A 226,650-nucleotide genomic window follows, 5' to 3' on the forward strand; every position below is an offset into this window, starting at 1 on the left:
GCACAGCACCTGCACGACGCGCTCGACCTCGGACTCGCGCCCGATCAGCGGATCGATGCGGCCGTCCTTCGCCATCTGGTTGAGGTTCTGCGTGAACTGCGCCAGCGGCGTTTCCTTCTGCGCGTTCGCGTCCTCGCCCTCGGCGTTCGCGTCGCTCGACTTCGCGGCCTCGCCGCCGCTCGTCTTCGCGATGCCGTGCGAGATGAAGTTGACGACGTCGAGACGCGTCACGCCCTGCTGCTGCAGGTAGTAGACCGCGTGCGAGTCCTTCTCGCCGAAGATCGCGACGAGCACATTCGCGCCCGTCACTTCCTTCTTGCCGTTGGACGTCGACTGCACGTGCATGATCGCCCGCTGGATCACGCGCTGGAAACCGAGCGTCGGCTGCGTGTCGACGTCGTCGGTGCCCGGCACGGTGGGCGTATTGTCGTGGATGAAGTTGCGCAGGTTCTGACGCAGGTCCTCGATGTTCGCCGCGCACGCGCGCAACACCTCGGCTGCTGTCGGGTTGTCCAGCAGGGCCAGTAAAAGATGTTCGACCGTAATGAACTCATGCCGCGCCTGGCGCGCTTCCATGAACGCCATATGCAGGCTGACTTCCAATTCCTGGGCAATCATGCTTCCTCCATCACGCACTGCAGCGGATGCCCTGCCTGCCGCGCATGGGTAACGACTTGCTCGACCTTGGTCGACGCGATGTCTCGCGTATAGACCCCACAAACCCCCCGCCCTTCGCGATGCACTTTCAACATAATCTGCGTCGCTGTTTCGCGATCCTTCTTGAAATACTCCTGCACGACCATCACGACAAACTCCATCGGCGTGAAATCGTCGTTGAGGAGCACCACCTTAAACATCGAAGGCGGCTTGAGTTTCTGCTCCTTGCGTTCCAGGACGGTGCTGTCCTGCTTGTCCGGGATAATCGCCATACACCCATTCTAAACAACTCGGACAGGCCCGCAATCCTGTCGTTAACCGACTCGCGCCGGCGCCCTCCCCAGCTCCCCGACCAGCGGGAGCGCCCTGCTCGCATCACAGGGAAGCCGGCTGCGGTGCCGGCTTCCCTGTGATGCGCGGACGGGTGAACACTGCCTCGCCCGTCACGCCTGCATCGAGTATCCCACATCGGGCGGGATCGCGAACGCAGGCCACGTGAGCCTGGTATATGAGCCGATTATGCGACTTTTCAAGGGCCCTCGCTCGCCTCGATGCGCGCCGGCAAAGCGGGATAAACCCTGAAAATGCGTTGTTTGCAACGCCATCGAATATGTCTAAAAATTTTCTTGACACTTAAATAAAGAGCGCCAACAATCAAGCTGGCACTTTTTTCAATTTGTCTTTTCGACGAACGTGAAAGAGGCCGAGGTGAGCTTGTGAGGGGGGAACGGCTGCATTGCCGGTCGTTTAGCTTTTCGAGCGTGCTCGTGGTAAGTAGCGACTGTGTGACAGGGGAAGTAGGTATGGCAACTGGTATTGTCAAATGGTTCAATGACGCGAAGGGCTTTGGCTTCATCACGCCCGACGAGGGCGGTGAAGATCTGTTTGCACATTTCTCGGCAATCAACATGCAGGGCTTCAAGACCCTGAAGGAAGGCCAGAAAGTGAGCTTCGAGGTCGTGCAAGGGCCGAAGGGCAAGCAAGCATCGAACATCCAGGCTGCCTGACGGCAACTTGGGTCGTGCTTCGGGAAACCCGGCCGCGAGCCGGGTTTCTTTTTGGTGACAGCGCGTTGCGACGTCGTGCTGCGACGACGCGTTGGCAACGATGCATCCGCGATAACGCGCGCCGCCCATTTCAAACGACTTTCAACGTTCCCATCATGCCGAGATCCTCATGCTCGAGGATATGGCAGTGGAACATCCGCTCGCCCCGTTCCAGCTGCACCGTGAGCACGCGCACCACCTCCCCTTTCGCCAGGTTCACCGTATCGCGCCATGCGCGGTAGGGCTCGGGCGTCTTCGTGCCCGCACGCTCGCGCTCGACCACCTGGAACTGCGTACCGTGCAGGTGGAACGGATGATCCATGTCGGTTTCGTTACGGATCGTCCATAACTCGATCTCGCCGCGCCGGCTCGTGAACGTCGCGCGATGCGGTTCGTAGGTGCGGCCGTTGATCATGAAACGCATGCCGGCCGGCCGCCCGTGCGTCGGGCCGTTCATCATCGCGTCCATGTCCATCGCCTCGCTGAGCACCACCTCCTTGCGCGCGCCGGGCGCGCCGAGCGCGGGCACCGCGCGCAGGCGCGCCGGCACCGCGCGCGCGGGCGCCGGGTCGAACGCGACGTCGGCGAGCGGCAGCGCCGGGTCGGCCGGCAGCGTGTCGTGGCCGTCGTCCGACATCCCCATCTTGCTGCGATCGTATTCACCCGCCGTCAGCACCGCCCGCGCGGGACGCTCGCCCGCGCGCACCAGCACCTCGGCGCGCTCGCCCGGCGCGAGCAGCAGCGACGTGACTTCGCGCGGCGCGTCGAACAGGCCGCCGTCGGTGCCGACCTGCGTGAACGGCCGACCGTCGTCGAAGGTGATGCGCAAGTAGCGCGCGCTGCACGCGTTCCACAGGCGCCAGCGCGCATCGCCGTCGACCGTCAGCCGCGGGCGGCGCGCGCCGTTGACCAGCACGAACTGCCCTTCGCGGCCGTTCATCCAGTCCATCATGTCGTTTGGCGGAATCGAGCCGTCGCGTGCAAGCTTCAGGTCCGAGAAGAACAGGCATTGCTCCGGCCAACCCGCGAGCGGATCGTCGGCGGCCCGCACGATGAACGGCCCGGCCAGGCCGCGGAACACCTGTTCCGCCGTCATCATGTGCGGATGCGGGTGATACCAGTAGGTGCCCGCGCTGCCCTTCGGCAACGTGAAGCGATAGACATGCGTCGCGCCGGGCGCGATCGGCTCGGACGGATTGCCGTCCTGATCGGGCGGCACCGGCAGCCCGTGCCAATGAATCGTGGTCGGCTGCTTCAGGTGATTGACGACGCGGATCTCGACGGTATCGCCCTCGCGCACGTCGATCAGCGGCCCCACCACCGGCCCGTCGCGCTCCGCGCCGTACTGCCAGAACGGGGTGGGCGCCGCGCCCGGGAGCAGCGGCCGCGCGACCGGCTGCACGGTCAGCGTCGCCCGGAACATGCCGGCTTCCCGGCTCTCGTTCGCGAGCACGCGCAACGGCGCGAGCGGCGCGCCGGCCGGCAACGCATCGGCCGCCGCGAGCGGCAGCGCATCGCCTGCATCCGCCATGTCCGACATCCCGGGCATCGGCGCCATGCCGGGCATCGCGCGCATGGCGTGCCCCTGCGCCAACGCCGCGCGCGTCACCAGCGTACCAACCGCGGCGCCGAGCGTGCGCGCCAGAAATTGCCTGCGTAGCATCGATGAAATCCTTCTAGCCGTGCGGGCCGACGCCCGCGAAACAAAACCCGACGATACCTCACGTGACGCGCGCGCGACGCGCTGCGCGCATTCGTCGCAATCCGTTCGCGGCCGGTCCATGCCTCGCTCGCGCCGACATCCCGGCTCCCCCCTATATTTCACGATGCGGCATGAGTGCCTGCACTGTAAAAACAAATGGTGCGCGGCACAAATAACGGGTTTCGCAATGCCGCAAATCATCCCGCATCCCGGAATCATCGAAATAAACATTTGTTTATAAAAAGAATTTTATGTTTCGAGAAAAACTTCTACGTCGTCCCGACGATCCCGGCGCGCACGTAGACTTCATCTCAAGGTCCTCGTCGCGACACATCACGATCCGCGGCAGACAGGCAAAGGTTTCGAGTTCGATTCAGTTAGGGAGAGCGAAAATGAAGGGATTCCGCTTCGGTTCGGCACAAGGGTCGTTCTACATCCTGCCCGGCAGCAACGGCTGGGAAGCCACCTTCGGCAACACGTCGCTGGGCGCGTTCACGAGCCCCGAGCACGCCGCCGACCAGCTCGCGCGCGGTGCATACTGCGACAGCCTCATCGAGCTGGATACGGCGACCCTCGAAGTGCCCGAGCAGCTCGCCGATTGGGAAATCGTCCACGTCTGAGATGACAAAGGGCCGCCCGCGCTGACGCGCGGGCGGCCCTTTTCACGTCCTCGGCGCGGCGTTCAGGCCCGCGCCCGACCACTCCGTCAGGCGATCGCGTCGATGATGCCGTTCAGTGTCGCACTCGGGCGCATCGCCTGGCTCGTCAGCGCGACGTTCGGGCGGTAGTAGCCGCCGATGTCCACCGGCTTGCCCTGCGCGGCGGCCAGTTCTTCCAGGATGCGCGCCTCATGGTCGGCGAGCGCCTTCGCGACGCCCGCGAACTGCGCCTGCAACGCGGCGTCCTCGGTCTGCGCGGCGAGCGCCTGCGCCCAGTAGAAGCACAGATAGAAATGGCTGCCGCGATTGTCGATGCCGCCGACCTTGCGCGCCGGCGACTTGTTCTCGTCGAGGAACTTGCCGGTCGCCTGATCGAGCGTCTTCGCGAGCACCAGCGCACGCGGGTTCGCGTAGGCGTTGCCGAGGTGCTCGAGCGACGCGGCGAGCGCGAGGAATTCGCCGAGCGAATCCCAGCGCAGGAAGCCTTCCTCGACGAACTGCTGCACGTGCTTCGGCGCCGAACCGCCCGCGCCCGTCTCGAACATCCCGCCGCCCGCCATCAGCGGCACGATCGACAGCATCTTCGCGCTGGTGCCGAGTTCCATGATCGGGAACAGGTCGGTCAGGTAATCGCGCAGCACGTTGCCGGTGACCGAGATCGTGTCCTGGCCCGCGCGAATCCGATCGAGCGAGAAACGCGTCGCGTCCACGGGGGTCATGACGCGGATGTCGAGACCGCTGGTGTCGTGATCCTTCAGATACTGCTCGACCTTGCGGATCACCTGCGCATCGTGCGCGCGCGCCGGATCGAGCCAGAACACGGCCGGCGCGCCGGTCGCGCGAGCGCGGCTCACCGCGAGCTTGACCCAATCCTGCACCGGAGCGTCCTTGGTCTGGCACATGCGCCAGATGTCGCCGGCTTCGACCGCATGCTCGAGCAGCACCTGGCCCGCCTCGTCGATCACGCGCACGACGCCGTCGGCCGCGATCTGGAAGGTCTTGTCGTGCGAACCGTATTCTTCGGCCGCCTGCGCCATCAGGCCGACGTTCGGCACGCTGCCCATCGTCACCGGATCGAACGCGCCGTGCTGCTTGCAGTCCTCGATCACGGCCTGGTAGACGCCCGCGTAGCAGCGGTCCGGAATCACCGCCTTGGCGTCGTACAGCGCGCCGTCGGGGCCCCACATGCAGCCCGACTCGCGGATCATCGCCGGCATCGAGGCGTCGACGATCACGTCGCTCGGCACGTGCAGGCTGGTGATGCCCTTGTCCGAATTGACCATCGCGAGCTGCGGGCGACGCGCGTATTCGGCCTTCAGGTCGGCCTCGATCGCGGCGCGCGCGTCGTCGGGCAGATCCTTGAGGCGCGCGTACAGGTCGCCGATGCCGTTGTTCGGATTGAAGCCCGCCTGCGCGAGCACGCCCGCGTGCTTGTCGAGCACGTCCTGGTAGAACACCGAGACCGCGTGGCCGAAGATGATCGGATCCGAGACCTTCATCATCGTCGCCTTCAGGTGCACCGAGAACAGCACTTCCTTGCGCTTCGCGTCCTCGACCTGCTCGGCGAGGAAGGCGCGCAGCGCCTTCTTGCTCATCACCGACGCATCGATGATCTCACCCGCCTTCAGCGCGGTCTTTTCCTTCAGCACCGTCGTCGCGCCGCCGGCTGCCGTCAGCTCGATGCGCACGCTGCCCGCCGCGCCGATCAGCGCCGAACGCTCGCTGCCGTAGAAGTCGCCGGCGCTCATGTGCGCGACGTGCGCCTTCGAATCCGCGCGCCACGCGCCCATCTTGTGCGGGTGCTTGCGTGCGTAGTTCTTGACCGACAACGGTGCGCGGCGGTCCGAGTTGCCTTCGCGCAGCACCGGGTTCACCGCGCTGCCCTTGATCTTGTCGTAGCGCGCCTTGGCGTCCTTCTCGGCATCGTTCGCCGGATGCTCCGGATAGTCGGGCAGCGCGTAGCCCTGCGCCTGCAGCTCCGCGATCGCGGCCTTCAGCTGCGGCACCGATGCGCTGATGTTCGGCAGCTTGATGATGTTCGCTTCCGGCCGGGTGGTGAGCTGGCCCAGCTCGGCGAGCGCGTCGGCGCTCTTCTGCTCGGGCGACAGGCGCTCCGGGAAAGCGGCGACGATGCGGCCCGCGAGCGAGATGTCGCGGGTTTCGACCGCGACGCCCGACGGACGCGTGAATGCCTCGACGATCGGCAGCAGCGAATAGGTGGCGAGCGCGGGCGCTTCGTCAGTGAGGGTGTAGATGATCTTCGGCGAATTGGACATGAGCTTGATGCGTTGCGACTGAAATATTGAAGCCGGCGCGGAACCGGCGGTGATGCGATCGGAACGATCGCGAAACGGCAGGCGCGCCAGCGCCATCGGGCGCGGGCAAGGAGGGAAGCCGGAACCGCTCGCGGCCGCCCCTCGAATCGCCGCGCACCGGCCCGCTGCCGCGCGCGACAGGCCGCCGGCGCAGGCCGGCGGCCGGCAGACTTACATGTTCTCGATCAGCACCTGACCGAAGCCGGAACACGACACCTGGGTCGCGCCTTCCATCAGGCGCGCGAAGTCGTACGTGACGCGCTTCTGCTGGATCGACTTCGCCATCGCGGCGATGATCGCATCGGCCGCCTCGGTCCAGCCGAGGTGGCGCAGCATCATTTCCGCCGAGAGGATTTCCGAACCCGGATTCACGTAATCCTTGCCCGCGTACTTCGGCGCCGTGCCGTGCGTGGCCTCGAACATCGCGACCGAATCCGACAGGTTCGCGCCCGGCGCGATGCCGATCCCGCCGACCTGGGCGGCCAGCGCGTCGGAGATGTAGTCGCCGTTCAGGTTCAACGTCGCGATCACGTCGTATTCGGCCGGGCGCAGCAGGATCTGCTGGAGGAACGCGTCCGCGATCGAATCCTTGATCACGATCTCCGCACCCGTCTTCGGATTCTTGATGCGCATCCACGGGCCGCCGTCGATCAGCTCGGCGCCGAATTCCTTCTGCGCGAGCGCATAGCCGTAGTCACGGAACGCGCCTTCCGTGAACTTCATGATGTTGCCCTTGTGGACCAGCGTGACCGACTTGCGGTTGTTGTCGATCGCGTACTGGATCGCCTTGCGCACAAGACGCTCCGTGCCTTCGCGCGACACCGGCTTGATGCCGATGCCCGAGGTGTCCGGGAAGCGGATCTTCTTCACGCCCATCTCGTCGCGCAGGAAGCGGATCACCTTCTTGGCCTGCTCCGACTCGGCCGCCCACTCGATGCCGGCGTAGATGTCCTCCGAGTTCTCGCGGAAGATCACCATGTCGGTCTTTTCCGGCTCGCGCACGGGCGACGGCACGCCCTTGAAGTAGCGCACCGGGCGCAGGCACACGTAGAGGTCCAGCTCCTGGCGCAGCGCGACGTTCAGCGAACGGATCCCGCCGCCGACCGGGGTCGTGAGCGGCCCCTTGATCGACACCACGTATTCCTTCAGCACCTGCAGCGACTCTTCCGGCAGCCAGACGTCCGGGCCGTATACCCTGGTCGCCTTCTCGCCCGCGTAGATCTCCATCCAGTGGATCTTGCGCTTGCCGCCGTAGGACTTCTCGACCGCCGCGTCGACCACCTTGATCATCACCGGCGTGATATCGAAGCCCGTGCCGTCCCCTTCGATATAGGGAATGATCGGCTGATCGGACACATTGAGCGAGTAATCTTTGTTGACGGTGATCTTGTCACCGCCCTCCGGAACCTTGATGTGCTGATACGGCATGGTCGACTCCAGTGAGATGGCTGGGCTGATTAGGAATCTGCTGATGGCTGCCTGGCTCGCGACTGCGCGCCCGTTCCGCGCCTGCAACAGCGAATCGCTATTCTAGCGCCCGCTGACGGCGCGGCGGCGCGCAAGCCGGGAGCGGTGCATCAGGTTCCGCTCAAGTCTTATATAAGACAAAAGAGTTACCGTTCCGTATTATGCATTAAGATTCCGCCATTTGCCATATGACGCGGGCCGCCCAGGCTGCCCGCCGCCGCCCCGCCATGCCCCTCATCGCCCTCAACAAGCCGTACGGCACCATCTGCCAGTTTTCCGCGCACGAGACCCGCGCCTCGCTCGGCGACTGGGTCAGGACGCCCGGCGTCTACCCGGCGGGCCGGCTCGACGCCGACAGCGAGGGCCTGCTGCTGCTGACCGACGACGGCGCGCTGCAGGCGCGCATCGCGGAGCCGCGCCACAAGCTCGTGAAACGCTACTGGGCGCAGGTCGAGGGCGCCCCCGACGCGAGTACGCTGAAGGCGCTCGCGCGCGGCGTCGATCTCGGCGACTACGTGACACGCCCGTGTCAAGCGAGCTTCGTCGAACCATCCGACGCCCTGTGGCCGCGCACCCCGCCGATCCGTCATCGCGCGGCGATCCCGACGACCTGGATCGAACTCGCGATCACCGAAGGCAAGAACCGCCAGGTGCGACGGATGACCGCGGCGGTCGGGTTTCCGACCTTGCGGCTCGTGCGCGTCGGCATCGGCGCGCTCGACCTGTTCGCGCTCGACCTTGCGCCGGGCGCAACGCTCGAGCTGCCTGCGCGCGCACCGTGGGACGGGTTCGCGCCGGCGCGCTGAAAGTGTGTGTCGACGCGACGTCAACCGGCCGCGAACCTGCCGCGTTAAACCACGCAGATGCCGCTTTTAGCTATCCGGCATTGGCGTGACAGCCGCGGCTCCGTCGTTTGCGCGACATCAAGATCCGGCGAGACGCCCGCAGCACGACGAGATTTTTCTCGATGTGCCTGTCAACCGAAAGGTGGATGGCCCCGTTAGACGACATGACTCCTATGCCGGGTCATTTGGTTAATTAACTAAAGCTGAGGAAACACAAAATGAACAAACTGATCGCCGCTCTGGTCGCTGGCCTCTTCGCAACGGCAGCTTTCGCACAAGCTTCGGCACCGGCAGCTGCTCCGGCTGCTGACGCTGCTTCGGCACCGGCTGCAAAGAAGGCGCACAAGAAGCACGCGCACAAGAATACGCACGCAAAGAAGGAAGCCAGCGCAGCTGAAGCCCCGGCAGCTGCTTCGAACTAAGTAAGAAAGTTGTAATAACGCAGTCAAGAACACGCAGTTGCCGTTCTTACGGCGTTGGAAGGCAGATCACCGCGAGGCGATCTGCCTTTTTCTTTTTGCGCCCGCCGGCTGCGCGCGCCATCGCGCATCGCGTACCATGCGGGTCTCGTGTCCGATAGGAGCCCCGCTGTGCGATTTTCCCCGCGCTCTGCGCTCGCCCGTTTCGCCCGGGCCGCCGCCCTTCCCCTCGCGCTCGCGGTCGCCGCGGCCGGCCTGCCCGCCGCGCCGGCCCTGGCGCAGATGCCGCCCGGCGCCAAGCAGCCCGGCGAGTTCCCGCGCGTGAAACTGCGCGCCGGCATGTACGTGATCGACGCCGCGGTCGCCGCGAACGACGCCGATCGCGAGCAAGGCCTGATGTATCGCTCGCAACTCGCGCCGAACGAAGGCATGCTGTTCGTTTTTGATGAAAATGCAGTCCATTGTTTCTGGATGAAGAACACCTTGATTCCGCTGTCGATCGCCTTCATCCGCGCGGACGGCACCATCACCGACGTCGACGAGATGAAAGCGGAGACCGTCGACAACCACTGTCCGCGCAACAATGGCGTCTACGCGCTGGAAATGGGCAAGGACTGGTTCGCCGCCAAGGGCATCAAGCCGGGCATGAAGATCGACGGGCTGCCGCAGCCGCGCTGAAGCGCGCTGCCCGAGCCTGCGCCGACCGGCCGCTTTGCGCGCCGGTTTTTTTTCGCCCGCGCGTCGCGGCGGACACGCGCGGCAAAGACGGCCGCAAAAACGTTGACACCCGTCGCTTGATTCCAGGGCGGGAGCCCGCATCTGCAAAAGCCACGCGCACACGCTATGCTTTAAGTCTCGTTGCAAAACCCAACCGGTCCGCCGCGGCGGCGGGCCACATCCGTCCCGAACCCAAGGAGGTTCAACGTGCCTCGCAAAACCCCCATCGAGCGCTACAGGAACATCGGCATCAGCGCTCACATCGACGCCGGCAAGACCACGACCACCGAGCGCATCCTGTTTTACACCGGCGTGAGCCACAAGATCGGCGAGGTGCACGACGGCGCGGCCACGATGGACTGGATGGAGCAGGAACAGGAACGCGGGATCACGATCACCTCCGCGGCGACCACCGCGTTCTGGAAGGGCATGGCCGGCAACTATCCCGAGCACCGCATCAACATCATCGACACCCCCGGGCACGTCGACTTCACGATCGAGGTCGAGCGCTCGATGCGCGTGCTCGACGGCGCGTGCATGGTCTACGACTCGGTCGGCGGCGTGCAGCCGCAGTCGGAAACGGTGTGGCGCCAGGCGAACAAGTACAAGGTGCCGCGCATCGCGTTCGTCAACAAGATGGACCGCGTCGGCGCGGACTTCTTCCGTGTGCAGCGGCAGATCGGCGAGCGCCTGAAGGGCGTCGCCGTGCCGATCCAGATTCCGATCGGCGCGGAGGAGCACTTCCAGGGCGTGGTCGATCTCGTGAAGATGAAGGCGATCCTCTGGGACGACGAGAGCCAGGGCGTCAAGTTCAGCTACGAGGAGATTCCCGCGAATCTCGTCGAGCTGGCGCGCGAGTGGCACGACAAGATGGTCGAGGCCGCCGCCGAAGCGAGCGAGGAACTGCTCGAGAAATACCTGACCGACCACGACTCGCTGACCGAGGACGAGATCAAGGCCGCGCTGCGCAAACGCACGGTCGCCAACGAGATCGTGCCGATGCTGTGCGGCAGCGCGTTCAAGAACAAGGGCGTGCAGGCGATGCTCGACGCCGTGATCGACTACCTGCCGTCGCCCGTCGACGTGCCCGCGATCCTCGGCCACGACCTCCACGACAAGGCAGCGGAACGCCATCCGAGCGATGACGAGCCGTTCTCCGCGCTCGCGTTCAAGATCATGACCGACCCGTTCGTCGGCCAGCTGATCTTTTTCCGCGTGTACTCGGGCGTCGTCGAATCGGGCGACACCGTGCTCAACGCCGTGAAGGACAAGAAGGAGCGGCTCGGCCGGATCCTGCAGATGCACGCGAACGAGCGCAAGGAAATAAAGGAAGTGCGCGCGGGCGACATCGCGGCGGCGGTCGGGCTCAAGGAAGCCACCACGGGCGACACGCTGTGCGATCCGTCCGCGCCGATCATCCTCGAGCGCATGGAATTCCCGGAGCCGGTGATCTCGCAGGCGGTCGAGCCGAAAACCAAGGCCGACCAGGAAAAGATGGGCCTCGCGCTGAACCGTCTCGCGCAGGAAGACCCGTCGTTCCGCGTGCAGACCGACGAAGAGTCCGGCCAGACGATCATCTCGGGGATGGGCGAGCTGCACCTCGAAATCCTGGTCGACCGGATGAAGCGCGAGTTCGGCGTCGAGGCGACGGTGGGCAAGCCGCAGGTCGCGTACCGCGAAACGGTGCGCACGGTCGCCGACGATGTCGAGGGCAAGTTCGTCAAGCAGTCGGGCGGGCGCGGCCAGTACGGGCACGCGGTCGTCAAGCTCGAGCCGAACCCGGGCAAGGGCTACGAGTTCCTCGACGAGATCAAGGGCGGCGTGATTCCGCGCGAATTCATCCCGGCCGTCGACAAGGGCATCCAGGACACGCTGAAATCGGGCGTGCTCGCGGGCTATCCGGTCGTCGACGTGAAGGTGCACCTGATCTTCGGTTCGTACCACGACGTCGACTCGAACGAGAACGCATTCCGCATGGCCGGCTCGATGGCCTTCAAGGAAGCGATGCGGCGCGCGAAGCCGGTGCTGCTCGAACCCATGATGGCCGTCGAGGTGGAAACGCCGGAAGACTTCATGGGCAACGTGATGGGCGACCTGTCGAGCCGGCGCGGCATCGTACAGGGCATGGACGACATCGCGGGCGGCGGCGGCAAGGTCGTGCGCGCCGAAGTGCCGCTCGCGGAAATGTTCGGCTACTCGACCTCGCTGCGCTCGGCGACGCAGGGCCGCGCAACCTACACGATGGAGTTCAAGCACTACGCGGAAACGCCGAACAACGTGTCGGAAGCGGTGATCAACGCCAAGCAGGGCAACCGCCGGTAATCCTCGGCGACGCGCGGCGGCCATGCCGCCCACGACGGCCTGCCCGGCAACGGGCAGGCCGTTTTTTCCGGGTCGACGACCGGCGTGGCGACGCGCGCCCTGCCCGGCTTGCACCGCCAGGCCCCCGTACGTCGTCGCGCAGCCCCCGTGTTTGCATCCAAGCCGATTGACACTCTTACCGGCTGCTTGAGCCCGTTTCACTTCTGATACACCTTTCGTCGTTTGACCGGCCGCGCGCGCCGGGCGGACGTGCGCGGCCCATACGGCGCGCGGCTGCGCGGCCGATGGCACGTTTATCGCTCGCATCACGGCATGCGCCGGGCGAGAGGCCCGTGCGGCGCTATCCCTGACAAGCCCGGCAGATCCGGCTCAAGGGTCGCTGCAATCAGCAGGACCTGGACCGACACGACGATACGGACTCCACACATAGCGCAACGGTGAAGCACCGCGGTGACGGGGGATCGCGCGCTTCGGGAGGCCGATGATCATGGACATCTACAGACGGAAACGCGACAACGCCGCCACGCGACGGCCACGCGCCCTGCTCGCACTCGGTGCGCTCGGCGCGCTGGCCTGCTGCGCGGCGGTGCCGGTATTCGCGCAGTCAGCGAACGACGTGATCCCGGCCTGGTTCATCGCACTTCAGCAGATCGCGCAGCCGGAACTGGCCGCGCCGATCCAGGTTGCTCAGAACTCCGATGCAAGTCCGTCGACGCCCGAGCAGGATGCGCAGACGCTGTTCACGCCGCACAACTGCTCCGGCGATCCCATCTCGTGCCGGGGCCAGGGCCGGGGCGCGGGCGGCGGCGGCGGCGGGGGTAACGGCGGCAGCAGCGGCAGCGGCGGCGGACACGGTTCGAGCGGCAGTTCCAGCGGCGGCGCCGTTGGCGCGCAAGGCGGCCTGGGCGGCAGCAGCGGCGGCGGGCGCGGCGGCAGTTCATCCGGAGGCGGATCGTCGAGCGCGGGGTCTTCCAGCGGCAGCTCCTCGGGTGGCAGCACGTCCGGCAGCGGTTCCTCCAGCGGCGGCTCCACGAGCGGCAGTTCCTCGAGCGGCACGTCCAGTTGCGGCTGCGGCAGCCACGGCGCCGGGCCGAGCGGCGCGGCCGGTCACGGACTCGGCGGTCCGGGCGCCGTGGGCGCGGTCGGCGGCATAGGCGGCCTGGGCGCCGGCGGACGCGGCGCGGGCGGCATGGGACCGGGCGGACGCGGCGGCGGCATGGGCCCCGGCGGACGCGGCGGCGGCGGGAACGGCAACGGCAATCACTGAAGCGCGGCCGCGCGCCCCAGGCGGTGACGCTACAGCATCTCCAGCGGCCGCTTGCGGCGCGGCGCGGCAAACTGCGCGTCGAGCCGCGCCAGCTCGTCGTCGCTGAACGCGAAGGCGAGCGCCGCGTGATTGTCGCGCACGTGCTCGAGGCGCGCCGCCTTCGGAATCGCGAATACGCCGGGCCGTCGCAGAACCCAGGCGAGCGCGACCCGCATCGCCGACACCCCACGCTCGCGCGCGATCTCGGCAAGCACCGAGTGCGCTGGCAGACGCGCGTGGTCGACCGGGCTGTAGGCCATCGCCGGCATGCGCCGCTGGGCAAGCCAGGGCAGCAGGTCGAACTCCGGGCCGCGGCGCGCCACGTTGTAGAGAATCTGGTTCGTCGCGCATGCGCCGCCGCCCGCCTCGGCGACCAGCTCGCGCATGTCGTCGGTATCGAAGTTGCTCACGCCCCAGTGGCGGATCTTGCCCGCCGCGCGCAGCGCCTCGAAGCCCGCGACCGTTTCCGCGAGCGGCACCGTCCCGCGCCAGTGCAGCAGATACAGATCGATGCGGTCGGTCCGCAGACGCGCGAGGCTCGCCTCGCACGCGGCGACCACGCTCCGACGGCCGGCATGATGCGGATAGACCTTGCTGACCAGGAACACGTCGTCGCGCAGGCCCGCGAGCGCGGTGCCGAGGAACGTTTCGGTCGCGCCGTCGCCGTACATCTCGGCGGTGTCGATCACGGACATGCCGAGCGCCACGCCTGCGCGCAGCGCGGCCGTTTCGTCCGCGCGCCGCGCCGGGCGCTCGCCCATTTCCCAGGTGCCCTGGCCCAGTCTCGGAATGTGTTCGCCGTCGGGCAACGCCACCGTGCCGATTTCATCCGCCATTCGCCGTCCCCTCGCCTGTCCTGCGCACCACGCGCCGCCCGCCAGTGTATCCGGCCGCACACAGATCGCACGACCACGGCCCGCGGCGGCGCGTCCCGCCACAAAATACCGGATACGTCCGGCTCGTACGATGACTTAAAATGACAATACTGTTTCAGACGCCCATTCCATGAAGCCATCGAAGGAAGACCGCTGGTCCGACCTGCGGCCCGACCCGGACAACGATACGCCGCTCTACCTGCAGCTCGCCCGCAAGCTCGGCGACGCGATCCACGACAACCGCTGGGCGGCCGGCGAGGCGCTGCCCTCGGAGCGGCTGTTGTCGGAAGCGCTGGGCGTCTCGCGCATCACCGCGCGCAAGGCCATCGCGCTGCTGGTCGAGCAAGGCCTGATCCGCCGCACCCAGGGCGCCGGCAACTTCATCCAGCCGCGCTACGAGGATCCGCTGTCGCGGCTGTCGAGCTTCAGCGAGATGCTCAAGCGGCGCGGCTTCACGCCGGGCTCGCAATGGCTCGCACGCGATATCCAGCCAGCCAACCGCGACGAGGTGATCCAGCTCGGCTTGTCGCCCGCCGCCTCGGTGACGCGGCTCAAGCGGCTGCGGCTCGCCGACGACATCGTGATGGCCGTCGAGAACTCGACCTTTCCCGCCACCATCATTCCCGACCCGCACGCGATCACCGATTCGCTGTACAGCTATCTGGAACAGCGCGGCACGCCGATCGTGCGCGCGCTCCAGCATTTTCGGGCGGTCAACGCGAGCGAGGAGATCGCACGCCAGATGGGTATCGAGACGCACGACGCGCTGCTGCTGATCACGCGGATTGGTTACACCGCCGATCAGCGCGCCATCGAGCTGACCGACACCTACTGCCGCAACGACTACTACGATTTCGTCGTCGAGTTGCGCAAGTAAGGCGCGCAAGGCGCAAAACCGCCGCACCCCGCCTAGAATGCGAGCCAGCCGCCGCCGCTCCCGATCCGCGTCACGGAGCGACGGCGTTCCGGGTGCCGACCGGGCGCCCCACGCCTCGCCAGGAGCCGCCATGTCCCGCCTGTCCGCGACCGAAGCCGCGCAACTGCTCGGCGTCAGCCTGCCGACCCTGTACGCCTACGTGAGCCGCGGTCTGCTGCAGTCGCTGCCCGACGGCGCGAACCGGCGGCACAGCTACGACGGCGCGGAAGTCCGTCTGCTCGCGCGCCGCCGCGCCGACGCGAAACGCGCGGGCAAGGTCGCGGAACGCTCGCTCGCCTGGGGCGTCCCGGTGCTCGAATCGCGCATCACGCAGATCGCCGACGGCGCGCTGCGCTATCGCGGCCACGACGCGCTCGCGCTCGCGACGACCGCGACGCTCGAGGAGGTCGCCGCGCTGTTGTGGGACTGCGCGCCGGAGCGCATCGCGCGCGCCGCCGCGCCCGATGCGGCCGCGGATCCACCCTGGGCGGAATGGATGCACCGCTGGCGCGCGCTGGCGCCGCTCGAACGGGCGCTGGTGCTGCTGCCCGCCGCCGCCGCGACCCTGCCGCACGCGCCCGCGCAACACGCCGAGGGCCGGCTCGATACCGCGTGCGCGCTGATGCGCACGACCGCCGCCGCGCTCGCGGGCGCGACGCCGTCGCGCGCGCCGATCCATCTTCAGCTGGCCGAAGCCTGGGACGTGCGCGACCCGCACGGCGTCGATCTGCTGCGCATGGCGCTCGTGCTGTGCGCGGATCACGAACTCAATCCGTCGACCTTCGCCGTGCGCTGCATCGCCTCGACCGGCGCGCATCTGTACGGCGCGATCGCGGGCGGCCTGGCCGCGCTCGCGGGACCGCGACACGGCGGCGAGACGCGCCGGGTCACCGTCCTGCTCGACGAGGCGGCGCGCGCCGACGATCCCGATCGCTATCTGGCCGAGCGGCTCGCGCACGACGAACGCACGACGGGCGGCCGCACGCTGCTGGCCGGCTTCGACCATCCGCTGTATCCGCAAGGCGACCCGCGCGCGGCCCACCTCACCGACGCCCTGCGCGCGCACTTCGACGCGCATGCGCCGCTGCGCGACGCGCTGGCGCTCGCCGCCTCGGTCGAAACCGCCACGACGCTGCGGCCGACCATCGATTTCGCGCTCGCGCTGATCGAGCGCACGCTGGCGCTGCCGCCCGACGCGGCCTTCGTGTTGTTCGCGGCGGGCCGGGTGGTCGGCTGGATCGCGCACGCGATCGAGCAGCAGACGGATGGCGGGCTGATCCGCCCGCGGGCGCGCTATATCGGCGCCGACGCGGCGACCTGAACCGCGCGCCGCCCGCGCCGCGCCCATCCGTCGTACGGCGGCCGCGCGGACGCCGCCACGACGCTTTCGAACTGGACCCGCGCGCCGATCCTGCCGACGCCGATCCAGACCGGGGTGCGCGTCGGCAGGTCGAAAGACTGCCCGGCCGCGAGCCAGTGGTCGTCCAGGCGGCCCTCGATCGTCAGCCACACCTCGCCCGTCGCGACGACGAGCCGCGCCGGATGCCGCGCGCGCCATCGCGTGGCCGGCTCGCCGGGCTCGAACGCATAGGTACGAATCTCACGCATGGGGCCTCCTGGGCAAAAGCGGCGGGAATAGCGGTCAGCGTCCATTATCAAAACGATGGCACGACACTGCCCATGCACACTTCCTGACACTTTCCCCCAAACTGTACTGGCAACTGGCCAGACACAGCCGAGCCGCCTGCGTATCGCGGGCGCTTTCCCTACAATGTCGGCTGCTTCCGCGCCCCACCCGACACCCATGCCATCGCCCGCCTCCCCGCCCCAGCGAAAAATCGCTCACCGTGATGCTGTGGCTCGTCGCCACCGGCTTCTTCATGCAGACCCTCGACGCGACGATCGTCAACACCGCGTTGCCGTCGATGGCGGCCAGCCTCGGGGAATCGCCGCTGCGCATGCAGTCGGTGGTGGTCGCGTACTCGCTGACGATGGCGGTGATGATCCCGGTGTCGGGCTGGCTCGCAGACCGGCTCGGCACCCGCCGGGTGTTTTTCAGCGCGATCCTGGTTTTCGCGCTCGGCTCGCTGCTGTGCGCGAACGCCCACACGCTGCCGCAACTGGTCGCGTTCCGCGTGATCCAGGGCATCGGCGGCGCGATGCTGCTGCCCGTCGGCCGGCTCGCGGTGCTGCGCACGTTCCCGGCCGAGCGCTACCTGCCCGCGCTGTCGTTCGTCGCGATTCCCGGCATGATCGGCCCGCTGATCGGGCCGACGCTCGGCGGCTGGCTCGTCAAGGTCGCGTCGTGGCACTGGATCTTCCTGATCAACGTGCCGGTCGGCGTGGCCGGCTGCATCGCCACCTACTATTCGATGACCGACTCGCGCAATCCGGCCGCCGGCCGCTTCGATCTCAAGGGCTACCTGCTGCTCACGATCGGCATGGTCGCGCTCTCGCTGTCGCTCGACGGCCTCGCCGATCTCGGCATGCAGCACGCGGCCGTGCTCGTGCTGCTGATCCTGAGCCTCGCCTGCTTCGTCGCATACGGCCTCTACGCGGTGCGCGCGCCGCAGCCGATCTTCTCGCTCGACCTGTTCCGCATCCACACCTTCAGCGTCGGCCTGCTCGGCAACCTGTTCGCGCGGATCGGCAGCGGCGCGATGCCCTACCTGATCCCGCTGCTGCTGCAGGTGAGCCTCGGCTACAGCGCGTTCGACGCGGGGCTGATGATGCTGCCCGTCGCCGCGGCCGGGATGTTCTCGAAGCGCATCATCACGCGGCTCATCACCCGCCACGGCTACCGCAAGGTGCTGCTCGCGAACACCGTGATGGTCGGCCTGATGATGGCGAGCTTCGCGCTGATCGGCGACACGACGCCGCTGTGGCTCAAGGTCGCGCAGCTCGCGCTGTTCGGCGGCTTCAACTCGATGCAGTTCACGGCGATGAACACGCTGACGCTGAAGGACCTCGGCACGGGCGGCGCGAGCAGCGGCAACAGCCTGTTCTCGCTCGTGCAGATGCTGTCGATGAGCCTCGGTGTGACGGTCGCGGGCGCGCTGCTCGCGACCTTCACCGGGATGATCCGGCCGGCCGCGCCGAACCACGCGCTGCCCGCGTTCCACGCGACCTTCCTGTGCGTCGGCCTGATCACGGCCGCCTCGGCGTGGATCTTCGCCCAGCTCGCGCCCGATATCCGCGGCGCGGCGCGCAAGACCGACCCGTCCGAGCGCACCTAGCGGAATCGCGCGCCGCCGTGGCGCGCCGCGCACCGGCACGGTGCAGGCCACGCATGCAGGCGGGGCGGCGGGTTCCCGCCGCCCCCGGCTTTTTTGCGCATGAATCTTGCTGGTCTATATTCTGTGGGTAAACTGACAGCCTCTCACCGGCCGACATCATGAGCATGATCGACATCGATCCCCCTGGCTTTCAGCCCCCGCGCCCGGTCGCGGGCGACGACGGCAACCGGCGCACCGTGCTGTACGGCGACTACACCGTGTTCAGCGTGTTCCAGCCGGTCTTCTCGGTGTCGCACCGCCGTGCGATCGGCTATCACGCGTCGCTGCGCGCGCAGGACGCCGACGAACGCCAGGTGCCGTCTCACGAGGTATTCACGCAGGCCGCGCGGCGCGGCGACCTGCTCGAACTCGGCAGGCTCGCCGAATCGCTGCATCTCGGCAACTTCCACGCGTTCGACAGCCACGACGAATGGCTCTTCCTGAGCCTGCATCCGGCCGCGTTGATGGACACCGTGTACGGCGACGCCGTGCTGGCGAACCTCAAGGCGCTCGGCCTGCCGCCGCAGCGCGTCGTGCTGGAAGTGCCCGAACAGGCGGGCGGCGAGACGCCGCGCTTCGCGGCGATCGTCGACGGCCTGCGCAAGGCCGGCTTCCTGATCGCGCTCGGCGGCTTCGGCGCGAAGCATTCGAACATCGACCGCGTGTGGCACCTGCATCCCGACATCGTCACGCTCGACCGCGGCATCCTCGCGCAGGCAAGCGAACACTCCCACCTCGAACGCGTGCTGCCCGGGCTCGTGTCGCTGCTGCACGAATCCGGCCAGCTGGTGCTGATGGGGGGTCTGAGCACCGAGCGCGAGGCGCTGATCGCGCTCGAATGCGACGTCGATTTCGTGCAGGGCACGTATTTCGCCGGGCCGAGCGTCGATCCGGTCCAACCGCAGGCCGCGGCCGGCTCGATGGATACGCTGTCGGCCGCGCTGCGGCTGCGCGTCGCCGAGCGCGAGCGCACCCAGGCGGCCCGGCTCGCGCCCTACGTCACGGCGCTCGCTCAGGCGAGCGCGCTGCTGCGCGAGGGCCAGGACGTCGCGCACGCGGCCGCTGCGCTGCTCGCGCTGCCCGAAACGGCGCGCTGCTTCCTGCTCGACTCGTCGGGCCGCCAGATCGGCGACAACGTGCTGCCGCGCGGCCATGTCTCGCAGCGCGCGAAGCGCTTCCGGCCGTTGCTGCATTCCGAGGGCGCGAGCTGGGAGCGGCGCCCGTACTTCATCCAGGCCATGCGGGTGCCCGGCCGCGTACACCTGACGCCGCCCTACCTGTCGATCAACGAAGCCCACCTGTGCGTGACCGCCTCGATCGCGACGGCCACCGCCCAGGGCATGCTCGTGATGTGCGTCGACATCAACTGGGAAGCCACCGCGGATCGCGTCTGACGCGCGTCAGGCCGCGCGGCGCGCGATCAGCCGGTGCACGCGCCGACCCGACGACGCGCTTTGCGCCGCCGCGTCGAACAGCACCGTCATCCCGTCGCCGAGCGCGGCGCGCACCTGCTGCGCGTCGAACGCCGCGTACAGCCGGCCGCGCGCATCGCGCAGCGATTCGCCCTCGGTCACGCGCCAGCTCAGGTACAGCACGCCGCCCGGCAGCAGCAGCTCGACGAGCCGCGCCACCGCCGCGTCGATCTCCTCCGCCGCGAGATGCATGATCACGGTCTCGCACAAAACGTTGCGAAACGCGCGCGACGGCACCCCGGACAAGGCCGGCAGCAAGGCCTGCTCGAAACGCAGGCGCGGATGCGCGCGACGCGCGGCCGCCACGAGCGCCGCGCTGCCGTCGTAGCCGATCGCCTCGAAGCCGCGCGCGGCGAGCCAGCCCGTGTCGCGCCCCGCGCCGCAACCGACGTCCGCCGTCGGGCCGGGCGTGAAATAGCGCTCGAGCAGCCTGTACATGTCGTCGGGCGGCGGCTGGTCGGCCCATTCGCGCGCGTAGTCGTCGGCGAACTGATCGTATGCGTGCAGCGTGGTGGAATCCATCCGGGCCCCTGGTCGGCGTGGTGATCGGAATAGGCACCCCGACATCGTATCCCGTCGCCGCGGTTCAGGCGGGCCGCCGCGCCTCGCCGGCCGCGCGCAGCGCGTCGAGCAGCTCGGCGCCGCGCCAGGCGGGCCGCGTCCGGGCGGCCTCCGCCGCGTGCACGAGCGCGCACAGGCGCTGATTGACCGGGGCCGCGCAGCCGGCCTCGCGCGCGAGCCGCACGATTTCTCCATTGATCCATTCGACCTCGGTCGGCCGGCCGGCGGCCAGATCGTCGGCCATCGACGAACGGGCCAGTGGATCGATCGCGAGCATCCGGCCGGCAAGCCGCGTAAACAGCGCATCGGGCGACGCCAGCAGCGCCGGCAGCCAGGCGGCCGGCAGCGGCGTGAGACGCGCGGGGCGCATGCGCAGCCGCGCGAACACGTCGAGCGCCTCGCGCTGCGCGAGCGCGAGACAGCGCCGGTAGCTGCGCTGCGCAAGCTCGTCCCGCAGCGGCAAATCGGCGAGCGCATTGATCGCGTTGTTGAGATTGAACAGCAGCTTCGCCCACTGCACCGGGCGCAGGTCCGCCCGCGTGCGAAGCGGCAGGCCGGCGCGCGCGAAGGCCGGCATGAAGCGCCGCAGCGCGGGCGCGGCGGCCACTTCGAGCGCGCCCGCCGATCCCTGGTGAAATGCGCCCGGCCCGCGCGCGACGACATTGAACTGCACCATGCCCGCCAGCACCGTGCGGCCGGACATCGCCGCCGCGAGCCGGTCGGCGTTGCCGAGCCCGTTCTGGAAGCTGATCACGACGGCGTCGCGCTGCAGCACCGGCGCGAGCGCGGCGGCCGCCTCGGGCGTGGCCGCCGACTTGACCGTCACGAGCACGAGCGCGGCGTCCGCGAGCGCGGCCGCCTCGGTCGCGAACCGGATCCGCTCGGGCGGCACGCGCGCCGAGCGGCCGCGATGATCGGACAGCGCGAGCCCCTGCTCACCCAGCGCGGCGCCGATCCGCGCACGGCCGACCAGCGTCACGTCGGCCCCGCCCGCGAGCAGCCGGCCGCCGAGATAGCAGCCGATCGCGCCGGCGCCGTAGACGCCGATGGGCGCCTCCGTCGCCACGCGTCAGGCGCGCGCGTCGTGCGCGCCGCCGTGCACCGGCCCTGCGCGCCGTTCGACTTCCGTCCGCACCTCGGGCCGCCAGCCGATGAAGAACACCACTTCCGCCACGACGAACAGCGGACCGACCATCAGGCCGACGAGATCGTCGACGAAGGCCGGCTTGCGCCCCTCGTAGTAATGCCCGACGAACTGGATGATCCAGCCGACGACGAACAGGCCCGCGCCCGCGCCGAGCCATACGCCGGTCGGCTGCGCGGCGAGCGCCTGGCCGGCCCACAGCGCGAGCGCGAGCAGCACGCTCATCGCCAGGCCGAAGCGCAGGTCGAGCCGCAGGTAGAAGCACGCGAACGCCGCCATCAGCAGCAAGGCGGGCGTGAGCGCGAGCGGGCCCGCGAAGCCGAACAGCGGGCGCGACAACAGCACGCTGACCGCGACCACGATCATCGGAATGCCGGCCAGGTGGGTGACGATGTTGCGCGCGTCGCGATGATAGGCCGCGTACTGGGCCAGATGATCGACCAGGGTTTTCATGGCGTCTCTCTCCGTGGTTGCGTCCGTTGTTGAGCGCTATCATGCCTGTCCCGGCGCCCGCCCTCTGTCAACTACCCGACACCCGCCATGACGTCGCCGTTCGCCTCCCACCGGCCGCAGCTCGACGCCAGCCCCTGGTTCGTCGAGCTGCCCGTCGCACTGCGCGAACAGCTGCTCGCGCTGGCCGCGCCGCGCGCGCTCGAAGCGGGGCAGGCGCTGTTCCGCCGCGGCGATCCGCCCTGCGGCTTGTACGCGGTGCTGGCGGGCGGCCTGACGATCGGCGCGGTCGACGCGAGCGGCAAGGAAGCGCTGCTGACGATTGCCGAGCCGATCACCTGGCTCGGCGAGATCTCGCTGTTCGACGGGCTGCCGCGCACCCACGATGCGATCGCGACCGAACGCACCCTGCTGATGCACTTGCCGCAAGCCGAGCTGCGGGCGCTGCTGGAACGGGAGCCGCATTACTGGCGCCATTTTGCGCTCTTGATGGCGCAAAAGCTGCGCCTGTCGTTCATCACGGTGGAGGCGATGAGCCTGATGCCGGCCGCGCGCCGGCTGGCGACCCGGTTGCTGCTGATCGCGGAGGGCTACGGCGGGATCAGCGTCGGCCATACGCGCATCGCGCTGTCGCAGGAACGGCTCGCGTCGCTGCTGTCGCTGACCCGGCAGACCACCAACCAGTTGCTGAAGGACCTCGCGGCGCGCGGCATCGTGCGGCTCCAGGTCGGCGCCGTCGAGATCCTCGATCTCGACGCGCTGCGCCGCGCGAGCCGCGACGACGGCGCGCGTTGACGGGTGCGCGGCCGGCGCGCAGCGTGGGCCCGCTACGCCGTCCGCGCTGGAGAAAACCTTCTAAACCACCCTGTCGCGGTGGCGAGAAAATCTTTCAAACACCCGTCAATCGATACGCCCCCCAGAGCGCCCGAAACAATCATTTTCACTGTTCATCGACCCACGTCCGTCTGCAAAGCCGGCCCGCGCCGAACCGACTAAGATGCCGCGCTTTGGCCGCCCCGCGCCGCTCGACGCGTCGCCCGCCCGCCGCCCGCTTTCCTTCATCGACAGACAGGACGCTCCCACCATGACCGAACCCCTTCCCGTTTCGATCGGCATCGCCACGCCCGACGACCTCGACGGCATTCTCGCGCTGCAGGCCGCCAACCAACCCGAACAGGGCGGCATGCTGTCGGTCAATTTCGCGCGCGACAAGCTCGTGCAGTTGATCGCCGACATGCCGTTCATCGTCGCGCGCCGAGGCGGCGACGTGACGGGTTTCCTGGTGACGGCTTCGCGCCGGACGTACGCGGACGTGCCGGTGATCCGCGCGATGTTCGGCGCCTATCCGGGCGCGGACGACGCCTATGTGTGCGGCCCGATCTGCGTTGCCGCCGACGAACGCGGCAGCGGCCTCGCGCGGCTGTTGCTGGACGAAGTGCAACAACGCCTTCCGGACCGGGAAGGCGTGTCGTTCATCCGTGATGACAATCAGGCCTCGATGCGGGCCAGCCTGCGGGCAGGATTTCGGGCGGTCGGGCATTTCACGCATCTCGACCGGCCGATGACGGTCGTGGTGACCGGCCCGCAACGAGCCGGCTGAACACGCGCGGGACTTCGATGCGCCGGCGCGCGAATCAATGCGATCAATGCGACTTCAGCGCGCCGACGCTTCGGTCGAGCGACTGCGTGTCGGTGGTCTGCTGCCACTCCTGCATCGCGCGTCGCCGCTGCAGCGGCGACATCACCATGAATTCGTTCATCTTCAACAAAAACTCGCGCTTGGATTTTTCCGGGAGCACGGCGAAGCACAGCAGCAGTGCCAGGATCCTCTTCGTATAGCGCATGCATTCTCCTGCTCTGGGTTGATTTTCACGTGGGACGAACGCAAACGCTCCGGACCCGCATCCAGACCGCGACGTCGGCCCACGGCCGATACAACGTTTGCGCGCACACGATCTGGCGTCTCGAACCGGTCGCGCGCCCGGCATCGCCAATGAAACGGTCTTGCATCGGGTCGGTCACGCGGCTCGGCCGACCCATCCGTTATCGGCACCATCATGCCAAACATAAATTAAAAATCCAACCAGGCGTTGATAGTACAAACCTCAAATTAAATAATTAATTTCTGGAACAAAAACTAAAAAATTACACACTCATTCGTTCACACCGGATCGCCCCGGACGCCGCTCAACCCCGGCGGCAAAGGCCCACCCTGGGCTGCCGGCAATTTCATCTCCATGTCTTCCGTTCTATCGATTCATATTGGGAAACCTTGATTTGAATTAAGTTAGCCCTCGCCATTTCTTATTGATACGATCGAATCATGAAAAAATATACCCCTCAATTAATCTTGAAATAGACCTCGATATAATCGAGCCAGCCAGATCATCCCGGCACACGGATTGATCGCGAATGAACTTCCATCAGGTCACTCGTTCGTCATTGCGACGGCGACGCCTTCGGCCACCGGCACCGGACCGCGATCATGTCCCGCTTGACGGCGCAAGCCACCCTCCCGTGAAAACAGAATAGGCTGTCGATCCATCCCGGGCACAACCGCGTTCAGCAAGATCCACGCGGGTCCGGACCGGGCTCCGTGATTACAGCGCCGGCTGCGCAAGCGCTTGCGGTTGGCGCAACAATTGCCGGCCAAACAGAATCATCCACAACGACGGCAGGGCCACGACCAGCATCTCGATACCGTCTGCGAACAGGGTGAATTCCGGGAAAAATCCAGACAGAAAGAACCAGCCGACAAACAAGCCGATGGCCTGCAGCAGGATTGCCGCGCCCCACTCCGCCCGCTTCAACAGGTTTCCGACAGTCACGGCCCAAAAAACGAAAACCGTCCACCACAGTTCTCGTTGCGCCTCGTTCGCAACGGGGTTTCCCACGCTGTGGCGGCGGCTTTTTCCGCCGCGTCGCCCTGTATGTACGCCAGCGAGAGAGGTTGAATAGCGGCGAGCGGGATCGCCGCGCCGCACATTCCGGCGGTCACGAAAAGCGCCACGGCCATTGCCGCCATATTGCCCAAAGCCCCTGCCTCCTCCTGGAAGGCGCGCCAGAGATAGCCGCCAATCACAAGGAACGGCAGATAGAACCCGAACACATCCGTGAGCATGGCCCAGCGAAACACACTGCGCGTCTCGTTCGACAAGGCCAGCACGGCGCCGCCGCGGAATACCATGCCGGTATCCCATCCCGTCACGATCCACAACAGCCCGAGCGTGACGTAAGCCAAGAGGCCGCCGCCGATGGCGCTCCAGGCCGTGAAGCGCAAAGTGTTGCGCGAGATCGCGTTCTTCATTTTCTGCTTCGAGACAAACAAGTCGTGATGCCGCCGGGATACCAGCGGATTGCATGTGTCATCCACCACGCCGAATCGGTTTTCCCGCTGCGGATCGAACGCGGTTCCGCCCGTTCCGCGACCGCGGCCGGACGGTTTCGCACCGCCGCACGGCCTCGCGACGCGCACCGATCCGGCCATCTCCCGCATGATGCACATCGTGCGATGCGTCTCGGTCGATGCCGTCGATTCGACCAAGGCGACCGCGCCGGCAACCGGCGCGCCCATGGAACGCCCGGCATCAACGCGGCTGCTTCAAGTAGCAGATCGTGGACGCACGTTCCGCGTCGTTCTTGATTCGGGTAAATGGCATCGTCGTTCCTGGCTTGTGGGCCGACGGCGCCTTGAGAAAGAGATCCCTTTCTTTTTCACCCCATTTTCCCGGGGATTCCGCGAGCGCCTTGCTGGACGAAAAGGCGGGAAGCTTGCCGATCGGCCACCCGAACACGCCGAAGAGATTCGGACCGACGATCGTCCCCTTCGTCTTATCGATCGCGTGGCACAAAGCGCACTTTGTCTCGAAGACATGCTGCCCGGGATTCGGCGTACAGCCCTCCTCGACAAATGCATTGGCATGCATGACGCAAGCCGTTGCGAGCGAGACGGCAGCCATGGGGATGCGCCTCATTCATGCCCCGCTGGCCGGAATCGGGCGATCGATGCGCCTCGATAATCTGCTGCCCGGTGTTTGCCGAATGCCGCGCGATCGCACCGGGATCGGGACACGATCGCACCGGTAGGCGCCCGGTCGACATGCGGAGCGCCGAATCGACAGCGCCGCCGCCGACAGGCATCGGCAGCGTCCGCGCCTCGCTTCGCCGACGCGCTGCCGCGACAGCCTGTCGCCCCGGTCGCCGGTTGATCGCGGCGCGCCGAAGCCGCGGTCCGGACGAAAAAAAGCCCATGACGTCGGTCAGGTCATCGATATACATGGCGAGGAAGTTGCACCAGTGTGTCGTTGCAGCATTCAGTGCCTTCGATAACGAGACGCGGCTTACCCCCGCGAGTCCCGCTTCGAGCATGCCGTTCGCCGCTGCGTCGATCCACCGTGTGATGTCCTCTCCGGCCGGGCCGCCGGTAGGCGGGTTGTATTTGATACCGCCGCTGTCCGGTGGATTGCGCGACGGCATCACCACAATTCCATTGGCGAATCCGGCACTGCGTCCGCGGTTGTACTTCAGGATCGCGCGCGAAACGGCCGGCGCCGGCGTGTATTCGCCCGGCGGCGCCAGCATGACCACGACACCATTGGCAGCCCGCACTTCAAGTACGCTTGCCTGCGCCGGTTCGGCAAGTGCATGCGTGTCGATGCCGAGAAACAACGGACCGTCGATGCCGCGCAAACATCGATACCGGCAGATCGCCTGCGTGATCGCGAAGACATGTCACTCGTTGAAGCTGCGGGTCACGCAGAGCCCCGGTGGCCCGACGTGCCGAACGTCACACGCTGCGCCGGGACGGCCGGATCCGGCATATCGGTGTAGTACGCGGTCACGAGCCGGGGGGCGTCGACACAACGCATAGGGCGCGGGACGGCCCGCCAGTGGACTGACAGGCATCCTGCGGGGGGCGGGCGGCGTGTGCTTCATCATGCCTCCCGTGTGGATCACTGCCGGGTTCCCGATCGCGCGGCACAGCCGATGACTGCCCGCGTCTGCTCGACGGATTGCGAATATCGACATTCTCTACTCCCGAGCCCGCCGCGCGTCCGGGCGAAACGCGTTCCGGCATCGTTCGGCACGCCGGGCCCGCTCAATGTGCGGCCCGCTTGCTCATTCGACACTCGGGGTTGAGGATGATGGCGATGATGCGGACGAGATGCGCACGCGCCGAGGAAATCAGGCCGTCACATTCCAGAATCCATTCCAGTCGAATTCGCCAGAGCGCGGCATATGGCGTGATACGGGTAATGAGCCGCTCGAGAGCATCGTTCTCGCTCGATGTCCGAATGGGTCCTGGAAGCACTCCGTATGTCACGAGAGTCGCTAGGCAGCTTATGACGAAGCGCCGCACCGCTCTGCCCAGTACCGTACATTGAGCCGCATCTCCCCATCCGCCTCGGTCGCATGCGCGCGTAGCCGCGATGCATCGACCGGGCGCGGCCCTTGATCCGCCTTTGTCCGCCATCGGACAGACATCGGGCCGGCTCTCTGCAAACGTGATCCTGCGGGCACATCACCATCCGGCCACGCACGCGCGCGGACCACTGCCGCGTGTTGCATTTCGCAAAGAAAGCACGCGAAGCACGGCGAGTCCGCAGTCATCCAGCAGGGTACTCAACGTGGCCGAAACGATCGGATGCCTCATCTTTGGCGCTTTGCTCATTTTCATGGGGCTCATCGGCTCGTCGCTCAAGCGTCTGCCGTTGAGCGCGGCCATGGTTTATCTTGGGATCGGCTTTCTGATCGGGCCGTCCGGTATCGGCTTCCTGTCGATGACACTACCGGACGACGTCACGCATTTGCGCATCGCCGCCGAAATCGGCCTGCTGATCTCGCTGTTCGCCATTGGCCTGAGACTACGCGTCCCGCTCGTCGATCGGCGCTGGATGGTGCCGATTCGGTTGGGCTTTGTCGCGATGATCCTCACCGTCGCGTCGATCGCCGTTCTTGGCGTGGTCGCGCTCCATCTGAGTCCCGGCGTCGCGTTGCTGCTGGGCGCGATAATCGCGCCGACAGATCCCGTGCTGGCTCACGATGTCGGCGTGCGCGATGCCGGCGACGTCGAGGTCGTGCGTTTTTCGCTCTCCGCCGAAGGCGGAATCAACGACGGCACCGCTTATCCATGCGCGGCGCTCGGCCTGCTCCTGTGCCAAATCGGCGCGACATCGAACCTGCACTGGAGCATCGTCGTCGGCATCGCGTGGAGCATTGTCGCGGGCGTGACGACCGGCGGACTGATCGGCTCCGCGACTGCCCGGCTCGTCGCGTTCCTGCGCAGCCGTCACGGGCAGGCGCTCGGCCTCGAAGGCTTCTTCGCGCTCGGCGTGATCGCGCTGTCATACGGCGCGGCGCTCGCCATTCAAGGCTACGGGTTTCTGGCCGTGTTCGCCGCGGGCGTCGCGATGCGACGCGTCGAGCATCGATCGAGCGGCCAGAAGACGTCGAAGGCGACGCTCGGCATCGTGGACAGCGAGGATGTCGAAGCCACTTCCACCGATCCCGACAAAGCCCACGCGTTCGTCGCGGAATCAGTGATGGGATTCACGATCGAACTGGAGCACATTGCAGAGGCCGTGCTGATCCTTCTGATCGGCGCCCTCGTCTCGCGGTATTGGGCCGACATGCTGACGTGGATCTGTACAGCCGTTGTCGCCACGCTGCTGTTCGTCATCCGGCCGGCCGCCAGCCGAGTAGCGTTGATCGGCTCGCGCGCATCGCACCGCCAGCGCCGCTTGATCGGTTGGTTCGGCATTCGGGGCGTGGGATCCCTGTATTACCTGATGCTGGCCCTCGAACAAGGGCCGCACGCGGAGCTGCTGCCGCTGGTTCCCTGGGTGCTGGCGATCATCGCGCTGTCGATCGTGCTGCACGGCATCTCGGCCACGCCGCTGATGCGGCGCTACGCGTGAGCGACGCGGCGGATGTCTCTTTCATGACCGGCAAGCCGTCCCGCGCCGCACTGTTCACCAGAGGATCGACTTGCAATCATCGCGTCGCTATCGTGCTTCGAAGGACGGGCGCGTGCCCGTGAGCCGATCCTTCTTCCCGGGGAACCGCCATGAAAAAGCACCCTATTGCACTGTCGAAAAACCAGTCTCTGTGGGAGAGTCTCGGGCCGGGCCTGATTACCGGCGCAGCCGACGATGATCCGAGCGGCATCGCAACCTATTCCCAGGTCGGCGCGGCGTTCGGATACGGAATGCTGTGGACGTCCATCGTCACATTCCCGCTGATGATCGGCATCCAGATGGTCAGCGCGCACATCGGTCGCGTCACCGGCGACGGGATAGCGGCCAACATCCGGAAACACTATCCGCCCTGGCTGCTGTATGGGCTCGTCGCATTGCTGCTGGTCGCGAACACGATCAACATCGCCGCCGACATCGGCGCGATGGGCGCGGCGTTGAAGCTGCTGATCGGCGGTCCCGCGCACTGGTATGCGATCGCCTTCGGGTCGACCTCGCTGATACTGCAGGTATTCGTGCCGTTTCCCCGCTACGCCCCGATTCTGAAAGCGCTGACGCTCGCGCTCTTTGCCTATGTCGCAACGGCGTTCATCGTCAAGATCCCCTGGGAACACGTTCTGTATGAGACGCTCGTTCCGTCCGTCACGCTCGACGTTCATTACGCGATCGGCGTCGTCGCCGTATTCGGCACCACCATCAGCCCCTACCTGTTCTTCTGGCAAGCCTCGCAGGAAGTCGAAGAGCAGCGCGCGACGCCCGGGGAAGAGCCGCTTCGGCGCGCGCCGGAACAGGCGCGTCGCAGCTTGCGGCGCATCAGGATCGATACGTACGTCGGGATGGCGTTCTCCAATCTGATCGCCTTCTTCATCATCCTGACTGCGGCTACGACCCTGCACATCCACGGGATGACGCAAATCCAGACCTCATCCGACGCAGCGCAGGCGCTTCGCCCCCTGGCCGGAGAGTTCGCGTTCCTGCTGTTTTCCGCGGGCATCGTCGGGTGCGGGTTGCTCGCCGTTCCGGTTCTCGCGGGATCGGCCGCCTATGCCGTCGCCGAGGCGCTGCACTGGCGCATCGGACTCGGCCGTACGCTGCTGAAGGCGCGCGGCTTCTACATGATCCTCGCGATCGCGATCGTGTTGGGCGTCGCGCTCAATTTCACCTCGATCGATCCGATTCGCGCACTTTTCTGGAGCGCGGTCATCAACGGGGTCATCGCCGGTCCGGTGATGGTGGTGATCCTGCTGATGGCCTCCAGACGCGACGTCATGGGCGAGTTCGTGATCGCGCGCTGGCTAAGCGCCGTCGGCTGGCTCGCCACCGCGATAATGTTGATCGCCGTCGTCGTCATGATCGCGACATGGGGCATGTAGGCGACCCGCCGGCATGCTGCCGGGACGCGCGTTGCTTGCGTGGAGCCATGTCAGTGCAGATCGTCGGACTGCGCCGCGGTCGCCGGATCCCGCCGATCCGGCGCGCACTCTGTACGGTTTCGTACCGCATCGACGGTCCGTCGCCTGTACCGTATCAAGCATGCCGGACATCCGTGACGACACGACGCCAGACTGCACGCCGTTTGCCTGAACGAGACCGGTACGGCCCGCTCCGCATCGGCGGACACACGACTGGACGCCGCCGCACGGTACGTGGTTCAGCTGAATCAGCGATATGCCGCGCATCGATCAGAAGAGAACGTCATGCTACGAAGTTTCAAGGAATTGCAAGGCGGCGCGGTTCGCACGAAAGACGGCGATCTCGGACACCTCAACCAGGCCTACTTCGACGTCGACGATTGGTGCATCCGCTACCTCGTCGTCAAAACGGGCGACCGGTCGCACGACAGGCAGGTCCTGATTTCTCCCTATTCCATCAAGCGCAACGGCGCTGGATCCAGCACGCTGCATATCGACCTGACGCGGCAGCAGGTGAAAGACAGCCCCGGTACAGACACGCGCCAGCCGGTATCCCGTCTTCACGAGATCGAATCCCGGCATTACTACGGCCACCCGGCTTACTGGGATGGGCCCAATCTGTGGGGAGCGGGCGCCTACCCGGATTTCGATCCGGCCGGACCGTCGCAGGATCCCGAAACCGGCCACTCGCGCCCCACCCGCACGACACGGGCCGACGCGCTGACGGATACGCGCCTGCGCAGCACCGACGAGATCCGGGGCTATCGGCTCGAGGCCCCCGCCGGGCGCGTCGGCCGCGTATCCGATTTCATCTACGACAATGAAACATGGGTGATCCGCTATCTGGCGATCGACACGGGCAACCGGTGGCTGTCGAGCAAGACGGTGCTGATCGCCACTGACTGGCTCGACGAGGTGGACGGAAGCACGGAGACGGTGTCGACCGCGCTGACCCGCGACACGATCCGGCGGAGCCCGAAATACGATGACTCGCAAACCGTCTATCGAAGCGATGAAATCGCGCTGCATCTTTTCTACGGCAAGCAAGGCTATTGGTCGAACGGCGAACCGTCCAGAGCCCACGACACCCTCTGACGCCCGTGTGTCGCACTGCCCGGTCCCATGCGATCGTCACGCGGCCCAGCCGCCCGACACGTTCAGCCGGCCCTTGGAGGAGAAATTCCATGTCCACGTTCATGCCCGTCATCTCGGCCAGGCAGTTCATCGAGCTGGTCAATCAACGCCTGTCCTCGCATCACGTATTCAAATCCGGCATGCGTGTGTTTCTCGTGAGGCCTGCGTCTACGAACGACGATGTGACCGAGTTCGATTTTTTGCCGAGAACGCGTCGCGCGAGCGGCGTGGTCGTCTACATCGTCGACCAGGTGAAATCCCAATTCCTGGTCGAGCCCGACCTGAGGTTGACCGGCACCTGACCGACGACTGCAATCGGGCGCGCGATCTCGCCTTCCGCGCCGAAATCATGACCTGCGCGGTCCGCGCGCGAAAGGAACAGAGATGAAACACCGAATGCTGTTGCGACTGCTGGTCGCGTTGTCGCTGATCGCCAGCTTGGGCGCATGCTTGCTCGTCCCCGTCGGTGGAGACGACCATCACCACGACAACGGGTATCACGACGATCGCGGCCGCTATTAGCACGCCCATCCGCCCGCCCGCGAGTGGCCTTCGATGAGCCGGCGGGTGACACGCACGCGACGTATCGACGCCGCCACGCGATCTGTACGGTTTCGTACCGCCTAGCGCATCGCATGGGCGTAGCGTTGGAACTCCATCGAAGCCCCAGGAGGGCGTCATGCAGAGACGGACATTCCTATGGAGCACGTCCGGGGCCGTGCTCGCCCTCGGTCTCGGAACAGCCGGATGCACGACCACGACGACGTCCGACAGCCAGAACGGCCAGGCCGGCAAGCGTCACTCGATCGACGCCGGCGTCGATTCGACCTTGACACGCCTGTATGGCACGGCCAACGGCTCGCGCGAACTCGTTCACCGGGCGCGCGGCGTGCTGACGTTCCCGTCCGTCGTCGACGCCGGATTCATCGTCGGCGGTCAATATGGCGAGGGATCGCTGCGCGTCGACGGGAGGACCACCGGTTACTACAGCACGGTCACCGGCTCCATCGGCTTCCAGGCCGGCATGCAATCGCGGGCCATCGTGTTCCTGTTCATGACGGAGGAATCGCTCGCGCGCTTTCGCAGCGTAGACGGCTGGTCGGCAGGCGGAGATGCGTCGGTGGCGGTGCTGAAGGTCGGCGCGAACGGCGATATCGATACGAGCAGCGCAAGCAACCAGGTCGATGCGTTCGTATTGACCAACAGCGGGCTGATGGCCGGCGTATCGCTGCAGGGAACCAAGGTCACGCGACTCAAATCCCTCTAACCTCGGCGAGGCGGCTGCGCGGAGCGTTTTGCGCATGGCGCTTCGCCCCGGCGCAAGGTCCGACAGAACGCCACGGAGGCCCCGCATGACATCGAGCGATTTTGCATCGACCGCAGATCCGGTACTCGACGCGCTCTGCGTCGATACTTTGCGCTTTTTATCGATCGACGCCGTACAGAAAGCGGACAGCGGCCATCCCGGTCTGCCCCTGGGTGCAGCGCCAATGGCCTACGTGCTGTGGATGCGCCATCTCAGGCATCATCCGGCCAATCCGTCCTGGTTCGACCGGGACCGCTTCGTCCTGTCGGCGGGCCACGGCTCGGCGCTGCTGTACAGCCTGTTGCACCTGACCGGCTACGACCTGCCGCTGGATCAGATCGAACGATTCCGCCAGTCGGGCAGCCTCACGCCCGGTCATCCCGAGCGGGGCCTCACGCCGGGCGTCGAGATGACCACCGGCCCGCTGGGCCAGGGCTTCGCGAGCGCCGTCGGCATGGCCGTCGCGGAAGCGCAGCTGGCCGCGCGCTACAACCGGCCCGGCTTCGATATCGTGGATCACTGCACCTACGCGCTCGTCAGCGACGGCGACCTGATGGAAGGCGTCGCCGCGGAAGCGGCATCGCTCGCCGGCCATCTCCGGCTCGGCAAGTTCATCTGCCTGTATGACGACAACCGCGTCACGCTGTCCGCCGGCACCGCGATCACCTTTACGGAGGATCGCGCCCGACGGTTCGACGCCTACGGCTGGCATACCGAGACCGTCGGCGACGGTAACGACCTGAACGCCATCGACGCGGCGCTGGCCCGTGCGCGCGCTGACGCGGCGCGCCCGTCGTTGATTCTCGTCCGCACGCATCTCGGCTACGGTTCGCCCAACCGGCAGGATACGTTCCAGGCGCACGGCTCGCCGCTCGGCGACGCCGAGACGCTGCTGACCAAGCACAACCTCGGCTGGCCATCCGAGCCCGCGTTTCATGTTCCTGAATTGGCGCTCGCGCATTTTCGCCGCGCGCTGCCGGAGGGGCTCGCGCGCGAGCGCCGCTGGAACGCCCGCTTCGCGGCCTATGCGAGCGCGTTCCCTGAACTGGCCGACGCGCTGCTGGACATGGTGCGCGGCACGCTGCCCGATGGCTGGCACCGCGACATCCCGGTCTTCGCGGCCGACCCGGTGGGCGTCTCGACGCGGGTTGCGTCGGGCAAGGTGCTGAATGCCATCGTGCCGCGCATGCCGTCGCTGACGGGCGGTTCGGCCGATCTCGATCCGTCCACCTTCACCGCGCTGAACGGGCTCGGTGATTTCGAGGCGTCGGGCGCCGATGCGCTCGATCGGCAAGGCTCCAGCGGCGGCGGCTGGCACCGCGCCGGTCGCAATCTGCATTTCGGCGTGCGCGAGCACGCGATGGGCGCCATCCTGAACGGTCTCGCCGCGCACGGCGCCTTCCTGCCGTTCGGCGCAACCTTCTTGATCTTTTCCGACTACATGCGCCCGCCGATGCGGCTCGCTGCCCTGATGCACCTGCAGGTCGTCTACGTCTTCACGCACGACAGCCTCGCGGTCGGCGAGGACGGCGCGACGCACCAGCCGGTCGAACAGCTGGCCGGGCTGCGTGCGATCCCGGGACTGCTGGTGATCCGCCCGGCCGACGCGAACGAGACGGCCGTGGCGTGGCGCGTCGCGCTGGAAGCCCGCGAACGGCCGACCGCGCTGATCCTGACGCGCCAGAACGTGCCGGTCATCGATCGACTCCGGTTCGCGCCGGCCGAAGGCCTGCGGCGGGGCGGCTATGTCGTGGCCGACGCGCCCGACGGCCATCCGCCCGTGCTGATCCTGATCGCGACAGGCTCGGAAGTCTCGCTCGCGCTGGCGGCGCACGCCGAACTGCTGACCCGCGGTCTGGCGGTTCGCGTCGTATCGCTACCCTGCTGGAGATTGTTCGATGCGCAGCCGCGCCCATACCGTGACGCCGTGCTGCCGCCCGCGGTCGGCGCACGGCTGGCGATCGAGGCCGGCGTGTCGCAAGGCTGGCACCGCTATATCGGCGATCGTGGCGACATGCTCGGCGTCGAGTATTTCGGCGCGTCGGCGCCGGGCGCCGAACTGATGAACGACTATGGCTTCACGGTCGTGAACGTCTGCGAGCGCGCGCTGAAGCTGCTGGAGTGAATCCGGAACAGCCTGCGCCTCACCCGCCCATCGCAGGGGCCGCCGCACGGTCGATGACGAAATCGCGGCGCCCCGCCCGTCATCAGGATTTCTTGAGCGCGGCCTTCACGTTGCCCGGATTCCTGCGCGCTTCGCCCGCCGCTTGCTGGGTGACGCCCTTGACCTCCGCTTCGTGTTGCCCCTCACCCTGCCGACAGCTTCGTTCACCTCGCCTTTGACGTTCTCGACGGTTCCCTTGATCTGATCCTTGTTCATTCGCCTTCTCCTATTCATGGAACGTTCAGACGGGTGGAACCCCGCCGTCGCGGGAACCGATCCGCAATCGATCTCGCTGCCCGATGCGTGCGCGGCTCGAACGGTTCGATACGGTGTCACGCCCGGCACGAGCGTGCCGGCGCGACGTCTTGCGGTGAACCGTCAGGGACGACGGCATCCTGCGTCACCGCCTTCCGAGCAACATCAGGACGAGCACCACGATCAATACGAAGCCCAACAACCCGCTCGGGCGATACCCCCAGCCGGTGCCGTAGCGCCAAGTCGGGATCGCCCCGACCATCAACAGCACGACCACGATCAACAGCAGAAGTCCCAGTGGCATGTCATTTCGCCCCGATCGATACGGCATGGCATGCGCCGATGCGCCCGCACCGGGAGCCGCCGATCGATGTCATCGAACCAGGACGTCCGTCGATGCGTGCGTTGCCTGCCATGCCGGGATCGGCGATGCCGCGTCTCGCCTACCGCGAACGGATCCCCCTCGGTTTCTCCACACGGGCTTCGGGCCCGATGCACCGGGTTCGGAACGTGCATCGTCTCTTTGAAATGAAAGTAAGCGGATGTATACGCGGAGTCTGTCCAACAGCGAACCAATGCCGATGAGCCGCTTGTGAAGGCGCACGGCAACACTATAATTTTTGGAGGAGGTTTCGCATCCAGCCAGCGCCTGACTCATCAGAAAAAGGGACATGCCGCGGTTACCGTACCGTCGCCCCCCGGCGGTGAAATAGGATGAGCGATCCGGCCCGATCCCCGCTGCGTCCGCGTCAGCCGTATCCTCCCTCGCGCCGGGCCCAATCACCTCATGAGCGACGCATGCCGAACCATTTGCCCGTCACCGAGAATCATCTGCTTGCCGCGCTGCCGGAAAACGAGCTTGCGCGGATCGCCGCGCATCTGGCGCTCGTCGAGATGCCGCTCGGAAAAGTGCTGTATGAGTCGGGGGGCCAACTCCATCACGTCTTTTTCCCGACCACGTCGATCGTCTCACTGCTCTACGTGATGGAGAACGGCTCGTCCGCGGAAATCGCGATCGTCGGCCACGAAGGGATAATCGGCGTATCGCTGTTCATGGGCGGCGAAACGACCCCGAGCCGCGCCGTCGTGCAAAGCGCGGGGCAGGCGTATCGGCTCGACGCGAGCGCCCTGAAGGACGAATTCCGACGCGGCGACGCGATGCAGCGTCTGTTGTTACGCTACACCCAGGCGCTCATCACGCAAATGGCCCAGACCGCCGTTTGCAACCGGCATCACTCGATCGATCAGCAGCTGTGCCGCTGGCTGCTGCTCAGCCTCGACCGGCTCCCCTCGAACAAGCTGCGCATGACGCAGGAACTGATCGCGAACATGCTGGGCGTGCGCAGGTCGGGCGTGACGGAAGCCGCGCTGAAGCTGCAGGACGCGGGCCTCATCCGCTACAACTACGGACACATCGAAGTGCTGGACCGGCTGGGCCTCGAAAATCGCGTATGCGAATGCTATAACGTGGTCAAGCGCGAATTCGACCGCCTGCTTCCCGATCTGAAGCGACTCTAGAATCAGTCCACTCCCCCCGCTTCGAACCCGTACGTCAGCGTACCGACCTGTACTCGCCCGCCGCGCATGCTTGCGCCAACGACGTGGATAGCCACGCGCGAAACATCGACCGGATGTTGATACGCCGGTCCGTACCGCTTCCCGTCACGATCCCGGCAAGGCTTTGTCCATGCTCAAGGTGAAACGCCCATGCTCCAGAAAGCCAGCTATCTCGTCAGCATTTTCATCGGCGCGCCGACCGAGCAGCACGCCAGAATCCGCGACATCGCTTCCCAGGCCTCCGGCGGCGAATACGCATTCGTCCATCTTCACCAGATGGGCGCATTCGTTGTGCTCAACACGAGCCGCACCGCCCGCCAGTTGTCGCAGGCCTTTTCGGCTGCGATGGCGCCGGACGACCGTCTCCTGATATGCGAATTGGGCCAGGACTGCATGGCGGAACGCCTGAGCAAGGCGTCGACCTGGCTGTCGGCCAATCTAGTCACGCGCCCCCAGACAGTGGCCACGAGACACGGCAATCCGTTTCCCGACCTGTAAGCGCCGTCCGATACGACGCGCGGCCTCGACGTCGGATCGTACGCCATGCATGGGACGCCGGGCGCGCGCCCGCGATGAAGATCGACAGGAACATCGGCACGGCAGGCGGATCCGGGGAATCCGTCTGGCAGGTAGTTCAAATCCGTGCATCCGACCTGACGCGCTTCATTCGGCGAAGGTTCGGGCGCGATGAGAGAACGGCCCTGCGCCGCACACGCACGGCGCGGCCAACGGCTCGGCATGACCGGCGCCCGCACTGCGCGGCATCGTACCGACTTTCTCTCTGCGCCGGGCCATGCTGAGTCGTCGTGCATGCGAATCTGCCACCACCGCGCGCACGAACCCCGAACTCATGGGAGCCGGCACATGAACACCCCCAAGCACAAGGTCAACGCCAGACAACAGCGCCACAGGTACGAGCAGGACAGCGCGACGGACGACGGCATGCCCGCTGCCCCCGACAAGCCGGCGCACGCGCCTCCGAGCGATCAAGAACGGCTTCGGATAACGAAGCAACGGATCACCGAATCGAGAAAGCGCTGGGGCATGGCGTACCCGCCGGACTGATCACGCCGCGCATCCGGTCCGCGACCTCGCCGCCGCCGGATCCCCGGACATCGACGACCGTTATCCCATCAGGAGCACATCATGACCATCCCCACGCTCGAGTATCACGGACACGAGCTCCGCGCGTACTCGCAAAAGCGATTCCCGCCATTCGGCGATCCTCACGCACCGGGCCCGCCACGTTTCGGCTCGATCGTGCGAATCGACATGATTCCGCCCACTTCCGCGACCGCGCCGCGTTACGTCACCCTCTTCCAGGACGGCGAGCCTCAGACGGCCGCGCTCGCCCTCGATCTGGCCATGCAGTTCGGCAAGGACATCGTCGACGGAAAAATCGCGCCGACGGCAATCTGATCCGTCCATCACGGCGGCTTCGACGCGACGGGCGGCTAACCTGTCATCCGCCGGGGAAACCATGACGCGAACCCCGGCTGACCATCCTCCGCCGGATTCGCAAGGGGCCGCGCACCCTGCGTGCCGGACGGCCCTCCGGCCGGGACAGGGTGACTGCGACACCAACGGCATCGAGGCTGACGCATCCGCGACCGCTCCCCACGATCTCCGCGCCGCCCGCACCTCGCGCCTTCCACAGGCTCACTGCAACACGGCCTGGGCCGCCCCCAGCGTCACGACGACGCTGTGCCGCCGGCCGTCGTCCACGAGTCGGACGGCCGATGCGCCGGCGGTGAGCGGCATGCCGTCGACGACGATGCGCAACACGCCGCCGCTGACCACCTCCGGGTTCTCGACGACGATGTCGTAGTGCGCCGCCCCATGACGCAGCATCGCCTTGAAGCCCGGCCAGGATCGCGGGATGCAGGGCTGGATGGACAGCGTGTCGCCCTGCTTGCGCAATCCGAGCAGACCTTCGATGCCCGCGCGGTACAGCCATCCCGCCGAGCCGGTGTACCAGGTCCATCCGCCGCGGCCGACGTGCGGCGCGACAGAATACACATCGGCCGCGACCACATACGGTTCCACCCGGTAACGATGCACGCCGCTGCGCGTGTGGCTGCGATTGACCGGATTGAGCAGCGCGAACACGCCCGCGGCGCGATCGCCGTCGCCCATCTGCGCGAATGCGAGCACCGACCAGGTGGCCGCATGCGTATACTGGCCGCCGTTTTCACGGACGCCCGGCGGATAGCTCTTTATATAGCCGGGATCGACCGGCGCCTGGTCGAACGGCGGCGTGAACAGCAAGGCCAGCCCATCGGCGCGGCGGATCAGCTGCGCGTCCAGCGCATTCATCGCGCGCGCGGCGCGCGCCGGGTCGGCCGCGCCCGACAGCACGCTCCACGACTGCGCGATCGCGTCGATTGCGCAGTCGGCGCTGCTGGCCGAGCCGAGCGGCGTGCCGTCGTCGAAGTAGCCGCGCCGATACCACTCGCCATCCCATCCCGCCACGGCCAGCGCGTCGCGCAACGCGGCGGCGCGCGCCAGCCAGCGGCGCGCCGGTCTGCCGCGCCGCGCGCGAGCGGCGCGAACGCCGTGAGCGTGGCATGCAGGAACCAGCCGAGCCAGACGCTTTCGCCGCGCCCGGCCTCGCCAACCCGATTCATGCCGTCATTCCAGTCGCCGGTTCCGATCAGCGGCAGGCCATGTTCGCCGAAGTGCACGAGGCTCTGCTCCAGCCCACGCGCGCAATGCTCGAACAACGATGCGCTGGTTTCCGAAATGCCCGGGATAAAGAACGCGTCCTGCTCGTCGGCCGCGAGCGGCCGACCGTCGATGAAGGGAATCGACACATCGAGAACCGCCCGGTCGCCGCTGACGCCGACATAGTGCGCGACCGCATGGGCCAGCCATACCCGGTCGTCGGAGATCCGGGTCCGCACGCCGCTGCCGCTTTCCGGCAGCCACCAATGCTGCATGTCGCCCTCCGGGAACTGACGCGCCGCCGCCCGCAGCAAGTGCTCGCGCGTCAGGGCCGGGCGGGCGATCGCCAGGGCCATGCCGTCCTGCAGCTGATCGCGGAACCCGTACGCGCCGCTGGCCTGATAGAAACCCGCCCGCGCCCAGATCCGGCTCGACAGGGTCTGATACAGCAGCCAGCGGTTCAGCATCAGGTCCATCGCGCGATCCGGCGTCTCGACCCGGATCGCGCCGAGCGTCTCGTCCCAGAACGCCGTGACGGCGGCAAATACCGCGTCGAGATCCGCGCGGCGGTACTGAGTGATCAACTTGCGCGCCGCCGCCGCATCGCTTCCCTCGCCGAGCAGCATCACGATTTCCGCGGTGCCGCCGGGCTCGAGATCGACGGTGGTCAGCAACGCGGCGCATGGATCGAGACCCGCGCCGACCCGGCCCGACAGGGGCGGCGCACCGATCCGGTCCGGAAAGCCGGCGGGATCGCTCAGCACGCCGTTGCGGCCGATGAACTCGCGCCGGTCCGCGCTCCAGGAGGTTTGCAGGCCACCCAGGTCGGCGAACGCCACCCGGCCGCGATACGCCTGGCTCCAGTCGTTGCGGGCGAACAGCGCGCCGGTGGCCGCATCCAGCTCGCTCGCGGTGTGCGGCGCCGCCACGCTGCGCGACGCGCCCAGCGCCCATTCCGCATAGGTCGCGACGGACAGCCGGCGGGTCCGCTCCGACACGTTGCGCAAGGTCAGGCGGGAGATCTTCACGGAATCGGCCAACGGCACGAACTGCAGCAATTCGGTGACGATGTCGGCGGCGGTATGCGTGAAGCGGCTGTAACCCTGGCCATGACTCGCCACGTAAGACGCGCCGCCCGACATCTCGACGCCCGACGCAGTGACGCCCGACGTGTCGTCGCGGAACGGGCTGGCCTGCGGCCCCCAGCGCAGACCGGTCTCGTCGTCGCGGACATAGAACGCCTCGCCGGGCGGATCGGTGACCGGGTCGTTCGACCACGGCGTCAGCGGATGCTCGCGGCTGTTCGTCACCCACGTATAACCGCCCCCCTCCGCCGACGTCATGAAACCGCACGATGGATTCGCGATGACGTTGACCCACGGCATCGGTGTGCATTGACCGGGCGGCAGGATCACGACGTATTCGCGGCCGTCGCGCGCGAAACCACCGATGCCGTTGAAGTATTCGAGACCGGCGCCGGCCGGCGCGCCCTTGGGCGGCGGCAACGCGCGCGGCGACTGCGGCACGCGCGCCGCCTCCGGACGGGCGGGCAGCGGCACATTCGCGAGGCGGCGCAACTGATCCACCAGCCGGCCGTTGCGCGCGGCGAGCACGGCGCGCGCCGCGGCCGGGAACAATGCCCGCGCCGCCGCGGCCATCAGGTCCGCGCGCAGCACGAAAATACTGCCGCGCCCGGCTTCGTCGCGCGGCTGCCGGGTTCGCACCAGCCCTTCGAGCGCGGCCTGCAGATCCTGCACATACGATGCCGCACGCTCGTTGACGATCACCAGATCGACCGCGAGCCGCTTCATCCGCCAGTACTCGTGCGCGCGGATCAACTGCCGAACGATCGCGATATGCTCGATATCGTCGATCCGGACCAGCAGGATCGGCAGGTCTCCCGACACGCCGTGCGCCCAGAGCGGCGACGCCCCCACGCCGCCGGCCGCCGACACGGCCGCCGCATGGCGCAGCAGCGCGGCGGAATTCGGCCGCATCGACGGATCGCTGTACAGCATGTAGCCGGCCAGCTGCTGGAACAGCGCGGCCTCGTCGAGGCTCACCGCGCTGTGCCGCAACTGCACCTGGGCCTGGGTCCAGGCGAGCATCGCCGCGCGTGAAAACGATTCGCCGTCGCGATGCTTGTCGACCAGATCGAGCAGTTGCGCGCGCGAATCCGCGACGATGGTCCAATAGGCGATGCTCGCCTTCGCGCCCGGCTCGATGCGCAACCGCCGGCGCAACATGAACGCCGCATCCAGCACCGTGCCTTCGGACGCGCCCAGCACGCGCGACTCATCCATCGCGAGCGGCAGACGCACGCTGCGCCCGCGCCCGATGAAACGCATGCGATCGGTGTCGAATTCTTCCGCGCCGACGATTTCGCCGGCGCTCACCGCCAGATGCGCGGCCCAGACCTCCGCCTCGTTCGGCGCGCGCCGGCGCCGCGTCGCCAGGATGGCGCCGGAGGCCGGCACGTATTCGGTCTCGATGAACAGCTTCGAGAAGGCCGGGTGCGCGTGGTCGGCGGCGGCCGGCGCGAGCACGATTTCCGCATAGGAGGTCACTTCAATGACGCGGGCCCGGGCGCCCGCGTTGGCCACCGAAACCCGCCGCACCTCCGCATCGTCCTCGGCGGACACCACCACCTCGAGCGACGTCGTCAGGCTGCCGTCGCGACGGACGAACTCCGCGCGATCCTCGGTGAAGGTGGCTTCGTAGCTGTCCGGCACCACGCCGGTGGGTTGCCATGCGGCCGACCAGACCTCACCGCTGTCGACATCGCGCAAATACAGATAACTGCCCCAATCGTCTCGCGTCGCGTCTTCCCGCCAGCGCGTGACGGCCAGGTCGTCGCGGCGGCTGTAACCGGAACCCGCGGCCGTGAGCATCACGGCGTAGCGTCCGTTGGACAGCAGATGCGTGACGGGCGCGGGATCGTCCGCCGACAGCAGGCGCCGCGCAACGGCGGATTCGACGCCGCGCACCCTGCCGGCAGGGTTCGCGTCGACCCGCGGCCGCCCCACCGCGACCCGGCTCGGCACCCGCTCCTGCAGCAGCAGCTCGGTTGCGCGGACGGCCGGCTCGCTATGGAAGAACGCGCGGATGCGCCCGCCGAGCAGCGCATTCGCGATCGACACGATCGACATACCCTGGTGATGCGCCATGAAGGCTCGCACGACGGCAACCGACAGCCCTTCCGGCACGCGTGCAGGCGTGTAGTCGAGCGCTTCGTAGAAGCCGAAGCGTCCGCACGCGCCGGCGGCGCGCAACCGCTCGAAGTTGCGCGCAGCGGCGTCCGGCGCGACCATCGCCGCGAGCGCGGTCGCATAAGGCGCGATCACGAGATGCTGGCCGAGATCGCGCTTGAGCCCCAGGTCGGGCACGCCGAAGCTCGAGTACTGATAGGTCAGCTCGATGTCGCGCGCGTTGTAGGCCGACTCGGACATGCCCCACGGCAGGCGCAGGCTGTCGGCATACGCGATCTGCCGGTGCACCACCAGATGATTGGTGCGCGCAAGCAGGCTGCTGGCCGGTGCGCGCATCACCAGCGAGGGCATCAGGTATTCGAACATCGATCCCGACCATGAGATCAGCGCCGCGCGATGTCCGATCGGCGTCGCCAGACGGCCGAGCCGGAACCAGTGCCGCGCCGGCACATCCCCCTTCGCGATCGCGACGAAGCTCGCCAGGCGCGCTTCCGATCCCAGCAGATCGTAGTTGCCGGGATCGAGCCGTCCGTCCGCCACCGCATAACCGATCGACAGCAGGTTCCGCACCGGATCGAGCAGGAATCCGAATTCCATCGCAGAGGCCATCTGCAGCGCGGCATCGGCCAGCGCATGCAGACGCTTGTTCAGCACCTGCGTGTCGTCCCGCGTGCGCACGGCGTCGAAATTGTGCCCCTGCACCGCGTGCTCGAGCGCCTGCGCCCAGAACAGCACGTCCTCGACATCGCCGCTTCGCTCCCGGCTGATCTCGTCCATCAGCGCACGCGCGACATCGGCAACGGTCGCGGCCAGCATCATGATCGCGGGCCAATCCAGCGCTCCGTCCTCCGCGGCCGCCGCGATGAGCGTCTCCTCCAGCTCGGTCGCGGCCCGCTCGAATTCGCCGTGCAAGGCCGTCCGGGCGGCATCGCCCCGGTACAGCGCCTCGCGCAGCAACGCGAGCGTGTCGCCGATCCCGTCGCACACTGCCTGCCGTCCCACGCCGCCCGGCTGGTCCGCCCATGCGCGGCAACCGTTGCCGAGCGCGATCAGATGGCCGGCGAGATTGCCGCTGTCGACCGACGACACGTACTTCGGTTCGAGAGGTCGCAAATCGCGCGTGTCGTACCAGTTGTAGAAATGCCCGCGGTAGCGCGGCAGCCGCTGCATCGTTGCGAGGGTCGCCTCCAGCCGCGACGCCGCGTCCAGCGTGCCGAGCCAGCCGAACTCGCGGGCGCTGACGGCGGACAGCAGATACAGCCCGAGATTGGTCGGCGAGGTCCGGTGCGCGACGACGGGCTTTGGATCCTCCTGGAAATTGTCCGGCGGCAGCATCTGATCGTCGGCCGTCACGAACGTCTCGAAGTAACGCCAGGTCCGGCGTGCATCATGCCGCAGCTGGCGCGCATCACGCGGCGTCACGGCCAGTTCGCCCGCCGGCCTCGGCGCGCGGCTCAGCCAGTACGCGATCGCCGGCGCAGCCAGCCAGACCAGCGCGAACGGAACGGCCAGCCAGCCGCCAGGCCGATCGAGGCGCCAGTTCACGGCGAGCGAGACAGCCGCGCCCAGCAGCGCGAGCGCGACGCCGCTGCGCATCTGCAGATAGGTCGACGCGAGGGCGCGCCGGTCGCGCGCGCCGGCTTCGGCCGCCGTGGTCCATTCGAGCAGATGCCGGCGGCTGATCCCCACGCGAAACAGCGTGCGCGCGATCGCGTCGATCATCGACCACGCCTGCTGCGGCAGCATGACGATCGACAAGCCGAACCGCGTCGACGCGAACCTCAGCTCCGCCGCCCACGCATAGAGCACGCTGCGCGTGGTCATCTTGACGTGCGTGCGCCGCCAGCGCGGCACCAGTCCGCTCAACACGGGCAACAACAGCGGCAGCGCGATCGTCACCAGCACGAACGCGCTCCAGGCCAGCGACACGGGCAGCGGCAGACACCAGCCGGCCAGCAGCGCAACGAACATGGCGGGCGCCGTGAGCGTGCGGCGCAGGTTGTCCATCATCTTCCAGCGACCGACGGCCGGCAGCGCGCCGTGACCGAAGGCCAGCCACGGGAACAGTTGCCAGTCGCCGCGCGCCCAGCGGTGCAGGCGTCCCGCCGCGACGTCGTAGCGGGACGGCGCGGCCTCGACGACCTCGATGTCCGACGCCAGCCCGGCCCGCGCGAAAATACCTTCGAACAGATCGTGACTGAGCACCGTGTTCTCCGGCACGCGGCCGGCGAGCACCGCCTCGAACGCATCGACGTCGTAGATGCCCTTGCCCGCATAGGAGCCTTCGTCGAACAGATCCTGATAGACATCCGATACGGCCGACACATAAGGATCGATGCCGTGCGCGCTCGACGACACGCGCTGGAACAGCGACCCTTCGTCGCCGCTCGCGAGCGACGAGGTCACGCGCGGCTGGAGCACGCCATAGCCGTCGACGATGCGGCGGCTCGCCGGATCGAATGCCGGCCGGTTGAGCGGGTGCGCCATCTTGCCGATCAGGCGGCGCACGGTATCGCGCAGCAGCCGGGTATCGGCATCGAGCGTGATCACGTAGCGCACGTCCGGCGGCACGCGCGGCGGTCGGCCAGCCAGCGCGATGAACGAGGTGTCCGACGCGCCGCGCAGCAGCCGGTTCAGCTCGTGCAGCTTGCCGCGCTTGCGCTCCCAGCCCATCCAGCATCGTTCGCCGGCGTTCCAGCCGCGCCGACGATGCAGCAGCAGAAATCGCTCGCCTTCGTCCGGCGCCGCCGGATAGAGGCGATTCAGCCGCTCGATGCCCGCTATCGCGACCGCCAGCAGCCCGTCGTCGCTGTCGAGATGCGGCGTGGGCGCATCCGTCCAGTCGGAGAGCAGAGCGAAGTAGAGCGCTCCGTCAGGGCTCGCCAGATGATGGATTTCCAGGTGTTCGATCTGCTCGGCGAGCGCCGCTTCTGTCGTCAACAACACCGGCACCGCGACCATGGTGCGCAAATCCGGCGGAATGCCGTCGAGCAGCGCGAGGCCAGGCAGGATGCGCGCGCCGACATCCCGCATCACGCCGCGATTGACGAACGCCACCGCGGCATCGAGTGCGGGCAGCAGCCCGGCGAGGCCGAGCCAGATCAGCCAGTGACCGGTCGGCTCGATGCGGGTGAGCCACGCCAGCATGCCCGCCAGCATGAGCGCGGCAAGCAGTCCGATCCGCCCGAGATAACCGCCGAGGCCGGCGCGACGCGTCAGGCGCCGCAACCATGACGCCACGGGCGGACGATAGCCGATCGCGGCTTCGAGCGCGGCGCGGCCGCCTGCCAGCAGGGCATACCCCGGGTCGGACTCGCGGCGCGGCGGCGCACCGTCGGCCGGCGCGGGGTTCGCGCCCTGCGCCGCCGCCTCGGCGACGACGCGACGGGCAACCTCCAGCTCGCTGACGGGCGCGCCGCGCGCCAATGCCTCGACCGCGTCGCGATACAGGTTGCGCGTGGGGAAATCCATCTGCGCGAATCCGGGGTGGCTGCGCAGCACCTGATCGACGAGGCTGATGCGCTCGAACAGATCAGTCCAGTCCACCCCCGAAATCAGCCGCATGCTGGTGATCACGTTGCGCACGGTCAGGCTCGCGGCGCCTTGCTGGTGATTGACGGACGCGACGATCTGGTCCGGGGTCGCCCCGCGCGCAGCCAGGTGCCGATGCAGCCACGCCAGCGCCGGCGCGACGGCCGGATCATGGTCGTGCAGCCGCTGGATCAGCTGCACCGCGAACGCATCGTGCGATACCGCCTGCTCGTAGCGGGCGACCAGCGGTCCCGCGTCCTGCCGCGTCTGGCCGCCCTCGCCGAGCAGGCGATCCGCAAGCGCGTCGGCGTCGATCCTCGCGCGCCGATCGTCGATGATCTGGTCCGCGAGCCGCCGCAGGTTTTCGATCAGCACGATCCGCAGCGTGATCGCCACCGCCCATAGCTCGCCGATCGTCAGCGGCTCCACGGCCTGATAGGCCAGTATGAAGCGGCACAGGGCATCTGGATCGAAACGGCTGTCGGTATGGGCGACGAAGGCCCAACTGATCCCGAACACGCGCGGATAGCCGGCGAACGGCCCACCACTGAGCTTGGGCAGTTGCCGGTAGTAACGCGGGGAAAGATCGTCGCGGATCTGCCGCACCTGTTCCGCGACCAGATAGTAGTTGTCGAGCAGCCACTCCGCCGCGGGCATGATTTCCTCGCCGCGCGCATCTGCGGCCACCGTGTTGCGGTAGGCCTTCAGCAGATGATCTGCGTTGTCCTTCAACCGTGTGGCAAGCGAGGGGCCGGAGGCCGGGCCGGGCGAGATCTTTTGCGCGTGGGCCAGGCTGGCCCCATGCTGCGCCAGTCTTTCCTCGCCGAAGAATTCCTCGCGAATCGGCCGGGCATTGCTCCACGGCGAGGTTCGGTGACGTGCACCGCGCGCTACGTGATTCTTCGACACAGCTTCTCCCTGAACGCCGCGATCCGTCGCGCGACATATCCTCGACACCAGGGCGTCGACGGACATGCGGGATGGGCGAAGCTCGGCTTGATTCCGATCCGCGGGCCGCGGATCAGGGCGGTCTCTTCTATCCGGCAACGCGGATCGGCGCCGGTCGCGACCCGCGGACGACCGCGCCGCGACATGCTCGGGCCGTCACAGCGCGGGCGACAGCGACATCGCCGCCGGTGACCTGCCCCGCTGCGCGGACCGGCCCGTGCAGTGGGCGCACAGCATCGACACGACCACGTCGCGCGTCGTATGCAACGCGATCGCCGTTCGATCGATGTCGCGCACGATACGCTCCGGCAAGCACAACTCGATTCGTATGGTGCTCGACGTCATCCGGGTCAGGTCGAGCTCGACGAAGCGCCAGATACCGTCGCCGGTGTCGAGCGCCGATGCCTGCAAGACCGACAGATCCAAGGTGGGCGGTGGAATGAGACGCGAGCACCGGTCATAGCGGGCCATGACCCGCTGCACGGCGACCGCCTGTAATTCACCATAGGTATCGCCTTCCACGATGACTTCGGGAAAATCCGCCAGCCTGCCGTGATAGCGGGGATTTCCGCGTCGCGTGATATAGATCGGATATTCCATGAGCCTCTCCCGGCAGACAAACACCACGAGCGTCATCGTGCCCCGCGGCGCGCCGGAGAGTCGGTACGCTGGTGAACAGTCTTCCGGCGGGGATTCGTGCAGTCCGTCCGTTCAACCGGCGGATCGAGCGGCCCGGATGAAGATCGCATCCGCATGTGGCAACCAGCAGAAGCCGGCAAGGCATTCGAACTGTCGATCATCGAGCCGGGGATCAGGTTCGTCGCGCCGCGCTCTTTCGTCGTTTCGTGGCTGATGTTCATCGCCCCAAGCGGCGACGCCCAGGATGATTTTCGTAAGCCGGTTCCAGTGCGACCAACTCGACCGCGAGTTCGACCTCGACGGAGCGGACGAAAATTTGGCACGGTTATCGCACGCAACGGACTATACTTAAAGCGACGCTTCCGGAAGCAGCAACCTGATTGCCCCCACTCTCCCACGTACTTTCCGCGGTCTTCCGTTGAATTCGAGGCGGGATCCCGAAGTCGGCTCACGACATGAGCCGGAATGCGCAGCGCGGAGCGCAGTGGGCCCCCCCGCGGCGTGCAGCCGCGCTCCATGCACGCTTGAGCTTCCACACGATGATGCAGGGGGCAGCGCAGCTGTCAACAAACGAAATCCGCCGCGCAACGCGTGGAAAGCGATCGTTGCCTCCGCTCATGCCCGTGATGGATGTATGCTACGCCCAGCAAGTGTCGGCCCGCCTCGCAGCATTCTTGACATCCGGGTCGAGGTATCGATCGCCAGATGCGCGATACCAATCGCAACCGCCTCGCGACAGATTGGATTGGTCTGCGCCCGCGTCGCAAAATGCGTCACGGCGTACTCAGTGAAAGTTCTATAGAAGGAGGGAATCATGAGCAAAGCCCACGACGCCAGAAAATCGGATAAGAAAGTTGCAGTCAAGACGCCGAAGGAAAAGAAGGAGGCGAAGAAACTGAAGAAGGAAGCGTCGAAGCGTCAGTGACACCACAATAGCAGCGGCGCCCCACGATCAGAATCCGGATCCTGTGGCGCTTTTTTCAACATCGTCCCGCGACGACGCTACGCTTCGATGTCGATGTGAAAAACTGATTCGTAAAACTGACCAAGATGCTTATTTTTCCCAATCCAAGCCGTAGCTACGATGCCTCGCGACATTGCGTGTGTTTCTGGGGGTACGACAATTCACGCGAAATCAGCTTCATGGTGGACGACGCCGTACTCAGAAACCTGCGTCCTGGCATGGGATCCGACGAACGCTCGGTGCTTGTCGTTTTTGACGAGTTTCGCGACACGGTTCTCGCAATCGCGCAGAAACAGTATGTCCAGGGTCCGCAGAATCGATATTTGCTTTCATGAGCCACAGGTTCGCCGCTGGAATTCCATGCGAATCGGTTCAGACATGAATGACCAGCAAGTTCGTCGAGGCTGCATAAGTGCATGAAAGCCATCCGGGTGCGCAGCCGTTGCGCGCGATGAACCTCACCTGCGAGACGAGCAAGGAACGTGGCGCCACGATCCTGATTCTCAGTTCGATGATCGACTTCCTGAATTGCTCCGCCCGGTTTGCGCAGATGGGCCGGTCACGCCCGGGTGCCAACGAAACGCCCGTGAGCGAATGGCGGCGCCGCACGTTGCCGCGGCAGCAGGTGCGCGAAGGCCCGGTGACGGACACGCGCCAGCCTCTCTCCCGTGCAGTCCGAGATCGAGTATCTGCGGCGCGGGAAGCGTTGTCGCTGCTCAAGCCTATCACCCCATCGTAGCGGCATCGGGCGGCCTTCCCGAGCCTTGCGCAGGTTGAGCCCGCTCAATTGCGACGGCCACGTCGGATAAAGGACCGCGTTGTCATACCGCAACGTGCCTGTCCCCATCGCTCAGCGCTACCGCACCGACACGCCATCTGGCCGTTATTCTCCTTTTTCAGTCGTTCGTCAGCCCTACCGCCGCGCCCCAACCCCAACCAGTTGCTCAATAAAGCCGGGCGATGTGTGCCTTGGATAGAATCGGCCCAAACGATTGGGCCTCTCGTTTTCCGACACAGCGAACAGTGTCCTGCGCCGTACCGACTCGTAGCGCCCCCGACTGCAGGATGTCCGAGTGATACCGGCAGTCCGAACGTCAATGCCCACGAGGCATGCGACGTGCAATTTCCTTATTGCAGTCGGAGGATGGAAAGATGACAAGCGCAATGTGGGGCATCGTGATCGGGATAGCCGCGATCATCACGTTTTCATTGCATCGATCCAGGTTACGCGCGACGGAACGGGTCGCCGCTCCCAGCCACGTCGTCGCAACACCACGGGGGCCGGCAACGCCGAAAGCCGGCGTTTCGCCGGCCTCGACATCCGCCTTGTAGTGACGGCTCTACGTTCTGTTTGAGAGCGCAGAGGTTGAACTGCTCTGTGTGGATACATCGGAGAACGAGCCGAAAACGCATGCCAAGCCGTTTCCGGCTCTCGGAGATGCGTTGTCCGGGCGTGCGGATCTTTACGGCCACCGCTTGTGCCATCACGCGGGGGACTTGCGGGCATGCGGTCGTCGGCCGCACGCGCGTTCGCGCGCAGTTGCCGAGCCGCTGCCTCTCGCGTCCGGGAGGGTGTCCATTCATCATTCGTCAGCACGCGCCTTCCGTGCAGGTGGCATCTACCAAAATGCGCGCGCCAGGGCGGCAAGTCGGTACGTTGCCGCACGGATTGGCGAGGGCAGGAGCGCGGAGAGGCGACGGACGGTGCTTCGTGCAGGACGACGATTCTTGGGCAACCTGGCCGGCGGCGATCCGTTCAGCAAGGTCCGCGTGCATGCGGGGCTCCCACGGGTGGCCGGGTCTAGTTCCAAAATGTATCGGGGTCCGCCAACGTCTCCATCAGGGCGTCGCCGTCGGTCAGCGTGTTGAGCACGAAGAATTCGCGCATTTGCAGGCCCTCGGCCGTCGGCCGTCGGCCGCGTAAGCGGCTTGCGCTCATAGTCGGCGGTGCGCGCCGGATCGTTCAAGAAGTCACCGCTGAGGCGGTAGGTCAGGCCGACCGCCACGCCGATGACCGGGAACGGATGGCGATGCAGCGGACCGCCGACGCACCGGCAGGTTTCCTCGGTGTTCGTGTTCATCATGAAAGGCTCCAAAGGGCAGATCAGGGGCTTGCGCAAGTGACGGCCGTCAGGACGAATGGAATGACCTGACGCGCAACAGCCTGGCTGCCGGCAAGATGAAAATGCGCTTCCACGGATTCGATCGGGGCCTTGACGACGGCGCCATAGATCGAACCGGGCAGAGGCTGCCCGCTGCCCGACTTGAACAGTGCGTCTCCTCGTTCGTAGGCGAACACCGCATAGACCTCGAAGCCGAACACAGTCAGCACGGTGCCGTGCGTCAGTCGAAACGCGTTGACCGAATTCTGTTCGACCCGCATCGGAGCGGGGTCGATATAGCCGCGCGCCAGTAGGAGCGAGATGAACGCGTGTGCATTGGTCGAGCAGACGAGTTGCGTATCCAATGCATAGGCACGGCATGGCGCGGGAGCCAGCCACGCTACGCCAGCCAGGCAGGCGGTGAGTGCATTGAGGATAACCTTGCTCATGACAATCTGCGCGGACCGGTCGGGTCCGCCCTGCGGGTGACGTGCACTGCCCGAACACAGCATCGATTCTCGGCCGATTCGCACCAAACATCGCGATCGGCGCAGTGCGTCTCGCGATCAGGCTGCGTTCTTGAACGAGGTCGCCGGCGCGGCGCGCGTCACGTCATATCCGGCCACGGCAAGCGCAAGCGCCGGGTTCAGGCTGTCCACCATCGAGCTGGGAATCAGGATCGTCGCACCGCGCTCCTTCGTCGTCTCGTAGATGATGTTCATCGCGCGCAACTGCAGCGCGCCCGGATGATTTTCGTATACCTGCGCCGCTTCGACGAACTTGGACGCGATTTCCGCCTCGGCAGAACCGAGGATCACCCGCGCCTGCTTTTCGCGCTCCGCCTGCGCCTGGCGCGACATCGAATCCTGCAGCGCGACCGGGATCGCGACGTCGCGGGTTTCGACCGAGCGGACCGTCACACCCCAGTCAATGGTTTTCCGACCGATCTCGTCGCGCAGGTGCATGTCGGCCGCTTTGCGGTCCGACAGCAGAGCAGCCAGCATCGATGATCCGATCATCTCGCGCAGCGAGGTTTGCGCGACCCGGTCGATGGCCTGCCGATAGTCGGTAATCGCCAGAGCGGCCTTCTGCGCGTCATGGACGTGCCAGAAGATCACGGCGTCGACGTTGACGGGCACGGTGTCTTTGGTCAGCGCTTCCTCCGCGTTGAATGCGGTGGTTTGAATGCGCTCGTCGATGACCGCGACGATGTTGTCGATGATCGGGATAATCATGAAAAAACCGGCCCCCTTGACGCTCTGCAGTTTTCCGACCCGCAAGATCACGAATTTTTCCCAGACATTGGCAACCCGCACGGACAGCGCGATGAGGATGGCAACGATGAAAAGCGGGGCTGCGAGGTACAGGTTGCCCCATGCGCCGACAGCGAGAGCCGCGAGTACGAACGCGGTGGATAGAACCAGTGTGATGGGATTCATGGTGACGCTCCGTTCCGGTGATGACGGTCCTCACGTGCGATGCAATGCGCTGTATCCCGGATCGTCCTGGGCGTCCCGGCGACAGAGGTCGAGGCGCCTGATGCGAACGTGCGCCCAATCGCTGTGCAAATCGGTACGGTGCCGTACCCGACACGCGTGCGTTGCACGTTTTCGGCTGGCGAGCGCATTGCCGTGGACAGCGTGCGGCGCAGGTGAAGCATCAAAGCCCGTACGTAGGCGTGCACCGGTACGTTAGCGCGCGATTAGCCGTCCAGGATGAGGCAACATGTCGAATTCCGTCGAGATGCGAGGGTATGGCCTAGCGTGCGTGGTACCAGATCGGGCGGCGCAGTGGCGGGTCGACGAACGCGGACGCAGTCGACCCCGGGACTGTCAGAGATTTCGTGTTCAAGGCATAACATGACGCGACTCAGGAGCGTTTATGCCACGCAAACCGAAAGCCCAGCCGGCGGACCTGCCGGCGATTCCCGCCGAACTGCCGGAGCAGTTTGGTAACGGCCGCGATGGCGGCTGACGCCATCAATGCTGCGACATTGGCGCTCAAGAAGGCGCTGATCGAACGAGCACCGGGCGGAGAGATGAATCACCATCTCGGCTATCCGTCCGGTGCTGCCAAACCGGCCAACGCCACGAATCAGCGCAATGGCAAAGGCGCCAAGACGGTTCTGACCGAAGACGGCCCGATTCGCATTGAGGTGCCGCGCGACCGCGACGGCAGCTTCGAACCGCTGCTGATTCCCAAATACGAACGGCGCTTCACCGGGTTCGATGACAGGATCGTCGCCATGTATGCCCGGGGCATGACGGTGCACGAGATCCAGGGCTTTCCTGCTTGAACAGCACGGCACTGAGGTCTCGCCCGACTTCATCAGCTCCGTGACCGACGAAGTGATGGCTGAGGTCACGGCCTGGCAGTCCCGGCCGCTTGAGCCGACGTATCCCGTCGTGTTCTTCGATGCGCTGCGGGTCAAGATCCGTGAAGACGCCGTGGTCCGTAACCAGGCCGTCTATCTGGCGCTGGGTGTGCTGCCCGATGGGTCGCGCGACATCCTCGGCCTATGGATCGAAAACACCGAAGGTGCCAAGTTCCGGATTCAAGACTATGACGCTCAACCCGCCTTGAACACGGTAATTCTGCCCCCCTCCGGACGGACGCAAAACTGCCGTTCAAACCAGTCGCGGGCCCGATTCGTTCGTGCGGGGTCGACGATGCTCGGATCCAGGCGGCCACCATTTACTGCTCCTGGAGCGATTGGATTTGTTCTCACTGAACCCCTCTCGACGCTGTGCTAGATGACCTGCCCAACGTTGGAAGCCAAGGATTCTCCAAAAAAAGAGCACAAACAGCAGAAAGCCCTCATACCGAGGGCTTTCAATTTCGCGTCTGGGTTTTCCAATTTCTATTGCACTTTCCAGACTATATTGTCTCGCTACAGAGACGGACTTACGCGAAGTTCTTCGCGGCGAAGTCCCAGTTCACGATGTTCCAGAATGCTTCGACGAACTTCGGACGCGCATTGCGGTAGTCGATGTAGTACGCGTGCTCCCACACGTCGATCGTCAGCAGCGGCTTCGCGTCGGTCGTGAGCGGCGTCGCGGCGTTGCTGGTCGACACCAGGTCGAGCGAGCCGTCGGCCTTCTTCACGAGCCATGCCCAGCCCGAGCCGAACGTGCCGATCGCCGTCTTCGCGAACGCTTCCTTGAACGCGTCGAACGAACCCCACTTCGCGTTGATCGCGTCGCCCAGCGCGCCCGTCGGTGCGCCGCCGCCGTTCGGCGACAGGCTGTTCCAGAAGAACGTGTGATTCCAGATCTGCGCTGCGTTGTTGAAGATGCCGCCCGACGATTTCTTCACGATCTCTTCGAGCGACAGATTCTCGAACTCGGTGCCCGGAATCAGATTGTTCAGGTTCGTCACATAGGTCTGATGGTGCTTGCCGTAGTGGTACTGGATCGTCTCGAGCGAGATGTGCGGAGCGAGCGCGTCTTCAGCGTACGGCAGCGGCGGGAGCGTATGAGCCATGGCGATTCCTTCGTAGAGAGTATGTAGGGAGGGCTGTATTGGGTGCTGCGGAGCGTCCGATTGTAGGCGACTCCGAATAACCCCGCAAACCCGCGGGCCTTTATCCGCGGGATTCGGCGAATCGTCGCCAACGCGGCGCGGACATCCCGCGCCCTCGCCGCCATCCGCGCACCCGCGCTCAGAATGTATCCGAAAGACGCGGTTGCACGTCGGCGAGCGCGAGATCCGCCGAGCCTTCCGCCAGATGCACGGTGAGGCGACGCTGCGGCTTCAGCGCGGCGGGCGTGCGGATCGCGCGCCCCGTCTGCGCATCGAGCAACGCCGCGTAGCCGCGCTCCAGCGTGCGCTGCGGGCTCAACACCTCGAGCCGCGCCGCGCAGCCGGCCACGCGCGCAGTCTCGCGCTCGTGCCGGCGCAGCCAGCTTGCGTCGAGGCGCTGCGCGAGCGCCGCCAGCGCGCGCCGCGGCTCCGCCAGATCCGGCCTGAGCGTTTGCCAGCGCAGTTGCGCGAGCGCGAAGCGCGCGCGCGCATCGCGCACGGGCCGCCCGCCCGCGCCCGCGAGGCGCGCCGCCAGCTGGCGCACGTGGGTGCGCTGGCGCGCGATCCGTTCGGTCGGGCTGATCAGGCGCCGCGCGAGCCAGTCGAGCTGCTGCGCACGCGCGTCGATCAGGCGGCGCAGGCCGCGCGCGAGCACCGCGTGGCGCTCGTCGAGTTCGCGCAACAGCTGCGCGCGCTGCGGGCTCGCGAGTTCGGCCGCGCCGGTCGGCGTCGGCGCGCGCAGGTCGGCGGCGAAATCGGCGATCGTGAAGTCGGTTTCGTGACCGACGCCGCTCACCACCGGCAGCGCGCTCGCGGCGATCTCGCGCGCCAGCGCCTCGTCGTTGAACGACCACAGATCCTCGATCGAACCGCCGCCGCGACACAGGATCAGCACGTCGACCTCGCGGCGCGCGTTCGCCTCGCGCACCCGCGCCGCGAGCTTCTCCGCCGCGCCCGCGCCCTGCACGGGCGCCGGGTAGACGATCACCGGCAGATGCGGCGAGCGCCGCGCGAGCGTCGTCACGACGTCGCGCAGGGCGGCCGCCTGCAGCGACGTGATGATGCCGATCGCACGCGGATGACGCGGCAGCGCGCGCTTGCGTTCGGGCGCGAACAGCCCTTCCGCCTCCAGCTGCGCCTTCAACCGCAGGAACGCCTCGTACAGCCGGCCCTGGCCGGTGCGCCGCACCGCCTCGACGCTGAGCTGCACCTCGCCACGCGGCTCGTACATCGTGACGAGCGCGCGCACCTCGATCCGGTCGCCCTCGCGCGGCGTGAATTCCGCATGCTGCGCGCGGCCGCGAAACATCACGCAGCGCATCTGCGCCTGTTGGTCCTTGATCGAGAAGTACCAGTGACCGCTCGCGGCGCGCGTGAAATTCGACACCTCGCCCGCCACCCACAGCAGCGGGAAATTGCGCTCGAGCATCGAGCCGATCGCGCGATTGAGCGCGGAAACGGGAATGACGCCGTCGCCCGACGGCGCGCCGCCGGCAGCGGCAAAAGGAGATTCGGTAGGCATGGACTGTCGGTAGGATTCAGCCGGCAAACGATAGACCGCGCGAGCCGCGGCGTCCAGCCGCGCGTGACGCCGCGGGCATGGTGCCGGAGAAGTGTCCACACCGGAGGCGATCCGGGGACAGGGCCGTAACAAACTCCCCGAAAACGCAGAACATTCCACCCAAGTACTTGAATGGGCTTGAGTTTTTTCTTTGTTCGCGCACTTGCCATCCGACCGGATGCCCACCATTCGGACCTGGACGAGCTTGACCGGCGAAGTTCTCCACAGAGTTATCCACTGTGCGGCGAATCGGCGGAAAATCAGGGCCATGCGAGGCGCGGCTTGCCGCGCGCCGGGCGGGCGCGCTAGAGTGCCGCCTTTCATCGTCGTCTGGCGGCCCCGCCGCCTTCCCGGAGAGCGCTGTTGATCCATCCGTCCGACGCCCCGACGCCCGACGCGTCGCGGCCCGCCGCATGAGCACGCCGAGCGGGCCGCGCGCCCGCCTCGAGGCGCGTCTCGCGCACGCCTGGCAGCATCGCGGGCCCCTCGCCTGGGCGCTCGCGCCGTTCGCCTGCGCGTTCGGCGCCGTCGCGGCCGCCCGCCGCGCGGCATTCGCGCGCGGCTGGCTCGCGAGCGTCGATCCCGGCGTGCCGGTGGTGGTGGTCGGCAACGTGACCGTCGGCGGCACCGGCAAGACCCCGACCGTGATCGCGCTCGTCGACGCGCTGCGCACGGCAGGCTTCCGGCCGGGCGTGGTGTCGCGCGGCTACGGGGCGCGCATCGACGCGCCGACGGCCGTCACGCCCGACTCGCCGCCGTCGCGCGCGGGCGACGAGCCGCTCCTGATCGCGCGCCGCACGCGCGCGCCGGTCTGGGTCTGCCCGGATCGCGTCGCGGCCGTGCGCGCGCTGCGCGCCGCCCACCCGGAGGTCGACGTCGTGATCAGCGACGACGGCCTCCAGCACTACCGGCTGCGGCGCACGGTCGAACTGGTCGTGTTCGACCACCGGCTCGGCGGCAACGGCTTCCTGCTGCCCGCCGGCCCGCTGCGCGAGCCGCTGTCGCGCCGCCGCGATGCGACGCTGATCAACGATCCGTACCGCCGCGCGCTGCCGCCCTGGCCCGACACCTTCGCGCTGCGCCTCGCGCCCGGCGACGCCTGGCATCTCGACCAGCCCGCGCGGCGTCGCCCGCTCGCGCAGTTCGCGGGCGAGCGCGTGCTCGCGGCGGCCGGCATCGGCGCGCCGGAGCGCTTCTTTACAACCCTGCGCGCTGCCGGCCTCGCGCCCGCGACGCGCGCGCTGCCCGATCACTACGCGTTCGCCGACAACCCGTTCGTCGACGACGCCGTCGACGCGATCCTGATAACCGAGAAGGATGCAGTAAAATTGGGCGCTTCCTGGCGCGATGCACGAATCTGGGTCGTCCCGGTCGAAGCCGCGCTCGATCCCCGCCTTATCGCTCTCGTTGTGGAGAAACTCCGTGGACGCTCGCCTGCTTGAAATCCTTGTGTGCCCTGTTTGCAAAGGCCCGCTCCACTATGATCGCGGCGCGCAGGAACTGTCCTGCGCCGTCGACAAGCTCGCCTATCCGATCCGCGACGGCATCCCCGTGATGCTCGTCGACGAGGCCCGCCAGACGGTCGAGGGCACGCCGGTCGATCCGGCGGCCTGACGCACGCCGCACCGTCCGCGCGCCGAACGCGCGCGGACCTTTTCCATTCCGCATCCCGCCTTGCCCGACCCGCTCTCCCGATGACCTCGCCCCCGCCCTTCATCGCCGTGATCCCGGCCCGCCTCGCGTCGACCCGCCTGCCCAACAAACCGCTCGCCGACCTCGGCGGCAAGCCGATGGTGGTGCGCGTCGCCGAGCGCGCGCGCGACGCGGGCGCCGCGCAGGTGCTGATCGCCTCCGATGCGCAGCGCGTGCTCGACGCGGCCCGCGCGCACGGCTTCGAGGCCGTGGCCACCCGCGCCGACCACCCGTCCGGCACCGATCGCCTCGCGGAAGTCGCCGCGCGCTTCGGCTGGTCGGATGAAACGATCGTGGTCAACGTGCAGGGCGACGAACCGCTGATCGATCCGCAACTGGTGCGCGACGTGGCGACGCACCTCGCCGAGCGCGCCGACTGCGCGATCGCGACCGCCGCGCATCCGATCGAGGCGCCGCACGAGGTGTTCAATCCGAACGTCGTGAAGGTCGTGCTCGATGCGCGCGGCGTCGCGCTGTATTTCTCGCGCGCGCCGATCCCGTGGTCGCGCGACGCCTACCAGCCGCACTGGCCCGACGTCGCGGCGATGCCCGCGCCCGCCGCGCCCGTCTACCGGCACATCGGCCTGTATGCGTACCGCGCGCGTTTCTTGCGCACTTATCCGACGCTCGCGCAAGCGCCGCTCGAGCAATGCGAGCAGCTCGAACAGCTGCGCGCGATGTGGCACGGCGAGCGGATCGCGGTGCGCATCACGGCGCACGCGCCGCAGGCCGGCGTGGACACGCCGGACGACCTCGCACGCGTGCAGGCCCTTTTTCAGCCGGGTCCAAAATAACCCGTGGCATAATCGAACGATTGCGCGAGCCATCTCCCGCTTCGCTTCCCCTGCTTGACCTCAGCCCGCCTTGCTGCCGGCCGCCGCGCACGCTGTGCCGATGCGCCGCCGTCAGACCGGCCAGCGGTGCTCGAAGGCAACCGTGAAGCGTCGTGCGGCGATCATTGAGCGTCTCGCGCCAAAGCATTCACATACTTGGAGATAATCACCATGCGTTTGATCCTGTTGGGCGCGCCCGGCGCGGGAAAGGGCACCCAGGCAAACTTCATCAAGGAAAAGTTCGGCATCCCGCAGATCTCGACGGGCGACATGCTGCGCGCGGCCGTGAAAGCCGGCACCCCGCTCGGCGTCGAGGCGAAGGGCTACATGGATGAAGGCAAGCTCGTGCCCGATTCGCTGATCATCGGCCTCGTCAAGGAGCGCCTGAAGGATGCGGACTGCGCGAACGGCTACCTGTTCGACGGCTTCCCGCGCACGATCGCGCAAGCCGACGCGATGAAGGACGCGGGCGTCGCGATCGACTACGTGCTCGAGATCGACGTGCCGTTCTCCGAAATCATCGAACGGATGAGCGGCCGCCGCACCCATCCGGCGTCGGGCCGCACCTATCACGTGAAGTTCAACCCGCCGAAGGTCGAGGGCGTCGACGACGTCACGGGCGAACCGCTGATCCAGCGCGACGACGACAAGGAAGAGACGGTCAAGAAGCGTCTCGACGTGTACGAAGCGCAAACCAAGCCGCTGATCTCGTACTACGGCGACTGGGCGCAGCGCGGCGCCGAGAACGGCCTGCAGGCGCCCGCCTACCGGAAGATTTCCGGGCTCGGCGGCGTCGACGAGATTCGCCAGCGCGTGTTCGACGCACTGAAGTAAGCACGGCCGCGCCTCGCGCCGCCCACGAACCGCCCGTCCCGGGCGGTTTTTTTTCGCACGATCGTTAGCTTCCCGCCGTCCGCGCGCGCGTCCCCGTACAATCGATCCGCTTGCGGCGGCGTGCCGGCACACCGCCGCATGATTCGATTCGAACAAGACAGGAGCAAACATGGAGATTCAAGGCAACGTCTTCCTGATCACGGGCGGCGCATCCGGACTGGGCGCGGGTACCGCGCGCCTCTTCGCCGAGGCGGGCGGCAAGGTGGTGCTCGCCGACCTGAACCAGGACGCCGGCAACGCGCTCGCGCGCGAGCTGGGCGGCGTGTTCGTCCGCTGCGACGTGACGCGCGAGGAAGACGCGCAGGCCGCGGTGGCTGCCGCGACGGGACTCGGCCCGCTGCGCGGGCTCGTCAATTGCGCGGGCATCGCGCCCGCCGCCAAGACGGTCGGCAAGGACGGCCCCCACCCGCTCGACCTGTTCACCAAGGCGATCATGGTGAACCTCGTCGGCACCTTCAACATGACGCGCATCGCGGCCGCCGCGATGGCCGCCAACGAGCCTGCGCCGACCGGTGAACGCGGCGTGATCGTCAGCACCGCATCGGTCGCCGCATTCGACGGCCAGATCGGCCAGGCCGCGTATGCGGCCTCGAAGGCGGGCGTCGCCGGCATGACGCTGCCGATCGCGCGCGACCTGTCGCGCAATGCGATCCGCGTGATGACGATCGCCCCCGGCCTCTTCGAGACGCCGATGCTGCTGGGCATGCCTCCCGACGTGCAGGCGGCGCTCGGCGCGATGGTGCCGTTCCCGGCGCGCCTCGGCAAGCCGATCGAATACGCGATGCTGGCGCGCCAGATCTTCGAGAACACGATGTTGAATGGGGAAGTGATCCGCCTCGACGGCGCGATCCGGATGCAGCCGAAGTAAGCCGGCATGCAGGGCGCGGGCCCGGCTGCGCCGGGCGGCGCGCCGGCGGCCCGTTCAGGCGTCGCCGCGCGCCATGCGCTGACGCAGCTCGCTGACCTGCGCCTCGACCACGGTCGCGTCGTCGGCTTCCGGGCATTCGCCGAGATAGGCCTCGAGATCCTCGAGCGCCGGCCGCAGGTAGTCGAGCCGCGCATACGCGAAGCCGCGGTCGCGCACCTCGTCAAGCTGCCCCGGCAGCAGGATCACGAGGCGCTGCTGGACCGCGAGCAGACGCTGCCAGCGTTCCGTCTGCAGATAGATGGCCTTCAGGTTGTTCAGCATGCGCGCGATGATCTCGCGACCGATCGCCGGTTGCAGCAGCGCGCGCAACGCGCTGCTCACGAGGCCGTCCGCGCGCGCCACGTAAGGCTCGAGCATCTCGACCATCTCCGACTCCGACAGCGAGTGGCCCGAGGTCGGGTCGATCATCACGTCGCCGTCGGGCAGGCTCACGCGCAACAGGAAGTGCCCCGGAAACGACACGCCGCGCGCCGGCAGCCCGATCTGTTCGCTCATTTCGAGGTACAGCACCGCGAGCGAGATCGGAATGCCGCGCCGCCGCTTGAGCACGACATTCAGATGACTGTTGTCGGGATCGTAGTAATCGTTGTGATTACAGGCGAAACCCAGCTCGCGAAAGAAAAAATCGTTGAGCGCGGTGATCTTCTCGCGCAGCCCCGCGCCGTCCGGCAAGCGCTTGCGCAGCCGCACGACGAGCGCATCCAGCTCGGCCAGCGCGCCTTGCAGGTCGAGGTCCGGATACGCATCCTGCGCGAGCGACAGCGCCGCCTCGGTGAGCGGCAAACCGTCATCCTCCGCGACAAGCGAACTGAAATAATCGAGAACGCGGGTCATTGGGTTCGTCATTTGGCACGCCGTCGGAAGTACGCGTACTTGAAGCCCATCAGCCACAACATACCGAAATATAGTGCAGAGAACAGAATCAGGCAGGCGCCCATCAGCGAGATCCGGGCGAGCGGCGCGGCGCGCATCGCGGTCCAGTCGAAGCTGACGGCGAACCAGTGCATCACGCCCGCGAGCACGAGCGACGCGCCCACCAGCTGCGCGAGGAAGCGCAGCCAGCCCGGCGACGGCTGGTAGATGCCGCGCCGACGCAGGCCGATGAACAGCAGCAGCGAATTCACGCACGCGCCGACCCCGATGCTGAGCGTGAGCCCCGCATGGCCGATCAGCGGCACGAACAGGTAGTTCGACAGCTGCGTGATCACCAGCACGCCGATCGCGATCTTCACCGGCGTCTTGATGTCCTGCTTCGCGTAGAAGCCCGGCGCGAGGATCTTGATCAGGATGATCCCGACGAGCCCGATCCCGTACGCCGCCAGCGCCCGCGCGACCATCTCCACCGTGCGGGCGTCGAACTTGCCGTAGTTGAACAGCGTCGCCGTGAGCGGGCCCGCGAAAAACAGCAGCGCGAGCGCGCTCGGCGCGGCGAGCAGGAAGGTCACGCGCAGCCCCCAGTCGAGCAGCGCCGAATATTCGGTCGAATCGGCGTCGACGTGCGCCTTCGACAGGCTCGGCAACAGGATCGTGCCCAGCGCGACGCCGAGCAGCGCGGTCGGGAACTCCATCAGCCGGTCGGCGTAGTTGATCCACGACACCGCGCCCTGCCCGAGCCGCGACGCGATATTGGTGTTGATGATCAGGCTCAGCTGCGCGACCGACACCGCGAAGGTCGCGGGCACCATCTTCGCGAGCACGCGCTTGACGCCCGGATGACGCAGCGCGCGCAGTGGATTGAGGCCGATCAGCGGCACCATGTCGATCCTGCGCAGCCCCGGCAGTTGCACCAGCAACTGCAGCACGCCGCCGACGATCACCGCCCAGGCCAATGCGTACACCGGCACCTTCAGATGCGGCGCGACGAATACCGCGGCCGCGATGAACGCGACGTTCAGCAGCACCGGCGCGAACGCGGGCAGCGAAAAGTTCTTGTAGGTGTTGAGCACACCCGACGCAAGCGTGGTCAGCGAAATGAACACGATGTACGGGAACATGATCTGCGTCATCGTGACGGCGAGCGGGAACGCCTGCCCGTCCGTGCGCAGGCCCGACGCGACCGCGAACACGACCCACGACGCGCCCGCGATGCCCGCGACCGACAGCGCCGCGAGCGACCACGCGAGCACGGTCGACATCGCGTCGACGAGCGCTTTCGTGGCGTCGTGCCCCTTCTGGTTCTTGAACTCGGCCAGGATCGGCACGAACGCCTGCGAGAACGCGCCCTCGGCGGACAGGCGGCGCAGCAGGTTCGGAATGCGGAACGCGACGTAGAATGCGTCGGTGAATTGACTGGCGCCGAACGCTCGGGCGATCAGCGTCTCGCGGGCCAGTCCGGTCACGCGCGACAGCAGCGTGAAGCCGCTGACCGTCAGCAGGGCTCGGAATAGATTCATGGGGCGCTTATTATACGGGCCATGCGCGCCCGCACACGGCCGGCGGCCGAAAAGCCCCCCAAGTCGTGCGGCCGGAACGGCAAGCTTGCCACTGGCTTGATTTTGTTGCTATAATCCCCGGTTTCTGAGCCTGTTATATGTACAGCGAGCTTCGCTGGGCGTGTTGCCGGCCTCGGTTAAACCAACGTTTTTTTGCGCTCCTGGGCAATCGCTCCCGGGGGTCGAATCGAAAAGCAGCGCTTGGCCGTCAGGCTCCAAGCTCTGGGAACAGGACAGGATAAGGAACCGTCATGGCTAACTCCGCACAAGCACGCAAGCGCGCCCGCCAGGCTGCGAAGGCAAACTCGCACAACTCGGCCCTGCGCTCGAAATTCCGCACCGCCATCAAGGCTGTCCGCAAGGCTATCGAAGCCGGCGACCAAGCCAAGGCCGCTGAAATCTTCAAGCTCTCGACGAAGACGATCGACACGATCGCCGACAAGAAGATCGTTCACAAGAACAAGGCCGCTCGCCAGAAGAGCCGCCTCGCAGCCGCCGTCAAGGGCCTGCAGGCCGCCGCGCAGTAAATCCGGCGCGCCCGCCTCGCGCGGGCGCCCTGTTTCCTCTGCGATCGACAAAAAGCCCGCTTCGAGCGGGCTTTTTGCTTGGGCGCGCGCAGGCGGACGCGTTCGCGCACCCGCCCGCGCCATGCGGGCCGCTTACGTTTCGGTTACTTGCCGTGCTTGTCGTAGTCCGGCAGTTCGCACGCCTCGGTCACGACGAGATCGTTGTCCTTCGCGAAATTCATCACGAAATCGAACGCCATCGGCTCGACGTCGCGCAGGCGGGAATCGATGATCACGCATTTCGTGTCGCCGAGCAGGGTCGGGCGCACGTACAGCGAGTATTGAAGGCGGGCGTTCGGCCCTCCGGTGCCCGGCCCGAAGCAGGACATCACGCCGGCCAGACGCTCCGACCAGTCGCTCGGCCGAAACTTCTTCCCGGATTTGGTGATGCCCTGAATGAAGTATTCGGTCGGGGAAGTTTCAGCCATGAGGGTACCCAAGTGACGGCCCAGCAGCGCGCCGGCGAACCTTCGCCTGGACACTTCGGAACACAAGGAAACGCGCCCGTGACGAACCGCGTCGACGGCCGGAACAGCCCGCCGCGCCCATGTGACGCGACGTACCGCTTGTGTCCGGCAGACCGGGCCTGAGCCCTCGCCCACCGGGCTTGAGGAAACCGCCGGATTATACCGCACCGCGCCATGCTGCGTCGTCCCGCGCGACGTCGTCCGCATCGCGCCGACGCCGGGCGCGGCTCGTCAAAGCGGGGAAAATCCTTTATGCTGCTTCGAGTCATCACATCCGACGGCGACGCCGTCCGGCAGCCTGCCGGGTGAACCGGCCGTATCTCGTTTCATGACCACCAAAACCATTCGGCACTACCTGCAGTTCAAGGATTTCTCACTGGAAGACTACGAGTACGTACTCGAGCGCACCGGAATCCTGAAGCGCAAGTTCAAGAACTACGAGACCTACCACCCGCTGCACGACCGCACGCTCGCGATGATCTTCGAGAAAAGCTCGACGCGCACGCGGCTGTCGTTCGAGGCCGGCATCTTCCAGCTCGGCGGCCACGCGGTCTTCATGAGCACGCGCGACACGCAGCTCGGCCGCGGCGAACCGGTCGAGGATTCCGCGCAGGTGATCTCGCGAATGGTCGACATCATCATGATCCGCACGTTCGAGCAGGACACCATCCAGCGCTTCGCGGAAAACTCACGCGTGCCGGTGATCAACGGGCTCACGAACGAATACCATCCGTGCCAGGTGCTCGCCGACATCTTCACCTACTACGAGCATCGCGGCCCGATCCGCGGCAAGACCGTCGCCTGGGTCGGCGACGCGAACAACATGCTGTACACCTGGATCCAGGCCGCGCAGATCCTCGGCTTCAAGCTGCGCCTGTCCACCCCGCCCGGCTACGCGCTCGACGCGAAGCTGGTCGCGCCCGACAGCGCGCCGTTCTACGAAGTGTTCGACGATCCGAACGAAGCCTGCCACGGCGCGGACCTGATCACGACCGACGTCTGGACCAGCATGGGCTTCGAGGCGGAGAACGAGGCGCGCATGCAGGCGTTCGCCGACTGGTGCGTGGACGAGGAAATGATGGGCCACGCCCATCCCGACGCGCTCTTCATGCACTGCCTGCCCGCGCATCGCGGCGAGGAAGTCACGGCCGGCGTGATCGACGGCCCGCAAAGCGTCGTGTGGGACGAGGCGGAAAACCGCCTGCACGTGCAGAAGGCGCTGATGGAGTTCCTGCTGCTCGGCCGGCTCAATCACTGAGCGCCGTCGCCGCCGGACCGCCGCTTCCCGGACAGGCGCGGCCCCGACGGCGCGCATCGGCCGCCCCGCCGCCGCTCCCGGTCGCGCGGGGCATGCCCCCGCATCCTGACGGCCGGACCCGCGCAGCCGGCAGCGGCTGTCGCCCGCGCGCCGCCCGCTTCAGGCGTGCAGCCGCAACCTCACAGACACACCGGCTCCGCCTCCAGCTCGACGCCGAAGCGCGCGCTGACGTCGCCGCGGATCGCATCGGCGAGCGCGAGCACGTCCGCGCCCGATGCGCCGCCGCGATTCACGAGCACGAGCGCCTGACGCTCATGCACCGCCGCCGCCCCGAGCGCGCGGCCCTTCCAGCCACACCGGTCGATCAGCCAGCCCGCCGCGAGCTTCACCTGCCCGTCCGGCTGAGGATAGGACACCAGGTCCGGCTCGCGCGCGCGCAGCGCCTCGAATTGGGCGGCGGGAATCACCGGGTTCTTGAAAAAACTGCCGGCATTGCCGAGCACGCCCGGATCGGGCAGTTTCGCGCGCCGGATCGCGACGACCGCATCGAACACCTCGCGCGGCGTCGCCGCGCCGGCGGCGATCCCGCGCGCGTCCAGCTCGCGCGCGACGTCGGCGTAACCGAGCCGCGGCGTCCACACCTTCGGCAGCCGGAACGTCACGGCGACGATCGCAAAACGCCCGCGCCCCGCCCGTTTGAAGAAGCTGTCGCGATAGCCGAACGCGCAGCGCGCGGCGTCGAACCCGACGGTCTCGCCGGTCGCCAGCTCGACCGCCTCCAGCGAATCGAAATAAGCTCGCATCTCCAGGCCGTAGGCGCCGATGTTCTGGATCGGCGCGGCGCCGACCGTGCCCGGGATCAGCGCGAGATTCTCGAGGCCCGGCATGCCCGCATCGAGCGTCCAGGCGACGAACGCATGCCAGTTCTCGCCGCCGCCCGCGCGCACGTACCACGCATCCGCCTCCTCGCGAACCACCGTGCGCCCGGCGATCTCGTTGAGCAGCACGAGCCCGCCGATGTCGCCGGTGAACACCACGTTGCTGCCGCCGCCGAGCACCAGCGGCGCGAGACCCGCGACCCGCGGATCGGCCGCGAGCGAGGCGAACTGGCCGGCCGTCGCGACCCGCGCGGCGAGCCGCGCACGCACCTCGAAACCGAACGTGTTGTGGGTTCGCAGCGGATAGTCGGGCAGGAGCGCAAGCGGGGAATCAGGGCAGGACATCGGGGATCGCGGTTGGGCAGGCAGGCCGTCGGCCTTGGGCAAATGGGGGGGCACCGGTAAAATGGCGGCCGGTCCGCAATTATAGAGTGCCCGCGCGGGTCCGCGCGGGCCGCACGTTATACAGGGAGAATGCCATGCCATCGTTCGACGTCGTTTCCGAAGCGAACATGATCGAAGTGAAGAACGCCATCGAGCAGTCGAACAAGGAAATCTCGACGCGCTTCGATTTCAAGGGCTCCGACGCGCGCGTCGAGCAGAAGGAGCGCGAACTGACGATGTTCGCCGACGACGATTTCAAGCTCGGCCAGGTCAAGGACGTGCTGATCAACAAGATGGCCAAGCGCAACGTCGACGTGCGCTTCCTCGAGTACGGCAAGATCGAGAAGATCGGCGGCGACAAGGTCAAGCAGGTCGTGACGATCAAGAAGGGCGTGACGGGCGACCTCGCGAAGAAGATCGTGCGGCTCGTCAAGGACAGCAAGATCAAGGTCCAGGCCAGCATCCAGGGCGACGCGGTGCGCGTCACCGGCACGAAGCGCGACGACCTGCAGAGCGTGATCGCGATGCTGCGCAAGGACGTGACCGACACGCCGCTCGACTTCAACAACTTCCGCGACTGAGCGCGCGACCGCCGGCCCGCACGGGCCGGCGATGCGGCGGACGGAGCCTCAGCCCTGCCCGTCGCCGGCGGACGCGTCCGCCTTCTTCTTGTCGCCGATCCGGCTTTCCTGGCCGGCGAGCAGCTTCGAGATATTGGCGCGATGCCGCCACACGAGCAGCACGCTCATCGCCAGCACGGCCCAGGCGACCGGATTGCCGTGCGTGCCGAACAGGAACACGTCGAACACCGGCGCGAACACCGCGGCAACCAGCGCCGCGAGCGACGAATAGCGGAAGAAGAACGCGATGATCAGCCAGGTCAGCGCGGTCGCGAGCCCGAGCACCGGGTGTATCGCGAGCAGCACGCCGGCCGCGGTCGCCACGCCCTTGCCGCCCTGGAAGCGGAAGAACACCGGATACAGGTGGCCGAGGAACACCGCGAGCGCCGCGCACGCGACGCCGATCTCGCCGCCGATGCCGAAATGCCGCACCAGCCAGACGGCGAGCCAGCCCTTGAAGGCGTCGCCGACGAGCGTCAGGATCGCGGCCTTCTTGTTGCCGCTGCGCAGCACGTTGGTGGCGCCCGGGTTCTTCGACCCGTACGAGCGCGGATCGGCGAGCCCCATGGTGGCGCTGACGACGACGGCGAACGAGATCGATCCGATCAGGTAGGCGGCAATGGCCGCGAGCAGAATCTGCATGCGAAGCACTCTTGTTTCAACAAACGGATTGGAGAAGCGGCCCGGCCGGCGCGGCCCCGACAGGAGCGGGCCCGGCCGGCGGAACCGCGGCGGCGCCCATTCTACCGAAGCGGCGCGCCGAACAGCGTGGGTCGAACCCTCAGTCGACGCTCGCGCACTGCACGGCGCGCGCATCGAGCAGGGTCGTCAGCGCCGCCGGCGCGAGGCGCACGAGATAGCCGCGCCGGCCGCCGTTCAGGTAGATCGACGGCAATTCGAGGATGCTCGCCTCGACGTACACCGGCATCGCCTTTTTCGTGCCGAACGGCGAGGTGCCCCCGACCAGGTAGCCGGAATGCCGGTTCGCGACCTCGGGCCTGCACGGCTCGACCCGCTTCGCGCCGATCTGCCGCGCGAGGTTCTTGGTCGATACGGTGCGGTCGCCATGCATCAGCACGATCAGCGGCTTCGCATGCTCGTCTTCCATCACGAGCGTCTTGACCACGACGTGCTCGTCGACGCCGAGCTGGCGCGCGGACTCGCCGGTGCCGCCGTGCTCGACGTAGTCGTACAGGTGTTCCTCGAAGGCAACGCCGTGGCGGCGCAGGAACTGCGTCGCGGGCGTTTCCGAAACATGTCTGGATTTGCTCATGCCCGCATTTTAATTGCGCGCGCCGCGAGAAACTATTGTCCGATTGGCCGGTTGTGCAGGCGGCGCCCGCATGGCACGATCGTTCGCAAATTCAGGGCGGCGTCTCGCCGCCCCGTCACGGAGACGCCATGATCCCGACTTCCGGCCTCGACCTGCCGGCGCTGCTCGCCGCGCTGCCTTCCCGGATCGCCGCGTTGCCGTCGCTTGCGGCGCAACGCGACCCGCATCGTCCCGCCTTGATCGAGGATGCGCGCACGCTCACCTACGCACAGCTCGCGCACGCCGTCGACGCCGCGGCCGAGCAGCTCGCCCGGCTCGGCGTGCGCGGCGGCGACCGCGTGATGATCGTCGCGGAAAACAGCGTCGCGCAGATCGTCCTGCTGTTCGCCGCCGCCCGGCTGGACGCGTGGGCGCTCGTCTCCAACGCGCGGCTGGCGGCGGCCGAACTGGACGCGATCGCCGCGCACGCGCGGCCCCGCCTGATCGCGTTCGCGACCGAGGCGTCGCCCGACGCCCGCGCGCACGCGGAGCGGCATCGCGCGCAAGCGGCCGAGCCGCTCGCGGTCGACTTCGGCGCGTGGTCGCACCGCGCCGATCCCGATGCGCACGCCGAGCCCGTCGCCGACGCCGCGGCCCGCCAGTGCGCGGCGCTCATCTACACGACGGGCACCACCGGCACGCCCAAGGGCGTGATGCTGTCGCACCGCAGCCTGCTGTATATCGCGGCGGTGTCGAGCACCCTGCGCCGCGTGTCGCCCGACGATCTCGTCTACGCCGTGCTGCCGATCTCGCACGTCTACGGGCTCGCGTCGGTCTGCCTCGGCAGCCTGTACGCGGGCGCGACGCTGCGGCTCGCGCCGCGCTTCGCCCCGGAGGCCGCGCGCCGCGCGCTCGCCGACGAAGGCGTGACGATCTTCCAGGGCGTGCCGGCCATGCACGCGAAGCTGCTCGAGCACATGCAGACCCACCGCCACCGCTGGCACGCGCCGCGCCTGCGCTTCGCGTACTCGGGCGGCTCGCCGCTCGACGCGGACCTGAAGGCGCGCGTCGAGCGCGTCTATGGCGTGACCTTGCACAACGGCTACGGCATGACCGAGAGCAGCCCGACCATCACGCAGACGCCGCTCGACGCGCCGCGCGCGGACTGCTCGGTCGGCGTGCCGATTCCCGGCGTCGCGCTGCGCATCGTCGCGGCGGACGGCTCGCCCGTCGCTCCCGGCGCCACCGGCGAGATCCGGGTGTGCGGGCCGAACCTGATGCTCGGCTACTACCGCGACCCGGCCGCGACGCGGGCGGCGATCGACGCGGACGGCTGGCTGCGGACCGGCGACCTCGGCCGTCTCGGGGACGACGGCGCCCTCACGATCGCCGGGCGCAGCAAGGAACTGATCATCCGTTCGGGTTTCAATGTCTATCCGGCCGAGGTCGAGCAAGTGCTGAACGCGCACCCCGCCGTCGTGCAATCGGCGGTGGTCGGACACGCGGTCGAGGGCAACGAGGAAGTGATCGCCTTCGTCGAGCTGGCGCCCGGGGTGCCGTTCGAGGCCGACGAACTGGCGCGGTGGTGCGCCGAGCGGCTCGCGCCGTACAAGCGCCCCGCGCGCATCCGCGTGCTCGACGCGCTGCCCGCCGCGTCGACCGGCAAGATCCTCAAGCACCGGCTGCGCGCGCTGCTCCAGCCCCGCCGCGCTCAGCCGCGCGGATGATGCGCCGCGTGCAGCGTCTTCAGTCGTTCGCGGGCGACGTGCGTGTAGATCTGGGTGGTCGAGATATCGCTGTGGCCGAGCAGCAGTTGCACGACCCGCAGGTCCGCGCCGTGGTTCAGCAGGTGGGTCGCGAACGCGTGGCGCAGCGTATGCGGCGACAGATGCGCGCGCACGCCGGCCTGCTGCGCGTGGCGCTTGATGATGTTCCAGAACTGCTGGCGGGTCATGCCGTCGCCGCGCGCGGTCACGAACAGCGCATCGGCCGCGCGCTGGCCCAGCAGCGCGGGCCGCGCCTCGCGCAGATAGCGCTCGATCCAGCCGTGCGCCACCTCGCCGAACGGCACGAGGCGCTCCTTCGAGCCCTTGCCCATCACCCGCACGACGCCGTCGTTCAGGCCGACCTCGACCGTCTTCAGCGTCACCAGCTCGCTGACCCGCAGCCCGCTCGCATACATCAGTTCGAGCATGGTCCGGTCGCGCAGGCCGAGCGGCGTGGCGACGTCGGGCGCGGCGAGCAGCGACTCGACCTGCGCCTCGGACAGCGTCGACGGAAAGCGCGCGGGCTGCTTCGCCGACACGATCCGCAGCGTCGGATCGGCGGCCGCGCGATGCTCGCGCACCGCCCAGCCGTAATAGCGCCGGAATACCGACAGGCGGCGGTTCGACGAACTCGCCTTGCCGTCGCTGCGCGCCGCGATGTAGCCCGTCACGAGCGCCTCGCTCGCCTGGTCGAGCGGCGCGCCGTGGCTCGCGGCGAGCCAGTGCGAGAACAGGTTCAGGTCGCGCCGGTAGGCATCGAGCGTGTTGCGCGACAGGCCGTGTTCGAGCCACAGCGCGTCGCAGAACAGATCGATCGACGCACGGCTCGCGAGCGCCTCGGGGGTCTCGTCGGCCGCATCGCGCACATCCGCATCGCGCGGGGAAACAGCGGATTTCATCAGTACTGGATACCTTCGTGGGCAAGCAGCCAGCGCTTGACCTGCAAGTAATAGCCGTCGGTGTCGCCGTGCGCGTACGGGCCGATCCCGCCCGCGGCGACCACCCGGTGACACGGAATCACGAACGAGAAGTAGTTCGCGCCGCAGGCCTGCCCGACCGCGCGCGGCCCGGTGCCGACCTCCTTCGCGATCTGGCCGTAGGTGCGCACGACGCCCGGCGGAATCTCGCGGATCGCGGCCCACACACGCTGCTGGAACGCGGTGCCGACCGGCGCGAGCGGCAGGTCGAAGCGCGCCGACGCGCGTTCGAAATAGCGCTCGATCTGACGCACGGCGCGCTTCGCGAGCGCCGAATCCGGCGCGACGTCGCGCACCGAGACGGGCACATAGAGGATCTGCTGCACGAGCCCGCCGCCGGTCCGGATCCCGACCTTGCCGAACGGCGCATCGATTACCGCATTGAACATCGTCGTCTCCACTGGGAAGTCGCCACTTTAACCCGCCTTCAGGCGGCCCGCAGCGCCCATTCGACGTGCTCGCGCACGAGCGGCGACGGATCGTCCGCGCGCGCCGCGAGCGCCTCGACCATCGCCGCGCGCGCCTCGGGCGCGAGCCGTTCGCGCGGCGCGCGCAGCGCATTGCCGAGCCCGACCGCGAGGTTGCGCAGCCAGCGCTCGTAACCGATGCGACGGATCGCGCTGCCCTGCATCCGCGCGTCGAAGTCGGCCGCGCTCCAGCCGAACAGCTCGACCAGCGTCGCGCGGTCCAGGCCGTGCCGCACGTCGAAGTCGGCGACGGGCGCCGCCTGCGCGAACTTGTTCCACGGGCACACGAGCTGGCAATCGTCGCAGCCGTACACGCGGTTGCCGATCAGCGGCCGCAGCGGCTCCGGAATGCTGCCTTTCAATTCGATCGTCAGGTACGAGATGCAGAGCCGCGCGTCGACCCGGTACGGCTCGACGATCGCGCCGGTCGGACAGGCGTCGAGGCAGCGCGTGCAGCTGCCGCAGTGCGCGCCGGGCTCGGCGGCCAGCGCCGCGTCGGTCGGCAGCGGCACGTCGACGTAGATCTCGCCGAGGAAGAACAGCGAGCCCGCATCGCGCTCGAGCAGCAGCGTGTGCTTGCCGCGCCAGCCGTTGCCGGCCTGCTGTGCGAGCTCGACCTCCAGCACCGGCGCCGAATCGGTGAACACCCGGTAGCCGAACCCGCCGATCTCCGCCTCGATCCGCTCCGCGAGCGTCTGCAGGCGGTTGCGCAGCACCTTGTGATAGTCGCGTCCGCGCGCGTAGATCGAGACGACCGCGGCGGCCGGATCGTCGACGCGGGCCAGTTCGCGCGCGCGCCAGGCGCCCGCGCGCTCGTCCTCGCCGTCGCGCGTCGCGGCGGGCAGATAGGCGAGCCGGGCCGAGATCACGCGTCGCGTGCCGGCCACAAGTTCGGCCGGCCGCGCGCGTTTCATCCCATGTTTGGCCATATAATCCATCTCGCCGTGGCATCCGGCTTCCAGCCAGGCGGCAAGCCCCGCCTCCGCATGCGAGAGGTCGATGTCGCTGATGCCGATCGACCCGAAACCCAGCTCGCGCCCCCATCCCTTGATGCGCAGCGCGAGCGCGGCCAGCGCCGCGTCGTCGAAGCGGCGCGGTTCAGCGTGTTCATCGCCCATCGAGCGCGCATCTGTCACGGCGAGTTCCGGAAATCTGTCCATCGCCCTATTTTACGAGAATGCCCGCGAAGCCCAGTCCGATATCCGCCGCGTCCGCCCTGCCCGCCCCCCTCGCCGAGCGCATTTTCCCGCTCGCCGACGAAGCGGCCACCGACGCGTTCGGCCGGCGCTGCGCGGCCGCGCTCGATGCGGTGCGCGCCGAGCGGCAGGCCCGGCAGGCGTTCGGCGGCCTGCAGATCCAGCTGGTCGGCGACCTCGGCGCGGGCAAGACCACCCTCGTGCGGGCCATCCTGCGCGGCCTCGGCCACGCGGGCCGGGTGCGCAGCCCCACCTACACGCTCGTCGAGCCGTACGCGCTCGAACGCCCGGATGGGGAACTCATGCTGTATCACTTCGATCTGTATCGTTTTAGCGATCCGGCCGAATGGGCCGACGCGGGCTTTCGGGAATATTTCGACGCGGGCGCGATCTGCGTCGTCGAATGGCCGCAACAGGCGGGCGCACTGCTCGGCGTGCCGGATCTCGTGTTCTCGCTCGACGTGGACGGCGACGGCCGCACCCTCGCCGCGCGGGCGTACAGTGCCTCAGGAAACGCATGTCTCGAAAGATGTTGATCAAACCGTTCCGCTCGATCGAATCGGCGGCCACCGCGAGCCACAACTGGCGCCGCCGCCAGGTGCTGCGCGCGGGCGCATCCACGCTCGTGCTCGCGCTCGTCGGGCCGCGCCTCGCCCATGCCTCGTCGGTGCTCGGCGTGCGCGTGTGGCCCGCGCGCGATTACACGCGCGTGACGATCGAATCCGACCAGCCGCTGCAGAACACCCAGCAGCTGCTGCAGGGCCCGGACCGCCTCGTGGTCGACCTGACCGGCCTCGATCTCGACCAGGCGCTGCGCGACCTGGTGTCGAAGATCGCGCCGAACGATCCGCAGATCCAGTCGGTGCGGGTCGGCCAGTACCAGCCGCACGTGGTGCGGATGGTGTTCGACCTCAAGGGCAGCGTGAAGCCGCAGGTGTTCACGCTGCCGCCCGTCGGCACCTATCGCTACCGGCTGGTGTTCGACCTGTATCCGGCCGTCGCGCCGGATCCGCTGTCCGACCTGATCGCGCAGACGGAACGCAAGGAACAGCAGCTCAACGACACGCTGCGCGCGCAACAGGCGCAGCCGCCGACGGCCGCGCTCAACGGCCCGACCACGCCGCCCGCCGGCGCGGGCGACAACAGCGACGCGTTCTTCCAGCGCTTCGCGCAGAACACCCCGGCCCCCGCGCCCGCGCGCCCGGCCCCGCCCGCGGCCGCCGTCGCGCCGCCGCGCCCGGCCGTGAAGCCGCCGCCCGCGATCGCCCGCAAGGACGACGACAGCGACGACGGCGACGCCTACGCATTCACCGCGCCGAAATCCGGCAAGGGCGGCACGGTCCGCCTGCTGACGGTCGCGATCGATCCGGGCCACGGCGGCGAGGACCCCGGCGCGATCGGCGGCGCCGGCACCTACGAGAAGCACATCGCGCTCGACATCGCGAAGAAGCTGCGCGCGAAGATCGACGGCGCGCCGAACATGCGCGCGATGATGACGCGCGACGCGGATTTCTTCGTGCCGCTCAACGTGCGCGTGCAGAAGGCGCGGCGGGTCGGCGCGGATCTGTTCGTGTCGATCCACGCGGACGCGTTCACGACCCCGTCCGCACGCGGTTCGTCGGTGTTCGCGCTGTCGGACCACGGTGCGTCGAGCGCCGCCGCGCGCTGGCTCGCGAACAAGGAAAACTCGTCGGACCTGATCGGCGGGATCAACATCAAGACCCAGGACGTCACCGTCAACCGCGCGCTGTTCGACATGTCGACCACCGCGCAGATCCGCGATTCGATGCGCTACGGCAGCTACGTGCTCAAGGAAGTCGGCGGCATCAACAAGCTGCACAAGGGCTCGGTCGAGCAGGCCGGGTTCGCGGTGCTGAAGGCGCCCGACATCCCGTCGATCCTGGTCGAGACCGCGTTCATCAGCAATCCGGACGAGGAGCGCCGCCTCAACGACGACAGCTATCGCGACCAGATGGCCGATGCGATCTTCCGCGGCATCAAGCGCTATTTCGCGGCGAACCCGCCGCTCGCGAAGAGCCGGATGACCTGACGCCGCGCCGGCGCCGCTCCCGCACGCCTCGCCCGACGCGAGGCGTTTTCATTTGCAGCGCGCCGCATCGCCTCACGACGCCGGCGCGAAACGCCGCGCGAGGCGACCGCCGAATACGTTGACGACGAGGCCGGCCATCACGCACCCGGCGCCGACGAGCTGGGCGCGCGTCAGCGCCTCGCCGAGCAGCAGCGCCGCCGACGCGAGCCCGATGATCGGCACCAGCAGCGCGAACGGCACCACCTGCGCGGCCGGATAGCGCGCGAGCAGGCGGCTCCACAGGCCATAGCCGAACAGCGTCGAGATGAACGCGAGATAGCCGATCGCGAACACCGACGCGCCCGACAGCGACGCGAGCGCCGTTGCGATCCGCGCCGGCCCCTCGAATACGAGCGACAGCGCGAAGAACGGCAGCGGCGGCAACAGGCTCGCCCACACCACGAGCGCGACCAGATCGACCTGGCCGACCTTCTTCGTCACGACATTGCCGAGCGCCCAGCACGCCGCGGCGGCCAGCGTCAGCGCGAACCCGGCGAACGTCATGGTCTGGCCGCCGCGCGACGCGATCACGGCGAGGCCGAGCGCGGCGATCGCCAGGCCGACGACGCTGCGCGCCTGCAGCCGCTCGCCGACGAAGCCGCGCGCGAACAGCAGCGTGAGGAACGCCTGCGCCTGCAGCACCAGCGACGCGAGCCCGGCCGGCATGCCGACGTTCATCGCGACGAACAGGAACACGAACTGGCCGAACAGGATCGTCGCGCTGTAGAGCGCGATCAGGCGCCACGGCAGCGGCGGGCGGCGCACGAAAAACACCGCGGGCAGCGCCGCGAACACGAAGCGCAGCGCGCCGAGCAGCAGCGGCGGCACGCCGTGCAGCCCCACCTTGATCACGACGAAGCTGACGCCCCACGCGAGCACCACCAGCAACGCCTGCAGTCCATCCCTCGGGGCCATCGTCCTCGTCTCCTCTTTTTTGAGACGCACATCTTACCGCCGCCGCCGGCCGGCTGCGCGCGCGGCCGGTACAATGAGCCGCATCCCCGCCCCGCCGTCTGCCAGGAGCCTCCATGAGCGATGCGATCAAGACGATCCTGAAGCCCCACGTCCGCGACATCGGCAACCTGCAGGTGCGCCGCACGCTGCCCGCGCTGGCCGCGCGCCTCGTCGGTCCGTTCATCTTCTTCGACCACATGGGGCCCGCCGAACTGCCGGCGGGCGCGGGCCTCGACGTGCGTCCGCATCCGCACATCGGGCTCGCGACCGTCACCTACCTGTTCGACGGCGCGATCCTGCACCGCGACAGCCTGGGCTCGGTGCAGACGATCGTGCCCGGCGACGTGAACTGGATGACGGCCGGACGCGGCATCGTGCACTCCGAGCGCACGCCGGACGACGTGCGCCGGCGCGGCCAGACGATCCACGGCATCCAGACCTGGGTCGCGCTGCCGCTCACGCACGAAGCGGGCGAGCCGTCGTTCGCGCATCACCCGGCCGCGACGCTGCCCGCGCTCGAGCGCGACGGCGTCGCGCTCACGGTGATCGCGGGCGACGCGTTCGGCGCGGTCTCGCCCGTCGCCACCTTCTCGCGCACGCTGTACGCGGCCGCGCGCTTCGGCGCGCGCACGGCGCTCGGGTTCGACGCGGACCACGAGGAGCGCGCGGTCTATCTGGTCGACGGCGACCTGAGCATCGACGGCACGCCGCTCGACGCCGCGCACATGGCGGTGCTCGCGCCGGGCGCGCGCGCCGCGCTCGCGAGCGCGGGCGGCGCGCGGGTCATGCTGCTCGGCGGCGACCGGCTCGACGGCGAGCGCTTCGTCGACTGGAATTTCGTCTCCAGCTCGCGCGCGACGATCGAGGCGGCCAAGGAAGCCTGGCGCGACCAGCGGATGGGCCAGGTGCCGGGCGAAACCGAATGGATCCCGCTGCCGGAACGCAAGCCGCCGCATTGAAAACACCACCGCCCGCCCTCACGTTCGGGCGGAACGCCATTTATTTCACGGGAACGACATGGATACCACTCTCGCCACCTTCGAGCGCGACGTGCTCGAAGCCTCGCTCGACGCCCCGGTGCTGGTCGACTTCTGGGCCCCGTGGTGCGGCCCGTGCAAGACGCTCGGCCCGCTGCTCGAAAAGCTCGAGCGCGAATACGACGGCCGCTGGCGGCTCGTCAAGGTCAACGTCGACGACAACCAGGAACTGGCCGCGCATTTCCAGACCCGCAGCATTCCGCACGTGATCGCCTTCGCGAACGGCCAGCCGATCGACCAGTTCATCGGCGTGCTGCCCGAGGGCCAGTTGCGCGAATTCATCGACCGGCTGCTGCCGTCGGCCGAGGAAGCCGAGCGGATCGCGGCGCAGGCCGCGCTGGCCGAGGAGCGCGTCGACGACGCCGTCGCGCACCTGAAAGCCGCGCTCGCGCTGAATCCGGGCTACGACGACGCGCGGCTCGACCTGATCGAGCTACAGCTCGCGCTCAACGAAACCGACGCGGCGCGCGACGAGGCGACCCGCCTGTCGCCGCTGCTGGAACAGAACGGCGACCCGCGCTACCAGGCGCTCAAGACCCGCTTCGAGGCGCTCGAGGCGAGCGCCGACCTGCCGCCGACCGACGCGCTCGAGGCGCGCATCGCGGCCGATCCCGCCGATCTCGACGCACGCTTCGACCTCGCGCAAAGCCTGATCGCGCGACGCGCGTACGACGGCGCGCTCGACCAGCTGTTCGAGATCGTCACGCGCGACCGCGCCTACGGCGATGATCTCGGCCGCAAGACGATGATTTCGGTGTTCGAGATGGCGGCCGACCAGCCGCAGCTGGTGGCCGCGTGGCGGCGCAAGCTGAGCGCCGCGCTTCACTGAGCACGCCGCCCGCGCGCCTCAGGCGCGCGCGGCCAGCGCCCTCAGCACGTGAGCGGACGCGGCGAAGCCGAAGCTCGCGGTCACGCACACGCTGGAGCCGAAACCCGCGCAATTGAGGCCGGCCGGGCCGGCCGGCGCGGCGTCCGCGTCGAGCGCGCAGGCGTCGGCCTGCGCGGGCTCCGGATAGATCAGCGGCTCGTCCGAATACACCGCGTCCACCTTGAAGCGCGCCTTCGGCCCGCGCGGAAAGCCGTGCGACTTGCGCAGTTGCGCGCGCACCTTCGACAGCAGCGGATCCTGGATCGTATTGGCGAGATCGTCGATGCGGATCCGGGTCGGGTCGAACTGGCCGCCCGCGCCGCCCACCGTGATCAGCGGCTGCCCGCGCGCGACGCACCACGCGATCAGCGCGACCTTGGTGCGCACGCTGTCGATCGCGTCGATCACATAGTCGAAGCCGCCGCCGAGCAATTGCTCGAAGTTGTCCGGTTCGACGAAATCCTCGACCGTGTCGACCCGGCACGCCGGATCGATCAGCGCGATCCGCTCGGCCATCGCGTCGACCTTCGGCTTGCCGTAGTTGCCGTCGAGCGCGTGGATCTGGCGGTTCGTGTTGCTCTCCGCCACATTGTCGAGATCGATCAGCGTGAGCGCGCCGACCGCGCTGCGCGCGAGCGCCTCGGCCGCCCACGAACCGACCCCGCCGATGCCGATCACCGCGACCCGCGCACGCTCGAACGCGGCCAGCGCCGGCGCCCCGTACAGCCGCGCGACCCCGCCGAAGCGCCGCACGCGATCCGCGTCAAGCTGATCCGGCACGCCCGGAGTAACATCGGTTTCTGTCGCAATAGCATCGGCGCGCGGCATAAAAGTAAGCTGAATGAAAGTTGTTCGACCTTCTATTTTGCCTCAACGCCGCACTAAACTGCTGCCGCGTCGCGGTCACGCAGGTTTTTCCCACCTTCGTTATACTGATTCCCGCTTGAAGTGTCCGCATAAAAAATGACGACTCTTGCCGATCTCCGCATCAATTACTCGCGCGCGTCGCTCGATGAAGCCGACGTCAATCCGAACCCGTTCGTCCAGTTCGACGCCTGGTTCAAGGAAGCGCTCAGCGCGCAGCTGCCCGAACCGAACACGATGACGCTTGCCACGGCCGACGCCGAGGGCCGGCCGTCGGCGCGCATCGTGCTGATCAAGGCGGTCGACGAACGCGGCTTCGTCTTCTTCACCAACTACGACAGCCGCAAGGGCCACGATCTCGGCGCCAATCCGCACGCGGCGCTGCTGTTCTACTGGATCGAGCTGGAGCGCCAGGTGCGCATCGAAGGCCGCATCGAGAAGACGAGCGCCGAGGAGAGCGACCGCTATTTCGCGTCGCGCCCGCTCGGCTCGCGCATCGGCGCGTGGGCGTCGGAGCAGAGCGCGGTGATCGAAAGCCGCGCGGTGCTGGAAGCGCGCGAGCGCGACATCAGCGCGCGCTACGGCGAACATCCGCCGCGCCCGCCGCACTGGGGCGGCTACCGCGTGGTGCCGGACAGCATCGAATTCTGGCAGGGCCGTCCGTCGCGGCTGCACGACCGTCTGCTGTATACGCGCGCGGCGCAGGGGTGGAGCGTGTCGCGGCTGTCGCCGTAAGACGCGGCGCGCCGTCGCGCGTGTTTCGTGTTGCACCCGGGCAGGCGCGGGGCGCGTGAGGCTCGCCTGCCCGGTCGAAAACTAGGCTGTATTCATTTCAACAGACAACGGAGAATCCAAATGTTCTGGGAAAAGAAGCTGGCACAGTGGGCAGACGAAGTACGGGCGAAGGCGGACCTGCCGGCGCGCCTCGTGTTGTGGAACGGCCAGCAGCTCGATTTCGGGACCTTCGCGGCGCCGCAGGTCACGCTCAAGGTCAACACCGCGTCGGCGCTGCCGCTGCTGCTCGACCCGAGCCTCGACAATCTCGGCGAGGCCTACGTGAAGGGCAAGATCGACATCGAGGGCAAGGTCTCCGACATCATCAACATCAGCTATTCGCTCGCGCGCAGCACCGTGACGAACGCGGGCAAGCTCGCGCGCGTGAAGCGCTACTTCAATCATTCGAAATCGTCGGACAAGAAGGCGATCCAGTATCACTACGACGTCTCCAACGAGTTCTACCGGCTGTGGCTCGACGAGAACATGGTGTACTCGTGCGCGTACTTCGAGAACGGCGACGAGGATCTCGCCACCGCGCAGATCAAGAAGATCGATCACATCCTGACCAAGATCCAGCTGCAGCCCGGCCAGCGCCTGCTCGACATCGGCTGCGGCTGGGGCGCGCTGGTGCTGCGCGCCGCGCAGAAGTTCGGCGCGCGCTGCGTCGGCGTCACGCTGTCGCAGAACCAGTTCGACCTCGCGACCGAGCGCGTGAAGCGCGCGGGCCTCGAAGGCCAGATCGAGATCCGGCTGCAGGACTACCGCGACGTCGAGGGCCAGTTTGATCGGATCACGAGCGTCGGGATGTTCGAGCACGTCGGCCGCAAGAACCTGCCGACCTACTTCGCGCACGTGCGCGAGCTGCTCGCCGACGACGGCGTCGCGATGAACCACGGCATCACCTCCAGCGACGCCGAGAGCGGCGAGACGGCGCTCGGCGGCGGCGAGTTCATCGACCGCTACGTGTTCCCGGACGGCGAGCTGCCGCACCTGAGCCTCGCGCTCGAAGCCGCGCAGCGCGGCGGCCTCGAGGCGGTTGACGTCGAGAGCCTGCGTCGGCACTATGCGCGCACGCTCGACATCTGGACCGAGAACTTCGAAGCGAAGGCCGAGGAAGCCAGGGCGCTCGTCGACGACGAAAAATTCCGCATCTGGCGCGTCTACCTCGCCGGCTGTGCGTATGCGTTCGAACACGACGACGTGTCGATCTTCCAGATCGTGTGCCGCAAGGCGGGCCGCAGCGCGAAAACGCTGCCCTGGTCGCGGCGCTACATGTACGAACACGCGCTGCCGCGCTAGGCGGCGCACTGACACGACGATGCATGGGTGACGGCAGGACGCGGCGCACTCCGGCGCCAACACAACCGGAGGACGGCGCCGCAGGCGCCGGACAGGACCACGACGGCCAATTCGACCTGTTCGGCGGCGCGCCCGCAGCCTCCGCTCCCGACGCGGCAGGCGAACGCCCCGCGCGAACGCCCGCCGCCGCCCGCCCGCGCGACGCCGAGGCCCCGGCCCTGACGGCCGCGCTGCCCGGCGTCGACGCCGCGCCCGACGCCGCGCGCAAACGCCCCCGACGCCGCGGCGTGCTGCCCGCCGCCCCCACGCCCGAGGTCGCGGCGGCGGCCGCCGCGCTGCCGCCGCGGGTTCGACTGGGCACGTCGTCATGGCACTTTCCGGGCTGGAGCGGGATCGTCTACGGCGACGACTACGCGCAGCAGAAGCTGTCCCGCGAGGGGCTGGAAGCGTACGGCGCGCATCCGCTGCTGCGCAGCGTGAGCCTCGACCGCTCGTTCTACGCGCCGCTCAGCGTGGCCGACTACCTGCGCTACGCGCAGCAGGTGCCCGATGAATTCCGCTTCGTCGTCAAGGCGCCCGCATCGGTGACCGACGCGGTGGTGCGCGGCACGCGCGGCGAACCGGCCGGGCCGAATCCCGCGTTCCTCAATGCGCAGCTCGCCGCCGACGAATTCGTGCGGCCCTGCCTGGAGGGCCTCGGCCGCAAGGCGGGCGCGCTGGTGTTCCAGTTCTCGCCGCTGCCCGATGCGCTGCTCGCCGATCCGGCCGCGCTGATCGATCGCCTGAGCGCCTTCTTCGCGGCGCTGCCGCCCCTGCCGGACGAGCCCGACGGCCCGCGCTACGCGATCGAGATCCGCGACGCGTGCCTGCTGACGCCGCGCTTCATCCGCGCGCTCGCGGCCGCGCGGGTGCGTTATTGCGTGGGGCTGCACGCGCGGATGCCGGATCCATTGCGCCAGGCGGCCGCGCTCGCGCTGCTCGACGGCGATGCGCCGGCCGGGCCGCTGATCGTGCGCTGGAGCCTGCACGGCGGATTCAAGTACGAGCAGGCGAAGGCGAAGTACGAGCCGTTCGACAAGCTCGTCGACGAGGATCCGAACACGCGCGCGGCGCTCGCCGAACTCGCGGCGCGCTACGTGCTCGCCGGGCAGCCGGTCCTCATCACGATCAACAACAAGGCGGAAGGCTCCGCGCCGCTGTCGTGCATGGCGCTCGCGGCGGAAATTGCCGCCGCTTGCACGCAGTTGAGAGGCGAAGCGGCTCAGGCCGGCGCGTAGGGGCCAGCGCTTGGGAGGCGGCGCTCAGGGGCCGGTGGCGCGAACGTCGCGGGCGCGACGGCGAAGTCCGCCACATCGGGATCGCGACCGCGAGGCCGTGGCCGCGAAACCGTGACGGCAGAGGCCCGACAGCAAGGCCGTGACGGCGCGGCCGTGGCGATACGGTTGTGACGGCGCGGTTGTGGCGGCGCGGTCGTGGCGGCGCGGTCGTGACGGCGCGGTCGTGACGGCGCGGTCGTGACGGCGCGGTCGTGACGGCGCGCCCCCCCGCCGGGCCGCGCCGCCGACGCGCCTTACCCGTGCCGCGACTTCAGCCGGTGCGCGAACTTCTGCCGGAACTTCGCGACCTTCGGGCCGATCACGGCCGCGCAGTAGCCCTGCTCCGGATTGCGCGCGTAATAGTTCTGGTGATACGCCTCGGCGGGCCAGTAGTTGTCGTCGTCGAGCGGCACGACCTGGGTGACGATCGGCGCGCCGAACACCTGCTCGCGCGTCAGCTCGTCGATCACCTGCCGCGCGGTGTCGCGCTGCGCGTCCGAGTGCGTGAACACGACCGAGCGATACTGCGTGCCGGTGTCGTTGCCCTGCCGGTTCAACTGGGTCGGATCGTGGGTCGCGAAGAAGATCTCGACGACCTCGCGATAGCTGATGCGCGCCGGATCGAACGTGACCTTGACCACCTCGGCATGGCCCGTGTCGCCCTCGCACACGTCGCGATAGCCCGGCGCGCGCGTATGGCCGCCCGCATAGCCGGATTCCACGGCCGTCACGCCGTCGATGTCCAGGAACACCGCCTCCGTGCACCAGAAACAGCCGCCGCCGAGCGTGGCGACTTCGCTTGCAGCTTGATTCATATCGGCTCCTTGTTGCGTCCAGTCAATGCCCGGGAGCGGCATCCGCACCGCCCCAATGTCAGGTCGCCCACTCGCCGCGCCCGGTCGGGCAGGCCGCAGCGCGACGCGATTCCGCTAAAATCGGGGCAACTTGGTGAATTTCCAGATGATCGACCCGACCTTTATCCGCTGCTCCCGCCCCCTCGTCCCGCGAGCCATCGCGCCATGAAGCAGGCCGTTCCGCCCAATTTCGACGTCGCCGCGTTCCGTCACGCGCTCGGCCAGTTCGCGACCGGCGTGACCGTGATCACGACGCGCGCGCCGTCCGGCCAGCTGATCGGCATCACCGCGAGTTCGTTCAACTCGGTCTCGCTCGATCCGCCGCTCGTGCTGTGGAGCCTCGCGCTCAAATCGGCGTCGCTGCCGGTGTTCCGCGGCAACAGCCATTATGTCGTCAACGTGCTGGCCGCGTCGCAGCTCGATCTGTGCCGGCGCTTCGCGACCGTCAAGGGCGACCGCTTCGAGGGCGTGTCGCACGCGGCGGGCGACTCCGGCATGCCGGTGCTCGACGGCGCGCTCGCCTGGTTCGAGTGCCACAACCGCAGCCGCTACGACGAGGGCGACCACGTGATCTTCGTCGGCGAGGTCGAGCGCTGCGGCGTGCACCCCGACGCCGCAGCGCTCGCGCCGCTCGTGTTCCAGAGCGGCGGCTTCCACGCGCTCACAGCACTTTGAGCGCGCCGGTGCGGGCCAGCGCCACCGGCGGGCCCGCTTCGTCCTTCAAGGTCTGCAGCACGATGTTCGAGCGGATGTCCATCACGCCCGGCGCCTTGTACAGGTGGTTCAGCACGAAGTCCGAGTAGTGCTTCAGATTGTGCGCGAGCACGCGCAGCAGATAGTGGCTCTCGCCCGTCACGACGAACGCGCCCACCACCTCCGGCCATTCCCGCAGCGCCTCCGCGAAACGCTCGTGCCAGTGCGTCTGGTCGTTGCGCATCGATACCTGCACGAACGCCTCCAGCTCGAAGCCCAGTTTCTCGCGGCTCAGGCACGCGCGGTAGCACTCGATCACGCCCTGTTCTTCCAGCAGGCGCATTCGGCGCAGACAGGCGGACGGCGAGAGCGCAATGCGCTCGGCCAGGTCCAGGTTGCTGATCCGTCCCTCTTGCTGAAGTACGGCCAGAATACGGCAATCGGTGGCGTCGAGCGTAATCGCATGCATTTTTGGTCCCCGTTTTAACGCTGTTTCGAATTATCTGCCAAATTGGTGGATTGTCCATGCCTATTTTGCAAGCACGTTCGACGCGGCTTTGCCTATCATCGCTAGCGTTCACTTCCGCTACGCACGCATGGACACGCTCTGGGACATTTCACCGCCGATCGACCCCGCCACGCCGGTCTGGCCCGGCGACACGCCGGTCTCGATCGAACGCGTGTGGCGCATGGAGGCGGGCTCGCCCGTCAACGTCGGCCGGTTCACGCTGTCGCCGCACACGGGCGCGCACGCCGACGCGCCGCTCCACTACGACGCGGCCGGCGCGCCGATCGGCGCGGTGCCGCTCGATGCCTACCTCGGGCCGTGCCGCGTGATCCACTGCCTCGACGCCGCGCCCGCGGTGCGCCCGGACGCCCTGCGCGCGGCGCTCGCCGGCGCGCCGCCGCGCGTGCTGCTGCGCACCTGCCACGAGGCGGCGCAACGCCACTGGGACAGCGCGTTCTGCGCCGTCGCGCCGCAGACCATCGACCTGCTCGCCGAGCACGGCGTGCGCCTGATCGGCATCGACACGCCGTCGCTCGACCCGCAGGAATCGAAGACCATGGACGCGCACCACCGCATCCGCACGCATCGAATGGCGATCCTCGAAGGCCTCGTGCTCGACGCCGTGCCGCCCGGCGACTATGAACTGATCGCGCTGCCGCTCAAGCTCGCGACGCTCGACGCGAGCCCCGTGCGCGCCGTGCTGCGCGCGCTGCCGGCCCCGCGCTGAACCCCAATCCGTTTCGTTACGTCCACCCTGCCCATGACGCTCATGATCCATTCCCGTGAAGACGCCCTCGCGCTCGACCGCGACGACCCGCTCGCGCCGTTGCGCGACCAGTTCGCGCTGCCCGACGGCGTGCTCTATCTCGACGGCAATTCGCTCGGCGCGCAGCCGCGCGCGGCGGCCGCGCGCGCGCAGCAGGTGATCGGCGAGGAATGGGGCGCCGGTCTGATCCGCAGCTGGAACACCGCGGGCTGGTTCGCGCTGCCGCGCCGTCTCGGCGACCGGCTCGCGCCGCTCGTCGGCGCGGGCCGCGACGAGATCGTGATCACCGACACCATCTCGATCAATCTCTACAAGCTGCTCGCCGCGATGCTGCGCCACCAGGGCCGGCAGGCGCCCGAGCGCCGCGTGATCGTATCGGAGCGCTCCAATTTCCCGACCGACCTGTACATCGCGCAAGGCCTGATCGCCCAGCTCGGCGGCGGCTACACGCTGCGGCTCATCGACGACCCGGCCGACCTGCCCGCCGCGCTCGGCGACGACACCGCGGTCGCGATGCTCACGCACGTGAACTACCGCACCGGCTACATGCACGACATGACGGCGGTCACGCACACGGTCCGGCAGGCGGGCGCGCTGATGCTGTGGGATCTCGCGCACTCGGCAGGCGCGGTGCCGGTCGACCTGAACGGCGCGGGCGCGGACGGCGCGGTCGGCTGCACCTACAAATACCTGAACGGCGGCCCCGGCGCGCCCGCCTTCGTGTGGGTGCCGGCACGCCGCCAGGCCGACTACGAGCAACCGCTGTCGGGCTGGTGGGGACACCGCGCGCCGTTCGCGATGACCCCCGCGTTCGAGCCCGATCCGGGCATCGCGAAATTCCTGTGCGGCACCCAGCCGATCGTGTCGATGTCGATGGTCGAATGCGGTCTCGACGTGTTCGCGCAAACCGACATGGCCGCGCTGCGCCGCAAGTCGCTCGCGTTGTCCGACGCGTTCATCGCGCTCGTCGAGCAGCGCTGCGAGGGGCAGGCGCTGAAGCTCGTCACGCCGCGCGCGCATCATCAGCGCGGCTCGCAGGCAAGCGTCGAGCACCCGCACGGCTACGAGGTGATGCAGGCGCTGATCGCGCGCGGCGTGATCGGCGACTATCGCGAACCGCGCATCCTGCGCTTCGGCTTCACGCCGCTCTATACGCGCTTCGTCGACGTGTGGGATGCGGTCGAGACGCTGCGCGACGTACTGGTCTCGCAAGCGTGGCGCGCGCCCGAATTCGCCGCGCGCGCGACGGTGACCTGAGCCGCACGCCTCATTCAAACCACGGAGACAGATGTGAATCCCGGCCCCCTGCCCACCCCCGGCGACGGCGCGCCGTCCGGCTGCCCGTTTTCCGGCGCGCGCGCCGACGGCGACGGCTGGCACAGCGCCCAGCTCGATTTCTCGACCTCGATGAGCTACGGCGACTACCTGTCGCTCGGCGCGATCCTCGACGCGCAGCACCCGTTGTCGCCCGACCACAACGAGATGCTGTTCATCATCCAGCATCAGACCAGCGAGCTGTGGATGAAGCTCGCGCTGTTCGAGCTGCGCGCGGCGCTCGCGTCGATCCGCGGCGATGCGCTGCCGCCCGCGTTCAAGATGCTCGCGCGCGTGTCGCGGATCCTCGAACAGCTGGTGCAGGCGTGGAACGTGCTCGCGACCATGACGCCGTCCGAGTATTCGGCGATGCGGCCGTATCTCGGCGCGTCGTCGGGCTTCCAGTCCTACCAGTACCGGCAGCTCGAATTCCTGCTCGGCAACAAGAATCCGCAGATGCTGCGCCCGCACGCGCACCGGCCCGACGTCCTCGCCCAGGTGCGCGACACGCTCGAGGCGCCCTCGCTGTACGACGAGGTGATCCGCCTGCTCGCGCGGCGCGGCTTCCCGATCGCGCCCGCGCGCCTCGAGCGCGACTGGACCGGCCCCACTGAGCACGACGCGTCGGTCGAGGCCGCGTGGCTCGAGATCTATCGCGCCCCCGACGCGCACTGGGAACTGTACGAACTGGCCGAGGAACTGGTCGATCTCGAGGATGCGTTCCGTCAGTGGCGCTTCCGCCATGTCACGACGGTCGAGCGGATCATCGGCTTCAAGCAGGGTACGGGCGGCACCGACGGCGCGCCGTACCTGCGCAAGATGCTCGACGTCGTGCTGTTCCCGGAGCTGTGGCACGTGCGCACCACGTTGTGATGCCGGGCGGACCGCGCGCTCCCGCATGCGGGGCCGCGGTCCGCGGGCGTCACGCGGACGGCCGCGCGAACGCCTCGTCCACGCGCGCCGCGCCGCCGCGCACACGCGGGATGTGCCGTCGCACCGCGAGCAGCGCCACGCACACTGCTCCCATCGCGGCCGCCAGCATCGCGAGATAGGCGGGCGCGCCGCCCGCCGTGATCACCGCCGCGCCCGCGAACGCGCTCAGGATCGCGCCGAGACGGCCGAACGCGAGCGCGCTCGCCGTACCGGTCGCGCGCACCGGCGTCGGATAGATATGCGCGCACAGCGCGTACATCGTCGACTGCACCGCATTGACGAACAAGCCGTGCGCGCCGAGTCCCACGATCAGCCAACGGGTGTGCGCGCCCGCGTCGACGCCGAGCAGCGCCGCCGCGCTCGCCGCGCCGCCGACGCAGCACAGCGCGAGCGGCACGCGCGACCCGAAGCGGCCGATCGCGAACGCGCAGCCGAGCGCGCCCAGCACGCCGCCGAGGTTGTACGCGGTGAGCCCCGCGCCGGCCGTCGACACGTCGAGGCCGGCGGCGATCAGCATGGTCGGCAGCCAGCTGAACGCACTGTACACCGCGAGCAGGCACATGAAGAACGCGCACCACAGCGCCAGCGTGTCGCGCGCCTGTCCCGCCGCGAACAGCGCGCGGAATCCCGACGATGCGTGCGCGGCGGGCTCGCCGGCATCGGCGAAGACCGCGCCGGGCGCAACCGGCCGCCGCATGCGCGCGAGCAAACGCGCCAGTTCGGCCCAGCGTTGCGGCCGCCGCGCAAGGTAGCGCGGCGATTCCGGCAAGGCGCGCACGAGCAGCGCGCCGAGTCCGAGCGGCAACGCGCCGCCGATCACGAACAGCCCGCGCCAGCCATAGGCGGGCAACACGCCATGCGCGAACAGCCCCGCGAGCATGCCGCCCAGCGGCACGCAGACGATCGTCGCGGTCACCATCACGGTGCGGCGGCGCGCGGGCGTGAATTCGGCCGTCATCGTGGTCGCGCTCGGCAACGCGCCGCCGATGCCCAATCCCGCCACGAAGCGCAGGCCCGCGATCGTCGCGATATCGGGGGCGAAGCCGATCGCGCAGGTCGCCGCGCCGAACAACAGCACGCTGCCGATGATCGCCCAGCGCCGCCCGAAGCGATCGGCGATCAGCCCCGCGCATGCGCTGCCGACCCCCATCCCGATCAGCCCCGCCGCAACCACGGGCGCGAATGCGCCGCGCGCGACGCCCCATTCGCGCATCAGCACGGGAATCGCGAAACCGATCAGCTGGCTGTCGAAACCATCGAACACGATCGACAGCGCGGCGAGCAGCACCACGCAGCGCTGCATCGGGGTAAACGGCCCATGATCGAGCGTCGCGCCGACATCGATCGCGAGCGGGGACTCCCGCCCCGCGCTCATGACGGCCTCCGCTTCGACGGGGATCGGGGCGTGCAAAGCATGGCCGGGCGGGTGCCCGGTCGGACCTGGTGCTTCATTTCGTCTCCTGGATCGGCGGCGCGTCATGAGCCGGGCCGGCCTCTGTCGGGCCATGTGCCGTTGGCGCGACGCGCGCGTGGGCGGCTGCATCGAACCGACGCCGCCCCCGGCGTCGGCGGGCGCCGCACCGCCGGCGGCGGCGCCCGAGGAACGTGCGGACGAACCGCCGGCGGGCGCGATGCACGCCCGCCGGCCCGCTAACCCGCGCGCGCGTCGATCACGCGCACGAGCCGCAGCAACATCTCGGTGCATGGCGTCGCGACGCCCGCGTCACGCGCGGCCGCGACCACCGCGCCGTTGATCGCCTCGATCTCGGTGCGGCGCGCCGCCAGCGCGTCCTGCAGCATCGACGGCCGATGCCCGCGATGCTCGGCGATCGCATGCAGCACATTCGCCCGCACCACGCCCTCGTCGACCGCGATCCCGCGCGCACGCGCGACCGCCAGCGTTTCCGCCACCACGGCGAGCGCCAGCGACGGACCGTCGTCGCACGCGCCCAACTGGTCGACCGTGCAGCCCGTGACCGTACACAAGGGATTGAGCGCCGCGTTGAACGCGACCTTCTCCCAGATCGCCGCCCAGATGTCGGGGTCGACCGTGCAATGCAGCCCCGCCGCGTCGAGCATCTCGGCCACCATGTGCGCCGACGCGCGCGCGACGCCGTCGGCGCTCATCAGCCGGATCCCGCCCGTGCCGTGCGAGCGTACGTGGGCCGGCCCCGCGAGGTCCGCCGGCCAGGTGGTCACGCCCACCAGGATGCGCTCCACCGGCACCTGTTCGCGTATCGCCTCGACGTTGCCCAGACCGTTCTGCAAGGTCAGCACCAGCGTGTCGTCCGCGAGCAGCGCACGCACGCCGGCGAGCGCCGCGCGCGTATGCCGCGCCTTCGTGAACACCACGACGAGCGCGGGCGGCGCATCGGCCTCTTCGGGCCGCAGCGCACGCAGGCCGGTCACGCGGCGCGCGCCCGCGTCGGTGTCGAGCAGCAGCCCGTCGCGGCGCAGCGCGGCCAGCCGCGCGTCGTCGACGTCGAGCAGGCTCACCGCATGGCCGCGCTCGGCGAGCAGGCCGCCGAACAACGAGCCCATCGCGCCCGCGCCCAGCATCGCGATTCTCATCGCCGCCTCCTTCAGAACGGATAGTGACGCGGCGCAGTCTGCACCGTCATCCAGCGCAGGTCGGTGAACGCCGCCACGCCCGCCTTGCCGCCGAAATGGCCGAAGCCGCTGTCCTTCACGCCGCCGAACGGCATCTGCGCCTCGTCGTGCACGGTCGGCCCGTTCACGTGGCAGATGCCCGTCTCGAGGCGCGCGGCGACCCGCCATGCGCGCGCGATGTCGCGGCTGAACACCGCCGACGACAGGCCGAACGCGTTGTCGTTCGCGCACGCGATCGCGGCCTCGTCACCGTCGACCCGCACGATGCCCTTGACCGGCCCGAACGATTCGTCGCGATAGATCCGCATCGCGGGCGTCACGTGGTCGAGCAGCGTCGCCGGCATCAGCACGCTGTCGGCCCGGCCGCCGCACAGCAGGCGCGCGCCGTGCGCAAGCGCGTCGTCGATCAGCGCGTTGCAGCGCGCGACGGTGCGCGCATCGGCCACCGGGCCGAGCACCACCGGCCCCTCGCGCGGATCCCCGAGCGACAGCGAGGCGGCCTTGGCGGCCAGGCGCGCGACGAACGCGTCGGCGATCCGCACGTCGACGATGATCCGCTCGGTCGACATGCAGATCTGCCCGGCATTCGCGAATGCGCCGAACGCGGCCGCGTCGACCGCCGCGTCGAGATCGGCGTCGTCGAGCACGAGGAACGGGGCCTTGCCGCCCAGTTCGAGCACGGCGGGCTTCAGGTGCGCCGCGCAGCGCGCGGCGATCAGCCGCCCCACCTCGGTCGAGCCCGTGAAGTTCACGCGCCGCACGGCCGGATGCGCGATCATCGCGTCGACGATCGCGGCCGCGTCGGCGGGCGCGTTCGTCACGAAGTTGACGACGCCGGGCGGCAGCCCCGCGTCCTCGAACGCGTCGACGATCAGCGCATGGGTGGCCGGACACAGCTCCGAACCCTTGAACACCACGGTGTTGCCGCAGGCGAGCGGCAGCGCGAGCGCGCGCACGCCGAGGATCACCGGCGCGTTCCACGGCGCGATCCCGAGCACCACCCCGGCGGGCTGCCGCACCCCCATCGCGAGCGAGCCCGGCAGATCCGACGGAATCAGTTCGCCGCCGACCTGGGTCGCCAGCGCAGCGGCCTCGATCAGCCCGTTCGCGGCCAACTGCACGTTGAAGCCGGCCCACTGCGCGGACGCGCCGGTTTCCGCGGCCATCGCGGCGGCAAACCGCGCGCGCCGCGCCTCGAGCGCACGGGCGGCATCGAGCAGGCAGGCGCGCCGCGCGCTCGGCCCCAGCGCGGCCCACGGGCCGAACGCGGCCGCCGCCGCGTCGACCGCCGCGCGCGCGTCATCGACCGTCGCCGCGCTCGCGCGGGTCGCGAGCGCGCCGTCGAGCGGGTTGCGGCGCTCGAAGGTCGCGCCGTCGCGCGCGGCGCGGCGCGCGCCGCCGATCAGCATCGTCGTTGTCTCCATTCTTCTGTCTCCGGTTGCCTGGTATATCCGTCATGCGAGCTTGATGTCGATTCGTAGGGCGCCGGCGCGCGCGGCGCTTCGTCGAGCGCGCTCCGAAGCGCATGCGCGGCGCACACACCGTCGCTGTCTTCATTCTTACGTCTACGATCGCCTTGCGTGTCCGTCACGCGATCTCGACTTCGACCGGCGCGGGCGTCGGCGCGCGCACCGCTTCGTCGAGCGCGCTCCGCAGCGCATGCGCGTCGCGCACGTGATCGCTGTCGTCATGCTTACGTCTCCGCCCGCCTCGCCTGTCCGTCACGCAACCTCGACTTCGACCAGCACGGGCGTCGGCGCATGCAGCGCCTCGTCGAGCGCACCCCGCAGCGCATGCGCGTCGCGCACGCGCACGCCGCGGCAACCCAGCCCCTCGGCCAGCGCGACGAAATCGAGGCCCGGCAGCGCGGTGCCCTGCACCGGCTCATCCGGCGCGAAACCGAACACCGGGGCGAACTCGCGCAGCGCCGCATAACATCCGTTGTTGAGGATCACGAAGGTCATCGGCAACGCCAAATGCGCGGCGCTCCACAGCGCCTGGATCGAATACAGGCTCGACCCGTCGCCGATCAGCGCGATCACGCGCCGGCCCGGCTGCGCGAGCGCGACGCCCACGGCGGCCGGCATCCCGTAGCCGAGGCCGCCGCTGTCCATCGTGTAGAACGTGCCGCTTCGCGTAAACGGCAAGTGGCGCTGCATCACCGGCCGCGCGCTCGGCGCTTCCTCGACCACGATGTCGGCCGGGCTGCGCGCGTCCGCGAGCGTCTGCAGCGCATAAGCAACCGACATCCGCGCGCCAGGCCCAGCCGGCTCGACCCGCTCGCGCGCCGCGCGCGGCGCGGGCGCCGGCCGGGGCGCGGGCGCCGCGCGCGCGAGCAGTTCGCGCGCCGCGAGCCGCAGGTTGCCGACCACCGCGTCGCCGACCGGCGTCCACGCGGCGACGCCCGGGTCGTCGACCAGCTGATACAGGCGCGCGCCCGCCGGCACATGCGGGCCGAACCCCTCGACGTGGTACGTGAACGCGGGCGCGCCAAACGCGAGGATCAGGTCGTGACCCGCAAGCTGCGCGACGATCCGCTCGCGCGCCGCAGGCAGAAACCCCGCGAACAGCGGATGATCCTCGGGGAAGCTGCAGCGCCCCGACATCGGCGCGGCATGGACGCGCGCGCCGTGCCGTTCCGCGAGCCGCACGGCCTCGTCCCAGGCCCCGGCACGCTCGAGCGCCGCGCCGACCACGAACGCGGGACGCGCGCACGCGTCGAGCGCCGCGCCCAAAGCCGCCAGCGCGTCCGGATCGGGCGCCACCACCTCGCTCACCCGTCGCGCGGGAAGCCGTTCGGCGGGCTGGTCCCAGTCGTCGACCGGAATCGACACGAACACCGGACCGCGCGGCTCCTGCATCGCGATGCGATAAGCGCGCGCGATCGCTGCCGGGACGTCCTGCGCGCGCGCCGGCTCGATGCTCCATTTCACATAGGGCTTCGGCAGTTCCGCCGCCTGGCTCGCGCCGAGGAACGGCTCGAAGGGCAGGATCGCGCGCGCCTGCTGGCCCGCCGTGACGATCAGCGGCGTCTTGTTGCGGAACGCGGTGAACAGGTTGCCCATCGCATGACCGACGCCCGCCGCCGAATGCAGGTTCACGACCGCCGCATTGCGACGCGCCTGCGCATGGCCGTCCGCCATGCCGACCACCACCGCCTCCTGCAGCCCGAGCACATAGCGGAAATCGGCCGGGAAATCACGGAACATCGGCAGTTCGGTCGAGCCGGGGTTGCCGAACACCGTGTCGATGCCGAACTGGCGGAACAGATCGAACACGGCGTCGCGCACGGTGCAGCGCCCGCCGTCGGCGCACGGGGAGGAATCGCTCATGCCGGCTGGTCTCCTGGGTCATCGGTGTGATCGGTTTCCAGAGTATCCGGGCGCGCCCGATGGCCGGATACTGTATTTTTTGTTCAAAGGCATTCCATCACGGCATGAGTTTCGATCTGCGTCAGCTGCGCGCCTTCACCGCGATCGCCACGCACGGCAGCCTCGGCCGCGCGGCCGAGGTGCTGCATGTCACCCAGCCCGCGCTGAGCCGCATCCTCAAGCGGCTCGAAACCCAGCTCGGCGGCCCGCTGTTCGAGCGCCACACCAAGGGCATGCAGTTGAGCGCGCTCGGCGATGCGCTGCTGCCGCACGCGACCCTGCTGCTGCACGAGGCCGAGCATGCGCGCGAGGAACTCGACGCGCTGCGCGGACTCGCGAAGGGCACGATCAAGGTCGGCGCGGTCGGCAGCATCGCGAGCCTGGTCCTGCCGATCGCGATCGGCCGCGTGCTCGAGCACTGGCCCAACCTGCGCGTCGAGATCCTCGAAGGCGTGTGGGACCGGCTCGCCGACGCGCTCGCGCGCCACGAAATCGATCTGGCGCTCAGCGCGAGCGTGCCCGACACCGACGCACTGATCGCCCTCCCCGAGTGCCGCTGGCAGGATGAAAGCCACGTGGTCGCCGCGCCCGGCCACCCGTTGTTCGCCGCGGGCGCGCCGCTCCCGCTCGGCGCGACGCGCGCGGCGCGCTGGGCCATGCCGCCGCGCGGCACCGCCCCGTACGAGCAGATGCGCGCGGCCTTCGACGCCGAAGGCCTCGCGCCGCCCGCGCTCGTCGTCGAGACCCGGTCGGTGCTGTCGCTCAAGAGCCTCGTCGCACACGCGGGCTTCGTCGGCTGGATGGCCGAGCCCATGTATCGCGCCGAACGCCGCGCGGGCCTGATCGAGCGGCTGCCGGTGCACGGTCTGAGCGCGACCCGCACGCTGACCGCGTTCCGTCGGCGCCACGGGCTGCTGCCCGGCCCCGCCGCGAAACTCGTCGAACAGCTCGCGCGGCTCACCCGCGAACCGTTCTGAACGCTGGCGCGCCGCAGCATCGATACCCGGGTTTCCCGCCTTGACTTTCACCGACACGAATACGATCATTCGCCCATATTGAGAGCAAATGATCTAATCGGCCCCGAGCGGCCGCCAGGAGACATCGGATGAACCGTTCCGCCCCCGCCGCGCCGCTGATCGTGCATATCGGCGCCGGCGCGTTCCATCGCGCGCATCAGGCGTGGTACCTGCAGCACGCCAACGCGGCCGTGACGCCCGACGCGCGCTGGTCGCTCGCGGTCGGCAACATCCGCGACGACCAGCGCGCGACGCTCGACGCGCTCGCCGCGCAGGACGGCGCGTACACGCTGGAAACCGTGACTCCGCAAGGCGAGCGCGCCTACGAGACGATCCGCTCGATCACCGAGGTGCTGCCGTGGTCGGCCGATCTCGCCGCGCTCGTCGAGGCGGGCGCGCGGCCCGCGTGCCGGATCGTGTCGTTCACGGTCACCGAAGGCGGCTACGCCCTCGACGAGCACGACCGGCTCGACCTCGCGAACCCGGATCTCGCAGCCGACCTGCAAGGTGCGCGCACCACGATCTATGGCGCGCTCGCGGCGCTGCTCGACGCGCGCCGCGAGCGCGGCGCGGGCCCGCTCACGCTGCTCAGCTGCGACAACCTGCGCAACAACGGCGCGCGCTTTCGGGCCGGCATGCGCGCCTTCCTCGAACGGCGCGGCGCAACGGACCTGCTCGCGTGGTTCGACGCGAACACCACCTGTCCCGCCGCGATGGTCGATCGGATCACGCCGCGCCCGACCGACGAGGCGCGCGCGCGCGTGCTGGCCGCGACCGGTCGCGCGGACGCCTGCCCGGTGATGGGCGAATCGTTCATCCAGTGGGTGATCGAGGACCGCTTCGCCGCGGGCCGCCCCGCGTGGGAGCGGGCGGGCGTCGAGCTGGTCGGCGACGTGCATCCCTACGAGGAGGCCAAGATCCGCATCCTCAACGCGAGCCACAGCTGCATCGCGTGGGCAGGCACGCTCGCCGGCCTGACCTACATCCACGAGGGCACGCTCGACCCGGCGATCCGCGGCTTCGCCGCCGACTACGTGAGCGCCGACGTGATCCCGTGCCTCACGCCGAGCCCGCTCGACCTCGCGCGCTATCGCGACGTCGTGCTCGAGCGCTTCGCGAATCCGTTCATCCGCGACACCAATCAGCGGGTGGCCGCCGACGGCTTCTCGAAGCTGCCCGGCTTCATCGCCCCGACCCTCGCGCAAACGCTCGCGCGCGGCGCGCAACCGGTCGCGACCGCGGTGCTGCCCGCGCTGTTCCTGCGCTTTCTCGAACGCTGGGCGCGCGGCGCGCTGCCCTATGCGTACCAGGACAGCGTGATGGACCCGGACCTCGCGCGCGCGCTCGTCGCCGCGCCGGATCCCGTCGCGGCGCTCGCCGGCGAGCGCGCGCTGTGGGGCGGGCTCGCCGGCGACCCGGCGCTCGCGCACGCGCTGCGCGCGGGCCTCGCACGGGTCGACGCCTGGCTCGCGGCGCGCTGACGCGCGCTCGGGTCAACCCTGCATTGGCATCCCGGCGAACGCCCGGCTAAAGTAGCGGCTCCTTCCGACGGACTGGTCATCGCACATGTATCTCGGCATCGATCTCGGCACCTCCGAAGTGAAAGTGTTGCTGCTCGCCTCCGACGGCGCCGTCGTCGGCACGGCCGGCGCGCCGTTCTCGGTCGCGCGGCCGCATCCGCGCTGGGCCGAGCAGCATCCGGACGACTGGTGGAACGGCACCGTCGCGGCGCTCGCCGCGCTGCGCGCGCAGCATCCGGCCGCGTTCGCCGAGGTGCGCGGCATCGGCCTGTCCGGCCAGATGCACGGCGCGGTCCTGCTCGACCGCGCCGACCGCGTGCTGCGCCCCGCGATCCTGTGGAACGACATGCGCAGCGCCGACGAATGCGCGGCGCTCACCGCGCGCGCGCCGGGCCTGCATGCGCTCGCGGGCAACCTCGCGATGCCCGGCTTCACCGCGCCCAAGCTGCTGTGGGTCGCGCGGCACGAACCCGAATTGTTCGCCGCGACCGCCTGCGTGCTGATGCCGAAGGACTACCTGCGGCTGCGGCTGACGGGCGAGAAGGTCTCCGATCCGTCCGACGCGGCCGGCACGCTGTGGCTCGACGTCGCGCGGCGCGACTGGTCCGACGCGCTGCTCGACGCGGGCGGCATGCGGCGCGCGCAGATGCCGCGCATCGTCGAGGGCAACGCGCCGTCCGGCGCGCTGCGCCCCGAGGTCGCCCGCCTGCTCGGCCTCGACGCCTCGGTGGTGGTCGCGGGCGGCGGCGGCGACAACGCCACCAGCGCGCTCGGGATCGGCGCGACCGAACCCGGCGACGGCTTCGTCTCGCTCGGCACGTCGGGCGTGCTGAGCGTGGTCGGCGACCGCTTCCTGCCCAACCCGGCCTCCGCCGTGCACGCGTTCTGCCATGCGATCCCCGACCGCTGGCAGCAGATGAGCGTGGTGCTGTCGGCGGCAAGCTGCCTGCGCTGGGTCTGCAGGCTGACCTCGACCGACGAGCCGACCCTGCTCGCCGAGGTCGCCGCGCTCGATCCCGCCTCGCTCGACGACGCGCCGTACTTCCTGCCCTACCTGTCCGGCGAGCGCACCCCGCACAACGATCCCTACGCGCAGGGCGTGTGGTTCGGCCTCACGCACGGCACCGACCGCGCGCGGCTCGGCTACGCGGTGCTCGAAGGCGTGACGCTCGCGCTCGCCGACGGGCTCGACGCGCTGCGCGCGGCCGGCACCGCGGCCGACGCGCTGTCGCTGATCGGCGGCGGCGCGCGCAGCGCATACTGGGCGCAGTTGCTCGCCGACGCGCTCGGCGTGCGCACCCGCCAGCACGGCGGCGGCGAGACGGGCGCGGCGCTCGGCGCGGCGCGGCTCGGCTGGCTCGCGGTCGGCGGCGACGCCGCGCGCGTGCTGACCAAGCCGCCGCTGCGCGCGGAATACGCGCCCGACCCCAGCCGCCACGCGGCGCTGCGCGCGCGCCTCGCGCAGTTCCGCGCGCTCTACCGTCACGTGCGGCCGCTGTTCGAGCCGGGCCGCGCACGACTCGCGTGACATCCGTGCCCGCTAACGTGCATGCTTCGACTGTCAACCACTGAGCTGCCTTCCACGTCCATCACGCCACCGTGTCCAAGTCCTCCGAAAAACTCGATCTCGCCACGCGCGCCGCGTGGCTCTACTACGTCGCGGGCGACACCCAGAACGAAATCGCGGAAAAACTCCAGGTCTCGCGGCCGGTCGCGCAGCGGCTCGTCGCGTTCGCGGTCGAGAAGAATCTGATCCGGGTCCGCGTCGACCATCAGGTCGCCGACTGCCTCGACCTCGCCGCCCAGCTGTCGAAACGCTACGGCCTGGCGCTGTGCGAGGTCGTGCCGGTCGACAGCGACACCCCGGGCGCGATCGACCGCAAGCTCGCGGTCGCAGGCGCGCAGGTGATGGAGCGCTACCTGAACGAGGAGCGGCCGATGGTGGTGGCGGTCAGCAGCGGCCGGACCCTGAAGGCCGCCGCCTCGCAGATCGCGCAGCTGGAGCGGCCGCAGCACCGGCTCGTGTCGATGGTCGGCGCGATCGCGCAGGACGGCTCGTCGAACCGCTATGACGTCGCGCAGCACATCTCCGAGAAAACCGGCGGCAAGCATTTCCTGCTGCCCGCCCCGCTGTTCGCCGACAGCGACGCCGAGCGCGCGCAGTGGTGCAATCACCGGCTCTATCGGATCGTCGAGACGCTGTCCGCGCATGCGGACGTCGCGTTCATCGGGCTCGGCAACCTCAGCGCGCCCTGCCCGCTGTACGAGGACGGCTTCATCACCGCGGACGAACTCGAGGAGATGATCCGGCTCGGCGCGGTGGCCGAGATGCTCGGCGTGCCGATCGATGCGCAGGGCCGGCGCGTCGCCACGTCGACGAGCGCGCGCGTGACCAGCGTGCCGCTCGATGCGCCGCCGAAGCGGCCGACGATCGGCTTCGCCGGGGGCCCGCGCAAACCGGCGGCCGTGCTGGCCGCGCTGCGCGGCGGCTGGCTGTCGGGTCTCGTCACCGATGAGACCTGCGCACGCGCGGCGCTCGCGGCGGCCTGAGCGCAGGGCGGGCTCGCCGCGACGCCGCGGTGCTGCGCGCGCGCCCGCCATCGAGACGCTCCTGTCCGGGAACCCGCGCGCGTCACCGCGGTCCGCGCTGAGACGCTGAGACGCTGAGACGCTGAGACGCTGAGACGCTGAGACGCTGAGACGCTGAGACGCTGAGACGCTGAGACGCTGAGACGCTGAGTCGCTGAGACGCTGAGTCGCTGAGACGCTGAGTCGCTGAGACGCTGAGTCGCTGAGACGCTGAGTCGCTGAGACGCTGAGTCGCTGAGACGCTGAGTCGCTGAGACGCTGAGTCGCTGAGTCGCTCAGTCGCTCAGTCGCTCAGTCGCTCAGTCGCTGAGTCGCTCAGTCGCTCAGTCGCTCAGTCGCTGAGTCGCTGAGTCGCTGAGTCGCTGAGTCGCTGAGTCGCTCAGTCGCTCAGTCGCTGAGTCGCTGAGTCGCTGAGTCGCTGAGTCGCTCAGTCGCTCAGTCGCTCAGTCGCTCAGACGCCGAAACCGCTCAGTCGCCGAAACGCCGAGACGTTCATGCGCTCGCGCGCGCCGCCGGAAACGCCACCGTGCGCGCGCGCCACGCGAACATCCACGCCGCCGCGAGCAACGCGACGGGCAACCACGGCAAGCCCGCCGGCCCGCGCGCGCCGAGCACCAGCCCGCCGACCAGGCCGCCGCCTGCGATCGCAAGATTCCACACCGTGACGAGCATCGACTGCGCGACATCCGCCGCGTCGCCGGCGGCGTCCGCGAGGGCGGTCTGGAACAGCGTCGGCGCGCCGCCGAACGCGAGCCCCCACGCAGCGACGCCCGCGTAAACCGCCGCCGGCGTCCGTGCCGCGACACCCAGCAGCAGCGCCGCCGCGCCGAACAGCGCGACGCTCGCGAGCGTGAGCCCGCGCAGCCGCGCGCCGATCCACGCGCCCGTCAGCGCGATGCCGGCGATCGACAGCACGCCGAACACCAGCAGCACCGTGTCGACCCGCGCCGCCATCCGCGCCAGCGTCGCAAACGGCGCGATATAGGTGTACAGGATGTTGTGCGCGAGCACGAACGCGAACATCACGGCCAGCACAGCCGCGACGCCCGGCAGCGCGAACACCGCCGCGACCGGCCGGCGCGCGCCGGCCGCCTGCCCCGCGAAATCCGGCAGGCCCGCGCGCACCCAGGCGATCAGCGCGAGCGTGAGCGCCGTCATCGCGGCGAACGCGACGCGCCAGCCGTACGCCGCACCGAGCGCGGTGCCGAGCGGAATGCCGATCGACATCGCGACGGGCGCGCCGAGCATCGCGAGCGCGATGGCGCGGCCGCGCAGCCGCGCCTCGACCATCCGGCTCGCGTAGCCGGCGAGCAGCGCCCACAACAAGCCCGCCGACATGCCGGCGACGAAGCGCGCGGCCAGCGTGAGCGGATACGAGGCCGACGCCGCCGTGACGGTGTTCGCGGCCACGAATCCCGCCAGCGCGATCAGCAGCAAGGGCCGTCGACGCATCCCGCGCGTGGCCGCGACGAGCGGAATCGCGGCGAGCAGCGAGCCGAGCGCGTAGACCGTCACGAGCTGGCCCACGAGCGCCTCGCTCACGCGCAGGTCGCGGCTCATCAGCGGCAGCAGCCCGGCCGGCAGCGCCTCGGTCAGGATCGTCACGAAGGCGGCCGTCGCGAGCGCGAGCAGGCCGCCGACCGGCAGCCGGCCCGTGCGCGCGCCCGCCGGCGCGGCCTGGGCAACGGCAGCTTCATCGAGCACGCAATCGTCGCTCATGCGGCGCGCCCTCCCGTTCGATGCGCGCGCAACCTCGCCGCCGCGCGCCGGCGCCCTTTTCCATGCTGCTCCATGTCATCCCTCCGGAATCGAAAGTCGAATCGAACGCCCATGGTAGGCAGCCGGCACGCGAAGAAAAACTGGGCTAGAGTTCCTGACTCCGCGGACATCGATGTCCGCAATCGAGAGGATCGCCATGGAGAGCCTGACCGGTCTGCTCGTGTTCGTGCAGGTTGCGGAAACCCGCAGCTTCGTCGCGGCGGGTCGCGCGCTCGGCCTGTCCGCCTCGGCGGTCGGCAAACGCATCGCGCGCCTGGAGGCGCGCCTGCGCACGCGGCTGTTCCACCGCAGCACCCGCAGCATCGCGCTGACGGCCGAGGGCGCGCGCTTTCTGGAGCGCTGCCGGCGTGTGCTCGCCGAACTGGACGAAGCGGAACAGGAACTGTCGGACACCTCGGACGCGCCGCGCGGCCGGCTGCGCGTGAGCCTGCCGATCGTCAGCTGGCTGGTGCAGCCGCTGCTCGCCGACTTCATGGCCGCCTATCCGGACATCCAGCTCGACCTCGATTTCTCCGACCGGCTCGTCGACGTGATCGACGAAGGTTTCGACGCGGTGCTGCGCACCGGCGCGCCGAGCGACTCGCGCCTGTCGTCGCGCCGGCTCGGCGCGTGCCGGACCCTGCTCGTCGCCGCGCCCGATTACCTCGCGCGGCACGGCACGCCGCGCACGCCCGCCGACCTCACGCGGCACGTGTGCCTGCATTTCCGCTATCCGAAGGACGGCAAGCTCGAAGTCTGGCCGCTGCGCGACGCGCCGGGCGTCGAGGTGCCGGTCTCGATGATCTGCAACAACCTCGAGACCCGCGTGTGCTTCGCGCTGCGCGGGCGCGGCATCGCCTGCGTGCCCGACTTCTCGGTGCGCGGCGAGCTCGCGGCCGGCACGCTGCGCACCGTGCTCGACGGCCACGTCGAGCGCACCATCGTGTTCCATCTGCTGTGGCCGTCGGGCCGCCATGCGACGCCCAAGGTGCGCGCGTTCGTCGACTTCCTCGCCGCGCGGATGTTCCCCTGACGCGAATGGATCAAGCCGCGCGCGCATGCGGCAGGCGGCGCGCGAACGCGCGCCCGTCGGCGTCGAACAGGTGGCAGTGCGCAGGCATGGCGAATACGCGCGGCGTCTCGCCGCTCCTGTCGGTGTCGAGCGGCGAGACGCCGCGCGATCCAACCGTCGGGCGCACGCGGCGCGCGTTCGTCGACTTCCTCGCCGCGCGGATGTTCCCCTGACACGGATGGATCAAGCCGCGCGCGCATGCGGCAGGCGGCGCGCGAACGCGCGCCCGTCGGCGTCGAACAGGTGGCAGTGCGCAGGCTCGGCGCTCACGCGCAGCGTCTCGCCGCTCCGGTAAGTGTCGAGCGGTGGAATCCGCGCGATCAGGCCGTCGGCCGCGAGCGGCGTTTCCGCGTACAGATAAGCCGCATCGCCGAGCGATTCGACCGCCATCGCACGCGCGGCGACGCCCTCGCCCGCCGCCGCGTCGACCCGCACATGCTCGGGCCGCACCCCGACCGTCACGCTGTCGCCGACGCGCAGGCTCGCCGTGTCGACCGCGACCCGCTGCGTCTCGCCGCTCGCGAAGCGCACGAGCGCCTCGTCGGGGCTCACCGCATGCGCGACGCCTGCCAGGAAATTCATCTTCGGCGAACCGATGAAGCCCGCCACGAACTGGTTCGCGGGCGCGTGGTACAGCGCGTTCGGCGTGCCGACCTGCTGCACGCTGCCCGCCGACAGCACGACGATCTTGTCGGCGAGCGTCATCGCCTCGACCTGGTCGTGCGTCACGTAGATCATCGTGGTGCCGAGCGTGTCGTGCAGCCGCGCGAATTCGAGCCGCATCTTCACGCGCAGCGCCGCGTCGAGGTTCGACAGCGGTTCGTCGAACAGGAACACCTTCGGCTTGCGCGTGATTGCCCGGCCGATCGCGACGCGCTGCCGCTGGCCGCCCGACAGCTGTTTCGGCTTGCGGTCGAGCAGATGGTCGATGTGCAGGATCTTCGCGGCCTGACGCACGGCGGCGTCGATCTCGGGCTTCTTCGCGCCCGCGAGCTTGAGGCCGAACGCCATGTTGTCGTACAACGTCATGTGCGGATACAGCGCGTACGACTGGAACACCATCGCGATGCCGCGCTTCGCGCTCGGCACCTCGTTGACGCGCGCGCCGTCGATCAGCAGGTCGCCGTCCGAGATGTCCTCCAGGCCCGCGATCATCCGCATCAGCGTGGATTTGCCGCAGCCGCTCGGCCCGACGAACACCACGAATTCGCCGTGCGCGATGTCGAGGTTGACGTTGCGCAGCACCTCGGTGTCGTCGTAGCGCTTGCCGATATTGCGCAGGAGCACGCTTGCCATTTTTCCGCCTCCGTTCCAGTGTCCAGTGACGCGTCGCACGGCGACGCCGTCGTTCAATGCGGCTGCGCCGCGTCGGTCGCGCGCCATTGCGCGACCAGCGCGGGCAGCGCGCGCATCGCATCGAATACCTGACGCGCGCCGGCGTCGCGCAGCGCCGCGCGCTGCACCGCCGATGCGTGGCCCGCGCCCGCGAAGCCGAATACCGTCATGCCGGCCGCCGTCGCCGCGGTGACGCCCGTCACGCTGTCCTCCACCACCACGCAGCGCGCGGGCGCGACGCCGAGCGCCCGGGCAGCCGCGAGGTAGACGTCGGGCGCCGGCTTGGGCCGCGCGACGCGGTCCGCGCAGAACACGCGCGCGCCGAAGAAACGCACGAGCCCGGTGCGCCGCAGAACCGTCTCGACATAGGCGTGGTCGCTGTTGCTCGCGCAGGCGGCGCGCAGCGGGATCTGCGCGAGCGCATCCGCCACGCCGTCGACCTCGTGCGCCTCGACGGCCGCCGCCGCGACGCACGCGCGGATCGCCTCGACGTCGGCCGGCGCGAGCGTGCGGCCGGCGTGCGCGCATGCGCCTTCGAGCACGCGCTCGGTGCGCAGGCCGAGCAGCGGCATCACGATCGGGCGCGCCGCGACGCCGGGCCAGCGCGCCTCGAGTTCGCGCACCAGCACCTCGGCCGCGATCGCCTCGCTGTCGATCAGCACGCCGTCGCAATCGCAGATCAGCGCCTGTTCCCCGGCGCCGCTCACTTGACCGCTCCGAACGTGAGGCCGCGCACGAGCTGCTTCTGCGACAACCAGCCGACCACCAGGATCGGCGCGACCGCGAGCAGCGAGGCGGCCGACAGCTTCGCCCAGAACAGCCCTTCCGGGCTCGAATACGATGCGATGAAGACCGTCAGCGGCGCCGCGTTCGAGCTGGACAGGTTGATGCTCCAGAACGCCTCGTTCCACGACAGGATCACGAGCAGCAGCGCGGTCGACGCGAGGCCGGGCAGCGCCATCGGCAGCAGCAGGTAGACAATCTCCTGCCAGGTCGACGCGCCGTCGATGCGGCCCGCCTCCAGGATGTCGCGCGGAATCTCGTTGAAGTAGGTGAAGGTCATCCACACCGCGATCGGCAGGTTGATCAGCGTGTAGACGATCACGAGGCCCGACACGGTGTCGAGCAGCCCCGCGTTCTTCCACAACAGGTAGATCGGCACCAGCACGCCGACCGACGGCATCATCTTGGTCGACAGCATCCACAGCAGCAGCGACTGGGTGCGCCGGCCCGGGAAGAACGCCATCGCATACGCGGCAGGCACCGCGAGCAGCAGGCAGATCGCGGTGACACCCGCGGAGATCTGCACCGAATGCCACGCGAACGCGAAGTAGTCGCTGCGCGCGAACACCTCGCGGAAGCTGTCGAGCGTCGGCACGAACAGCAGCGACGACGAATAGGCCTGCTGTTCCGTCTTGAACGCGGTGATCGCCATCCAGAAGATCGGGAAGAACAGCAGCAGCGCGACCAGCCACGCGAGCACGCCGGGCAGGCCGCGCCCAAGCGCGCGCAGCACGCCGGCGGGCCCGCGCGCGGAGCGCGGCCGGGTTGGAATGGACAGGTCGCTCATGCTTCGTACTCCCCTTTCAGGTTCTTCGCGAGCATCCGCACGAGGAAGAACGACACCACGTTCGCGAGCACCACCGCGAGGATCCCGCCCGCCGACGCCAGCCCCACGTCGAACTGCTGGAGGCCGAGCGCGTAGATCAGGTAGGACAGGTTGGTGGTCGCGTCGCCCGGGCCGCCGCCGGTGGTGGTGTAGATCTCCGCGAAGATCGACAGCAGGAAGATCGTCTCCATCATCACGACCACCGCGATCGCGCGCTTCAGGTGCGGCAGCGTGATGTGGAAGAACATCGCGAACGGGCCCGCGCCGTCGATGCGCGCGGCCTCCTTCTGCTCCTGGTCGAGGGACTGGATCGCGGTGAACAGGATCAGGAACGCGAACGGCAGCCACTGCCACGCGACGATGATCACGACCGCGGAGAGCGGATACTGCGCGAACCAGTCGATCGGCTGCATGCCGAGCGCGCGCATCGCGGCCGCGACGAGACCGTACACGGGATGCAGGATCATGTTCTTCCAGATCAGCGCCGACACGGTCGGCATCACGAAGAACGGCGCGATCGCGAGGAGGCGCGCGACGCCCTGCCCGTAGAACTTGCGATCGAACAGCACCGCCATCAGCACGCCGCCGACCACCGTGATCGCGAGCACCGAGCCGATCAGCGCGAGCGTGTGCCAGATCGCCGGCAGGAACGAAGGATCGGTCGCGAGGAAGCGGTAGTTGTCGAGCCCGGCGAAACCCTTTACGTCGGGATTGAGCAGGTTGTAGCGCGACAGCGAGAACCAGATCGTCATCGCGAGCGGGATCGACATCCACAGCACCAGCACCGCGACCGAGGGCGAGACGAGCCAGCGCGTGGAGCGGCCGCGCGACGCGGCGGCGGCGCGCGCGTCAGGCGTCAGCGGCACCGGATGGGACAGCGGAAGGCGGAGATGGCGCATGAGCGAAGCTCCCTGTGGAAGGCGCGCGGCCGAGCCGCGCGCGTGAGCCGGATGGCCGGGCGGCGCGCGCGGCCGTTCATTTGCGGTAGCCCGCCTGGCGCACCGCGCGGTCCGCGGCGGCCTGTCCGGCGGCGAGCGCCTGGTCGACGCTCATCTGGCCCGCGACCGCGCCCGCGATCGACTGGCCGACCACCGTGCCGAACGACTGGAACTCGGGAATCCCGACGTACTGCACGCCCGTGTACGGCACCTTCTGCAGCGACGGATCGGTCGGGTCCGCGGTCTGGATCGCCTTCAGCACGAAGTCGGAGAACGGCGCGGCGGCCTTGTACTCGGCGCGCTGGTAGGTCGATTGGCGCGTGCCCGGCGGCACCGAGGCCCAGCCCTCGTCCTTGCCCGCCAGCTCGATGTACTGCTTCGAGGTCGCCCATTCGATGAACTTCTTCGCGGCGTCCTGCTGCTTCGAGGTCTTCGGGATCGCGAGCGCCCACGCCCACAGCCAGTGCGAGCCCTTCGGCGTGACGGCGACGGGCGCCGCCGCGAAGCCGATGCGGTCGGCGACCTGCGACTGCTGCTTGTTGTACAGCATGCCCGCCGCGACCGTCGCATCGATCCACATCGCGCACTTGCCCGACGCGGTCAGCGTGAGGTTCTCGTTGAAGCCGTTCGAGCTGGCGCCCGGCGGCCCGTTCTTGCGCAGCAGGTTCACGTAGAAATTGATCGCCTTCTTCCATTCCGGCGAGGTCAGCTGCGCGTTCCACTGCTCGTCGAACCAGCGGCCGCCGAAGGTGTTCACCACCGTCGACACGTAGGCCATGTTCTCGCCCCAGCCCGCCTTGCCGCGCAGGCAGATGCCGTAGGTGCCGGCGGCCTTGTCGGTGAGCTTGTCGGCGAATTCGGCGATCTGCGCGTAGGTCGGCTGATCCGGCATCTTGAGCCCCTTCGCCGCGAACAAATCCTTGCGGTAGAAGGTCATCGAGCTTTCGACGTAGAACGGCAGCGCGTACAGCTGGCCGTTATAGGACAGGCTGTCGCGCGCGGTCTTCACGACGTCGTTCAGATCGTAGTCGGCGGGCAGGTTCGTCATCGGCGCGAGCCAGCCGCGCTTGCCCCACTGCGGCGCCTCGTAGGTGCCGATCGCCATCACGTCGAACTGGCCGCTGCCCGTCGTGATGTCGGTGGTCGCGCGCTGCCGCAGCACGTTCTCCTCCAGGATCACCCAGTTCAGCCGGATATCCGGGTTCGCCTTCTCGAACGCCGGCGACAGCTTCTTCAGCTCGATCATGTCCGGGTTGTTGAGGGTCGCGATCGTCAGCGTCGCCGCATGCGCGGCGAGCGCGCACGCGGTCAGCGCGACGCCCGCGCAGAGGCGCCCTGCGCCTGGGCGCAGCATCGCGGCGGTGGGCTTGAGTCGTTGCATCGCATGTCTCCTGTGTTTATCGGCTTGTCGTCGGGCGGATCATCAGGCGCGCGGCCGCGTCCCGCAGGCGCGCGCATAACGCGAGAGCACCTCGCGAATCCGGTGGCGGACCCACGCGTCGGGCCCGCCCGCCAGCGCACCGGCGCGCCGCGCCGCGTAGACGTCGGGCAGCCACTGCGCGACGAGCGTCTCCGGCGGCGCGCGGCGCGCGAGATTGCCGAACAGCCGCTCGACCGCCGCCGCGACGGCGGGCTGCAGCCAGTAGTAGCGGATCCGGTCGCTGTAGCTGAACTGCCGCGCGAGCCGCTGCGCGGCCGCGTCGCCGCGGTAGTACGGCGCCCAGTGCTCGGGGCGCGCGCGCATCGCCGCGTCGACCACCTCGCGCAGCCCGGAACGTTCGTCCGCCTCATCGTACAGCGCGTCCTCGATGTAGCTGAGCGCGAACAACGCCTCGCGCAGCGCGAACGTCAGCGCCGGCCCGACCTTGAGGATCGCGAAATGGTCGCGCACCAGCGCGGCGAGCGCGGCCTCGGTCTGGTAGTCGGTCGAATGCGCCTCGAACACGAGGCCCGGCGCGTGCAGGATGCTCGCGGCGAGCGGCGCGGCCTTCGCCGGCGCATAGTCGAGCACCCGGCGATCGTCGAAATCGACGCCGGGCTGCGCGACCACCGCGATCACGCGCGACCAGGCCGCGTCGAGCCCGAGCCGCGCGAATGCGCTGCGATGCGCGTCGAGCGTGGCCCGCACGCTGTCCGCGCGGGTCACCTCGATGCGCGCGATCGCGTCGCCGTCGTCCGCGCCGCCCGCTTCGCCGCCGGGCACCGGCACCTCGGTGCCGATCACGTAGACGGGCGCGAGGCCCGTCCGTGCGGCCGCGTGCTCCGCCACCGCGCACAGCCGCGCCGCGCGCGCGGCAATCTCCGCATCCGGCAGCGGTGCGGCGTCGTCCGCGCAGGTCATGCTCGCGTCCAGGTGCAGCTTCGTGAAACCCGCGTCGACATAGGCCTCGATCATCGCGCAGGCCTCGTCGAGCGCGCTGCGCGCATCGAGATGCCGCCACGGATTCGGGCCGAGGTGGTCGCCGCCGAGAAGCAGCGCGTCGGGCGCGAGCCCGCGCGCGCGCGCCAGCCCCTCGAGGTCGCGCCGGAACGCCGCCGGCGTGAACCCCGTATAGCCGCCGCGATGATTGACCTGATTGCAGGTAGCCTCGACGAGCAGCGGCGACGCATCGTCGCGCGCGGTCTCGCAGGCCGCCTCGAGCACCAGCCGGTGCGCGCTGCATACCGCGTAGATGCCGCGCGCGCCGGTGCGCCGGTTGGCGTCGAACAGATCGGCGAGCGCCGCGCCCGCGCGCGCCGGAATCACATCGTGCATGCGGCACCTCGCGTGGCGATGAAGCGATCGAGTTCATCCCGGTCGCTGTTGCCCTCCATCGGGCCGACCCGCGTCACGGCGAGCGCGCCCGCCGCATTCGCGCGGCGCAGCGCGGCCTCGACCGGCAGGCCGTCGATCAGGCTCGCGACCAGGGTGCCGCCGAAGCAGTCGCCCGCGCCCGTCGGATCGACTTCGCGCACCGCGTAACCGGGCGCCTCGCAGCGCCCCGCGCGCTCGAACGCGGAGCAGCCGGCCGCGCCGCGCTTCAGCACCACGCGCTCCAACAGCGGGCGGGTCGCGAGCAGGCCGGCGATCGCGCGCTCGCACGCCTGCTCGCCGCAGAAGAACGGCAGATCGGCCTCGCTCGGCAGGAACAGGTGGCATGCATCGAGCACCTCGTGCAGCGCCGCGCGCATCGGCCGGAACGCGAGCATCTCGGCGCGCACGTTCGGATCGAACGACACCTTCGCGCCGACCCGCGCCGCCTCGGTCACGCCCCGCCGCACCGCATCGATCGCGGCCGCGCTCGTCAGCGAGGAACCCATCACATGAAAATAGCGGCAGCCGTCGAACAACGCCGGGGCGACGTCGCTCGCGTCGAGCGCCGAGGCCGCGCTGCCCGCGAGGCTGTAGACGAACTGGCGGCTGCCGTCGTCGCGATAGGCGACGAACGCGACGCCGGTCGGCCGCCCGACGCGCCGGATCGCGCCGGTCTCGACGCCGTGGCCGCGCAGCCGCGCGACGATCGCGTCGCCGAACGCATCGCGCCCGACGCAGCCCGCGTAGGCGACCGAGACGCGCTGGCGCGCCGCCTGGTCCGCGAAGATCGCGGGCGCGCCGCTCGGAAACGGCCCGCTGAACGCGCCCGGCGCCTCGAAGCCCTGGCCGCGCCGCGCCGCGACGAATTCGGCCAGCAGTTCTCCGGCGACCACGATCGCGGCCATGATCTCAGCTCATCCAGTTGCCGCCGTCGACGTTCAGCGTCTGGGCGGTGATGTAGTCGGCGTCGGCCGACGCGAGGAACAGCGCGGCGCCCGTCAGGTCGGCGGGCACGCCCATCCGGCCGAGCGGCACCGCCGCGCCGACGCGACGCTTCTTCTCCCCGGGCGGCAGGTGCTCGTAGCGGGCGAACAGCGCGTCCACGTGGTCCCACATCGGCGTGTCGACCACGCCGGGCGCGATGCCGTTCACGTTGATCCGGTGCGGCGCGAGCGCGAGCGCGGCCGATTGCGTGTAGCTGAGCACCGCCGCCTTGGTCGCGCAGTAGTGCGAGACGAGCGCCTCGCCGCGCCGGCCCGCCTGCGACGACATATTGATGATCTTGCCGCCGCGCCCCTGTTCGACCATCCGCTGCGCGACCGCCTGCATCAGGAAGAACATGCCCTTCACGTTGACCGCGTACAGGCGGTCGAACACGTCCCACGATTCGTCGAGCAGGGGGCGCATGTCGAACAGCGCCGCGTTGTTGAACAGGATGTCGATGCCGCCGAAGCGCTCGACGGCGGTGGCGACGATGCGCGCCAGATCGTCGCGGCGCGTGACGTCCGCGCTGAGCGCGACGGCGCGGTCGGGCTGGGCGTCGATGAGCCGCGCGAGCGCGCCGTCGGCGGGCTTCAGGTCGACCAGCACGCAGCGCGCGCCTTCGTCCAGGTAACGTTGCGCGACCGCCTCGCCGATGCCGCTCGCGGCGCCCGTCAGGATCGCGACCTTGTCCTGCAATCTCACTGGCTGTCTCCGATTCGTTGTAGTCGTTGGCGAATCCGTCGGCGAGCGAACGTTCACTGAATGATCATTTGCTCATACCGCGATCGAATGATCGAATACGATGTCGTCGCTGTCAAGGCGGGCAATCCCCTTTTCGATGATGCGGCGCGGCATCGGCGGCGGGCCGACGCGCCCCGGCTCCGTGCAGTCGAGGCGGATACGTTATATCATCACGATTCCTTCGATCCGCCGGTCTCCGCCATGGCCTCGACCCATCCCCTTGCCGCCCGCCTCGCCCGCGCCGACGCGTTCGCCGCCGAGCACGACCTCACCTGGACGCCGCTGCGCCGGCAGGTGTACGAGCGCGTGCTCGCCGCGCAGCGGCCGATCGGCGCGTACGACCTGCTCGCCGAGCTGGAGCCGCAGCGCGGCCGGGTGCCGCCGACCACGGTCTATCGCGCGCTCGAGTTTCTCGTCGAGCACGGCTTCATCCACCGGATCGAATCGAAGAACGCGTTCCTCGCCTGCTGCGAGATCGGCCAGCCGCACGAAGGGCAGTTCCTGATCTGCGAAGCGTGCGGCGACACCGTCGAGATCCCCGGCGTCGAACTCGCGCGGCAGCTGTCCGCCAGCGCGCCCGCGCACGGTTTCGAGCTGCATCACCAGGTCGTCGAGCTGAGCGGCCTGTGCGGGCACTGCAAGACCCGGCAGGCGCCGCGCGCGTAAGCGCAGCGCCTCTTTCCACCGACCCACCAGGATCGACCGCATGATCTCCGTCGCCTCGCTGCGCGCTTCGCTGCGCGCGCGCTCGTTTTCCTCCCTGGCCCGCCGGCTGGCCGCCGGCGCCTGCGCGCTCACGCTGAGCGCAGCGGCCGCCGCGCAGAATGCCCCCGTGCAGGTCGTCGCCGCCGAGAACTTCTACGGCGACGTGGTGCAGCAGATCGGCGGCGCGCGCGTCGCGGTGACCAGCATCCTCAGCAATCCCGACCAGGACCCGCACCTGTTCGAGGCGAGCCCCAAGACCGCGCGCGCGCTCCAGCACGCGAACCTCGTGGTCTACAACGGCGCGAACTACGACCCGTGGATGACCAAGCTGCTCGGCGCGTCGAAGAGCGCGCGGCGCACGACGATCGTGGTCGCCGATCTGCTCGGCAAGAAGGCCGGCGACAACCCGCACCTGTGGTACGACCCGGCGACGATGCCGGCCGCGGCGCGCGCGATCGCCGCCGCGCTCGGCACGGCCGATCCCGCGCACAAGGCCGAGTACGACGCGAACCTCGCGCGCTTCATCGCGTCGCTGCAGCCGCTCGACGCGAAGGTCGCCGCGCTGCGCGCGCAATACCAGGGCGCGCCCGTGACCGCCACCGAGCCCGTGTTCGGCTACATGGCCGATGCGCTCGGCCTCGAGATGCGCAACCTGCGCTTCCAGCTCGCGACGATGAACGACACCGAGGCGAGCGCGTCCGACATCGCCGCGTTCGAAAGCGACCTGCGCAACCGGCGCGTGCGCGTGCTGATCTACAACAGCCAGGCGGAGGAGCCGATGACGAAGCGGATGCTGAAGATCGCGCACGACGCGCGCGTGCCGAGCATCGCCGTGACCGAGACCCAGCCGTCGGGCAAGACCTTCCAGCAGTGGATGCTCGCGCAGCTTGACGCGCTCGGCGCCGCGCTCGCCCAAAAGTGATGACGCACGCTGCGCACGCGCTCGAACTCGAGCACGTCACGCTCACGCTGGGCGGGCGCACGATCCTCGACGACGTGAGCCTCGCCGTCGAGGCCGGCGAATTCGTCGGCGTGCTCGGGCCGAACGGCGCGGGCAAGACCACGCTGATGCGCGCGGTGCTCGGCCTCGTGCCGGCCGCGCGCGGCACGCTGCGCGTCGCGGGCGAACCCGTCGCGCGCGGCAACCCCGCGATCGGCTACATGCCGCAGACGCGCAGCGCGCTCGCCGGCCGCCGCGTGCGCGGCTACGACTTCGTCGCGATGGCGGCCGACGGCCACCACTGGGGCCTGCCGCGCACCAGCGCGGCGGTGAGGGAAGACGTCGCGCGCGTGCTCGATCTCGTCGGCGGCACGGCCCTCGCGCAGCGGCCGCTGTCCGAGCTGTCGGGCGGCGAACGCCAGCGCCTGCTGCTCGCGCAGTGCCTGCTCGGCGCACCGAAACTGCTGCTGCTCGACGAACCGCTGATCAGCCTCGATCCGCACCGCCAGCGCGGCGTGGTCGAGCTGGTGCGGCGCGTGCAGCGCGAGTTGGGCATCACCGTGCTGTTCTCCGCGCACGAACTGAACCCGCTCCTCAACGCGCTCGACCGCGTGCTGTATCTCGGCAGCGGCGTCGCCGCGCTCGGCACCGTCGACGAGGTGATCACGAAGCCGGTGCTGTCGCGGCTGTACGGCTCGCCGATCGACGTGATGCGCGTCAACGGCCGCATCTTCGTGATGTCGGGCGACGTCGAAGTCGAGAAGCACGACCACGAACACGAAGACGACGGCGCGCACGCGCACGGTCACGCCCATCCCCACGACGGACACGCACACGATGTTTGAGTACGAATTCATGGTCAACGCGTTCGCGGCGGCGGGCATCGTCGCGGTGCTCGCGGGCGTGGTCGGCTACTTCCTCGTGCTGCGCGGCCAGACCTTTGCGGGCCACGCGCTGTCGCACGTCGGCTTCACCGGCGCGACGGGCGCGGTGCTGCTCGGCATCTCGCCGATCTGGGGCATGGTGGGCTTCACGCTCGCCGCGGGCGTCGGCATGGGCGCGCTCGGCGAACGGCTCGCGGGCCGCGACGTCGCGATCGGCGTCACGCTGTCGGTCGCGCTCGGCTGCGGCCTGCTGTTCCTGCACTTCTACACGAGCTATGCGACCCAGGTCACCGCGCTGCTGTTCGGCAACGTGCTCGGCGTGAGCCGCGCGACGCTCGCCGTGCTCGCCGGCATCGGCGCGGTCAGCCTCGTCGCGCTCGCCGCGATCATGCGGCCGCTGCTGTTCGCCTCGCTGCAACCCGAGCTGGCCGAGGCGAAGGGCGTGTCGCTGCGCCGCGTGTCGGTGCTGTTCCTCGCGATCTGCGCGCTGGCCGTCGCCGCGTGCACGCAGATCGTCGGCGTGCTGCTGGTGTTCACGCTGCTGGTCGGGCCGGCCGCCGCCGCGCAGAACCTCGCGACGCGCCTGTCGACGGGCGTCTGGCTCGCGGCGCTCCTCGCGCTCGCCCAGGCGTGGCTCGGCATCACGCTCGCGTACTACACCGACTGGCCGACCAGCTTCTGGATCACCGCGCTGTCGGCGCTCGCGTACGGGCTCAGCCTGCTCGGGCGGCGGCGCGGCTGATGCGTGCGGGAGGCAGCCGGCGAGCCGGATCGATCGCAGGCTGCTCGCATTTCAGACAAGGCTCATAGACCGCCCTTCAGCCGGATCACATAGTCCACGCCTTGCGGGTCGTCTGTCTTCGACCCGCCCACGTGGAGGAGTGGACGATACGATGGTCGAATGTTCGTTCAAGCTGAACGGGGAAAACATGAGCAGCCTGAAACGCGGTTCACTTTCGTTTCCGGCATTCTCCGGTATGGATCGCCACCGAAATCAGCGGCGCTCCGCCCGCATTCCGCACTTAGGCCCCATTCCCCCTGGTACTTACTACGTCCTCGATCGTCAGTCCGGCGGCATGCTGGGCCAACTCAAGGAACTGTTCAACGATAAGCGCGACAGGTTTGCCCTCTACGCGATCGACGGAAAAATTGACGACGAGGTTTTCTGCAATCGCGTTCGGCGTGGTCAGTTCCGGCTGCACCCCAAAGGAAATTTAGGTATCAGCGAAGGCTGTATTACGCTTGAGCGCAGCATCGATTTCTACCGAGTGCGGCGCATCCTCAAAGGCCAACGCACCACCGTTATCCCTGGCACGCAACTCCAGATGTACGGGCGGGTGACGGTCCGATGAAAAATGGACTCCGCTTCGTCGCCTTCACGCTGTGGATCGCGGGTGCGACCCTGCTCCTGGCGTGGCTCTGTCTGAATCATCCCGCCTTCACCCTGCCGATCTCCGAAAGCATGTGGATCTGGATCTTCAGCCATGTACCGGGATTCTGGGATGGCGAGGCGGGTGACGACCTGGTTCTTCTCGTCCACCTGGCCGTGTCTCTCGCCATCGTGCTCTGCATGACGTGGCTGTTCCGGCACCTCCTGCGCCGCCGACGCGCAAAGTCCTAGCGGATCCAGGCCAACGTCGCGTTGCTCAAGCGAGCACGTCGTCACGCGTTGCCTATCGCCCTGACTTACTCAATCCCCATTATCGTCCCGCAGCGGTGCAACCCTGCTGCGAGAACGGCTTGCGCGGGTTAACCCCGCGCGCCGCGCGCCCCCCGCGCAAACCCACTATGCGGCCTTCCCAATACACACCATAAACCCCGCGATATTTGGCGGGACGCTCCCGGCATTTTTGGACGGCTATAAAAACCCTGAACCTCACAGCCACCGCCCATCGCCCATGATTCCACTGCTTACTCGCGCGAAACGCGCATATCACTGCTGCAAAGAGCGGAATAGAACCCAGTACTCTTGTTGCGGACCGGCAATGCGCATAACTTCGTGTCATCCAGAAAACAAGATCATGGAGTGAGACAGATGCAATCGAACACGGTCCATCCGTGCGACGAGGTGTTGCCGTCCGGCAAGTTGTTGACGCTGGGTCTGCAACACGTGCTCGTCATGTACGCCGGCGCGGTCGCCGTGCCGCTCATCGTCGGCGGCGCACTCAAGCTGCCCAAAGACCAGATCGCGTTCCTGATCAGCGCGGACCTGTTCGCGTGCGGCATCGCCACGCTGATCCAGACCCTCGGCCTGTGGATCTTCGGCATCCGCCTGCCGGTGATCATGGGCTGCACGTTCGCGGCCGTCGGGCCGATGATCGCGATCGGCACCAATCCCGGCCTCGGCATCCTCGACATCTTCGGCTCGACCATCGCGGCCGGCGTGATCGGCATCGTGCTCGCGCCCGTGATCGGCAAGCTGCTGCGTTTCTTTCCACCCGTCGTGGTCGGCACGGTGATCTCGGTAATCGGGCTGTCGCTGATGGAAGTCGGGATCAACTGGGCGGCGGGCGGCGTCGGCAACCCCGACTACGGCAATCCCGTGTACCTCGGCCTGTCGCTGCTGGTGCTCGCGATCATCCTGCTGATCAACAAGTTCGGGCGCGGCTTCGTCGCGAACATCTCGGTGCTGCTCGGCATCGTCGCCGGCTTCGGCCTCGCGTTCGCGCTCGGCCGGGTGAACACCGACGGCGTCGCGAGCGCGCCGTGGGTCGGCTTCGTGATGCCGTTCCACTTCGGACTGCCGCACTTCGATCCGCTGTCGATCGCGACGATGGTGATCGTGATGTTCGTCACCTTCATCGAATCGACCGGCATGTTCCTCGCCGTGGGCGACATGGTCGAACGGCCGGTCGACCAGGAACGCCTCGTGCGCGGGCTGCGCGTCGACGGCCTCGGCACGCTGATCGGCGGGATCTTCAACTCGTTCCCGCACACCTCGTTCTCGCAGAACGTCGGCCTGATCGGCGTGACGGGCGTGAAGAGCCGCTACGTGTGCGCCACGGGCGGCGTGCTGCTGGTGCTGCTCGGCCTGTTTCCGAAGATGGCGCAGGTGGTCGCGTCGGTGCCCTCGTTCGTGCTCGGCGGCGCGGGCATCGTGATGTTCGGGATGGTCGCGGCGAACGGCATCAAGGTGCTGTCGAAGGTCGATTTCGTCGGCAACCACAACAACCTGTTCATCGTCGCGGTGAGCATCGGCCTCGGTCTCGTGCCGGTCGTGTCGCCCGGTTTCTTCGCGAAGATGCCCAGCGCGTTCGCCCCGATTCTTCACAGCGGGATCCTGCTCGCGTCGGTGTCGGCCGTGCTCCTGAATCTCGTGTTCAACGGCGTGAAGGGCGAGAAGGACGCCAAATGCGAGATCCGTCGCGCGGGACACGATTTCGACGGACGGCCGGTCGACCTGCATTGACGCGCGACGCCGGCTGCGATGTGAAAAACGCCACGGGCAGCCGTGGCGTTTTTTTATCCGATGGCCGACGCGGCGGCGCGCACGCCGCGGCACACCGTGCGCGGAAAGCGCGGCACCTTGCCGTCGTCATGCCGTCTCGCCGCTGAACCCGCCTCGCGGCTTCGTCGTCGGGCCGGAGGACACCGCGGCCGGTCCTGCGCCCACCCACCGCGCCCGCCTCTCTCCCGTCACGGCCAAGGCCCACGATCGGATTGACCAGGCGCCTCATCGCCGGACCGGGAATCGGCGCGACGGCCTTGTCCTGGCGTCGCGCCGATCTCGACGATTGCGCACCCCTCGCCGCGCCCCGCCACCGCATCGACGCACGAGCGACCCACAAGGAAAAACGCCACGGCAAAAGCCGTGGCGTTGAACCGGTCGCCCGGGCCCCCCGCGAAACAGACAGCCCGACCGCGCCGCCTGTCGCGACGGCCGCGTTCAGCCCGTCGTCGCGGTCTGCGAAGCCGGCTTGGGCGCGGTCGCGGTGCCGTAGTCGACCGGCGCATCGGCCGGACGCGGCGCGTCGCCCGCCCGCTCGATCCACCCGCCGCCGAGCGCCCGGTACAGATCCACCAGGTTGGTCCAGCGTGCGAGCCGCGCGTTGATCAGCGCCTGCTGCGCGTTGTACAGGTCCGTCTGCGCGGTCAGCACCGACAGGTAGTTGTCCACCCCGTTCTTGTAACGCAGGTCCGACAGATCGAAACGCCGCTGCTGCGCGTGCTCGTTGCGCTCCAGCGCCGCGATCTGCTGGTCGTACGTGCCGCGCGCCGCCAGCCCGTCCGACACTTCCCGGAACGCCGACTGGATCGCCTTCTCGTAGTTCGCGATCTCGATCCGCTTCTGCACGTTCGCCAGGTTCAGGTTCGCGATGTTCTGCCCACCCTCGAAGATCGGCAGCGCGATGTTCGGCGCGAACGACCACGCCGCCGTGCCGGCCTTGAACAGGCCGCCCAGCGTCGGGCTCGCCGTGCCGAACGCCGCCGTCAGCGAGATCTTCGGGAAGAACGCCGCGCGCGCCGCGCCGATGTTCGCGTTCGCCGCGCGCAGCGCCTGCTCCGCCTGCATGATGTCCGGACGCCGCGTCAGCAGTTCCGAGGGCAGGCCCGCCGGCACGTCCGTCAACAGGTTCTGCGCGTTCAGCGGCAAACCCGCCGGCAGATCGTCCGGCAGCGGCTCGCCCACCAGCTGCACCAGCATGTTCACGGTTTGCGCCCGTGCACGCGCCTGCGCCTGCTGGTTCGAGAGCGCCTGTTCGACGACCGTCTGCGCCTGCCGCAGGTCAAGTTCGGAACCCGTGCCGTTGTCGAACTGCAGCTTCGTCAGCCGATACGATTCCTGCGCCGTCTTCAGCGTGCCTTCCGTCACCGCGAGCAGGTCGTCGTTCGACAACACCGTCAGGTACTGGTCCGCGATCTGCGCCACGAGCGAGATCTCGCTCGCCTGCCGCGCATACGACGTCGACAGGTACTGCGCGAGCGCCTGGTCCTTCAAGCTCTGGATCCGGCCGAACAGGTCCAACTCCCACGACGCGGACAAGCCCACGTTGTAGGTCGTCGTGATGTTCTGGCCCGGCACCGAGGTCAGCGCATTCGGCAGACGCTGGCGATTGCCGGTGCCCGTGGCATCGATCGCCGGGAACAGGCCCGCGCGCGTGATCTGATACTGCGCGCGCGCCGCCTCGATGTTCAGCACCGACACCCGCAGGTCGCGGTTGTTCTTCAGCGCGATCTCGATCAGCCGCTGCAGCCGCGGATCGGTGAAGAAGTTGCGCCAGCCGATCTCGGTCGCCGCCTGCCCGTTCGCACTGCGCGCGCCCGTCGCGCCCGGCTGCGTCGCATACACGCCGTCGCTCGGGAACGCGCCCGACACGGGCGCCTCCGGTCGCTGGTAATGCGGCGCCATCGTGCACCCGCTCGCGAAGAGCGCCACCGCCAATGCGGTCAATGCATGTTTTTGCATCATCACTGTCCCTTCTTGCCTGCGTCGTCGCCGTCTTCCGGCTTCTGTTCGTGATGCGCGTGTTCCTGCGCCAGACGCAGCGCCTCGTCGACGTCTTCCTTCTCGCCGCTGAACACCGCCCGCACCTTCACGAAGAACATCGGGATCATGAAAATCGCGAGGAAGGTCGCCGTGATCATCCCGCCGATCACGCCCGTGCCGATCGCGTGCTGGCTCGCCGAGCCCGCGCCGTTGCTGATCGCGAGCGGCAGCACGCCCAGGATGAACGCCAGCGACGTCATCAGGATCGGGCGCAGCCGCAGCCGCGCCGCTTCCAGCGCGGCCTCGATCGGCCCCATCTTCTCGGTCGTCTGCAACTCGCGCGCGAACTCGACGATCAGGATCGCGTTCTTCGCCGACAAGCCCACCGTGGTCAACAGCCCCACCTGGAAGAACACGTCGTTCTCGAGCCCGCGCAGCGTCGCCGCCAGCAGTGCCCCGATCACGCCGAGCGGCACCACCATGATCACCGAGAACGGGATCGACCAGCTTTCATACAGCGCGGCCAGACACAGGAACACCACGAGGATCGAGATCGCGTACAGGATCGGCGCCTGCGAACCCGACTGGATTTCCTGGAACGACAGGCCCGTCCACGAATAGCCGATGCCTTCCGGCAGCTTCTTCGCGAGCGCTTCCATCGCCGCCATCGCCTGACCGGTCGACTTGCCCGGTGAGGCCTGGCCCTGGATTTCCATCGCCGAGATGCCGTTGTAGCGTTCGAGCTTCGGCGAACCGTAGGTCCACTGGCCCGATGCGAACGCGCTGAACGGCACCATGGTGCCCGTGCTGTTGCGCACGTACCAGATGTACAGGTCTTCCGGCGACATCCGGAACGGCGCGTCGGCCTGCACGTAGACCTTCTTGATCCGGCCGTCGGTGTCGAGGAAGTTGTTCACATAGCTCGAACCCCAGGCGATGTTGAACGACTGGTCGATGTTCGCCGCGGTGACGCCAAGCGCGTTCGCCTTCTCGCGATCGATGTTCACCTTGTACTGCGGCGTATCGTTCAGGCCGTTCGGACGCACGCCCCGCAGCGTCGGATCCTTGGCTGCCATCCCGAGCAACTGGTTGCGCGCAGCCATCAACACATCGTGGCCGAGACCCGCGTTGTCCGTCAGCTCGAAGTCGAAGCCGGCGGCCGTGCCGAGTTCCGGAATCGAGGGCGGATTGAACGGAATCACGAGCGCATCCTTGTAGCCCGCGTAGCGGCCGAACATCCGGCCGATCAGCGCCTGCACCTTCTGGTTCGCATGCTGACGCTGCGCGTAATCCTTCAGGCGGACGAACACGAGACCCGAGTTCTGGCCGCGGCCCGCGAAGCTGAAGCCGTTCACCGTGAACGCGGAGTCGACGATTTCCTTCTCGTCGGTCAGCAGGTAGTTCGAGATGTTCTCGAGCGTGCGCGCCGTGGTTTCCTGCGTCGAACCCGACGGAGTCTGCACGATCACGAACATCAGGCCCTGATCCTCATCCGGCAGGAACGACTTCGGCAGGCGCACGAACAGCAGCCCGACCGCGACGATCACGACCAGATAGATGACCATCCAGCGGCCCGAGCGCTTGATCACGTGGTGCACGCCGACGTGGTACTTCTCGCGGCTGCGGTCGAAGGTCTTGTTGAACCAGCCGAAGAAGCCCTTCTTCTGCTCGTGATGGCCCTTCGGGATCGGCTTGAGGAGCGTCGCGCACAGGGCCGGCGTCAGAATCAACGCGACCAGCACCGACAGCACCATCGCCGACACGATCGTCAGCGAGAACTGCCGGTAAATCGCGCCCACCGAGCCGCCCGAGAACGCCACCGGCACGAACACCGCCGACAGCACGAGCGCCACGCCGACGAGCGCGCCCGTGATCTGGCCCATCGCCTTCTTGGTCGCCTCCTTCGGTGACAAGCCCTCTTCCGCCATCACCCGCTCGACGTTCTCCACCACCACGATCGCATCGTCGACCAATAGACCGATCGCCAGCACGAGCCCGAACATCGACAGCGTGTTGATCGAGAAGCCCACGAGCGACATGACCGCGAACGTGCCCAGCAGCACCACCGGCACCGCGATCGTCGGGATGATCGTCGCCCGCAGGTTCTGCAGGAACAGGTACATCACGAGGAACACCAGCACGATGCCTTCGAGCAGCGTCTTGACCACTTCCTCGATCGACAGCTTCACGAACGGCGTCGTGTCATACGGATACGACACCGTCAGGCCGTGCGGGAAGTACTTCGACAGTTCGTCGACCTGCTGACGCACCGCCTTCGCGGTCGCGAGCGCATTCGCGTTGGTCGCGAGCTGGATCCCCAGCGCCGCGCTCGCCTTGCCGTTGTAGCGGGTGTCGAAGTTGTAGTTTTCCGCGCCGAGCGCCACGCGCCCGACATCCTTCAGGCGAACCTGCGAGCCGTCCTGGTTGACCTTCAGCAGGATGTTGCCGAACTCCTCCGGCGTGCGCAGCAGCGTCGCCTCGGTGATCGTCGCCTGCAGCACGGTGCCCGGCTTCGCCGGCGTGCCGCCGAGCTGGCCGCCCGCGACCTGCACGTTCTGCGCGCTGATCGCGTTCGTCACGTCGACCGGCGTGAGGCCATAGTTGTTCAGCCGGTTCGGATCGAGCCAGACCCGCATCGCGTACTGCGAGCCGAACAGCGTGACGGTGCCGACGCCGTTCAGACGGCTGATCGGATCCTTCACGTGCGACGCGACGTAGTTCGCGAGGTCGTAGCGGTTCATGCTGCCGTCTTCGGACGTGAACGCGAGCACCAGCAGGAAGCTGCTGCTCGACTTCGTCACCGACAGGCCGAGCTGCTGCACCACCTGCGGCAGGTTCGGCGTCGCGAGCGACAGCTTGTTCTGCACCTGCACCTGCGCGATGTCCGCGTTGGTGCCCGGCGAGAAGGTCAGCGTGATGGTGGCCGTACCGGAATCGTCACTCGTCGACGACATGTACAGGAAGTTGTCGAGACCGCTCATCTGCTGTTCGACCACCTGCGTCACCGTGTCTTCCACCGTCTTCGCGGAAGCACCCGGGTAGTTCGCCGTGATCTGGATCGACGGCGGGGCGATCGTCGGATACTGCGCGATCGGCAACGTGAAGATCGCCGCCACCCCAGCCAGCATCAGGATGATGGCGATCACCCACGCAAAGATCGGGCGATCGATAAAAAACTTTGCCATGAAACAGGCCCCCTGTTATTGCTGCGCGCCCGACGCGACGCTTGCCGGCGTCGCCGCCGATGCGCCGGATGCACCTGCCGCGGCGTTCGCCGCACCCTGTGCCGATGCCGTGTCATCCGCCGCCTGCGGCAACGCCGCCGGCACCGTCTTGACCGTCATCCCCGGCCGGACCTTGTCGATCCCTTGCACGATCACCCGGTCGCCCGGTTGCAGACCGCCCTCGACCACCCAGTTCTGGCCATGCATCCCCGTCGTCACCAGCGGATGCGGCGCCACCTTGTTCTCCGCCGTCACCACCAGCGCCACCGCCTGACCCTTCTGGTCATGCGTCACGCCGATCTGCGGCACCAGGTACGCGTTGTCGTTCACCCCTTCCTCGATGTGCGCACGCACGAACATCCCCGGCAGCAGCACGCCGTCCTTGTTCGGGAAGATCGCCCGGATCGTCACCGAGCCCGTCGTCTGGTCCACCGTCACGTCCGAGAACTGCAGCTTCCCCGACTCCGAGTACGGCTTGCCGTCTTCCAGGATCAGCGTCACCTTCGCCGCGCCCGGGCCGCTTGTCTTCAGACGGCCGCTCTGCACGTCCTGCCGCAGCTTCAGCCCTTCGAGGCTCGATTGCGTCAGGTCCACGTACACCTGATCCAACTGCTGCACCGTCGACATCAGGGTCGCCTGGCTCGCCTGCACGTACGCGCCCGGCGTCACCTGCGAGATCCCGACCCGGCCGGTGATCGGCGAGGTGACGTCCGTGTAGCCCAGGTTGATCTGCGCCGTATCCACCGCCGCCTTGCCCGAGGCCACGTCCGCCGCGGCCTGGCCCTGCGTCGCCACCGCGTTGTCGTAATCCTGCTTGCTCACCGCGTTCGCCGCCACCAGCACCTTGTAGCGCGCCGCCAGCGCGTTCTGCGTCGCCAGGTTCGCTTCCGCCTTCGCGAGCGCCGCCTTCGCGCTGTTCAGCGCCGCGATGTACGGCGCCGGATCGATCTTGTACAGCCGCTGGCCCGCCTTCACGTTCGTGCCTTCCACGAACTCCCGGCGCAGCACGATCCCGTCCACCCGCGCGCGCACCTGCGCGACCAGGTACGCACTCGTGCGGCCCGGCAGCTCGGTGACGACCGGTACCGTCTGCGGTTGGACGGTGACTACGCCGACTTCCGGCGTTTGCTGGGGCGGTGCCGTTTCCTTCTTCCCGCACGCGGCAAGGAATACGGCTGCCGTCGCGACAGTGATTAAGCGGTATGGAACCCGTTCGACGCGCATGGAGCGACCTCGTTTGTAACAATTGGATTGAGTGCAGGCCCTCGGGGACACAACACGAATGCGCCTTGCGGCGCGTGATCGAATGCTTATCTTGCTTGGACTGCAGATACAGCAACGGCACGTAAGGACCGTGCCGGAGAACGCGCCGGAGAAACAGGCGGCGCGAGTTGGGGGGGATATCAGCAGGATCCGATATTAACCGATTGCTGCTTGGGTCATTCGATCGTGGGATGGTATTGTATATACATTCATGATTGTATGTAAAAGACCTTTCCGCGCCGCACAAACTTTTACAATTTACCGACAGTTACACACAACCCGGGGGCCGCGCGGCGGCGCCCGACCCGACGGCGCGCCCAGGCCGCCGTCGCCCACTACAGGCTAGCGAATGGTCAGACGTACCAAGGAGGAAGCGCTCGCCACGCGCGACCGCATCCTCGACAGCGCCGAGCACGTCTTTTTCGAGAAAGGCGTGTCGCACACCTCGCTCGCCGACATCGCCCAGCATGCCGGCGTGACGCGCGGCGCGATCTACTGGCACTTCGCGAACAAGGGCGAGCTGTTCGACGCGATGTTCGCGCGGGTTTTCCTGCCGATCGACGAGCTGAAGTCGAAGGACAGCGTCGCGCGCGCCGATCCGCTCGGCCGGATCCGCAAGATCCTGGTCTGGTGCCTGCTCGGCGTCGCGCGCGAGCCGCAGCTGCGGCGCGTGTTCAGCATCCTGTTCATGAAGTGCGAGTACGTGGCCGACCTGGAGCCGCTGCTGCAGCGCAACCGCGCGGGCATGAGCGAGGCGCTGCACAACATCGATGCGGATCTCGCCCGGGCGGTGGCGGACGGCGATCTGCCCGCGACCCTCGACACCTGGCGCGCGGCGCTGATGCTGCACACGCTGGTGTCGGGCTTCGTGCGCGACATGCTGATGCTGCCGGACGAGATCGATGCGGAGCAGCATGCGGAAAAGCTCGTCGACGCGTGCTTCGACATGCTGCACCTGAGCCCGGCCTTGCGCCGCGACCCCACCTGAGCGCACGGTCGGCCTTCAGCTGCCGTTGAACCAGCGCGCCGCGTAGAGCAGCAGCGCGACGAAGACGATCATCACGGCCCACGCCCACAGCGGCACGGGGTTCGATTCGCGATGATGGAGCGCGCCCGCGGCGCGCCCGGACAGCGCGCCGCTCAGATGCTGCGCGTGGGGACGGCGCGCCGCGCCGACGAACGTCGACGGGCGCAGGAACACATGCTGGCGGCGCGGCTGGATGCCGCGCGCGAGATTCGGCGCCAGGCCGTGCTTGGCCTGCACGACCGCGCAGAATTCGGTGAAGAAGTCGTCGGCCAGCTCGTGCAGCGCGTTCTTGATCTGCCGGCCGGGCAGTTCGGCGAGCGGCCCGGAAGCGGTCGCCCAGACCACGTATTCGATCCGGGTGCCGTCCGCGCCGTCCGGCGCCAGCATCAGGTCGAGCTGGCCGCGCAACGCGCCGAGCCCGTCGGCGCGGGCCTTGAAGTTCAGCATCCGGCGGATCTGCCCAGCCTCGCCCGCCTGCTGGCCCGCGACGTGCGCGCGGACGTCGTAGTGCGCGCGCAGGGGACCGAGCGGCACCGTCAGGGCGAGCGCGTACTCGTCGTGCGCGAGCCGGGCGAACGCCTCGCAATGGTCGAGGCTCGCGCGCAACAGCGCGAGATCCTGCAACGCCGACCACACGACCGACGGCGGCAATGGAATACGCAACGCGTCGTTCAGTTCCATGAACCTTCCCCGATGAGCCCGTGTCCGTTCAGGATGTTTCGTCGATCCGATCGACCCGGTCGGCGTGGAACGCCACGTACAGACGGATCGGCTGCGCCGCATCCAGCGGCTCCTCGTAGCTCCAGGCGGCATTCTCGATCACGCCGTCTTCCGTCTGGAGGTGAAAATAGCGCGCCTCGCCCTTGGCGCCGCATTGGGTCGCGTGCCCGGACGGTGCGAGCCGCTTCATATTGATATCGCTTCTTGGCAGGTAATGCACGTCGGGAGAACCCGCTTGACGGACCGTCAGCGCCCGGGTCGAATCGGCATAGGTGATGCCGCGGTGGATGACCCGCACCCGGTGACGGTTCGGCACGATCTCGATGCGAAGGCTGGCGGCGTCGGACATCGGAATCCCCTGCGGCGCGGCGGGCGCCGGAAACGAAAAAGCCACGGCCCAGGCCGTGGCTTTCATTATCGGCGAAACCTTGCCGAATTGCGCGTATCGCGTGGCGGCGGGACCACTATTGCGCGGCCCACGAGAACGCTTCCTTCACGCCGCCCGTGTCCGGCACCCGGATCTCGCGGCTCTGCGCCTTGCCGTTGTAGGTCGCCCGGACCGTGTAGCGGCCCGGCGCGAGCTTCACCAGCATGAACGGACCGCGCGCATCGGTCTTCAGGACCTCGACCCCCTTCGCATCGCTGACGGACACGTGCACGTCCGCGAGGAACTCGCCGCCCGCCCCGGTGAAGCGCAGCGCGAGCGGCCAGTGGCCTTCGTTGCGCTCGAACGCGGTGGATTCGTCCTGCCCCACCCCACCCGACACGAAGCTTACGGCGCCTTGCTGATGCGCGGGCGGCAGGCCCGACTGCGCATGGGCCGCGCCCGCGACGCCCAGCGCCAGCACCATCGCGGCCAGGTACTTCGACATGCGTAGCTGTTGCATGATGGTTCTCCTTGAAGATCGGCGGCCCCGCCGCGGCGGGACCGCCGCGCCGGTCAGCCGAGGTCGACCGGCACGAAGATCTGCGCGTCGTCGCGCTGGATCAGCAGCGCGAGGCTGTTGCCGGCATTCTTGACGGCGTCGCGCAACTGATCGGCGCTCGTGACCGGCCGGCCGTTCACGGCGAGGATCACGTCGCCGGGCTGGATCCCGGCGCTCGCGGCCGGACCGTTCGACTGCTGCACGATCAGGCCGTGGGTGAGCGAGGTCGCGTTGCGCTCCTGCGGGCTCAGCGGCCGGACCGCGACGCCCAGGCGCCCCTGCTCGACCGGCGTGTCGGCGCTGGCGGACGACTGGCCGTCACCCAGCGACGCGAGCGTCACAGTAACATTCTTCTTGCCCTTGTCGCGCCAGATCTGCAGGTCCGCCCGGCTGCCCGGCTTCATGCCCGCGATCTGCGACGGCAGCATGGTCGAATCGGTCACCGGCGCGCCGTTCACGGACAGGATCACGTCGCCCGGCTGCAGCCCCGCCTTGGCGGCCGGCCCCTTCGGGTCGACCGAGCTGACGAGCGCGCCGTCCGGCTTGGCGAGCCCGAACGAGCTGGCGAGCGTCTGGTTCAGCGCCTGCACCGCGACGCCGAGCCGGCCGCGGCTCACGTGGCCGGTCTTCACCAGCTCGTCCTTGACCTTGATCGCCTCGTTGATCGGAATCGCGAACGACAGGCCCTGGAAGCCGCCCGTCTGCGAGTAGATCATCGAATTGATGCCGATCACCTCGCCGTTCAGGTTGAACAGCGGGCCGCCCGAGTTGCCGGGATTGACCGGCACGTCGGTCTGGATGAACGGCGTGTAGTTCTCGTCCGGCAGCGAGCGCGACTTGGCGCTGATGATGCCCGACGTGACCGTGTTGTCGAAACCGTACGGCGAGCCGATCGCGACCACCCACTGACCGACCTTGCTCTGCGACGGATCGCCGATCTTGACGGTCGGCAGGCCGGTCGCGTCGATCTTCAGCACCGCGACGTCGGACTGCTTGTCGGCGCCGATCACCTTCGCGCGGTATTCGCGCTTGTCGGTCAGCCGCACGGTGACGACGTTCGCGCCGTCGATCACGTGCGCGTTGGTCAGGATGTAGCCGTCCGGGCTGACGACGAAGCCCGAGCCCAGGCTCGCGCTCGGCTGGTCGTTCGGCTGCGCGCCGCCGCCCATGCCGGGGATCTGGCCGTAGAAATGCCGGAAGAACTGGTAGAACGGATCGCTCGGGTCGATCGGCAGCTGCGGGACGCCGCGCTGCGCAACCTGCTTCACCATGTGCTTCGCGCTGATGTTCACGACCGCCGGCCCATAGGTTTCCACGAGCCCCGAAAAATCGGGGATGCCGGTCTTCGCCGCCGCCTCGGCCGGCATCAGCGCCGCGGCGGCCGCGGGCGTGATGATCTGCGGATCGGCATGACGGGTGCCGGCGACATAGCCGGCCGAGAGCGCCGCCGCGACCGCGACGGCAATGGCTCCACGCGCCAGGAATCGGGTATTCATCGACTGACCTCCTCTTTGTTGACAGGCAGCGTAACGACGCTGCCTTAAAGGAGGCTTAACCGAACGCGAGGGCGACTCAAGGGCGATCGCGCGCGTGGAGCGAGGAGGCCGGCCTACGCGGCCCGACCTACGCGGCCCGGCCTACGCGGCCCGACGAAACTCCACGCTCACCTGCAGGCCGCCCGCCGAGGCCTCGCCCAGGCTCACCGTCGCGCCCTGCTGCGCCGCCACCCGCTTGACGATCGCGAGCCCGAGGCCGCTGCCGGAGACGTCCGTGCGCGCGCGCGCCGACGAATCGCGATAGAAGCGGTCGAACACGCGCTCGCGCTCGTCGGCCGGGATCCCCGGGCCGCTGTCGCCGATCCGCACGCTCGCCCGGCCGGTGGCGTCGGCGGTCAGCGACACGTCGATCCGCCCGCCGTCCGGCGTGTACTTCACCGCATTGTCGAGCAGGTTGCCGAACATCACGCGCAGCGCGGCCGGATCGGCGAGCACCTTGGCCGGCTGCACCTCCTCGAGGCCGAGGTCGATGTCGCGGCGCTGCGCGAGCGGCGCATAGGCCGCCACGCAATCGGCCAGCAAAGCCGGCAGGTCGACCGGCTCGCGGATCGCCGCGCCGTCCGGTTCCGCGCGCGCGAGCGCGAGCAACTGCTCGGCGAGCCGGTTCGCGCGCGTGACGCCGCTCTGCAAGTCGGCGATCGCCTCGCGGCGCGTGGCGTCGTCCTGCGCGCGCGCGACGAGCTGCGCCTGGATCTGCACCGCCGCGAGCGGCGTGCGCAGTTCGTGCGCGGCGTCCGCGACGAAGGCCTTCTGCGTGTCGAGCGCGGCCGACAGCCGCGCGAGCAGCCGGTTCAGCGCGCGCACGAGCGGCTGCACCTCGAGCGGCAGGCCGGCGTCCGGCAGCGCGTCGAGCGCCTCCGGCCGGCGCGCCTCGACCGCGCGCGTGACGCGGCCGAGCGGCGCGAGCCCGCGCCCGACGATCATCCACACGGCCGCGCCCAGGAACGGCAGCAGCACGATCAGCGGCCACAGCGTGCGCAGCGCGACGTTCGCCGCGAGCCGGTTGCGCACCGACAGCGGCTGCGCGAGCTGCACCACGTTGTCGCCGACGATCGCGCCGTACACGCGCCACTCGCCGCGCTCGGTGCGTTCGGTCGAGAAACCCAGCTCGGCGCGCGGCGCGATCGGCGCGCGCGGATGCGAGAAATACATGAGCACGCCGTTGCGATTCCAGATCTGGATCACGATCCCTTCGTCGCCGTTGGTGCGCGAGCCGAACACCTGCGAGAACGGTTCCGACGGCAGCGCGGCGGCGATTTCCTGGAGCTGGTAGTCGAACAGTTCGTTCGCCTCGGCGAGCGCCTGGCGGTAGATCAGCCAGCCGGCGATGCCGACCCCGGCCACCACGATCGCGAGCAGCCAAACCAGCAATTGATGACGAATCGACCTCACGCGCTACGCTTCCTTCACGACCATGTAGCCCAGCCCGCGCACGTTGCGGATCAGGTCCGAGCCGAGCTTCTTGCGCAGCGCATGGATATAGACCTCGACGGTATTGCTGCCGATCTCCTCGCCCCAGCCGTACATCTTCTCCTCGAGCTGGCTCTTCGACAGCACCGCGCCCGGACGCGCGAGCAGCGCCTCGAGCAGCGCGAACTCGCGCGCGGACAGCGCGACCGGCGCGCCGTCGAGCGTCACCTGGTGCGAGGCGGGATCGAGCGTCAGCGCGCCGTGGCGGATCAGCGATTCGCTGCGGCCCGCCTGGCGGCGGATCAGCGCGCGCATCCGCGCGCCCAGCTCGTCGAGGTCGAACGGCTTCACGAGGTAGTCGTCCGCGCCCGCATCGAGGCCCTTCACGCGATCGGCCACCGCGTCGCGCGCAGTGAGGATCAGCACCGGCAGCATCAGCCCGCGTGCGCGCAGCGTGCGCAGCACGTCGATCCCGTCGCGTTTCGGCAGGCCGAGGTCGAGCAGCAGCAGATCGTAAGCTTCGCCGCCGAGCGCCGTCAGCGCGGCCTCGCCGTCCTCCACCCAGTCGACCGCGCAGCCGTCGCTCTTGAGCGCCTTGCGCACGCCCTCGGCGATCATCCGGTCGTCTTCGACTAGCAGTATTCGCATCCTGACTGGGGTCCACCCTGCATCGACAATGGCGCTCATTGTAGCGCCGCGCGGGGCCCCGCCGACGCCCCCGGGCGGCAATTTCGTCGGAACCCGCCGCGAGTCTCTACAATGAGCGCTTTGCGCCGCCGGCGCGCCACCTGATTCCCGCATGTCGTCCGTCCTCCGAACCGCCCCGATGAAGCCCTCCGCCCGTTCCGTCCCGCCGCGCCGCGCGCGCGCCGCGCTGCGCTGCGCGGCAGCGCTCGCCGCCTGCGCCGCGCTCGCGTTCGCGACGCCCGCCGATGCGCGCAAGAAGGCGCCGCGCTATCCGGCCGCCGTCTCCACCGCGCACGACATCCTGCCCGCCAGCGTGCTCGGCGCGCTGCAGCGCGCACGGGTGCCGGCATCGAGCATGAGCGTGGTGATCGAGCGCATCGGCGACCGCGATCCGCTCGTGTCGTGGAACGCGAGCCGACCGATGCTGCCCGCGTCGACCATGAAGCTCGTCACCACCTATTCCGGCCTGTCGATCCTCGGTCCCGGCTACCGCTGGCGCACGAGCGCCTACGCCACGGGCAGCATCGACCCGGCCGGCACGCTGCACGGCAATCTCTACATCAAGGGCAGCGGCGATCCCAAGCTCGTGCCGGAGGAGCTGATCGACCTCGTCAACAAGATCCGCCGCGCCGGCATCGTCAACATCGACGGCGCGCTGGTGCTCGACAAGAGCTACTTCGCGCCGTCGACGCGCGACCTGCCGCCGTTCGACGACGACGCGAGCGCGCCGTACAACGTCGGCCCCGATGCGCTGCTGTACGCGTTCAAGTCGCTGAGCTTCACGGTCACGCCGACCGACAGCGGCACGGTCGCGATCGACGTGCTGCCGCCGCTGTCCGATCTCGCGATCGACAACCAGCTGCAGGAAGGCAAGGGCTCGTGCGGCGTCGCGCGGCCGGCCGTGACGGCCGGCGCGGACGGCATGCTGACCGCGTCGTTCAACGGCAACCTGCCGAGCCGCTGCGGCACGATGACGACCAACCTCGCCGTGCTGAACCACACGACCTTCTTCGCGCGCGGCTTCCTCGCGCTGTGGCGCCAGACGGGCGGCACCTTCAACGGCGCGATCAGCGAGGGCGTGGTGCCGGGCGATGCGCGGCCGGTCGCGGTCCACCACGGCCCGGTGCTGTCGAGCATCGTCTACGACATCAACAAGCACAGCAACAACGTGATGGCGCGCAACCTGTTCCTCACGATCGGCGCGGTCGCGGGCAAGCCGCCCGCGACGACCGAGCAGTCGAGCCGGGTGATCCAGGCGTTCCTCGCGCGCAGCGGCATCGCGATGCCCGAGCTGGCGCTCGACAACGGCTCCGGCCTGTCGCGCGACGAGCACGTGAGCGCGCTGTCGCTCGCCAGCCTGCTGCAGGCCGCGAACGCGAGCCCGGTCGCGCAGGTGTTCGTCGACTCGCTGCCGATCGCCGGCATCGACGGCACCATGAAGAACCGCCTGACCAACCAGCCGGTGCTCGGCAACGCGCACATCAAGACCGGCACGCTGCGCGACGTGCGCGCGATCGCCGGCTATGTCGCATCGGCCGACGGTTCCAGCTACGTGGTCGTCAGCTTCATCAACGACGGCCACGCGGAGGCCGCGCGCGCCGCGCACGACGCGCTGCTCGAATGGGTCTACGCGGGACCGCGCTGAACGCGCGGGTCGCGGCGCGCCGGAACCGCTTCCACGCGCCGCCTCAAACACCCGTTCGAACCGCGCGGGACGGGGCTTCGGTACAAACCCTGCCCCGAATACTCCTTCTACGGAACCGCTCGCGCCCGGCACCTCGATTGCGTACCCTGTTTGCCTGAATCAGCGGCATAAAAGCACCGCCAGGGGAAAGGAGGAGACGTCCATGCAATTCAATGTTGAATTGCTTCTGCTTGCGCTGGCGCCCGTCTTTCTCATCTGCATCGGCTGGGAAGCGTGGCACCTGGCGCGCACCCGCCCGGACGCCCGCCTCTACGACTGGCGCGACACGCTCTGTAATGCCGCGCTCGCGCTCATGCACCAGGCCGCCGACAAGGTCGCGTGGCTGTTCGTGATCCCCCTCTACGCCTTCTGCTACACCCACTACCGGCTGTTCACGTGGGACGCCGGCTGGCTGTCGTTCGCGCTGCTGTTCGTTGCACAAGATCTGCTGTACTACGTATTTCACCGCTGCAGCCACCGAGTGCGCTGGCTGTGGGCCGCCCACGTGGTTCACCACTCGTCCGAACGCCTGAACTTCTCCACCGCGATGCGCCAGAGCCTGATGTATCCGGTCGCGGGCATGTGGGCGTTCTGGCTGCCGCTCGCGTTCCTCGGCTTCCCGCCGCAGCAGATCGTGGGCATCGTGCTGATCAATCTCGCGTTCCAGTTCTTCGTCCACACGCAGACGATTCCGAAGCTCGGCTGGCTCGAATACGTGCTCAACACGCCGTCGATCCACCGCGCGCACCATGCGCGCAATCCACGCTACATCGACCGCAACTACGCGGGCGTGCTGGTGATCTGGGACCGGCTGTTCAACAGCTTCGTCGAAGAGGATCCGCGCGATCCGCCCGCCTACGGCATCGTCGAACCCTTGCGCTCGAACAACCCGCTCGTCGCGACCTTCCACGAATGGCGCTCGATGGCGGCCGACGCCTGGCGGGTCGACGGGTGGCGCGACAAGCTGCGCGCGATTTTCGGCCCGCCCGAATGGGCGAGCGCTTATCATGCGCGGGTCGCCCGCGCGACCGTGGCGCCGACCGACCCATCGGGACGGGCGGCGCTCGGCGAACCCTAACCAGTTTTCAGCCAACGGCCGCCGCGCCGCCCGGCACGGGCTGCGGCGCGGCAGACAAAGCGGAGCGCAGCAAAGCAAGTCAGGCCATATCTACGAGGAGATGCAGGAATGAAACAAACACAACAACCGGGCCGTACGAAGCTGCGCACCGCGCAAATCGCGCTCGCGTGCGCCTCGTTCGCGCTGCTCGCGGCCTGCGGCGGCGGCGACGACAACAGCGGCGCCAGCAACACCCCGCCGTCCGGCGTGAAGATGCAGGTCGTGTCGTTCGGCGACAGCCTGTCCGACGTCGGCACCTATTCGCAGATCCAGCTCGGTTTCGGCGGCGGCCGCTTCACGACGAACCCGGGCCAGGTGTGGACCCAGGTGGTCGCGACGTACTACGGCGACACGCTCACGCCCGCCTACCAGGGCGGCTTCGGCATTCCGCTGACCGCGACGGGCGGCCGCGGCTACGCGCAGGGCGGCGCGCGCGTGACCCAGCAGCCGGGGATCGGCTATGCGCCCGCGGGCACGCCGAACCAGTCCTATGCGCAGGCGACCACGGTGCCGATCGCAACCCAGGTCCAGCAGTACCTGCAGCAGTACGGCAGCTTCAACGCCAACCAGATCGTGCTGATCAACGGCGGCGCGAACGACATCTTCTTCCAGGCAGCCGTCGCGCAGGCCGCGGGCACGCAGGCGGCGCAGGTCGCGGCCGCGCAGCAGGTCGGCCTCGCCGCGCAACAGCTCGCGGGCGTCGTCCAGCAGATCGTCGCGTCGGGCGCGACCCACGTGTACGTGTCGAACATCCCGGATATCGGCGGCACGCCGCTCGCGGTGCAAGGCGGCCCCGCGCAGCAGGCCGCGTTCACGCAGCTGTCGGGCCTGTTCAACCAGACCCTCGTCGGCACGCTGCAGGCGCTCAAGGTCGACCCGACCAAGGCGACGGTGGTCGATGTGTTCACGTGGCAGGACGGCATCACCGCGAACTACCAGTCGAACGGCTTCTCGGTGTCGAACACCGGCACCGCGTGCAACCTGCAGGCGATGATCGCCGCCGCGACCAAGGCCGGCGTACCCTCGCCGACCGCATACGGCTCCTCGCTGTTCTGCTCGCCGCAGACCTACACGGTCGCGAACGCCGACCAGACCTACATGTTCGCCGACACGGTCCACCCGACCACGCACCTGCACGCGCTGTACGCGCAGTACGTCGAGAAGCAGATCGCCGCAAGCGGCGTCGGCAAGTAAGCCGGGCGCGCGGGCCGGCCGGCCCGCATCGCGCGACGAAAAAAAGCCCGGGTGCGCGAGCCCCGGGCTTTTTCATTGGCGGCGGCGCACGATGCGCCGGCCGTTCACGCCTGTGCTTCGAAGGCGGCCGCGGCCCGGCCGAGCCGGTCGTTCACCGCGATCCACTCGGGCGTGTCCGGCAGTTTCTCGACCAGGATCCGCGCGACCTGCGCGCGATCGAGCGCGCGCAGCAGCCCGTACAGCTCGCGCGCGTAGGCGTGTGGATCCTCGGGCGCCGCGACGAAGTGCACGCCCGCCTCGCCCGCCCAGTGCCCGGCGCGCGACGCGCGCGCGACCAGCGCGACGCGTTCGCCGGCCGCGCGCGCGCCGGCGAGCAGCGCGTCGAGCGACTCGAACGGCAGCAGCGCGAGCGGCGTGCGCGGCGCGTAGTGCGCCTTCAGCGTGCCCGACGCGCGCGGCGCGCTCGCATCGCCGCCGTCCGGCAGGCGCGGCGCGACGCCGAGCACGTCGGCGATGTCCGCGGGCGTCACGCGGCCCGGGCGCAGCAGCGCGGGAAACCCGCGCGACAGATCGAGGATCGTCGACTCGATGCCGACCTCGGACGGCCCGCCGTCAAGCACGTGCACCGTGTCGCCGAACTCGTCGCGCACGTGCTGCGCGGTGGTCGGGCTCACATGGCCGAAACGGTTCGCGGACGGCGCGGCCACCCCGCCGTGGCCGCCGCGCCGCGCGCTGAATGCGTGCAGCAGCGCCTGCGCGACGGGATGCGACGGGCAGCGCAGCCCGACCGAGTCCTGGCCGCCGCTCACGGCGGCCGGAATCCGCGCGGCGCGCTTCAGGATCAGCGTGAGCGGACCGGGCCAGAATGCGTCGATCAACCGGCGCGCGTCGGCGGGCAAGGTGTCGACCCAGTAGCCCGGATCGCCCCCGGGAGGCAGGTGGACGATCACCGGATGGTTCGCCGGGCGACCCTTGGCCGCGTAGATGCGCGCAACGGCGTCGGGGTCCTGCGCGTCGCCGCCGAGCCCGTAAACGGTCTCGGTCGGGAACGCGACGAGCTGGCCCGCGTCGAGCAGCGCGGCGGCCGCATCGATCTGGGCGGCGCTCACAATCGACGCCGGATGGGATCGGTCACTGGACATCGCGGCTCCGCCTCAGTCGAGCGGAATGCGCAGCAGCTGCGCGCACGCGGTGGCGGCGTCGACCGCTTCGTCGAGCGTCGGCGCGGTGAAGTTCACGTGGCCCATCTTGCGGCCGACGCGCGCCTCCTCCTTGCCGTACAGATGCAGGCGCGCGGCCGGCATCGCGGCGACGCGGTCCCACGGCGGCGTGACGGCGGGACCGTCCGGATCGCCGTCGAACCAGATGTCGCCGAGGATGTTGAGCATCGTCGCCGGCGAGTGCTGGCGCGCATCGCCGAGCGGCAGGCGGGTCATCGCGCGCACCTGCTGCTCGAACTGGCTCGTTGCGCACGCATCGACCGTGTAGTGGCCGGAATTGTGCGGGCGCGGCGCCATCTCGTTGGCGACCAGCGAGCCGTCCGCGAGCACGAAGAACTCGACGCACAGCACGCCGACGTAGTCGAGCGCGTCCGCGATGCGCACCGCGGCCTGCCGGGCGGTCTCGGCCAGCGCGTCGTCCGCGGCGGGCGCCGGCACCACGGTCAGCGAGAGGATGCCGTCATGGTGGGTGTTCTGCGCGAGCGGGAACACCGCCGAGCGGCCGTCCGCGCCGCGCGCGACCAGCGCCGACACCTCGTACTCGAGCGCGAGCCGCTTTTCGAGCACGCACGGCACGCCGCGCAGCGCCGCATGCGCGTCGCGGACGTCCTGCGCGGTGCGCACCCGCGCCTGCCCCTTGCCGTCGTAGCCGAGCCGGGCGGTCTTGAGGATCCCGGGCAGCACCGCGTCGAGCTCGGCGTCGGTGAGCGCGGCCAGCTGCGCGTCGGATTCGATCGCCACGTGCGGCGCGACCGGTACGCCCGAGGCGGCGATGAAGCGCTTCTCGGCGATCCGGTCCTGTGCGATCGCGACGCAGCGGCCGGCCGGCGCGACGAAGGTTGAGCGCGCGAGCAGGTCGAGGCTCGCGGCCGGCACGTTCTCGAACTCGGTCGACACCGCCTCGCACAGCTGCGCGAGTTCCGCGAGCGCGGCCTCGTCGTCGTACGCGGCGCGCAGGTGGCGGTCGGCGACCGTGCCCGCCGGGCTGGTCGGATCGGGGTCGAGCACCGCGACGCGATAACCCATCGCTTGCGCGGCGAAACAGAACATGCGGCCGAGCTGGCCGCCGCCGACCATGCCAAGCCAGGCGCCGGGCAGGATCGGTGAAACCGGGGTGGGGAGTGCAGTCATGTCAGTGTCGGTCGCGGCGGGCAGCGCACCCGCCGCAGTCAGGACGATTCAGGGCCTTCGCGCGAGGCCGGTTACAGCGGCGGCAGGCTCATCGCGTGCGCGGCTTCGTTCTGGCGCACGCGGAACGCGGCGAGCCGGTTCGCGTAGTCGGCCGTCGTGCCGGCCAGGAGCGATACGGCGAACAGCGCCGCGTTCGCCGCGCCCGCCTCGCCGATCGCGAAGGTCGCGACCGGCACGCCCTTCGGCATCTGCACGATCGAGTGCAGCGAATCGACGCCTTTCAGGTACTTGCTCGCGACCGGCACGCCGAGCACCGGCACGGTGGTCTTCGCGGCCAGCATGCCGGGCAGGTGCGCGGCGCCGCCCGCGCCCGCGATGATCGCGCGCAGGCCGCGCTCGCGCGCCTTCTCCGCATAGTCGAACATCTCGTCGGGCATGCGGTGCGCGGACACCACGCGCGCCTCGTAGGGCACGCCGAATTCCTGCAGGATCGCGACCGCGTGCTTCATCACGTCCCAATCGGAACTGGATCCCATCAGCACGCCGACGAGCGGCGCGCTGTGCGTGTGGGCGGTTTGGACTTCGCTCATCGTGCGGTTCCTCGTGTGGTCGGACGCCGCTCAGGCGAGCTGCTGGCCGGTGATGCGCTCGAGCGCTTCCTGGTACTTCGCGCTCGTCCGGTCGACCACGTCCTGCGGCAGCGCCGGCGCGGGCGGCTCCTTCTTCCAGTCCTGGGTTTCGAGCCAGTCGCGCACGAACTGCTTGTCGAACGACGGCGGATTGGTGCCGACCTGATACTGGTCGGCCGGCCAGAAGCGCGACGAATCGGCGGTCAGCGCCTCGTCCATCAGGAACAGCTGGCCGTGGCTGTCGAGGCCGAACTCGAACTTCGTGTCGGCGATGATGATGCCGCGCGTGGCCGCGTAGTCGGCCGCTTCCTTGTACAGGCGGATCGAGATGTCGCGGATCGTCGCGGTCAGCTCGGTGCCGATCCGGCGCTCGGCTTCCTCGTACGTGATGTTCTCGTCATGATGGCCCATCTCCGCCTTCGCGGCCGGCGTGAAGATCGGCTCGGGCAGCTTCTGCGCGTTCTGCAGGCCGGCCGGCAGCTCGACGCCGCACACCTTGCCGGTCGCCTGATAGTCCTTCCAGCCGCTGCCCGCGAGATAGCCGCGCACCACGGCCTCGATCAGGATCGGTTCGAGGCGCTTGACCACCACCGCGCGGCCCTCGACCTGCGCGACTTCATCGGCGGCCACGACCGCTTCCGGCGCGTCGCCCGTCAGGTGATTCGGGACGATGTGCGCGAGCTTGTCGAACCAGAAGTTCGCCATCTGGTTCAGCACCCGACCCTTGTTCGGAATCGGCTCGCCCATGATCACGTCGAACGCCGACAGACGGTCGGTCGTGACGATCAGGAGCTTGTCGTTGCCGACCGCGTAGTTGTCGCGGACCTTGCCACGGCCGAGGAGCGGCAGCGAGCGGAGCGTGGATTCGTAGAGGGTAGACATCGTCGTTTCGCAGAAGATAGAAGCCAAACAAAAAGGGAAACGCCGTTCCCCTTCACCGGCGGGAACGGCGGCTGCAACCGGTCGACCGGCCGGGCCGCCAGGCCCGGCCGACGCGGCGCCTCAGCGCACGACTTGCGCGAGCGCGCCGGCCTTGTACTTCTCGGCGATCTTGTCGAGCGGGAGCGGCGTGATCTTGCCTGCCTGCCCCTCGCAGCCGAACGCCAGGTAACGATCGACGCACACCTGCTTCGCCGCTTCGCGGGCCGGCTTCAGGTAGTCGCGCGGATCGAACTTGCCCGGGTTCTCGAACAGGTAACGACGGATCGCGCCCGTGATCGCGAGCCGCAGGTCGGTGTCGATATTCACCTTGCGCACGCCGTGCTTGATGCCTTCCTGGATTTCCTCGACCGGCACGCCGTAGGTTTCCTTCATGTCGCCGCCGAACTCGCGGATCTCCGCGAGCAGTTCCTGCGGCACCGACGACGAGCCGTGCATCACCAGGTGCGTGTTCGGGATCCGCGCGTGGATTTCCTTGATGCGCTGGATCGACAGGATATCGCCCGTGGGTTTCTTCGTGAACTTGTAGGCGCCGTGCGAGGTGCCGATCGCGATCGCGAGCGCGTCGCACTGCGTGCGCTTGACGAAGTCGGCCGCCTGCTCCGGATCGGTCAGCAGCTGCTCGCGGGTCATCGTGCCTTCCGCGCCGTGGCCGTCTTCCTTGTCGCCCTTCATCGTCTCGAGCGAGCCCAGCACGCCCAGTTCCGCCTCGACCGTCACGCCGATCGAGTGCGCCATCTCGACGACCTTGCGCGACACGTCGACATTGTATTCATACGACGCCACCGTCTTGCCGTCCGCCTCCAGCGAGCCGTCCATCATCACGCTCGTGAAGCCGCTGCGGATCGCCGCCATGCAGACCGCCGGCGACTGCCCGTGATCCTGGTGCATCACCACCGGGATATGCGGATAGGACTCGATCGCCGCCTCGATCAGGTGGCGCAGGAACGGCTCGCCCGCGTATTTCCGGGCGCCGGCCGACGCCTGCATGATCACCGGCGCGTTCACCTGGTCGGCGGCCGCCATGATCGCCTGCACCTGCTCGAGGTTGTTCACGTTGAACGCCGGCAGGCCGTAGCCGTGTTCCGCCGCGTGATCCAGCAGTTGACGCATTGATACGAGAGGCATTGTGGAACTCCTTGATAGAAAACCGGTGCGCCCTGGGCGGCGGCTGACGGCCCGCCCCGGCGGATGGACGGGCGGACCTGCGCGGCTGAGCGTCGAATAGCCGCATTTTATCGCGAAGCGCCCCGGATTCAGACCAAATCGGTATCCCACGTCCAAATTGTTGTGGGCGAACGCACGTTTTCCAGCAAAAAGGGCCGCGCGGGGCATCTGACCCCGCGCGGCCCATCCGGCCCGGACTACGGCCCCGAAACGCTCAGTAAGGTTCGCCGACCCGCACGATCTTGAGGGTGTTGGTGCCGCCCGCCTGCCCCATCGGCTCGCCGACCGTCAGCACGACCATGTCGCCGTGCTGCACGAAGCCCTGCCGGACCACGATCTCGAGCGCCGCCTGCAGCGCCGCGTCGCGGTCGCTGTTGAAATCGACGTGCAGCGGGGTCACGTTGCGGAACAGCGCCATCGCGCGCTCGCTGCCGACCCGCGGCGTCAGCGCGAAGATCGGCACGTGGGTGTAGTGGCGCGACATCCACAGCGCGGTCGCGCCCGATTCGGTCAGCGCGACGATCGCCTTGGCGCCCAGGTGGTAGGCCGTGAACAGCGCGCCCATCGCGATCGACTGGTCGATCCGGGTGAAGGTGCGGTCGAGGAAATCCTTGTCCAGCTCGACCTGCTCGGATTTCTCCGCCTCGACGCAGACGGCCGCCATCGTCTCGATCGTGACCACCGGGTACTTGCCCGTCGCCGTCTCGGCCGACAGCATCACCGCGTCGGTGCCGTCGAGCACCGCGTTCGCGACGTCCGACACCTCGGCGCGGGTCGGCACCGGCGCGTGGATCATCGATTCCATCATCTGCGTCGCGGTGATCACGAGCTTGTTCGACTCGCGCGCCATGCGGATCATGCGCTTTTGCAGCGCGGGCACCGCCGCGTTGCCGACCTCGACCGCGAGGTCGCCGCGCGCGACCATGATGCCGTCCGACGCGTCGAGGATGCCCTGCAGCGCCGGAATCGCCTCCGCGCGCTCGATCTTCGCGATCATCTTCGGCTTGATGCCGTAGGGCGCGCCCGCGATGTTCGCGAGCTGGCGCGCCATTTCCATGTCGGTCGCGTTCTTCGGGAACGACACCGCCACCAGGTCCGCGCCGAGCGACATCGCGGTGCGGATGTCCTCCATGTCCTTGGCCGTCAGCGCGGGCGCCGACAGGCCGCCGCCCTGGCGGTTGATGCCCTTGTTGTTCGACAGCTCGCCGCCGATCTTGACGATCGTATGGATCTCCTCGCCGACGATGCGCTCGACGGTCAGCACGATCAGGCCGTCGTTGAGCAGCAGCAGGTCGCCCGGCTTCAGGTCGCGCGGCAGGTCCTTGTAGTCAAGCCCGACGCGTTCGTCGTTGCCCAGCTCGCATGCACCGTCGAGGATGAACGGCTGGCCCGGCGCGAGCAGGGTCTTGCCCATCTCGAATTTGCCGACGCGGATCTTCGGCCCCTGCAGATCGGCCATGATCGCGATTTCCCGGCCGACCTTGCGCGCGGCCTCGCGGACCATCTCGGCGCGCTGCCGGTGGTCGTCCGCGGTGCCGTGCGAGAAATTGAGCCGGACGACGTCGAGCCCCGCCTGCATCATCTGCAGCAGGACCTCGGGCGAGCTGGAGGCCGGGCCGATGGTGGCGACAATCTTGGTGGCGCGATGCATGAATCTCCTCGTCGAGTCTGAGTGGTGCTGGGCGTACCGCTGCGAGAGCCGGACCCGCGCGGCCCAGCGGCCGCCGCATCCGGAATGCGCGCCGGTGCCCGGGGGCCCGGCGTCGCTTTGTTCATCCTGTCAGGTCCTGCGCCGCGGACGGCGGGCGCGCGCCGCGCACCGTCCGCGGGTCATGCGGGTCAGGCCGCGCGCGTTTCAAGCACTTCGACCGCCGGCAGCGTCTTGCCCTCGAGGAATTCGAGGAACGCGCCCCCGCCCGTCGAGATGTAGCTGACCTTGTCGTGGATCCCGTACTTCGCGATCGCGGCGAGCGTATCGCCGCCGCCCGCGATCGAGAACGCCGACGAATGGGCGATCGCATCCGCCAGCGTGCGGGTGCCGTTGCCGAACTGGTCGAATTCGAACACGCCGACCGGGCCGTTCCAGACGATCGTGCCGGCCTTCCCGAGCTGGCCGGCGAGCGCCTTGGCGGTTTCCGGGCCGATGTCGAGGATCAGGTCGTCGGCCTCGATGTCGGCGACCTGCTTCACGGTGGCCGCGGCGGTCGGCGCGAATTCCTTCGCGGTCACGACGTCCGACGGGATCGGCACCGATGCGCCGCGCTTGCGCGCCTCGTCGATGATCGCCTTGGCCTCGGCGACGAGGTCCGGCTCGGCGAGCGACTTGCCGATGGTCAGGCCCGCCGCCAGCATGAAGGTGTTCGCGATGCCGCCGCCGACGATCAGCTGGTCGACCTTCTCGGCGAGCGATTTCAGGATCGTCAGCTTGGTCGACACCTTCGAACCCGCGACGATCGCCACGAGCGGCCGCTTCGGGTTGCCGAGCGCCTTGCCGAGCGCGTCCAGCTCGGCCGCGAGCAGCGGGCCCGCGCAGGCGACGGGCGCGTACTTCGCGATGCCGTGGGTGGTCGCCTCGGCGCGGTGCGCGGTGCCGAACGCATCGTTGACGTAGATGTCGCAAAGCTTCGCCATCTTCTGCGCGAGCGCGTCGTCGTTCTTCTTCTCGCCCGGGTTGACCCGGCAGTTTTCCAGCAGCACGACCTGGCCCGGCGCGACCTCGACGCCCTGCTCGACCCAGTTCGAGACGAGCGGCACGTCGCGGCCCAGCAGTTCCGCGAGGCGCTGCGCGACGGGCGCGAGCGAATCTTCCGGCTTGAACGCGCCCTCGGTCGGGCGGCCGAGGTGCGACGTGACCATCACGGCCGCGCCCGCATCGAGCGCGGCGCGGATCGCCGGAACCGACGCGCGCACGCGGGTGTCCTCGGTAATGTTGCCGTGGTCGTCCTGCGGCACGTTCAGGTCGGCGCGGATGAACACGCGTTTGCCGGAGAGCTTGCCTTCGGCGATCAGGTCGGTAAGACGCTTTACTTGGCTCATGGGACTGGATGAGGTTGATGAGGAAGGCGGTTCGACGCGCGCGGGCAGCCGGCACGGCGCCGCGCGCGGCCGGGCCGGGCCGCGCACGCGCGCGAAAGTCGAGAGGGAACATTCTAGCCGATCCGTTCCGCCGGCCGCCCCGTCGAGACGCGAATTCCGCCTATTTGGGGGCCAGTTGCGATGCCGCATCGCAGCAATCGCGGCGGCGCGGCAGCACGCGGCTCAGAACATCAGGCGCAATGCGGTGAAGACGAGCATCCCGACGACGATCGTGCCGAGCATGCTGCGCCGCCACAGGAACCAGCCGAGCCCGGCGACGGCCGCGTAGAACTCGTGGTTCGACAGTGCGAACGAGATGCCGTCCGGGGTTTCGAGGACGTCGGGCAGCACCACCGCCATCAGCGCGGCGGCGGGCGCGTAGCGCAGCGCGCGCTGGACCCGCTCCGGCAACACGCCGCGCTCGCCGCCCATCAGGAACAGCGCGCGCGTGACCGCGGTCACGAGCGTCATGCCGAGGATCGCCAGCCAGACCTGGGTCGCGCTCATTCCGCCTCCCCGGCGTCATGCCCACGGGACGCGCGAACGCGCCGCCAGTCGGCGCGTTCGACGAACAGGTCGGTCACGCTGCCCGCCGCGAGCGCGGCGACCACCGCGAGCGGCAGCGCGAGCCGGTACGGCAGGTCGAACGCGAGCAGCGAGACGATCCCCGCCACCGCGACCGCGGCCAGCGTCGAGCGGTTCGCGACCGCGGTCACCATGATCGGGATCAGCGCGAGGGTGCCCGCGAGTTCGAGCCCCCAGCTGTCCGGGAAGAAGCTCGCCAGCAGGATGCCGGCGAGCGAGGACGCCTGCCACGACAGCCAGCTCGACGCGGCCATCCCCCAGAAATAGGCCTCCTTGCCCGGCACCGGGCCCGGCGCGAAGCCCTGCTTCTGGAACAGCAGATAGATCACGTCGCCGTTGAAGTAGCCGATCGCGAGGCGCCGCCACATCGGCAGGTGCGCGAAGTGCGGCGCGAGCCCGGCGCTGAAGATCACGAAGCGGGTGTTCACCATCGCCGCGGTGAGCAGGATGGTCCAGAGCGGCAGCTTGGCGGCGAAGAGCGGCAGCACCGCGAGCTGCGACGAGCCCGCGTAGACCAGCAGCGACATCCCGGCCGCCTGGCCGACCGTGAGCACCGACTTGCTCATCGCGATGCCCGTGACGAGCCCCCACGAGAGGATCGCCATCAAGGTCGGGGCATAATCGCGGGCGCCCTGCACGAGGGCATAGCGGTTGGTGGCGGACAGGCGAGCGAGCATCGATGGGAGCGCCGGCGTGGCGAAAAAGCCGGGCGACCCGCGTGCAACCGCGCCGCCTCCCGTTATTCTTGAGAAATTTACTCGGGGATTATAGCGCCGCATCACCGGCCGGCGCCCGTCCGCCGGGCAAAAGACGCTAAAATAAGCGTCTTTCCGGCTCAATGCTGCATACAACCGCATCCCGTTAGGAGATACCTATGTCAATGGCCGACCGCGACGGCAAGATTTGGATGGACGGCAAGCTGATCGATTGGCGTGACGCGAACATCCACGTGCTGACCCACACGCTGCACTACGGCATGGGCGTCTTCGAAGGCGTGCGCGCGTACAAGACGGCCGACGGCGGCAGCGCGATCTTTCGTCTGAAGGAACATACGAAGCGCCTGCTGAACTCCGCGAAGATCTTCCAGATGGACGTGCCGTTCGACCAGGAAACGCTCGAGGCCGCCCAGCGCGACGTGGTGCGCGAGAACAAGCTGGAATCGTGCTATCTGCGCCCGATCATCTGGGTCGGCTCGGAAAAGCTCGGCGTGTCCGCGAAGGGCAACACGATCCACGTCGCGATCGCGGCCTGGCCGTGGGGCGCGTACCTCGGCGAGGACGGCCTCGCCAAGGGGATCCGCGTGAAGACCTCGTCGTTCACGCGCCATCACGTGAACGTCTCGATGGTGCGCGCGAAGGCGTCGGGCTGGTACGTGAACTCGATCCTGGCGAACCAGGAAGCGACCACCGACGGCTACGACGAGGCGCTGCTGCTCGACGTCGACGGCTACGTGTCGGAAGGCTCGGGCGAGAACTTCTTCCTGGTCAACCACGGCAAGCTGTACACCCCCGACCTGGCGTCCTGCCTCGACGGGATCACCCGCGACACGGTGATCACGCTCGCGAAGGAAGCGGGCATCGAGGTGATCGAGAAGCGCATCACCCGCGACGAGGTCTACACCGCGGACGAAGCGTTCTTCACCGGCACCGCCGCCGAAGTCACGCCGATCCGCGAGCTCGACAACCGCACGATCGGCAACGGCGCGCGCGGCCCGATCACGGAAAAACTGCAGGCGGCGTTTTTCGACGTCGTGACGGGCAAGAGCGCGAAGCACGCGCACTGGCTCGCGAAGATCTGAACACGGCGCGCCCGCACGGGCGCGCCTGCCCCATCGCATAACGAGAACACCCCATGAGCGAACTGAAGGAAATGCCGCTGATCGAGCTGACCGCCAAGGATCTGCCGGCCTACTGCCCGAACCCGTCGATGCCGCGCTGGAGCGCGCATCCCCGCGTCTTCATCGACGTCTCGCACGGCGAGGCGCGCTGCCCGTACTGCGGCACGCGCTACAAGCTGCGTGACGGCGAAGTCGTCAAGGGCCACTGAAGCCCGGCGGGCGCGTTGCCCGGCTGAAGCGGCGCGGCCGACCCGGCACGCGCCGCCGTCTTCTTTCTCTCGCAACCCGAACGCGGCGCCTGCGCGCCGCGCTTCATCACGACACCGGATATCGACCTGATGCGTCGCGCGTTGGTAATCGCACCGAACTGGATCGGTGACGCATTGATGGCGCAGCCGCTTTTCGCGCTGCTGAAGAAACTCCATCCCCGCATCGTCATCGATGCCGTGGCGCCGGGCTGGGTGGCGCCCGTGCTCGAACGGATGCCCGAAATCCACGATGTCTACGCGACCGACCTCGCGCACGGCAAGCTGCAGATGCTGCGCCGCTGGCAGCTCGCGAGCGACCTGCGCGACAACGGCTACGACGCCGCCTACGTGCTGCCGAATTCGCTGAAGTCCGCGCTGATCCCCTGGCTCGCGGGCATTCCGCTGCGGATCGGCTATACGGGCGAGAAGCGCTACGGCCTGCTCAACGTGCGCCACGCGAACCCGAGCCGCAAGCGCGACGAGCGTCCGGCGATGGCCGAGCACTACGCCGCGCTCGCGTACGCGCCGGGCGCTCGGCTGCCGGACACGATGAAGGCGCTGCCGCCGCCGCGCCTCGACGCGGACCTGAACGAGACCGCGCGGGTGTCCGCCCGCTTCAACCTCGACACCCGCAAGCCGCTCGTCGTGTTCTGCCCGGGCGCCGAGTACGGCCCGGCCAAGCGCTGGCCGCCCGAGCACTTCGCGGCGCTCGCGCACAGCGTGAGCCAGTCGTTCCCCTATACGCAGATCGTCGCGCTCGGCTCGCCGAAGGACGCCGCGGTCGCGCAGGCGATCGCCGAGCGCGCGCCGAACGTGCGCAGCCTGTGCGGCCAGACCTCGCTCAGCGAAGCCTGCGCGCTGATCGCGCGCGCGAACGCCGTGGTCACCAACGATTCCGGCCTGATGCACGTGGCGGCCGCGCTGCGCCGGCCGCTCGTCGCGCTGTACGGCTCGACCGACCCGCGCCACACCCCGCCGCTGTCGGAGCTGGCGAAGGTACAATGGCTGCATCTCGAATGCAGTCCCTGCTTCGAACGCGAATGCCCGCTCGGCCATCTGAACTGCCTGCGCGAGCTGAGCCCGGAGCAGGTATTCGGCGATTTGCGCGGCATGCTCGTCGGGCAGCGCTGAGCGGCCCGCCGGCTGCGGCGCGAGCCCGCCGCGCGGTCGATTCACCGGCGGACGCGGGCGTGGCTCGCATCCGCCGCCTTGTAACGGCGCGCCCCGCGCGCGAGAGATAACCCGATGCCACGTTTTGCCCGCCTCTTCGAAGCTGCCGCCGATACGCTCAACGCCTATTATCAGGCGATTGCCGACGCCAACCTCGACGCCCTGATGGTCCTGTGGATCGACGAGGACTTCGCGAGCTGCATCTGGGCCGACGGCGCGCATCTGCACGGCCTCGACCAGATCCGCGGCGGCTTCGCGCAGCGCCTGTCGACCCAGCCGGTCACGATCGAGCCGCTCGACATCCGCGTCTACGACAGCCTCGGCACCGTCGTCTACACGGTCGCCGAAGCGCACCAGTACGCCGACCTCACGGCCGAGCCGGACATGGTGTTCGCGACCTACGTGATGATCCACGAGCGCGGCGAATGGCGGATCGCGCACATCCACTCGAGCCCGATCCCCGCGCAGACCGCCACCCAGTTCGCGGCCAAGATCCGCCACGGCCAGGGGCCGCTCCACTGACCGCCGCGCGCGGCCGATCGCGATGAGCAGCGCGTCCTCCCCCACTCCGGCCGCCGACCGGCCCGCGCCCGCGGAAACCCTGCGTTACCGCGCGCCGCGCTGGCTGCCGACCAGCCACGCGCAGACCATCGTGCCCGCGCTGTTCGCGCGCCGGCCCGAGGTCGCGTACCGGCGCGAGCGCTGGGACACGCCGGACGGCGACTTCATCGACCTCGACTGGCTGGCCTGGCCGGCCGGCGCCGCGCCGGCGCCCGACGCGCCGCTCCTCGTGCTGTTCCACGGTCTCGAAGGGGGTTCCGGCTCGCATTACGCGCGCGTGCTGATGGCGGCCGCGCAAAGCCGCGGCTGGCATGGCGTGGTCCCGCACTTCCGCAGCTGCAGCGGCGAGATGAACCGCCTGCCGCGCTTCTACCACCTCGCGGACAGCGCCGAGGTCGACTGGATCCTGCGGCGCCTCGCCGCCCGCCATCGCGGGCCGCTCGTCGCGGCGGGCGTGTCGCTCGGCGGCAACGTGCTGCTGCGCTGGCTCGGCGAGCGCCGCGACGAGCGCGCGCGCGTCGCGGCCGCCGCGGCGATCTCGACGCCGATCGACGTGCACGCGGGCGGCCGCGCGCTGTCGCACGGCTTCGCGATGATCTATACCCGCAGCTTCCTCAAGACGCTCAAGCGCAAGGCGCTCGCCAAGCTCGAACGCTATCCCGGCCTGTTCGACCGCACCGCGATGCTGGCCGCGCGCACCATGTACGATTTCGACGACATCGTCACCGCGCCGCTGCACGGCTTCGCCGACGCGGACGACTACTGGACCCAGGCCACCACGCGGCCGCTGCTGCGTGCGATCGAGGTGCCCACGCTGATCGTCAACGCGCGCAACGATCCGTTCCTGCCGGCCTCCGCGCTGCCGGGCCCCGACGAAGTCTCGCGCGCGGTCGTGCTCGACCAGCCCGAGCACGGCGGCCACGCGGGCTTCATGACCGGGCCGTTCCCGGGCCGGCTCGACTGGATGCCGCTGCGCATCCTCGACCACTGCTCCCGCTTCGTCGACCATGGATGAGATCGTCCGACAGGCCCTCGCGAAGTGGCCCAACGTCCCGCACTGCACCGGCTGGCTGCTGCTCGACCGGCGCGGCGACTGGCGCATGCGCGACGACGCCGCGCAGGCGGCCGGCGCGCTCGGTTCGCCGATCCGCCATGCGGCGCTGATCGGCTTCATCGCGCGCAACTACGAGCGCGACGACGCGGGCCAATGGTTCTTCCAGAATGGCCCACAGCGCGTCTACGTCGAGCTGGCCTACACGCCCTGGATCGTGCGGCTCGCGCAGCCGGATGGCCCGGGCCGGCCGCTCGCGCTCACCGACCAGACCGGCCGCGCGTTCGAGCCCGCGCAGGCGTGGCTCGACGACGCGGGCGGCGTGCTGTTCGCCGACGCCGCCACGCCGCCGCGCATCGCCGCGCTGCACGACCACGATCTCGGCCTGTTCGCCGACCACGCGACGCTCGATGCCGACGGCGCGCACGGCGCGTTCCGCTGGCGCGACGGCGTCGAGCTGCCGCTCGCGCCGATCCGGCGCGCGGACGTCGCCGCGCGCTTCGGCTTCGTCGCGAGCCCCGCCGCGCACGCGGCCGGCCAGCCCGGGCGCTGAACGCGGCCGCGCGGCATCCGCTCAGCCGCGCTTGCTCTCCTCGTCGCGCTCTTCCTTGTAGCGCATCTCGAAATCGTGCAGCCGGGCCGCGATGATCGACTGCTCGTAGAAGCTCGCCGCCTTGTTGTCGCGCGCCTCGCGCAGCTGGCGGATCGCCGCGGGCCACGCGCCGTCGAGCGCGAATTTCTCCGCGAGCGCGCGCCGCTGCGTGATGCCGTCGCCCGTGCCGAGCGCCGCCTGCGCGAGGAAATTCCACCATTCCGGACGCGTGGGGTCCGCCTGCGTTTCCACCTTCGCGCGCGCCTGCGCATCCGCATAGCGGCGCGCGGCGAGCAGCGCCTGGAGATGCGCGGCGATCGCCGCATGCGAGCCCGGCCAGCGCTGCTGCGCGGCGGCCGCGAGCCGCACCGCATCGTCGTTGCGGCCCGCGCGACGCGCGATCTCGACCTCCAGCAGGTCAAGGCTCGGCGTGCTGCGCAGCGTCTCGCCCTCCTCCTGCCGGGTCCGCTCGAAATCCGCACGGGCCGCGGCGAGCGCCTGGCCGGCCGCGTCGTAACGGCCCGCGAGCAGCTCGCCGAACGCGACGCCGTAGACGTTCGCCGCCGGGCTCGCCGCCGTCCGCTCGTCGACCTCGGTGCGCAGGCGCCGCACCTCGTTCGCGATATCGGTCGGCGAACGGTTCTGCAGGATCCGCAGCCGCGCGCGCACGAACGCATATTCGGCGGACTGGCGCGGCTGGCGATAGGGCGCGCGCCGCGCGCGATCGTCCATGTCGGCGATCCGCTCGCCCGTCAGCGGGTGGGTGCGCGCATAGGCGGGCACGCCCGCATCGCCCATCGAGGCCCGTTCGAGACGCTCGAAGAAGCCCGGCATCCCGTACGGATCGAAGCCCGCGGCCGCGAGCAGTTGGAAGCCGACCCGGTCCGCCTCGCGCTCGGCGCCGCGCGAGAAGCGCAGCTGGTTGTCGATCGCGTAGGCCTGGCCGCCCAGCGCGATCGCGCTGCCGAGATCGCCGCTGCGCGCGAGGATCCCGGCCAGCACCCCGAGCAGCATCGTCGCGAGCGCCGCGTAGCCGGTCTTCTCGCTCGCGCCGATCATCCGCGCGATGTGCCGTTGCAGCACGTGGCCCATCTCGTGACCGAGCACCGACGCCAGCTCCGACTCGGTGCGCGTCATCACGACGAGGCCGCTGTTGACGCCGATGAAGCCGCCCGGCAGGGAAAACGCGTTGATCTGCGGGTCGCGCATCGCGAACAGGTCGAAATCGGGCGCGTAGCCGCCGATGAAGCGCGCGTTCGCGGCCACCGCGAGCCGCGACGCGACGCTGTTCAGGTAGTCGCGCACGAGCCAGTCGTCGAGATAGTCGGGATCGCGCCGCACCTCGCGCATCACGCGCTCGCCGAGCCGGCGCTCGGCCTGCGGCGTCAGCGCACCGCCGGAGCCGTCGCCGAGATCGGGCAGTTGCTGGATCCGCAGCGGCGCGCGCAAACTGGGCGTGATCCCGCCCGATGCGCCCGACAGGCGGTTTTCCACGCCGCCGTAGGTGCCGAACACGCCGGGCGCGATGCCCGACGGCAGCGCCGGCACGGTCGAGATCGATTCCGGCGCGAACGGCGCGGCTTCGAGCGGCAGGGCGTCGGCGCGCGACTGCGCATGTCCGCCCGACGGACAGGCCAGCACGACCGACAACGAGACGACGAACAACGATTTGACGCGCATGAACGAAAGGATCGACGGCCGCGGCGCCGCGCGCACCGGCCCGGATGGATGCGTCATTGTAACGGCCGTGCCGCGACGCGCCGCTGCTATGATAGGCGCCCTCTGAAGGAGCCCTCCATGTCCCAACTCACCCATTTCGACGCAGCCGGCCACGCCCACATGGTAGATGTCGGCGACAAGCAGGAGACCCGCCGCGTCGCGCTCGCGCGCGGCGCGATCCGGATGCTGCCCGACACGCTCGCGCTGATCCGCGACGGCCGCGCGAAGAAAGGCGACGTGCTGGGCGTCGCGCGGATCGCCGCGATCCAGGGCGCGAAGCGCACCGCCGATCTGATCCCGCTGTGCCATCCGCTCGCGCTCACGCGCGTCGCGGTGGAGTTCGAGTTCGACGAGGCGCTGCCCGGCGTGCGCTGCAGCGCGCAGGTCGAGACCTTCGGCCGCACCGGGGTGGAGATGGAAGCGCTGACCGCCGTGCAGGTCGGGTTGTTGACCGTGTACGACATGTGCAAGGCGGTCGATCGCGGGATGGTGATCACCGAGGTCAGCGTGCGCGAGAAGCGCGGCGGGAAATCGGGGGATTGGAAGGCCGAGGCATAGCACGCGCCGGCCCCGGCTCGATGCGGCGCGGCGCCGGCATCCGCCGCGCCGCCTTCGTCAGGCCCCATCGCGAGGCATCCCGCTCGCGGCATGCGCCGGCCGGCCGCGCACGCGCCCCGCGTCACGCCGCCACGGCGCCCGGCCGCTCTCCCGCTGCGGCGTCCTGATCCGGGAGCGGATCGGACAGATCGATCGCTGCGCACCGTCCGGTGCGCAGCAGTTCCACGAATTCGTGCTGAGACGTCGCCAACCAGGCCTTCGCGACCCACACGCCTTCACCCGCCCCCGCGCCGCGGTGCCTGGCATAGAGCCGGAACCCCACGTTGCCCTGCCGCTCGTCCGTATCGGCCAGCGCCTGCTCCACCTGCACGTACCAGTGGCCCGAGCGGCTTTCGAGGCTGTCCGTTTCCCTGAATGCATAGAGCGGCGGTTCGCCCTGGGTCTCGACGGGATACCGGATCGCGAACGACATGATCCGCTTGTGATCCTCCGAGTCGGACAGCCTTTCGCCATTCGCCTCGATCTGTTTCTTCAGCGCCTCGTGCGAGACGCCGTACAGTTCGTGCGAACGCTTGTCGCGCAAAGCCTGGGTCTTTTCGTCGTCGAGGTACTCGTTGTAGCCGACATCGAGCGCCGGCTTGAACGATGCCGGCACCCAGAAGTACCAGTCCTTCGCAAAACCGTTCACGCCATTCCGGCAGTCCGAGAACGCGATCAGGTTGAACGGCGCCCGCTTTCGTTTCTGAGTTTCGATCTGCATACGTTCATCGCCTTCCATCTTCGTCGACATCCATGCCTCTCCTCGATTCGAGACCGCGATCCGGCTTCGTCAATCCGACTCCGGCCACCGTCAGGGAGCGCTCAACAGTTCGGGCGGAAACGTGACGGCGGTCAGCTTCCACGACCACAAGCCGCTGCGCTTGAACGTGAACACTGCCGGCTCCGCGCCCTGGCGTCGCCCTTCCACGGCAACCGTGGACCAGTTACGGTAACGCACGGAATAATCAGCGGACGCGGACGAGGACCGGGCGGCGGACGATGCGTCCGGCACCGGGACTTCAGCGCCTTTCTCCACCCGCTTCGGGCCCGCGTTCGCCATCATCTGCATCACGCCCGCGGGCGTCACCATCGTGTCGATCACTTGATTGGCGACGCCCATGCCCAGCATCATCCCGACGCCCGCGAACGGGTTGTCCTTCAGGTCCGCGTCGTTCGACAGCTTGTTCTGCATCATGATCAGGATCTGCGCGCGCAAACTCTCGCGCACCGCGGGGAAATCGACATCGGACGCGAAGGCGTCCGCATCCTGGTCGACGATGGCCGAGCGCATCGCGTGCAGCGTGAGATAAGGACTGACATAACTGGCGACCGCGCCGCCGAACACGACAACCCCGACGATCTTGACGAGCGTTTTCTGTTTCATGGCCTCTCGCATTTTCTTTCATTTTTATTGCGCGGCCACTATACACGCCTTTCAAATTGCATGAAATCCCGAGGCCGCGCCTCATCCAGCCGGTACGACGCGGGTAGTTGGAGATCCTTCAGCCGCAGCGCCTCGAAGGCATCCGGCGCAGGCGATAGCGCCGCGCGCCTCGCCGTCCGACGGCTCGCCCTAACGCCCTTTCAACGCGGCGGCCACGCGTTTCTTCGCGCTCGCCAGCGTGGCCTTGGCCTGCGTCAACCCGCGTTCGGCCTCGTCGAGCGCCGCCAGATCGGCGGCCAATCCGCTGTCGGCGAACCAGGCGGTCACGCTCTCGACCTGCTCGCGATTGCCGCTCACGATGTCGGCGCAGCAACCGTTCAGGATCGCGAGACGGTGCTTGCAGGACACGCCGTTCACGCCCGCCGGGCACGAACAATACGTGGCGATGCGGCCGCCGTCGCGCCGCTCGAAGGTCAATGCGTAGGGGTCGGCGGCCGATCCCTGAACCAGGAAGTCAATTCTGTCCATGCGCGTCGCTCCGGTCGTTCGAGGAGGAGAAGCCTCGCATTCTTCACTGCGCGCCCGCGGCCAGGCAAGCGCCTCCGGCCGTCGTCCCGGTGTGCATTGCCCCTGCCGGCGCTCAGCCGACGCAGCGGATGCACGCCCGCCCGTGGTCGGCGCGCATGTCGCCCACGGGCTGGCGCGCCTGGCCGAAATGTTGAAAATGGCTTCGGGAAAGAATGAGCGACGTGCTTACGCCGCATGAACGGGCATCAGGTCGACACCCTGCCGGATCGACACGCGTGAAGATCGGCGGCTCGGCGAGGGGCCGCGTCGCGTGCGATGGACACGCGGCCCACGATGCATCGCGGGCATCGCAAACGGCGTGCGCGCCAACGCATGCGCGAATGCCGGCGACCACCTTCGCCGCCGGCTTGCGCAACGGTGTTACAGCAGCGATTTCGCCTGCGACAGGATCTTGTCGCAAACCTGCTTGGTGACCTGCTCCTTCAAACCACCGCCGCTGAGATCCAGCGTCTTGCCGTTGCCCGCGTCGAGGATCCCGCTCGCGCCGCTCGTATAGCCGCTGTCCGACGAGGCGCCGCCGCCCAGCTTGCTCATCAGCGCATCCTTGACCGACGACGCGCCGCCGCCGCCCGCGCCGCCGAGATAGTTGTTCTTGATGCAGAACTGCAGCACGCCGGCGACGTTGCTGCTGCTCGACGAGGTCAGCGACGAGCCGCCCAGCGCGCCGCCGATGCCGCCGAGATTGCCGAGCGCGCTCGATGAATCGCCCGAGCCGGTCGCCTGCTTCAGCATGTCGCCGAGCTGGGCGTGTGCAGCCGACAACGGCACGAGCGCCGCGAACAGGACGCCGAAAACCGTACTGCGGTATGGGTTCGCCTTCATGAGTTCTCCCTATGGCTATGGACAGTCGACCGTCGAGGACGGCGGCCTCAAGCATACCTGAACGACTCGCGCGAAGCGCCCGCGCCACGATCCGAGGCGAGCGTCGCCCCGCTGGGCGAGCCGCGCGCATCCGCCCGGAAACGGTTCCGCCCGGTCAGTAAAAAAGCCGCCGATCGACATGGCCCGGGCCACGGATCGGCGGCTTTCCTGATCGATGCCGCAGTGCGCGCGCGACGCGCTCAATCGTCGTCGTCGTCCTCATCGTCGGACTGGGCGGGCGGTTCGCCATACTGGGCGTACACCGCCGTCTTGAAGGATTTGAGCGACGGCTGCGCATCGAGCAGGCGATACAGCCCCGCGAGCTGGGTCGGCCAGTCATGCAGCTGCTTCGCGAAAATATGCAGCCGCTCCACCGTATCAAGCGCGTCGGCCTCGCGGCCATCGAGCGCCTGCAACACCGCATAGCGGCGCAGCACCGTCTCGCCCGGCAGCAGCGAGATCGCGCGCTCGTGCGCCGCGAGCTTGGCGGGCAGATCGTCGCGCGAGATCGTCATCAGCGTGGCCGCGCCGTAATCGCCCCATGCGCGGAACAGGAACGACGGCGCCTCGCGATACTGCTCCGCCGGATTCGCGCCGTAGTACAGCACCTCGGCGCGCTGGTAATCACGCAGCACCGGATACGCGACCAGCAAGCCGCCGAACGACAGCACGGCCAGCAGCGCGAACGCGACGCGGCCCGGCACGAAGCGCAGCGGCCGGGTGTCGAGCAGGCCGATCACGAACATCGCGGGCAGCAGGAAGAACGTGTATTGCTGCGGATACTCGACGAGCGCGTGCATCAGCAGGATGCCGATCAGCGCCACGCCGAACACGCGTCCGCTCGACTGTGGTTCGCGCAGCACGCGAGCGAACCACAGACCGAGGCTCGCGATCAGCACGCCGAGGCCGAGCACGCCCGACTTCGCGAGCAGGTCGATGAAAATGTCGTGTGAATTGTTCGCGATCTCGACGCCGCCGAGACGGCGCACCAGTTCGAATTGATGGATCGGGAACTCGCCCCAACCGACGCCGAGCAGCGGATGCTCGCGGAACATCGCGAGACCGTACTTCCACAACGCGAGCCGCGGCGTGATCTGGCCGGCGTCGCGCATCCGGTCGGCCGCCGATTCGGCCAGCCCAAGCTGGAAATGCAGGTTGGCCCAGCGCACCGCGACGTTGACCGCGACGAACAGCACGCCGAGCGCCACCGGGATGAGCCATGCGCGACGCGTCGCCCCGATGGGCGCATCGCGCCGTTCCGCGAACGCCATCCAGAAGCCCGCCACCACCATCACGCCTACCTGCAGCCAGGGGCCGCGCGATACCGTCAACGCCAGCCCGATCGACAGCAGCACCGACAGCGCGCCCCACACCCACACGCGCAGGCGTCGCGTCTGCACGAGGTAGAGCGCGCCCGCGAGCGCGAACGCCATGTAGGTCGCGAGATGGTTCGCCTGCGCCATGTTGCCGTAAGGCCGCCGCGCGACCGATACGCCATAGGTGACCACGAACGGCGATAACGCATCCTCGAGCCGATACAGCTGCGCGATCTGGCAGAACACCGCGAACAGCCCGCCGACGATCAGCGCCCCGGCCATCATCCGCAAGGTCTCGTCGCGCAGTTGGGCGCGCGCGAGCGCATAACCCGACTGCATCGCGACGAGCGCCGTCAGCAGGTAACCGAGCGCCAGCCAGTTCATCGACGGCTGATGCAGCGGCAAGCCTGCGACCTGCGCCAGCAGCACCGCGCCGAAACCGAGCGGAGCGATCAGCGCCGCGGGCGCCGCGAACGGCTCGGCCGGCCCCGCGCTGCGCGCGAGCAGCACGATCGTCGCGCCGAGCAGCGCGTACAGCGCAAATGCCGTGAATTCCGAATAAAAGGTCGGGATCGGGTACGTATGGTTGGTGACCGCGTAAGGCAGGATCAGCGCGACGGCGAGTACGACGAGCGAAAGAGACCGCGTAAAGATGGAAGGCATGAGCGAACCGGGTGTCGGCAACCGGCGCAACTATACAAAAAAAACCTTCTCCTGTGCGGGGCGTCGCGCACCCTGTGACGCAGATGCGCAGCACGGTCGGCGCCGAAGCGCGCGAACTGCCGGCGGCCGCCGCGAAGATGCGGTCGGCGAGGTGCGCTGGCGGGGGCCGACGAGGTGAGGCCGGCGAGGCATGGCTGACGAAGCGTGGCTGATAAGGCGTGGCCGGCGAAGCGTGGCTGATGAGGCGTGGCCGACGAGGTGGGACGAGAGACGCTGCCGACGAAGCGTGGCCGACGAGGTGGGACGAGAGACGCTGCCGACGAAGCGTGGCCGACGAGGTGGGACGAGAGACGCTGCCGACGAAGCGTGGCCGACGAGGTGGGGCTGACGAGGCGTAGCCTGCGAAGCGTGGCTGATGAGGCGTTGCCGACGAGGCGGGGCCCGCGAGACGCGGCCGACGAAGCGCGGCCGACGAGGCGTGGCCGGTAAGACATGGCTGACGAGGTGGGACCGCGAGGTGCGGTCAACGAGGCGCGGCGGGCGAAGTGTGGCCGGCGAAATATGACCAACGAGGCGTAGCCGGCGAGATGCGGCCGACCGGATAGGCCCGCCAGGCACGACCACACCCCGAAGCAAGCAACGAGTACAGCCGCCTACGTGCGACACTCCGGCGGCGCGAGCCGGCCCGCGAGAGTCGGCGCATCGCCCGGCAGCGGCCCCGCGCCCGGCGCGGGCAGCGACGACGCGCGCTTGCCCTCCGCAAAGCACTCCCAAGCAAGCGTGCCCGCCTGCGCCTCGTCCTTGGCGAGCGCCACCCGCCCGCTCGGCGCCTCCGCGCGATCGGGCACGGACGGCACGAGCACCAGCGTATTGGCGCCCGCCGGCGCGACCCGCGACGTGAACGCGATCGTGATCTGGCCGGTGTCGTCGTCGATCCGGACGGCGTCGACATTGCGGGTCGCGGGCGGCGCGACATAGCCGCCGGCGAGGCCGGCCCCGCTCGCCGCGTTTTCCGCCACAGCGAGACGCGCCGGCGCCGCGAGCGCGAGCCCCTCGCCGACCCGCCCGCGCGTCAGATAATCCCGATAGGCGGGAATCGCATACGCGGCGATCACGCCGACGATCGCCAGCACGATCATCAACTCGATCAGCGTGAATCCGGTGCGGCGGGCGATCCCGCGGCGGGCGAACCCGCGGCGCACAACACGCGAGCGCCGCGCAAGGCGGCGGAACAGGCAAACGGAAAAGGCTTCGAACATCGCAGGCTCCTCAAGCGAAAACGCCTGCCAGGACGGCAGGCGCTTCGATCGTAGCCAGCGCCCGCGTCAGCGGACAGTCGGCCGGACGGCCGACGCGGCTCGGGCTCAGTGTGGATCCGCGTGGCCCGGCGCGGCCCGACGCTTCCTGAGCGCATAGCCGATCAGCACCACGAACAGCGCGCCCGCGATGCTCGAACCATAGACGGCGGCAGGCGTGTCGAGGAGCGGCCAGCGGTCGCCCGCCGGATCGTTGACCATCAGCCCGCCCGCGATCCAGCCCAGCAGCGCGGCGCCGAACGTGACAATGATCGGGAAGCGATCGAGCATCTTGAGCACGAGTGTGCTGCCCCACACGATGATCGGAATGCTGACCACGAGGCCGAAGATCACGAGCGCGATGCGATGCGACGGGTCGGCCTGCTCGGCCGCGCCCGCGATCGCGATCACGTTGTCGAGGCTCATCACCGCATCGGCGACGATGATGGTGCGGACCGCGCTCAACAGCTTGTCGGCCGGCCGGATGTTCTCGTGGCCCTCCTCGGCCGGGGCCATCAGCCGAACGCCGATCCACAGCAGCAGGATGCCGCCCGCGAACTTGAGGAGCGGCACGTCGAGCAGCACGACCGCGAACGCGATCAGCACGACGCGCAGCACGATCGCGCCGGCGGTCCCCCACAGCACGCCGCGCACCCGCTGCTCGCTCGGCAGATTGCGACAGGCGAGCGCGATCACGACCGCGTTGTCGCCGCCGAGCAGGATGTCGATGAGGACGATCTGAACGACCGCGCCCCAGTGAAGCGTTGCGAGGAATTCGAACATGGATGAGCCGCAGGAAGTGAACCGGACGACGAATGCAGCCACGCCGCGTCCGTCACCTTACGAAAATGTTTCGCGAGAATAACAAAAAACGCCGGCGGAGCCGGCGTTTTTCGTGGAGCGACCCGTGACTTAGAGCGCAGCCTTCAGCAGGCGGCCCATTTCCGACGGATTGCGCGTGACCGTGATGCCGCACGCGTCCATGATTTCCAGCTTCGCTTCGGCCGTATCCGCACCGCCCGAGATCAGCGCGCCGGCGTGGCCCATGCGCTTGCCCGCAGGCGCCGTGACGCCGGCGATGAAGCCGACCACCGGCTTCTTCATGTTGCCCTTGATCCACTCGGCTGCCGCAGCTTCGTCCGGGCCGCCGATTTCACCGATCATCACGACCGCATCCGTATCCGGATCGTCGTTGAACATCTTCATCACGTCGATGTGCTTGAGACCGTTGATCGGATCGCCACCGATGCCGACCGCCGACGACTGGCCGAGGCCCAGCGCCGTCAGCTGCGCGACCGCTTCGTACGTCAGCGTGCCCGAGCGCGACACCACGCCGATGCGGCCCTTGCGGTGGATGTGACCCGGCATGATGCCGATCTTCAGTTCGTCCGGCGTGATCGTGCCCGGGCAGTTCGGGCCGAGCAGCAGCGTCTTGCGGCCTTCGCGGCGCATGCGGTCCTTCACTTCGATCATGTCGCGCACGGGAATGCCTTCCGTGATGCAGATCGCGAGATCCAGATCGGCCTCGACCGCTTCCCAGATCGCAGCCGCGGCGCCTGCCGGCGGCACGTAGATGACCGACACGGTCGCGCCGGTCTCGGCCTTCGCTTCCTTCACGCTCGCGTAGATCGGAATGCCTTCGAAGTCCTCGCCGGCCTTCTTCGGGTTCACGCCCGCGACGAATGCTTCGCGGCCGTTGGCGTACTCGCGGCATGCGCGCGTGTGAAACTGGCCAGTCTTGCCGGTGATACCCTGCGTGATGACCTTTGTGTCTTTGTTGATCAGAATCGACATGTATTGACCTCTGTTCGATGGGCGTCGCGACATCGCGCGCCGCCCTGCGTGTTCAATGCAATGCAGCGCCTTACTTGCCCGCGGCTGCCGCGACGACCTTCTGCGCGGCTTCTTCCATGCTGTCCGCCGAGATGATCGGCAGGCCGGATTCGGCGAGCATCTTCTTGCCCAGGTCCTCGTTGGTGCCCTTCATGCGCACGACGAGCGGCACGCTCAGGTTCACCGCCTTCGAGCCTGCGATCACGCCTTCCGCGATCACATCGCAGCGCATGATGCCGCCGAAGATGTTCACGAGGATCGCCTTCAGGTCCGGGTTCTTCAGCATCAGCTTGAACGCTTCCGTGACCTTCTCGGTCGTCGCGCCGCCGCCCACGTCGAGGAAGTTCGCCGGCTCGCCGCCGAACAGCTTGATCGTGTCCATCGTCGCCATCGCGAGGCCTGCGCCGTTCACGAGACAGCCGATGTTGCCGTCGAGCGAGATGTACGCGAGGTCGAACTTCGACGCTTCGACTTCAGCCGGATCTTCTTCGTCCAGATCGCGGTACGCGACGATTTCCGGGTGGCGGAACAGCGCGTTCGAATCGAAGTTGAACTTCGCGTCGAGTGCGATCACCTTGCCGTCGCCGGTGACGACGAGCGGGTTGATTTCGGCGAGCGACGCGTCGGTTTCCCAGAACGACTTGTAGAGACCCTTCAGGATTTCGCGCGCTTGCGGGATCGATGCGTCGGGCACGCCGATCTTCTTCGCGAGATCGTCGGCTTCCGCGTCCTGCAGGCCCTTCGACGGCTCGACCGCGACCTTGTGGATCGCTTCCGGGGTCTTCTCGGCCACTTCCTCGATGTCCATGCCGCCTTCGCTCGACGCCATCACGACAACCTTCTGCGAGACGCGATCGATCACGATGCCGATGTACAGTTCCTTCTTGATGTCGGCGCCTTCCTCGATCAGCAGACGGTTCACCTTCTGGCCTTCCGGACCAGTCTGGTGCGTCTTCAGCTGCATGCCGAGGATCTGGTTCGAGAATTCGCGAACCTGCTCGAGCGACTTCGCGACCTTCACGCCGCCGCCCTTGCCGCGGCCGCCCGCATGGATCTGCGCCTTCACGACCCACACCGGGCCGCCCAGCTCTTCCGCGACCTTGACGGCCTCGTCGACCGTAAACGCCGGCTTGCCGCGCGGTACCGCGACACCGAATTTCCGCAGGATTTCCTTACCCTGGTACTCGTGAATCTTCATGCGTGATTCCTTCAGTCTGAGAGTTGGATAAAAAGTCGATTAAAAGTCGCTTCTTGTGACGATTTCCGGTTGATTCTCTGAGCCGCGCCCGCCGCTCCGCTCCGGCCGGCTCGCGCCGAACCAGGTCGGATAGAACTGCCGCACCGCCTCGCCGTCGAAGCGCAGCGCCTGGCAGCGACCAAGCTGAAACGGCGGCTCGGTCGCGGCTTCGCCGCCCTTGCCCTCGCGCGTGCTCCACACATCCCCGGCAAATGCCTGGATGGCCGCAGTCGGCAGGACCGCGCACAGCTCGGTGAGATGCGTGCAGCCCGCGATGCCGCCCAGAAGTCGGGACGCATCACGGCGGAAGTGATCGAGGAGATTGAGCCCGATAAGGGCCCGGTAGGCGGGATTGGCGGCTTCGCATTGCCCGGGATAGGGCGCCCAGTCGGTCGATGCCTCGGCGTCGACGATGGTGAGCCCGCGATCGACGGTAATACGCAGCCAGAGCTCATGGATCGGCAGGCCGTTCGGCCTGATGCCCGCCGCCAGCGCGACATCGCGCGGTTTGTGGTCGGTCAGGCAGGCTTCGATATCCCACAAGCCGTCGGCACGCTCGTAGGCTTCCGCCCGGATTGCGCGTCGATGTCGCAACTGGCGGGGTACGGGCTCGGATAGCGGCATGCGGGAGGATGAGGCCGAAGAGGAAAACCCAGGGATTTTAGCATACTGGGTATTCGAGATAGTTCGCGCCGCGCCGCATGGGGCCGGGCGCGGACGCTTCGGTGCAGCGCAGCAAAGCAGCGCGCGCCGGACGGCCGCTCAATCGTCGACGTACACGTCGTCGTCGCCCTTCAGCAAGCGACTGATCGTCGCACCGGAAAAACCGCGCATCGCGAGAAAACGCATCTGCTTCGCGCGCTCGGCGGGCGACTGCGGCAGCACGCCGAACTTCTTGCGCCACACCGCCTGGGCGCGCGCGAACTCGCTGTCGCGCAACTGCGCGCCGACGGTCTCGACGAGCGCATCGTCGAGCGCGTGCCGCTTGAGTTCGCTCATGATCCGCGCCGAACCGACGCGCGACGCTCGCCGATGCACGAGGCTTTCGGCAAAGCGCTCGTCCGACAGCCAGGCTTCGCGCTCGAGCGTATCGAGCAGCGCGTCGAGATCGTCGCTTTCCTCCACGTGCGGCGCGAGCTTGCGCGCCAACTCCGTGCGGCTGTACTCGCGGCGCGACAGATAGCCGATCGCGCGCGCCTTCAGCGAGCGGGCAGGCGCTTGCGGCGCGCCGTCGGCGACCGCCTCGAAACTTTCACCGCGCGCCGTCGCGCGCCGCGCGCCGCGGCGCGGCGACTGGCTCGTGCGGGTATAGACATCACCGCCGTCCGCGGCGCGCGCGCGATCATGCGCATCGAACGCCTCGCGCGGATCGACGCCGAACGGATCCGTTTCGGCCGGCTCAAACGACGCGAGGGCATCAACCGATGCCCTCGCCAGCGGGCGGCCCGAGGGCCGCCCTTCGATCGAACCCGGCGCGCGCGCCGCGGTGCCCGGGCGGGCCGGCGTCTGCCGTTCCGCGTCCGGCGAACCCGCGTCGCGCCGGCTTCGTCTCATCACTCCTCGTCGTCCATGACTTCGGCGGCCTCGGACGCCACGCGTTGCGGCATCGCGCTCACGCCGAGCGATTCACGAATGCGGTTCTCGATCTCGCGGGCGATTTCCGGATTCTCGCGCAGGAATTCGCGCGCGTTGTCCTTGCCCTGGCCGATCTTCTCGCCGTTGTAGCTGTACCAGGCGCCGGCCTTGTCGACGATTTTCGCCTGCACGCCGAGATCGATGATCTCGCCCTGACGGGAAATGCCCTCGCCGTACAGGATGTCGAAGATCGCCTCGCGGAACGGCGGCGAGACCTTGTTCTTCACGACCTTCACGCGGGTCTCGTTGCCGATCACCTCGTCGTTCTTCTTGATCGAGCCGATCCGGCGGATGTCGAGACGCACCGACGAATAGAACTTGAGCGCATTGCCGCCCGTCGTGGTTTCCGGGTTGCCGAACATCACACCGATCTTCATCCGGATCTGGTTGATGAAGACCACGAGGCAGTTGGTGCGCTTGATCGTGCCCGTCAGCTTGCGCAGCGCCTGCGACATCAGGCGGGCCTGCAGGCCCGGCAGCGAATCGCCCATCTCGCCCTCGATTTCGGCCTTCGGCACCAGTGCCGCGACCGAGTCGATCACGATCATGTCGATCGAGCCCGAGCGCACCAGCGCGTCGACGATCTCGAGCGCCTGCTCGCCCGTGTCCGGCTGCGAGATCAGCAGCTCCTGCACGTTCACGCCGAGCTTGCCCGCGTACTGCACGTCGAGCGCGTGCTCGGCATCGATGAACGCCGCCGTGCCGCCGAGCTTCTGCATCTCGGCGATCACCTGCAGCGTCAGCGTGGTCTTGCCGGACGATTCCGGGCCGTAGATCTCGACCACCCGGCCGCGCGGCAGGCCGCCGACGCCGAGCGCGATATCCAGACCCAGCGAGCCCGTGGACACCACCTGGATGTCCTCGACCGCTTCGCCTGCGCCGAGGCGCATGATCGAGCCCTTGCCGAACTGCTTCTCGATCTGCGAGAGCGCAGCCGCCAGCGCCTTGCTCTTTTCCGCGGTCATCCCGGAACCCTTCTTGCTATCTTCCATGAATCGTCCTTTGCTATGATGAGCAGCGTCTGATACGGATGCACCGGCTCTGACCCGGCCCGGATGAGCCGTTAGGTGCACGAATGCAGACACTGTATAAAAAAACAGTGGTTTATGCAAGCCCGCGATGCGGATGCTGCATCCACCCGACAACAGCGGAGACAGCTGCGCCCGCGCCTGCGGCCGGCTATCGGTGCGCATCATGCGAATTCTCATTGCCGAAGACGACAGCATACTCGCGGACGGTCTCACCCGGTCACTCCGCCAATCGGGCTATGCCGTCGACCATGTGAAGAGCGGCATCGAGGCCGACACCGCGTTGTCGATGCAGGCTTTCGACCTGCTGATCCTCGACCTGGGCCTGCCCCGCATGCCGGGCCTCGACGTGCTGCGCCGGCTGCGCGCCCGCAATTCCACCCTGCCCGTGCTGATCCTCACCGCCGCCGACAGCGTCGACGAACGCGTGAAAGGGCTCGACCTCGGCGCGGACGACTACATGGCGAAGCCGTTCGCGCTGAACGAGCTGGAAGCCCGCGTGCGTGCGCTGACCCGGCGCGGCGCGGGCGGCGGCCCGAGCGTGTTCCGCCACGGCTCGCTCGCATTCGACCAGGTCGGGCGCCTCGCCTACGCGAACGACCACGTGCTCGACCTGTCCGCGCGCGAACTGGGCCTGCTCGAGGTGCTGCTGCAGCGAACCGGCCGGCTCGTATCGAAAGAGCAGCTGGTCGACCATCTGTGCGAATGGGGCGAGGAAGTCAGCAACAACGCGATCGAGGTCTACGTACACCGGCTGCGCAAGAAGATCGAACCGAGCGGCGTGCGCATCACGACCGTGCGCGGCCTCGGCTATTGCCTCGAAAAAGCCGCGCCGGCCGAGCCGGGTACTGCAGCCTCGCCCGTGCCAGCCGCCGCGAGCCCGTCGCTGCGCTGACGCGCGGCCGCCGCGATGGCCACCCCGGCCCGCTCCGCCCGCCGCGCGCCGCCCGCCGCCGACGCGGCGGATGCCGCGCGCGACGCCCGCTACGCGAACCCGTTCGCCCCGCCCGACGACATCGAGCCCGCCGAAACCGCGCGCCCGCGCTCGCTGTTCGGCGAGATCCTCGACTGGATGCTGGCGCCGCTGCTGCTGCTGTGGCCGATGAGCATCGCCGTCACCTATCTGGTCGCGAAGACGATCGCGAACGGGCCCTTCGACCGCGCGCTCGAAACCAACACCTACGTGCTCGCGCGCCAGATCACGCCGGTCAACGGCGTGGCCGAGCTGACGCTGCCGCCCGCGACGCTCGACCTGCTGCGCGCCGACAATGTCGACAGCGTGTACTTCCAGGTGCTCGGTGCGCGCGGCGAGCTGGTGTCGGGCGAGGCCGACATGCCGCTGCCGCGCGACGAGGACCGCCCACCGCCCGGCGTCGTGGTGTTCCGCGACGACCTGCTGCGCGGCAACGACATCCGCGTCGCGTATACGACTGTGGCGCTGCCGCAGGCGCGCGGTACGCAGCCGGTGCTCGTGCAGGTCGGCGAGACGCTCGACAAGCGCAACGCGCTCGCGAACGACATCATCAAGGGCGTGATCCTGCCGCAATTCGTGATCCTGCCGCTCGCGATCCTGCTCGTCTGGTTCGGGCTGTCGCGCGGCCTCGCGCCGCTCGCCGCACTGCAGGCGCACATCCGGGGGCGCCGCCCGGACGACCTGTCGCCCGTCGAGGCGCAGCGCGCGCCGCCCGAGATCGAGCCGCTCGTCACCTCGTTCAACGATCTGCTCGCGCGGCTCGAACAGAACATGGCGCTGCAAAAGCGCTTCATCGCGGACGCCGCGCACCAGATGAAAACGCCGCTCGCGGGCCTGCGCACCCAGGCCGAATTCGCGCTGCGGCACGAGGTGCCGGCGGAGGTCGCGCGTTCGCTCGAACAGATCGCGACGAGTTCCGGGCAGGCGGCGCGGCTCGTCACCCAGCTGCTGGCGCTGGCGCGCGCGGAGAACCGCGCGACCGGGCTCACGCTCGAACCGGTCGCGATCGCGACGCTCGCGCGGCTCGCGGTGCGCGACTGGGTGCAGGCCGCGCTCGCGAAACGGATGGATCTCGGCTACGAGGGCCCCGACGAGAACGACGGCGCGCCGCTCGAAATCGACGGCCACCCGGTGATGCTGCGCGAGATGCTCGGCAACCTGATCGACAACGCGATCCGCTACACGCCGGACGGCGGCCGCATCACCGTGCGGGTGCGCGCGGCGCGCGAGGCGGGCCGCGTCGACGTCGAGATCGAGGACACCGGGCCCGGCATCCCCGCGCACGAACGGGAGCGGGTGCTCGAACGCTTCTACCGGATCCTCGGCCGCGAGGGCGACGGCAGCGGCCTCGGGCTTTCGATCGTCCGCGAGATCGTCGCGCAGCACGGCGGCACGCTGACGCTCGACGACCATGTCTACCAGGCCTCGCCGCGCCTCGCGGGCACGCTGGCGCGGGTCAGCCTGGCGCTGCGCGGCCATGCCCCGGATTAACCCTGAGAGCGCCGCCCCGGATGTGACTCACACCCAGTGATTTTCGATTTTTAAACGACGTAGCTCAACAATTGGCCGTCAATCGACGAACATGAAAGAATTTACTTCCTCGAAATTTTGACCGGCCGAGTCAGTACGCCGTAAGTTTCCATTCCAATAATCAACGCGAGGCCTGCCGGAACGAGCGGGCCCGATGCGCATGTCAATATTGGAGACACTTCATGGCAACGATAGGCGGACACATCTCGCACTCGCCGATGACACACGAAGAGAAGAAGGTGATCTTCGCGTCGTCCCTCGGCACGGTGTTCGAGTGGTACGACTTCTACCTGGCCGGCTCGCTCGCGGCCTACATCAGCAAGAGCTTCTTCTCCGGGGTCAACCCCACCGCGGCCTTCATCTTCACGCTGCTCGGCTTCGCGGCGGGCTTCGCGGTACGGCCGTTCGGCGCGATCGTGTTCGGCCGTCTCGGCGATCTCGTCGGCCGCAAGCACACCTTCCTGATCACGATCGTGATCATGGGCGTGTCGACCTTCGTGGTCGGCTTCCTGCCCGGCTATGCGACGATCGGCATCGCGGCGCCCGTCATCTTCATCGCGATGCGGCTGCTGCAGGGCCTCGCGCTCGGCGGCGAATACGGCGGCGCGGCGACCTACGTGGCCGAGCACGCGCCGGCGCACCGGCGCGGCTTCTACACCTCGTGGATCCAGACCACGGCGACGCTCGGGCTGTTCATGTCGCTGCTCGTGATTCTCGGCGTGCGCGAATCGATCGGCGAGGAGGCATTCGGCGCCTGGGGCTGGCGCGTGCCGTTCGTCGCGTCGATCCTGCTGCTCGCGGTGTCGGTTTGGATCCGGATGCAGTTGAACGAATCGCCGGTGTTCCTGCGCATCAAGGCCGAGGGCAAGACCTCGAAGGCGCCGCTGACCGAGGCGTTCGGGCAGTGGAAGAACCTGAAAGTCGTGATCCTCGCGCTGGTGGGGCTGACGGCCGGACAGGCGGTGGTCTGGTACACCGGCCAGTTCTATGCGCTGTTCTTCCTCACGCAGACGCTCAAGGTCGACGGCGCGAGCGCGAACATCCTGATCGCGATCGCGCTCCTGATCGGCACGCCGTTCTTCGTGTTCTTCGGTTCGCTGTCGGACCGGATCGGCCGCAAGCCGATCATCCTGGCCGGCTGCCTGATCGCCGCGCTGACCTACTTCCCGCTGTTCAAGGCGCTGACCCACTTCGCGAATCCGGCGCTCGAGATCGCGACGCAGAAGGCGCCGATCACGGTGATCGCCGATCCGACCCAGTGTTCGTTCCAGTTCAACCCGGTGGGCACCGCGAAGTTCACGGACTCGTGCGACGTCGCGAAGAGCGCGCTCGCGAAAGCGGGCCTCAACTACGAGAACATCGCGGCGCCAGCGGGCACGCCCGCGCAGATCAAGGTCGGCGACACGGTGATCGACACCTACGACGGCAAGGCCCCGGACGCGAAGGAAAAAGCCAAGGTGTTCGACAAGACGCTGGCAACCACGCTCAAGAGCGCCGGCTACCCGCCCAAGGCCGACCCGTCGCAGATCAACTGGCCGATGACGGTCGTGATCCTGGCGATTCTCGTGATCTACGTGACGATGGTGTACGGGCCGATCGCGGCGATGCTGGTCGAGATGTTCCCGACCCGGATCCGCTACACGTCGATGTCGCTGCCCTATCACATCGGCAACGGCTGGTTCGGCGGCTTCCTGCCGGCGACCGCGTTCGCAATCGTGGCGGCGCGGGGCGACATCTACTCGGGGCTCTGGTATCCGATCGTGATCGCGCTCGCGACCTTCGTGATCGGGCTGCTGTTCGTCAAGGAGACCAAGGACTCGGATATCTACGCGCGGGATTGATGGGGTGAGCCCGGTTCGGTTCGTCGGCCCAGGCAGACCGCGAACCGGGCAAAGGTGGATTTTTCAGGGAATCGAGAAAAAGGGCTTGACGCTCCTCCTCGGCATCAGCATAATCTCGCTTCTGTTGGCGAATTAGCTCAGTCGGTTAGAGCGACGGAATCATAATCCGCAGGTCCGGGGTTCGAATCCCTGATTCGCCACCAAATCTTCGCGAAGGCCCGCACTCTCACGAGTTGCGGGCTTTTTCGTTTTGCGCGCGGTGAGCCACCTTGTGAGCCATCCGCGAATGCACAAGCTGCCGCATCTCTACCAAAACCGTTTCGGCGCCTACTATCTCAGGTTGATCGGCGCCGGCCGGGAAACGAAGAAATCCCTGCGCACAAAGGACTATCGCCAAGCTAAGATTTGGGCACTCGCGTTCAACTTAGAGCTGGCGATGAACAAGCCGAAAGCCGCTGATTTTGACCTATCGGGCACGAATGCTCGGGAGTTCGACGTCGTGTTGCCAGACGGAACCCAGATCAAGAACATCGAAACAGCCGAGGACGTTCGGCTCGCCAAAGAGATGTTCGGCGATCGCCTGGCCGCCCCGCTCGATCTGCCGGCTTTCACGCCCGCCGTGGCCGCAGCCATCGCGGCCCAACAGGCGAATTCCGCGCGGAAAAAGCCCGCGAAGCCGTTCGCCGACGTGGCCAAGCTCTACAAACGGGAAAAGGCGTTCGACAACACGCCGCGAAAGAGCGTCGCGAAAGAGCGAGCCTTCGCCGATTTCCAGAAGCGCCAGGGCGAGAGGCCGATCGGCGACTACACCCTCGACGACGCGGTCGCCTACAAGAACGCGCTTATCGCGGAAAACGCCAGCGCGAGCCGCGTGAACGCGAAGCTTTCCTTCCTGCGCGATCTGTTCGGCTACGCGGTCGACAACGGCCATTGCGACGGCCCCAATCCGTTCGAGACAGCCAAGGTCTCGTCCAAATCGAAGCTCAAACAGCAGAAGCGCTCCTACAAGCCGTTCAGCGCGGACGACATTTCGACGATCTTCGACCCAGCGGCCTATACGGCCCGGATGGACAAGCCCGCGTATCGCTGGTTGCCCTTCTTGGCGCTCTACTCCGGCGCGCGGCTCGAAGAGCTGGCCAGCCTGTCGCTGTCGCAAATCCAGAAGGAGGATGGCATCTGGTTCTTCGACATTCAAAAGGCGAAGAACGCCAACTCTCAACGCCGAATCCCGCTTCATCGCGTCGTCGTCGAATCCGGCTTCCTCGCGTATGTCGAGGGGCTGCGCGAACGCGGCGCAACCCAACTCTTTCCAGAGATCAAACCTGGGGCCAACGGCTACGGGAAGAACGTCACCCGGCGCTTCGCTGACTATCTAGACGAGCGCAAATTAACGGATGACCGCAAAGTCTTCCACAGCTTCCGCCACACCTTCATCAACCGAATGACCGAGTTGAACGTCCATCCCGCAATGTTGATGGCCCTGGTCGGGCACTACGACCAATCCAAAGTCGATTTCAGTTCACCCCACTTCGCGAATTACCAGCACGCGAAGCCTTTGGCTGAACTCAAATCGACACTTGATCGCTTCGACGTTAAGCTAGCCCTTCCGTTCTGACGCTTCCGCCAACTTTGCCAGAGCTGGCCCCGCGCCACTGAAAAACGACCAAGGAAAATGCTTAGCCGTCTTGTCCGCGTGCTGCTAGCTCTCACGGCGATCGCGCCTTTGTCGATCTCGCTTGCTTTTCAGTTTGCGCGATCTAAAAATTATCTCTGGGCCGGGGGCGCGTTTGCCCTATGCCTGTGTCTTGGATTGTTGGCTCGATTGATCATCAGCCTCGCGTCTTCCCGCTTGGAGCCTCTGTCGGCCAAAATTCTAAAAGCGAAAAGCGCAGACAAAGAGGTCATCGGATTTTTTGTCGCTTACGCCCTCCCGATGATTTTCCGCGGCCAGCCAGCTTCACCAGATTTGACCGCATGGCTCTTCGCGGCCGGCATGCTCTTGTTTGTGCTGTGGGGCACGCAAAGCACGCAGGTGAACCCGGTTTTAGGCGTTCTGGGCTTTCACTTCTATGAGGTGGAGACCGATGGAGGCATTACTTATCTTATGATCACGAGGCGTCGCATCAACAACGTTTTGACCATTAAGAAAATCGTCCAACTCAGTGAATTTGGCATCTTAGAAGCGGGCGATTCAGCACAAGGAAAAGAAAAATGAACCTGTTCGCGCTGTCCCGAGGGGAAGAGCAGCCTCCGATCCTACGCATACCGCTCACCGCGGAGCTAAGACGAGAAGTCGCCAGGACATTCGTTGATCAGTTGACGGCTTTCGAGAGAGGCGTCGAGCACGTCTTGCCATTTGACGGCCGATACATGCCGGAAGAGGACGAAGCGATCTCCATCGACCAGTTTCAAGACGTCGACGGCATCATCGACGCGATCGAGCGGCCCATGCGAGTCGAGTTATTCAATTCGCACCAGCATTCACTCGAAAACGTCAAGGCGCTGTTTTTGGGCCATCGCCGCAATGGGCGCCAGGCGGCGTTGATCCAGAGCTTCGAGCGACGTCGCCTGATCTCAAAGAAGACGCTTTCGATGCTGTTCTCCGGCGACACTTTCCAGCGCATTCAAGAAGACGGCTTGACACTCGACAGCCATCTGCTGGCTGTGCTCGAAAACGGTTCGCTCACGTTCAAAAGTTTCCATTTTCTGCGCCGCGTGTTCGACCTGAGCGAGCACTACCGCGAGGCCACCAACGAAGAGGTGGAAGCCTTCGTCGCGCACGACAACATCGTGGTTGATGACGTTGAGGCCTTCGTCGCATCGGCCGGCCCACTCATCCGAAAGAAAATATCTTTCATTTCACAGTCAGGCATTCTCGACTCCCACACTGGCCGCCAAATCGCCAACGCCGCGCGACAATTCAATCTGCAAGTCCGAATCGACGGAGACGACCGGATCGTTTTGCCGACCGACAAAGCGGAACTCCGAAAGCTGCTGAAATTTCTCGACGAAGACTATTACGAGTCGGCGCTGTCCAAAAGCCACTTCGTGTCAAATTCGAAGCGGCCAGCGGACTGACATCGTTCGCCTGATCCGCTTTAGGAATTCTGGACCAATCCGAGTGCGAGTTTTGCGGCAAACTTGACCCTGAACCAGGAGGTCGTTTGTCATGAAACGGAAACGCTTTTCGATCGAACAGATTGTGGCAGTGCTGAAGCAAGCCGAACTGGGGATGCCGGTGGCCGATGTGATCCGGCAGGTCGGTATTTCGGAACAGACGTTCTATCGGTGGAAGAAGCAATACGCCGGGATGCAGTCTGATCAGGTACGCGAACTCAAGCAGTTGCAGGACGAGAATGCGCGGCTGAAGAAGCTGGTCGCCGAATTGAGCTTGGACAAGGCCATCTTGCAAGACGTAGCTGCAAAAAAGTGGCCCGGCCCGCGCTGAGACGAGACGTGGTGGATTACGTGGTGAGCCACTACGGATTGACGATGAGGCGGGCCTGTCGGCTCGTGAAGCAACCGCGCAGCGTTCAGTACTACAAAAGCATCAAGGACCCTCGCCCAGAACTGCGCTCACGTATGCGCGAGATCGCCTATACGCGTGTGCGCTACGGGTATCGACGCGTCCATGTACTGCTGCGCCGGGAAGGCTGGCAGTTGGGTCGGAATCAGGCGTACCGGTTGTATTGCGAAGAGCAGTTGCAGTTGCGCTCGAAATTGCCGAAGCGACGAAAGATGGTGGTGACGCGCGTGGCGAAGATCGTTCCGGTCAGGCCAAACGACGCTTGGAGTATTATGGATTTTGTGGCTGACCAGCTTGCTGATGGCTCGAAATTTCGCACTTTGACGATCGTGGATGTGTTCACGAAGGAGGCGTTGGCGATCGAAGTGGGGCAACGCTTGAAAGGCGAACACGTGGTATCCGCATTGAACCGAATCGCCGCTCGGCGCGGCGCTCCGCGGCATCTGTTTGTCGACAACGGCAGCGAGTTTTCCGGGCGCCTGCTCGATATGTGGGCGTACCACTACCAAGCAAAAATCGACTTCAGCCGACCGGGCAAGCCGACGGACAATTGCCACATCGAGACGTTTAACGGATCATTCCGCGATGAGTGCTTGAACCTACATTGGTTCGAGACGTTGGGCGAAGCCAAAGCGATCGTCGAGGCCTGGCGCCGGGATTACAACGAGAGCCGTCCTCACTCTGCTCTCAAAGAGTTGGCACCAGCTGAATTCGCCCGTCAGCTGATGCCTTTGCCGGGTTCAACCAGACCCGAAACGCCGGAAAACTCGCTCTAGATCTGGTCCGGGAAACCCAAGCGGATCACTGTCGACGCTCATTTGGTCAACAAGGCCGGCGAGATTGGCGACGCAATAGCCTCATCCGCATGTGATGGTCGGCCAGCATGGCCGCCCATTTTTCGGGCGTTCGCGCCCGGTGGTTTTTCACCGTGAAAACGGTGCGTCGGGTGTATAGGCAAGAAAAACCATTGAAAACCACCAAAAGTCAAATCCAAACCACTGCATCGATAAACGCGCGTCGTCATCACATTTTCCATCCGCGATACTCCAAGGCGCGTTCGATGAAATCCTTGTCGGGATAGTGTCGACGGAATTCCGGAAGAACCAGAGTCGGTCGCAGCGATCTCACGAAATTTTCCAACCCTCCGTCGAGCCTCTCTTCGCGCAGATCGTGGACTCTCCGCTCGCTGATCTGAATACGGTATTCGGTGTCGAACGCAACCAGATTTGAGTCGTATGCAAAGTGATGCAGCTTGCACAACGCGACGCCGTTGTTGACTTCGTCGGTGCTGTCGGGCGCGGCGACCGGAACAATATGCGCTGCGTCCAACAGTTTAAGCTGCACGCCGCAAAACGCGCAGCGATGAAGATACGCGTCGAGCACCCGTCGGCTAAAATCCTTTGCGCGATATTTTTGCCTGATCGTCCTGATGAGCAAACGTCGTGGCCCGCTCCGAACACGCTGAATGTCCTCATCGGACAAATCGTCCAGGCGATCCAAAAGCGCAATGTCTCGATGCGCCGAACCCGTTTGGTGAAAGAGGTCCTTGCAGGACACATACTCCATGAAGAGGAATGGCGCAAACGCGACGACCACTTCGTTCTCTTTCTCTTGCGTGGAAAATGCGCCCTCTTGCGCAGCCACCAACGTCTGCTCTTTCACTTGCGCCGACGGTGAAACTGAGTCTTGTTGGACATGGGCCTCGACATCCCAAGCGGCGAACACGCCCAATTCATCGCGCCAGCCAAGAAGGAGCGTCCTCTCGCCCTTTCGCTGCTCCAACTGGCCGCTCGTTGATTGGATTCGGTATTCATCCCACGCTCGGTTTCCGCCTCCGTGGGTGCAGTTCCAAATGTAGACCCGCAGGTTAAAGACCAACCCCGAATCAGACTCCCGGGCCCGGATCAGAAAGGGATGGTGAGATTCGATGACAACCGGAAGCCAACCGCTCTCTCTGATCGAGTCCAGCACCCTGCCCAGCAAGTCAGGCTTTGTAAGTCGCGACATCGTTCCCCCGGTTGCGGTTCTTTGTGCCAGATGATAGCGAAACCTTATGGGCTTTGGGGATACGAGAAATTCCTGGCGTCGGCCCAAGTTAGCGTAATACAATAACCTGCCAGTTAGATGCATGCGCAAAACCAGCGCGCAACATAGAGGAAAACAATGGTCCGTCCGCATGTCTCCGAACCCCGAGACAACATCGCGAGCCTCCGGCTCACCCTGAACGAACGGCAAGAGATGGAGGAAATCTCCAATGTGTTGGGGTTCAAGTCGCTGAGCGACTACATTCGCCATCTGCACAACATCGCCGCGAAGCAGGACAAGAAACCCGAACGAATCAACGGCGAGAGTTATGGCCCCTTCTCAGTCGCCCACGAAACGAAGCTCGGCAAAATCTATAACGGCAACTCTCTCGAATATCTGCATCACCGCGCGAAGCCTGGCTCCGTCAACCTGATCATGACCTCGCCCCCCTTCGGCTTGGTCCGAAAAAAGTCCTACGGCAACGAAGATGCGGCCGCTTACTGCGACTGGTTCCGTCCGTTTGCCGAAGGGTTCAATCGCGTTCTGCGGGATGATGGCAGCCTCGTGATCGACATTGGTGGCGCGTGGAAGCCAGGCACGCCAACGCGCTCGCTCTATCATTTCAAGCTGTTGATCATGCTTTGCGAGGAGTTTGGCTTTCACCTTGCGCAGGAGCATTACTGGTGGAATCCAGCCAAGCTTCCGTCGCCTGCGGAGTGGGTCAACATTCGCCGGGTCCGCGTCAAAGACGCCGTCAATTGCGTGTGGTGGCTCTCGAAAACACCGTATCCGAAAGCGAACAACAAGCGAGTTCTCGCGCCGTATTCAGACTCGATGAAGGGGCTTTTGAAGAACGGCTACAAGGCGAAGCTGCGACCGTCCGGGCACGACATTTCGGAAAAGTTCTCGAAGGACAATGGCGGGTCGGTGCCTCCTAACTTGCTAGCCATCGCGAACACAGAGAGCAATGGGCAATATCAAGACTATTGCCGTGCGAACGAGATCGACATTCACCCCGCTCGCTTCCCTGCGCTGCTGCCAGAGTATTTCATCCGGATGCTGACCGATCCGGGCGATCTGGTGGTCGATCCATTCGCCGGGTCGTGCGTAACCGGAATGGTGGCGGAAAATCTGCGCCGAAAATGGGCTTGTGTTGAACTGTCGAGCGAATACATTCGCGGCGGCATGGCGCGCTTTCAAACCGGAGTCGAAGCTGCGCGCTCACGCTCCGCCAACTACTCGATCAGCACGCCTTGCTCGCAACCCGCGGACGAGGCAGAGGTGCCGTTGGTCGCGAACGGCGGAGCAACAAGATGAGAGACACCGACTGCTGACGCTAGACGGGATCAGCGGCAAGGCTGCGATGCAGCCTTGCCGCCCACCCAATCAAGGCACCGCTCACCAATCCCGAAAAATCAGTCAGACCAACCAGCTTTGATCCGTCCGTTGCTTCTTCGAAGCCGGACAATCCGGAGCACACCACCGCGCAATCGCGAAGCATCGCTCGCGCCTGCTCGACGCTTTCGGGCCGTGAGTCGCGGCAATACCGAACAAGCTGGGATATCGCGTCGACGATTGCGGCCGACGCTGAAAGCGGGGAGCCGAACCATTTGCACTCGAAGTGGGCGACGTCGATTCCGGTTTCCGCGTTCCGAATCGAGACATCGGCTCGCGCTAGACCCATTCCTGCGCTCAGTGCTTCTGCCGCCTCTCGAATCATCGCTTCGGATGGGTCGAGATTCTCGGCCGCGCGTTTGGGCAGCGCATTCTGCCATCTGATGCGATAGCGCCCCACGGCCACAATCTCGGAGCCGCCGGCAAGCGAGCCCTTCCACCTGACTCTCTCATCAGTCTCCAACGCCAGCGCTTCGGCTGCCGAGAGCGCAGTCGCCAATTCGAGCTTTTGCCAGTCCTCCAATTGCGCAAGTAGCGTGCCGGACAAAATGGTGCGTATCGCGTCCTCGTCCATGCGCTCGACGCCTTCAAACAGAAGCATGGAGTCCGCCGCCATCCGATAGAGCGGCGACAACCCTTTGCGCGCATCTCTTATCGCCGCAGCACCCGGCCGGCGCCGCCCCGCTGACGACAGCATCACTTCGCGAAGCATCCGAGTGCGACTGGCGCGTTCAAGAAGCCCTGCTCGCGCATGTATCCAATCCTGATCAGGTCCGAGCTTGTGCCGACGAATGGCGGACAAGGTCAGCGCCTCGGCTTCCCGAAGCACCCAGGCGAGGACGTGATTGCGGCGAGTTAGCGTGGAGAGCGCCGGCTCGGACACGACAAAAAGAGTCGAGTCGCCGGAGATCTCCTGTTCGCAGAGCGTCGCTCGCGCGTCGACGACGCCCGGTATTTGGCCCGAGTGCGTCTGTGTCTCGAAAGCGATCGAAGATCGAATGTCGCGCGGGTTGGCGATCACATGCTCCGCGATTCGCCGAACGCCGTCCGAAAGCGCCCAACGAAGCAAAAGCTCCTCGCGCTCCTCAATGTCGACGCGTGGAGTCTTTGAGTCCCATCCGTTGCCATGCGGCGATCGATGGCAGCGCAACAGCGCAGCTAGGCAATGGTCGGACAGCGTGGAACCAAGAGGGATGCTCAGGGCGCAAGCTCCATAAAACGCTGCTCGACATCGGCAGCCACGGCGCCCGACAACCCCCACGCCGAAACAATCGCCGAAGAGCAATCCATCGCTTCCGCGCGGCTGATGCCATCGAGCAAGGGCAAGAACGTCGAGGCCATCACCACGATAAAGGTCTCTTGCGTCGTCGGCGTCGGGGCCAAGAGAAAGTCGATGTCGGAGTCCATCGCGGCCGCGAGCTTCAAGAAGTCAATCACTGGCGCCCCGCCCAGCTCGCGGTGCCGATTGACGATCGCCCACAAGTCGGCGACCGGATTCGGCAGCGCGGCGTCGGCGATGCCTTTCAACAACCCGAGCTTTTCGAGCCGCTCCCGGACGAAAGCGGCCGGGTCTTCGGGTATGCCGATTCGAATCCATGTGAAACGCCGGGACAGCGCGAAACTGATCTGCTCCAACTGCGACTTGTCGACTTGATTGAGCGTGCACAACATCGCCCAGGCAGGGCCGGGGGCGAACTCGTGATCGCCCTTGGAAGGGTTCGGCTTGGGCAAGATGCGATAGTTCTCGCTTGTCGCGTCCTCGACCTTCACCCGATACGGCAAAGAAGTCGATTGCCCGCTCAGAACCGAGAACAACGGCCCGATCACTTTGTCGATCGGACAGCGATTGAGCTCGTCGATGATGATCGGTTTGTGAAAATCCCGCAGCATGGCGCCTGGCACAAATCCCATCTTGCCCGGCCCGAGCGGCTGATACCCGCCGACGAGATCTTGCGAACTCCATGACGACGACGCCGTCAGCAGCGTATAGGGCGCCTCGCCCTCCGACAGGTCATCGCCCGCGATCTGCTCAGCCACGTATTCAGCGAGCGTGGTCTTGCCGGTCCCCGGAGGCCCATGGAAGACGAAATGCCGCTTGCCGGCGGCCAAGGCCGCGTTGATCAGCTTGTAGACGACCGGCGGAACGCCGAAGAGATCCGGGGCCGGCAACACCTCCAAATTCTGCGCCGGCTCGATTTCGGCGTCCGCCTCGGCCTCGAACACCGATCCAAGGTCGTATTGCAGCCGCTCCATGTCCTCTCGGCTGTCCGCCGAATAAACGCCGAAGTTCGCGTTCCCGTCGCTCAGCCAGGCCGACAGCGTGGCCGTCGCGCCTTCGTAGGTGAAGAGATCGCCCGAAGCAAGTTGGATGGGCTCGGGCTCCGCCATGGTCCTGATCAGGCTGATGTGTGCGATGGAATAGGCCGTCTTCGGTGTTTCTCGGCCTTTGTAGGACAAGGTGCTGTCCTGGACGTTGAAGTCGGTCAGGACATCGCCCGACGTGCCGACCGGCAACGCCTTGGCAAAGGCGAACTGGACAATCCACTCCCATTCGTCCGGGAACTTGTAATTCGCCGGCCCCAGCTTGACCGCCGGCATCAGCCGGAACGCCGCGAGCGCGCACTTGCCTGAGCCGTTGTTGATGTAGCCAGGGGTCGTCGCGGCGGGAGGTGTCATGCCCGACGAATCTTGCGCGAGCCGGGCGACGGGAACCTCGCGTGTCGCGTCGATGTGGACGATCCATCGAGGCGGCTTGCTGCTCACCCCGCTCGGCTTCGCCCAATAGCCAGTGTGATCGAGAACCTCCTCTTTGAGGGACAGATCTTTTGTTCCTGACGAACGGCGGGTGTATGCGAAAGGACGAAGCGGAGCAGAGCTGGCAGCCTTTGCGGCGGCCTCGGCCCCCAGGATGTTGCGTGGCAAGGATGGCAAAACAGACCCTTTCTTCGGAATTTTTCGTCATGTTACGCGGGTCCGCTGTCGGTTACGAGCTGCTGGCGCTTGCTTTCAGACATCAACCGCCGATCGGGCGGAGTGCTGGCGAGGTTGACGAACCCGCCAGCCGATGAGGTGACGTCCCGGCAAAATAACCGGGGACATCCATGAGATCTTTCAAAGAAATTGTCGCTGAGCTTTGGCACGGACCATTCTTCGAGTTGCTCATTTGCATTTGCATGCTGCTGGTTGCGCTATGGGTGGGTCGCTGAACCAGTCTGCATGCGTGCCTAGCAGGAACGCAAACAAGATATAAAACACAGCGAGGCCGAGCGGTAGCATGACCCTAAAAAATCCGTGCGAATCATCTTCGAACAAAGCGTGAATAATAACTGCACCCAACGCGATTACAAGCAGTAACATCGATAGGCATATGCAGAGGATATAAATACCAACAGCATGCCAATTTCGATAAAGACTGGGAACCAATAAGATTCCCGCCCCAAGCAAAAACAGTAAACTTGCCAGAAAACACCGTCGTCCATAATTCTCCTGGGTTAACCTTGCTTTCTCCTCCGCCTCATTGCTTGCCTGTTGACCCGGCTTTGAATCGGTCAAAGCAAATGCCGCACGCCCCGCAAACAGGGCCGCAAAAACTGTGCAAACAAAAGAAATATACGCAAGCACATCATATCGATCTGGCTGCGCTTTAAACAAGCCGATAAAGGGTAAAGCAAACACAAGGACGAGTATTTTAAGAAGATTATCTACCTGCTTAACCGTTTTAAGCCCCAGAATAGGCATTACTCACCACCTCTTCGCAATCAAATAATCCGCTTCTTAACGATGCACGCGGTCAACCATCCGCGCGCCCTATCGCAAAAAGTGATACTATCAGTGAGCCGTAGTTCTTCATACGAAAACTTGCCTCACCTCGCGCCAACGCGTTGATTTCCCAGGGGTTTCAGGCGGAGCGGGTTGCCCTCCCTGATTCGCCACCAACATATTCAAGGGCTTAGCAGCGATGCTAGGCCCTTTTTCTTTTGCGCCAACGCCGGATATTAGACACTGTCTAATATCGACCACGAAAATGTCCCGTCACGCTACGGGGCAGCCTCCCCCTCCCGGAATTCATCCCCCCACGACGCAGCGCCACTGCGACGCGGCCGCCGACATCCACTGACCCATCCGCGAAGTCGTGGGACAGAAAATTATTCGGGCACCACGCATCGTTTCCATGTTTCGACTATTATCGAAACATGGAAACGAACCAAACTATCGCCGCCCTCGCGGCACTCGCCCACGAGTCCCGGCTCGCGGTCTTCCGCGCCCTCGTACAGGCAGGACCGGAAGGCATGCCGGCCGGGCAGATTGCCACGCTGTTGGATGTGCCTCCGTCATCGCTCTCCTTTCATCTGAAGGAACTGGCCCATGCGCAGCTCGTCACCAGTCGTCAAGAAGGCCGCTTCGTCTTCTACTGCGCGAACTTCGAAACGATGAACGGGCTGCTGGCGTACCTCACGGAGAACTGCTGCGGCGGCAACCCATGCTTGCCGACAGCCGCCTGTTCGACGTCCAGGGAACACCAATCATGAAACGCTTTCATGTTCACGTCGGCGTCGCCGATCTCGCCTGCACCATTCGCTTCTACTCGGCGCTGTTCGGCGCCGAGCGGCCACCAGCGATTTCAGGACTGATGCCGATCCAATGAACACCTCCAACATTGCCCCACCGGAAAAGGCCGCTGCCAAGCCTTCCATCAATTTCTTCGAACGCTACCTGACCGTCTGGGTGGCGCTGTGCATCGTCGCCGGCATCGCGCTCGGTCAGTTGCTGCCGGGTCTGTTCCAGCAGATCGGCCGGATGGAATATGCGCAGGTCAATCTGCCGGTCGGGCTGTTGATCTGGGTGATGATCATCCCCATGCTCGTGAAGGTCGATTTCGGCGCACTGCATGAAGTGCGTCAGCACGTGAAAGGCATCGGCGTCACGCTTGCCGTGAACTGGCTCGTCAAACCGTTCTCGATGGCGTTTCTCGGCTGGCTGTTCATTCGGCATCTGTTCGCACCGATGCTGCCGGCCGAGCAGCTCGACAGCTACATCGCCGGCCTGATCCTGCTGGCCGCCGCACCGTGCACGGCCATGGTGTTCGTCTGGAGCAGACTGACGAGTGGCGATCCGCTGTTCACGCTATCGCAGGTCGCACTGAACGACAGCATCATGGTGATCGCGTTCGCGCCGCTGGTCGGGCTGCTGCTCGGGATGTCCGCGATTACGGTGCCGTGGGCGACGCTGCTCACGTCGGTCGTGCTCTACATCGTCATCCCGGTGATCATCGCGCAGATCCTGCGCAAACAGCTGCTCGTGAGCGGCCACGCGGCATTCGACGCTGCGATGACGAGGATCGGCCCCTGGTCGATCGCCGCGTTGCTGGCCACGCTCGTGCTGCTGTTCGCGTTCCAGGGCGAAGCGATCCTCAAGCAGCCGCTGGTGATCGCGCTGCTCGCGGTGCCGATCCTGATCCAGGTGTTCTTCAACTCTGCGCTGGCTTACTGGCTCAATCGCGCAGTCGGCGAGAAGCACAGCATCGCGTGCCCGTCAGCACTGATCGGCGCATCGAATTTCTTCGAGCTGGCGGTCGCGGCCGCGATCAGCCTGTTCGGTTTCCATTCCGGTGCAGCGCTGGCAACCGTCGTCGGCGTGCTGATCGAGGTGCCGGTGATGCTGCTGGTCGTGCGCGTCGTGAACCAGTCGAAGGGCTGGTACGAGTGCCGGACCTGACATGTCCACCGATGCGCCCCGCTCGTCTGGCTGACGCCGCCCCACTATCGAAGCAAGGAATCTCGGCATGAACGACATCACGATCTATCACAACCCGGACTGCGGCACATCGCGCAACGTGCTGGCCCTGATCCGCAACAGCGGCGACGAACCGGTTGTCATCGAGTATCTCAAGACTCCGCCCTCGCGGGAAACGCTGGCCAAGCTGCTGGCCGATGCCGGCCTGACCGTGCGTGAGGTGCTGCGGGAAAAAGGCACGCCTTATGCGGAGCTGGGTTTGGGCGATCCGAAGTGGACTGACGACCAACTGCTCGATTTCATCGGGCAGCATCCGATCCTGATGAACCGGCCGATCGTCGTTACGTCGATCGGCACGAAGCTGTGCCGGCCGTCGGAAGCCGTGCTGGATATCCTGCCGAACCCACAGATCGGACCGTTCAGCAAAGAAGACGGTGAAGTTGTGATCGACGCGGAGGGCAGGCGTGTCTGAGCAATTGAACGATCTGCCTCACCTCGACGTCACGCTGTTTCGCGCGCCGGACGCCACGCGACTACGACCGGCGGCACCGTCGACTCACCCGCCCCGACTCCTGCTGCTTTACGGCTCGCTGCGTGAGCGCTCATTCAGCCGGCTGCTGGTCGAGGAAGCCGGGCGCCTGCTTACGGCGATGGGGGCCGAGGTCCGTGTGTTCAATCCGAGCGGCCTGCCGCTGCCCGATGATGCCCCCGAGAGCCACCCGAAAGTGGTCGAGCTTCGTGAACTGGTGATGTGGTCGGAAGGCATGGTTTGGTGCTCGCCGGAACGACACGGCGCGATGACCGGGATCATGAAGTCCCAGATCGACTGGATTCCGTTGTCGGTCGGTGCCGTCCGGCCGACGCAGGGCAAGACGCTCGCGGTGATGCAGGTCAGCGGCGGTTCGCAGTCGTTCAACGCAGTGAACCAGATGCGCGTGCTCGGACGCTGGATGCGCATGTTGACCATCCCGAACCAGTCGTCGGTGGCCAAGGCATTCTCGGAATTCGACGAAGCGGGCCGGATGAAGGCATCGGCCTATTACGACCGCGTCGTCGACGTCGTGGAAGAGCTGGTCAAGTTCACTCTGCTGACCCGAGACATCGGCCCCTATCTGGTCGACCGATACAGCGAGCGAAAGGAAAGCGCCGAAGACCTTTCTCGGCGCGTGAATCAGCGGAGTATCTAGAACCGGCCCCAGGCGGACTGTGTCCGGGATGTCCAATCAAAATGTCGATCAATATGATTACTTCAGTCCAACACTTCACCGACGTCATTGTTACTGGAATTGTTTCAACGCTAGCATCCACTATTGCAGCGGGGTTGATCGCCGGCCTTCAGATGCGCTGGAAAGAAAGGACTAGACCGCAGAGTTTAGAGCAAGCAAAGCTGGATCGACTGGCGTCGCTCTTATCTTTCGATATTCAAAAGCGTAACCGTCTTGTGGTTGAGCAGCATTTTCGCGCAATTTTCGGCACCTTATACGAGTATCGAGAAATACTGTGCATTCTCAATTCAAAATCCCCGCTAACGGCCTTTACCTTGATGAAAACCGTTCGGCATCTTGTCGAATTTGATGAGAAAACTGGCGAATTTGCATTCAGAGCCCCCTACACTACGGATCGCCAAAGAAAATGGAAGAGAATTGCATTGCTCGTGGCATACGCGATTTCAGTTAATATTACTTTCAGCCCGTGGTATTTCTATACGCAGCACCCACTATCGTGGCTGACGGCTGCTGTACTCTTTTGCTGGACCGGCTTATTTGGCTTCATTGCGGTGGCTACCCTCGACCTCTCTACCGACATCTCAGCCACAAAACGGTTCATGTCCGCAGCAGCACCCGCGGTTGAGAAAGCGAACAGGGCAGAACAAGATGGCCCAACTGTTGTCTCTGATCGGTCACTCGTTTCGGCACAACGCCAGTCAAACGATGATTGCAGGCAACAAGTTCTAGCAGATGTGATTGACGTCTAGGCGTCCCATTGGATTCAGTCCCAGAGCCTTCTAGCCAGTAGCTGACGTGAAATAGATGCTTCGGCACGCAATGCATCGATACCAAAGCAATATTCGATTGGCGAGGCTGCTTACCTGCCGAAATTTTTAATTTTCCCCGGACACCCCGGACACAGCCTTATTTGACGAGGGTTTCAGCCGTCCGGGATAGGTGTCCGGGGCAATTCCACCCAGCCGCACCGGACATCCGAATCCCGCGAATTGCGCACCAACACTGGCCTTCCGGGCTGGTGGCGAACGTGAGGCATTTGGCGGGTCCGTTTTTTCCAAAAACCCGACCTGCCGAATGGGGTTAAGTGGTTGATTCAGAATGACATTTTCACAAAATGGAATTTCATCCCTGATTCGCCACCAAACTCCGAAAGCCCTTGAATCTTCGAGAGAAGTTCAAGGGCTTTCTTCATTTCAGCCACCCCTCTCCGACGCGCGCAGCCCTCGGCCTTGCCGGGGCAACCCCACCCGCCTCGCATCCCCCGAGCCGACCCGCCCGCTCCACATCCGCCTTTCAAAACGCTAGACTCCAATCTCCCCCTCGACCCCATCCCCCGCGCCGTCGCCATGTCCTCGCACACCTACCTGCTGTTCCTGCCGGCCTGCTTCGCCTTGAACATGGCCTTCGGCCCCAACAACGTCCTGTCGCTGTCGAACGGCGCGCGCAGCGGCGCGCTGCATGCGGTCCTCGCCTCGGCCGGCCGCCTGCTCGCCTTCGCGCTGATGATCGCGATCACCGGCTTCGGCCTCGGCGCGCTGCTGATCGCGTCCGAGACGCTGTTCACGCTGCTGAAATTCGGCGGCGCGGCCTATCTCGTCTGGCTCGGCATCAAGATGCTGCGTGCCAAACCCGTCGATCCGGCCGCGCCGCCGCCCGACGCATCGGCCGCCGAACCGCTCAGCCGCCCCGCGCTGCTCAAGCGCCACACCAAGCAGGAGTTCTACGTCGCGATCGGCAATCCCAAGGCGATCCTGGTCTTCACCGCGTTCTTCCCGCAGTTCGTCGATCCGATGCGCTACGGCGCCAGCTTCTCGATCCTCGGCGCCACCTTCCTGCTGCTGGAAGTGGTCGCCATCGCCGTCTACGCGCTGATCGGCTCGCGGCTGCGGATCCTGGCCACGCATCCCAAGGGCTTCCAGTGGCTCAACCGCGCGAGCGGCACGCTGATGATCGCCTTCGGCGTCCTGCTCGCGCTGTTCCGCAAACCGACCGCCTAACCCAACGACCTTCGCCCACGCGAGGTTCTCCGAAGAAGCCGCCGCGCTACGCGGCCAGCTTCCCGAGCGCCTGCTCCACCTGCGCGCGGAACGCGTCCCAGGTCGCGGCCATCGCCGCCGCACCGTCCTGCTTCACCGCGCGTTCGAGCCGCGCGCATTGCTGGGTCATCGCATCGTTGCCCGCCAGCGCGAAGCCGCCCGCCATCGAGTGCAGCTCGACATGGATCAGGTCCGCTTCGCCGCCCGGCAACGCCCCGGCGATCACGGCCAACGAGCGGCGCGTCGCGGCGACCAGCGCATCGCGAATCTCCGCGGTCAGCACGCAGGCCGCGTCCGCATCCGCCTCGGCGGTCGCCGCGCGACGCCGCGCGGCCGCATGCCGGCGCAGCACGCTGTCGAGCGTCGCCATCGACAAGGGCTTCAACACCACCTCGGCCGCGCCGGCCGCCGCGCAACGCCGGTGCTCGGCCTCGGTCGCATGCGCGGTCATCGCCACCACCGGCACGTTCGCGCGCTGCTCGCGCAGGCAGGTCGCGAGCGCATAGCCGTCCAGTTCGGGCATGCCGAGGTCGGTCAGCACCACGTCGTAGCGCCCCTCGAAAAACGCGCGCAGCGCCTCGCTGCCGTTCGTGACGATCGTCGCATCGTAGCCCAGCTCATTCAACTGATCGCGCAGCAGCGCGCGGCTCGCCGGATGATCCTCCGCCACCAGCACGCGAACCGGTGCATCGTCGTCCTCCACCGCTTCTCCCGGTGCGCCAGGCGTCGCCGCCCCGCCCCCCGCCTCCTGCGGCGCCATCGCGCGCCAGCCGGGCCCGGCATCCGGCAGCGGCACGCGCACCGCGAACGTCGAGCCCTCGCCCAGCCGGCTCTCGACCGTGATCTCGCCCTGCATCAGCGTGACGATGCGGCGGCACAGCGGCAAGCCCAGCCCGGTGCCGCCGAAGCGCCGATAGATCGAGTTGTCCGCCTGGATATAGACATCGAACAGGACCGGCACGCTGTCCTCCGGAATCCCGATGCCCGTATCCGATACGCGGATCTCGACATAGGGCGCCGCGAGCCGCGCATCGATCGTCACGCCGCCGCGCTTGGTGAACTTGAGCGCGTTGCCGACCAGATTCGACAGCACCTGCCGCAACCGCGTCGGATCGCCCCGGCAACCGTCGGGCAGTTCCGCCGCGATCCGGCATTCGAGCGTCAGCCCCTTGGCATCGGCCAGCGGACGATAGATCGCGGCGACGTCCTGCAGCACCCGCCGCAGATCGAAGGCGATCACTTCGAGCGACATCTGATTCGACTCGGCTTTCGACAGATCGAGCACGTCGTTGATCACGCGCAGCAAGGTGTCCGACGACGACGCGACGGTCCGCAGCCGCCGCCGCTGCGCGGCCGGCAGCGGTTCGCGATCCATCAGTTCGAGATAGCCGATGATCGCGTTCAGCGGCGTGCGGATCTCATGGCTCATGGTCGCGAGGAAGGTCGACTTCGCCTTGTTGGCCTGGTCGGCCGCCTCCCGCGCTTCCCGCAGCGTGTGCTCGGCCTGCTTGCGCGCGGTGATGTCGAGCAGCGTGCACAGCAGCACGTCGACGCCGCGGTACTTCACGCGCACGATGTTGGTCGTCAAGTGCGTGAGCCCCGCGTCGCGCAGCTCGATCGACAACTCGTGACCGACGACCTGTCTCGCCCCCCTGCCGCCGCGCGCTTCCGCCTCGCGATAGGCATGCCACAAGCGCTTGCCCAGCGACACGCCGTCGAGCGCCTGCTGGTACGCGAGCATCGTGTCGTTGCGAACCATCACGTCGCCGTCCGCGAGCGACAGCAAGGTCAGGCCGACGGGCGCCGTGCGGATCAGCGTACGGTTCAGCGACTCGCTCTCGATCAGGCGAATCGCGCGCGTGTGCGCGGGCCGCAGCACGCGCCTGTCGAACAGCACGATGCCCGTCCACAGCAGCCCGAAGCCGAACAACGCGAACGCCGCGATCATCGCGAACCGCGGCGCCAGCGCGAGCGCCACCGTGCGCCAGGTGAACATGGAAACCAGCTTCCAGCCCGACTCCGGCAGGTCGTCGCCGATCACGAACACGCCATTGGCGTTGCCTTCCTCGACCACACCATCGGGCGACCCGCGCTCGGCGGACAGCGCGATGTCGAGGGCCTCGCGCGACAAGGCGCCACCGGCCACGGTCCGGCCGCGCGCGTCGATGACCGCGATCGTCTCGCCCGGTTCGTGGTGCAGGTCGATATCGCGCAAGCGGTCGGGGCCGACGAACGAGAACGTCCCGAATGGCCGCCCTCTCGCATCGAACACCGTCTGGGCCAGATGCACGATATCGCGCCCCAGCAGCGGATCGCGGTCCGGGCCGGTCCAGATCGCACCGAAGCGGCGTTGCGGCTCGACGGCCGAATCGGCGTGGCCAAGATCCGGGTTCAGCGCACGGCTCAGCGCCGGCACGCTCTGCGGCGACATCGCGGCCAGCGCGGCCGCCGACTGCCTGCCGATGGTCGTGATGAAATCCCCTTCGGGGTTCATGAAATAAGCACCCGGAAACGGACGTGGGTTGCGCTTGAGCTGGTCCGGCAATATCTCCTGCTGGCGCAGGAACGTCGCGATGTACGGCGAGAAGTAACTCGCCGGGCGCTTCGCCGACAAGGCCGCGAGCGCGACGAAACGAGGCTCGCCGCCCTCGTCGCGCAACACCAGCCTGCCGTGGTTCGCCTGCAACTCCGCGAGCAGATGCGGCGCCAGTTGAACACCGCCTTGTTCGTCGCGGACGACGAGGCTGCCGACCGGCTGGCCGGAGGACTCGGACGACGCCGCGCCGCGCTGCTCCCAGCCGTCCCACACGAGCTCCGCGTAACGCGCGACGCGCATCAGCCGCGCCTCGCTTTGCTGCATCTCGACACGCAACTGGGCCTCGCGCTGCAGGAATTCCGAGCGTTTCCGGCTGAAGTAGTCGTGCAGTTCGAGTCGCGCGACGAGCAGCGCGCACAGCAGGATGAACGCGCTGAGCGCGACGCCGCCGCCATACAACAGCCAATGCTGGTAGCGCTTGATCCGTCTGGGTTCGAAAGCCACCCCGCCCGCCGCCATGCCGTGCGTCAGCAGGTGCTTCAGTTTTCCTGGCATGTGATGTCGTCGTTATCGGTCGCCCGATCTGCGCGGCGGCCGGATGCCCTTGCGGCGGCGGCGGGATGCACCGGCCGCCGCGCCGCGCTCCCCGACCTAGTTCCCCACCGAAACGTCGCCGGACGACGATACGTCGACGTCGCCCTTGTAGCGGATCAGGTCGGCATCCCGCACGATGCCGAGCTTCTTCATCGCACTCGACTTCTGGGAACTGATGGTCTGCTTGCTGCGATGCAGCTGCGTCGCGATCTCGCCAACCGTATAGCCGGCGCAGAACAGCCGCACCACCTCGATCTCGCGGGCGGTCAGCTCGCGCGTCGTGCCGCTCAGCTCGACGTTGTCGAGCAGCTTCTTGATCGACGGCGACAGGTAATTGCCACGCACGTAGGCCGCATGCACCGCCCCCACCAGATGGGAGGTCGCATCCGACTTGCTGAGAACGCAGCTCACGCCCTGCTTCTGGATCGCGCGCAGCACGCTCGGGTTGTCGATCATCGTGATCGTGACGATCCGCAGTGCCGGATATCGCCGCTGCAGGAACGACAGCAGCACGAGGCCGTCGCCGTACTTGCCGCCCGGCATCACATAATCAAGGACGAGCACGTCGCACGAATGCGCGTCGAGCGCCGTGACCAGATCGGTCGAATTCGAGACCGTACCAGCCAGCTTGATCGTCGTGATCCCGTTCATCGCCTGCGCGATGCCGAGCGCGACCGCCGGATGATCATCCGCCACCATCACACGAACACAGAATTCCTTCATGATTGCTTCCCGGTAGCACCCCGCGAATCCGCCGCGGGCCAATCCGCCGCCCGCGACAGCGAGCCTGGACGATTGTGAGCGAAGTGCTGGTTGAATTGCACGGATTCAACGTGATATTACACGCGTCAGCCGCCCGAACACGGATGCGGTCATGGGCTGGCACCCGCCTTCTTCCGCACCGCCGCGCAGCCTGGCGCGCCCCCCTTGGCGGCCGGTTGGCCCCTCATCCGTCGTCCTTCGCGCGCGACGCGCCGCGATCCGTCTTCTGCTCCCATTCATCGATCATGCGTCGTCTCTGCCGGGGCGACATGATGAGCCACTCATTCACACTCGACAAGAATTCCCGCCGGGATTTCTCCGGCATCGTCACAAAATCGAGCAGCAGCGCGAATACCTGTTTCGTACAACGCACGTCTCTTCCTTTCATGGTCAGTGGGACGCACCACCGGCGGTCCCGAACACTCCGCAGCGGCGCGCCCGCCCCGCGCGGTTCCGTCACGCTCCGGCACCCTGCCGCGCCGGACCGTCATTCATCCTGCGCGGCCGGCGCGTGCCCCGCCCCCCCATCGCCACGCATGGGCGCACGCGCGCCGGACAGGCGCGCGACGCCGTGCAGCGCCGCGTGGAAATGCTCGAGCGTCACGGGTTTGACGAATACCTTTGCCACCCCGGCCGCCAGGTAGCGCTCGATATCGGCCGGCGCCGCGTCCGCGGTCACGACCATCACCACGCACCGCATCCGCTCGCGCCGCAGCGCGGCGGACAACGCGCACACCGACATGTCGGGCAGATCCGTTTCGAGCACAAGCGCGTCCCAGGACTGGACCGACAGCAACTCCAGGATTTCCACGGCGCGCGAAACGCCGCGCACCGTGCAGCCGAGCGCTTCGAGCTGTTCGCAATAGAGACGGCTGCTGATCGACCCGTCGTCACGCACCAGCACTCGCAGCGCATCGTTCGCGCGGGCAGGCGGGCTGCTGCGCCGGACTGGCGCGGCCAGCACATCCCGCAAGGCGGCCTGGATGCCGCGCAGCGCGTAGCGCGACACGTTGACGCCTTGTGCATCGCCGTGCGGCCGCGCCGGTCCGTCGCCAGTGCAGACGATGACCTGCGCGCGCGCCGCCAGCCTGCCGCGCGACGCGCGATCAAACGGCGCGCCGAACTGCAGCAACGCCCGCACCGCGCCGGGTGGCGGGCCACCGTCATCGACGAGGACCCGCAGGCCCCACGCGCGCAGATGGTCAGACACGAAGTCGCGCCACACGGGCTCGCCCGCGAGCAATACGGTTTCGTCGGCGAAGCTTCGCGCATCCGTCACGCGCTCCGCCCGAAGCGGCAGCCGGATCGTGAAACAACTGCCGACTCCCGGCTCGCTCGCCACCTCGATCACGCCCCCCATCGCAACCACGATCCGCTCGCACAGCGCGAGCCCGAGGCCGGTGCCGCCGTCGCGCCGCGCGATCGACGAATCGACCTGCGAGAACGCCTTGAACAACAGCCGCTGCTCCTCCGCGGACATGCCGATGCCGGTATCCTCGACCGACAGCACGAAGGCGTCGTCATGAGCCGCGCGCGTCTCGATCGTCGCGCGAACCGTGATGGCGCCCGCCTCGGTAAACTTGATCGCATTGCCGAGCAGGTTGCCCATCAACTGCGCGAGCCGCGTCGGATCGCCGCGCATGCGCTGCGTGACGCTCATTTCGAACCGACAGTACAAGGGCAGCCCCTTCGCTCTCGCCATCGGCGCGAAGCCGATCAGCCCGTGCTCGAGCACGTCGGCGATCTCGAAATCGATCATCTCGACCGGCATCGCGCCCGCTTCGATCTTCGAGAAATCGAGGATGTCGCTGACGATCGCGAGCAATCCGCGCGGGGTGGCTTTCAGCGTGCCGAGCCGGTCGCGCTGCGCGTCGTCGAGCGGCGTGCGGTCGAGCAGCTCGAGGTTGCCGAGCATCACGTTGAGCGGCGTGCGAATCTCGTGGCTCATCGCCGCGAGAAACGACGATTTCGCCGCATTCGCGGCGTCAGCGGCGCGCGCCGCCGCCTCCAACTGCCGGACGAGACCCAGCTTCTCGGTCACGTCGACGAATGCCGCGATCAGCACCGCCTCGCCCTGGTAGCGCGCGCAACGCACGGCCATCGTCAGATGCAGCGCCACACCGTCGGTCTGCTCGACCACGATGTCGTCGTACACCGTACCGGCCTCGAACCGGGCCGCGCCGGACGCGTCGTAGCATCGCATCACCTCGCCGCCGAGCCGCCGCTCGCCGCCCGCCAGCCGGCCGCTCAACGCGTCGAGCGCGACGCTGCGCAACATGAAGCGCCGCGCCGCGCAGGAAATCAGGCCGAGCCCGACGGGCGCCGTCTCGATCACGCGCCGGCACAGCCGCTCGCTGTCGAACACCCGCCGCAAACGTTCGTGCAGCGGCATCAGCACGCGTCGGTGGAGCACCAGCAGCAGCGCCCACATCACCGCGAGAACCAGCAGCGTCGCGGCGGCGAGGCCAAGAAGCTGCGGCGCGACGCCGGCCGCGAACGCGCGCCACGACAGCGCGTAGGTGATCGACCAGCCGGTGTCGGCGAGGCGGCCCGTGAACACGACAAAGCCGTCCCGCCAGCGCGGGTGGTTCCATTCCCGGGCGTCGCGCGGCGCGCCGCCGACCAGCCGCTTGACCAGCGGCGCATCCGCCTCGATCCGCGGATCCGCGACGACCAGCCCGCCCCCGTCGGTCGCGATCAGGAACACGCCGTCGAACCGGTGATCGCCCAGCCAGGACAGCAGGTACCGCGGCGGATACTCGGCGACCAGCACCGCGAACGGCGCATCGCCGTCATAGGCGCGGGCCGCGAGTCGGATGCGCAGCGCCTGCGTGACGGGATTCCGGAACGGCGGCAGCCAGTACACCTTCGAACCTTCGCCCGGGCGCCGCGCCGACGCATCGGCGAACGGCACGCGCAACGCGTCGAGCGCACGGGCCCGGGCCTCGGGTGCCGACGCGCCGGGCCAGCCCGCGAGCGGCGCCATCGAAAACAATCCACCGAGCAGACTGTAGTGATACCCCTCCAGGCGCTCGCCGCGACTCGATGAACGCGCGGCGCAGATCCGCGCAAGCTCGGTCGACAGGCCCAGGTAGCGCGCCGCGGCGCGACGATCGCCTACCTCCCCGGGCACCCCGAACACCCACGCCGGATACGGATGCAGCGCCGCCCTCAGGCCGTCGCGATGAAACGCGTCGACGCGCGCGGCGGCGGCGCCTTCCCGCCACGCCAGCTCGGCTTGCGCGAGGCCATGGCGGAACGTGGTCTCGCTGATCTTGATGTCATTGACGACCTGCTCCTTGCCCAGCAGGAAATCGTACCGCGTGGATTCGACATGCGCGTACAGGATCGACGCCGCGCCGAGCGCGCTCGCCACCAGGACGAGCAACGTGACGACGACGCCCCCGCCGAGCAGCGACATGCGCTGATAGCGGCGAATCGAGTGATAGGTGCTCGGGTGCATGGCGGGCATGACGATGCAATCGGAGGAAACGCCTCGACGTGCCGCAGATGATGAAGGGAAGGGCTGGTGTCGTGGAATGTCGGGGAATTTTCGCCATCATGCCAACCAGAAATTCAAAAACAACCCTTCTTAATAGCAATTCGAACTAGTACTAGATTTTTTAAAATATAAACAGAACTAATACTAGATTCAGTTCGCCGCTTTAAAAGCACCATCTCACACGCTGCCATTCCCCGCCGCACGCGCCGCACCTCGCCGGCCAACGCCGCATGCACAGCTCCGGGCTTGCCGGTTGCGCATCGCGCAGACCGCCTCGCCCCTCCCAATGGCGACATAAGCAGTACCCGCACCTCATCGCGCACGACCTATCCCGCTGACATTCGATTCATCGCGATTTCAATGTATGAAACATCGGCTCAACGAAGTACGAGCCGTCTTGAGATTGGCGCACTTCTCGCGCGGTCGATCCATCGGTTGATCTATCCGATATAAAGCAGCGCGCCTTTCGACCCGCCCGGTTCTTCGCTCGCGCTCGGTCGAACAAGGGCGCACCCGGCGCGACAACGGGCCGCCGAGCCACCTCGACCTATCGATCAAGCACGGCAGCCGCTTGCCGGTGGATCACGACGATCTGCCCGCCCGACCCGAAATGACTCGCCGATTGGCACGCCCCGCCCTCGCGCGCGGTGCGCGCGCTTCCTATGATGACGTTACCGGCCACGCCGTCTTCATGCAGGGAATCATCGATGAACCCCCTTCCGTCCTTCAGCAACGACGCGGACAAAGTCGCGTACGTCCGCCAGCAGGTCAACGCCGCGAGCGATGCGCTGCGCCGGCGCTATCCGCTGCTCGACAACCAGGATCTGATCGGCGCCGTCGTGATGGCGCTGTGCGTGGCCGCGCTGCTCGCGAACGCCTGGCTGTACGGCGCCGGACGCATCGCCTGGTATGTGGCGCTGCCGGCGGCCGCCTTCTTGACCTCGCTGATTCACGAACTCGAGCACGACCTGATCCACGCCATGTATTTCCGCACGACGCCGTGGGCCTATCACCTGATGATGGCGCTGTGCTGGCTCGCCCGGCCCGGCACGATCAACCCGTGGACGCGCCGCCGCATGCACCTGCACCATCACAAGGTGTCGGGCGGCGATTCCGATCTGGAGGAATACGGGATCACGAACGGCGAACGCTGGAGCCTGAAGCGGCTCCTGATGATCGCCGACGGCATGCTCGCGGTCGCGCTCAGGCCCAACAGGATGCGCCGCAAGGTCCGTCAATACGTCGCCGCGCAGCCCGCCCGGAACCCCGCCTCGCGCCGGCAACTGCGCATCGAGCAAGTCGGCGCCTACCTGCCGCTGGGGCATGTGTACTACATGCTGTGGCACGCGTTCATCCTCTACCACGCGGGCGGCTTCGCGCTGCGCGCGCTCGGTTACGCGACGCCGGCCCCGCACGCGCTGCAGGCCGCGATGCAGGTCGTGGATTTTCTCGCGGTCATCTGGCTCGGGCCGAATTTCGTGCGCAGCTTCTGCATCAACTTCATCAGCTCGAACATGCATTACTTCGGCGACATCGACCCGCGCAACGTGATCCAGCAGACCCAGGTGCTGAATCCGTGGTGGCTCGCGCCGCTGCAGCTGTTCTGCTTCAACTTCGGCAGCACCCGCGCGATCCATCATTTCGTCGTGCGGGATCCGTTCTACATCCGCCAGCTGACCGCGCGACGCGCGCATGCGGCGCTGCGCGCGGTCAGCGTACGCTTCAACGACTTCGGCACCTTCCGCCGCGCGAACCGCCGGCACGCGGCCCGCACGGCGTCCTGAGCGGCGCGGGCGTCGAGCCGGCGCGCCGCTTGCCGGCCTCAGCCGCGTCGCGTCTTGTTGAGCACGATCGTCTCGAACAGCTCGTACTGCGCGGTCGGCGTCTGGTCCGCGCCCGGCGCGTGGTAGTAGCGCACCGTGATCGTGGTCTCGCCGCCGCGCTCGCCCGGCTCGTAGTCGAACACCGCGATCCCGTAGCCCGTGCCCGTGTCGCGCCGCGCCGACCAGATCGCATCCTCGACCGCGTCCGCGCCCGCGCGCACGAACGTATTCGGCGCGCTGCCCGGCACCGGCCGGTTCGGCTTCGTGAAGACCCGCGCCTGCGGCAGGCCCGTCGCCTGATCCACGCCGTATACGTCGAGCGGCGCGCTCGTGCCGCCGCCGCCCAGGATCAGGTGGATGGTGCCCCGGCTCGTGTCGAAGCGGCCGTCGGCGGGATCGCTCGTGACGACGGGGCGCGGCTGCAGCGTATCGACCACCACGCCCGTCAGCGGATCGAGCCCCGCGTGGTGATTGCAGCCGCGCACCGGATAGCTGCGTTCGTAATCGTGATCGTGGCCGCACAGCACGAGATCGACGCCATACCGGTCGAACAGGGGCAGCCACGCCTCCCGGATGCCCTTGTCGGAGCCGTTGCCCACTTTCGACGAACTGAGCGCGTCCTGGTGCATCTGGACCACGATCCAGTCGATCTCGTGGTCGCGCGCCGCATGATGCAGCATCGCTTCGAGCCAGCGGGTCTGCTCGCCGTTGCTGTAGCCGCGCACATAGAACGAGGTGCCGGGCTCGATCGCGGGATTGCCGGTGCTCGCGGCCGGTGTCAGCGGATTCGGGCCGGCGACGAACGCGGCCGCATCCTGGTAGACGACGTCGTCCGCGTCGAGCGACACGAACAGCACGCCGCCGACCCGGAAGCTGTACCAGCGGCCCGGGAAGCGCGTGCCGTTGTCGGGCAGCGTATAGCGCGCGAGATACGAATCGAGGCCTTGCGCGCCGTTGTGGAATTCGATCTCGTGGTTGCCGGGGCACGGCATCCAAGGGCGCAGGGCCGCCGAGGTCTGGTTGTTGTTGCCGAAGTCGCGCCACACGTCCGGCTGATGCGCCGGATTGAGGTTCGCATAGCACAGGTCGCCGTTCAGCAGGTGAAACAGCGGCTGGAACTGCTCGACCGCCTGCACCGCGAAGCGGCTCTGCGTCGACGACAGCACCCAGGCGGTGTTCGGCGTCGCCAGATCGCCGTAGCTGGTCCAGCGAAACGGCGTGCGCCCGCGCGGCGCCGTGCGGAAGCACGCGGTGAACGGCGCGGCGGCGCGGCTGTCGTTGTCCGCGGTGACTTCGTATTGGAAGCTCGTGTCCGGCCGCAGCCCACGCAGCCGCGCGTGATAGGTGAACACCACGTCGCCGTTCAGGCCGTCGGTGTAGGTGCGCTGCACGCCGTGCACGGTTTCCCAATGCGCGCCGCCGCGCCGGGCGTCGCTACGCGAGTCGTCGCCATGCTGGGCGCGCACGCGCACACGCGGCTTGAGCGCCGGCGCGAGGGTCGCCCACGACACGACGACCTCCTCGCTCGGGTCGCCGCCCCAGGTCAGGTGGATCTGCTCGGGCGTGCCGTCCGGATTCGCGCCCGCGGCGCGCGCGGCGGCAAGCCCGCCCGTCGCGGTCGCGAGACCGGACGCGCCCGCCAGCTTCAGGAAACCGCGACGCGAGACATAACGGCCCTCTTCGGGCGTCGCGGGATCGGCATGATCTTGATTCGTCGACATGTGAATGATTGTGATCGTGGGAAGGAAGGAATCCACCGCATCCGCTCCGGCTCCACGCGGAGCGGCCGGCGGCCGGACCGGCCCACGGTGCCGTGGCCGGCCTCCCCACATTAGCCCGCGATCTGTGACCCGCCGATGTCAACGCAGCGGCGGCGCGGCCGCGCCGCGCGGCGTCGGGAAAAGAAAAAGCGCGCGCTTCCCGTGAGGGAAGGAAGCGCGCGCGAAAGCCGTCTGACATGCTTACCCGAGGGCCGATCGAGGCGTATCGTCAGACGGGACACGAGATAGGATCTCGCGCCGGGAAAACCTCATGCGCGGCGGACGTCACCTCCGCCGGACGCGCGGCCGCGGCGGCCGCGCGGCGGCCGGGCATGGAACGGGAACAGGATCAATCGGGAGCCGGAGCCGAACGTCGAACGCCGGAACGGCGTCTCGCGGCGCATGCGCGCGCGCGGCAGCGGATCGGCCGGCGCCGCGTGAAAGCGCATCCCGCGCGGCGCAACCGTGCGCGGGCCGTCTTCCACCCGGCTCAGCGCGGGCAGGTCGGTGGCGCGTCGCGCGCGCCCTCCGCCGAGGGCCCGCAGCAGACGCGCGAACGCCGGCGAGCCCCTGCTTGCTCGGCGGCGCCATTGTTGCCGTAGAATACGGGCAGCCATGGGCGGTCTCTCTTAGCTTCCAATGGTCAGGCCGGCATCGGTGCTCGCAACACCGGTGCCGGCCGCTCTTCTTTCAGGCCCCCGCCCGCGCTCGCAACGCCGGCGTCAGCCCCTTCCTGCTCGACTGCTCAACTGCTCGATCACGCCGCTCGCGCGACGCGTCACACCCGATTGCGCGCGGTGGCGAAACCGTCAACCGCCGGTCGCCCCCGCTCGCCGTCATACGTCTCGCCGGAAATCCGCATCGCCACCGTGGTCGCCACCGTGCTCGCATACACGTTGAGCGCGGTGCGGCCCATGTCGAAGAATGCATCGATGCCGAGGATCAGCAGGACCGCCTCGGCGGGCAGGCCGATCGCCGACAGGATCACCGTGATCGCGACGATCGCGCCCGACGGCACGTTGGCCGCGCCGTCGATCGTGATGATCGTGAGCACCGCGATGGTCAGCAACAGCGGCCAGCTCCAGGTCAGGTGATACGCGTCCGCGAGATAGCCGACCGCGAGCGCCGTGTAAAGCACCGCGCCGTCGCGATTGAAGATGTAGGACAGCGGCAGGATCGTCGACGCGACCGAGGACGGCACGCCCATCTCGGTCAGCTTCTTCAGATGCAGCGGGAACGTGATCTCGGACGAGCGCGTGGTGAAGCCGAGGATCAGCGGCGCGCCGACCTGGCGCAGCACGGCGAACGGCGACTGGCCCGCGAGCTTGACGATCAGCGTCAGCAGCACGGCGAGGATCGCCATCCCGAGGTAGGCGATGCCGAGCAGCTTGAGCAGCGGCGTCAGCGCGGACATGCCCTTCGACGACAGCAGGAAGGCGAGCGCCGCGAAGATCGCCAGCGGCGAGAACGCGACCACCCACTCGGTCAGCTTGAAGAGCGCCGCCAGGAACGATTCGCACACCGCGATCAGCGGGCCCGCGCGATCCTCGACCGCCGCCAGCGCGGAGCCGAGCAGCACGCCGAATACCAGCACCGGCAGCGAATTGCCGGCGGCCAGCGCGCCGACGATGTTCGCCGGAATCAGGTCGGTGACGAATTTCAACCAGTCGATATCGCCCGCGAGATTCGACGGCAGCGATGCCGTATGCGCGAGGCTCGCGCCGACGCCGGGCCGGAACAGCAGGTTGAGCCCGAGCCCGAGCGCGCTCGCGACGAGCGTCATCACGAGGAAGAAAACGAGGCTGAGCAGTGCGGTCCGGCCGAGGTGGCCGCGCGAGATACCGGCGCGGAAGGTGCCGATCGTCACCGACATCAGGATCAGCGGCAGCACGACCATCTTGATCGCATGCCCGAAAAGGGTCGTGATGAAACCGAGCTTCGCGCTCACGCCGGGCGCATAGAGACCGCAGACGATGCCGAGCACGAGGCCCGCGATCATTTGAAGCGGAAGCGAAAAACCTCGATTAGTCGGATTCATGATTGGCCCGAATAAGTTTGATTCTCGCGGAGGTACCATCTACGATGTGGTTCCACATATGGCGTCGCGCCGACTCGGGATCCTTTTCCTTGATCGCGTCAAAAATACTCAGGTGTTCGATGGTTCCCCGTCTGACCGTTTCCGCATCCTCACGCGGCAATTCATTGAGCGCCAGCGTTTGAGCCCGCAATATCTTGTACGTCGTGAACAGACGTTCATTCCGCGCGGCCTCGAACATCTCCTGGTGAAACACCCAGCCGATCCGCTGCTCGATCATGATGTCGCTCGTGCCCTGCTCGACGATCAGGCGCAGTTGATCCGCGGAGCGCACGAGCCCTTCCGTCGCACCGCCGCGCGCCGCCAGGTAGGCCGCCGTGCTTTCGAGCGCGAGGCGCACTTCGAAAATCTCGCGCAGATCCTGCGACGTGGGTTGCGAGATATAGGTGCCGCTCTTCGTCACCACCTCGACCAGCCCTTCCGCCGCCAGCAACTGAATGGCGGTACGGACCGGCATGTGCCCCAGCCCCAGTTCGCCGGCCAGCCCGCGGTACGAAATCTTCTGGCCAGGCGCAAGCCGGCCGTCGAAGATTCGATTGCGAATCTGGTCGTACGCGTTTTCGGTATCGGAAATAATGCCCTCAGCCATCTGAGATCGCAGTTTGATTATTCGTTTATCCGTGAATCCGGCCCGGGCTAGATTATCCCGGTTATGAGTCGTCTTCAACTGATATTTTTTGCGCGACTTTTCCATTCCTTGCCATTAAGCGTTCACGATGCCAACCCTGTCCGATTCCCACGTGTTGTTCTCGATCTGCTCCGTTTCAGCCGCCGATGTCGCGCCGTTACGCGGCAGGATCCTGCTCGCGGGCGAACTCGACTCCGCGCGCTTTCGCGGCGATGACGATGCATCGACGCTGCATCTCGCGGTGCGTCGCGCCGACGTGATCGTGGCGGTTGCGACGATCTGCCGCGAACCGCTGCCCGGTTCGAACGACAGCGCGGCATGGCGCCTGCGCGGCGTCGCGGTCGAACCCGCGGTGCAGCGGCACGGCTTCGGCAAGGTATTGATGAAGCTCTGCCTCGACCACGCCGAACGCCAGTCCGGCCGGCTCGTGTGGTGCACCGCGCGCGAATCGGCGCGCGGCTTCTACGAGTCGCTCGGCTTCGCGTCCGCGCGGGCACCATTTACGCTGCCCTCGCGCGGCGACGCGCTGTTCTACGAGATGCACTACGTGCTGCCGGGCACGCCCGTGGTCGACGCGGAATGACGCGTCAGCGCGCCGCCCGGCGTCGGCGCACGGCGGGAACGGGCATCGCGGCGCCGCGTTCGCGATGCCATTGCAGCAGCAGCGCGCGGCTTTGCGCGCACACCGTCTCCACGATCAGCGCGGCGTGTTCGGCGTCGTATTCGCGCCAGCCGAGCATCTCGAGCGTCGAGCGCCGCGCGACGTGGAAAATCGTCAGTTGTCCGTGCAAGCTGAACATGCGGATCCGCGTGACGGTTGCGTTGGGCGCCTCGCCCGTCACGCGCGCGATCAGTGCGCAGGTCACTTCGTTGAGCGGCCGCCGCACCCGCTGCATCAGGATCTGGCTCGCGCTCTCGGGCTCGTAGCCCGACTGTTCGCGCGCGAACAGCATGCGCTGGTTCGGCGTGCCCGGGGTCTCGAAGATCTTGCCCGCCATCGCCCGCTGGATCCCCACGAACGCCTCGATCAATTCCTCCACGTCCGTCTCGGGCGCATTCAGCACCGCCCAGGCGCGCTGCACCGCGGGCACGAAATGCATCCACACCTGATCCGCGAGTGATTCGATGCAGGCGCAATACACGCCCAGCTTGTTCTCGAAGTAGTACTGCAAGGCGGGCGCATTGACCCCGGCGCGCGCGGCGATGTCGCGCGTCGATGCGCCCTCGAAGCCGTGCTCGCCGAACAGCTCGAGCGCGGCGTCGATGATGCGCTGGCGCGTCTCGTCGCCGCGCGCATAACCGCCTGCCGTCGAACGGCGCAGCTTCTTCGCTTCCTTCATATCCCTCCTTCCGGTTCGACCGGCCCCGATCCGCCGGACCAGATTTCACTTGACACAATTATATCGTTCGGAATAATTTTGCCGACTGGAATAAATTGGACGTTCACCATGTCGTCGCCCGCACCCGAATCAAATCCGAAAGCGAATAGTAAGGATTCCGACACAAGCACCGCCGCCCGCCCATCGCGCCGGCGGCTGCTGATCGCGGCCGGCATCGTCGCGCTGGTCGTCGGCGGGGTCTGGCTCGCACGCTGGTGGACGGTCGGCCGCTTCATCGAAAGCACCGACGACGCCTATCTGCAAGCCGACAGCATGACCGCCGCGCCGAAGATCGCCGGCTATATCACGGACGTCTACGTCGCCGACAACCAGCCCGTGAAGGTGGGCGACCCGCTCGTGCGCCTCGATACGCGTCAGTACCAGGTGTCGCTCGACCAGGCGCTCGCCACGGTCGACGCGCGTCGCGCAGACATCGCACGCGCCGAGGCCGAGATCGGCCAGCAGCGCGCCAATCTCGAACAGGCCGGCGCGCAGCGCGAGGTCGCGCGCGTCAATGCGCGGCACGCAGGCGACGAGGTCGCACGCTATGCGCCGCTCGTGGCGACGGGCGCCGAAACGGCCGAGCGGGTCGCCTCGCTGACCAGCACGCGCGACCAGGCCCGGGCGACGCTCGCGGCCAACAGCGCCGCGCTCGACGCCGCGCGCACGCAGATCGCGTCGAGCACCGCCGCGCTCACGCAGGCGCGCGCGCAGCTCGAAGCCGCGCTGGCCAACGCCGCGCAAGCGCGCCTCGATCTCGACAACACGATCGTGCGCAGCACGCTCGCGGGCCGGGTCGGCGACCGTACCGTCCGGGTCGGCCAATACGTGCAGCCCGGCACGCGGCTCTTGACCGTCGTGCCGGTCGAGCGCACCTATCTGGTCGCGAACTTCAAGGAGACCCAGGTCGGCCGCATGCGCGCCGGCCAGCCTGTCGAGCTGCGCGTCGACGCGCTGCCGGGCAAGACCCTGCACGGCGTGGTCGACAGCTTCGCGCCGGGCACCGGCGCGCAGTTCGCGCTGCTGCCGCCCGAGAACGCAACCGGCAACTTCACCAAGATCGTGCAGCGGGTGCCCGTGCGGATCCGCCTCGACACCGGCGCAGCGACGCGCGCCGTGCTGGTGCCGGGCTTGTCCGTGACGGTCGACGTCGATACGCGCGGCGCGCGCGACGACGACGCGCGCATCGACGCGGAGAACCGCCGTGACTGACGCCCGCCCGCCGGCCCCGGCCGAAGCGCGCGCGAGCGCCGCCGACTGGATCGCGGTGGCGGCGGGCGCGCTCGGCGCGCTGATGGCGACGCTCGACATCTCGATCACCAACTCGGCCCTGCCGCAGATCCAGGGCGCGATCGGCGCGACCGGCACCGAAGGCACCTGGATCTCGACCGGCTACCTGATGTCGGAGATCGTGATGATCCCGCTCGCCGCGTGGCTCACGCGCGTGTTCGGCCTGCGCAATTTCCTGCTGACCAACTCGGCGCTGTTCATCGTGTTCTCGATGATGTGCGGCTGGTCGCATTCGCTCGCGGCAATGGTGGCCGGCCGCATCGGGCAGGGCTTCACGGGCGGCGCGCTGATCCCGACCGCACAGACCATCATCCGCACCCGGCTGCCGATGTCGCAGTTGCCCGTCGGCATGACGGTGTTCGGCCTGATCGTGCTGCTCGGTCCGCTGTTCGGCCCGGTCGTGGGCGGCTGGCTCGCGGAGAACATCAGCTGGAGCTGGTGCTTCTTCCTGAACCTGCCGGTCTGCCTGCTGCTGATGACCTTGCTGCTGGTCGGCCTGCCATCCGAGCGCCCGCAATGGCACGCGTTCCTCAATGCCGACTGGCTCGGCATCGCCGGGCTCGCGATCGGCCTCAGCTCGCTCACCGTCGTGCTCGAGGAAGGCCAGCGCGAACGCTGGTTCGAGTCGCACATGATCGTGACGCTGAGCTGGATCTCGTTCGCCGGGATGGTGTTGATCGCGCTATCGCAGCGCTTCGCGAAACGGCCGATCATGCGCCTGAGCCTGATGCGCAACCCGCGCTACGCGAGCGTGATCCTGATCGTGTCCGCGGTCGGCGCGGCGCTGTACGGCGTGTCCTATCTGCTGCCGCAGTTCCTGAGCCTCGTGGCCGGCTACAACGCCGCGCAGTCGGGCGCGATCATGCTGCTGTCCGGGCTGCCCGCCTTCCTCGTGATGCCGATCCTGCCGCGCCTGCTCGGCAAGGTCGACTTCCGGATCCTCGTGATCACGGGGCTGCTGCTGTTCTTCACGAGCTGCATGCTCGACATCGACCTCACCGCGCAAAGCGTGGGGCACGACTTCGTGTGGTCGCAGCTGATCCGCGGCATCGCACAGATGCTCGCGATGATGCCGCTCAACCAGGCGTCGATGGCCGCCGTCGCGCGCGAGGATTCCGGCGACGCCGCCGGCCTCTACAACATGGCGCGCAATCTCGGCGGCTCGATCGGGCTCGCGATCATCGGCACGGTGATCGATCGGCGCACGACCTTCCACGCCGCGATGCTGCGCGAATCGGTCAGCGCCAATTCGCCGCTCGGCCAGGACCGGCTCGCGGCCAACGCCGCCGGCTGGTTCGCGCAGACGGGCGACCTCGCCTACGCGCAATTGCGCGCGCTGGGCCAGTTCGCCGCGCAGATCCAGCAGCAGGCGCTCGTGATGACGTTTTCGGAAACCTTCTACCTGCTCGGTCTCGCGCTGCTCGCCTGCGTGCCGCTCGCGCTGCTGCTGCGGACCCCGCGCCACCCGGCGTCGCCCGCCGATGCCGGCCATTGATTCCCAGGATGCCGTGATGACGCCTTCCCATCGTTCCCGTTGCCTGCTCGCCGCGCTCGCGGCCGCTGGCGCGCTCGCGGGCTGCACGGTCGGCCCCGACTACCGCGGCGCGCCCGACGCGGCCGCGCCGGGCGACCACTTCGTGCGCGCGCCCGCCGGCGGCGTGCGCACCGCCGCGCCCGCGCCGAGCCGCTGGTGGCGCGCGCTCGACGATGCGCAGCTCGATGCGCTGATCGACGCGGCACTCGCCCACAATCCGGATCTGCGCGCCGCGCAGGCGCGCCTGCGCGAGGCGCGCGCGCAGCTCACGCAGCAGCGCGCGAACGCCCTGCCCAAGGTGTCGACGGATGCCGCCGCGCTGCGCACCCGCTCGCCCGACCTCGGCACGCTCGCGCTGCCCAGCAGCGCGCTGCCCGCCTCGCTCGGCGGCGGCGGACCGCTGCAGCTCTACACGGCGGGCTTCGATGCCAGTTGGGAGATCGACCTGTTCGGCGGCACCCGACGCGCGATCGAAGCCGCGTCCGCGCAGGCCGACGCGGTGCAGGCCGATCTCGCCGACACCCAGGTGTCGCTCGCGGCCGAGGTCGCGAGCGCGTACATCGACCTGCGCGACCAGCAGCAGCGGCTCGCGCTGTCGCGCCGCTCGGCCGGGCTCCAGCAGCAGATGCTCGCGCTCACGCAACAGCGCCGCGCACGCGGCGTCGCCGACGACAGCGACATCGAACGACTCACCAGCCAGCTGGAAAACACGCGTGCGACGCTGATCCCGCTCGACGCCCAGATCACCGATTCGCTCGACCGGCTCGCGGTGCTGACCGGCCAGGCGCCCGGCGCGCTCGACGCCGCGCTCGGCGACGCGCGCGCGCTGCCCGCGCTGCCCGCCGAGGTCGCGATCGGCGACCCGACCGCGCTGTTGCAGCGGCGGCCCGACATCCGCGCGGCCGAGCGCCGGCTCGCGTCGAGCAACGCGCAGATCGGCGAACACGTCGCTGACTTCTTCCCGAAGCTCACGCTGCTCGGCGATCTCGGCTTCAGCGCGAGCGATCCCGGCCACCTGCTGCGCAAGCGCGATTTCAGCTGGCTCGGCGCGCCCTATCTGCAATGGAACGTGCTGGACTTCGGCCGCACGCTCGGCGCGGTGCACGCGGCCGAGGCGTCGCGCGACGAGGCGGACGCGCGCTACGTGAAAACCGTGCTGGCCGCGCTGCAGGATGCGAATTCCGCGCTGTCGCGCTACGGCCATCAGCGCGATCACGTCGACACGCTGCAGAAGGTGGCCGCCTCGGCGGACCATGCGGAAACACTGCTGCGCGCGCGCTACACGGCCGGCGTCTCGACCCTGATCGACCTGCTCGACACGCAGCGCGACGCGCTCGGCGCGCAACAGAACGTGATTGCCGGCCGCGCGGAATTGCTGAAGGATTTCGTGTCGCTGCAGAAGAGCCTGGGGCTCGGCTGGCAGGCGGCGCCCGCGTGACAACCGGCGCGCCGTTGAACCCGGCGGCCCCGGTCCGGTCCAAGCGCCTCTTTCTTGACGAGGAACAGCATGATCCCGACCTTTCGCACGCCGCTGCTGCTCGCGGCCGTCACGCTGGCCGGCGCGGCCGGTCTCGCCGGCTGCCAGACCAACGACGCGCCGGCGCCCGTCGCCGCGCAACGGCCGGCCGACGGCCAGGCGGTGACCCGCACCGTCTATGTCGCGCCGCAGAAGGCGCGCTGCGTCGGCGTCGCGCCGATGGAATGCCTGCAGGTGCGCAATACGCCGAACGAACCGTGGTCGCTCTGGTACGCGGGCATCGAGGGCTTCGATTTCCAGCCGGGCTTCCAGTACGTGCTCGAAATCAACGAATACAAGGTGCCGAATCCGCCCGCCGACGGCTCGTCGATCCGCTGGGTGCTGAAGCGCGTCGTGCAGCGTCAGCCGGGCTGAACACGACCGGCCGCGCGCTCAGCGCGAGCGCCCGTCGTAGTGGCGAACCGGCACCGCGTCCACGTCGACGCCGTCCACGCAGCGCAGATTGATCGCCGCCATCGGCCGGCCCGTCGGATCGACGGCCTCGGCGAACGGATGGATCCCGCAGGTCGGACAGAAACGGTGCTGGATCACGTGCTGGTTGAACGTGTAGGCGCGCAGCGCATCCTGCGGCGTGAGCAGATGCAGCGCGTCGCGCGGCACGAACCACAGCAGCGCACCCTTGCGCGCGCAGATCGAGCAGTTGCACGCGAGCGCGCCGTCGATCTCGCCTTCCACCTCGAACTTCACGTTGCCGCAATGGCAACTGCCGGTATGCAGCATGTTCGTCTCCTGAATTGATCTGGAACCGCCGGCCGACCGCCTGCGCGCGCCGGACCCGCCAACGGTAGCGCCGGGCGTCGCGCGGCGCAAGCGGCCCCGTGCGCGTCAACCCTCGATGCGCGCGCGCGTGCCCGCCAGCAAAGCGGCCATCGCCGCCCGCGCGCGCGTCGCATCGCGCGCGACGATCGCGTCGTACACCGCCGTATGCTCCGCGAGCGACGCATTGAACACGTCGGCGCGCCGCGCGTTCACGCGCAATTGCGCCTCGAGCGTGCGGTCGATCAGCGCGCCGAGCGGCATCAGCAGCTCGTTGCCGCCCGCCGCCAGCACGCCCAGATGGAACTGCAGATCGGCGCGCACCCATTCGTCGACCTGATCGGCGGCCGCCATCGCCGCGTGCGCGGCGCCCAGTGCGGCCAGCGCATCGGCCGTGGCCGCGCGCGCCGCGAGCGCGGCGGCGTGGGGCTCGATCATCTCGCGCATCTCCTGGAGCTTCAGCGCGAACGCGAGTGGCGGCGCGACCTGCGCGTACCACGCGAGCAGATCCGCATCGAGCAGGTTCCAGGCCGCGCGCGGCCGCACCCGCGTGCCGACTTTCGGGCGCGACTCCAGCAGCCCCTTCGAGGTCAGCGTGCGCAGCGCCTCGCGCAAGACAGTCCGGCTCACGCCGTAGCACGCCATCAGGTCAGCCTCGCGCGGCAACGTCGCGTCGGGCGGGTAATCGCCGCGCAGGATCGTCGTGGCGAGCCGGTAGGCGGTTTGTCCATGCAGATCGCGTTGCATGACGGTTCTCCGGTTCGGGCAGCCGCCGGCGCGCGCCGGAAGACCACTATGTGCACATTAATACTATTAATACTACTTTTAAAACGACCGGTGTAGTATCGACGCATCGTTCCGATCGCACCCGACCAGGAGACTCCCGCGATGAAAATCACCCGCATCGAGACCTTCATCGTCCCGCCCCGCTGGCTGTTCCTGAAGATCGAGACCGACGCGGGGCTGGTCGGCTGGGGCGAGCCGATCGTCGAGGGTCGCGCGCACACGGTCGAAGCCGCCGTGCACGAGCTGGCCGACTACCTGATCGGCCAGGACCCGCTGCGCATCGAGGATCACTGGCAGGTGATGTACCGCGCCGGCTTCTATCGCGGCGGCCCGATCACCATGAGCGCGATCGCGGGCGTCGACCAGGCGCTGTGGGACATCAAGGGCAAGCATCACGACGCGCCCATCCACGCGCTGCTCGGCGGCCAGGTCCGCGACCGCATCAAGGTCTATTCGTGGATCGGCGGCGACCGTCCGCACGACGTCGCGGCCAACGCGCGCGCGGTGGTCGACCGCGGCTTCAAGGCGGTCAAGATGAACGGCTCGGAGGAACTGCAGATCGTCGACTCGTTCGACAAGGTCGAGCAGGTGATCGCGAACGTCGCGGCGGTGCGCGAGGCGGTCGGCCCGCACGTCGGCATCGGCGTCGATTTCCATGGCCGCGTGCACAAGCCGATGGCCAAGGTGCTCGCGAAGGAACTCGACCCGTACAAGCTGATGTTCATCGAGGAGCCGGTGCTGTCCGAGCACGCGGAGGCGCTGCGCGACATCGCGAGCCAGACCGGCACGCCGATCGCGCTGGGCGAGCGGCTCTACTCGCGCTGGGACTTCAAGCAGGTGCTCGCGGGCGGCTACGTCGACATCATCCAGCCCGACGCCTCGCACGCGGGCGGCATCACCGAGTGCCGCAAGATCGCCACCCTCGCGGAAGCCTACGACGTCGCGCTCGCGCTGCACTGCCCGCTCGGGCCGATCGCGCTGGCCGCGTGCCTGCAGCTCGACGCGGTCAGCTACAACGCCTTCATTCAGGAACAGAGCCTCGGCATCCACTACAACCAGGGCAACGACCTGCTCGACTACCTGCGCAACCCCGAGGTGTTCCGCTACGAGGATGGCTTCGTGGCGATCCCGCAGGGCCCGGGGCTCGGCATCGAGGTCAACGAGGACAAGGTTCGCGAGATGGCCCGCGTCGGCCACCGCTGGCGCAACCCCGTGTGGCGCCACGCGGACGGCAGCGTCGCCGAGTGGTGAACGGCGGAGCGCCGCCCGGCGGAGCGCCCCTCCCGTCGCGCATCAGCCCAGCGCCGCGAACCCCGGCACGCTGAACGACAGCACCGCCGCCGCGATGAACACGCCGATCATCGTCAGCGCCTCGAGGTGCAGTATGTTGCAGAAGGTGTGGGCGTCCTCGGTCGACGCGGTGCGCCGCAGGCGCGGCAGCGCGGCAGTGCGGTTCAGGCCGCCCAGCAGCACCGCGAGCGTGACGAGCGACAGCTTGAGCAGCAGGACGCGCCCCCAGGTGCTGCCGTCGAGCGGCGCGAGCGAGCCGCCGAGGCCGCGCACCACGTTCAGCGCACCCGTCGCCAGCACGAACCCGAACGCGACCAGGGACAGCCGCGACAGCGGCTGCGCGACGCGGATCAACGCGCCGCGCGCGATCGACGAGCCGAGCGCGGGCAGCACCGCCAGCCCGCCCGCGAGCACGAGGCCGCCCCAGACGGCGGTCGCGAGCAGGTGCAGCGCCTGCACGCCGGCCGCGGCCGAGAACGTGCCCGCGTCGGCCGCATGGCCGAGCGAGGCCTTGCCCGCGGCGATCGCGATCACCGCGAGCCACAGCAGCGCATAGGAGAGCGGGCTGTCCGGGCGCGCGAGCGCGACCGCCAGCAGCAGCAACGCGCCGCCCGCCGCGACGCCCCAGGCATGGCCGGTATGCGTCTGAATCAGCACCACGGGCAGCGCGTCGAGCGCGCCGCCGAGGCCCGCGCCGCTCATCGAGGCGGCCTGATAGACCAGCCAGCCGCAGTCGGCCAGCAGCAGCACCGCGGCCGCGACGACCAGCGAGCGCTGGGCGCGCAGCCAGGCCGGATGCGACGGCGCGATGCGCGGCCGCGCACCGTCCTTCGCGAGCCAGCCCTTCAGCAGCGCCGAGCCGACCGCCATCGCGAACGCGATGTCCATCAACGCGGCCAGCGCGACCTGACCGAACCACAGGCTGTCGAGCTTCATCGCGCACCGCCTTGCGCGACGGTGCAGGACGGGAGCGCGGCGGACCGGGAGGCGGAACTGTTGTTTTCGAGCAATTGCACGGCAAGAAGCGTCATCGGCTGGATCGGAAAAAGTAAACGAATGCCACGAAAAGGCCGCCGCAACGGCCTCGCGCGACCCGCGAGTGTACGGTCTTCGATGCCGGATGCGCAGCCGGGTTCACCGCCCGCGCATCATTTCAGCGTCAAATTGTCGCAATGGCGCGCATTGACGGAACCGCGTCGGCCGCGCCAAATAGCCGGGATTACCCATCGATGATAGAATGCCGCGGCGCAGCAGCCCTGCTGCCTGCCGTTTGCCGTTACCGCCGTCACGCCGGGCCGATCGAAGCCCGGTCAGGTCCCCGACGAATAACAATGGAGTCTCGTTTGTCTTCAAGACGCCTCTTCCGTCCGCTGCTCGCCGTTCTGTTGATCGGCGGAGCGGGCTTCCTGAGCACTGCGCAGGCGCAGACCAAGCCCACGGAGCAAGCCGCGGCCCAGGCGCCGCTCAAGGCGCCGGATACGATGGCCGAGCGTGTGCGCGGCTGTACGGCATGTCATGGCACCCAGGGCCAGGGCACCGATAACGATTACTTCCCGCGTCTCGCGGGCAAGCCGGCCGAGTACTTGTACAACCAGCTCGTCAATTTCCGTGACGGCCGCCGCAAGTACCCGCCGATGAACTATCTGCTGACGTACCTGAACGACGATTACCTGCACGAGATCGCGCGGCACTTCTCGGAACAGCGTCCGCCCTACCCGACGCCCGCGAAGCCGACGCTGCCGGCGGCGACCGTCGAGCGCGGCAAGCAGCTCGCGCTGCACGGCGATCCGGCGCGCAAGCTGCCCGCGTGCGTGGCCTGCCACGGCACCGCGCTGACCGGCATGCAGCCCGCGATCCCGGGTCTCGTCGGCCTGCACAGCGACTACCTGAGCGCGCAGATCGGCGCATGGCGGTCCGGCACGCGCCACGCGAAGGCGCCCGACTGCATGCACGAGATCGCCAGCAAGCTTTCCGACGAAGACGTGACTGCCGTGACGGCGTGGCTCGCCGCCCAACCGGCGCCCGCCAACCCCGTACCCGCCCCGGCCCGTTCGATGAAGACTCCGCTCGCCTGCGGCAGCGAACCGCAATAAGGCTCGGGAGACAGATTAAATGAAACGCAAGTCCCTGTTTGCACTCTCGGCTGTCGTGATCGTCGCGGCAGCAGCGCTCGTGCCGGTGTTCTGGCCCGGCAGCGACACGCTGCACGGCGCAGCGGCCGTCGCCGCGACGCCGGCCGACCAGGCCGCGCTCATCAAGAAGGGCGAATACCTCGCGCGCGTCGGCGACTGTATCGCCTGCCACACGGTGCGCGGCGGCAAGCCCTTCGCGGGCGGCCTGCCGATGGCGACGCCGTTCGGCACGATGTACACCCCGAACATCACGCCGGACGACAAGTACGGCATCGGCAAGTGGACCTCCGACGATTTCTATCGCGCGATGCACACCGGCCGCTCGAAGGACGGCAGCCTGCTGTACCCGGGCTTCCCGTTCGCGAGCTACACGAAGGTCACGCGCGCCGATTCGGATGCGATCTACGCGTACATGCGCTCGGTCGCGCCGGTCAACGTGGCGAGCCGTCCGCATGAGCTGAAGTTCCCGTTCAACAACCGCAACCTGCTGATCGGCTGGCGCACGCTGTTCTTCAAGGAAGGCGAGTACAAGCCGGATCCGACCAAGTCGGTCGAATGGAACCGAGGCGCCTATCTCGTCGAAGGTCTCGGCCACTGCAGCATGTGCCACACCTCGATCAACATGATGGGCGGCCCGGTGAGTTCGGCGGCCTTCGCGGGTGGCCTGATCCCGCTGCAGAACTGGTATGCGCCGTCGCTCACGAACGACAAGGAACTGGGCCTCGGTGACTGGCACGTGCAGGAGCTGTCCGACCTGCTGCAGGCCGGCGTGTCGAACAAGGGCGCGGTGTTCGGCCCGATGGCCGACGTGGTCCACAACAGCTTGCAGTACATGAGCGACGAGGACACGCGGGCGATGTCGACCTACCTGAAGTCGATTCCGCAGAAGGCCGAGGCGCCGAAGAACATGCAGTACGAGCCGTCGAAGCAATTCGGCGGCGAGCTGCTCGAGCAAGGCAAGAAGATCTACGCGGACAACTGCGCGACCTGCCACGGCGCTTCGGGCCAGGGCAAGCCGCCGGCCTACCCGCCGCTCGCGCAGAACCACTCGATCATGATGGAATCGGCGGTCAACCCGATCCGCATGGTGCTCAACGGCGGCTACCCGCCGAGCACGTTCAAGAATCCGCGCCCGTACGGCATGCCGCCGTTTGCGCAATCGCTGTCGAATCAGGAAGTCGCGGCGGTCGTTACGTACATCCGCTCGTCGTGGGGCAACAACGGTTCGCCGATCTCGCCGCAGCAGGTGAGTGATCTGCGTTCCGCGCCACTCGACTAAGTATCGAATGACGCAAACGGGGCGCGGCTGCGGGAAACCGCGGCCGCGCCCTTTTGTCTTTTGGCGATGTCCTCCCGCGCCGGCCGCGCGGCGACCTCGCCCCTCCCTATAAAGTAAGAGTCGCTCATGTCTTTCGCTTCCCTCGGCCTCGCCGAACCGCTGGTGCGGGCCGTCAACGAACTCGGTTATACCGAGCCGACCCCGATCCAAACCCAGGCCATCCCCGCCGTACTCGGCGGCGGCGACCTGCTCGCCGGCGCGCAGACCGGCACCGGCAAGACCGCCGGCTTCACGCTGCCGATCCTGCAGCGCCTGCACACCTTCTATGCGTCCCATCCGGGCGCGAAGCGCACGGTGCGCGCGCTGATTCTCACGCCGACGCGCGAACTCGCCGCCCAGGTCGAGGAAAGCGTGCGCGCGTACAGCAAGTACGTGAAACTGCGCTCGGCCGTGATGTTCGGCGGCGTCAGCATCAATCCGCAGATCGATGCGCTCCGGCGCGGCGTCGACATCGTCGTCGCGACGCCCGGCCGCCTGCTCGACCACATGCAGCAGAAGACCATCGATCTCTCGCAGCTCGACATCCTGGTGCTCGACGAGGCCGACCGGATGCTCGACATGGGCTTCATCCACGACATCAAGCGCGTGCTCGCGAAGCTGCCGCCGAAGCGCCAGAACCTGCTGTTCTCCGCAACCTTCTCCGATGAGATCAAGGCGCTCGCCGACAGCCTGCTCGACAACCCCGCGCTGATCGAGGTCGCTCGCCGCAACACCACCGCCGAAAAGATCGCGCAGAAGATCCACCCGGTCGACCGCGACCGCAAGCGCGAGCTGCTGACCCACCTGATCCGCGAACACAACTGGTTCCAGGTGCTCGTGTTCACCCGCACCAAGCACGGCGCGAACCGGCTCGCGGAACAGCTGGCGAAGGACGGCATCAGCGCGCTCGCGATCCACGGCAACAAGAGCCAGTCGGCGCGCACGCGCGCGCTGTCGGAATTCAAGAGCAATACGCTGCAGGTGCTGGTCGCGACCGACATCGCCGCGCGCGGAATCGACATCGACCAGTTGCCGCACGTCGTCAACTTCGACCTGCCGAACGTGCCCGAGGACTACGTGCACCGGATCGGCCGCACCGGCCGCGCGGGCGCGAACGGCGAGGCGGTGTCGCTCGTCTGCGTCGACGAGAAGCAATTGCTGCGCGACATCGAGCGGCTCATCAAGCGCGAGATTCCGCAGGAAGTGATCTCGGGCTTCGAGCCCGATCCGAACGCGAAGCCGGAGCCGATCCAGCGTCGCGGCCAGGGTCAAGGTCAAGGTCAGGGTCAGCGCGGCGGCAACGCCGGCGGCGGCCAACGTTCGCCGCGCGCGGGTGGGCCCGCGCCGGCGCAGGCCGCGCCGCGCCGCAGCGAAGGCGGTCAGGCGAAGCAGGCCAAACAGCCCGCCAAGCCGCGCGCGCCGCAAGGCGGCGGCGGCAACGGCGGCCGACCGGCGGCCGGCACGGGCGGCGGCGGCGCGCACGCGAACCGCAGCCGTTCGTCGCGCAGCGGCCAACGCGGCCACTGAACCCCACGCCCCGGCTCCGCCCGGGGCGTGCCGCTATGCGGGGGCCGCGTTCGCGAGCGCCGTCAGCTGCGCGACCTGGCGCGCCCAGCGCGCCAGCACCGCATCGGCGGCCTCGCCCAGTTCGAACGTGATGCCCGTCGCCAGCCGCGCGTAACCGACCCGCTGCGCCTCCGCGCCCGCCAGCGTCGCGCGAAAAACCGCGAGACCGTCCGGCGTCGCGCCGGCGGGCTCGACCGACAACTGCGCCTGATGAAACGCGCCGTCCCACACGAAGCTCAGCGTCGCCGCGCGCCGCTGCGGCAACGCGCGCGCGCCGCGCGATTGCGGCCATAGCGCGAAGTACAGCGTGCGTGCGTCGGGCGCGTACAGCTCGCCCGCGCTGAGCAGCGTGGTGCGGATCTGCGGCAGGCCGTCCAGTTCGTCGGCCACCAGCAGCGACGCGGTGAAGCCGGCCTTGGCGGCAAGCCGCGCACCGTCGAACAGCGCGGCGACGGCGGACGGCCAGGCGTCGTAATGCACGCGCTCAAGCGCGGCGCGGTCGGTGTCGGTCACGGAGGAATCCTCGCGGAGCAGGGCGCGCCGCGCTCAACGGAAGAGCACATGCTGGGTCAGCTTGGCAAGCGGGTAATGGACGCCCGGCTGGATCCGCGCGGGCAGGTCGAGCGGCTTGAGCAACATCTTCACGCACATGTCGGCGGACAGGTTGCGACGCACCAGCGCATTGACGCGCGCCGCGCGCTCGCGGTTGTAGACGGCGTCGCCGACGCGCTCCGGATAGCGGGTCGCGAACACGTGCCGCAGCGCGATCTCCGAATCCTCGTTCTTGATCTCCATCACACGACGCAGCAACGCGCCCAGCACCGCGAGCCGGCCGTTGCCCTCGATCCGGTTGTACTTCTTGAAATATTTGAAGAAGTGCTTGTAATGACGCACCTCGTCGGTCCGGATGTAGTCGGTGATCTGCTTGAGCACGGGCTCGTCGGAACACTCGTTGATCGCGCGGTAGAGCGTCGCGGTGCCGGTCTCGACGACGCAGCGCGCGACCATCTCGAGCGCACGCGTCTTCTCGAACGCCTCGACCGAACAGGTTTTCGAATATTCGTCAAAGAAGCTGGCGAACGCGCGATCCCAGTCGAACTCGGGCCACACGTGCGCGATATACGCCTTCAGCGCGCGGCCGTGCTGCAGTTCCTCGTGTTCCCAATGCGTGTTGAGCCATTCGGATACTTCCGGATCGTCGCCGAAGAACTGACTCAGGTTGCTGGTGTAAAGATCGGACCCGCTCTCGATGAACGAGGCCGCGCACAGCAACAGCAGCAGATCCTCGTTCGCCGCCGCGCGCTGGCGGTCGATCCTCGTCAAGTCGATATCTTCGATACGCCAGGGCATGACATGCGTCGCTTCAGCCTGCATGGTGGGCTCCCTAGCGCCGTATCCGGCAGGACCCCAGCCGGGCACGAAGGTGCGCGGTTGGCGATCTTGTCGAATGCGGCACTTTGAAATCGGTTAGTCGATAGGTCCGGGCATCTTAGCCGGACTTTCATGCTCGTGCCTTCAAACACTGACCGTCCAGGGTAGACGCGGTTCCACCGGAGCGCTTACCCAATATTAGACAAGTCATTCCAAAGCCGCCCCAATAAAAAAGGCGGCCCGTGGGCCGCCCGCCGGGCGCGATGCGCGGCGCCCGTTCAAAACCCGGCCGCGAGCCCGTCGCGGCGGCTGTCGCTCGCCGCCACGTAGCCGCGCTCGGGCTCGTCGCGATCGAGTCGCCAGATGAACTGGCCGGAACCGAAATCCATGTAAGGATCGTCAACCGACTTGATCGCATGGCCGCGCGCCGTCAGCTCGGCGACCACCGCCGGATCGAGCGTCGACTCGACGTCGAGCGTGAAATCGCGGTTGACCTTCCAGCGCGGCGCATCGCACGCGGCCTGCGGCTGCTGGCCGTAGCCGAGCATCCGCACGATGGTCTGCAGGTGGCCCTGCGGCTGCATGTCGCCGCCCATCACGCCGAAGCTCATCACCGCCTCCCGCCGCCCCGCCGCCTGCTCCGTGACGAAGCCCGGGATGATGGTGTGGAACGGCCGCTTGCCGCCCGCCACCACGTTCGGCGACGCCGGATCCATCGAGAACCCGCAGCCGCGGTTCTGCAGCGCGATGCCCGTGCCCGGCACCACGAGCCCGGAACCGAAGCCCATGTAGTTCGATTGAATGAAGCTGACCATCATGCCGCGCTCGTCGGCGGCGCTCAGGTAGATGGTGCCGCCCGCGCGCGGCATGCCGAAGCTGAAATGGGTCGCGCGCCTCGGATCGATCAACTTCGCGCGCGCGTCGAGGTAGGCGTCGTCGAGCATCTGTTCCGGCGTGACGTCCATCGCGCGCGGCTCGGCGACATAGCGGTACACGTCGGCGAACGCGAGCTTCATCGCCTCGATCTGGATGTGCTGCGCATCGGCCGAGTCGAGCGGCAGGCCGTCGAGATCGAAACGCTCCATGATGCCCAGCGCGATCAACGCGGCGATCCCCTGCCCGTTCGGCGGAATCTCGTGCACCGTGCGGCCGCGATAGTCCTTGCCGATCGGCTCGACCCATTCGGCCCGGTAGCCGCGCAGATCCTCGGCCGTCAGCGCACCGCCGCCGTCGCGCGCGAAGCCCGCGATCGCCTCTGCGAGGCTGCCCTCGTAGAACGCGCGCGCGCCTTCGCGCGCGAGCGTGCGCAACGTGCGCGCATGGCCCGGGAAACACACCCGCTCGCTGACCTCGGGCGCGCGCCCGCGCGGCATGAAGGTGTCGGCGAAGCCCGGCAGCGCGTGCAGCTCGGGCACGGCCGCCGCCCATTTGTGCGCGACGATCGCCGCGACCGCGTGGCCGCGCTCGGCCACCTCGATCGCGGGTTCGAGCAGATCCGCGAACGGCAGCGAGCCGAACTTCGCGTGCAGCGCCTCCCAACCCGCGATCACGCCCGGCACGGTCACCGTGTCCCAGCCGCGCTTCGGCTGCCGCGCGAGGCCGTCGCCCGCGTCGCCGTGGCGGCGGCGGAAGTAGTCGGGGTTCCACGCGGCCGGCGCGACGCCCGAGGCGTTGAGCCCATGCAGCCGCGCGCCATCCCAGACCAGCGCGAATGCATCGCCGCCGAGGCCGCACGACACCGGCTCGACCACCGTGATCATCGCCGCGGCCGCGAGCGCCGCGTCGACCGCATTGCCGCCCTTCCACAGCATCCGCAGGCCGGCCTGCGCCGCGAGCGGATGGGAGGTCGACACCAGGTTGCGCGCGAACACGGGCACGCGCGTCGTCGGATACGGGTTCTGCCAGGCAAAGCGGGTCATGTCAGCACTCTCGGGTCGATACGGGAAAGGCGGGCCGCGCCGCGCGGCCGCAACCCGCCATTGCAACGTGAAAGGCGGATTCGATCAAATTCATTTATCACATGAATCCATTCATTCAAATCATGAATAGGACGGGTACGCGCGCGCACGGCGCGCCGGAATGTTCGTTCGAACACCCTTACAATACCGCGTACCCACCGTCCTCCGAACGACTCGCACGCATCCCATGACCCGAGACCCCCGCATCAGCCTCAACGCGCGCCAGCAGGAACTGCTCGATTGGGTGCAGCGCGACGGTTTCGTGACCGTCGACGATCTCGCCGCGCATTTCGCCGTGACGCCGCAGACGATCCGCCGCGACGTCAACTGGCTCGCCGACCTGAACCTGCTGCGCCGCTACCACGGCGGCGCGAGCCTGCCGACCAGCTCGGAAAACGTGTCGTACACGGCGCGCCAGCGGATGTTCCACGACGAGAAGCGCCGCATCGCCGCGCTCGCCGCGTCGCACATCCCCGACCAGGCGTCGCTGTTCATCAATCTCGGCACCACGACCGAGGAGGTCGCGCGCGCGCTGAACCGCCACCACGGGCTGCGCGTGGTCACCAACAACCTGAACGTCGCGGCGATGATGAGCGGCTATCCGGAGTGCGAGGTGCTGATCACGGGCGGCATCGTGCGCCCGTGGGACAAGGGGATCGTCGGGGAGCTGGCGATCGACTTCATCCGCCAGTTCAAGGTCGACTACGCGATCATCGGCACCTCGGCGATCGAGACCGACGGCACGCTGCGCGACTTCGACACGCGCGAGGTGCGGGTGGCCGAGGCGATCATGGAGCATGCGCGCACCGTCTACCTCGTCACCGACCATTCGAAGTTCGGCCGCCCGGCGCTGGTGCGCCAGGGCCACCTGAGCCAGATCCATGCGCTGTTCACCGACAAGCCGCTGCCAGCGGAGATGAGCGAGACCGTCGCCGCGGCCGGCACCCAGGTGTTCGTGGCGGAATGAACAGCCGGAGACCCGGGGCCCGGCGATCCGACGACCGATAACCGACCGCCTTCGCGCTGTTGCGTCGCAACCCAAACCTCAAGTCAAATCAAGAAGTTGCCACGCAAGCGCACCCGCTCGGACGCGCCAAACCTGTCAATCGGAAAATTTTCGGGGCGGGATTTGGAGAAGTCCCGGCGATTGACTAGACTCCCAATCCCGGCGCGGCTGTCCGCGCAATGCGGGTAGCCGGTGATGACCGTGCCGGCGGTAGCGGCTTTTCCCCCCACGCCTTCCCTCGCTGGGTGACGCGTACCGGGCCTCCCGATACGTGGGCAGTACGGTTGTCATGGAGAGAACGATGCTCAGTCCGCATGAATTTGCCACGCTATTGCTTGTGAAGGACGCCCCCGACCAAGCCGACATGGAACGCGACGAACTTGACGCCCTGCTCGAACGTCAGCTCGTCAAGCTCGAGGCGCTGGGCTCGGGCCGCAAATACTGCGTCACCGAAAGCGGCGACGCCGCCCTCAGATCGATCAAGCACCGCTTCTCGTGAAGCGGGCCCGCCCGCCCGCGGCCTGACGGGCATCCGGCGGCGCGCCACGCGCGCCGCGTTGCTTGGCGTCTCTCGTCCTCAACCGCCGCGCAGCGTCGGATCGACCGCCGCGCGCCAGCTCAGCGCTTTCGCGCGCTCCCCGTTGAAATAGTCCGCCCACGCGCCGCGCGCGGCCGCGTCGTCGCGCGCGCCGAGCGCCGCGTGACGCGCGGCCAGCTCACGCCCGAACGCGCAGAACCGCGCGTCCGTCAGCCCGCCGTGCCGCTTCGCGACCCACGCATCGTAGAGCGCCGAATACACCGGCTGCGCGTCCGCGCCGTAATCGGCCTCCGCCCCGCCGCACTGCGTCTGCAGCGCGGCGAACGACGGCGCGCCCCAGCCGCCCGTCAGGGGCGGCGTGCCCACGCATCCGGCCAGGAGCGCGAGCGCGCCGGCCGCCATCCAGTTGCGCATGTTCCACCTCGGATTGCCACGATCCCGTGAGTATCGTCCGGGATTGCCCGTAGCGCCACCCGGCCCTCTTAAACGAACTTTACTTTTTCAATTTTGTTCATTAAATTTCGAATTCGAACATTTCTAGTTCGTCTCATTTTCTGTTAAGACGATAAGGGACAGCAGGTGACTCAACTGAACCGATACGATCTGCTCGTCGTCGGCGGCGGGATCAACGGCGCGGGCATCGCGCGCGATGCGGCCGGCCGCGGCCTGTCGGTGCTGCTCTGCGAGCAGGACGACCTCGCTTCGCACACCTCGTCGTGCAGCACGAAGCTGATCCACGGCGGGCTGCGCTACCTCGAGTACAAGGAATTCGGGCTCGTGCGCAAGGCGCTGCAGGAGCGCGAGACGCTGCTGCGCGCGGCGCCCCACATCATGTGGCCGCTGCGCTTCGTGATGCCGCACATGCCGAACCTGCGGCCCGCGTGGCTGATCCGTCTCGGCCTGTTCCTCTACGACCACCTCGCGCGGCGCGAGCTGCTGCCCGGTTCGCGCGGCATCGACATGCGCCGCCACGCGGCCGGCGCCCCGCTCATCGATTCGATCAAGCGCGGCTTCGTCTACTCGGACGGCTGGGTCGACGACGCGCGGCTCGTCGTGCTGAACGCGCTCGACGCGCAGGAGCGCGGCGCGCGCATCCTGACCCGTACCCGCCTCGTCTCGGCCGAGCGCCGCGACGGCGAATGGGTCGCGCAGCTGCGCCAACCCGACGGCGAGACGCTGACGGTACACGCGCGCGCGATCGCGAACGCCGCCGGCCCGTGGGTCGGCGAGGTGCTGCACGGCGCGCTCGGCCGCGGCGCGCAGCACAGCGTGCGGCTCGTGAAGGGCAGCCATATCGTCACGAAGCGCCTGTTCGATCACGACCACGCGTATATCTTCCAGAACCCGGACAAGCGGATCATCTTCGCGATTCCCTACGAGCACGACTACACGCTGGTCGGCACGACGGACGTCGAATATCACCACGATCCGGCCAAGGTCGCGATCGACCGCGACGAAACGCTCTACCTGTGCGAGTCGATCAATCGCTATTTCAAGCGTAAGATCTCGCCCGCCGACGTGCACTGGACCTATTCCGGCGTGCGCCCGCTGCTCGAAGAGGAAGGCGCCGACAATCCGTCCGCGGTCACGCGCGACTACCGGCTCGAACTCGACGACAACGGCGCGCCGCTGCTGTCGGTGTTCGGCGGCAAGATCACGACCTTCCGCAAGCTCGCCGAAGAAGCGGCCGACCTGCTGTGCCGCTCGCTCGACAAGCCCGCCGGCGCCTGGACGGCCGGCGCGGCGCTGCCCGGCGGCGACATCGCCGACGCGCGCTTCGCGCCGTTCGCCGAGGCCTTCGCGAAACGTCATCCGTGGCTGCCCGCCGGGCTCGCGCGACGCTATGCGCGCGCCTACGGCACGCGCGCCGCGAGCGTGCTCGGCGGCGCGACCTCGCTCGCGGAACTCGGCGCGCCGATCGCGCCCGGTCTCTACGAAGCGGAGCTGCGCTACCTGCGCGACGTCGAATGGGCGACCCGCGCGGAGGACGTGCTGTGGCGCCGTTCGAAGCTCGGCCTGCATGTCGCGCCTGGCACGCTCGACGCGGTCGCCGCCGCGCTCGACGCCTGGTTCGCGACCGCCCGACCGACCGCGGCTGCGCACTGAATGGCACGGAAGGTCCGGTAACACCCCACGCGCCGCTCCCCGCGGCGCGCATCACAACTACGCTTGCATGGAGATGAGACAAATGCAGGATCAGTACATTCTCGCTCTCGACCAGGGCACCACCAGCTCCCGCGCGATGCTGTTCGATCGTCAGGGCAATATCGTGTCGATCGCTCAGAAGGAATTCGAGCAGATCTACCCGCAACCGGGCTGGGTCGAGCACAACCCGCAGGAAATCTGGTCGACCCAGGCAGGCGTCGCGGCGGAAGCCGTCACGCGCGCCGGCCTGAACGGCACGTCGATCGCCGCGATCGGCATCACCAACCAGCGCGAAACCACGATCGTGTGGGATCGCGAGACCGGCCAGCCGATCTACAACGCGATCGTGTGGCAGGACCGCCGCACCGCCGACTTCTGCGACCAGCTGAAGGCGCAGGGCCTCGACGAGAAGGTGCGCGCGAAGACCGGCCTGCCGATCGACTCCTACTTCTCCGGCACCAAGATCCGCTGGATCCTCGACAACGTCGAGGGTGCGCGCGAGAAGGCGCGCCAGGGCAAGCTCGCGTTCGGCACGGTCGACAGCTGGCTCGTGTGGAACTTCACCAAGCACGAGCTGCACGTGACCGACGTGACCAACGCGTCGCGCACGATGCTGTTCAACATCCACACGCGCGAGTGGGACGACGATCTCCTGGAAGCGCTCGACATCCCGCGCAGCATGCTGCCGGAAGTGCGCGCGTCGTCGGAGATCTACGGCAACACCAAGACCACCGTGTTCGCCTCGAAGATCCCGCTCGCGGGCATCGCGGGCGACCAGCAGGCGGCGCTGTTCGGCCAGATGTGCACGACCTCGGGCATGGTCAAGAACACCTACGGCACCGGCTGCTTCCTGATGATGAACACCGGGACCAAGCCGATCGAGTCGAAGAACAACCTCGTGACGACGATCGCATGGCAGGTCGGCAACGAGGTGAACTACGCGCTCGAAGGCAGCATCTTCATCGCGGGCGCGGTGGTGCAGTGGCTGCGCGACGGCCTCGGCATCATCAAGAGCGCGGCCGAGATCGAAGCGCTCGCGGCCAGCGTGCCGCACACCGACGGCGTCTACCTCGTGCCCGCCTTCGCCGGCCTCGGCGCGCCGCACTGGAACCCGCGCGCGCGCGGCTCGCTGTTCGGCGTGACGCGCGGCACGACGTCCGCGCACCTCGCGCGCGCGGCGCTCGATTCGATCGCCTACCAGTCGCTCGACGTGCTGAAGGCGATGGAGGCCGACTCGGGCATCCGCATCGGCGAGCTGCGCGTCGACGGCGGCGCGAGCGCGAACAATCTGCTGATGCAGTTCCAGGCAGACCTGCTCGGCGTCGACGCGGTGCGTCCGCAGATCACCGAGACCACGGCGCTCGGCGCCGCGTATCTCGCGGGTCTCGCGATCGGCTACTGGGAAAACCTCGACGACCTGCGCAGCCAGTGGCAGCTCGACAAGCGCTTCTCCCCGTCGCTGGCGGACCGTGAAGTCAGCGCCTGTCTGTCCGGCTGGCAGCGCGCGGTGCGCGCGGCGAAGGCCTGGGCCGACGACACGAAGTAAACTGCGGCACCGGTAAAACAACCCTTCATTAGAAATAGCAGGCGGGCCGCGCGACCTTCGCGCGAGTCCGCCGCATTGGTAGAGCGAGACAAACATGTCACCTTATATTGCAGAATTCATCGGCACGGCGATCCTCGTGCTGCTGGGCAACGGCGCGGTCGCCAACGTATTGCTGGCGAAGACCAAGGGCCGGGGCGCGGACCTGATCGTGATCGTGATGGGCTGGGCGATGGCCGTGTTCGTCGCGGTTTACGTGACCGCCTCGTTCAGCGGCGCGCACCTGAATCCGATCGTCACGATCAGCCTCGCGCTCGCGGGCAAGTTCGCGTGGTCGAAGGTGCTCGGCTACATCGTGTCGCAGATGCTCGGCGGCATGGCGGGCGCGCTGCTCGTCTGGCTCGCGTATCGCCAGCACTTCGCGAAGGAAGTCGATCCCGACCTGAAGCTCGCGGTCTTCTGCACCGCGCCCGCGATCCGCAGCGTCACGCACAACGTGCTGACGGAGGCGATCTGCACCTTCGTGCTGATCCTCGGCGTGCTGTACCTCGCCGCGCCGCAAGTCGGCCTCGGCGCGCTCGACGCGCTGCCGGTCGGTCTCCTCGTGCTCGGCATCGGCATCTCGCTCGGCGGCCCGACGGGCTACGCGATGAGCCCCGCGCGCGACCTGTCGCCGCGCATCATGCACGCGCTGCTGCCGATCCCGGGCAAGCGCGACAGCGACTGGCGCTATGCGTGGGTGCCCGTGCTCGGGCCGCTGCTCGGCGGCTCGCTCGCAGCGGGGCTCTACCTGTACCTGCATTCGGCGCGCTGAGCGCGATGTGTGCGGCGGGCCACCCAGGCCCGCCAAAACCCGCCGGCGGCCCCGCCCCGGCGGGTTTTTTGCATGGAGACGACCCACCGCGTCGCGGGTGAAAGCACGTATGATGGCGACTGACTGCTGATTCCTGCCTTCGTCCCTGCTCCTATGCTCGACCATCTCATCTGCGACTGCGACGGCGTCCTCGTCGACAGCGAAGTGATCGCCGATCGCGTGCTGTTCGACACGCTGTCCGACACGTTCCCCGGCATCAATTTCACCGCCGACGCGAAAGCCGCGTTCGGCCAGCAGACCTCGCGCTTTCTCGCGGGTCTCGAAACGCGTCACGGCATCACGATGCCGCCCGACTTCCTGCAAACGATCGAACAGCGCGTCGAGGACGCGCTCGCCCGTTCGCTCACGCCGATTGCCGGCGTGCGCGAGGCCCTGCTGAAGGTGAAGCTGCCGGTGGCCGTGGTGTCGAACAGCGGGCTCGACCGGGTGCGGCGCTCGCTCAAGCGCGCGGCGCTGACCGACGTGTTCGGCGAGCGCGTGTTCAGCGCCGAGCAGGTCGCGCATCCCAAGCCCTATCCCGACGTCTATCTGTTCGCCGCGCTCTCGCTCGGCGTCGATCCGTCGCGCTGCCTCGTCATCGAGGACAGCATGTCCGGCCTGAACGCCGCACGCGCGGCCGGCATGAAGACGATCGCGTTCGTGGGCGCGAGCCACATTCCGGGCGGATACGAGGACGTGCTGCGCAAGCTCGGCGTGACGCGCATCATGCGCTCGATGGACGAACTGCCCGCGCTCGTCGCGGCAGGCGCGCGCGGCGCGTTCGGGGATCTGCAGTCGTAGACTGCGACGACGCGCGGCATGCCGGTCGTCGTCACGACGGACGCCCGACGAGGCTGCGCGATTCCTGCCCGCGCTTCGCACGCGGCGGCGCACGGTGAACGCGACGCGGCCGACCCGCGCCGCCGCACACCGCGTTCGCGCGCAGCCATCGCGCACGGCGTCCGGGCCGTTCACCGGCCCGCCCGGCCCGCGAATCCGAATCCGACCGCCGGCCCGCAAGCCGGCGGCCCGCCTCACCCGATCACGCGGCGTCGACGCATGCGTCGCGCTCGCGCGCGGCCGCGAGCGCGGTGCGGAACGCCACCAGTTCCTCGATCGTCAGCATCGGCAGGTCGTGCTGCTCGGCAAAGCGCGCGACATCGTCGCCGCGCGTCATCGTGCCGTCCGGATTCATCAGCTCGCACAGCACGCCGGCCGGCTTGAGGCCCGCGAGGATCGTCAGGTCGACCGTCCCCTCGGTATGGCCGCGCCGCGCGAGCACGCCGCCCGGCGCCGCGCGCAGCGGGAACACGTGGCCCGGCCGCACGATGTCGGCGGGCCGCGCAGCGTCGGCGATCGCCGCGCGGATCGTCGTCACGCGGTCGGCCGCCGACACGCCGGTCGACACCCCGTCGCGCGCCTCGATCGACACCGTGAACGCGGTGCCGTTGCGGCTCTCGTTCAGTTGCACCATCGGCGGCAACTCAAGCGCGCGGACCTTCTCGTCGGTCAGGCACAGGCACACGATGCCGCTGCATTCGCGGATCAGGAGCGCCATCGTCGCATCGGTGAGCCGTTCGGCGGCGACGATCAGGTCGGCCTCGTTCTCGCGATCGTGATCGTCCTGCAACACGACCGCGCGCCCTTCGCGCAACGCGGCAAGCGCAGCGGCGATGCGCGGCGGCACCGGTTCATCGGCCAGCAGGGGAAGATCGGCAAAGGCGTCGGCAGGCGCCGGCGCGGAAGACAACGGAAAGGACATGTGAAACGCTCCTCGCAAGACAAATTGGGCGAAAAACGTTCCAGGGCATTGCAAACAGACAGAACGACGCTGCGCCGCCTCATGCTTGGCGCATGCAGCGGACGCGTCTCGACGCACGTGACTATCTGCACATCTTCTTTCATCCGGACTATGACCGTCGGCTCTGGCATCGGACCAGATCTGCTGACCCCGTGCAGGGCACGGGCGCTCGCGGGCTCGCCGGCTTCTCGCCAGCCTACCGCCGGTGGGGAATTGCACCCCGCCCTGAAGACGCACTGATTGAAAAACACCGGATCGACCGGCGGGCCAAGCATACAACAGCTGCGCGAAAGTCGCAGCGGAAACCCTCAAAACCCGACCGACGGCCCCGTCTAAACCGGCGCCGTCATTGCGGCACATGCCAGCGCGGCGGCACCTCGGCGTTGACCGTCACGCGGAACGCGCGCGCCTCGGTGTCGCCGGGATTGCGCAGCGTGTACGGCTGGTCCGCGTCGAACACGATCGCGTCGCCCGTGGCAAGCAGCTGGCGGCGGTCATGCACGCTGATTTCCAACGTGCCCTCGCTGACGACGAGATTGATGCTCGTGCCCGGCGCGCGGCGCACGCCGGTCTCGGTATGCAGCGGCGCGACGCGCAGCGCGTGGAACTCGGTCGCCGACGGTTCGCCTTCCGGATACAGCGCGCGCGTCGAGAAGCGGCCGTTCGAGCTGACCACGTGCGCCGCGCGTTCCGCCGGCAGATGCTCGAAACCGTTGACCGCATGGCGGCGCAGGAATGCCGCGACCGACACCTTGAGCGCCGCCGCGATCTTGCACAGCACCTTGATCGACGGCACGCTGCGCGCCGATTCGATCTGCGCGAGCATCGCCCGCGACACGCCGGACAAGCGCGCGAGCGCGTCGAGCGACAGTTGCCGCTCGGCGCGCAGCCGCGCGAGATTCACGCCGACCACCCGTTCGAGCGCATCGAACGGCTCCTGCGGCGCGAACGCCGCGACCGCGGCATCTGCGGCGGATACATCGCGCACGAGCGCCAGGGATGAATGCATGGCTTGGCCTCCGGGGCTGCGTCGCAACCCAGTGAATTAGGTGGGGCAAGACTAGCACCCGGGTCCGCGCGGGCAAACGAAGTTATCTTCACACTGTTATCAGCATCGCGGAGGAATGCGCCGCAACCCGGCGCATGCCGGCCGGTTATCGCGTCGCCGACGCGGCGCCCGCGCCGGCCGCGCCGCGCGCGTCGAGCCGCGACGCGCCGAACGTGACCGCGAGCGCCGCGCCGGTGACGAGCACCGCGACCCACGGCAGCGCGTCGAGCGCGAAGCCGTGCGTGAGCGCGAGGCCGCCCAGCCATGCGCCGCCCGCATTGCCGACGTTGAACGCGCCGATGTTGAGCGTCGAGGCGAGATGCGGCGCATGCGCGGCCTTCTCGACCACGCGCGCCTGCAGCGGCGGCACCGTCGCGAACGCCGCGATGCCCCACACGAACACCGTGATCGCGGACGCGACCGGCAGGTGGCTCGTCTTCGCGAACACGGCCATCACCGCCATCAGCGCGACCAGGATCGCCATCAGGGCCGGCATCAGCGCGCGGTCGGCGAGCTTGCCGCCGAGCGTGTTGCCGATCGTCAGGCCCGCGCCGAACAGCACCAGGATCAGCGACACCGCGCGCGGCGAGAAGCCGCTCACGTCCTCGAGGATCGGCGCGATATAGGTGAACACGACGAACACGCCGCCGAAGCCGAGCACGGTCATCAGGAGTGCGAGCCATACCTGCGGATCCCTGAGCACGCGCACTTCGCGGCCGAGGCCGACCGGCCCCGCGTCGTGCCGGTTCGGCACCAGCGCCGCGACGCCCGCGAGCGCGGCCACGCCGAGGCCCGCGACGATCCAGAACGACGCGCGCCAGCCGAGCAGCTGGCCGATGAAGGTGCCGAACGGCACGCCGAGCACGTTCGACAGCGTGAGGCCCGTGAACATCAGCGCGATCGCGCTCGCGCGCTTGTCGGCCGGCACCAGCGACGATGCGACCACCGCGCCGATGCCGAAGAACGAACCGTGCGCGAACGAGGTGACGACCCGCGCGACCATCAGCATCGCGTAGTCCGACGCGATCGCGCACAGCACGTTGCCGACGATGAAGATGGCCATCAGCAGCTGCAGCGCGGCCTTGCGCGGCATGCGGCTCGTCAGCACCGCGAGCAGCGGCGCGCCGACCGCGACGCCGAGCGCGTAGCCGCTGACGAGCAGGCCCGCGGACGGCAGCGTGACCGACAGGTCGCGCGCGACGTCGGGCAGCAGGCCCATGATGATGAATTCGGTGGTGCCGATGGCGAACGCGCTGATCGCGAGCGCCAGCAAGGGAATAGGCATGGAAGGCTCCGGGTCCGGCAAGGCGGCGCGGAACCGTTGCCGCGCCGCATCAAAGATGCAATCGAGCGCGCATTGTCTCGAATACGCTCATTTTTGATAATTGGCGTAGCATTTGAATCATTTTCAAAAATCCTGGAAGAATCACATGGACCGGCTCGGCGATATCCGCCTGTTTGTCGAGGCCGCCGAGCTGGGCAGCCTGTCCGCCGCCGGGCGCAAGCTGAACCTGACGCCCGCCGCCGCCAGCGCGCGGCTCGCGAAGCTGGAGGCCGCCGTGTCGACCCGGCTGTTCGAGCGCTCGACCCGCCGCCTGCGCCTGACCGAGGAAGGCCGGCTCTACCTGAACGGCTGCCGCCAGGCGCTGCAGGCGCTCGACGACGCCGACGCGCTGCTGCACAGCGGCCGCGGCGCGGTCAGCGGCAAGCTGCGGCTGTCGGCCACCTCCGACTTCGGCCGCCACCAGCTGCTCGACTGGCTCGACGCGTTCAGCGCGCGCCATCCGGACGTGAGGTTCGCGCTCACCGCGACCGATTCGTCGTCGAACCTGTGGCAGGACGACATCGATCTCGCGATCCGCTTCGCCGCGCCGCCCGACGGCGCGCTGGTCGCCCGGCGGCTGGCCGCCGACCGCCGCGTGCTGTGCGCCGCGCCCGGCTATCTCGCCGAACACGGTGCGCCGCGCGATCCGCACGATCTGGCGCGGTTCCGCTGCAACGTGGTCACGATCGCGTCGGGCCCGCTCAACACCTGGCGCTTCAGCCGCGCCGGCGTGACCCAGACCTACATCGCCCCGCTCGCGTCCGCCTACGAGACCAACGACGGCGACCTGATGCGCGCGTGGACGATCCGCGGCCACGGGATCGCGCTCCAGTCGATCTGGGACGTCGCGGACGACGTCCGCGCCGGCCGCCTGAAGGTCCTGCTGCCGGACTGGCGGCACCACGACGCGCCGCTGCACGCGATCTACCCCGGCAAGCGCTACATGGCGCCGCGCGTGCGCGCGCTGCTCGATTTCCTGATCGAGCGCTTCGCGGCCGAGGAGGCCGCGCTCGACGACCTGCTGACCGCGTGCCGCTGATCCGGCGCCGACCGCCCCGAAAGGGTCTCATCCCCTGCGCGTCCGGCGTCGCGCCGCCGCAACCGCGCGCCGCCTGTCACGCGGCGGATATCCGCCGGGCGGGCCCGAAAAGCTATAATGGAAAGCTTTCCCGACGGCATTTGCTCGCGCATGCGTGCCGCCGCGCCCAAGGCGCGCGGCGGCGGCGCACTTCAGCGCGTTGCGATCCGTCCCCGATCGGCTTTTGAACGACGCCCCCAGGTCAACCACTGCGAACGGCGAACCCCCATGACCAAGAAAGTTTACGTAAAAACCTTCGGCTGCCAGATGAACGAGTACGACTCGGACAAGATGGTCGACGTGCTCAACGCCGCTGAAGGCCTCGTCAAGACGGACACCCCCGAAGACGCGGACATCATCCTGTTCAACACCTGCTCGGTGCGCGAGAAGGCGCAGGAAAAGGTGTTCTCCGACCTCGGCCGCGTGCGCGAGCTGAAGGAGGCGCGCCCCGACCTGCTGATCGGCGTCGGCGGCTGCGTCGCGAGCCAGGAAGGCGCGTCGATCGTCGCGCGCGCGCCGTACGTCGACCTCGTGTTCGGCCCGCAGACGCTGCACCGGCTGCCGTCGATGATCGACGCGCGCCGCGCGAGCGGCCGCGCGCAGGTCGACATCACGTTCCCCGAGATCGAGAAGTTCGACCACCTGCCGCCCGCGCGCGTCGATGGCCCGAGCGCGTTCGTGTCGATCATGGAAGGGTGCAGCAAGTACTGCAGCTATTGCGTGGTGCCGTACACGCGCGGCGAGGAAGTGTCGCGCCCGCTCGACGACGTGCTCACCGAGATCGCCGGCCTGGCCGAACAGGGCGTGCGCGAAGTCACGCTGCTCGGCCAGAACGTGAATGCCTATCGCGGCGCGCTCACGCAGGGCGCGCAGGAGATCGCCGATTTCGCGACGCTGATCGAATATGTCGCGGACCTGCCCGGCATCGAGCGGATCCGCTACACGACCTCGCATCCGAAGGAATTCACGCAGCGCCTGCTCGACGTCTACGCGAAGGTGCCGAAGCTCGTGAACCACCTGCACCTGCCGGTGCAGCACGGCTCCGACCGCATCCTGATGGCGATGAAGCGCGGCTACACGGTGCTCGAATACAAGTCGGTGGTCCGCAAGCTGCGCGCGATCCGCCCGGACCTGTCGCTCGCGACCGACCTGATCGTCGGCTTCCCCGGCGAGACCGAGGACGACTTCGCGAAGATGATGGCGCTCGTCGAGGAGATGGGCTACGACACCAGCTTCTCGTTCATCTACAGCCCGCGCCCCGGCACGCCGGCCGCGAACCTGCACGACGACACCCCGCGCGAAGTCAAGCTGCGCCGCCTGCAGCACCTGCAGGCGACCATCGAGGAAAACGTCGCGCGGATCAGCCGGTCGATGGTCGGCCGGGTCGAGCGCATTCTCGTCGAAGGGCCCTCGCGCAAGGATCCGAACGAACTGGCAGGCCGCACCGAGAACAACCGGGTGGTGAATTTCCCGGCGCCCGTCGCGTCGCACCCGCGCCTGATCGGCCAGATGATCGACGTGAAGATCAACCACGCGTACCCGCACTCGCTGCGCGGCGAACTCGTGCTCGCGCACGACGACGCCAGCGCGGCCACGCACTGAAGCCCCCCGCAGGAGCCTGACGCCACTTTGAAGCCCGCCCAAGCACTGGAATTCACCGCGCCGCGCGACGACAACGCGCGCCTTGCCAACCTCTGCGGTCCGCTCGACGAGAATCTGCGGCAAATCGAGCAGGCGCTCGACGTGACGCTGCAGCGGCGCGGCCACCGGATCGCGATCCGCGGCCGCGGCGCGAGGCTCGCGCTGACCGCACTCGAGAACTTCTACAACCGCGCGCGCGATCCGCTGTCGCTCGACGACATCCAGCTCGCGCTCGTCGAGGCCCGCCACACCGGCCGGGCCGCGCGCCCGAACGGCGGCGGCGACGAGCTCGACGTGCGCTTTCGCGGCGATCCGGATCATCCGTTCGACGAGCCCGCCGTGCGGCTCGACGACGAAACCGGCGAAGAGGCGGGCCCCAAGCTCTACACGCGCCGCGCCGACCTGCGCGGCCGCACGCCCGCGCAGCGCGAGTATCTGAAGCAGATCCTGTCGCACGACGTGACCTTCGGGATCGGGCCGGCCGGCACCGGCAAGACCTATCTCGCGGTCGCCTGCGCGGTGGACGCGCTCGAGCGCGACCAGGTCAAGCGCATCGTGCTGACCCGGCCCGCGGTCGAGGCGGGCGAGCGGCTCGGCTTCCTGCCCGGCGATCTCGCGCAGAAGGTCGACCCGTACCTGCGCCCGCTGTACGACGCGCTGTACGACCTGCTCGGCTTCGACAAGACTGCGAAGATGTTCGAGCGCCAGATGATCGAGATCGCGCCGCTCGCCTACATGCGCGGCCGCACGCTGAACCATGCGTTCATCATCCTCGACGAGGCGCAGAACACCACGCCCGAGCAGATGAAGATGTTCCTCACGCGGATCGGCTTCGGCTCGAAGGCCGTGGTGACGGGCGACACGAGCCAGGTCGACCTGCCGCGCGGCCACAAGAGCGGCCTCGTCGAGGCGCAGCAGGTGCTCAACGGCGTGCGCGGCATCGCGCTCACGCGCTTCACGAGCGCGGACGTGGTGCGCCATCCGCTCGTCGCGCGCATCGTGGAAGCCTACGACGGCTTCCACGCGCAGCATCAGGACGACTGATCCGTCCCGGGCCGGGCGCCGCCGGGCCGCCCGGCCATTTGGTGTATGCTCGGCCCGTTCACTTCGACGCCCGCTCCATGAAATCGTCACGCCAAGCTTCCCCCCGACGCGCGGCCGCCGCCGCCGACCTCCCCCGCCTGTCGCTGTTCGACGCGAAGGGCAAAGTCAAGACCGTCGCCGCGCAGGCGCTGCGCATCGACTTCGCCGACGGCCGCAGCCTGATGTTCGATCTGTCCGGCAGCTCCGGCGACGCCGCGGTCGCGATCGTCGCGCAGCATGCCGACCCGGCGCAGCGCGCCACGCTCGGGCTGCGTCCCGAGCACTACGACAGCGTGACCGTGCATGTCGGCGCGGAACCCGCGCCGGTGGCCGACGAGGACTACGCGGGCGCGGCCGAGCCGGCGCTTGCGCTGTCGGTGCAGTACGGCGACGAGATCACGGCCGCCGTGCGCAAGACCCTGCCCAAGCGCAAGCTGATCGCCGAATGGCTCGCCCCGGCGATCCTCGACGCGGCCGAGCTGACGGTGCGTTTCGTCGGCACGAAGGAAGGCCGCTCGCTCAACGGCGAGTACCGGCACAAGGACTACGCGACCAACGTGCTGACCTTCGCCTACGGCGATTCGCCGACGGGCGCGGTGGTCGGCGACCTGGTGCTGTGCTGCCCGGTCGTCGAAAAGGAAGCCAAGGCGCAGGGCAAGCCGCTCGAGGCGCACTACGCGCACCTGCTCGTGCACGGCGCGCTGCACGCGCAGGGCTATGACCACGAGACGGGCGAGGCGGATGCCGCCGAGATGGAAGCGCTCGAAATCGACATCCTCGCGAAGCTCGGCTTTCCGAATCCTTACCAGTAAGCCCGCGCCGCCGTGAACGCGCCCGCTGCTTCAGCGTACCCGCCCGCCGCGCTCGGCGAAGGCCGGCTCCTGTCGGAGGCCGAGCTGAGCGCATCGCTCGCCGCGACGCTCGGCGGCTGGGACGGCCAGCGCGACCTGTGGCTGTTCGGCTATGGCTCGCTGATCTGGAACCCGGGGCTGCCGGTGGCCGAGGCGCTGCGCGCGCGCGTGCACGGCTACCACCGCGGCCTGTACCTGTGGTCGCGCGTGAACCGCGGCACGCCCGCACAGCCGGGCCTCGTGCTCGCGCTGGACCGCGGCGGCTCGTGCAGCGGCATCGCGTTCCGGCTCGCCGGACCGACCGCGCTGCCGCACCTCGAAGCGCTGTGGAAACGCGAGATGCCGATGGGCTCGTACCGCCCGGCCTGGCTGCCCTGCCAGCTCGCGAACGGCGCGCGCGTG

Annotated in this window: 207 protein-coding genes, 1 tRNA gene, 4 pseudogenes and 1 riboswitch (2 of these 213 running past the window's edge); of the genes and pseudogenes, 107 read left to right on the forward strand and 105 right to left on the reverse strand. The window is 67.9% G+C overall.

What is annotated here, in order from left to right; translation table 11 throughout:
* Both clpA and clpS read right to left on the reverse strand, forming a co-directional pair.
* On the reverse strand, window positions 1–618 hold the start of the coding sequence (gene clpA / locus Bsp3421_RS25980) for an ATP-dependent Clp protease ATP-binding subunit ClpA (RefSeq protein ID WP_273998781.1). Its footprint begins 1,680 nt before the window's first position; the window shows 618 of its 2,298 coding nt (coding positions 1–618); the start codon lies at window positions 616–618; the stop codon falls past the left edge of the window.
* Entirely contained in the window at window positions 615–929 is a 315-nt protein-coding gene (gene clpS, locus Bsp3421_RS25985; RefSeq protein WP_252981867.1) for an ATP-dependent Clp protease adapter ClpS, read from the reverse strand. The genes clpA and clpS overlap by 4 nt, the downstream gene beginning before the upstream one ends.
* Window positions 930–1,460: 531 nt before the next feature.
* On the opposite strand from clpS, the gene Bsp3421_RS25990 reads away from it, so the two are divergent.
* A complete protein-coding gene (locus Bsp3421_RS25990; protein WP_004196460.1) occupies window positions 1,461–1,664 on the forward strand; it encodes a cold-shock protein in 204 nt (67 codons plus the stop codon).
* A 130-nt stretch (window positions 1,665–1,794) separates the two neighbouring features.
* Here the strand turns inward: Bsp3421_RS25990 and Bsp3421_RS25995 are convergent, their stop codons facing one another.
* On the reverse strand, window positions 1,795–3,366 hold the full coding sequence (locus tag Bsp3421_RS25995) for a multicopper oxidase family protein (RefSeq protein WP_273998784.1): 1,572 nt from the start codon (window positions 3,364–3,366) through the stop codon (window positions 1,795–1,797).
* A gap of 431 nt (window positions 3,367–3,797) precedes the next feature.
* Between Bsp3421_RS25995 and Bsp3421_RS26000 the strand changes: the two genes are divergently transcribed.
* Window positions 3,798–4,025 (forward strand): hypothetical protein, encoded by a 228-nt coding sequence (locus Bsp3421_RS26000; RefSeq protein WP_273998787.1) that lies wholly within the window; start codon window positions 3,798–3,800, stop codon window positions 4,023–4,025.
* Between the two features lie 86 nt (window positions 4,026–4,111).
* On the opposite strand, the gene Bsp3421_RS26005 is transcribed toward Bsp3421_RS26000, so the two are convergent.
* Both Bsp3421_RS26005 and icd read right to left on the reverse strand, forming a co-directional pair.
* Window positions 4,112–6,340, reverse strand: a complete 2,229-nt coding sequence (locus tag Bsp3421_RS26005; protein WP_273998789.1) for an NADP-dependent isocitrate dehydrogenase — start codon at window positions 6,338–6,340, stop codon at window positions 4,112–4,114.
* 210 nt (window positions 6,341–6,550) lie between these two features.
* Window positions 6,551–7,807 (reverse strand): NADP-dependent isocitrate dehydrogenase, encoded by a 1,257-nt coding sequence (icd, locus tag Bsp3421_RS26010; protein WP_273998791.1) that lies wholly within the window; start codon window positions 7,805–7,807, stop codon window positions 6,551–6,553.
* A gap of 266 nt (window positions 7,808–8,073) precedes the next feature.
* Here icd and Bsp3421_RS26015 point away from each other — a divergent pair, with 266 nt between their 5' ends.
* From Bsp3421_RS26015 to Bsp3421_RS26035, 5 genes are all read left to right on the forward strand, one after another.
* On the forward strand, window positions 8,074–8,652 hold the full coding sequence (locus tag Bsp3421_RS26015) for a pseudouridine synthase (protein ID WP_273998792.1): 579 nt from the start codon (window positions 8,074–8,076) through the stop codon (window positions 8,650–8,652).
* 257 nt (window positions 8,653–8,909) lie between these two features.
* The gene (locus Bsp3421_RS26020; RefSeq protein ID WP_273998795.1) at window positions 8,910–9,113 is read left to right on the forward strand and encodes a hypothetical protein; all 204 of its coding nucleotides are present in this window, start codon (window positions 8,910–8,912) and stop codon (window positions 9,111–9,113) included.
* A 168-nt stretch (window positions 9,114–9,281) separates the two neighbouring features.
* The gene (locus Bsp3421_RS26025) at window positions 9,282–9,788 is read left to right on the forward strand and encodes a DUF192 domain-containing protein (RefSeq protein WP_273998797.1); all 507 of its coding nucleotides are present in this window, start codon (window positions 9,282–9,284) and stop codon (window positions 9,786–9,788) included.
* Window positions 9,789–10,034: 246 nt separating this feature from the next.
* Window positions 10,035–12,149 carry an elongation factor G gene (fusA, locus tag Bsp3421_RS26030; protein ID WP_273998798.1) on the forward strand — a complete coding sequence of 705 codons (2,115 nt, stop codon included), beginning with the start codon at window positions 10,035–10,037 and terminating at the stop codon, window positions 12,147–12,149.
* A gap of 487 nt (window positions 12,150–12,636) precedes the next feature.
* Window positions 12,637–13,416: a hypothetical protein gene (locus Bsp3421_RS26035; RefSeq protein ID WP_273998801.1), complete on the forward strand. Its 780-nt coding sequence runs from the start codon at window positions 12,637–12,639 to the stop codon at window positions 13,414–13,416.
* 29 nt (window positions 13,417–13,445) lie between these two features.
* Here the strand turns inward: Bsp3421_RS26035 and Bsp3421_RS26040 are convergent, their stop codons facing one another.
* Entirely contained in the window at window positions 13,446–14,291 is an 846-nt protein-coding gene (locus Bsp3421_RS26040; protein ID WP_273998803.1) for an aldo/keto reductase, read from the reverse strand.
* Window positions 14,292–14,460: 169 nt separating this feature from the next.
* Between Bsp3421_RS26040 and Bsp3421_RS26045 the strand changes: the two genes are divergently transcribed.
* Both Bsp3421_RS26045 and Bsp3421_RS26050 read left to right on the forward strand, forming a co-directional pair.
* Complete coding sequence (locus Bsp3421_RS26045) at window positions 14,461–15,207, forward strand: GntR family transcriptional regulator (protein ID WP_273998805.1); 747 nt, start codon at window positions 14,461–14,463, stop codon at window positions 15,205–15,207.
* A gap of 130 nt (window positions 15,208–15,337) precedes the next feature.
* A complete protein-coding gene (locus tag Bsp3421_RS26050) occupies window positions 15,338–16,567 on the forward strand; it encodes a citrate synthase family protein (RefSeq protein WP_273998806.1) in 1,230 nt (409 codons plus the stop codon).
* On the opposite strand, the gene Bsp3421_RS26055 is transcribed toward Bsp3421_RS26050, so the two are convergent.
* A complete protein-coding gene (locus Bsp3421_RS26055; RefSeq protein WP_273998807.1) occupies window positions 16,540–16,854 on the reverse strand; it encodes a DUF2917 domain-containing protein in 315 nt (104 codons plus the stop codon). The two genes, Bsp3421_RS26050 and Bsp3421_RS26055, sit on opposite strands and share 28 nt — an antisense overlap.
* A 242-nt stretch (window positions 16,855–17,096) precedes the next feature.
* Here Bsp3421_RS26055 and mdtD point away from each other — a divergent pair, with 242 nt between their 5' ends.
* The gene (mdtD, locus tag Bsp3421_RS26060) at window positions 17,097–18,482 is read left to right on the forward strand and encodes a multidrug transporter subunit MdtD (RefSeq protein ID WP_273998809.1); all 1,386 of its coding nucleotides are present in this window, start codon (window positions 17,097–17,099) and stop codon (window positions 18,480–18,482) included.
* Between the two features lie 158 nt (window positions 18,483–18,640).
* On the forward strand, window positions 18,641–19,915 hold the full coding sequence (locus Bsp3421_RS26065) for an EAL domain-containing protein (protein ID WP_273998811.1): 1,275 nt from the start codon (window positions 18,641–18,643) through the stop codon (window positions 19,913–19,915).
* A 6-nt stretch (window positions 19,916–19,921) separates the two neighbouring features.
* Here Bsp3421_RS26065 and Bsp3421_RS26070 read toward each other — a convergent pair whose 3' ends face one another.
* The 3 genes from Bsp3421_RS26070 to Bsp3421_RS26080 all read right to left on the reverse strand — a co-directional run bounded on the left by Bsp3421_RS26070 (window position 19,922) and on the right by Bsp3421_RS26080 (window position 22,151).
* Window positions 19,922–20,515 carry a class I SAM-dependent methyltransferase gene (locus Bsp3421_RS26070; RefSeq protein ID WP_273998812.1) on the reverse strand — a complete coding sequence of 198 codons (594 nt, stop codon included), beginning with the start codon at window positions 20,513–20,515 and terminating at the stop codon, window positions 19,922–19,924.
* Between the two features lie 64 nt (window positions 20,516–20,579).
* Window positions 20,580–21,620, reverse strand: a complete 1,041-nt coding sequence (locus Bsp3421_RS26075; RefSeq protein WP_273998813.1) for a 2-dehydropantoate 2-reductase — start codon at window positions 21,618–21,620, stop codon at window positions 20,580–20,582.
* Between the two features lie 3 nt (window positions 21,621–21,623).
* Complete coding sequence (locus Bsp3421_RS26080) at window positions 21,624–22,151, reverse strand: Mpo1 family 2-hydroxy fatty acid dioxygenase (RefSeq protein WP_273998814.1); 528 nt, start codon at window positions 22,149–22,151, stop codon at window positions 21,624–21,626.
* 87 nt (window positions 22,152–22,238) lie between these two features.
* Between Bsp3421_RS26080 and Bsp3421_RS26085 the strand changes: the two genes are divergently transcribed.
* Together Bsp3421_RS26085 and Bsp3421_RS26090 are read left to right on the forward strand one after the other, a co-directional pair.
* On the forward strand, window positions 22,239–22,943 hold the full coding sequence (locus Bsp3421_RS26085) for a Crp/Fnr family transcriptional regulator (protein WP_273998815.1): 705 nt from the start codon (window positions 22,239–22,241) through the stop codon (window positions 22,941–22,943).
* 289 nt (window positions 22,944–23,232) lie between these two features.
* A complete protein-coding gene (locus Bsp3421_RS26090) occupies window positions 23,233–23,748 on the forward strand; it encodes a GNAT family N-acetyltransferase (protein ID WP_273998817.1) in 516 nt (171 codons plus the stop codon).
* Between the two features lie 43 nt (window positions 23,749–23,791).
* Here the strand turns inward: Bsp3421_RS26090 and Bsp3421_RS26095 are convergent, their stop codons facing one another.
* The 5 genes from Bsp3421_RS26095 to Bsp3421_RS34110 all read right to left on the reverse strand — a co-directional run bounded on the left by Bsp3421_RS26095 (window position 23,792) and on the right by Bsp3421_RS34110 (window position 26,837).
* Window positions 23,792–23,992, reverse strand: coding sequence for a hypothetical protein (locus Bsp3421_RS26095; protein ID WP_273998818.1), 201 nt, complete (start codon window positions 23,990–23,992; stop codon window positions 23,792–23,794).
* 756 nt (window positions 23,993–24,748) lie between these two features.
* Window positions 24,749–24,958: a hypothetical protein gene (locus Bsp3421_RS26100; RefSeq protein ID WP_273998819.1), complete on the reverse strand. Its 210-nt coding sequence runs from the start codon at window positions 24,956–24,958 to the stop codon at window positions 24,749–24,751.
* 14 nt (window positions 24,959–24,972) lie between these two features.
* A complete protein-coding gene (locus Bsp3421_RS26105; protein ID WP_273998821.1) occupies window positions 24,973–25,722 on the reverse strand; it encodes a hypothetical protein in 750 nt (249 codons plus the stop codon).
* 13 nt (window positions 25,723–25,735) lie between these two features.
* Window positions 25,736–26,074: a c-type cytochrome gene (locus Bsp3421_RS34510; protein WP_443111529.1), complete on the reverse strand. Its 339-nt coding sequence runs from the start codon at window positions 26,072–26,074 to the stop codon at window positions 25,736–25,738.
* A complete protein-coding gene (locus Bsp3421_RS34110) occupies window positions 25,980–26,837 on the reverse strand; it encodes a hypothetical protein (protein ID WP_337995291.1) in 858 nt (285 codons plus the stop codon). Before Bsp3421_RS34110 ends, Bsp3421_RS34510 begins: the two co-directional genes overlap by 95 nt.
* Before the next feature lie 938 nt (window positions 26,838–27,775).
* Between Bsp3421_RS34110 and Bsp3421_RS26120 the strand changes: the two genes are divergently transcribed.
* From Bsp3421_RS26120 to tkt, 7 genes are all read left to right on the forward strand, one after another.
* Window positions 27,776–29,065, forward strand: coding sequence for a cation:proton antiporter (locus Bsp3421_RS26120; protein WP_273998826.1), 1,290 nt, complete (start codon window positions 27,776–27,778; stop codon window positions 29,063–29,065).
* Window positions 29,066–29,214: 149 nt separating this feature from the next.
* Entirely contained in the window at window positions 29,215–30,495 is a 1,281-nt protein-coding gene (locus Bsp3421_RS26125; RefSeq protein ID WP_273998827.1) for an Nramp family divalent metal transporter, read from the forward strand.
* A 324-nt stretch (window positions 30,496–30,819) separates the two neighbouring features.
* A complete protein-coding gene (locus Bsp3421_RS26130; RefSeq protein WP_274004361.1) occupies window positions 30,820–31,629 on the forward strand; it encodes a PRC-barrel domain-containing protein in 810 nt (269 codons plus the stop codon).
* 89 nt (window positions 31,630–31,718) lie between these two features.
* The gene (locus tag Bsp3421_RS26135) at window positions 31,719–31,970 is read left to right on the forward strand and encodes a hypothetical protein (protein WP_273995019.1); all 252 of its coding nucleotides are present in this window, start codon (window positions 31,719–31,721) and stop codon (window positions 31,968–31,970) included.
* Window positions 31,971–32,052: 82 nt separating this feature from the next.
* Window positions 32,053–32,190: a hypothetical protein gene (locus Bsp3421_RS26140; RefSeq protein ID WP_273995017.1), complete on the forward strand. Its 138-nt coding sequence runs from the start codon at window positions 32,053–32,055 to the stop codon at window positions 32,188–32,190.
* Window positions 32,191–32,347: 157 nt separating this feature from the next.
* A complete protein-coding gene (locus tag Bsp3421_RS26145; protein WP_273998828.1) occupies window positions 32,348–32,935 on the forward strand; it encodes a BPSL1445 family SYLF domain-containing lipoprotein in 588 nt (195 codons plus the stop codon).
* An 85-nt stretch (window positions 32,936–33,020) separates the two neighbouring features.
* A complete protein-coding gene (gene tkt / locus Bsp3421_RS26150) occupies window positions 33,021–35,099 on the forward strand; it encodes a transketolase (protein ID WP_273998829.1) in 2,079 nt (692 codons plus the stop codon).
* Window positions 35,100–35,204: 105 nt separating this feature from the next.
* On the opposite strand, the gene Bsp3421_RS26155 is transcribed toward tkt, so the two are convergent.
* The gene (locus Bsp3421_RS26155) at window positions 35,205–35,354 is read right to left on the reverse strand and encodes a CsbD family protein (protein ID WP_443111530.1); all 150 of its coding nucleotides are present in this window, start codon (window positions 35,352–35,354) and stop codon (window positions 35,205–35,207) included.
* Between the two features lie 184 nt (window positions 35,355–35,538).
* Window positions 35,539–35,697 carry a DUF3309 family protein gene (locus tag Bsp3421_RS26160; RefSeq protein WP_273998831.1) on the reverse strand — a complete coding sequence of 53 codons (159 nt, stop codon included), beginning with the start codon at window positions 35,695–35,697 and terminating at the stop codon, window positions 35,539–35,541.
* A 494-nt stretch (window positions 35,698–36,191) separates the two neighbouring features.
* On the opposite strand from Bsp3421_RS26160, the gene Bsp3421_RS26165 reads away from it, so the two are divergent.
* The 4 genes from Bsp3421_RS26165 (at window position 36,192) to Bsp3421_RS26180 (ending at window position 38,369) form a co-directional block, all read left to right on the forward strand.
* Window positions 36,192–36,911, forward strand: coding sequence for a Crp/Fnr family transcriptional regulator (locus Bsp3421_RS26165; protein ID WP_273998832.1), 720 nt, complete (start codon window positions 36,192–36,194; stop codon window positions 36,909–36,911).
* Between the two features lie 189 nt (window positions 36,912–37,100).
* Window positions 37,101–37,448, forward strand: a complete 348-nt coding sequence (locus Bsp3421_RS26170) for a hypothetical protein (protein WP_273998834.1) — start codon at window positions 37,101–37,103, stop codon at window positions 37,446–37,448.
* 366 nt (window positions 37,449–37,814) lie between these two features.
* A complete protein-coding gene (locus Bsp3421_RS26175) occupies window positions 37,815–38,015 on the forward strand; it encodes a hypothetical protein (protein WP_273998835.1) in 201 nt (66 codons plus the stop codon).
* Between the two features lie 81 nt (window positions 38,016–38,096).
* Window positions 38,097–38,369, forward strand: coding sequence for a hypothetical protein (locus Bsp3421_RS26180; RefSeq protein ID WP_273998836.1), 273 nt, complete (start codon window positions 38,097–38,099; stop codon window positions 38,367–38,369).
* A 240-nt stretch (window positions 38,370–38,609) separates the two neighbouring features.
* On the opposite strand, the pseudogene Bsp3421_RS26185 reads toward Bsp3421_RS26180, so the two are convergent.
* Both Bsp3421_RS26185 and Bsp3421_RS26190 read right to left on the reverse strand, forming a co-directional pair.
* Window positions 38,610–47,263, reverse strand: a pseudogene (locus Bsp3421_RS26185) (GH36-type glycosyl hydrolase domain-containing protein).
* Between the two features lie 195 nt (window positions 47,264–47,458).
* Window positions 47,459–47,902 carry a type II toxin-antitoxin system HicB family antitoxin gene (locus tag Bsp3421_RS26190; RefSeq protein ID WP_273998837.1) on the reverse strand — a complete coding sequence of 148 codons (444 nt, stop codon included), beginning with the start codon at window positions 47,900–47,902 and terminating at the stop codon, window positions 47,459–47,461.
* A 1,089-nt stretch (window positions 47,903–48,991) separates the two neighbouring features.
* On the opposite strand from Bsp3421_RS26190, the gene Bsp3421_RS26195 reads away from it, so the two are divergent.
* The gene (locus Bsp3421_RS26195) at window positions 48,992–49,240 is read left to right on the forward strand and encodes a DUF1488 domain-containing protein (RefSeq protein WP_273998838.1); all 249 of its coding nucleotides are present in this window, start codon (window positions 48,992–48,994) and stop codon (window positions 49,238–49,240) included.
* Between the two features lie 77 nt (window positions 49,241–49,317).
* Window positions 49,318–49,644, forward strand: a complete 327-nt coding sequence (locus Bsp3421_RS34515; protein WP_443111531.1) for a hypothetical protein — start codon at window positions 49,318–49,320, stop codon at window positions 49,642–49,644.
* Between the two features lie 1,365 nt (window positions 49,645–51,009).
* Here Bsp3421_RS34515 and Bsp3421_RS26205 read toward each other — a convergent pair.
* Both Bsp3421_RS26205 and Bsp3421_RS26210 read right to left on the reverse strand, forming a co-directional pair.
* Window positions 51,010–51,456, reverse strand: a complete 447-nt coding sequence (locus Bsp3421_RS26205; RefSeq protein WP_273998839.1) for a hypothetical protein — start codon at window positions 51,454–51,456, stop codon at window positions 51,010–51,012.
* Window positions 51,457–51,573: 117 nt separating this feature from the next.
* Window positions 51,574–52,446: a slipin family protein gene (locus Bsp3421_RS26210; protein WP_273998840.1), complete on the reverse strand. Its 873-nt coding sequence runs from the start codon at window positions 52,444–52,446 to the stop codon at window positions 51,574–51,576.
* Window positions 52,447–52,888: 442 nt separating this feature from the next.
* On the opposite strand from Bsp3421_RS26210, the pseudogene Bsp3421_RS26215 reads away from it, so the two are divergent.
* Window positions 52,889–53,556, forward strand: a pseudogene (locus Bsp3421_RS26215) (IS256 family transposase); the annotation flags it as partial.
* Between the two features lie 355 nt (window positions 53,557–53,911).
* Here the strand turns inward: Bsp3421_RS26215 and sodB are convergent.
* On the reverse strand, window positions 53,912–54,490 hold the full coding sequence (gene sodB, locus Bsp3421_RS26220) for a superoxide dismutase [Fe] (RefSeq protein WP_273998841.1): 579 nt from the start codon (window positions 54,488–54,490) through the stop codon (window positions 53,912–53,914).
* 178 nt (window positions 54,491–54,668) lie between these two features.
* Window positions 54,669–56,051 (reverse strand): exodeoxyribonuclease VII large subunit, encoded by a 1,383-nt coding sequence (gene xseA / locus Bsp3421_RS26225; protein WP_273998842.1) that lies wholly within the window; start codon window positions 56,049–56,051, stop codon window positions 54,669–54,671.
* A gap of 452 nt (window positions 56,052–56,503) precedes the next feature.
* Here xseA and lpxK point away from each other — a divergent pair, with 452 nt between their 5' ends.
* From lpxK to Bsp3421_RS26250, 5 genes are all read left to right on the forward strand, one after another.
* Window positions 56,504–57,532: a tetraacyldisaccharide 4'-kinase gene (gene lpxK, locus Bsp3421_RS26230; protein ID WP_273998843.1), complete on the forward strand. Its 1,029-nt coding sequence runs from the start codon at window positions 56,504–56,506 to the stop codon at window positions 57,530–57,532.
* The gene (locus tag Bsp3421_RS26235; protein ID WP_273998845.1) at window positions 57,513–57,704 is read left to right on the forward strand and encodes a Trm112 family protein; all 192 of its coding nucleotides are present in this window, start codon (window positions 57,513–57,515) and stop codon (window positions 57,702–57,704) included. Before lpxK ends, Bsp3421_RS26235 begins: the two co-directional genes overlap by 20 nt.
* Before the next feature lie 80 nt (window positions 57,705–57,784).
* Window positions 57,785–58,576 carry a 3-deoxy-manno-octulosonate cytidylyltransferase gene (kdsB, locus tag Bsp3421_RS26240; protein WP_273998848.1) on the forward strand — a complete coding sequence of 264 codons (792 nt, stop codon included), beginning with the start codon at window positions 57,785–57,787 and terminating at the stop codon, window positions 58,574–58,576.
* A gap of 210 nt (window positions 58,577–58,786) precedes the next feature.
* A complete protein-coding gene (adk, locus tag Bsp3421_RS26245; protein WP_273998850.1) occupies window positions 58,787–59,449 on the forward strand; it encodes an adenylate kinase in 663 nt (220 codons plus the stop codon).
* 169 nt (window positions 59,450–59,618) lie between these two features.
* Window positions 59,619–60,377 carry an SDR family NAD(P)-dependent oxidoreductase gene (locus Bsp3421_RS26250; RefSeq protein ID WP_273998851.1) on the forward strand — a complete coding sequence of 253 codons (759 nt, stop codon included), beginning with the start codon at window positions 59,619–59,621 and terminating at the stop codon, window positions 60,375–60,377.
* Between the two features lie 54 nt (window positions 60,378–60,431).
* Here the strand turns inward: Bsp3421_RS26250 and Bsp3421_RS26255 are convergent, their stop codons facing one another.
* The gene (locus tag Bsp3421_RS26255; RefSeq protein ID WP_273998852.1) at window positions 60,432–61,271 is read right to left on the reverse strand and encodes a SirB1 family protein; all 840 of its coding nucleotides are present in this window, start codon (window positions 61,269–61,271) and stop codon (window positions 60,432–60,434) included.
* A gap of 8 nt (window positions 61,272–61,279) precedes the next feature.
* The gene (murJ, locus tag Bsp3421_RS26260) at window positions 61,280–62,830 is read right to left on the reverse strand and encodes a murein biosynthesis integral membrane protein MurJ (protein ID WP_273998853.1); all 1,551 of its coding nucleotides are present in this window, start codon (window positions 62,828–62,830) and stop codon (window positions 61,280–61,282) included.
* Window positions 62,831–63,120: 290 nt separating this feature from the next.
* Between murJ and rpsT the strand changes: the two genes are divergently transcribed.
* Window positions 63,121–63,396 (forward strand): 30S ribosomal protein S20, encoded by a 276-nt coding sequence (rpsT, locus tag Bsp3421_RS26265; RefSeq protein WP_252981836.1) that lies wholly within the window; start codon window positions 63,121–63,123, stop codon window positions 63,394–63,396.
* Window positions 63,397–63,539: 143 nt separating this feature from the next.
* Here the strand turns inward: rpsT and Bsp3421_RS26270 are convergent, their stop codons facing one another.
* Entirely contained in the window at window positions 63,540–63,863 is a 324-nt protein-coding gene (locus Bsp3421_RS26270) for a DUF3579 domain-containing protein (protein ID WP_273998854.1), read from the reverse strand.
* Between the two features lie 367 nt (window positions 63,864–64,230).
* Here Bsp3421_RS26270 and argF point away from each other — a divergent pair, with 367 nt between their 5' ends.
* The gene (gene argF, locus Bsp3421_RS26275; RefSeq protein ID WP_273998855.1) at window positions 64,231–65,160 is read left to right on the forward strand and encodes an ornithine carbamoyltransferase; all 930 of its coding nucleotides are present in this window, start codon (window positions 64,231–64,233) and stop codon (window positions 65,158–65,160) included.
* Window positions 65,161–65,339: 179 nt separating this feature from the next.
* Here the strand turns inward: argF and murB are convergent, their stop codons facing one another.
* A complete protein-coding gene (gene murB, locus Bsp3421_RS26280) occupies window positions 65,340–66,383 on the reverse strand; it encodes a UDP-N-acetylmuramate dehydrogenase (RefSeq protein ID WP_273998856.1) in 1,044 nt (347 codons plus the stop codon).
* Between the two features lie 134 nt (window positions 66,384–66,517).
* Between murB and Bsp3421_RS26285 the strand changes: the two genes are divergently transcribed.
* A complete protein-coding gene (locus Bsp3421_RS26285; protein ID WP_273998857.1) occupies window positions 66,518–67,003 on the forward strand; it encodes a YajQ family cyclic di-GMP-binding protein in 486 nt (161 codons plus the stop codon).
* Window positions 67,004–67,051: 48 nt separating this feature from the next.
* Here Bsp3421_RS26285 and plsY read toward each other — a convergent pair whose 3' ends face one another.
* Both plsY and ybaK read right to left on the reverse strand, forming a co-directional pair.
* Window positions 67,052–67,684 (reverse strand): glycerol-3-phosphate 1-O-acyltransferase PlsY, encoded by a 633-nt coding sequence (gene plsY, locus Bsp3421_RS26290; protein ID WP_273998858.1) that lies wholly within the window; start codon window positions 67,682–67,684, stop codon window positions 67,052–67,054.
* 139 nt (window positions 67,685–67,823) lie between these two features.
* Window positions 67,824–68,315 (reverse strand): Cys-tRNA(Pro) deacylase, encoded by a 492-nt coding sequence (ybaK, locus tag Bsp3421_RS26295; protein WP_273998860.1) that lies wholly within the window; start codon window positions 68,313–68,315, stop codon window positions 67,824–67,826.
* 128 nt (window positions 68,316–68,443) lie between these two features.
* On the opposite strand from ybaK, the gene Bsp3421_RS26300 reads away from it, so the two are divergent.
* Complete coding sequence (locus Bsp3421_RS26300; protein ID WP_273998861.1) at window positions 68,444–70,021, forward strand: class I adenylate-forming enzyme family protein; 1,578 nt, start codon at window positions 68,444–68,446, stop codon at window positions 70,019–70,021.
* Here Bsp3421_RS26300 and xerD read toward each other — a convergent pair.
* Genes xerD through queG form a run of 3 tightly spaced genes read right to left on the reverse strand, consistent with a single transcriptional unit; the run spans window position 70,006 to window position 72,664 of the window.
* Window positions 70,006–70,959: a site-specific tyrosine recombinase XerD gene (xerD, locus tag Bsp3421_RS26305; RefSeq protein WP_273998862.1), complete on the reverse strand. Its 954-nt coding sequence runs from the start codon at window positions 70,957–70,959 to the stop codon at window positions 70,006–70,008. The two genes, Bsp3421_RS26300 and xerD, sit on opposite strands and share 16 nt — an antisense overlap.
* Window positions 70,959–71,426, reverse strand: a complete 468-nt coding sequence (locus Bsp3421_RS26310; protein WP_273998863.1) for a methylated-DNA--[protein]-cysteine S-methyltransferase — start codon at window positions 71,424–71,426, stop codon at window positions 70,959–70,961. The genes xerD and Bsp3421_RS26310 overlap by 1 nt, the downstream gene beginning before the upstream one ends.
* Window positions 71,427–71,464: 38 nt before the next feature.
* A complete protein-coding gene (queG, locus tag Bsp3421_RS26315) occupies window positions 71,465–72,664 on the reverse strand; it encodes a tRNA epoxyqueuosine(34) reductase QueG (RefSeq protein WP_273998864.1) in 1,200 nt (399 codons plus the stop codon).
* 17 nt (window positions 72,665–72,681) lie between these two features.
* Here queG and tsaE point away from each other — a divergent pair, with 17 nt between their 5' ends.
* Complete coding sequence (tsaE, locus tag Bsp3421_RS26320) at window positions 72,682–73,236, forward strand: tRNA (adenosine(37)-N6)-threonylcarbamoyltransferase complex ATPase subunit type 1 TsaE (RefSeq protein WP_273998865.1); 555 nt, start codon at window positions 72,682–72,684, stop codon at window positions 73,234–73,236.
* On the forward strand, window positions 73,218–74,750 hold the full coding sequence (locus tag Bsp3421_RS26325) for an N-acetylmuramoyl-L-alanine amidase (RefSeq protein ID WP_273998866.1): 1,533 nt from the start codon (window positions 73,218–73,220) through the stop codon (window positions 74,748–74,750). The genes tsaE and Bsp3421_RS26325 overlap by 19 nt, the downstream gene beginning before the upstream one ends.
* Before the next feature lie 72 nt (window positions 74,751–74,822).
* Here Bsp3421_RS26325 and Bsp3421_RS26330 read toward each other — a convergent pair whose 3' ends face one another.
* A complete protein-coding gene (locus Bsp3421_RS26330; protein ID WP_273998867.1) occupies window positions 74,823–75,704 on the reverse strand; it encodes an EamA family transporter in 882 nt (293 codons plus the stop codon).
* Between the two features lie 113 nt (window positions 75,705–75,817).
* Between Bsp3421_RS26330 and Bsp3421_RS26335 the strand changes: the two genes are divergently transcribed.
* A complete protein-coding gene (locus Bsp3421_RS26335; RefSeq protein WP_273998868.1) occupies window positions 75,818–76,702 on the forward strand; it encodes a pirin family protein in 885 nt (294 codons plus the stop codon).
* 58 nt (window positions 76,703–76,760) lie between these two features.
* Window positions 76,761–77,609, forward strand: coding sequence for a thioredoxin (gene trxA, locus Bsp3421_RS26340; RefSeq protein WP_273998869.1), 849 nt, complete (start codon window positions 76,761–76,763; stop codon window positions 77,607–77,609).
* 18 nt (window positions 77,610–77,627) lie between these two features.
* Here the strand turns inward: trxA and tcdA are convergent, their stop codons facing one another.
* A complete protein-coding gene (tcdA, locus tag Bsp3421_RS26345; protein WP_273998871.1) occupies window positions 77,628–78,476 on the reverse strand; it encodes a tRNA cyclic N6-threonylcarbamoyladenosine(37) synthase TcdA in 849 nt (282 codons plus the stop codon).
* A gap of 135 nt (window positions 78,477–78,611) precedes the next feature.
* On the opposite strand from tcdA, the gene pdxH reads away from it, so the two are divergent.
* From pdxH to Bsp3421_RS26360, 3 genes are all read left to right on the forward strand, one after another.
* Window positions 78,612–79,247: a pyridoxamine 5'-phosphate oxidase gene (gene pdxH / locus Bsp3421_RS26350; RefSeq protein ID WP_273998872.1), complete on the forward strand. Its 636-nt coding sequence runs from the start codon at window positions 78,612–78,614 to the stop codon at window positions 79,245–79,247.
* A 120-nt stretch (window positions 79,248–79,367) separates the two neighbouring features.
* Window positions 79,368–80,588 carry an SAM-dependent methyltransferase gene (locus Bsp3421_RS26355; protein ID WP_273998873.1) on the forward strand — a complete coding sequence of 407 codons (1,221 nt, stop codon included), beginning with the start codon at window positions 79,368–79,370 and terminating at the stop codon, window positions 80,586–80,588.
* Window positions 80,589–80,611: 23 nt separating this feature from the next.
* Complete coding sequence (locus Bsp3421_RS26360; protein WP_273998875.1) at window positions 80,612–81,865, forward strand: DUF72 domain-containing protein; 1,254 nt, start codon at window positions 80,612–80,614, stop codon at window positions 81,863–81,865.
* A 293-nt stretch (window positions 81,866–82,158) separates the two neighbouring features.
* Here the strand turns inward: Bsp3421_RS26360 and msrA are convergent, their stop codons facing one another.
* Window positions 82,159–82,719 carry a peptide-methionine (S)-S-oxide reductase MsrA gene (gene msrA, locus Bsp3421_RS26365; RefSeq protein ID WP_273998876.1) on the reverse strand — a complete coding sequence of 187 codons (561 nt, stop codon included), beginning with the start codon at window positions 82,717–82,719 and terminating at the stop codon, window positions 82,159–82,161.
* A gap of 204 nt (window positions 82,720–82,923) precedes the next feature.
* Between msrA and Bsp3421_RS26370 the strand changes: the two genes are divergently transcribed.
* Window positions 82,924–83,433: a flavin reductase family protein gene (locus Bsp3421_RS26370; protein WP_273998877.1), complete on the forward strand. Its 510-nt coding sequence runs from the start codon at window positions 82,924–82,926 to the stop codon at window positions 83,431–83,433.
* Here Bsp3421_RS26370 and Bsp3421_RS26375 read toward each other — a convergent pair.
* The gene (locus Bsp3421_RS26375; RefSeq protein ID WP_252981816.1) at window positions 83,420–83,920 is read right to left on the reverse strand and encodes an Lrp/AsnC family transcriptional regulator; all 501 of its coding nucleotides are present in this window, start codon (window positions 83,918–83,920) and stop codon (window positions 83,420–83,422) included. The two genes, Bsp3421_RS26370 and Bsp3421_RS26375, sit on opposite strands and share 14 nt — an antisense overlap.
* Window positions 83,921–84,047: 127 nt before the next feature.
* Between Bsp3421_RS26375 and kynB the strand changes: the two genes are divergently transcribed.
* Genes kynB through kynA form a run of 3 tightly spaced genes read left to right on the forward strand, consistent with a single transcriptional unit; the run spans window position 84,048 to window position 86,912 of the window.
* Entirely contained in the window at window positions 84,048–84,686 is a 639-nt protein-coding gene (gene kynB / locus Bsp3421_RS26380) for an arylformamidase (protein ID WP_273998878.1), read from the forward strand.
* Between the two features lie 45 nt (window positions 84,687–84,731).
* Window positions 84,732–85,982: a kynureninase gene (gene kynU / locus Bsp3421_RS26385; protein WP_274004363.1), complete on the forward strand. Its 1,251-nt coding sequence runs from the start codon at window positions 84,732–84,734 to the stop codon at window positions 85,980–85,982.
* 48 nt (window positions 85,983–86,030) lie between these two features.
* Entirely contained in the window at window positions 86,031–86,912 is an 882-nt protein-coding gene (gene kynA, locus Bsp3421_RS26390) for a tryptophan 2,3-dioxygenase (RefSeq protein ID WP_274004364.1), read from the forward strand.
* Between the two features lie 49 nt (window positions 86,913–86,961).
* On the opposite strand, the gene Bsp3421_RS26395 is transcribed toward kynA, so the two are convergent.
* The 5 genes from Bsp3421_RS26395 to mdlC form a co-directional block, all read right to left on the reverse strand.
* The gene (locus Bsp3421_RS26395) at window positions 86,962–88,347 is read right to left on the reverse strand and encodes an MFS transporter (RefSeq protein ID WP_273998879.1); all 1,386 of its coding nucleotides are present in this window, start codon (window positions 88,345–88,347) and stop codon (window positions 86,962–86,964) included.
* 275 nt (window positions 88,348–88,622) lie between these two features.
* The gene (locus tag Bsp3421_RS26400; protein WP_273998881.1) at window positions 88,623–89,543 is read right to left on the reverse strand and encodes a ketopantoate reductase family protein; all 921 of its coding nucleotides are present in this window, start codon (window positions 89,541–89,543) and stop codon (window positions 88,623–88,625) included.
* A gap of 11 nt (window positions 89,544–89,554) precedes the next feature.
* Entirely contained in the window at window positions 89,555–91,006 is a 1,452-nt protein-coding gene (locus Bsp3421_RS26405) for an aldehyde dehydrogenase family protein (RefSeq protein WP_273998883.1), read from the reverse strand.
* A 163-nt stretch (window positions 91,007–91,169) separates the two neighbouring features.
* Window positions 91,170–91,307, reverse strand: a complete 138-nt coding sequence (locus Bsp3421_RS26410) for a hypothetical protein (RefSeq protein ID WP_273998885.1) — start codon at window positions 91,305–91,307, stop codon at window positions 91,170–91,172.
* Window positions 91,304–92,914: a benzoylformate decarboxylase gene (mdlC, locus tag Bsp3421_RS26415; protein WP_273998886.1), complete on the reverse strand. Its 1,611-nt coding sequence runs from the start codon at window positions 92,912–92,914 to the stop codon at window positions 91,304–91,306. Before mdlC ends, Bsp3421_RS26410 begins: the two co-directional genes overlap by 4 nt.
* A 104-nt stretch (window positions 92,915–93,018) precedes the next feature.
* On the opposite strand from mdlC, the gene Bsp3421_RS26420 reads away from it, so the two are divergent.
* From Bsp3421_RS26420 to Bsp3421_RS26435, 4 genes are all read left to right on the forward strand, one after another.
* Window positions 93,019–93,930: a LysR family transcriptional regulator gene (locus Bsp3421_RS26420; protein ID WP_273998887.1), complete on the forward strand. Its 912-nt coding sequence runs from the start codon at window positions 93,019–93,021 to the stop codon at window positions 93,928–93,930.
* Between the two features lie 128 nt (window positions 93,931–94,058).
* Complete coding sequence (gene dalD, locus Bsp3421_RS26425) at window positions 94,059–95,450, forward strand: D-arabinitol 4-dehydrogenase (RefSeq protein ID WP_273998888.1); 1,392 nt, start codon at window positions 94,059–94,061, stop codon at window positions 95,448–95,450.
* Window positions 95,451–95,535: 85 nt separating this feature from the next.
* Window positions 95,536–97,017, forward strand: coding sequence for a xylulokinase (gene xylB / locus Bsp3421_RS26430; protein WP_273998889.1), 1,482 nt, complete (start codon window positions 95,536–95,538; stop codon window positions 97,015–97,017).
* A 71-nt stretch (window positions 97,018–97,088) separates the two neighbouring features.
* The gene (locus tag Bsp3421_RS26435; protein ID WP_273998891.1) at window positions 97,089–98,039 is read left to right on the forward strand and encodes a sugar-binding transcriptional regulator; all 951 of its coding nucleotides are present in this window, start codon (window positions 97,089–97,091) and stop codon (window positions 98,037–98,039) included.
* A 531-nt stretch (window positions 98,040–98,570) separates the two neighbouring features.
* Here the strand turns inward: Bsp3421_RS26435 and Bsp3421_RS26440 are convergent.
* On the reverse strand, window positions 98,571–99,797 hold the full coding sequence (locus Bsp3421_RS26440; RefSeq protein WP_273998894.1) for an MFS transporter: 1,227 nt from the start codon (window positions 99,795–99,797) through the stop codon (window positions 98,571–98,573).
* A gap of 196 nt (window positions 99,798–99,993) precedes the next feature.
* On the opposite strand from Bsp3421_RS26440, the gene Bsp3421_RS26445 reads away from it, so the two are divergent.
* Entirely contained in the window at window positions 99,994–100,869 is an 876-nt protein-coding gene (locus Bsp3421_RS26445) for a LysR substrate-binding domain-containing protein (protein ID WP_273998895.1), read from the forward strand.
* Between the two features lie 10 nt (window positions 100,870–100,879).
* Here Bsp3421_RS26445 and Bsp3421_RS26450 read toward each other — a convergent pair.
* The 9 genes and pseudogenes from Bsp3421_RS26450 to Bsp3421_RS26490 all read right to left on the reverse strand — a co-directional run.
* Window positions 100,880–101,033: pseudogene (locus tag Bsp3421_RS26450) on the reverse strand (ABC transporter ATP-binding protein); the annotation flags it as partial.
* 58 nt (window positions 101,034–101,091) lie between these two features.
* Complete coding sequence (locus Bsp3421_RS26455; protein ID WP_273998897.1) at window positions 101,092–102,204, reverse strand: ABC transporter ATP-binding protein; 1,113 nt, start codon at window positions 102,202–102,204, stop codon at window positions 101,092–101,094.
* A 53-nt stretch (window positions 102,205–102,257) separates the two neighbouring features.
* Entirely contained in the window at window positions 102,258–102,950 is a 693-nt protein-coding gene (locus tag Bsp3421_RS26460; RefSeq protein ID WP_273998898.1) for an HAD family hydrolase, read from the reverse strand.
* Window positions 102,947–103,813, reverse strand: a complete 867-nt coding sequence (locus tag Bsp3421_RS26465) for a carbohydrate ABC transporter permease (protein WP_273998899.1) — start codon at window positions 103,811–103,813, stop codon at window positions 102,947–102,949. Before Bsp3421_RS26465 ends, Bsp3421_RS26460 begins: the two co-directional genes overlap by 4 nt.
* A complete protein-coding gene (locus Bsp3421_RS26470; protein ID WP_273998900.1) occupies window positions 103,810–104,751 on the reverse strand; it encodes a carbohydrate ABC transporter permease in 942 nt (313 codons plus the stop codon). The genes Bsp3421_RS26465 and Bsp3421_RS26470 overlap by 4 nt, the downstream gene beginning before the upstream one ends.
* Window positions 104,752–104,827: 76 nt before the next feature.
* Complete coding sequence (locus Bsp3421_RS26475) at window positions 104,828–106,144, reverse strand: ABC transporter substrate-binding protein (protein WP_274004365.1); 1,317 nt, start codon at window positions 106,142–106,144, stop codon at window positions 104,828–104,830.
* 69 nt (window positions 106,145–106,213) lie between these two features.
* Window positions 106,214–107,545 carry a D-tagatose-bisphosphate aldolase, class II, non-catalytic subunit gene (locus Bsp3421_RS26480; RefSeq protein WP_273998902.1) on the reverse strand — a complete coding sequence of 444 codons (1,332 nt, stop codon included), beginning with the start codon at window positions 107,543–107,545 and terminating at the stop codon, window positions 106,214–106,216.
* On the reverse strand, window positions 107,533–108,489 hold the full coding sequence (locus tag Bsp3421_RS26485; protein ID WP_273998904.1) for a sugar kinase: 957 nt from the start codon (window positions 108,487–108,489) through the stop codon (window positions 107,533–107,535). Before Bsp3421_RS26485 ends, Bsp3421_RS26480 begins: the two co-directional genes overlap by 13 nt.
* Before the next feature lie 4 nt (window positions 108,490–108,493).
* Window positions 108,494–109,270 (reverse strand): L-iditol 2-dehydrogenase, encoded by a 777-nt coding sequence (locus Bsp3421_RS26490; RefSeq protein ID WP_273998905.1) that lies wholly within the window; start codon window positions 109,268–109,270, stop codon window positions 108,494–108,496.
* Window positions 109,271–109,510: 240 nt separating this feature from the next.
* On the opposite strand from Bsp3421_RS26490, the gene Bsp3421_RS26495 reads away from it, so the two are divergent.
* The 7 genes from Bsp3421_RS26495 to Bsp3421_RS26525 all read left to right on the forward strand — a co-directional run bounded on the left by Bsp3421_RS26495 (window position 109,511) and on the right by Bsp3421_RS26525 (window position 115,247).
* Window positions 109,511–109,975, forward strand: coding sequence for a Fur family transcriptional regulator (locus Bsp3421_RS26495; RefSeq protein WP_273998906.1), 465 nt, complete (start codon window positions 109,511–109,513; stop codon window positions 109,973–109,975).
* A gap of 40 nt (window positions 109,976–110,015) precedes the next feature.
* Entirely contained in the window at window positions 110,016–110,936 is a 921-nt protein-coding gene (locus tag Bsp3421_RS26500) for a metal ABC transporter solute-binding protein (RefSeq protein WP_273998908.1), read from the forward strand.
* Window positions 110,936–111,799, forward strand: coding sequence for an ABC transporter ATP-binding protein (locus Bsp3421_RS26505; protein ID WP_273998910.1), 864 nt, complete (start codon window positions 110,936–110,938; stop codon window positions 111,797–111,799). Before Bsp3421_RS26500 ends, Bsp3421_RS26505 begins: the two co-directional genes overlap by 1 nt.
* Window positions 111,792–112,580, forward strand: coding sequence for a metal ABC transporter permease (locus Bsp3421_RS26510; protein WP_252981793.1), 789 nt, complete (start codon window positions 111,792–111,794; stop codon window positions 112,578–112,580). Before Bsp3421_RS26505 ends, Bsp3421_RS26510 begins: the two co-directional genes overlap by 8 nt.
* A 151-nt stretch (window positions 112,581–112,731) precedes the next feature.
* Complete coding sequence (locus tag Bsp3421_RS26515) at window positions 112,732–113,190, forward strand: DUF2778 domain-containing protein (RefSeq protein ID WP_274004366.1); 459 nt, start codon at window positions 112,732–112,734, stop codon at window positions 113,188–113,190.
* Window positions 113,187–113,459, forward strand: a complete 273-nt coding sequence (locus Bsp3421_RS26520; RefSeq protein WP_273998911.1) for a hypothetical protein — start codon at window positions 113,187–113,189, stop codon at window positions 113,457–113,459. The genes Bsp3421_RS26515 and Bsp3421_RS26520 overlap by 4 nt, the downstream gene beginning before the upstream one ends.
* A 414-nt stretch (window positions 113,460–113,873) precedes the next feature.
* Window positions 113,874–115,247: a nucleobase:cation symporter-2 family protein gene (locus Bsp3421_RS26525; RefSeq protein WP_273998913.1), complete on the forward strand. Its 1,374-nt coding sequence runs from the start codon at window positions 113,874–113,876 to the stop codon at window positions 115,245–115,247.
* A gap of 477 nt (window positions 115,248–115,724) precedes the next feature.
* Here the strand turns inward: Bsp3421_RS26525 and Bsp3421_RS26530 are convergent, their stop codons facing one another.
* Genes Bsp3421_RS26530 through Bsp3421_RS26540 form a run of 3 tightly spaced genes read right to left on the reverse strand, consistent with a single transcriptional unit; the run spans window position 115,725 to window position 121,714 of the window.
* Window positions 115,725–117,248, reverse strand: a complete 1,524-nt coding sequence (locus Bsp3421_RS26530; RefSeq protein ID WP_273998914.1) for an efflux transporter outer membrane subunit — start codon at window positions 117,246–117,248, stop codon at window positions 115,725–115,727.
* A complete protein-coding gene (locus tag Bsp3421_RS26535; RefSeq protein WP_273998916.1) occupies window positions 117,248–120,451 on the reverse strand; it encodes an efflux RND transporter permease subunit in 3,204 nt (1,067 codons plus the stop codon). Before Bsp3421_RS26535 ends, Bsp3421_RS26530 begins: the two co-directional genes overlap by 1 nt.
* A gap of 15 nt (window positions 120,452–120,466) precedes the next feature.
* A complete protein-coding gene (locus tag Bsp3421_RS26540; protein ID WP_273998917.1) occupies window positions 120,467–121,714 on the reverse strand; it encodes an efflux RND transporter periplasmic adaptor subunit in 1,248 nt (415 codons plus the stop codon).
* Window positions 121,715–122,102: 388 nt separating this feature from the next.
* Between Bsp3421_RS26540 and Bsp3421_RS26545 the strand changes: the two genes are divergently transcribed.
* Window positions 122,103–122,741: a TetR family transcriptional regulator gene (locus tag Bsp3421_RS26545; protein ID WP_273998918.1), complete on the forward strand. Its 639-nt coding sequence runs from the start codon at window positions 122,103–122,105 to the stop codon at window positions 122,739–122,741.
* A 15-nt stretch (window positions 122,742–122,756) separates the two neighbouring features.
* On the opposite strand, the gene Bsp3421_RS26550 is transcribed toward Bsp3421_RS26545, so the two are convergent.
* The 6 genes from Bsp3421_RS26550 to Bsp3421_RS26575 all read right to left on the reverse strand — a co-directional run bounded on the left by Bsp3421_RS26550 (window position 122,757) and on the right by Bsp3421_RS26575 (window position 128,040).
* Window positions 122,757–123,461 (reverse strand): CoxG family protein, encoded by a 705-nt coding sequence (locus Bsp3421_RS26550; RefSeq protein WP_273998919.1) that lies wholly within the window; start codon window positions 123,459–123,461, stop codon window positions 122,757–122,759.
* A 28-nt stretch (window positions 123,462–123,489) separates the two neighbouring features.
* Entirely contained in the window at window positions 123,490–123,849 is a 360-nt protein-coding gene (locus Bsp3421_RS26555; RefSeq protein WP_274004368.1) for a DUF427 domain-containing protein, read from the reverse strand.
* A gap of 115 nt (window positions 123,850–123,964) precedes the next feature.
* Entirely contained in the window at window positions 123,965–124,387 is a 423-nt protein-coding gene (locus Bsp3421_RS26560; protein ID WP_273998921.1) for a carboxypeptidase-like regulatory domain-containing protein, read from the reverse strand.
* Window positions 124,388–124,440: 53 nt separating this feature from the next.
* Window positions 124,441–125,922 carry a DegQ family serine endoprotease gene (locus Bsp3421_RS26565; protein WP_273998923.1) on the reverse strand — a complete coding sequence of 494 codons (1,482 nt, stop codon included), beginning with the start codon at window positions 125,920–125,922 and terminating at the stop codon, window positions 124,441–124,443.
* Between the two features lie 141 nt (window positions 125,923–126,063).
* Complete coding sequence (locus Bsp3421_RS26570) at window positions 126,064–127,374, reverse strand: ATP-binding protein (RefSeq protein ID WP_273998925.1); 1,311 nt, start codon at window positions 127,372–127,374, stop codon at window positions 126,064–126,066.
* A gap of 3 nt (window positions 127,375–127,377) precedes the next feature.
* The gene (locus Bsp3421_RS26575; protein WP_273998927.1) at window positions 127,378–128,040 is read right to left on the reverse strand and encodes a response regulator; all 663 of its coding nucleotides are present in this window, start codon (window positions 128,038–128,040) and stop codon (window positions 127,378–127,380) included.
* Between the two features lie 178 nt (window positions 128,041–128,218).
* Here Bsp3421_RS26575 and dacB point away from each other — a divergent pair, with 178 nt between their 5' ends.
* The 3 genes from dacB to Bsp3421_RS26590 all read left to right on the forward strand — a co-directional run bounded on the left by dacB (window position 128,219) and on the right by Bsp3421_RS26590 (window position 132,074).
* Entirely contained in the window at window positions 128,219–129,724 is a 1,506-nt protein-coding gene (gene dacB / locus Bsp3421_RS26580) for a D-alanyl-D-alanine carboxypeptidase/D-alanyl-D-alanine endopeptidase (protein ID WP_273998928.1), read from the forward strand.
* Between the two features lie 202 nt (window positions 129,725–129,926).
* A complete protein-coding gene (locus Bsp3421_RS26585) occupies window positions 129,927–130,841 on the forward strand; it encodes a sterol desaturase family protein (RefSeq protein WP_273998929.1) in 915 nt (304 codons plus the stop codon).
* A gap of 108 nt (window positions 130,842–130,949) precedes the next feature.
* The gene (locus Bsp3421_RS26590; protein ID WP_273998930.1) at window positions 130,950–132,074 is read left to right on the forward strand and encodes an SGNH/GDSL hydrolase family protein; all 1,125 of its coding nucleotides are present in this window, start codon (window positions 130,950–130,952) and stop codon (window positions 132,072–132,074) included.
* 104 nt (window positions 132,075–132,178) lie between these two features.
* On the opposite strand, the gene Bsp3421_RS26595 is transcribed toward Bsp3421_RS26590, so the two are convergent.
* The 9 genes from Bsp3421_RS26595 to Bsp3421_RS26635 form a co-directional block, all read right to left on the reverse strand.
* Window positions 132,179–133,216, reverse strand: a complete 1,038-nt coding sequence (locus Bsp3421_RS26595) for an L-threonylcarbamoyladenylate synthase (protein ID WP_273998931.1) — start codon at window positions 133,214–133,216, stop codon at window positions 132,179–132,181.
* Window positions 133,217–133,228: 12 nt separating this feature from the next.
* Window positions 133,229–134,425, reverse strand: coding sequence for a 5-(carboxyamino)imidazole ribonucleotide synthase (locus Bsp3421_RS26600; RefSeq protein WP_273998933.1), 1,197 nt, complete (start codon window positions 134,423–134,425; stop codon window positions 133,229–133,231).
* A gap of 71 nt (window positions 134,426–134,496) precedes the next feature.
* Window positions 134,497–135,015 (reverse strand): 5-(carboxyamino)imidazole ribonucleotide mutase, encoded by a 519-nt coding sequence (gene purE, locus Bsp3421_RS26605; protein WP_273998934.1) that lies wholly within the window; start codon window positions 135,013–135,015, stop codon window positions 134,497–134,499.
* Between the two features lie 30 nt (window positions 135,016–135,045).
* On the reverse strand, window positions 135,046–135,936 hold the full coding sequence (locus Bsp3421_RS26610; RefSeq protein WP_252981773.1) for a phosphoribosylaminoimidazolesuccinocarboxamide synthase: 891 nt from the start codon (window positions 135,934–135,936) through the stop codon (window positions 135,046–135,048).
* Between the two features lie 120 nt (window positions 135,937–136,056).
* Entirely contained in the window at window positions 136,057–137,121 is a 1,065-nt protein-coding gene (gene fba, locus Bsp3421_RS26615; RefSeq protein ID WP_273998936.1) for a class II fructose-bisphosphate aldolase, read from the reverse strand.
* A 253-nt stretch (window positions 137,122–137,374) separates the two neighbouring features.
* Window positions 137,375–138,811: a pyruvate kinase gene (gene pyk, locus Bsp3421_RS26620; RefSeq protein WP_273998937.1), complete on the reverse strand. Its 1,437-nt coding sequence runs from the start codon at window positions 138,809–138,811 to the stop codon at window positions 137,375–137,377.
* Between the two features lie 188 nt (window positions 138,812–138,999).
* On the reverse strand, window positions 139,000–140,196 hold the full coding sequence (locus Bsp3421_RS26625; protein WP_273998938.1) for a phosphoglycerate kinase: 1,197 nt from the start codon (window positions 140,194–140,196) through the stop codon (window positions 139,000–139,002).
* A 222-nt stretch (window positions 140,197–140,418) separates the two neighbouring features.
* Window positions 140,419–140,742, reverse strand: coding sequence for an AzlD domain-containing protein (locus tag Bsp3421_RS26630; protein ID WP_273998939.1), 324 nt, complete (start codon window positions 140,740–140,742; stop codon window positions 140,419–140,421).
* A complete protein-coding gene (locus tag Bsp3421_RS26635; RefSeq protein ID WP_273998940.1) occupies window positions 140,739–141,497 on the reverse strand; it encodes an AzlC family ABC transporter permease in 759 nt (252 codons plus the stop codon). The genes Bsp3421_RS26630 and Bsp3421_RS26635 overlap by 4 nt, the downstream gene beginning before the upstream one ends.
* Before the next feature lie 197 nt (window positions 141,498–141,694).
* On the opposite strand from Bsp3421_RS26635, the gene Bsp3421_RS26640 reads away from it, so the two are divergent.
* From Bsp3421_RS26640 to Bsp3421_RS26665, 6 genes are all read left to right on the forward strand, one after another.
* Window positions 141,695–142,618, forward strand: coding sequence for a branched-chain amino acid transaminase (locus tag Bsp3421_RS26640; protein ID WP_273998942.1), 924 nt, complete (start codon window positions 141,695–141,697; stop codon window positions 142,616–142,618).
* A 53-nt stretch (window positions 142,619–142,671) separates the two neighbouring features.
* On the forward strand, window positions 142,672–142,866 hold the full coding sequence (locus Bsp3421_RS26645; protein WP_273998943.1) for a zinc-finger domain-containing protein: 195 nt from the start codon (window positions 142,672–142,674) through the stop codon (window positions 142,864–142,866).
* 129 nt (window positions 142,867–142,995) lie between these two features.
* Window positions 142,996–144,036: a lipopolysaccharide heptosyltransferase II gene (gene waaF, locus Bsp3421_RS26650; RefSeq protein ID WP_273998945.1), complete on the forward strand. Its 1,041-nt coding sequence runs from the start codon at window positions 142,996–142,998 to the stop codon at window positions 144,034–144,036.
* 114 nt (window positions 144,037–144,150) lie between these two features.
* On the forward strand, window positions 144,151–144,597 hold the full coding sequence (locus tag Bsp3421_RS26655) for a nuclear transport factor 2 family protein (RefSeq protein ID WP_252983132.1): 447 nt from the start codon (window positions 144,151–144,153) through the stop codon (window positions 144,595–144,597).
* 22 nt (window positions 144,598–144,619) lie between these two features.
* A complete protein-coding gene (locus tag Bsp3421_RS26660; protein WP_273998947.1) occupies window positions 144,620–145,651 on the forward strand; it encodes a hydrolase in 1,032 nt (343 codons plus the stop codon).
* On the forward strand, window positions 145,644–146,240 hold the full coding sequence (locus tag Bsp3421_RS26665) for a DUF2946 family protein (RefSeq protein ID WP_273998948.1): 597 nt from the start codon (window positions 145,644–145,646) through the stop codon (window positions 146,238–146,240). The genes Bsp3421_RS26660 and Bsp3421_RS26665 overlap by 8 nt, the downstream gene beginning before the upstream one ends.
* A gap of 21 nt (window positions 146,241–146,261) precedes the next feature.
* Here the strand turns inward: Bsp3421_RS26665 and Bsp3421_RS26670 are convergent, their stop codons facing one another.
* Window positions 146,262–147,959 carry a M48 family metalloprotease gene (locus Bsp3421_RS26670; protein WP_273998950.1) on the reverse strand — a complete coding sequence of 566 codons (1,698 nt, stop codon included), beginning with the start codon at window positions 147,957–147,959 and terminating at the stop codon, window positions 146,262–146,264.
* Between the two features lie 117 nt (window positions 147,960–148,076).
* Here Bsp3421_RS26670 and moaC point away from each other — a divergent pair, with 117 nt between their 5' ends.
* Window positions 148,077–148,556 carry a cyclic pyranopterin monophosphate synthase MoaC gene (gene moaC, locus Bsp3421_RS26675; RefSeq protein WP_273998951.1) on the forward strand — a complete coding sequence of 160 codons (480 nt, stop codon included), beginning with the start codon at window positions 148,077–148,079 and terminating at the stop codon, window positions 148,554–148,556.
* Between the two features lie 121 nt (window positions 148,557–148,677).
* On the opposite strand, the gene Bsp3421_RS26680 is transcribed toward moaC, so the two are convergent.
* The 12 genes from Bsp3421_RS26680 to recA form a co-directional block, all read right to left on the reverse strand.
* On the reverse strand, window positions 148,678–149,316 hold the full coding sequence (locus tag Bsp3421_RS26680; protein WP_273998953.1) for a hypothetical protein: 639 nt from the start codon (window positions 149,314–149,316) through the stop codon (window positions 148,678–148,680).
* A 90-nt stretch (window positions 149,317–149,406) separates the two neighbouring features.
* Entirely contained in the window at window positions 149,407–149,979 is a 573-nt protein-coding gene (locus Bsp3421_RS26685) for a DUF2939 domain-containing protein (RefSeq protein WP_273998954.1), read from the reverse strand.
* A gap of 189 nt (window positions 149,980–150,168) precedes the next feature.
* Entirely contained in the window at window positions 150,169–150,507 is a 339-nt protein-coding gene (locus tag Bsp3421_RS26690) for a hypothetical protein (protein ID WP_273998955.1), read from the reverse strand.
* Between the two features lie 420 nt (window positions 150,508–150,927).
* A complete protein-coding gene (locus Bsp3421_RS26695; RefSeq protein WP_273998957.1) occupies window positions 150,928–151,389 on the reverse strand; it encodes a DUF2501 domain-containing protein in 462 nt (153 codons plus the stop codon).
* 239 nt (window positions 151,390–151,628) lie between these two features.
* Window positions 151,629–153,407, reverse strand: coding sequence for a PglL family O-oligosaccharyltransferase (locus Bsp3421_RS26700; protein WP_273998958.1), 1,779 nt, complete (start codon window positions 153,405–153,407; stop codon window positions 151,629–151,631).
* Window positions 153,408–154,060: 653 nt separating this feature from the next.
* Window positions 154,061–154,666, reverse strand: a complete 606-nt coding sequence (locus Bsp3421_RS26705; protein WP_273998959.1) for a pilin — start codon at window positions 154,664–154,666, stop codon at window positions 154,061–154,063.
* 105 nt (window positions 154,667–154,771) lie between these two features.
* A complete protein-coding gene (locus Bsp3421_RS26710; RefSeq protein ID WP_273998960.1) occupies window positions 154,772–155,485 on the reverse strand; it encodes a TerC family protein in 714 nt (237 codons plus the stop codon).
* Between the two features lie 129 nt (window positions 155,486–155,614).
* A complete protein-coding gene (gene sucD, locus Bsp3421_RS26715) occupies window positions 155,615–156,496 on the reverse strand; it encodes a succinate--CoA ligase subunit alpha (RefSeq protein ID WP_273998962.1) in 882 nt (293 codons plus the stop codon).
* Window positions 156,497–156,566: 70 nt separating this feature from the next.
* Complete coding sequence (gene sucC / locus Bsp3421_RS26720) at window positions 156,567–157,733, reverse strand: ADP-forming succinate--CoA ligase subunit beta (protein WP_273998963.1); 1,167 nt, start codon at window positions 157,731–157,733, stop codon at window positions 156,567–156,569.
* A gap of 39 nt (window positions 157,734–157,772) precedes the next feature.
* A complete protein-coding gene (locus Bsp3421_RS26725) occupies window positions 157,773–158,456 on the reverse strand; it encodes a DUF2889 domain-containing protein (protein ID WP_274004370.1) in 684 nt (227 codons plus the stop codon).
* Between the two features lie 78 nt (window positions 158,457–158,534).
* Window positions 158,535–159,326, reverse strand: a complete 792-nt coding sequence (gene recX / locus Bsp3421_RS26730; RefSeq protein WP_273998964.1) for a recombination regulator RecX — start codon at window positions 159,324–159,326, stop codon at window positions 158,535–158,537.
* A complete protein-coding gene (gene recA, locus Bsp3421_RS26735; RefSeq protein ID WP_273998965.1) occupies window positions 159,326–160,399 on the reverse strand; it encodes a recombinase RecA in 1,074 nt (357 codons plus the stop codon). The genes recX and recA overlap by 1 nt, the downstream gene beginning before the upstream one ends.
* 202 nt (window positions 160,400–160,601) lie before the next feature.
* On the opposite strand from recA, the gene Bsp3421_RS26740 reads away from it, so the two are divergent.
* The 8 genes from Bsp3421_RS26740 (at window position 160,602) to Bsp3421_RS26775 (ending at window position 169,081) form a co-directional block, all read left to right on the forward strand.
* Window positions 160,602–161,330 carry a response regulator transcription factor gene (locus tag Bsp3421_RS26740; protein ID WP_273998966.1) on the forward strand — a complete coding sequence of 243 codons (729 nt, stop codon included), beginning with the start codon at window positions 160,602–160,604 and terminating at the stop codon, window positions 161,328–161,330.
* Window positions 161,331–161,345: 15 nt separating this feature from the next.
* Window positions 161,346–162,899, forward strand: a complete 1,554-nt coding sequence (locus tag Bsp3421_RS26745; protein ID WP_273998967.1) for a sensor histidine kinase — start codon at window positions 161,346–161,348, stop codon at window positions 162,897–162,899.
* 221 nt (window positions 162,900–163,120) lie between these two features.
* Window positions 163,121–164,779, forward strand: a complete 1,659-nt coding sequence (locus tag Bsp3421_RS26750) for an MFS transporter (RefSeq protein WP_273998968.1) — start codon at window positions 163,121–163,123, stop codon at window positions 164,777–164,779.
* A gap of 126 nt (window positions 164,780–164,905) precedes the next feature.
* Window positions 164,906–164,982: transfer RNA gene (locus Bsp3421_RS26755), tRNA-Met, on the forward strand.
* Window positions 164,983–165,065: 83 nt separating this feature from the next.
* Complete coding sequence (locus Bsp3421_RS26760) at window positions 165,066–166,394, forward strand: site-specific integrase (RefSeq protein WP_273998969.1); 1,329 nt, start codon at window positions 165,066–165,068, stop codon at window positions 166,392–166,394.
* Between the two features lie 57 nt (window positions 166,395–166,451).
* Complete coding sequence (locus Bsp3421_RS26765) at window positions 166,452–166,994, forward strand: hypothetical protein (protein WP_126877593.1); 543 nt, start codon at window positions 166,452–166,454, stop codon at window positions 166,992–166,994.
* The gene (locus tag Bsp3421_RS26770; protein WP_273998970.1) at window positions 166,991–167,857 is read left to right on the forward strand and encodes a Kiwa anti-phage protein KwaB-like domain-containing protein; all 867 of its coding nucleotides are present in this window, start codon (window positions 166,991–166,993) and stop codon (window positions 167,855–167,857) included. Before Bsp3421_RS26765 ends, Bsp3421_RS26770 begins: the two co-directional genes overlap by 4 nt.
* A gap of 91 nt (window positions 167,858–167,948) precedes the next feature.
* A protein-coding gene (locus Bsp3421_RS26775) for an IS3 family transposase (RefSeq protein ID WP_443111532.1) occupies window positions 167,949–169,081 on the forward strand; the annotation gives its coding sequence in 2 pieces (ribosomal slippage) (window positions 167,949–168,210 and window positions 168,210–169,081; 1,134 coding nt in all).
* A gap of 38 nt (window positions 169,082–169,119) precedes the next feature.
* Here Bsp3421_RS26775 and Bsp3421_RS26780 read toward each other — a convergent pair.
* Both Bsp3421_RS26780 and Bsp3421_RS34115 read right to left on the reverse strand, forming a co-directional pair.
* On the reverse strand, window positions 169,120–169,341 hold the full coding sequence (locus tag Bsp3421_RS26780) for a hypothetical protein (protein WP_273998972.1): 222 nt from the start codon (window positions 169,339–169,341) through the stop codon (window positions 169,120–169,122).
* A complete protein-coding gene (locus Bsp3421_RS34115) occupies window positions 169,329–170,600 on the reverse strand; it encodes an HNH endonuclease (RefSeq protein ID WP_337995292.1) in 1,272 nt (423 codons plus the stop codon). The genes Bsp3421_RS26780 and Bsp3421_RS34115 overlap by 13 nt, the downstream gene beginning before the upstream one ends.
* Between Bsp3421_RS34115 and Bsp3421_RS26790 the strand changes: the two genes are divergently transcribed.
* The gene (locus tag Bsp3421_RS26790; protein ID WP_273998974.1) at window positions 170,544–171,647 is read left to right on the forward strand and encodes a DNA-methyltransferase; all 1,104 of its coding nucleotides are present in this window, start codon (window positions 170,544–170,546) and stop codon (window positions 171,645–171,647) included. The two genes, Bsp3421_RS34115 and Bsp3421_RS26790, sit on opposite strands and share 57 nt — an antisense overlap.
* 19 nt (window positions 171,648–171,666) lie before the next feature.
* Here the strand turns inward: Bsp3421_RS26790 and Bsp3421_RS26795 are convergent, their stop codons facing one another.
* From Bsp3421_RS26795 to Bsp3421_RS26805, 3 genes are all read right to left on the reverse strand, one after another.
* Window positions 171,667–172,746, reverse strand: coding sequence for a hypothetical protein (locus Bsp3421_RS26795; protein WP_273998975.1), 1,080 nt, complete (start codon window positions 172,744–172,746; stop codon window positions 171,667–171,669).
* A 176-nt stretch (window positions 172,747–172,922) separates the two neighbouring features.
* The gene (locus Bsp3421_RS26800) at window positions 172,923–174,488 is read right to left on the reverse strand and encodes an AAA family ATPase (RefSeq protein ID WP_273998976.1); all 1,566 of its coding nucleotides are present in this window, start codon (window positions 174,486–174,488) and stop codon (window positions 172,923–172,925) included.
* Between the two features lie 396 nt (window positions 174,489–174,884).
* Window positions 174,885–175,463: a hypothetical protein gene (locus tag Bsp3421_RS26805; protein ID WP_273998978.1), complete on the reverse strand. Its 579-nt coding sequence runs from the start codon at window positions 175,461–175,463 to the stop codon at window positions 174,885–174,887.
* A gap of 455 nt (window positions 175,464–175,918) precedes the next feature.
* Here Bsp3421_RS26805 and Bsp3421_RS26810 point away from each other — a divergent pair, with 455 nt between their 5' ends.
* The 7 genes and pseudogenes from Bsp3421_RS26810 (at window position 175,919) to Bsp3421_RS26840 (ending at window position 180,681) form a co-directional block, all read left to right on the forward strand.
* Window positions 175,919–176,254 (forward strand): ArsR/SmtB family transcription factor, encoded by a 336-nt coding sequence (locus Bsp3421_RS26810; RefSeq protein WP_273998979.1) that lies wholly within the window; start codon window positions 175,919–175,921, stop codon window positions 176,252–176,254.
* A pseudogene (locus Bsp3421_RS26815) lies at window positions 176,251–176,331 on the forward strand (ArsI/CadI family heavy metal resistance metalloenzyme); the annotation flags it as partial. The gene Bsp3421_RS26810 and the pseudogene Bsp3421_RS26815, both read left to right, overlap by 4 nt.
* 35 nt (window positions 176,332–176,366) lie before the next feature.
* Window positions 176,367–177,440 (forward strand): ACR3 family arsenite efflux transporter, encoded by a 1,074-nt coding sequence (gene arsB, locus Bsp3421_RS26820; RefSeq protein ID WP_273998980.1) that lies wholly within the window; start codon window positions 176,367–176,369, stop codon window positions 177,438–177,440.
* Between the two features lie 67 nt (window positions 177,441–177,507).
* Window positions 177,508–177,930, forward strand: coding sequence for an arsenate reductase (glutaredoxin) (arsC, locus tag Bsp3421_RS26825; RefSeq protein WP_273998981.1), 423 nt, complete (start codon window positions 177,508–177,510; stop codon window positions 177,928–177,930).
* Window positions 177,923–178,645, forward strand: a complete 723-nt coding sequence (gene arsH, locus Bsp3421_RS26830; RefSeq protein WP_273998983.1) for an arsenical resistance protein ArsH — start codon at window positions 177,923–177,925, stop codon at window positions 178,643–178,645. Before arsC ends, arsH begins: the two co-directional genes overlap by 8 nt.
* A 41-nt stretch (window positions 178,646–178,686) precedes the next feature.
* On the forward strand, window positions 178,687–179,433 hold the full coding sequence (locus Bsp3421_RS26835) for a hypothetical protein (protein WP_273998984.1): 747 nt from the start codon (window positions 178,687–178,689) through the stop codon (window positions 179,431–179,433).
* Between the two features lie 597 nt (window positions 179,434–180,030).
* Window positions 180,031–180,681 (forward strand): LysE family translocator, encoded by a 651-nt coding sequence (locus Bsp3421_RS26840; protein ID WP_273998985.1) that lies wholly within the window; start codon window positions 180,031–180,033, stop codon window positions 180,679–180,681.
* Between the two features lie 46 nt (window positions 180,682–180,727).
* On the opposite strand, the gene Bsp3421_RS26845 is transcribed toward Bsp3421_RS26840, so the two are convergent.
* From Bsp3421_RS26845 to Bsp3421_RS26860, 4 genes are all read right to left on the reverse strand, one after another.
* Window positions 180,728–183,811, reverse strand: coding sequence for an ATP-binding protein (locus tag Bsp3421_RS26845; protein WP_273998987.1), 3,084 nt, complete (start codon window positions 183,809–183,811; stop codon window positions 180,728–180,730).
* A gap of 96 nt (window positions 183,812–183,907) precedes the next feature.
* Window positions 183,908–184,573: a response regulator gene (locus Bsp3421_RS26850; protein WP_273998989.1), complete on the reverse strand. Its 666-nt coding sequence runs from the start codon at window positions 184,571–184,573 to the stop codon at window positions 183,908–183,910.
* Between the two features lie 223 nt (window positions 184,574–184,796).
* Complete coding sequence (locus Bsp3421_RS26855; protein ID WP_273998991.1) at window positions 184,797–185,000, reverse strand: hypothetical protein; 204 nt, start codon at window positions 184,998–185,000, stop codon at window positions 184,797–184,799.
* 99 nt (window positions 185,001–185,099) lie between these two features.
* Window positions 185,100–188,084 (reverse strand): ATP-binding protein, encoded by a 2,985-nt coding sequence (locus Bsp3421_RS26860; RefSeq protein WP_273998992.1) that lies wholly within the window; start codon window positions 188,082–188,084, stop codon window positions 185,100–185,102.
* 737 nt (window positions 188,085–188,821) lie between these two features.
* Here Bsp3421_RS26860 and Bsp3421_RS26865 point away from each other — a divergent pair.
* Complete coding sequence (locus Bsp3421_RS26865) at window positions 188,822–189,898, forward strand: fatty acid desaturase (protein WP_273998994.1); 1,077 nt, start codon at window positions 188,822–188,824, stop codon at window positions 189,896–189,898.
* Between the two features lie 38 nt (window positions 189,899–189,936).
* On the opposite strand, the gene Bsp3421_RS26870 is transcribed toward Bsp3421_RS26865, so the two are convergent.
* The 3 genes from Bsp3421_RS26870 to Bsp3421_RS26880 form a co-directional block, all read right to left on the reverse strand.
* Window positions 189,937–191,658 (reverse strand): purple acid phosphatase family protein, encoded by a 1,722-nt coding sequence (locus tag Bsp3421_RS26870; protein WP_273998996.1) that lies wholly within the window; start codon window positions 191,656–191,658, stop codon window positions 189,937–189,939.
* 817 nt (window positions 191,659–192,475) lie between these two features.
* On the reverse strand, window positions 192,476–193,735 hold the full coding sequence (locus Bsp3421_RS26875; protein ID WP_273998997.1) for a dicarboxylate/amino acid:cation symporter: 1,260 nt from the start codon (window positions 193,733–193,735) through the stop codon (window positions 192,476–192,478).
* Entirely contained in the window at window positions 193,722–194,381 is a 660-nt protein-coding gene (locus Bsp3421_RS26880; protein WP_273998999.1) for a GntR family transcriptional regulator, read from the reverse strand. Before Bsp3421_RS26880 ends, Bsp3421_RS26875 begins: the two co-directional genes overlap by 14 nt.
* Before the next feature lie 127 nt (window positions 194,382–194,508).
* On the opposite strand from Bsp3421_RS26880, the gene Bsp3421_RS26885 reads away from it, so the two are divergent.
* On the forward strand, window positions 194,509–195,003 hold the full coding sequence (locus Bsp3421_RS26885) for a GNAT family N-acetyltransferase (protein ID WP_273999000.1): 495 nt from the start codon (window positions 194,509–194,511) through the stop codon (window positions 195,001–195,003).
* A 4-nt stretch (window positions 195,004–195,007) separates the two neighbouring features.
* Here the strand turns inward: Bsp3421_RS26885 and Bsp3421_RS26890 are convergent, their stop codons facing one another.
* A complete protein-coding gene (locus Bsp3421_RS26890) occupies window positions 195,008–195,760 on the reverse strand; it encodes a CerR family C-terminal domain-containing protein (protein WP_273999001.1) in 753 nt (250 codons plus the stop codon).
* A 108-nt stretch (window positions 195,761–195,868) separates the two neighbouring features.
* Between Bsp3421_RS26890 and Bsp3421_RS26895 the strand changes: the two genes are divergently transcribed.
* The 4 genes from Bsp3421_RS26895 to Bsp3421_RS26910 all read left to right on the forward strand — a co-directional run bounded on the left by Bsp3421_RS26895 (window position 195,869) and on the right by Bsp3421_RS26910 (window position 200,514).
* Window positions 195,869–197,011: an HlyD family secretion protein gene (locus tag Bsp3421_RS26895; RefSeq protein ID WP_273999002.1), complete on the forward strand. Its 1,143-nt coding sequence runs from the start codon at window positions 195,869–195,871 to the stop codon at window positions 197,009–197,011.
* Window positions 197,004–198,584: an MDR family MFS transporter gene (locus Bsp3421_RS26900; protein ID WP_273999003.1), complete on the forward strand. Its 1,581-nt coding sequence runs from the start codon at window positions 197,004–197,006 to the stop codon at window positions 198,582–198,584. Before Bsp3421_RS26895 ends, Bsp3421_RS26900 begins: the two co-directional genes overlap by 8 nt.
* 16 nt (window positions 198,585–198,600) lie before the next feature.
* Window positions 198,601–200,061, forward strand: a complete 1,461-nt coding sequence (locus tag Bsp3421_RS26905; RefSeq protein WP_273999004.1) for an efflux transporter outer membrane subunit — start codon at window positions 198,601–198,603, stop codon at window positions 200,059–200,061.
* Between the two features lie 69 nt (window positions 200,062–200,130).
* A complete protein-coding gene (locus Bsp3421_RS26910) occupies window positions 200,131–200,514 on the forward strand; it encodes a DUF4377 domain-containing protein (RefSeq protein ID WP_273999005.1) in 384 nt (127 codons plus the stop codon).
* An 18-nt stretch (window positions 200,515–200,532) separates the two neighbouring features.
* On the opposite strand, the gene Bsp3421_RS26915 is transcribed toward Bsp3421_RS26910, so the two are convergent.
* Window positions 200,533–200,880 carry a GFA family protein gene (locus tag Bsp3421_RS26915; protein ID WP_273999007.1) on the reverse strand — a complete coding sequence of 116 codons (348 nt, stop codon included), beginning with the start codon at window positions 200,878–200,880 and terminating at the stop codon, window positions 200,533–200,535.
* A gap of 105 nt (window positions 200,881–200,985) precedes the next feature.
* Window positions 200,986–201,663 (reverse strand): FadR/GntR family transcriptional regulator, encoded by a 678-nt coding sequence (locus Bsp3421_RS26920; protein WP_273999009.1) that lies wholly within the window; start codon window positions 201,661–201,663, stop codon window positions 200,986–200,988.
* Between the two features lie 141 nt (window positions 201,664–201,804).
* On the opposite strand from Bsp3421_RS26920, the gene dgoD reads away from it, so the two are divergent.
* Entirely contained in the window at window positions 201,805–202,953 is a 1,149-nt protein-coding gene (dgoD, locus tag Bsp3421_RS26925) for a galactonate dehydratase (protein ID WP_273999011.1), read from the forward strand.
* A gap of 42 nt (window positions 202,954–202,995) precedes the next feature.
* Here dgoD and Bsp3421_RS26930 read toward each other — a convergent pair whose 3' ends face one another.
* Window positions 202,996–203,928 (reverse strand): CopD family protein, encoded by a 933-nt coding sequence (locus tag Bsp3421_RS26930; RefSeq protein WP_273999013.1) that lies wholly within the window; start codon window positions 203,926–203,928, stop codon window positions 202,996–202,998.
* A 395-nt stretch (window positions 203,929–204,323) separates the two neighbouring features.
* Between Bsp3421_RS26930 and Bsp3421_RS26935 the strand changes: the two genes are divergently transcribed.
* The 3 genes from Bsp3421_RS26935 to Bsp3421_RS26945 all read left to right on the forward strand — a co-directional run bounded on the left by Bsp3421_RS26935 (window position 204,324) and on the right by Bsp3421_RS26945 (window position 207,969).
* Window positions 204,324–205,085 (forward strand): c-type cytochrome, encoded by a 762-nt coding sequence (locus tag Bsp3421_RS26935; protein ID WP_273999015.1) that lies wholly within the window; start codon window positions 204,324–204,326, stop codon window positions 205,083–205,085.
* A gap of 19 nt (window positions 205,086–205,104) precedes the next feature.
* Entirely contained in the window at window positions 205,105–206,403 is a 1,299-nt protein-coding gene (locus Bsp3421_RS26940) for a c-type cytochrome (protein WP_273999017.1), read from the forward strand.
* Between the two features lie 126 nt (window positions 206,404–206,529).
* Complete coding sequence (locus Bsp3421_RS26945) at window positions 206,530–207,969, forward strand: DEAD/DEAH box helicase (RefSeq protein WP_273999019.1); 1,440 nt, start codon at window positions 206,530–206,532, stop codon at window positions 207,967–207,969.
* Between the two features lie 33 nt (window positions 207,970–208,002).
* On the opposite strand, the gene Bsp3421_RS26950 is transcribed toward Bsp3421_RS26945, so the two are convergent.
* The 3 genes from Bsp3421_RS26950 to Bsp3421_RS26960 form a co-directional block, all read right to left on the reverse strand.
* Complete coding sequence (locus Bsp3421_RS26950; RefSeq protein WP_273999020.1) at window positions 208,003–208,521, reverse strand: hypothetical protein; 519 nt, start codon at window positions 208,519–208,521, stop codon at window positions 208,003–208,005.
* A 33-nt stretch (window positions 208,522–208,554) separates the two neighbouring features.
* Window positions 208,555–209,382 carry a ferritin-like domain-containing protein gene (locus Bsp3421_RS26955; protein WP_273999022.1) on the reverse strand — a complete coding sequence of 276 codons (828 nt, stop codon included), beginning with the start codon at window positions 209,380–209,382 and terminating at the stop codon, window positions 208,555–208,557.
* 275 nt (window positions 209,383–209,657) lie between these two features.
* Complete coding sequence (locus tag Bsp3421_RS26960) at window positions 209,658–211,298, reverse strand: gamma-glutamyltransferase family protein (RefSeq protein ID WP_273999023.1); 1,641 nt, start codon at window positions 211,296–211,298, stop codon at window positions 209,658–209,660.
* 160 nt (window positions 211,299–211,458) lie between these two features.
* On the opposite strand from Bsp3421_RS26960, the gene Bsp3421_RS26965 reads away from it, so the two are divergent.
* Window positions 211,459–212,304 carry a DeoR/GlpR family DNA-binding transcription regulator gene (locus Bsp3421_RS26965; protein WP_443111533.1) on the forward strand — a complete coding sequence of 282 codons (846 nt, stop codon included), beginning with the start codon at window positions 211,459–211,461 and terminating at the stop codon, window positions 212,302–212,304.
* A gap of 340 nt (window positions 212,305–212,644) precedes the next feature.
* Window positions 212,645–212,842 carry a hypothetical protein gene (locus Bsp3421_RS26970; protein ID WP_273999025.1) on the forward strand — a complete coding sequence of 66 codons (198 nt, stop codon included), beginning with the start codon at window positions 212,645–212,647 and terminating at the stop codon, window positions 212,840–212,842.
* Window positions 212,843–212,920: 78 nt separating this feature from the next.
* Here Bsp3421_RS26970 and Bsp3421_RS26975 read toward each other — a convergent pair whose 3' ends face one another.
* A complete protein-coding gene (locus Bsp3421_RS26975) occupies window positions 212,921–213,295 on the reverse strand; it encodes a hypothetical protein (RefSeq protein WP_273999026.1) in 375 nt (124 codons plus the stop codon).
* Between the two features lie 165 nt (window positions 213,296–213,460).
* Between Bsp3421_RS26975 and glpD the strand changes: the two genes are divergently transcribed.
* The 4 genes from glpD to Bsp3421_RS26995 all read left to right on the forward strand — a co-directional run bounded on the left by glpD (window position 213,461) and on the right by Bsp3421_RS26995 (window position 218,223).
* Window positions 213,461–214,987, forward strand: coding sequence for a glycerol-3-phosphate dehydrogenase (gene glpD, locus Bsp3421_RS26980; protein WP_273999028.1), 1,527 nt, complete (start codon window positions 213,461–213,463; stop codon window positions 214,985–214,987).
* Window positions 214,988–215,069: 82 nt separating this feature from the next.
* Window positions 215,070–216,572, forward strand: a complete 1,503-nt coding sequence (glpK, locus tag Bsp3421_RS26985) for a glycerol kinase GlpK (protein WP_273999030.1) — start codon at window positions 215,070–215,072, stop codon at window positions 216,570–216,572.
* Window positions 216,573–216,666: 94 nt separating this feature from the next.
* Window positions 216,667–217,383, forward strand: a complete 717-nt coding sequence (locus Bsp3421_RS26990; RefSeq protein ID WP_273999031.1) for an MIP/aquaporin family protein — start codon at window positions 216,667–216,669, stop codon at window positions 217,381–217,383.
* A 153-nt stretch (window positions 217,384–217,536) separates the two neighbouring features.
* Window positions 217,537–218,223, forward strand: a complete 687-nt coding sequence (locus Bsp3421_RS26995; protein ID WP_273999033.1) for an HAD family hydrolase — start codon at window positions 217,537–217,539, stop codon at window positions 218,221–218,223.
* A 241-nt stretch (window positions 218,224–218,464) separates the two neighbouring features.
* On the opposite strand, the gene ribB is transcribed toward Bsp3421_RS26995, so the two are convergent.
* From ribB to Bsp3421_RS27010, 3 genes are all read right to left on the reverse strand, one after another.
* Window positions 218,465–219,184 (reverse strand): 3,4-dihydroxy-2-butanone-4-phosphate synthase, encoded by a 720-nt coding sequence (gene ribB, locus Bsp3421_RS27000; protein WP_273999035.1) that lies wholly within the window; start codon window positions 219,182–219,184, stop codon window positions 218,465–218,467.
* Between the two features lie 127 nt (window positions 219,185–219,311).
* Window positions 219,312–219,460, reverse strand: a riboswitch (FMN riboswitch).
* Between the two features lie 109 nt (window positions 219,461–219,569).
* Window positions 219,570–220,232, reverse strand: a complete 663-nt coding sequence (locus tag Bsp3421_RS27005) for a helix-turn-helix domain-containing protein (RefSeq protein ID WP_273999036.1) — start codon at window positions 220,230–220,232, stop codon at window positions 219,570–219,572.
* Between the two features lie 145 nt (window positions 220,233–220,377).
* Window positions 220,378–221,556, reverse strand: coding sequence for an MFS transporter (locus Bsp3421_RS27010; RefSeq protein ID WP_273999038.1), 1,179 nt, complete (start codon window positions 221,554–221,556; stop codon window positions 220,378–220,380).
* 145 nt (window positions 221,557–221,701) lie between these two features.
* Here Bsp3421_RS27010 and Bsp3421_RS27015 point away from each other — a divergent pair, with 145 nt between their 5' ends.
* From Bsp3421_RS27015 to Bsp3421_RS27035, 5 genes are all read left to right on the forward strand, one after another.
* A complete protein-coding gene (locus Bsp3421_RS27015; RefSeq protein WP_273999039.1) occupies window positions 221,702–222,634 on the forward strand; it encodes a LysR family transcriptional regulator in 933 nt (310 codons plus the stop codon).
* A gap of 267 nt (window positions 222,635–222,901) precedes the next feature.
* On the forward strand, window positions 222,902–224,275 hold the full coding sequence (miaB, locus tag Bsp3421_RS27020; RefSeq protein WP_273999040.1) for a tRNA (N6-isopentenyl adenosine(37)-C2)-methylthiotransferase MiaB: 1,374 nt from the start codon (window positions 222,902–222,904) through the stop codon (window positions 224,273–224,275).
* 27 nt (window positions 224,276–224,302) lie between these two features.
* Window positions 224,303–225,358 carry a PhoH family protein gene (locus tag Bsp3421_RS27025; RefSeq protein WP_273999042.1) on the forward strand — a complete coding sequence of 352 codons (1,056 nt, stop codon included), beginning with the start codon at window positions 224,303–224,305 and terminating at the stop codon, window positions 225,356–225,358.
* Window positions 225,359–225,435: 77 nt separating this feature from the next.
* Complete coding sequence (gene ybeY, locus Bsp3421_RS27030) at window positions 225,436–226,209, forward strand: rRNA maturation RNase YbeY (RefSeq protein WP_273999044.1); 774 nt, start codon at window positions 225,436–225,438, stop codon at window positions 226,207–226,209.
* Between the two features lie 12 nt (window positions 226,210–226,221).
* Window positions 226,222–226,650, forward strand: the 5' portion of a protein-coding gene (locus tag Bsp3421_RS27035) for a gamma-glutamylcyclotransferase (protein ID WP_273999045.1). Its footprint extends 201 nt past the window's final position; the window shows 429 of its 630 coding nt (coding positions 1–429); it begins with the start codon at window positions 226,222–226,224; its stop codon lies beyond the right edge, outside the window.

It is taken from the genome of Burkholderia sp. FERM BP-3421, assembly GCF_028657905.1.
In the GTDB taxonomy this organism is placed as follows: domain Bacteria; phylum Pseudomonadota; class Gammaproteobacteria; order Burkholderiales; family Burkholderiaceae; genus Burkholderia.

Coding starts and splice junctions, on each gene's coding strand:
- Bsp3421_RS34115 (WP_337995292.1), bottom strand. CDS start 170,600: ATGGCGAATGTAGTCGCTCAGCGACTTGAACCCCAACACATTGGAGAT.
- xylB (WP_273998889.1), top strand. CDS start 95,536: ATGTATCTCGGCATCGATCTCGGCACCTCCGAAGTGAAAGTGTTGCTG.
- Bsp3421_RS26835 (WP_273998984.1), top strand. CDS start 178,687: ATGTCGATCAATATGATTACTTCAGTCCAACACTTCACCGACGTCATT.
- Bsp3421_RS26395 (WP_273998879.1), bottom strand. CDS start 88,347: ATGAGCGCGGGGCGGGAGTCCCCGCTCGCGATCGATGTCGGCGCGACG.
- Bsp3421_RS26255 (WP_273998852.1), bottom strand. CDS start 61,271: ATGACCCGCGTTCTCGATTATTTCAGTTCGCTTGTCGCGGAGGATGAC.
- Bsp3421_RS27010 (WP_273999038.1), bottom strand. CDS start 221,556: ATGCCTATTCCCTTGCTGGCGCTCGCGATCAGCGCGTTCGCCATCGGC.
- Bsp3421_RS26135 (WP_273995019.1), top strand. CDS start 31,719: ATGTCCACGTTCATGCCCGTCATCTCGGCCAGGCAGTTCATCGAGCTG.
- Bsp3421_RS26915 (WP_273999007.1), bottom strand. CDS start 200,880: ATGCTGCATACCGGCAGTTGCCATTGCGGCAACGTGAAGTTCGAGGTG.
- Bsp3421_RS26920 (WP_273999009.1), bottom strand. CDS start 201,663: ATGCAACGCGATCTGCATGGACAAACCGCCTACCGGCTCGCCACGACG.
- Bsp3421_RS26695 (WP_273998957.1), bottom strand. CDS start 151,389: ATGAAGGCGAACCCATACCGCAGTACGGTTTTCGGCGTCCTGTTCGCG.
- Bsp3421_RS26935 (WP_273999015.1), top strand. CDS start 204,324: ATGGAGTCTCGTTTGTCTTCAAGACGCCTCTTCCGTCCGCTGCTCGCC.
- Bsp3421_RS26300 (WP_273998861.1), top strand. CDS start 68,444: ATGATCCCGACTTCCGGCCTCGACCTGCCGGCGCTGCTCGCCGCGCTG.
- ribB (WP_273999035.1), bottom strand. CDS start 219,184: ATGTCCTTTCCGTTGTCTTCCGCGCCGGCGCCTGCCGACGCCTTTGCC.
- dgoD (WP_273999011.1), top strand. CDS start 201,805: ATGAAAATCACCCGCATCGAGACCTTCATCGTCCCGCCCCGCTGGCTG.
- Bsp3421_RS26090 (WP_273998817.1), top strand. CDS start 23,233: ATGACCGAACCCCTTCCCGTTTCGATCGGCATCGCCACGCCCGACGAC.
- dacB (WP_273998928.1), top strand. CDS start 128,219: ATGAAGCCCTCCGCCCGTTCCGTCCCGCCGCGCCGCGCGCGCGCCGCG.
- Bsp3421_RS26955 (WP_273999022.1), bottom strand. CDS start 209,382: ATGCAGGCTGAAGCGACGCATGTCATGCCCTGGCGTATCGAAGATATC.
- Bsp3421_RS26850 (WP_273998989.1), bottom strand. CDS start 184,573: ATGAAGGAATTCTGTGTTCGTGTGATGGTGGCGGATGATCATCCGGCG.
- pyk (WP_273998937.1), bottom strand. CDS start 138,811: ATGCATCGCGCCACCAAGATTGTCGCCACCATCGGCCCGGCCTCCAGC.
- moaC (WP_273998951.1), top strand. CDS start 148,077: ATGTCCCAACTCACCCATTTCGACGCAGCCGGCCACGCCCACATGGTA.
- Bsp3421_RS26905 (WP_273999004.1), top strand. CDS start 198,601: ATGACGCCTTCCCATCGTTCCCGTTGCCTGCTCGCCGCGCTCGCGGCC.
- Bsp3421_RS26355 (WP_273998873.1), top strand. CDS start 79,368: ATGTTCTGGGAAAAGAAGCTGGCACAGTGGGCAGACGAAGTACGGGCG.
- Bsp3421_RS26645 (WP_273998943.1), top strand. CDS start 142,672: ATGAGCGAACTGAAGGAAATGCCGCTGATCGAGCTGACCGCCAAGGAT.
- Bsp3421_RS26560 (WP_273998921.1), bottom strand. CDS start 124,387: ATGCAACAGCTACGCATGTCGAAGTACCTGGCCGCGATGGTGCTGGCG.
- rpsT (WP_252981836.1), top strand. CDS start 63,121: ATGGCTAACTCCGCACAAGCACGCAAGCGCGCCCGCCAGGCTGCGAAG.
- Bsp3421_RS26520 (WP_273998911.1), top strand. CDS start 113,187: ATGAAAAATGGACTCCGCTTCGTCGCCTTCACGCTGTGGATCGCGGGT.
- plsY (WP_273998858.1), bottom strand. CDS start 67,684: ATGCAGATTCTGCTCGCGGCCATTGCCGCCTACCTGATCGGATCGATC.
- kynB (WP_273998878.1), top strand. CDS start 84,048: ATGGACACGCTCTGGGACATTTCACCGCCGATCGACCCCGCCACGCCG.
- Bsp3421_RS26480 (WP_273998902.1), bottom strand. CDS start 107,545: ATGCACGATGTGATTCCGGCGCGCGCGGGCGCGGCGCTCGCCGATCTG.
- Bsp3421_RS26145 (WP_273998828.1), top strand. CDS start 32,348: ATGCAGAGACGGACATTCCTATGGAGCACGTCCGGGGCCGTGCTCGCC.
- Bsp3421_RS26285 (WP_273998857.1), top strand. CDS start 66,518: ATGCCATCGTTCGACGTCGTTTCCGAAGCGAACATGATCGAAGTGAAG.
- murJ (WP_273998853.1), bottom strand. CDS start 62,830: ATGAATCTATTCCGAGCCCTGCTGACGGTCAGCGGCTTCACGCTGCTG.
- icd (WP_273998791.1), bottom strand. CDS start 7,807: ATGCCGTATCAGCACATCAAGGTTCCGGAGGGCGGTGACAAGATCACC.
- Bsp3421_RS26550 (WP_273998919.1), bottom strand. CDS start 123,461: ATGGAACTGAACGACGCGTTGCGTATTCCATTGCCGCCGTCGGTCGTG.
- xseA (WP_273998842.1), bottom strand. CDS start 56,051: ATGCCTACCGAATCTCCTTTTGCCGCTGCCGGCGGCGCGCCGTCGGGC.
- Bsp3421_RS26805 (WP_273998978.1), bottom strand. CDS start 175,463: ATGCCTATTCTGGGGCTTAAAACGGTTAAGCAGGTAGATAATCTTCTT.
- Bsp3421_RS26575 (WP_273998927.1), bottom strand. CDS start 128,040: ATGCGAATACTGCTAGTCGAAGACGACCGGATGATCGCCGAGGGCGTG.
- Bsp3421_RS26510 (WP_252981793.1), top strand. CDS start 111,792: ATGTTTGAGTACGAATTCATGGTCAACGCGTTCGCGGCGGCGGGCATC.
- Bsp3421_RS26465 (WP_273998899.1), bottom strand. CDS start 103,813: ATGAGCGACCTGTCCATTCCAACCCGGCCGCGCTCCGCGCGCGGGCCC.
- Bsp3421_RS26840 (WP_273998985.1), top strand. CDS start 180,031: ATGTCCTCGCACACCTACCTGCTGTTCCTGCCGGCCTGCTTCGCCTTG.
- Bsp3421_RS26335 (WP_273998868.1), top strand. CDS start 75,818: ATGAGCGATGCGATCAAGACGATCCTGAAGCCCCACGTCCGCGACATC.
- pdxH (WP_273998872.1), top strand. CDS start 78,612: ATGACGACTCTTGCCGATCTCCGCATCAATTACTCGCGCGCGTCGCTC.
- clpS (WP_252981867.1), bottom strand. CDS start 929: ATGGCGATTATCCCGGACAAGCAGGACAGCACCGTCCTGGAACGCAAG.
- recX (WP_273998964.1), bottom strand. CDS start 159,326: ATGAGACGAAGCCGGCGCGACGCGGGTTCGCCGGACGCGGAACGGCAG.
- Bsp3421_RS26660 (WP_273998947.1), top strand. CDS start 144,620: ATGAGCAGCGCGTCCTCCCCCACTCCGGCCGCCGACCGGCCCGCGCCC.
- Bsp3421_RS26625 (WP_273998938.1), bottom strand. CDS start 140,196: ATGAGCCAAGTAAAGCGTCTTACCGACCTGATCGCCGAAGGCAAGCTC.
- Bsp3421_RS26870 (WP_273998996.1), bottom strand. CDS start 191,658: ATGTCGACGAATCAAGATCATGCCGATCCCGCGACGCCCGAAGAGGGC.
- Bsp3421_RS26325 (WP_273998866.1), top strand. CDS start 73,218: ATGTCTCGAAAGATGTTGATCAAACCGTTCCGCTCGATCGAATCGGCG.
- fba (WP_273998936.1), bottom strand. CDS start 137,121: ATGCCTCTCGTATCAATGCGTCAACTGCTGGATCACGCGGCGGAACAC.
- ybaK (WP_273998860.1), bottom strand. CDS start 68,315: ATGAGCAAATCCAGACATGTTTCGGAAACGCCCGCGACGCAGTTCCTG.
- Bsp3421_RS26975 (WP_273999026.1), bottom strand. CDS start 213,295: ATGCGCAACTGGATGGCGGCCGGCGCGCTCGCGCTCCTGGCCGGATGC.
- Bsp3421_RS26860 (WP_273998992.1), bottom strand. CDS start 188,084: ATGCCCGCCATGCACCCGAGCACCTATCACTCGATTCGCCGCTATCAG.
- Bsp3421_RS26555 (WP_274004368.1), bottom strand. CDS start 123,849: ATGTCCGACGCCGCCAGCCTTCGCATCGAGATCGTGCCGAACCGTCAC.
- Bsp3421_RS26530 (WP_273998914.1), bottom strand. CDS start 117,248: ATGATGCAAAAACATGCATTGACCGCATTGGCGGTGGCGCTCTTCGCG.
- Bsp3421_RS26330 (WP_273998867.1), bottom strand. CDS start 75,704: ATGGCCCCGAGGGATGGACTGCAGGCGTTGCTGGTGGTGCTCGCGTGG.
- mdtD (WP_273998809.1), top strand. CDS start 17,097: ATGCTGTGGCTCGTCGCCACCGGCTTCTTCATGCAGACCCTCGACGCG.
- Bsp3421_RS26515 (WP_274004366.1), top strand. CDS start 112,732: ATGGTCGAATGTTCGTTCAAGCTGAACGGGGAAAACATGAGCAGCCTG.
- Bsp3421_RS26630 (WP_273998939.1), bottom strand. CDS start 140,742: ATGAGCGCGACCCAGGTCTGGCTGGCGATCCTCGGCATGACGCTCGTG.
- Bsp3421_RS26015 (WP_273998792.1), top strand. CDS start 8,074: ATGCCCCTCATCGCCCTCAACAAGCCGTACGGCACCATCTGCCAGTTT.
- Bsp3421_RS26590 (WP_273998930.1), top strand. CDS start 130,950: ATGAAACAAACACAACAACCGGGCCGTACGAAGCTGCGCACCGCGCAA.
- Bsp3421_RS26705 (WP_273998959.1), bottom strand. CDS start 154,666: ATGTTCGAAGCCTTTTCCGTTTGCCTGTTCCGCCGCCTTGCGCGGCGC.
- Bsp3421_RS26885 (WP_273999000.1), top strand. CDS start 194,509: ATGCCAACCCTGTCCGATTCCCACGTGTTGTTCTCGATCTGCTCCGTT.
- Bsp3421_RS26000 (WP_273998787.1), top strand. CDS start 3,798: ATGAAGGGATTCCGCTTCGGTTCGGCACAAGGGTCGTTCTACATCCTG.
- Bsp3421_RS26535 (WP_273998916.1), bottom strand. CDS start 120,451: ATGGCAAAGTTTTTTATCGATCGCCCGATCTTTGCGTGGGTGATCGCC.
- Bsp3421_RS26770 (WP_273998970.1), top strand. CDS start 166,991: ATGAACCTGTTCGCGCTGTCCCGAGGGGAAGAGCAGCCTCCGATCCTA.
- Bsp3421_RS26420 (WP_273998887.1), top strand. CDS start 93,019: ATGAGTTTCGATCTGCGTCAGCTGCGCGCCTTCACCGCGATCGCCACG.
- Bsp3421_RS26250 (WP_273998851.1), top strand. CDS start 59,619: ATGGAGATTCAAGGCAACGTCTTCCTGATCACGGGCGGCGCATCCGGA.
- tcdA (WP_273998871.1), bottom strand. CDS start 78,476: ATGCCGCGCGCCGATGCTATTGCGACAGAAACCGATGTTACTCCGGGC.
- Bsp3421_RS26635 (WP_273998940.1), bottom strand. CDS start 141,497: ATGCTCGCTCGCCTGTCCGCCACCAACCGCTATGCCCTCGTGCAGGGC.
- Bsp3421_RS26375 (WP_252981816.1), bottom strand. CDS start 83,920: ATGCATGCGATTACGCTCGACGCCACCGATTGCCGTATTCTGGCCGTA.
- Bsp3421_RS26760 (WP_273998969.1), top strand. CDS start 165,066: ATGCACAAGCTGCCGCATCTCTACCAAAACCGTTTCGGCGCCTACTAT.
- Bsp3421_RS26765 (WP_126877593.1), top strand. CDS start 166,452: ATGCTTAGCCGTCTTGTCCGCGTGCTGCTAGCTCTCACGGCGATCGCG.
- Bsp3421_RS26545 (WP_273998918.1), top strand. CDS start 122,103: ATGGTCAGACGTACCAAGGAGGAAGCGCTCGCCACGCGCGACCGCATC.
- Bsp3421_RS26155 (WP_443111530.1), bottom strand. CDS start 35,354: ATGAACAAGGATCAGATCAAGGGAACCGTCGAGAACGTCAAAGGCGAG.
- Bsp3421_RS26670 (WP_273998950.1), bottom strand. CDS start 147,959: ATGCGCGTCAAATCGTTGTTCGTCGTCTCGTTGTCGGTCGTGCTGGCC.
- sucC (WP_273998963.1), bottom strand. CDS start 157,733: ATGAAGATTCACGAGTACCAGGGTAAGGAAATCCTGCGGAAATTCGGT.
- Bsp3421_RS26095 (WP_273998818.1), bottom strand. CDS start 23,992: ATGCGCTATACGAAGAGGATCCTGGCACTGCTGCTGTGCTTCGCCGTG.
- Bsp3421_RS26035 (WP_273998801.1), top strand. CDS start 12,637: ATGGACATCTACAGACGGAAACGCGACAACGCCGCCACGCGACGGCCA.
- Bsp3421_RS26475 (WP_274004365.1), bottom strand. CDS start 106,144: ATGCTGCGCCCAGGCGCAGGGCGCCTCTGCGCGGGCGTCGCGCTGACC.
- Bsp3421_RS26360 (WP_273998875.1), top strand. CDS start 80,612: ATGGGTGACGGCAGGACGCGGCGCACTCCGGCGCCAACACAACCGGAG.
- Bsp3421_RS26565 (WP_273998923.1), bottom strand. CDS start 125,922: ATGAATACCCGATTCCTGGCGCGTGGAGCCATTGCCGTCGCGGTCGCG.
- Bsp3421_RS26500 (WP_273998908.1), top strand. CDS start 110,016: ATGATCTCCGTCGCCTCGCTGCGCGCTTCGCTGCGCGCGCGCTCGTTT.
- Bsp3421_RS26595 (WP_273998931.1), bottom strand. CDS start 133,216: ATGTCCAGTGACCGATCCCATCCGGCGTCGATTGTGAGCGCCGCCCAG.
- Bsp3421_RS26455 (WP_273998897.1), bottom strand. CDS start 102,204: ATGGCAAGCGTGCTCCTGCGCAATATCGGCAAGCGCTACGACGACACC.
- sodB (WP_273998841.1), bottom strand. CDS start 54,490: ATGGCTCATACGCTCCCGCCGCTGCCGTACGCTGAAGACGCGCTCGCT.
- Bsp3421_RS26965 (WP_443111533.1), top strand. CDS start 211,459: ATGTTCGTTCGAACACCCTTACAATACCGCGTACCCACCGTCCTCCGA.
- Bsp3421_RS26160 (WP_273998831.1), bottom strand. CDS start 35,697: ATGCCACTGGGACTTCTGCTGTTGATCGTGGTCGTGCTGTTGATGGTC.
- Bsp3421_RS26210 (WP_273998840.1), bottom strand. CDS start 52,446: ATGAATCCCATCACACTGGTTCTATCCACCGCGTTCGTACTCGCGGCT.
- Bsp3421_RS26740 (WP_273998966.1), top strand. CDS start 160,602: ATGCGAATTCTCATTGCCGAAGACGACAGCATACTCGCGGACGGTCTC.
- mdlC (WP_273998886.1), bottom strand. CDS start 92,914: ATGAGCGATTCCTCCCCGTGCGCCGACGGCGGGCGCTGCACCGTGCGC.
- Bsp3421_RS26970 (WP_273999025.1), top strand. CDS start 212,645: ATGCTCAGTCCGCATGAATTTGCCACGCTATTGCTTGTGAAGGACGCC.
- Bsp3421_RS26495 (WP_273998906.1), top strand. CDS start 109,511: ATGGCCTCGACCCATCCCCTTGCCGCCCGCCTCGCCCGCGCCGACGCG.
- Bsp3421_RS26680 (WP_273998953.1), bottom strand. CDS start 149,316: ATGCAGATCGAAACTCAGAAACGAAAGCGGGCGCCGTTCAACCTGATC.
- Bsp3421_RS26810 (WP_273998979.1), top strand. CDS start 175,919: ATGGAAACGAACCAAACTATCGCCGCCCTCGCGGCACTCGCCCACGAG.
- Bsp3421_RS27005 (WP_273999036.1), bottom strand. CDS start 220,232: ATGCATTCATCCCTGGCGCTCGTGCGCGATGTATCCGCCGCAGATGCC.
- msrA (WP_273998876.1), bottom strand. CDS start 82,719: ATGAATCAAGCTGCAAGCGAAGTCGCCACGCTCGGCGGCGGCTGTTTC.
- Bsp3421_RS26130 (WP_274004361.1), top strand. CDS start 30,820: ATGCTACGAAGTTTCAAGGAATTGCAAGGCGGCGCGGTTCGCACGAAA.
- Bsp3421_RS26710 (WP_273998960.1), bottom strand. CDS start 155,485: ATGTTCGAATTCCTCGCAACGCTTCACTGGGGCGCGGTCGTTCAGATC.
- purE (WP_273998934.1), bottom strand. CDS start 135,015: ATGAGCGAAGTCCAAACCGCCCACACGCACAGCGCGCCGCTCGTCGGC.
- Bsp3421_RS26440 (WP_273998894.1), bottom strand. CDS start 99,797: ATGAGCGACGATTGCGTGCTCGATGAAGCTGCCGTTGCCCAGGCCGCG.
- Bsp3421_RS26690 (WP_273998955.1), bottom strand. CDS start 150,507: ATGGACAGAATTGACTTCCTGGTTCAGGGATCGGCCGCCGACCCCTAC.
- Bsp3421_RS26600 (WP_273998933.1), bottom strand. CDS start 134,425: ATGACTGCACTCCCCACCCCGGTTTCACCGATCCTGCCCGGCGCCTGG.
- Bsp3421_RS26640 (WP_273998942.1), top strand. CDS start 141,695: ATGTCAATGGCCGACCGCGACGGCAAGATTTGGATGGACGGCAAGCTG.
- Bsp3421_RS26505 (WP_273998910.1), top strand. CDS start 110,936: ATGACGCACGCTGCGCACGCGCTCGAACTCGAGCACGTCACGCTCACG.
- Bsp3421_RS26020 (WP_273998795.1), top strand. CDS start 8,910: ATGAACAAACTGATCGCCGCTCTGGTCGCTGGCCTCTTCGCAACGGCA.
- Bsp3421_RS26065 (WP_273998811.1), top strand. CDS start 18,641: ATGAGCATGATCGACATCGATCCCCCTGGCTTTCAGCCCCCGCGCCCG.
- kdsB (WP_273998848.1), top strand. CDS start 57,785: ATGACCTCGCCCCCGCCCTTCATCGCCGTGATCCCGGCCCGCCTCGCG.
- Bsp3421_RS26270 (WP_273998854.1), bottom strand. CDS start 63,863: ATGGCTGAAACTTCCCCGACCGAATACTTCATTCAGGGCATCACCAAA.
- Bsp3421_RS26050 (WP_273998806.1), top strand. CDS start 15,338: ATGTCCCGCCTGTCCGCGACCGAAGCCGCGCAACTGCTCGGCGTCAGC.
- Bsp3421_RS26175 (WP_273998835.1), top strand. CDS start 37,815: ATGAACACCCCCAAGCACAAGGTCAACGCCAGACAACAGCGCCACAGG.
- Bsp3421_RS26655 (WP_252983132.1), top strand. CDS start 144,151: ATGCCACGTTTTGCCCGCCTCTTCGAAGCTGCCGCCGATACGCTCAAC.
- Bsp3421_RS26890 (WP_273999001.1), bottom strand. CDS start 195,760: ATGAAGGAAGCGAAGAAGCTGCGCCGTTCGACGGCAGGCGGTTATGCG.
- Bsp3421_RS26990 (WP_273999031.1), top strand. CDS start 216,667: ATGTCACCTTATATTGCAGAATTCATCGGCACGGCGATCCTCGTGCTG.
- Bsp3421_RS26140 (WP_273995017.1), top strand. CDS start 32,053: ATGAAACACCGAATGCTGTTGCGACTGCTGGTCGCGTTGTCGCTGATC.
- Bsp3421_RS26665 (WP_273998948.1), top strand. CDS start 145,644: ATGGATGAGATCGTCCGACAGGCCCTCGCGAAGTGGCCCAACGTCCCG.
- Bsp3421_RS26180 (WP_273998836.1), top strand. CDS start 38,097: ATGACCATCCCCACGCTCGAGTATCACGGACACGAGCTCCGCGCGTAC.
- tkt (WP_273998829.1), top strand. CDS start 33,021: ATGACATCGAGCGATTTTGCATCGACCGCAGATCCGGTACTCGACGCG.
- Bsp3421_RS26585 (WP_273998929.1), top strand. CDS start 129,927: ATGCAATTCAATGTTGAATTGCTTCTGCTTGCGCTGGCGCCCGTCTTT.
- Bsp3421_RS26370 (WP_273998877.1), top strand. CDS start 82,924: ATGAAGCAGGCCGTTCCGCCCAATTTCGACGTCGCCGCGTTCCGTCAC.
- Bsp3421_RS26610 (WP_252981773.1), bottom strand. CDS start 135,936: ATGTCTACCCTCTACGAATCCACGCTCCGCTCGCTGCCGCTCCTCGGC.
- Bsp3421_RS26105 (WP_273998821.1), bottom strand. CDS start 25,722: ATGGGCGCGCCGGTTGCCGGCGCGGTCGCCTTGGTCGAATCGACGGCA.
- tsaE (WP_273998865.1), top strand. CDS start 72,682: ATGCCCGCGAAGCCCAGTCCGATATCCGCCGCGTCCGCCCTGCCCGCC.
- Bsp3421_RS26995 (WP_273999033.1), top strand. CDS start 217,537: ATGCTCGACCATCTCATCTGCGACTGCGACGGCGTCCTCGTCGACAGC.
- Bsp3421_RS26945 (WP_273999019.1), top strand. CDS start 206,530: ATGTCTTTCGCTTCCCTCGGCCTCGCCGAACCGCTGGTGCGGGCCGTC.
- Bsp3421_RS26700 (WP_273998958.1), bottom strand. CDS start 153,407: ATGCCTTCCATCTTTACGCGGTCTCTTTCGCTCGTCGTACTCGCCGTC.
- Bsp3421_RS26780 (WP_273998972.1), bottom strand. CDS start 169,341: ATGGAAAATGTGATGACGACGCGCGTTTATCGATGCAGTGGTTTGGAT.
- Bsp3421_RS26540 (WP_273998917.1), bottom strand. CDS start 121,714: ATGCGCGTCGAACGGGTTCCATACCGCTTAATCACTGTCGCGACGGCA.
- Bsp3421_RS26310 (WP_273998863.1), bottom strand. CDS start 71,426: ATGTTCAATGCGGTAATCGATGCGCCGTTCGGCAAGGTCGGGATCCGG.
- Bsp3421_RS27015 (WP_273999039.1), top strand. CDS start 221,702: ATGGACCGGCTCGGCGATATCCGCCTGTTTGTCGAGGCCGCCGAGCTG.
- Bsp3421_RS26085 (WP_273998815.1), top strand. CDS start 22,239: ATGACGTCGCCGTTCGCCTCCCACCGGCCGCAGCTCGACGCCAGCCCC.
- queG (WP_273998864.1), bottom strand. CDS start 72,664: ATGGACAGATTTCCGGAACTCGCCGTGACAGATGCGCGCTCGATGGGC.
- Bsp3421_RS26080 (WP_273998814.1), bottom strand. CDS start 22,151: ATGAAAACCCTGGTCGATCATCTGGCCCAGTACGCGGCCTATCATCGC.
- Bsp3421_RS26940 (WP_273999017.1), top strand. CDS start 205,105: ATGAAACGCAAGTCCCTGTTTGCACTCTCGGCTGTCGTGATCGTCGCG.
- recA (WP_273998965.1), bottom strand. CDS start 160,399: ATGGAAGATAGCAAGAAGGGTTCCGGGATGACCGCGGAAAAGAGCAAG.
- Bsp3421_RS26005 (WP_273998789.1), bottom strand. CDS start 6,340: ATGTCCAATTCGCCGAAGATCATCTACACCCTCACTGACGAAGCGCCC.
- Bsp3421_RS26470 (WP_273998900.1), bottom strand. CDS start 104,751: ATGCGCCATCTCCGCCTTCCGCTGTCCCATCCGGTGCCGCTGACGCCT.
- Bsp3421_RS26190 (WP_273998837.1), bottom strand. CDS start 47,902: ATGGAATATCCGATCTATATCACGCGACGCGGAAATCCCCGCTATCAC.
- Bsp3421_RS26930 (WP_273999013.1), bottom strand. CDS start 203,928: ATGAAGCTCGACAGCCTGTGGTTCGGTCAGGTCGCGCTGGCCGCGTTG.
- Bsp3421_RS25995 (WP_273998784.1), bottom strand. CDS start 3,366: ATGCTACGCAGGCAATTTCTGGCGCGCACGCTCGGCGCCGCGGTTGGT.
- Bsp3421_RS26685 (WP_273998954.1), bottom strand. CDS start 149,979: ATGAAACAGAAAACGCTCGTCAAGATCGTCGGGGTTGTCGTGTTCGGC.
- miaB (WP_273999040.1), top strand. CDS start 222,902: ATGACCAAGAAAGTTTACGTAAAAACCTTCGGCTGCCAGATGAACGAG.
- sucD (WP_273998962.1), bottom strand. CDS start 156,496: ATGTCGATTCTGATCAACAAAGACACAAAGGTCATCACGCAGGGTATC.
- Bsp3421_RS26790 (WP_273998974.1), top strand. CDS start 170,544: ATGGAGGAAATCTCCAATGTGTTGGGGTTCAAGTCGCTGAGCGACTAC.
- Bsp3421_RS25990 (WP_004196460.1), top strand. CDS start 1,461: ATGGCAACTGGTATTGTCAAATGGTTCAATGACGCGAAGGGCTTTGGC.
- murB (WP_273998856.1), bottom strand. CDS start 66,383: ATGTCCTGCCCTGATTCCCCGCTTGCGCTCCTGCCCGACTATCCGCTG.
- Bsp3421_RS26485 (WP_273998904.1), bottom strand. CDS start 108,489: ATGGCCGCGATCGTGGTCGCCGGAGAACTGCTGGCCGAATTCGTCGCG.
- lpxK (WP_273998843.1), top strand. CDS start 56,504: ATGAGCACGCCGAGCGGGCCGCGCGCCCGCCTCGAGGCGCGTCTCGCG.
- trxA (WP_273998869.1), top strand. CDS start 76,761: ATGGATACCACTCTCGCCACCTTCGAGCGCGACGTGCTCGAAGCCTCG.
- Bsp3421_RS26745 (WP_273998967.1), top strand. CDS start 161,346: ATGGCCACCCCGGCCCGCTCCGCCCGCCGCGCGCCGCCCGCCGCCGAC.
- Bsp3421_RS26525 (WP_273998913.1), top strand. CDS start 113,874: ATGCAATCGAACACGGTCCATCCGTGCGACGAGGTGTTGCCGTCCGGC.
- dalD (WP_273998888.1), top strand. CDS start 94,059: ATGAACCGTTCCGCCCCCGCCGCGCCGCTGATCGTGCATATCGGCGCC.
- Bsp3421_RS26875 (WP_273998997.1), bottom strand. CDS start 193,735: ATGAATCCGACTAATCGAGGTTTTTCGCTTCCGCTTCAAATGATCGCG.
- Bsp3421_RS26070 (WP_273998812.1), bottom strand. CDS start 20,515: ATGGATTCCACCACGCTGCACGCATACGATCAGTTCGCCGACGACTAC.
- Bsp3421_RS26125 (WP_273998827.1), top strand. CDS start 29,215: ATGAAAAAGCACCCTATTGCACTGTCGAAAAACCAGTCTCTGTGGGAG.
- Bsp3421_RS26895 (WP_273999002.1), top strand. CDS start 195,869: ATGTCGTCGCCCGCACCCGAATCAAATCCGAAAGCGAATAGTAAGGAT.
- Bsp3421_RS26195 (WP_273998838.1), top strand. CDS start 48,992: ATGCTTATTTTTCCCAATCCAAGCCGTAGCTACGATGCCTCGCGACAT.
- arsC (WP_273998981.1), top strand. CDS start 177,508: ATGAACGACATCACGATCTATCACAACCCGGACTGCGGCACATCGCGC.
- Bsp3421_RS26055 (WP_273998807.1), bottom strand. CDS start 16,854: ATGCGTGAGATTCGTACCTATGCGTTCGAGCCCGGCGAGCCGGCCACG.
- Bsp3421_RS26960 (WP_273999023.1), bottom strand. CDS start 211,298: ATGACCCGCTTTGCCTGGCAGAACCCGTATCCGACGACGCGCGTGCCC.
- Bsp3421_RS26205 (WP_273998839.1), bottom strand. CDS start 51,456: ATGAGCAAGGTTATCCTCAATGCACTCACCGCCTGCCTGGCTGGCGTA.
- adk (WP_273998850.1), top strand. CDS start 58,787: ATGCGTTTGATCCTGTTGGGCGCGCCCGGCGCGGGAAAGGGCACCCAG.
- Bsp3421_RS26405 (WP_273998883.1), bottom strand. CDS start 91,006: ATGGAGACAACGACGATGCTGATCGGCGGCGCGCGCCGCGCCGCGCGC.
- Bsp3421_RS26445 (WP_273998895.1), top strand. CDS start 99,994: ATGGAGAGCCTGACCGGTCTGCTCGTGTTCGTGCAGGTTGCGGAAACC.
- Bsp3421_RS26845 (WP_273998987.1), bottom strand. CDS start 183,811: ATGCCAGGAAAACTGAAGCACCTGCTGACGCACGGCATGGCGGCGGGC.
- ybeY (WP_273999044.1), top strand. CDS start 225,436: ATGAAATCGTCACGCCAAGCTTCCCCCCGACGCGCGGCCGCCGCCGCC.
- Bsp3421_RS26750 (WP_273998968.1), top strand. CDS start 163,121: ATGGCAACGATAGGCGGACACATCTCGCACTCGCCGATGACACACGAA.
- waaF (WP_273998945.1), top strand. CDS start 142,996: ATGCGTCGCGCGTTGGTAATCGCACCGAACTGGATCGGTGACGCATTG.
- argF (WP_273998855.1), top strand. CDS start 64,231: ATGACCACCAAAACCATTCGGCACTACCTGCAGTTCAAGGATTTCTCA.
- Bsp3421_RS26400 (WP_273998881.1), bottom strand. CDS start 89,543: ATGAGAATCGCGATGCTGGGCGCGGGCGCGATGGGCTCGTTGTTCGGC.
- Bsp3421_RS26910 (WP_273999005.1), top strand. CDS start 200,131: ATGATCCCGACCTTTCGCACGCCGCTGCTGCTCGCGGCCGTCACGCTG.
- xerD (WP_273998862.1), bottom strand. CDS start 70,959: ATGAAATCCGCTGTTTCCCCGCGCGATGCGGATGTGCGCGATGCGGCC.
- Bsp3421_RS26880 (WP_273998999.1), bottom strand. CDS start 194,381: ATGGCTGAGGGCATTATTTCCGATACCGAAAACGCGTACGACCAGATT.
- Bsp3421_RS26865 (WP_273998994.1), top strand. CDS start 188,822: ATGAACCCCCTTCCGTCCTTCAGCAACGACGCGGACAAAGTCGCGTAC.
- Bsp3421_RS26165 (WP_273998832.1), top strand. CDS start 36,192: ATGCCGAACCATTTGCCCGTCACCGAGAATCATCTGCTTGCCGCGCTG.
- Bsp3421_RS26855 (WP_273998991.1), bottom strand. CDS start 185,000: ATGAAAGGAAGAGACGTGCGTTGTACGAAACAGGTATTCGCGCTGCTG.
- Bsp3421_RS34510 (WP_443111529.1), bottom strand. CDS start 26,074: ATGCATGCCAATGCATTTGTCGAGGAGGGCTGTACGCCGAATCCCGGG.
- Bsp3421_RS26040 (WP_273998803.1), bottom strand. CDS start 14,291: ATGGCGGATGAAATCGGCACGGTGGCGTTGCCCGACGGCGAACACATT.
- arsB (WP_273998980.1), top strand. CDS start 176,367: ATGAACACCTCCAACATTGCCCCACCGGAAAAGGCCGCTGCCAAGCCT.
- Bsp3421_RS26045 (WP_273998805.1), top strand. CDS start 14,461: ATGAAGCCATCGAAGGAAGACCGCTGGTCCGACCTGCGGCCCGACCCG.
- Bsp3421_RS26170 (WP_273998834.1), top strand. CDS start 37,101: ATGCTCCAGAAAGCCAGCTATCTCGTCAGCATTTTCATCGGCGCGCCG.
- glpK (WP_273999030.1), top strand. CDS start 215,070: ATGCAGGATCAGTACATTCTCGCTCTCGACCAGGGCACCACCAGCTCC.